We start from the raw sequence: 229,233 nt of genomic DNA on the forward strand, positions 1-229,233 counted from the left end.
CATGAGAAACGGCTATCGATGGGTATTTCTCCTTGCGGGCGTTGCATTTCTGCTTGCCGCGAGCGTCGTCGACTACGCATTCATCAGCGAATCGGCCAACGGCACGTTGACGCATGGCGAGAAGCTCGCGCACGAGTCGAAGGATATTCTGCTGGCGATCGGCGTCGCGGTGCTCACGGTTTCTCTTGTCGATTTCTTATGGAGCAAGGTGGGTGGAGATCCGCTGTCGACCGAAATCCACAAGCTCAGCCAGATCAACGATCTGATTTCGGATTCGTATAAGACCGGTATCGTCCGGGTTCACACGAATGTCCAGGCGTCTCCAAACAAAAGCTGGAAAGCGTTGATCGAGGCGTCGCAAAAGGAAATTGACCTGACGGGCTATCAACTGCTCGACATCGTCGATTCGGACGCCGCGATGGATGCACTCGCCCTCAAGGCGACCAACGGCGTTGCCGTGCGCGTGTTGCTGCTGCCGGCAACGTCCGCTGCGCTGCGTTACGCAGTGTCGTCGCAGAACCTGGGGGCAATGCAGGCGAACATGAAACACGCGCTGCAGAAATTCCAGAAGTTGCGCACGGGCCTGCCGACGGGGCATCGTCTTTCGATTGCGACAGTCGATGACGCATCCGTGCTGGACGCGTCCGTGCGCCGCTTCGACGGACGCATGCACGTCGTGCACTATCTCCAGTCGATCAACACGTCGGACACGCCCGCACTAGAACTGCTCGACACCGGCAACGCCGATAGCCTGTTCAGAACCTACAAGACCTGGTTTGATCGCTTGTTCACGAACGCAACGCCGGTATAGCGCATCGACGCGAATTGCGTTGGGATGCCGCAATCGACCCGAGGAGAATTAGCGTGAATACACCGTCTGACGCTGCTAATGAGGCCAATCCTGCGCCTCGGGCACTGCTCGATGCGTTGCATGCAGGCAAGGTCGTCGTTGTGGCAGGAGCGGGGATCTCGATGCTGCAACCATCGAACTTGCCGAGCTGGTGGGGCTTCAATCAGACGCTGCTCGAGTCGATGAAGCAACAGGTTCACAGTCTGTTGCCGGAAGACGAACGAAACCTGCTGGATAAGCTTTCGCTCGAAAAGGGCATACCCGTTGTCGCATTCTCGGATCTCGTCGTGCGAACTTTTGCGGGCGGTGCTTATTTCCCGCTGCTGAAGGTGCTGGAGAGTGCGAAGCCGAACGCAAACCATCGAGCGCTCGCGTGGCTCGCCGGCACCGGGCGCATCAAGGACATTGTCACGCTGAACTTCGACTCGCTCACCGAGCGCGCGTTTCGCGAAGCCGGAGAAGCGCTGGAAGTGCTGGTGCGCAGCGAAGACTATGGTGTGTTCAGCGCGAGAAGCCGTGCGTCCGCGCGGCTTCACAAGATCCACGGTTCGGTGACCGACACGCAGACGCTGGTCGATACGGTCAGCCAGAAGGCGAGCGGACTGTCGGCGGCCCGTCGCAGCGTATTGGAGCAGCTCTTTAGTGAATGTCATGTGCTGCTGATCGGCTTTTCCGGTGCGGACCTGGATTTCGATCTCGACTATCTGCCGCTACGGCATAGTCTGGCCAGTGGTTTGGGCTTCACCTGGCTCTACCGCAAGGGGAGTCGGCCGCCGGATGTTGGCGCGCAGATCACGTCGGACCCCAGTCATTTTCTGGAAGCGAATCTGCCTGACGTTTTCCGGATGCTCGGTGTCGATGAGACGCTGCTGGTCGTGCCGGAGCGTGATCCAGGCGCAGGCAACGCGTCATCCCTTCGTGAGGAGATCGAGGCATGGACATGCGGCATGACCGTCGGCCCGTGGGCCTGCGCGGCGCTCTGTTTGCGGCTGATGCACGAGATGATGTATCGGGATGACGCGGCGCGTTTCGAAGCATTGCTGGTGGAGGCCTTCGATCGCGAGGCTGCCACCGGGTACTTTCACGTCAGTGTGGGCGCCGCGATGCGTCAATTGTCGGTCGCGTGCCTGGAGCGTCTGGACTTTGCCGGTTGCCGCGCGTGGGGCGAAAGGGAACTCGGCTTCCATCAGGCATTGATCGAGCCTTTGGTCAAAGTCAATCGCTTGTCGCCGGAAGCCCGCACTGAATATCTGCGCAATACGGCGAGCGTTTTCATCAATCTCGCGAATGCATGGCACAGTGAATCGGACGACGAGGAGCATCGGCGCGAGGCATTGCGGATGCTCGAGCTTGCGCGTGAACGAGCTTCGGAACTCAACGATGCCGAACTGCTTGCGCTGATCGAGATGCGTCATGCGAAACTGGCCTCGAATTCGCTGGATGACAAACTCGCGCATCTGCGCGCAGCCCGTCGTCATGCGCAACCGGTGGGCGCAAGCCTTACGGTGCTGGAAACGCTGTTGTTGGAGGCGGGCGCGTTGATGCGCGTGTCCGAACTCGACCTCGCGCAGATGCGGCTCGACGAAGCCAGGCAGATTCTCGTGTACACGGTGCGCAAGTCATTGGTCTGGCGGCACGCGATGCTTAGCGCGGAATTGTCCGCGCGTCGCGGCGAGCTTGATCGCACGTTCGAAGTACTTAAGCAACTGATCGATGAACCGTGGCTCGACTTCGAAACGAGGCTTGCCACTGGCCGAGAAATGCTGAGGCTGCTTGGAAATAAAGCCTCGCTCCGAGCGTCCTTACTCCTGCAGATTGACGCGAGCTTTCCTGAATCGCTGGATGGCAACGATCTTACGAAGCGAGAAGGCGAGTCGCTCGCGTCGATCCGCTCCGGGTGCAAAGCGATTGCGGGTGTCACCGAAGACTTCGAGCCATGGTTTCTGATTCAGCCGCGCCCCGATCAGCCGGGCGAGGCACGCATGCGCTACGTGCTTGCGGGGGCCGAGTACACCGGGAATGTCGTGCTCGTTCTACAGGCATTGGACGCGTTGTGCAGACTCTTTCACCAGCGAGGCTCGATCGAGCGTCTCACCGATCTCGCGCAGGCATTGCGCGAGCGAGCGTCGCGAAGCAAGAATACGCACTACGAAATCGGGGGCGCCAACTTTCTGGGCATTGCACTCGAGTATCAAGGGCGTATCGCCGAGGCCGCGCAAGCCTATGAGCGCACCATTGCGGACCTCGAACAGCGGGGCGAGGGTGATAGCACCGGCGCTCATATGCTGCGCTCGAATTTCGCTCGCGTGCTCGGGCATGACGATGCCGAAGCAAATCGGGCGATCGCGCTGTTCGAGAGCTCGCGGCAGGCGCAACGCCGTCTCGGTGACTGGGATAACTATATGACGTCGACGGTGAATCAGGCGCGTCTGCTTTGTCAGTTGCAACGCAACGACGAAGCGATTGAACTTCTGACCGCGCATATCGAGCTGACTGATAAATCGAGCCTGCCGAACGCGCGGGAAAGGCTCATTGCGCTGATCGAGTCGATGAGACGTGGCGAGCGCACGCGCGACACGCGTTTGCGCAGCGCATCGGTCGAGCGTTCTTCGTGGAACGATTTGCTGAAACAGCACGAACAGGATGACGATACAGAGGAAACTGCGCCGCGAATGGCCACTCGCGCAATGGCCGCTTATGAGGACGGACGACGCGACGACGCATTGCGCCTCAACAAAGCCGCGCGCGAGATCTACGCCCGTGCGAACGACAAGATCGGCGAATCGCGTTGCTGGAACAATCTGGCGGAGATTCACGCGCGCGAAGCTCAGTGGGACGAAGCAGCACGCGCCGCGCAACGGGCGCACGACTTGAGGGAGGCCGGCGGCGACGTCGCGGGGCAAATCAAGACGCTGTCCAATCTGATGGAATACCTGCTGCGCGGGAATCGTCCAGAGGACGCGTATCAATCAGGCAAGCGCTTGCTGGCACTTGCGGGGCCAGGTATGCGCATGTGGGAAGTGGCAAAAGCCCGCGTTTGCCTGATCGACGCAGCATTGAAGACCGACCGGCTTGCCGAGGCGGAGCGCATGCTTCCGGACGCGGTCGAAGCGCTCACGGCCGTGGAACACTCCGCGCGCGGCGAAATGCTCGAACGGATAGGAAGGTATCGGCAACTGCTCGAAGAGATACGAGCCGCGCCAAAGCGGGATGATGCACGGGTCGGCGCGGCGGCGATGCAGGCTATCGAGCTGGCGCGGCAGCAATCTCAGGACGCCGCGACCCGTACGCTCACGGCCGCGCTGAATGAGGCCACCAATTCAATTGATCAGGCGACCTTGCACGGTGAAATGGGCAACCGGTTGGCGAAGACCGATCCGCAAGCAGCGCAAATGCACTATGAGCAATCGCGGGCGCTCTACGAGGCGGCGGGACACAGCGGCATGGCGTGGTACGCGCGTTGTATCGCCGAACGGATGCGGGTCGATCAAGGCGCCGATCCTGACGCATTGTTGAAATTCGCGGATGAGTGCCCCGTGACGACGGTCAAGCTGAATGCGCTTGCTGCATATGGCGGCGTGCTGCTGCGCGAATATGAAGAAGTGGAAGTGTATAGCGACGCAGCCGTCGATGCGGTCAGCCGACGCATCGAGGAAGCGCTCAGTCTGTTCGACACGGAGCCTGAACAGTTGGGACAGACCGCATTGCAGCTCACGTATATCTACATGATGAAAGAGGATTTGCCGGCGGCACGTCGCACACTGGAGCGCGCTCGAGTGTGGCTCGTGCGTGCCAATTCGACGTATCTGAACGACCTGGAGGTGGTCGATCGGCAACTACGGGAGGAGGGGGTGTAAGTACTTCGCAGAGCGGACGGGAGTGCATACAGATGTCGAATATTGACGCTTTCAACAACACTGAATTTCAAATCTACGCCTTTGGGTGGTTTGACTTGGTGCATATGCACAATTAAGCTGTCTTGTATCTCGCAGAGAAGCGCGACAGGTCGACTTTCTTCATACATGTGCATACGCACTTAAAGAAATCGAGCATAGATGCAACTCAAACCCAAGGAATAGCGATGAATGCACGCGAAGTGATAATTGCCCATCCCGTTCGCACGCCAATTGGCGCTTTCGGTGGATCGTTGAAGGACGTGCCCGCGACGGCGCTTGGTGCGCTCGTCGTGCGAGAAACGTTGCGCCGCGCCGCACTCGATCCGAAAGCGCTGTCTTCGGTGGTGATGGGCAACGTCGTCCAGGCCGGGAACAAGATGAACCCGGCGCGCCAGGCATCCATTGGCGGCGGCGTACCGGTGTCGGTCCCGGCATTGACCGTGAACCGCGTTTGCGGCTCGGGCGCGCAGGCAATCGTTTCGGCGGCGCAGGAAATCGCGCTCGGTTACGGTGACGTGGCGGTCGCGGGGGGCATGGAAAGCATGGAGCGGGCGCCGTATCTGCTGGACACCGCACGCTGGGGCAGCCGCATGGGTAATGCGCAAGTTCACGACAGCATGCTGCGCGACGGTCTTGTCGATGCGTTCTCGGGCGAGCATTCGGGCTGGCATACGGAAGATCTCGTGACGAACACCGACCTGACGCGCCGCGCTCAGGATGAGTGGGCCGCGCGTTCGCAGCAGCGGTTCGCCGCCGCACAGGAACGTGGTGTCTTCGATGCCGAACTGGTTGCCGTCGCGATCGAAGGACGCAAGGGCACCGTGCAGTTTGCGCGCGACGAGCAGCCTCGCCCGGAAACCACAGTGGAAACGCTGGCCAGGCTGCGCCCCGCGTTCCGTCCCGACGGCACGATTACAGCGGGCAATGCGCCCGGTCTGAACAGCGGCGCAGCGGCGATGATCGTTGCCGAGCGAGGCTACGCGGAGGCCAACGATATCGAACCCATCGCGCGCCTTGCGGCGTTCGGCATCGCGGCCGTCGAGCCAGGCATGTTCGGCCTCGGCCCCGTGCCGGCCGTGCAGATCGCGTTGGAGCGAGCCGGCTGGAAACTCACGGATGTCGAGCGTGTCGAGATCAACGAGGCATTCGCCGCCGTGCCGCTCGCGGTTGCGAAGCAGCTCGGCCTCGCACACGACATCATCAATGTGGAAGGCGGGGCGATCGCGCACGGCCATCCGATCGGCGCAACGGGCGCGGTTCTGACCACGCGTCTCGTCCACTCGATGCGCCGTGACGGCTTGAAGCGCGGCATCGTTACGCTGTGCATTGGTGGCGGGCAGGGCATCGCGCTCGCGCTGGAAGTGCTGTAGAGATAGCGGGTCAGGGTTGCTGCATCGTTTTCTTTTGAAAAGGCGCGACGAAGACGATCCGAGTGATCGTCGCGCGCTTCGTGTGCTGCCATCACTCGACTACGAGCGTCGATTTCAATCTCGAGGGATTGCAGCGTGATCCCGCGAACCGCGCATCGCGCGACGCAGCCCACCATCATGTACGCGTTCAATGCGCGGTAACGCTCAATGCAACGTGGCGAGTGCAGCCCGGATACGCATCATCTGCGGTTCAGAGATGAGCCCATTGAGTACTTCGGCGAAGTGGGGGTGATGCATGCCGGAATGAATGTACTGCCACCGATAAGCATGATGGAAATTTGCTTCGATCGACATAGCGTCAGCCTCGCCGACGGCGCGCCCGCAGTTCGCGATGAAATACCGCGAGTCCGCTGCCGCCTGCATGCGCAAGATGCCGTCCAGCGCGCTCACCAGTTCGATGAACTCGTCGACGGCGCTATCGCGCGCCGTATCCGTCAGCAAGGCGTCGTGCCGTTTCCATTCGAGTTCATCGAGGATGGCGTGTTGACTCTCTTCCCTCCAGTGGTACAGAAACACGTTCTTGAACAGTTCGGAAAGCTGATCGTCCGGATGAATGCTCTGGCGGTAGTGAATCTGCGTGAAAAGTTCGATATATAACGTCATGGCCAGCACCGCCCACGTGCTCTTGCCGAGGACCACGGCGGCAATCGCGTCGGGATCGATGTCGAATCGATAACCTGGAGGCAGCGTTTCGCCGATCATTCCTTCGATACGGCGAAACAGCGCCTGGTGTTTGAGCTCTTCGTCGCTGAAGCGTACGAGCGCTTCGAGCGCCACCTGGTCGCCGAGCCAGTAGTCGCGGCTCACTTCCAGCACCTTGGCGTTGATGAACCGCTCGACCAGTCCGAATACGTTCGCGTACGTGCGCCCCTGAATCTGGCTGACGAACCGTTTCTCGCTCTCCGAGAGCATGATGAAGTCCGGCACCAGGGAGAGGCCGTCCGGCAAATACTTCTGGGACATGTCGAAGGTACGGCCTGCAATCACATCACGCTCGATGTCCCAACTGATCATCTTCGAAGCGCGAATGCATCGGGCGTAACGATCGCGATCGGGCAGCCGCAATACTGCGTTCATAGAACTTCTCCCAATATGGACCGCCGTGCGGTCTAGCGTTGAACGTCGATTCACCGGGCAGTGCCAATCGAACGATCTGGCATTCCGGCACGCTCAATTTACGATTGGGAGTCTTGAACTTCTATGATCGAATCGCCAGGCGATATGACTGAAACGCCGTTTCGGCTCGTCGATTACACGCATCCATTCAGAGGATGTTGTCGAGCTAGCACTGCGTCACGCGGTGAAGATCACTGATCGGGATGGGCCGTAACGCTGCCCGTATGTTGCGCGTGCTCCGCTGACGCCGTCACGCCGTTCGTCTTTCCTTTGCTCTTGCGCCAGCCGGCAGGAGGCATGCCGAATTCGCGCCTGAACGCTCGACTGAATGCCGCTTCCGATTCATAGCCAATCTGCTCCGCCACAGCGATGAGCGACTTGCTGCCGATGAGAAGTTCGTGCGCCGCAATCTGCATGCGCCATCTGGCGAGGTATTGCATGGGCGGTTGCCCCAGCAGATCCGTAAAGCGTTGCGCCAGCGCGGAACGCGACAAACCCACTTTGCGAGCCAGTTCATCGACGGTCCACGGATGTGCCGCTTGCGCGTGAAGCAACGAAAGCGCGCGGCCAACATAGCGATCGCGCACGCCGGCGAGCCAGCCGGTCTGGTTCTCAGGTAACGCTTCAATACAGCTACGAATCGCTTCGACGAATAGCAGTTCCGATAGCCTGGCAAGCACGATCGTGCCTCCCGCGCGCGCGTCGGCCGCTTCGGCGGCAGCCAGTTTGAGAGACGACTCGAGCCATGCCGCACGCGGGTCCTCGCGCATATCGATCTTGAAGAGTCGCGGTAGCGATGAGAGCAGCGGATTGCTCAACGTATCGTCGGAGGCCAGAAAGCCGCACACGATGCGCGTCACGGCGCCCCCTCCGCCGTAGGAAAGCGTCATCACTTCGCCGGGTGCTGCCGTCATCTGTCCGGCCAGTAGCGACTCCGACGGCACCGGGGAAAGATCGATCGCGCTGCCAATGATGTGCGTTTCACCCTGAGGCACGACGATCAGTTCGCCGGCATGGACGTGAATAGCCGAACCGGGATCGTCAGCGAGTTGCGCCCAGCAACTCCCCTCTATGATCAGATGATAAGAAACGATGCGCTCGGACGGCGGCAAGTAAGCGGAGCAGAGCGAAGCATCGGTGCGACCGATCATGGCCCACGGCGCGGTGAGTGTCCCGTTCAGAAACACGGCGCCGCTCAGACGAACAGCGCGCAGTACATCGGAGACTGCATCCATGGATAGCTCGCGTGAAATGCGATTTCCCGGGCGATAAACCTGGCAGCCGGTCATTCGTCGTGATGGCCAAGGGCTACATGTTATACCCGCAATCCGGTTCGATGACAGTTTCCTTACGGCCTCAGCTTTCTCGCCGGCCGGCACCGGCAACGCGATGCCTCGATCAGAAGCGGACGATCGGTCAAGAAAGAACGACGCACGGGCAGGACGGCGAGGGCGTGCCCCGCGCAGAGTTCATCACAGGAGGGAACATCACGGATCAGCGTCATCCGTACGTCGCAATCAAGCCTTCCTCGGGATTCTGGAAACCTGGCGCATCACCCAGCTTGCGCGAGTCGGTTCACGCACAGTGACTTACCGATTCGCGCAAATACCATTGCGTGAGATACCGATGAAACGCCTGATAAGCCGTGCGATGTACCACCCGATCATCGCGTTATCCATTTTTTATCTGGCCGACGTGATGCATCACGTCGACTACAGCGTCTCCGGCGCGCTGCTGGTTCTGGCAGCGAAAACGCTCTCGCGGGTATCAAGTCTGTTCAACAAGGGATAGAACGGGGTGCAGAGCGCTTACGTCTGCGGGGGTTGCGCGAATCCTTCCCGATAGCGGGCGGCGAGGCGCGTGGCCGTGCGCTGCAGCAACGCACGGTCGACCGTCAGGGCCTGCAGCATGGCTTCGGAAAGCGCCTCGATGCTCACGCTGCCCGGCACGCATGCCGGCTCCCACGTCGCGGCAAACGCGGACTGTTTCGTCGTCTCGTTCACGCGCGCCGGATGAACGATATTCAGCCGCGGCAAGCCGAACGCCATCGCAACGATCCGTCCATGCAGACTACTGCCCGCATAGCCCTCGGCATAGGCGATCAGTGCGCAGATGTCCCATATGTCCAGCGAGCGGAACAGATGCGTACGCGTGGCATTCATCCGTGCCGCTATCCGCTCATAGCACGCCAGATCGTCATGCCAGGGCGCGGCACCCGCGCGGAAAAAAACGATGCCAAGCCCGCGTTCGTTCGAGACGCGATCGAGTTCGCTCGCAAGCACACCGAGCGTTCGATCGTCGCCGAAATCCGCACTGAACTGCACGGCGATATATCCGTCGGGAAACGCCCTCTGCAAATCCGCCACGCCGCTTCGCTGCTTGCACCCGCGAATGTTCGCGCCGAATAGATCGGCCACCATCACCGCCGGATCGGGAACCAGCCGCGCGTGAATGCCAGCTGCGGCGAGCGCATGCTGGGTGTGGATGTCGCGCACGCTGACGTCGTCGGCTTGCGCGAGCTTCGAAAGGACCTCGGCGCGCATGTCGGGCCTGAGCCGCTCCAGATCGACGCCGCCGACTGCTTGATAAGTGACGCTCGATGCACAGGGAAACATCGCGCGCGAGGCCATGTAGGGGGTAAGCGTGTCGAGACCCGTTAGCGAACGTGCCCACGTGCGCCGTTCGCCGCTGTGTTTGTCCAGTCGCGCGACGATCGCTTGTGCCTGCTCCTGCTCGAGCAGCATCACCGCCGCTTCCCAGTCGCTGCAAGTCAGGATCTCGCCGCCTGGATGCACGATATGCACGCGGTCGTTGCCGCGGCTCGCGGCCAGTTGCGCGAGCGCCTCTACAGCGTGGCCGCCATGGACGCGCATGTCACGCTCCGCGAGCCCGGCGAAGATTACGTCGTCGCATGCAAGCAGCTTCGCCGCGACGTGCGGGAACAGGAGGTCGCCCAGGTTGTGGCGATCGAAGGCGCCGAACACCACGACTGCATCATGTTTGCCTGTGTCTTGCATCACGCTTATGCGCCTCAGGAAAACCGAAGTACGCGGCCTTCATGCAAAGCCGGGGCGTCTGGTAACTCGTAAGATGATCTATAACGTAGTCAGCGGAAAGCTTATCCGCAAGGATCAGGCGATCGCGCTCGTCAACGGAGGAAAGCGTGAAATATTCTCCATTCTGGCCTGATGGCCTCGCGCATCATCTTGCGTCACCACTGCCTTCGCTATACGAGAACCTGGAGACGTCGGCCAGCCGATATCCGGAGAAGACGGCAATTCACTACTACGGCGGAGCATTGAGCTACGCGCAATTGCGGAAGGAGGCCGAGGCGCTGGCCGGCTTTCTGCAGGTTCAATGCGGCATCGCGCACGGCGATCGCGTGGCCCTGTATATGCAGAACAGCGTGCAATACGTGATCGGCTACTACGCAATTCTGCGCGCCAATGCGGTGATCGTGCCGGTGAACCCGATGAACACGACTGCCGAACTGCGTCACCTCATCGAAGACTGCGGTGCCCGGGTCCTGCTGTTGGGCGAGGAACTCTACGAGAATGCCCGCCCCCTTCTCGGCGAGGCGGTCAGCCATGCGATCGTCGCGCGCTATGCCGACTATCTTGGCGATCGTACCGACCTGCCGTTGCCGGCCGTATTGACAGGGGCCGTCGCCGAACTCGATGTCCTCCCCGAATTCTCGGCCGCTCGTGCGCCGCGAGCCGTGCGCTGGCGAGCCGCACTGGCGGCTGCCGAGCAGCCCTCACCGTACGTCGCATCGGGCGAGGACCTCACGGTGATTCCCTACACGTCGGGCACCACCGCGCTGCCGAAAGGATGCATGCACACCAACCGCAGCGCGACGCATGTCGTCGCGGCATCCTTGCAGTGGTGTGATTTGTCGTCTGACACCGTCATCTTGTGCGCGATGCCGATGTTTCATGTCACTGGCATGCAGCAGTGCATGAATGCGGCGATCGCGCTCGGTTCGACGATGGTCGTGATGACGCGATGGGACAGCCGGTGTGCCGCTCTGCTGATCGAGCGCTATCGCGTCGGCTTCTGGATTGCGATATCGACGATGATGGTCGATTTCATGAGCTTGCCGGATCTCGAACGTTTCGACTTGAGTTCCATCGCGCGCCTGGCGGGCGGTGGCGCCGCGATGCCGAAGGCATTGGCACAGCGCATCGAAGCCCGCTTGGGCGTCCCTTATATGGAGGGCTACGGGTTGTCCGAGACCATTTCGGCGACTCACATCAATCCGCCGCGGCGCTGCAAGCTGCAATGCCTTGGCATACCGATACAGGACACTGAATCAATCGTGGTCGATCCCATCACGCTCGAAGTACTTGGTCCGCAGGTCACCGGTGAGATCCTGATCAGCGGCCCGCAATTGTTCAAAGGTTACTGGGGACGCCCCGATGCAACGCGCGACGCTTTCGTCGAAGTCGACGGAATCCGCTATCTGCGCACCGGTGATCTCGGCTATATCGACGAAGACGGTTACTTCTTTTTCGTCGACCGGCTAAAGCGAATGATCAACGTGTCCGGTTATAAGGTATCGCCCGCAGAAGTGGAGACGTTGTTGTTCGGGCACCCTGCGATTCAGGAAGCCTGTGTCGTCGCGACACCCGACGCGCGCAGCGGTCAGGCCGTGAAGGCCTTCGTGGTCGCACGCGCGGGCGCCGACGTTTCGGCAACGCAGATCATCGAATGGGCGCACGAGCATATGGCGTCGTACAAGGTGCCCACGCTCGTTGAATTCGTCGCCGCGCTGCCCCGAACCGGCAGTGGAAAGGTCCAATGGCGACTACTGCAGGACCGTGAAAGTGCGGCTCGTTCCGGGTGAGAGGCAGGTGGACCGCTTCGACACGCGGGTACTTGTAAAAGATTGCAGTATTGCCTCGCGGACCGGGTTCACAAACAATGGTGCCATCGCTCGGCGCTGCCGCCGAGCCCCCATCGAGGAGGACTGTATGACCCGTGTTGTCCGGTTTCATGAATATGGCGATGCGAATGTGCTGCGTATCGAAGACGTCGAGGTGCGGCCGCCCGCTTCGGACGAAATCCAGATCAACGTCAAAGCCATTGGGCTGAACCGCGCCGAAGTCATGTTCCGGTCGGGCCGTTACCTGCAGGAAGCGGTGTTTCCCTCTCAACTCGGCTACGAAGCTGCCGGCTTCGTCAAGGCATTGGGCGCAGAGGTCACCGGCTTTTCTGTCAACGATGCGGTTAGCGTCATCCCGACCCTGGATATGTCGCGCTGGCCCACCTACGGCGAAGTGATCAACATTCCCGCCAGATACGTGGTCAAACATCCGGGCAATGTGAGCTTCGAACAGGCCGCTGCCGCCTGGATGCAATACGTTACCGCGTGGGGCGCGCTGATTGCCCAGGCGAAGCTCAGTGCTGACGATTTCGTCATCGTCTCCGCAGCCTCGAGCAGCGTCGGCATTGCCGCCATCCAGGTCGCGCGAAGCGTGGGTGCCACCGTGATCGCCACCACAAGGTCGAGTGCCAAGGCTCGACCGCTTCTCGATGCAGGGGCTCACCATGTGATCGCGACGTCGGAAGAGGACCTGGCCGCCCGCGTGAAGGCGATCACGGATGGCAAAGGAGCACGCGTCGTCTTCGATCCGATCGGTGGTCCTGCCATCGCGCAACTTGCGGAGTGCATGTCGTTTGGCGGCATCCTGCTGGAGTACGGCGCCCTGAGTACCGAGGAAGGAACGTTCCCGCAGTTCGCGTTGCTCGGCAAATGCCTGACCTTCAAGGGCTATCTCTACATCGAGGTCACGAGCGACGACGCTCTCCTCGCACGCGCGAAGAAGTTCATCAGTGAAGGCCTGGCATCCGGTGCGCTCGTTCCGCTTATCTCGCGGACTTTCAGATTCGACGATATTCAGGAGGCGACGCGCTTCCTTGAATCGAATGAGCAAGTCGGCAAGATCGTGGTCACAGTCGAATAAGCCACGGGCGCATACAATCGAACCGGACCCACTAAAAGTTGAACGGCGATGCGCATTCTTGTGATCGAAGACGAACCGAAGACGGGCAGCTACCTGAAGAAGGGCTTCGAGGAATCCGGCTACGCGGTCGACGTCGCGGCGGACGGCGCGGAAGGCCTGATCCTCGCGAAGGAAGCGGCGTACGACGTGATCGTGCTCGACGTGATGCTGCCTTCCATGGACGGCTGGACGGTGCTCAAGACACTGCGCGCCACCCACACCACGCCCGTGCTGTTCCTCACCGCGCGCGACGACGTGACCGATCGCGTGAAGGGCCTGGAGCTCGGCGGCGACGACTACCTCGTCAAGCCGTTCGCGTTCGTCGAACTGCTCGCGCGGGTGCGCACGCTCGCGAGGCGCGGCCCGCCGCGCGAGAGCGACGTGCTGACGCTCGGCGATCTCGAAGTGGACGTCACGCGCCGGCGCGTGAAGCGCGGCGCCACGCGCATCGAGCTCACGCCGAAGGAATTCTCGCTGCTGCAACTGCTCGTGCGCCGCCACGGCGAAGTGCTCACGCGCACGCAGATCGCCTCGTACGTGTGGGACATGAACTTCGATAGCGACACGAACGTCGTGGAAGTCGCGATTCGCCGGCTGCGCGCCAAAGTAGACGACGAATTTCCCGTCAAGCTGATCCACACGGTGCGCGGCGTGGGCTACGTGGCCGAAATCAGAGAGCCCGCCTGATGGCCGTGCGTTCGCTCACCGCCACCCTTGCGCTGAGTTTCGCCGGCACCACGCTCGCGGTGTTCGCGCTGGTCGGCAGCACGCTTTATTTCACGCTCGGCCGCGAAGTGAAGGCGCAGGACGATCTCGACATCGTCCTGATCTCGCGGCATACGCGCCGCCTCGCGCAGGAGCTGCACAGCGTGCAGGACGTGCGCACTCACGCCGAGCGACTGACGAGCCAGGTGCTCGGCAATTCCCCGCTTTCCATGGAGATACTCGACGCCGCCGGCATGCAGCTGGTCGAGCACAACACGCAGGGCATCGCCGATGCGGGGTTTCCACAGGCCGCGCTCGCGCGACGCCTCGGCTCCACGCAACGCATCACCGAAGGCGACGTGGTGGAGTGGCGCAACGCGCGCGGCGTGCCGGTGCGCGGACTCGCCACGGACGCGGCGCTCACCGACGGGACGCCCGTTACGATCGTCATCGCACGCGACATGACCGACCGCTGGCGGCTGCTCGACCACTATCGCGAGCGGCTTTACGCGTTCGGCTTCGCCGGCATGCTGCTCGCGTTCGTGATGAGCTGGCTGCTCGTGCGCGAGTCGCTGCGCCCGCTGCGCGAAATGGCGGCGCGGGCTGCCACGGTCACGGTCGACCGGCTCGATACGCCGATCGAAATCGAGCATGCGCCAAGCGAGTTGCAAGCGCTGACGAAATCGCTGAACGCGATGCTCGACCGTTTGCACGGCGGCTTCGAGCGCATGTCGCAATACACGGCCGATCTCGCGCATGATATGCGCACGCCGCTCGGCAACCTGCGCGGCGCGACCGAAGTCGCGCTGACCCGCGCGCGCAGCACGGCCGAATACGAGGCGCTGCTCGAATCGAATCTGGAAGAGTGCGACCGGCTTTCCCGCATGATCGAGAGCGTGATCTTTCTTGCGCGCGCGGAACACCCGCAGTTCATGACGACGCTCGCCGAGTTCGACGCCGAGCAGGCACTCGCACAAATCGCCGACTATTTCGAAGGTCTAGCGGACGACGCGAGCGTTCATATTCGCGTCGAAGGCCGGGGGCGTCTGCGCGCGGACAAGGAGCTATTCAGGCGTGCCGTCGGCAACCTGCTCGCCAATGCGCTGCGCTACACGCCGCGCGGCGGCGAGATCACGATGAGCGTTGGCGAGACGCCGGCAGCGGTCGAAGTCACCGTGACGAATCCAGGTGCACCGATCGACGCTGCGCTATTGGAGCGCATCTTCGACCGCTTCTATCGCGCCGACGCTTCGCGCCACAACGAACCGCGCGGGGGCGCGTCGGCCGGACTCGGGCTCGCGATCGTGCGCACCATCATGGGCCTGCATGGCGGCTCGGCACGCGCCGAAAGCGATGCGGCAGGCACGCGCTTCATCCTGACGTTCGCGCGGCCTTAGGCGTTGCACTGAGGTCGGCCAAAGACGCGCGATCCCATCCGCCACCGAGCGCCTCGAGCAGAAGCACACTCGCATCGAGGCGCCGCCCCGCGATCTGCTCTTCGTTGCGCTCGTTCGACAGCGCGATGCTTTGGGCCGTGACCACGTCGAGATAATCCACCGCGCCTGCCTGGTAGCGATTGGTCGTGAGCTTTAGCGAGAGTTGCGCGGCGGCCGTGGCGCGTTGCTGGCTTTCGGCTTCGTCGGCTAGCGTGCTCAGCGCGCTCAGGTTGTCTTCGACCTGCTGGAACGCCGTCAGCACGGTTTGCCGGTAGCCGGCCACCGCCGCGTCGTATTGCGCGTTCGCGCCCTTGAGCGTGGCGTCACGACGGCCGCCGTCGAACAGGGTGCCCGCGAGTTGTGAGCCGAGCGACCAGAACAGGCTCGGCGCCGTGAGCCACGGCGCGAAGAACGTGCTTTCGAACCCGGCCGAAGCGGACAGCGTGAGGTCCGGATAGAAGGCGGCACGCGCCTCGCCGATTCTCGCATTGGCGGCCGCCACGCGCCGCTCGGCTGCGGCAATGTCGGGTCGCCGTTCGAGCAGCGCCGAGGGCATGCCCGCCGGAATCTGCGGCGCGGCGACTGGCTCGACTTGCGCCGGCAGCGCGAACGACGAGGCGGGCACGCCGATCAGCGTCGCGATCGCGTGCTGGCGCTGCGCGCGTTGCACGTCGAGGTCGCTGTCCGCCGTGCGCGCGCTTTCGAGCTGCGTTTGCGCCTGGGCAACGGCGGAGGCGTCGATTGCGCCGTCGGCGAGCTGCTGTTGCACGATGCGTAGTGCGGCGGCGTAGGCCGTCACGGTGTCGTCGAGCAGTCTCTTCTGGCGATCCAGCGTGCGCAAATCGAAGTAGTCCGTGGCAAGCTGGGTCGCGACCGAAAGGCGCACCGACTCGAGATCGGCCGCGCTGGCCTGCGCGTTGGCGTGCGCCTCGACGGTGGCGTCCTTCACGCGGCCGAACAGGTCCGGCTCCCAGCTTGCCGTCACGCCGGTCGAATAGTCGGGCACCGTCTTGCCCGCGAGCGCATGGTCGACGAGATTCTGCGAGGTGCGGTAACGCTGCGCCGAAACGCCAGCCGTGACGGTGGGCGCGTAGCCCGCGCGCTGGTAGTCGATCATCGCACGCGCGGCTTCGAGGTTGGCGACGGCCTGGCGAACGGTCTGGTTCGACACGTCGACGCGCGCTTCGAGCTGGTCGAGTTCGCTATCGCCGAACAGCGTCCACCAGGGGCCGCGCGGGTTGGCATCGGCGGGCGCCGCGACCGCCCAGCCCGAACCGGCCGATTGCGTCGCGTAGTGCGCCGGCACCTCGACCGAGGGCGCGCTGTAGTGCGGCAACGTGGTGCACGCCGCGAGCGACGCCACCGTGCATATGGTGACGATCTTGCGCAATGACGTGAGAGGGCTGTCGAACATGATGGACCTCACCGCCTAAGCCTTGCTGCCCGCGACGGGCGTTGCCGCCACCCGCACGCTCTGGCCGTCGGCGATGGCGTCGCCGGGATTGTCGATCACACGGTCGGTGGCCGCGAGTCCCGTTGCGACCTCGACGTAGGTGCCGAAATCACGACCGATGGTGACCTTGCGAAGCTGCACCTTGTTCTGGGCATTCACCACGGCGATGGTCACGCCGTCCGGGCGGAACAGCAGCGCGCTCACCGGCAGTTCGAGCGCGGGCGTCGCCGTGGTGAGCGCGAGATGCACCTGCGCGTAGGCGCCAGGCATCAATGCGCCATCGTGATTGTCCACATCGACTTCCACGCGCAACGTGCGGCTCACGGGGTCGATCACGTTCGAGCTGCGCGCGACGCTGGCCTCGAAGCGGCGGCCCGGATACTGTTGCGTCGTCACCGACACCGCCGTGCCGGGCGCGACGCGGCTCGCGTCGTCCTGCGGGACGTCGACATAGATGCGCAGCCGGTCGGTCTGCGCGATGTGGAACAGCTCGCCCGGCATCGTGGCGAGGCCCGGTGTGCCGCCCGCCGTGACGAGCGCGCCGACCTGCACGTTGCGCGCCGTGATGACGCCGTCGAAGGGCGCCGTCAGGTTCTGGTACGAAACCAGTTCCTGCAGGCGCGCGACATTGGCCTGCGCCGCCTGGAGCGTGGCGAGCCTCGCGGCGGCGTCGCTCGTTTTCGCTTGCGCGTCCTGCTGCGAGACGGATTGCGTTTGCAGCATCGTTTGCCAGCGCTGTGCCGTGCTGCTTGCAAAGCGATAGTTCGCTTCCGCGGTCGCTGCGTCGGCGCGCGCCTGTTGAAGTTGCGCGTCGAGCTCGGGCGTGTCGATCTGGGCGAGCGTCTGACCGGCCTTCACGTGCGCGCCGATATCCGCGTACCAGTGCTGGACATAGCCGCTCGTGCGCGCATAGATCGACGCGTCGGCCCAGGACATGATCGAGCCGGGCAGCAGCAGGTCCTGCGTCGCTGGCGCGCGCGTCGGTGTGAGGGTCGAGACGATCAGCTCACGTTGCGCCGCGAGCTGTTGGGTCTGGGCCGTGCGAGCTTCGAGGCGCGGCACGATGCCGATGCTCAGCAACGCCACGGCGAAGCAGGTGAGGCCGACGGCGATGGCCGTACGACGTGCTGTGGATCCGGCGCGCACGGCTGGCTGCGCTCCGGCGTCGCGATCCTCGGGCGGGATGGGCGGGTTCATCGGGGATCCTTATTCAACGAGAGTGGTTGCGTCGACGCGCGCGCCGTCGTGGGCGTCGTGGGCGTCATGGGCGTCGCGCTCAGCGCGGCGCTTGGCGAGCCAGCCGTGCACCATGCCGAAGACCACGGGCACGAACACGAGCGTCGAAAGCGTGCCGATGGCGAGACCGCCGATCACGGCGCGCCCGAGCGGCGCATTCTGCTCGCCACCGTCGCCGAGACCGAGCGCCATCGGCAGCATGCCGATCAGCATCGCGAGTGCCGTCATCAGCACGGGGCGAAAGCGATTGAAGCCCGCGTCGAGCGCCGCGGCGAGCGGCGCCATGCCGGCGGCGAGCGACTCGCGCGCCGTGTTGATGACGAGAATGCTGTTGGCCGTCGCGATGCCCATGCAGAGGATCGTGCCCGTCAGCGCCGGCACGCTGAGCGTGGTTTGCGTGACGAACAGCATCCATGCGATGCCGGCCAGCGACCCCGGCAAGCCGCTCACGATGATCAGCGGATCGAGCCACGACTGGAAGTTCACGACCATCAGCAGGTAGACGAGCGCGATCGCGAATACGAGGCCGGCGGCAAGGCCGCTGAACGAGGCGTTCATCGACTGGACCTGGCCGCGCATGACGATCGACGAGCCCGGCGGCAACTGCGCCCGCGCGGCATCGACGAGGCGGTTCACGTCCGAGGCGACGCCGCCCAGATCGCGCCCCTGTGTCGACGCAAAAATGTCGAGCACCGGCTGCACGTTGTAGTGCGAGACGACCGCCTGCTGCGAACTGCGCGAGACGGTTCCGAGCGTGCCCAGCTGGTTCTGCGGGTTGACCGACACCGCTTGCGTGGTCACCGGAATATTGGCGAGCGTTTGCAGCGAGTGAATGTCGTATTGCGGCACCTCGGCCATCAGCGGATAGCTCACGCCGTTCTGCGGATCGAGCCAGAAATTCGGTGTGGTCTGCGAGCTGCCGGACAGTGCGATCAGCAGGTTCTGGGCGACGTCGCGCTGCGTGAGGCCGGCTTGCATGGCCTTGGTGCGATCGACGTTCACGTTGATCGTGGGTTCGTCGCCGGGCTGTTGGATGCGCGCATCGACGAGCCCGCGCACGCCGCGCATTTGATCGAGCAGTCGATTCGCCACGACGCGGTTCTGCGCGAGCTTGTTGCCGACGATCTGCACGTCGATCGGCGCCGGCAGGCCGAAGTTCAGGATCTGGCTCACGATGTCGGCGGGCAGGAACGCGAAAGTCACCCCGGGAAACGCCGCGTCGAGCACATTGCGCAGCTTCGCGACGTATTGCGCGGTCGGCTTGTGCTTCGGCGCGAGCGTGATGAGGATGTCCGAGTCTTCGGGGCCGATCGGGTCCGAGGAATCGTAAGTGAGGTTGATGCCGCTGACCGGCACGCCGATGTTATCGAGCACCGCGGCCTGTTCGGCGGGCGGAATCACGCTGCGGATTGTCGCTTCGACTTCATCGGTGATGCGGGCCGTTTCCTCGATGCGCGTGCCCGTGGGCGCGCGCAAATGCAGGCGGATCTCGCCGGTATCGACGGCCGGGAAAAAGTCGCGACCGGTGAACGGCAACAACACGAGCGAGCCGAGACAGAGCGCGAGCCAGAGCACGACGAAGCGGCGGCGCTGCGCGATGGCGGCTTGCAGCAGCGCGCGATAGCGATTGCGCAGGGCCTCGAAGCGCTTTTCGAAACCCGCCTGGAAACGCGTCAATGCGCCGCCGATGCCGCGTGCGGGCGCGATGCTTCGCGAGCGGGCACGCAGCAGATACATCGCGAGCGTAGGAATCAGCGTGCGCGAGAAGAAGTACGAGGCGCACATCGCGAACACGACGGCTTCGGCCATCGGCACGAACAGGTAGCGCGCGACGCCGGAGAGCAGGAACATCGGCACGAACACGATGCAGATCGACAAAGTCGAGACGAAGGTCGGCACGGCGATCTCGCCGGAGCCGTTGAGGATCGCGTCGTGCAGCGGGGCGCCGCGTTCGAGATGATGGGTGATGTTCTCGATCGCGACCGTGGCGTCGTCGACGAGTATGCCGACGGCCAGAGCGAGCCCGCCGAGCGTCATGATGTTGATGGTTTCGCCGAGCGCCGCAAGCGCGATCAGCGAGGTGAGCACGGCAAGCGGAATCGTCACGGCAATGATCAGCGTGGCGCGCCAGCTGCCGAGAAAGAGCAGGATCATCGCGGCGGTGAGGCACGCGGCAATCAGCGCCTCGCGCACCACGCCGGTGATCGCCGACTTCACGAACACCGACTGGTCGCCCAGCGGCGTGATCTTGAGCGCGCTCGGCAGGCCCGCGGCGATCTTCGGCAGCATCGCTTTGACCTGGTCGATGATCGTGAGAGTCGAGGCGCTACCGGACTTTTCCACCGTGAGGAGCGCGGCGCGCTTGCCGTCGGCGCGCACGATATTGGTTTGCGGTGCGTAACCGTCGATCACGTGAGCGACATCGCGCACGTACACCACGCTGCCGTTCACGGTCTTGATGGGCAGATCGTTGAGCGCGGCCACCGTTTGCGTGCTGCCGTTCATTTCGACGTTGTACTCGCGCGCCCCGATTTTGGCGGTGCCGCCGGGCAGGATCAGGTTCTGCGCATTGACGGCGTTCACGACGTCGACGGGCGCGAGTCCCTTCGCCTGGAGCGCCTTCGGATCGAGCTGCACCATGATCTGCCGGATCTTGCCGCCATAGGGCAGCGGCACGGCCGCGCCTTGCACCGTGGCGAGCTGCGTGCGGATGAAGCTGTTGCCGAGATCGTAGAGCGACTGTTCGGGCAAGGTCGTGCTCGAGAGGCCCAGTTGCAGCACCGGCACCGTCGAGGCGTTGTACGTGATGATGTTTGGGGGCAACGTGCCCGGCGGCAGGATGCGCAGAATCGATGCGGAATTCGAGGCCGCCTCGGCAATCGCCCGGTTGATGTCCGCGCCCGGATGAAAGAACACCTTCACCACCGACACGCCGTTGAGCGACTGCGATTCGATGTGCTCGATGTCGTCCACGTCCGAGGTGAGGGCGCGCTCGTAGTTCGAGGTGATGCGATGCGCCATGTCCTCGGCGGAGAAGCCGTTGTAGCTCCAGACGATGCTGACCACGGGAATATTGATGTTCGGAAAAATGTCCGTGGGCGTGCGCATGATGGCGAGCGGGCCAAGGATAAAAAGCAGCACGGCGAGCACGATGAACGTGTAAGGCCGTCTGAGAGCCAGTTTGACGATCCACATGACTTGTCCGGGTTGAGGCGGGGAGAGCCGCGCTCGACGCGGCCAGGTTGGAGCAAGTATCGGGATTGCGCGCTTACCCGGTGCTGACTTCGACATTACGGATTTGTCATCTGGGGAGCCTGCAGCCAGATAACGAACTCGTAATCAGCCGGTCAGCTTTGGGTCAGCGCCGCGCGACCAGAATGCAGTCAACCTTCGCGACATCACCGAAGGCGGCTGAAGCGGCATCACTTCACGATGCGGCGGCCCTTCATTGAGAGGTGAACATCATGAAAGCACTCGTTTCCACGTTGCTCGTTGCCTGCGCACTGGCTGCACCGGTCGCCGCTTTTGCACAGACTGCCACGGCGCCCGTGACGCATTCGCAAGTGATCGCCGATGCCGTGCGCCTGGAGCAGGCGGGCTATCGGCCGACGGCCACGGACTATAACTATCCTGCCGACATCCAGCGTGCCGAGACCATCGTCGCGCAGCAGCAGGCTCAGGGAAGGAGCGGGGTCGGCGGCGTGTCGATGCAGGGCAGCTCGGATTCGGGCGCGCCGGTCGTGGCCTCTGCTGGAGTACGGTCGATTTATGCGGGGCATTGAGGTGAGGGCGCGGTAGGTCTGGCCAGCAGGCCGGCTGCCGCGCTTTTTGTTTCGTACGGGTCAGGATCCGCCCGACGCATTGTTCAGCCACGCTTGCTAGTCTTTTCAGCGCCCGACTCTTTTTCGCGCGCGAGACCCCGCCTAAAGTGTCAGAGTTCAACCTGACATCAGGGTCACAATGCAAATCGATACACCTACAATCCCCGCTTCGTTGGAGGGAGATTCAACCTCCGCAGCTCAATGGCTATCCGTCATTGCCGTTGCGGTGAGCGCGTTCGCGTTCGTGACGGCCGAGTTTTTGCCCGTCGGGCTGTTGCCGCAAATCGCGCACGACCTCGGCGTGTCGACCGGCGTCGCCGGGCTGATGGTCACCACGCCCGGTGTCATGGCGGCAATCCTGGCGCCGACGCTGATCGTCAGCGCGGGACGCATGGACCGTCGGTACGTGTTTCTGCTTCTCACCGCGGTGCTGCTGATCGCGAACGTCGTGTGCGCAATCGCACCGAACCTCACGGTCATGCTGGTGGGACGGGCGCTGCTCGGCGGCGCGTTGGGCGGCTTCTGGACGCTGGCGACGGCGGCGGCTCCGCGGCTCGTGCAAGCAAAGGATGCGGCAAAAGCGACCGCGACCATTCTGACCGGCGTGACCTTCGCAACCGTGATCGGCGTGCCGCTCGGAACGTTTATCGCGTCGTTCGCGTCGTGGCGCATGGCATTCGCCGCCACGGCGGGCCTGGTATCGCTCGCCTTGATCGCGCAAGTGTTCCTCGTGCCTTCGTTGCCCTCGGCATCGGCATTGCGGATCGCCGACTTCAAGGCGCTGCTTCGCCGGCCTCATACGCGCCTGGGCATGGTGATGGTCGCGCTCGTCTTTGGCGCGCACTTCTCGACCTACACGTATATCGCTCCGCTGCTCGAGCACGATTTTTCGTTGAGCGCCATCACGCTGTTGCTGTTCGGATTCGGCCTCATCGGCTTCTTCTCGAATGCATTGACGTCGATGGTGATTTCGGACCATCTGAAGAAGTCCGTCGCCGCGATGGTTCTGCTGCTATTGGGCGCGATGTCGTCGATGTTGCTGCTGGAGCATTCGCCCATCGGCGAGACCGCGGGGATGCTGCTGTGGGGCATCGCGTTCGGCGCGCTGCCGCTTTGCTTCAGCGTATGGATTCAGCGCAGCACGACCGACTTGCCCGAAGCGGGATCGGCCATGTTCGTCAGCATCATCCAGGTGGCGATTGCAGTGGGTTCGGCAGTAGGGGGCACGATTGTCGATCGCGCCGGCGTCCACGCGGACTTTACGCTGGGGCTTGGACTCGCGCTGCTAGGTCTCGTGACGCTGCAGCGGCTTGCCGTGTTGGAGCGACCGGCCACGGCGTCTTCTCTCGATTGCGCGTGCGACGCGTCGGCTGACTGACGCCGCTCCACCCGCTAGCCAGCCGCGACGCCGCCACGGAAACGCTGTTGCATGAACTCGACGAAGCGGGTCGCGGCACCGTTGCTCATCGTCGATGGAAAGCTGAGCGTGAGCGGCGCGGTCAGCGCGTGCGGCTTCTTCAGGCGGCAGTACACGACCCCCACCTGGTTGTAGCGTTGCATCGATGCGGGCACGAGCGTGACGCCGAGCCCCGTCGATACCAGCTTGATACCCGAGAGCATCCGCGGCACCTCGCGCGCGATGTGCGGCGAAAAGCCCGCTTCGCGGCACGCGCTGAGTATGTCCGCATACATGCCGGGAGCGCCGGGCCGCCGCACGAGGATGAAATCCTCGTGCGCCAGTGCGCGCAACTCCACCTCCGGCTGCTTACGTTTGCGTGCGACGAGCGGATGATCGTCGCGTAGCACGACCACCATCGGCTCTTCGTCGAGCACTTCGAACGACAGATCGGGCGGCAGCTCGACCGGCTTGCGCAGAAACGCGACATGGACGAGACCGCCGGCCAGCCGCTCGCTGACCTCGGCCGCGTTGAGTTCGATCAGATCGACGCCCACGTCCGGATGCAGACGCCGGAATTCACGGATCGCCTCGGTCGTCAGCGGATGAAAACTCGCCGAGCTGGTGAGGCCGATCGACAACGTGCCGATTTCACCGCGCGCAATGCGGGCGGCGCGTTCGACCGACTGATGCAGGCCGTCGAGAATGCGCTGCGCGTCTTCGGCGAATGCCTTGCCGGCATCGGTCAGCACGACACCGCGCGGCAATCGCTCGAACAGCTCGAAGCCAATCTCCTCTTCAAGTAAGCGAATCTGTTGCGACAGCGGCGGCTGCTGCATCGCGAGCCGCGCCGCGGCGCGCGTGAACTGTCCTTCTTCGGCGACCACCAGAAAGTAGCGCAGATGCCGCAATTCCATTGTTCGACTCCATTGCGCCGGGGGCGCAAATGACATATTTAAAAAATATGGATAGTGCCTGAAACCGGTATTTTACATTTGCCACAAGCAAATCTACGATCTCGCCATCGCAACGGGTGGCGGATGTCGGGGGCTGCTCGCTGCGTGTCATCCAACAAAACAATGCACTCAGGAGACACTCCGTGAAGAAGCACTACCTCGTTGCCGCGCTCGTCGGCACGGCCAGCCTGCCGGTGTTCGCCCAGTCGTCGGTCACGCTGTATGGCGTGATCGATACGAACCTCGAATTCCTCAACCATGCGGATGCGACGGGCGGCACGCTGGTGCGCATGAACTCGGGCGGTCTCAGCAATTCGCGGATCGGCTTCAAGGGCACCGAGGACCTTGGCGGCGGCTATTCGGCGTTCTTCTGGCTCGAAGCGGGGTACAACAGCAACGACGGCACGAACGCGACCTCGGGCGTGCTGTTCAATCGCCAGGCCGCGGTCGGCGTGTCGAATGCATCGTACGGGGCGTTGTCGGCCGGTCTGCAGTACACCGCGATGTACGACATTCTCGAACAGTACGACCCGATGGGTTACGCGCCGCAGTACACGTGGTTTCCGACCACCGGCTCGGCCGACGACTTCTCGTACAAGGCGCGTCTGAACAACTCGGTCAAGTACGTCGGGCAGTTCGGCGGCCTGAAGGCGATCGCGAACTACAGCTTCGGCGGCGACGCGGGTTCGTTCCAGAGCAGCGCAGCCTACGGCGCAGGCCTTCAATACGCGATCGGCACCTTCTCCGCGGCCTTCGCGTACGACTACCGCAACGGCGCGATCAACACGGCCGGCACGTGGACGAAGACGCGCAACTGGAGCCTGTCGGCGCGTAACCAGTTCGGCGCGGCAACCGTGATGGGCGGCTACGAGCACTATCTGAACGACCCGACGAAGGGCGCCTCGGTGTCGGCGGCCTTGTGGTTCGGAGGCATGCGCTATCGCGTCACGCCCGCGGTCCAGTTGACGACCGCGGTGTACTACCAGAGCAACAAGACGAAGGACGTGTCGAACTCGATCATGGGTGTGGTGAGCGGCGACTATTCGCTGTCGAAGCGAACCGACCTGTATGCGACCGTCGCGTATGCTGCGGCCACGCGCTACGCGAACGGCACCTTCACGCCGGTCGGCGTGACCGACGAAACGGCCTTCGGTGCGAATCAGACCGGCGTCACCGTCGGTATCCGCCACCGCTTCTGATCGAGATCGGCACCGGCACCATGCGGCAACCACGTTTAGGGAGGAGAGAGTCGATGAACCTGAAGGCATGGCGCGAGACGCGTTCGAGCAAGGCACGCAAGTGGGTCGCGCTGCGCGCGCTTGCCTGGGTCGTCGCCAGTGTCGCGGCGCCCACGGTCTCGTTCGCGCAGCACGTGTATGAAGCGCATCTGCATCCGGTCGCGGTGATCGCGCCGGCGCGAATGCAGCTCGACACGCCGCAGGGAGCGGCGGAATTTCCGCTCTATCTGTCGGCGGACTGGAACGCGCCGCAGCCGCGCATCGAGCGCGCGGTGATCGTGATTCACGGCAAGCTGCGCAACGCGGACGTGTATTTCGGCACCGCGGAAAAAGCCCGCGACGCAGCCGGCGCGGACCCAGCGGCCACGTTGCTCGTCGCGCCGCAGTTTCTCGCGACGCTCGATACGCGCGTTCACAGCGTACCGGCCGACATGCTGCGCTGGAAAGACAACGCGTGGATGGGCGGCGAGTCCGCCGAGGGTGGCGTGCCGCTCAGCTCCTTCGCCGTGCTCGATGCGATCGTCGAGCGCCTCGCGGACCGGCGGCTGTTTCCGAACCTCAAGCATGTGACGTTCGCGGGTCATTCGGGCGGCGCGCAGGTCGTGCAGCGCTACGCGGTGGCCGCGCATGATCTGCGTACGCTCGCCGACGCAGGGATCGACGTCCGCTATGTCGTGTCGAGCCCGTCGTCGTACGCGTATTTCGACGCCGAGCGACCGGACGCGCAGGGGCGGCCGGCGCGCTTCGACCCCGCGCAATGTCCATCGTTCGACGACTGGAAGTATGGGATGCAGGCACGGCCCGCCTACGTGAACGATCGCTCGCCGGCGCAACTGGAGGCGGCCTACGTGCAGCGGCCGGTCACGTACCTGGTCGGTGGCAACGATGACGATCCGAAGCATCCCGTGCTCGACCGCAGCTGCGCCGCCGAGGCGCAAGGTGCCGAGCGGGTTGCGCGCGCCGAGGGCTATTTCAACTATCTGCAGGCGCGCCATCCGGAAGGCCTGAACCAGCAGTTCCACGTGGTGCCCGGCGTCGGTCACAATGGCGCGCGAATGCTCACCTCGCCATGCGCGCTCGCGACCATGTTCGGAACAGGATCATGCACGAAATGAACGACCTGCACACTCTCGACGACGGTACCCTCGACCGCTCACGCGCGTCGTCCGACGCGGCGCCGCAACTGAACCCGCGCATGGTGCGGCGCGCGATCGTCGCGTCGGTGCTCGGCAGTGGCCTCGAGTGGTTCGACTTCCTCGTCTACGGCTACTTCTCGAAGATCATCGCGCAGGTGTTTTTCCCGTCGGATCATGCGTTCGTATCGATCGCGCTGACGCTCGCGACGTTCGCGATCGGCTTCGTCGTGCGGCCGATCGGCGGCATCCTGCTCGGCATCTATTCGGACCGCGTCGGCCGGCGCCGCGCGCTGTCCGTGCTGATTCTCGCGATGGCCGCGAGCACGCTGCTGATGGGGCTGACGCCGTCGTACGCGACGATCGGCGTGGCCGCGCCGCTGCTGATCGTGCTCGCGCGGCTGTTGCAAGGCATGTCGGTCGGCGGCCAGTTCGCGACCGCATCGGCGATGCTCGTCGAATACGCGCCGCCCGGCAAGAAGATGTTCTACGGCAGTTTCAACATGTCGTCGCAGGCCTTCGCGCTATTGCTGTCGTCGGGCGTGGGCTTGCTGCTGACCACGCAGCTCACGCATGCGCAACTCGTTGCATGGGGCTGGCGCGTACCGTTCCTGATGGGCGCGCTGGCGGGACCGATCGGCTTCTATATCCGTCATCGCGTCGCCGAGTCGCCGGAGTTCGTGCAGTTGAGCGCGCATCGCGGCGCGCCGGTCAAGCAATCGGTGCGCGCGTTCTTCCGCGACAACACCGACGCGGTGATCTGCGCGATGGGCGTGATCATCGTGGGCGCGGCGACCAACTATGTGTGGCACTCGTATCTGCCGCTGTATGTCGAGCGGCAGTTGCATTTGCCGTTGTCGAACGCGCTCGTCGGCGCATTCGTTTCCGGGGTGCTGAACGTCATGCTGTTTCCGCTGGCGGGCAAGCTGTGCGACCGCTATGGCGCGTACCGGCTGTTCTATCCGGTGGTCATCGCATGGGTGCTGGTGTCGTATCCGCTGTTTAGCTTCGTGGTTGCCGCGCCGACGTTCGCTCATCTGTTCACCGCGCAGATGATCTCCACCGTGTTTCTCGCGGCGATGTCGGGCTCGCATCCCGGCATGCTCGCAACGCTGTTCCCGGTGCGCAACCGCTCGACCGGCGTCGCGCTGTCGTACAACGTCGCCGTGACGCTGTTCGGCGGCCTCGCGCCTCTGACGATCACGTCGCTCACGCAGTGGACGGGCAGCAGTCTGATGCCCGCGTTCTATCTGATCTTCGCGGGCCTCGTCTCGCTCGCGATGGTGTTCTTCACGAAGTCCGGCCGCGATCCGGCGCCTGCCGCGCGCGCGGGCTCCGCGACGACGCACTGATCTCACGCTGACTTCTTACCCACGTTCTACACAGGTTCTGCATGTCCGAGCTTTTCCAACCCGGCGACGAGCGCGCCCCCAACGAGCGCCCCGTCGCCGCGATTGCGCCGCATCGGCTTACCGTGACGACGGCGGCGGGCAGCGGCGTCGCGCCGCTCTACGTCACCTGCGACTGGAGCGTGCCGCAGCCGGCGATCCGCCGCGCCGTGATCCTGATCCACGGCCGTCTGCGCAATGCCGACACGTATTTCCAGCTCGCGCGGCAGGCTCGGGCGGCCGCGGGCGGCGACGAGAGCGACACGCTGCTGGTCGTGCCGCAGTTCCTCGCCAGCGCCGACGTGACGGCGCATGGTCTTTCCGCCGATACGCTGCATTGGGACTGGACGAGCTGGATGGGCGGCGATGCCGCGCTTGGTAGCGCGCCGCTCAGTTCGTTCGACGTGCTCGACGCGATCCTCGACGGGCTGGCCGTGCGCGAGCAGTTTCCGTCGTTGACGAGCGTCGTGATCGCCGGGCACTCGGGCGGCGGCCAGGTCGCGCAGCGTTACGCGGTGCTCGCGCGCGGCGAGGCGCGGCTGGCCGAACGCGGTGTGGCGGTGCGCTACGTGATTGCGAATCCGTCGTCGTATGTGTATTTCGATGCGCAGCGGCCCACCGGGGACGGCGGCTTTGCGCCGTTCGACGCGTCGCGCTGCCCCGGATTTGACGACTGGAAGTATGGGTTGAATCGCCTGCCGGCTTACGCGCAGTGCGCGGGGCAAGCCGATTGCGCGGGGACGCTCGAAGCGGCTTATGCTGGCCGGGACGTCACCGTGTTGCTCGGCAGCGAGGACTGCGATCCCGCGCATCCCGCACTCGACACGTCATGCGCGGCCCGGGCGCAGGGCGCTCACCGGCTCGAACGCGGGCTGGCTTACGAGCGGTATATGCGGATGCGTCATCCGGCCGGCTTGCGCCATCGCACGATCGTGATCGATGGCTTCGGTCACGACGGCACCGGCATTTTCACGTCGCCGCAAGGCGTGGCCGCCGTGTTCGACGACGCTGCCGCCCGCTAGCCGACGCAATCCGTCAGACAGCCGTCTTCACGACTCGGGGTTGAAACGGGGCGTTGCGCGGGACGTCGCCCGCGGCCTCGTCGCGTGCGGCGGCCATCGACAGATAACGCAAACAGCACACGCGCAAAAACGACGCGAAATTCAACGGCTCTTCGGCGCGCAAGGCGACCAGTTCGTCGTGGAGCTTCGCCACGAACTGGGACGTCGTCATGTTCTCGCGGCTGGCGATTTCACGAAGCACGTCCCAGAACAGGTTTTCGAGCCTCACCGTGGTCACGACGCCATGAATGCGCAGAGCGCGCGTACGCGACTCGTAGAGGATCGGATCAGCGTTGACATAGACGTTGCACATACGGTCAGCCTTCCTCGTAAGCGATCACGTCGCAGGGCGCGAAGCGCGCCGTGCCTATGGTCTGATGGATGGGTGGGTCGTCGGCGTATCCATCCTGGACATCGTGATCGAGCGTAACACGATCCACCCGCGTGCCCTGTACGGACACGCATCCATCGCTCATCAATGCTCGATGCGCGTGCCGAGCAGGGTCAGGAACTGCGCGAGCCAGTTCGCATGCGAGGTCCACGCCGGCGCGGTGACGAAGTTCTGGTCGGTGATCGCGTCAGGCCAGTCGAGCGCCACGTACTCCGCACCCGCGAGTTTGACTTCGGGCGCGCAGGCCGGGTAAGCCGAGATGCGCCGGCCTTCGATCACGCCGGCCGCCACCAGCAGTTGCGCGCCGTGGCAGACGGCGGCAATCGGTTTTTTCGCTTCGGCGAAATGGCGCACGAATGCGATCACCTTGTCGTTGAGCCGCAGATATTCGGGTGCGCGGCCGCCCGGCACGAGCAGCGCGTCGTATTGCGCGGGATTCACCGACGCGAAGTCGGCGTTCAGCGTGAAGTTATGGCCGCGCTTTTCCGTATAGGTCTGATCGCCTTCGAAGTCGTGGATCGCGGTGCGAATCGCGTCGCCCGCGCGCTTGTCGGGCGCAACGACGTCCACCTTATGTCCGACGGCCGCGAGCGCCTGGAACGGCACCATCAGTTCGTAGTCTTCGACAAAATCGCCGGCGATGATAAGAATGCGCTTGGACATGCTTCGGCTCCTCTCGAATCGGGTTGGGGGATGACGAGGTGGACGGGCTGTTGCAGCGCGCGAAAGATGACGGCCGCTGTGAAGCAATATAACGAGCGACTTATTGGGGGAGGTAATACGCGGCTAAATGCCGACCAGGGATTTCACCGAGCTTCCATTCGAATGAGCCGGTGCGCAAGGTCCATTTACCCGCGCAGATTCGACACACATCGCTGCAGCACCTTGCGCAGCGTATCGACCGGGATTTCCGTCACGCCATCGAGCATGGATGCTTCGAGCGCGTCGATCGCCGAATCGCACTCGTTCAGTACCCGACGCCCTTCGTCGGTCAGAAACAGATGAATCAGGCGGCCGTGGGTAGGATGTCCAACGCGTCCCACCCAACCGTTGGCTTCCATTGTCTTGACGACCTCGTTGGCCGACTGCGGCGTGATGAACGAGCGTTCGGCGAGTTTCGCGTTGGTCATCGCACCGCTGGCGCTGATTACGGACAAGGCGGTGAACTGAGGCAAGGTCAGCCCGAATTCGCCAAGCACATCGATAAGACTGCGTTTGAGCAATCGGTCCAATTGGCCGACCACATAGGAAACGCGGGCGGGTGGGGCGCCGGTTTTCGTTGAACCGGTCTGTTTGGCAAGGGGCGTTCGCCGCTTCTCCATTGTCTTCGTCATTATCAGGTTGCCTTAGGTGTTTCTACCTAGCATATCATATTCTACTTTAAATATCAGGCGCCCTGATACTAGACTTAGCAACTAAACATTGGCAATTCAATAAAAGGTGAAGGAGACGTCATGTCGAGCATTGCTAATCGGTCGAGTGTCGCAAGTTCCAGCACTGCCTCAACGTTGGCGCTGTGCTTTCTCGTCGCGGTGCTGGAGGGGATCGACCTGCAGTCCACCGGCGTTGCGGCGCCTCGCATGGCGCACGAGTTCGGCTTGTCGGTCAGCCAGTTAGGGCTGGCTTTCAGCGCCGGCATGTTCGGGCTTCTGCCGGGCGCCATGATCGGCGGCAGACTCGCCGACAGGATCGGCCGAAAGCGCGTTCTGCTGATCTCGATGGTGGTATTCGGCATCTTCTCGATTGCGACCGCGCAAGTCTGGAGTTTCGAAAGTCTGCTCATCGCTCGCGTGCTGACGGGCATTGGACTCGGCGGCGGGATGCCGAACCTGATCGCGTTGTCTTCGGAGGCGGTGCATCCGCGTCACCGGAACACGGCGGTCAGCGTCATGTATTGCGGCATGCCGCTCGGCGGCGCGCTTGCCGCGCTGATCGGCGTGCTGAGCACGGGGAGTGCGGCGTGGCGGCATATCTTCTACGTGGGCGGAGCGGGACCGCTGATCATCATTCCTCTGCTGCTGATGTGGCTGCCTGAGTCGCGCGAATTCTCCACCGGGTCGCGGGAAACGACGACGGCGGACAAGCCGCTGCTTTCGACGCGTGAGGTCCTGTTCGGCGAGGGACGCGCCGCGGCGACGATCGGCATCTGGATCAGTTTCTTCTGCACGCTGATCGTTCTTTACTTCCTGCTGAACTGGCTGCCTTCGTTGACCGTGGGGCGAGGCATGAGCCGCTCGCAGGCCGGTATCGCGCAGATTTTCTTCAACGTGGGCAGTGTGATCGGCGTGCTCGGCATCGGTCTATTGATGGACCGATTCAGGCAAGGCCTGTCCGCCACGGCAATCTATGCGTGCATCGTCGGTGCCTTGATCGCGCTGTCTCAAGTCGCCAGCATCGAGACGCTATCCGTTGCCGTGCTGTTTGCCGGGATGGGCGTCGTCGGTGCGCAGTCGATGCTGTATTCGTTGTCCGCCGCCAGTTACCCGGCCAGCGTGCGTGGGACGGGTGTCGGTGCCGCGGTGGCGGTGGGTCGCCTCGGTTCTATTGTGGGTCCCGTTGCCGCCGGTCAATTGCTTTCGATGGGAACAAGCTCGGCGCTCGTGATCGGCGCGAGTGTGCCGGTAACGATCATCGCGGCGATCACGGCGCTGCTCGTCATCCGCTCCAACGCCGCGAAACGATAAGCCGTCTTCGATGGATCAAAGAGGCCCGGTGTTTTCGCGCCGGGCCTTTTTTCGTCGGTCATCCGTCCCATCCGTCCCATTCGCCCCATTCGTCACGCTTGCGCCCGCAGCCCGAGCAGGCTGACGGCGTTCTCCTTCAGAACGAGCGGCTTCACCTCGGGCTTGATGTCGAGCGTATCGAAGTCTTCGAGCCAGCGGTCCGGGCGAATCAGCGGGAAGTCGGAAGCGAACAGCACCTTGTTGCGCAACAGCGTATTGGCGTACTTGACCAACTCGGGCGAAAAGTACTTCGGCGACCAGCCCGACAGGTCGATATATACGTTCGGCTTGTGCAGCGCGATTGACAGCGCCTGCTCCTGCCACGGCCAGGATGGATGCGCGATCACGATCTTCATGTCGGGGAAGTCGGCCGCGACATCGTCGAGGTAGATCGGTTCCGAATACTTCAGGCGCAAGCCGCCGCCCCCGCGCATGCCTGAACCCATGCCCGAGTGGCCGCTGTGAAAAACTGCCGGCAGGCCGTACTCGGCGATCACCTCATAGAGTGGGTAAGCCATGCGGTCGTTGGCGAAAAAGCCCTGCATCGTAGGGTGAAACTTGAAACCGCGCACGCCGTGCTCCTCGATGAGCCGCCGCGCTTCGCGCGCGCCGAACTTGCCTTTGTGCGGATCGATGCTGGCGAACGCGATCATGATGTCGGAATTCGTCTGCGCGAACTCGGCGACCTCTTCGTTCGAAATGCGACGGCGACCTATGTTCGCTTCGCAGTCCACGGTAAACATCACGAAGCCGATATTGCGTTCCCGATAGTGCTCGATCGTTTCGGGAATGGTGGGGCGCCGCCCCTGTTTGAGTACGGTGCCGAAGTATTTGTCGGCGGCGTCGTCGAACTCCTTCGCAAACAGGTCGGGCGGTTGGCAGCACGACACTTCGGCGTGGACATGGGTGTCGATAGCCTTCAGTTGATCGATGTTCACGACGTCTCCTATTTGTGATTAATGGCGCTTAGGGGTTTGTACCAAGACGCCTATATTGTACTTTACTTATCAGGGTGCCTGATATTAAATTGGATTCGAGCCGCGAGGGCGGCACTGATACGGAGATGCAGATGAGTTACGAAGGACGCTGGAAAACGGTCAAGGTCGCGGTGGAAGGCGGAATCGCCTGGGTCACGTTCAATCGTCCGGACAAGCGCAACGCAATGAGCCCGACGCTAAACAAGGAGATGATCGACGTTCTGGAGACGCTCGAACTCGACACCGAAGCCCAGGTTCTCGTGCTGACCGGCGAAGGCAGCGCATGGACGGCCGGCATGGACCTCAAGGAATATTTCCGCGAGGTGGACGCGGGTCCGGACGTGCTGCAGGAGCGCATTCGCCGCGACGCGAGCCGCTGGCAATGGCAACTGCTGCGCATGTACTCGAAGCCGACAATCGCGATGGTCAATGGCTGGTGCTTCGGCGGCGGCTTCTCTCCGCTCGTCGCATGTGACCTCGCCATCGCCGCGGACGAAGCCGTGTTCGGCCTGTCCGAAATCAACTGGGGCATTCCGCCGGGCAACCTCGTGAGCAAGGCGATGGCCGATACCGTCGGGCATCGTGAAGCGCTGTACTACATCATGACGGGCGACACCTTCACGGGTCCGCAAGCCGCGAAGATGGGCCTCGTGAACAAGAGCGTGCCGCTCGCGCAGTTGCGCGACGAAACGATCGCGCTGGCCGCGAAGCTGCTGAACAAGAACCCGGTCGTGCTGCGCAACGCGAAACACGGCTTCAAGCGCTCGCGTGAACTGACGTGGGAGCAGAACGAAGACTACCTGTACGCGAAGCTCGACCAGGCGAACTATCGCGATCGGGAAGGCGGCCGCGAACAGGGCCTGAAGCAGTTCCTCGACGACAAGAGCATCAAGCCGGGCCTGCAGTCCTACAAGCGCTAAGCGGCGCACTTCAGCGGAATGGACCGAGGAGACGAATACATGCATCACACGAACCTGTTGATCGGCGGCGCGAAACGTGCCGCGTCGAACGGCAACACCTTCGAGCGCATCAACCCGGCGACCGGCGCGGTCGCCACCCGTGCCGCGGCGGCCACCGTCGAGGACGCCGATGCGGCCGTCGCCGCGGCGCAGCGCGCGTTTCCGGCGTGGGCGGCGCTCACGCCAACCGAACGGCGCAAACGCCTACTCGCCGCCGCCGACCGCATGGATGCGCGCACGGCGGAGTTCATCGCGATCGGCGCGGCCGAAACGGGCGCGATGGCGAACTGGTACGGCTTTAACGTGATGCTCGCGGCCAACATGCTGCGCGAAGCCGCGGCGATGACGACGCAGATCGACGGCTCGGTGATTCCATCGGACGTGCCGGGTAGCCTCGCGATGGCCGTGCGCCAGCCGTGCGGCGTCGTGCTCGGCATGGCGCCGTGGAACGCGCCCGTGATTCTCGCGACGCGGGCGCTCGCGATGCCGCTCGCGTGCGGCAATACGGTCGTGCTCAAGGCGTCCGAAGGTTGTCCCGGCGTGCATGCGTTGATCGGCGAAGTGCTGAACGACGCAGGTCTTGGCGAGGGTGTCGTCAACGTGCTCACGCATGCGCCGGAAGACGCGCCCGCGATCGTCGAGCGGCTGGTCGCCAATCCAGCCGTGAAGCGCGTCAATTTCACGGGTTCGACGCGTGTCGGCCGCATCGTCGCCGAGCTGTCCGCGCGCCATCTGAAACCCGCGCTGCTCGAACTGGGCGGCAAGGCACCGGTACTCGTGCTCGACGACGCGGATCTCGACGCTGCCGTGGAAGGCATCGCGTTCGGCGCGTTTTTCAATCAAGGGCAGATCTGTATGTCGACGGAACGCGTGATCGTCGATCGCAAGATTGCCGATGCGTTCGTCGCGAGGCTCGTCGCGAAGGCGCGCACACTGAAGGCGGGCGATCCGACGCAGCCGGGCTCGATCCTCGGCACGCTGGAAAGCGAGGCGGCGGCCCGGCGCATCCGCGCGCTCGTCGAAGACGCCCGCGAAAGAGGCGCGAAGCTGCCGCTTGGCTGCGAGGTGAACGGCGCGATCATGCAGCCCGTGATCGTCGAGAACGTCACGCGTGAGATGAAGCTTTACGCCGATGAATCCTTCGGCCCCGTGGTGACGGTGCAGCGCGTGGACGGCGACGAAGAGGCGCTGGCGGTCGCGAACGATAGCGAGTATGGCTTGTCGGCCGCCGTGTTCAGCCGCGATATCGGGCGTGCGATGAACGTCGCGAAGCGTATCGAGTCCGGTATCTGTCACATCAACGGCCCGACCGTGCACGACGAAGCGCAGATGCCGTTCGGCGGCGTGAAATCGAGCGGTTATGGACGCTTCGGTAGCAAGGCGTCGATTCCCGAGTTCACTGAGTTGCGGTGGATCACGGTGCAGACGAGCCCGCGTCACTACCCGATCTAGGCATCGGCTCCCGGCCGCAACGATTGCGGCCACCCCATCCTTGCATGAAGTCAAATCGAATGGGACCGGACCAAGTGCGTTGCATGAGACCGGAGTAGGCGCTAAAGCGCCAACTCCGGATCGGCACCTGAAGCGCTGACTCTGGTCGACATAGGAGACAGGTATTGGAATCGGAGCACAGCCACGCAGGCGCCATGGCAACCGGATACCGGAGCGTTGCCATCGGAGCGCCTTCATCGCGGATCGAGAAACGCGGCGACTGCTGGTACCTCGAGACACTTGAGCCTCTGGGCACGTTTCCGGAGCGCTTTACCGACCGCTTGCTGAGCGGTGCGCGCGCGCATCCCGAGCGGCTTCTCGTCGCGCGACGCGACGGCAGCGGCGCGTGGCAGGGCATCACTTATGCGCAGATGCTCGAGCGTGTGCGTGCGATCGGCCAGGCGCTGCTCGACCGCGATCTCAGCGCGGAGCGGCCGCTGGTGATCCTGTCGGGGAACAGCGTCGAACACATGCAGCTCGCGCTCGGTGCGATGTGGGCGGGTATCGCTTATGCCCCGGTGTCGCCGGCCTATTCGTTGATGTCGGGCGATTACGGGAAGCTGCGCCATGTCCTCGACCTGCTCAAGCCCGGTCTCGTCTACGCTGACGACATCGGCGCGTACGCAAGCGCGCTCGATGCCACGCTGGGAAGCGACGTCGAACGCGTGGGCGCGGCGTTCGCGCCGGACGCATCGAGGGTAACGCACTTCGATGCATTGCTCGATACGACGCCACGCGACGTCGACGCGGCCAACGCGCGCGTGAACGGCGACACGATTGCGAAGTTCCTGTTCACCTCCGGCTCGACGAATCTGCCGAAAGCCGTGCCGACGACGCATCGCATGCTGTGCGCAAACCAGCAGATGCTGCTCGAAACTTTTCCGCAGTTCGGCATCGAGCCGCCGGTTCTCGTCGACTGGCTGCCGTGGAATCACACGTTCGGCGGCAGCCACAATGTCGGCATCGTGCTGTACAACGGCGGCACGCTTTATATCGACGACGGTAAACCGGTGGCCGGCAAGTTCGACGACACGCTGCGCAATCTGCGCGAAGTCGCGCCGACCATCTACTTCAACGTGCCGAAGGGCTGGGAAGAACTGACTATCGCGCTGGAAAAAGACGCGGCGCTCCGTGAGCGGTTTTTCTCGCGCGTGAAGATGTACTTCTTCGCGGGAGCCGGTCTTTCACAGGCGGCGTGGGAGCGACTCGAGCGCGTCACGCTCGAACATTGCGGAGAACGCATCCGCATCATGGCGGGGCTCGGCATGACCGAAACCGCGCCGTCGTCTCTGTTCACGACGGGACCGGTATCGTGCGCCGGCTATATCGGCTTGCCGCCGCCGGGGTGTCAGGCCAAGGTCGCGCCCGTCGATGGCAAATTCGAAGCGCGCTTTCGCGGCCCGCACGTGATGGGTGGTTACTGGCGCGTGTCGCCCGCGCTTCAGAGCAACGTGTTCGACGACGAAGGCTACTATCGCACCGGCGACGCCGTGCGCTTCGTCGACCCGGAACGTCCCGAGCTGGGCTTGATGTTCGATGGCCGAATCGCGGAAGACTTCAAGCTGGCCTCGGGGACCTTCGTGAGCGTCGGGCCGATGCGCGCGCGCATCATCAGCGAAGGCGCGCCCTACGTTCAGGATGCCGTCATCACAGGGATGAATCGTGACGAAGTCGGCGTGATGATTTTTCCGCGACTCGATGCGTGTCGGTCGTTGACAGGTTTACCGGCGGACGCGGGCGCCGAAGACCTGCTCAACGCAGCCGCCGTGCGCGATTTTTTCAGCGGGCTGGTGGAACGGCTGAACCGGACTGCAACGGGGAGTGCCTCGTTCATCGCCCGCGTGCACCTGTTGAGCGTTCCGCCATCGCTCGATCTCGGCGAGATTACCGACAAAGGGTCCATCAATCAGCGCGCCGTGCTCCAGCACAGGGCCGCACTCGTGGAAGCGATGCACGCGGCCGGCTCCGCCGACCCGACAGTGATCCATGCGCGCCAAAGCAGCTAGCCCGGGGATACGAAGAAATGACGTTGACTTATCAGGCGCCGCTGCGCGACATGCGCTTCGTGATGGACGAATGGCTCGACGCCGCTTCGTGGTGGCGCGACGTGCCCGAGTGGCAAGACCTCGACTCGCACACGGCGCAGCAGGTGCTGGAGCAAGCGGCACGTTTCGTCGAGGAGCGCATCGCGCCGCTCAACGCGAGCGCGGATCTCGAAGGATGTCATTTCGACGCGGGCAAGGTGACGACCCCCGCGGGTTTCAGTAAGTCGTACGCGGAGTTCGTCGAAGCGGGATGGCCGACGCTGTCGCTCGACACAGCGCACGGTGGACAGGGTCTGCCGCAGCTTCTCGACGTGGCGCTTCAGGAAATGCTCGCGGGCGCCAACCATGCATGGTTGATGTCGCCGGGGCTCACGCACGGCGCGACGGCCTGCTTGCAGAGGTATGGCAGCGAGCGAGTGAAAAGAGAATTGCTGCCGAAAGTCGCGAGCGGTGAGTGGCTATCGACGATGTGCCTGACCGAGCCCCAGGCCGGCAGCGATGTCGGCCTGATCCGTTCGCGTGCGACAGCGGCGCCCGGCACCGATGGATATTTCATCGACGGCAGCAAGATCTTCATTAGCGGCGGCGCGCACGATCTGACGGAGAACATCGTTCATCTGGTGCTGGCCCGTTTGCCGGACGCCCCGCCCGGTACGAAGGGCCTGTCGCTGTTCGTCGTGCCGGAATGGCTCGCGGGCGACGATGCTGGGCGCTCGCGCAACGGTGTCCATTGCGAAGGCATCGAGAAGAAGATGGGCCTGAAGGGCAGCCCGACCTGCACGATGCGCTTCGAACGCGCATTCGGCTGGCTCGTCGGCGAAGCGCACCGCGGTCTCGCGTGCCTGTTCGTCATGATGAACGCGGCCCGCTTGCAGGTCGCGATGCAAGGTCTCGGGCACGCGCACACCGCGTGGCAACGCTCACGTGCCTACGCGCAGGAACGCGCACAGATGCGCGCGCCCAGCGTGCCGCTCGACGCGACAGTCGCGCCGGGACAGGCTTCACCGATCGCGTTTCATCCGGCCATGCGGCGGATTCTGATGGAACTGCGGGCGGTCGTCGAAGGCGAGCGCGCGATCGGTTACTGGACCGCGCATTGGCTCGACGTCGGCGCGCGTCATGCCGATGCCGCCGAGCGGGAACAGGCGGCGCAGCTCGCCTCGCTGCTCACTCCGATTGCGAAGGCGTTCTTTACCGCTAACGGTTTCGATGCCGCATCGAACGCGCTGCAGGTGTTCGGCGGCTATGGATATATCCACGAGTACGGCATTGAACAGACGTTGCGCGATAGCCGCGTGTCGATGTTGTACGAAGGCACCAACGAAATCCAGGCGATCGATCTGCTGGTTCGCAAGGTGCTGCCGGACGGTTCGCAGGCCCTCGGCTTGCTGCTTCGTCACGTGCGCGCGGAAGCGCAGTTTTGCGAGGAGTCCGATCCGCTGGTTCGTTCCGCAGGCGTGAAGCTGCGGGAACTCGTCGAGGCAGTCGAGCGCACGACACAGGCGATCAAGACACGCCAGGCGCATGACCCGGAGACCGCATATCGGGTCGCGGACGACTATCTCGCGATGCTTGGGTGGATGCTGCTGGCGTTCGCGTGGGCGCGCACGCTGCGAATCGCGGCGCCCCTACACGATTCGGAAGCGTTTTATGTGGAGAAGCGGGAGACCGGCCGCTTCTTCTTCGACTATCCACTTGCGGCTTTTGCCTATCGACGAAGCCTCGTCGAAGCCGGTTGCGTGGCAACCCTGCCGCACGTCTGAAAGACGTCGTGTGGCACCCCACCGCGCGGCCTGATGGCCGCCTATCTCGAGACGAAGTTCTGAGCGCAGAACTGGCGCTGCGATATCCTTGTGCAGCGGCCGCTGGCCGCTCCCGGATATCTTTTCAACGGCGTCATCAAACCCTGACATGGAATCGTTCACACCTTATAGCGCGCTGGCCGGTGGTCTGCTGATCGGGCTTTCGGCTTCGCTGCTGCTCTGGTTCAATGGCCGCATCGCTGGCATCAGTGGTATCGCGCGAGGGCTGCTATCGGGCGATCGCAGCGGCTTTCTCTGGCGCGCGCTATTTCTGCTGGGCCTCGTCGGCGGAGCGTGGTTCTACTACTGGCTGGCCGCTCGCGCTGGACACAGCGAGTCCGTGCCGGTTGCGAGAGCTGGATTTCCACCTGTCCTGCTGATTGCCGGAGGCCTCGCGGTGGGCTTCGGTACCGCGCTCGGGCGTGGCTGTACCAGCGGACATGGTGTATGCGGCATGGCGCGTCTCTCACCGCGTTCGATCGTCGCGACGCTGATCTTTCTCGCCACCGGTATCGCGACGACCTATGTGGTCCGCCACGTCCTGGGGTTCCAATGAAAGCGCGCCGCTCCCTCGCCAGTCTCGTGTGCGGGCTCCTGTTCGGCGTGGGGCTCGCGCTCGCCGGAATGACGCGTCCCCAGAAGGTGCTCGGTTTTCTCGACGTGGCCGGGCACTGGGACCCCAGCCTGTTGTTCGTGCTCGGCGGCGCGGTGCTGCTTGCCACGGTAGGCTTCCGTCTGGTTCTGCGGCGCGGTTCGCCGCTGCTGGAGACGTCGTTCGATCTACCAACGACGAAAACGATCGACATCAAGCTGATCGGGGGCGCGCTGATTTTTGGCCTCGGCTGGGGACTCTCGGGCTTTTGCCCCGGCCCGGCCATCGCACTGCTCGCCGCGCCGAACTCCGAGGCGCTCTACTTCCTGCCGGCCATGCTGGCGGGCTGGTGGCTGTACGACCTCGCGGTGCGCGGGAGCAAGCGTCGCGGCGATAGTTGATATCGCTGTGCTTGACGCTTCGATTCGTCAGCCGGATCGGCAAAGTTCGCCTAAGCTGAGGCAATGAAATCTTGCATCTCGTGCCGCCACACTTGTGGTGTTGCGGCTACGACGCGAAGGGGAGTGCCATGACTGAAGCTATCGGAAGCGCGGCGAGCGCGCGTGTCGCGTGGATTGCCGGAGTGGGCGCGAGCGCCGGACTAGGCGCGGCGCTCGCGCGCCGTTTTGCTCGCGAAGGTCTGCGCGTCGCCGTGACGGCGCGCTCGCGCGAGCGGCTCGATGCGATCGTCGACGAAATCCGCCGGGCCGGCGGGCAGGCCTATGCATTGCCCGCCGACGTCACGAGCGAGAGCGAACTCGCCGAGATTGCGCGCCAACTTGCCGACCATGGCACGCTCGAAGTCGCGATTTTCAATGCTGCCGGCATGACGCGAGGCCCGACGCTCGAACTGAGCGCCGCGGAGTTCGAGGCGGCATGGCGTGTCACGACGCTCGGTGGTTTTCTGTTTGCGCGGGCCTCGCTGCCAGCCTTGCTGGCGGCCGGACGCGGCTCGCTGCTGTTCACGGGGGCCACAGCTTCGCTACGCGGGCGCCCGCCATTTGCCGCATTCGCTGCCGCCAAAGCCGGCTTGCGTTCGCTCACGCAGAGCCTCGCGCGCGAGTTCGGGCCGCGCAATATTCATGTCGCGCACGTGGTGGTGGATGGCGGCATCGACGGCGAGCGTCTGCGTGCGTCCGCGCCGCAGTACGTGGCCGAGCGCGGCGCGGACGGCCTGCTGAACCCCGATGACATCGCCGACGCATACTGGCACCTGCATCAGCAGCCACGCAGCGCGTGGTCGCAGGAAATCGATCTGCGGCCATACAACGAATCGTTCTAGCGTGGCGTGGCGAGCAACCGCGGCACGGATCAAAACCGCTCGGCCACGTATTTGAACTGACGGTCGGGTTCCTTGTAACCGTCCGGCTTTTGCCGTTTCGGCAGCGTGACCTTCTTGCGAGCCGGCTGTTTATACGGAATCTTCTGCAGCAGGTCGCTGATGATGTTCAGTCGCGCGCGCCGCTTGTCGTTCGAGTTCGCTATGTACCACGAAGCATATTCGGTGTCCGACGCCGCGAGCATCTCGTCGCGAGCCCGCGAGTAGTCATACCATCGGCTATAGGACTTCAGGTCCATGTCGGTCAGTTTCCAGAGCTTGCGACCGTCGTTGATGCGCGCCTCGAGCCGGCGGGTCTGTTCCTCGGGGCTGACTTCCAGCCAGTATTTGAGCAGGATGACCCCGGAGTGGACGATCGCCCGCTCGACGAGCGGTACCGCCTTGAAGAAGCTCTGCACGTCTTCCTCGGAACAGAAGCCCATCACGCGTTCCACGCCCGCGCGGTTGTACCAGCTGCGGTCGAATATCACGATTTCGCCCGCGGCAGGCAAGTGCGGCACGTAGCGCTGCATATACATCTGGCTCTTTTCGCGTTCACTCGGCGCAGGCAATGCAACCACGCGGAACACGCGCGGACTGACGCGCTCGGTCAGCGCCTTGATCGTGCCGCCTTTACCCGCGCCGTCGCGTCCTTCGAAGACGATGCAGATCTTGCTGCCGGTTTGCACGACCCATTCCTGGAGCTTGACGAGCTCGACATGCAGATCGAAAAGCGCCTTGCGATACTCCTTGTACGACAGCGTCCGGCGTTCCTCGGACTGCTCGTTTTCCGACTTGGCTTTGGCCATGCTTTCCTCCCATTGCGGAGCGTCCCAGCGTATTGCGCAATGATCCATTCCCAAGGTAAAGCGTGGCGCGAATCAGGGCCATACGACCTTGGTCCAATATCGTCGGCGCAGAGTGCGCTATATGCTGGCGGCGTCTGCTCGCGCGTAGCCGATCCGACTGTGCTCGCCGCACCTCATCTGCACCTCATCCGTATGCCGGCGAAGCGCGCGGGCTCGATCGACACCATCGCCACGGGAGGCCTCATGAATGCCACCGGCCTGACGGAGCAGCAAAACGTCGCCGAGAGGGAGCCCGTTCTCGATGTCGTCGATCGCGTGTGCGAGTTGTGCTTCGGCCTCTTCATGGCGCTGACGTTCGTCGGCACGGTATCGGCCGTGGGCGCCGGCGCGGATGCGGGGCACAAGATGTTCTACACCGCGCTCGGCTGCAATCTTGCATGGGGTCTCGCGGACGCGGTGATGTACCTCGTGCGTACGCTGGTCGCGCGCGGCAGGCGAGTGACGCTTGCACATGCCTTGCAAAGCGAGCCGGATGCAGCCGTTGGGATTCGGACGCTTCACGATGCGATGGCTGAGTGGCTCAAGCCATTGCTCGGCGACACGGAACTCGAGTCGATCCGCAGGCGTGTTGCCGCGCGGGCGGATCTGCCGCGGCGCGCCGCGTTCGTGCGCGGCGACTTCATCGCTGCCGCGGGTATTTTTCTACTCGTGGTCTGCTCGACATTCCCGGTTGCACTGCCGTTCCTGCTGGTTGCGAACGTCCCGGCCGCGTTGATCGTCTCCCGTGTATTGACCGTTGCGATGCTGTTCGGCAGCGGTGTGGCGCTGGGTCGCTACGCCGGGTTTAGCGGCTGGCAAGCCGGCCTGGCGATGGCGGCGGTCGGCATCCTGCTGACCGCGGCGATCATCCTGCTCGGCGGATGATCGCGATCGGCGGGGCCGGGCCGCCTCGCGGACTTCGCGTTTCGTCCATCGTCGCCGCTGGCTGTAAGACCAAGGTCCGATTTCGCAACGGTTCCGGCGTGACATCATGTACGTGCAGGCGTTGTAGTCGTCGCTCCGGAAGTCGTTGAGCCGACGCTTCCAATGCTCGCGACGTGCGGCCGGAGGATCGACGCGCGGCGAATGCATTGACGGTTCCTTGGGCGGCCATGCCGCTTCATGGCAGAGAAAAATGATCGAGGCTTCCAGACATCAGGACTGGCGAATCGCATCGTAACCAGAACGGAGGTCGATAGTGAACAGACGGAACTTTGTGCACACGCTCGCGCTTTCAACCATGGCCGCGAGTCTGGCTTTGGCGGGTTGCACCACGACGGGAAGCAGCGGTGAGAGCCCCGCCACCGACGCCGCCCATCGGCAGGAGATCGACGCGGCCGTGGACGGTACGATGTCGAAACTGTTCAGTACGGTGCAAGGCTCGCACGAACTCGTATCGAAGGCGCAGGGCGTGCTGGTGTTTCCTTCGGTGAAGAAGGCGGCGTTCATCGTGGGTGGGTCGTTCGGTGAAGGCGCGTTGCGCGTCGGTGGCAAGACGGCCGGCTATTACAGCACCGCCTCGGCATCGTTCGGATTGCAGGCCGGCGCTCAGTCGACCGCCGTGATCTTCCTGTTCATGACGGCGAGTTCGCTCCAGAAATTCCAGAGTTCGTCAGGCTGGGCGGCGGGTGCCGATGCCGCGGTCTCGCTGGCGAAAGTCGGGGCCAACGGCGCGCTCGATACCAAGTCGATAGACTCCGAGGTCGTCGCGATCGTGTTGACCAACGCGGGCCTGATGGCCGACGTGTCGGTGGCCGGCACCAAGGTCACACGGATGAATCTGTAGCAGCGAGCGGCAAGCGGCGGCATGGGCTGGTCGTCATCGTGCTGTCACGGAGCGGCACGATGCGGCCAGTCATGCTCTTTGCGGCTTGCCACGGATTTCGTATCGAGCGTGACTGTTTCATTGCGTGATATCGCGGCATCGTTACAGCGAGGTCGCGCGACACGCCTCACCTGCGCAAGTTTGACGACGCGCAGCGGATGAGTATTGGCGGATTCACCATCCCCCAGTCTCCTATCCTCCTTCCTGTGTATTCAATACCGATAGAAAAGGTAACGCGAAGCGCGCGCGCCCGCCGCGGCGCTGCGCTTAGCCATTCGCCTGGCATAAATCTATTTTCCGTAGTCGATAAATGCCCATGATTCGCACTGAAATAACGTGCTATAAATGCGTCGGCTACCTCAATAGAAAACGGTTCTCTGAAGAGTTAATGTGATCGAAGAATTCGCATTCATCGCAAAGCGAGATGATTCGTTTGCTAACGTTCTTGTCCGCACGACCAGGAGCGGCACTCACGCTGCGCGCCCATAATTAATCGGCTAAAAACAATGTCGTGAATGGCCGGACGTTGGCGGACAATGCAGAAGACGATTGAGTAGTTTCCCGAGGAAACGGCACAAATTACGACCCCCTGTCGGTAGATGATTCTGGATAGCCTATACTGAGTTCCAGCCACCAGACGTGCGAAGTAGCGATTGTGAAGTCAATTAGGTAGTTCGAAGTCCAAGATAAAGACGTCGCAGTTGTACGGAATCCGTTCGCACTGGACCCGGAGGTGCCAATGATTAATCTGTTCGTTCACGGCAGACACCTGGCGATCGGGGTAGCGGGACTTTTCACGGCGTTGTACGCGCAACCGCGCCACATGGGGCAAAGCAGTCCGTCGCCGATCGACACGACGCGCACTGGCGGACTTCCACCCTCTGGACACAGCCCTTCCAGACAATCCTCACCCAGCCATCACCCGTTCGAACGTCATCGCCACATCCCTGGGACGTCCAGCCGGCAGAGTACCCCCGATGCCTACGAGCCGCCGCATTCGCCGCCGGCCTGGCGACGCTGGGTGGACGGGTGCGCAGTGTGGCTGCGTGGCGAGCGCAATCCCGGTGCGCGGCGGATACTCGGCGCCAAAACACCGCTGCGTGAGACGCTGGAAATATTGCCGGTCCCGATCGTCACGGTCGATCAGTGGGACCAGATCATCTTCGCGAACGCGCGCGCGGCGCAACTGTTCGGCTATACGCGGGAGGAGCTGATCGGCGCGCCGGTCGCGAGGCTGTTTCCGATCGATGGCATCAACGACGATAGTCGGGGCCTCGGCGAACATGGCACGAAAATGAAAATCCCCGGTGTCTCGAGCACGCGGATTCTGATTGCGCGCCGGCGCGACGGCCGCGGCTTTCAGGCCGAGGCCGAGACCACGCGATGCCGCGTGAACAATCAGGAATTGCGGATCACCGCGATATCGGATTGCGGTGCCTTCGGCGAAGCCGATGGAAATTTCAAGGAACTCGCGCATCTCTCGCGCGTTTCCGCATTAGGCGAATTGGCCGGATCGCTCGCGCACGAGTTGAAGCAGCCGCTTACCGCGATTCTGTTCAACGCGCAGGCTGCGCGCAAATTCATCGATGCCGAGACGATGAACGTCGTGGAGCTTCGCGAAGCGCTCGAAGATATCGTCGCCGACAATTGCCGCGCGAACGACGTGCTGCAGAAGATCCGCGCCCTGGTCCGCAAAGGCGATGTCGAATTGCAGTTGCTGGACCTCGGCAAGGTGGTGCGCGACACCGCGATGCTCGTGCACAGCGATGCGTTGACGCGCGGCGTGCGAACGAGCTTCGATATTCCAGACAATCTGACGCTGATTTGCGGCGACAAGGTTCAGCTTCAGCAGGTGATCCTGAACCTGCTGCTCAACGCTTTCGACGCGGTCAAGGATTGCCCGCCCGCCGGTCGTCTCGTCGAAACGACGGTGCGAGAGGAAGCGGACGGACTGGTACGGGTGACGGTGAAGGATTGCGGCCAGGGCCTCGCCGTCGACAGCATGGAGCGGATTTTCCGGCCGTTTTTCACCACCAAGCCGCAAGGGCTCGGGCTGGGTCTTTCCATCAGCCGCACGATCATCACCGCGCACCGCGGCCGGTTGTGGGCAGAAAACAACGAGGGCAAAGGGGCATCCTTTCACGTCGCGCTTCCCGTGGCGACTGATATCCGGCGAGGACGGACGCTCTGATCATCATGAACCAGACCATCACTCGCGTCTTCATCGTCGACGACGACGACAGCGTGCGCTGCGCGCTCGCCCGCTTGCTGCGCGCCTCGGGCTACCAGGTTGAATGCTTCGACAGCCCCGACGCGTTTCTCGAGCGGGCCGATTTGACGAGCATGCCGGCCTGCCTCGTTCTCGATCTGCAGATGCCTGGCATGACGGGACTCGAAGTGCAGCGCAAGCTCGATCAGCTTCTGCCGATCGTGTTTCTGACCGGGCATGGCGACATCAGCTCGAGCGTCGACGCGATGAAGGGCGGCGCCGTGGACTTTCTGCCCAAGCCAGTGTGCGAGTCGCTGTTGCTCGCCGCGGTGGATCGCGCGCTCGCGCGCGCGTGTGTCGAGAGCAGGCGGCGCCACGAACGCGAGGAAATCGAAGAGCGGATGCGGCATCTGACGCGCCGCGAGCGTGAAGTGATGGAACTCGTCGTGACCGGCCGCCTGAACAAACAGGTGGCGAGCGATCTGGGCGCGGCCGAAAAGACCATCAAGATTCATCGGGCCCGCGTGATGGAAAAAATGAAGGCCCGCTCGATCGTCGACCTCGTTCGACTGGTGCAAAAGGCCGGCGTCTGCACGGCCGACGAACCATAATCGCGCCGAATCAGTCGCCGGATCCCGCATTGCGCCGCCACTCTGGCGGTCGCTGGCCGATCTCGCTAGTGGACCAAAGTCTTATATCTCCCTGGGCTTTCAACCATTACGCTAAGGCATCGATGTTCTACTTTCCGGAGCGACTGCGCGCCAGCGGCGTCATATGGTCAACGCTAACCAATTCGTTGCGGTGGTCGACGATGACGAGTCTGTGTGCCGGGCCATCAAGCGTTTGCTGCATTCCGAAGGTATCAGGGCGGAGACGTTTTACAGCGGCGACGAGTTCTTGAATGAGCTAGCGGCTATTCCGTCGTATCGGCCTGCCTGCGTGATTCTGGACGTCCAGATGCCGGGAAGCAACGGTCTGGAAGTCCAGCGTCAGGTCGCCCAGATGGGCGTGCCGGTCATCGTGATCACCGCCTACGACGATATCTCGGTCCGCCAGGCCGCGCTGGCGGCCGGCGCGGCCGCGTATCTGCGCAAGCCATTCAACAGCGCGATCCTGTTCAAGGCCGTGGAATTGGCCATCGGCGGTCCGCCGCCGCCGTGAAGGCGCGTCTTAGCATCGGATGATATGAGACCAAGGTCCGATTGTCGCCGTTACTGCGGACCACCAAACTGAACTCAGCCAACGCGTGGAACTGAACGCGGGCTATGCCGTACTGCACGCGTGACCGAACCGGTCGCAGGGCGTGCATGCGTTTGCGCGCGCCGTGCGCTGCGCGGAGTGCGGTAGCGTTCAAGGAAAAAAAGCGGGAGCGCACGTGATGAAATCAAGCCCGGTTTGTCTCGCGATTCTTCTCAGCACCGTAGCGTTGCAGGTCGGCGCGGCGGACTTCGACGGCAGCAAGCGGCTGATGTGCGCGACGATCGACGCGCACGCCTGCGATCCCGGCATCGCCTGCACGCGCTCGCTGCCCGCGGATCTCGGCTTGCCGAGATTCCTGACGCTCGACTTCGACAAACGCGTCGTGATCGGCCCCGCGCACACGACGCCGATGGCCGTGATCAACAAGGGCGGGGATCAGGTTCTCATCTCCGGCACCGAGATGGGTTTTGGCTGGACGCTGGTCGTCGATTCGATTGACGGTGAAATGACGCTGACGATCGCCAACAGAGACGACGCCTTCGTGCTGTTCGGCAATTGCACGCCCTTGTGATCAGGTGGAGTGCGCGATGAAAACCATCCCCGTGTCCTGTCACTCGCCGCGGCGGGATTCTCGCAGCGCTCGTGCGCTGTGTGTCGCGGTCGCGACGCTGGCGCTGCTCACGTCCTTCGCCGGCTGCAAGAAGGCATCGGGGCCGCCCGCGCTCGGCGCGCCGGAAGTCTCGGTGATGACGGTCGTTGCTCAGGACACGCCGGTCCAGCTCGAATTCACCGCACAGACGCAGAGCTCGCGCGAAGTCGAGATTCGTGCGCGTGTGGACGGCTTTCTCGACCGGCGGATGTACAGCGAAGGCGACAAGGTGAAGGCCGGCCAGACGATGTTCCTGATGGATCCGAAACCGTTTCAGGCCGCGCTGCAGACGGCGCGGGGCCAGCTTGCGGCACAGCAGGCGCGGCTCACCGTCGCGCAGCAGAATCTCGCGCGGGTCAAGCCGCTTGCGGCGCAGCAGGCCTTGAGCCAGAAGGATCTCGACGACGCCATCGGCAACGCGAAGCAGGCCGAGGCCGCGGTGATTTCCGCGCAAGGACAGGTGGAGACGGCGGAGCTCAACCTCGGCTATACGACGATCAAGTCGCCCCTGGATGGCCTCGCGAGCTATGCGAGACAGCAGGACGGCAGCTATCTGATCGCCAATGCATCCGGGCTCCTGACCTATGTCTACCAGCTCGATCCGATCTGGGTGAACTTCAGCGTTTCCGAAAACGAAATGCTCCACTTTCAGGACGATATTTCGGCAGGCAAGCTGCAATTCCCGCCACACAGCGAGTTCGTCGTGACCGTGGTACTCGCCGACGGCTCGGAATTTCCGCAGAAAGGCACCATCAGTTTTGCGAATCCGGCGTTCAGCACCGACACGGGCACGTTCCTCGTGCGGGCCTCGCTCGCGAACCCGAAGGGTACGTTGCGGCCGGGGCAGTTCGTGCGGGCGCGCGTGTCGGGTGCCATGCGGCCGAATGCAATCCTCGTGCCGCAACGGGCCGTGCTGCAGGGCGCGAAGAGTCACTTCGTATGGGTCGTGGACAGTGAGTCGAAGGCGAAGCAGCGGGTGGTCGAAGTCGGCGACTGGAGCGGCGACAACTGGTTCATCAACGATGGCCTGAAGGCCGGCGAGCGCATCGTGGTAGATGGCGCGATCCGTGTAGTGCCCGACGTGGCGCTGAAGATCGTCGGAACGCTCCCCTCCACGCAGAGCGGCGGCCAGGCGATCGTTGAAAAGGGCGGCGCGTCGGCGCCGCAGGTCAGCGAGGGCGCGCGAGCGATGGCGCCGGCCGCAACCAGCGGCGCATCGCAGTAAGGGGCGACTCGATGAACATCTCGCACTTCTGCATCGACCGGCCGATCTTCGCGTCCGTCATCTCGATCGTGATCACGCTGGGCGGCGCGTTGACGTTGTTTTCGCTGCCCATCGCACAGTATCCGGACGTCACACCGCCGCAGATCACGGTCTCCGCGACCTACCCGGGGGCCAGCGCGGACGTCGTTGCGAACAACGTGGCCGCGCCGATCGAGCAGCAGGTCAACGGCGCCGACAACATGATCTACATGTATTCGTCCGGCTCGTCGACCGGCAACTACACGCTCAACGCGTTCTTCGAGATCGGCACCAATCCGGAACTCGCCCAGGTCGACGTGCAGAACCGCGTGAACCTCGCGCTGCCGCAATTGCCGCAGCAGGTGCAGTCGCAGGGCGTGCAGGTCCAGAAGAAGTCGAACGCGTTCATGATGGTGATCGCGATCTACTCGCCGGACCAACGCTTCGATCCGACCTATATCGCGAACTATGCGAACGTCTACGTGCTGGACACGATCAAGCGGATTTCTGGTGCGAACCAGTCGGCGATTTTTGGTACTCCAGATTACGCAATGCGGATCTGGCTGAAGCCCGATCGCATGGCGCAGCTAGGCATCACCGCCGGCGACGTGCAGAACTCGGTGCGCGCGCAGAACGAGCAATTCGCGGTCGGCACCGTCGGCCAGGCGCCAACCGGCAACCCGGTCGAGCAGTCGTTCGCGGTGACGACCACCGGGCGGCTCGCGACGGCCGCCCAGTTCGACAACATCATCATCCGCGCAGCGAGCAACGGCGCGGCGATCGTGCGCCTGAAAGACATCGGCCGGGCCGAGCTGGGTCAGAAGAGCTATTCGAACCGCACCACCTACCAGGGCAAGCCTGCGACGATCATCGCGGTGTACCAGCAGCCGGGCGCGAATGCGCTCGACGTGTCGAAGCAGGTACGCGCGACGCTCGCGGAGCTCAAGACCGCGTTTCCTGAAGGGCTCGACTACCAGATTGCGATGGACACGACGGATTTCACGCGTGCGTCGATCGCCGACGTGATCCACACCTTCTTCGAGGCGCTCGTGCTGGTGGTGATCGTCGTGTTCGTGTTCCTGCAGAGCCTGCGCGCGACGATCATTCCGGTGCTGGCGGTACCGGTGTCGATCGTCGGCACGGCAATGGGGATGGCGGCACTGGGCTTTTCGATCAACATGCTGACGTTGTTCGGGATGGTGCTCGCGATCGGTATCGTCGTGGACGACGCGATCGTCGTGATCGAGAACGTCGAGCGCAACATGACCGTCTTCAAGCTCAATCCGAAAGACGCGGCCAAGCGGGCGATGGACGAGGTGTCGGGCCCGGTCATCGCGATCGTGCTCGTCATGTGCGCCGTGTTCGTGCCGGTTGCGTTCCTCGGCGGGATCACCGGGCAGTTGTACAAGCAGTTCGCCATCACGATTGCGATCTCGGTGGTGTTCTCCGGCGTCGTGGCGCTCACGCTGTCCCCGGCGCTCGCCGCCATTCTGCTCAAGCCCACGCATCATGAGAAAAAGGGCTTCTTCCGGTGGTTCGACAGAAAGTTCGAGCAGATGACGGCCGGCTACGGGCGCGCCATCGAGTTCATGATCAGGCGTTACGTGGTGGGGCTCATCGTTTTCGGTGTCATGATCGCGCTCGCGGTCATGATGGGGAGGTCGATCCCCGGCGCCTTTCTGCCGCCCGAGGACCAGGGCTATCTGCTTGGCGCGATCATCATGCCCGACGCGGCGAGTCTCGACCGTACCGCGGCGGTGGGCGACAAGGTCACCGACTATTTCATGAAGCAGGCCGCGGTCAGCAGCATCACGATCGTGAACGGCTTCAGCCTGCTCGACAGTCAGAACAAGAATAACGCGGGCACGTTCTTCGTCGGCCTGAGAGATTTCGACGAACGGTACAAGTTCTCGAACATCAGGGAGCAAAACGCGCGCGCCGTGCTGATCAAGGCTTACGAGAATTTCGCGAAGATTCAGGAGGGCCTCGTCATCCCGGTGAATCCGCCGGCCATTCCAGGCCTGGGTACGACGGGCGGCAGCGAGATGTGGATCGAGAGCCACGGCGACGGTTCTATCCAGCAGCTCGCGGGAGTCGTGCAGGACTTCATGACGAAGGCGAGGGCGCGCCCCGAACTCACCGGTGTGACCTCGACGTTCAACGCAAGCTCGCAGCAGTTGCTCGTGAACGTCGATCGCGACCAGGCGGAAACGCTCGGCGTGCCGGTCGAAGAGGTGTACAGCGCGATGCAGACGATGTTCGGCTCGCTTTACGTGTCGCAGTTCAACAAGGACGCGCGGCTCTGGCAGGTGATCGTTCAGGCCGATCCGCGCTACCGGCTCACGCCTACCGACCTCGACCAGATTTACGTGCGGAGCCGCTCGAACAACATGGTGCCGATCAAGGCGGTGATGAGTTACAAGTACGTCACGGGGGCCGACCTGATCACACGCTTCAACAATTTCCCGGCCGTGAAGATTACGGCGAACGCGGCACCGGGCTTCAGCTCGGGCCAGGTGATCGGGACCTTGAAGGAGCTCGCCGCGCAGATGCCGCCCGGCTACGCCGTCGGGTGGAGCGGTGAGGCGTTCGAAGAGATCAAGTCGGGCTCGACCGGCAACCTCGTGTTCGTGTTCGGGATCATCATGGTGTTCCTGATTCTCGCCGCGCAATACGAGAAGTGGTCGCTGCCATTCGGCGTGCTGATGGCGGTGCCGTTCGCCCTGTTCGGCGCGCTGCTCGCGATCCTGTTGCGCGGCCTGAACAACGACGTGTACTTCCAGATCGGGCTGACCATGCTGGTCGCGCTCGCGGCGAAGAACGCGATTCTGATCTTCGAGTTCGCGGTGCTCAACCGGGAGGAAGGCAAGACGCCGTACGACTCGGCGCTGACCGCCGCGAAAGAGCGCCTGCGGCCGATCGTGATGACGTCGCTTGCGTTCATCCTCGGCTGTGTGCCGCTCGCCATCGCGGTGGGCGCCTCGCAGAACAGCCGCCATTCGATCGGCACAGGCGTGATCGGCGGGATGCTGGGTGCGACCGCGATCGCCGTGTTTTTCATTCCGATGTTCTACTGGGGGATCGAGTCGCTTGGCTCGCGCAAGGGTGGCGGCAAGGAAACCCCCGCGCCGGGCAGCGGAACGCCGCCGCCCGCGTCCGGCGGCTCTGGCTCGGCCACCGCCAAGCCGTCCGCGCGGCATGAGGACGACTGACATGCGTGCCGCGGCCATCGCGCGCGTCGCCGCGCCAGTCCTGCTCACCGGCTTGCTGAGCGGCTGTCTGCTCGGCCCCAACTACGAGCGCCCGAAAGTGGACGTGCCGGCAACGTACCGGTTTGCGTACTCGGATGTGGCCGATGTCGCCAACACCACGTGGTGGGAGCAGTTCGACGACCCGGTGCTGAACGACCTGGTGAAGACCGCGCTCGAGAACAACCTCAACGTGAAGCAGGCGGCCGCGCGTGTCGACGAGTTCATGGGTCAGTTCGTGAGCACGCGTTCGGCACTGTTCCCGCAGGCGAGCGCCGGTTTCAGCGCGGCCCGCGAACGCGCATCGCAGAACGGGCCGACGCCGATACCGGCCGGCGTCTCGCCGGTCTTCAACGAGTTCCAGCCGAACCTGTCGGCGTTCTGGACCATCGACCTGTTTGGCCAGGTGCGGCGCGAAACCGAGGCGGCACGTGCCAACGCGAACGCGGCCGAACAGAGCCGCCGCGCGACGATCCTGACGCTCGTCGCATCGGTCGCATCGTCGTATATCACGCTGCGCAGCCTCGACGCGCAACTCGAAATTGCCAAGAGCACGACGGAGAGTCGCGCCGATTCCGTGCATGTGTTCACGCTGCGCCAGCAGTTCGGCCAGACCTCGGATATGGAACTTGCGCAGAGCCAGTCCGACTATGCGGCGACGAAGGCGACCATCCCGCAATTCGAGCAGCAGATCGCGCAGCAGGAAGACGCGCTTGCGGTGCTGCTCGGCAGCAATCCGGAGCCGATCCTGCGCGGCCGCGCGCTGGTGGATCTCTCGACGCCAGCCGTGCCTGCGGGCATGCCGTCGGACCTGCTCGAACGCCGGCCCGACCTGCTGCAGGCCGAGCAGAATCTGGTCGCGCAAAATGCGCTGATCGGCGCGGCGCGCGCGCTGTATTTTCCGCAAATTTCGCTCACCGGGCTGTTCGGATCTGTGAGCACGCAGTTCTCCAGTCTCTTCACCGGACCTGCGCGGGTATGGGAGTTCGCCGGCTCGGCAACGCTGCCGCTCTTTACGGGCGGCAATATCTACGGTCAGAACAAGCAGGCCGACGCGCGTCAGCAGGAGGCGCTGTTCGCCTACGGAAATGCGATCAAGGTTGCGTTCCAGCAGGTCGACGACGCGTTGATCTCGGTGCAGAAGTCGCGCGAGCAGCTCGAGATTCTGAACGATCAGGTCACCTCGCTGCGCAAGTATCTGCGGCTCGCGCGGCTGCGCTACGAGGGCGGCTACACGAGCTTCCTGGAAGTGCTGGATGCCGAGCGCAATCTGTTCAGCGCGGAACTGCAGCAAACGCAGATCCGGGCCGCGACGCTGACGAACCTCGTCAACCTCTACATGGCGATGGGCGGCGGCTGGGTGACCGAAGCGGAAAAACTGACGGTGCCTTCACCCGCGTCGCAACCGGCGCCGGCGATGGCGCCGGTCTCGCAGAACGCGCCCGCGCCGGGCGCACCTGCGGCCGCGGGGGAGGCGCGATGACGCGCAACGAGCTCATCGCCTGCGAACAATGCGACCTGCTGCAGCTCGGCGCGCCGCCCGCCGCCGGCAATGCGTTGCGCTGCCGGCGTTGCCGCGCGGAGCTCAGACGAGGTCACTCGAACGGGCCCGAGTACGCGCTCGCCTTCACATGCGCGTCCCTGGTGCTGCTGGTGATCTCGAACGTGTTTCCAATCGTCGGTCTGGCGCTGAACGGTCATGTCGTGAACACCACGCTCGCGGGTGCGGTCCGCATGCTGTACGAGTTCGGAACGTGGCCGCTCGCGTTGCTGGTCGGCCTCACCACGATCGTCATGCCGGTGCTGCAGACCCTGGCGATGCTCTGGCTGCTACTGCCGATGCACTTCGGGCGCGTGCCGTGGCGCGCGGCCGAGGGCTTTCGTATTTTTCAGCTGGCGCGGCCCTGGGGCATGACCGAGGTGCTGATCCTCGGTCTGCTGGTCGCGCTGGTCAAGCTCGCGCATATCGCGAAGGTGGTGCCGGGCACCGCGCTATGGTCGTTCGTCGCGCTGATGCTGCTGCTCGCGGCCGCGGCGGCGACGTTCGATCCGCACGAGGTGTGGACGCGTATCACGGCAAAGCGTGGCGCGCACGCATGGCAATTGCCGCCGATCCGCGTGCGCCACAACGCCGTCACGGCATCCGCCTACGGGCTCGCGCTGTGCGAGGAATGCGGACTGCTGGTCAAGCAGCCCGGCGGCGCCGGCCACCATGTCTGTCCGCGCTGCAAGACGCGGTTGCATCAGCGCAAGCCGGCGAGCCTGTCGCGGACCTGGGCGTTTCTGGTGGCGGCGATGGTCCTCTACATTCCGGCGAACCTGCTGCCCGTGATGGACACGAGTTCGCTGTTCGGCACCCAGAAGGACACGATCATGAGCGGCGTGGTCTATCTGTGGGTGTCCGGCTCGTGGCCGCTTGCGCTGCTCGTGTTCATCGCGAGCATCGCCGTGCCGATGCTGAAAATTATCGGCCTCGCGTATCTCACGCTGTCCACGCAGCTTCGTTCGCAATGGCTACTGGGGCAGCGCACGCGGATCTATCGCGCGATCGAACTGGTCGGGCGCTGGTCGATGCTCGACATCTATGTGATCACCATGCTGGTCGCGCTGGTGCAGTTTCAGGCGCTGGCGACGATCAAGGCGGGCCCGGCGTCGATCGCGTTCGGCGCGGTCGTCGTGCTGACGCTGTTCGCCGCGATGTCGTTCGATCCGCGCCTGATGTGGGACGCTTTGGAGACAAACCGTGTCCACTCCGAATGAAGATCCCGATCTGCCTGCGGCGGAGCCGGTGCCGCGCTCGCGTTGGCGGATGCAACTGGTCTGGCTGGTGCCGATCGTCGCGATACTGATCGGCGGCTGGCTGGCGGTAAAGGCAGTGATGGAGCGCGGCGAGCAGATCACCATCACTTTCATGACGGGTGACGGTCTCGAAGCCGGCAAGACCAAGCTCAAGTTCAAGGACGTCGATATCGGCGTGGTCGAGGCGGTCTCGCTGACGCCGGACCACAAGCGCGTGGTGGCCAAGGCTGAAGTCACGCGCGACGTGTCGGACCTGCTCGTCGACAACACGCGCTTCTGGGTCGTGCGTCCGCGCATTTCGGGCGGCACGGTGTCGGGACTCGGCACGCTGTTGTCGGGCTCGTATATCGACGTCGATGTCGGTAATTCGGAGAAAGCGCGCCGCAGTTTCGTCGGCCTCGAGGAGCCGCCGGTGATCGCGAGCGACATACCGGGGCACGAATACACGCTGCATGGAGTAGGCCTCGGCTCGCTCGACGCGGGTACGCCCATCTTTTTCCGCAGAATTCAGGTGGGCCAGGTAGCGTCGTACAAGTTGGACCCCGACGGCCGCGGCGTCACCGTGAAGGTCTTCGTCAACGCGCCTTACGACCGCTTCGTGAAAACCGACACGCGCTTCTGGCATGCAAGCGGTGTCGACATGTCGTTAGACAGCAGTGGCGTGCGCGTCCAATCACAGTCGATCGTGTCGATCATCATCGGGGGAGTCGCATTCGAATCGCCGCCCGATTCGCAAGTGGAGACGAGCGCCGATTCCAACACCCCATTCGAGCTGTACGGAACGCGCGACGAAGCCATGAAGATGCACGATCGCCTCATCGACAAGTACGTGATCAATTTCACGGATTCCGTGCGCGGTCTGACCGTTGGCGCACCGGTCGATTTCCGAGGTATCGAGGTCGGCGAAGTGACGGCGATCTATACGCGCTTCGATCCGGTCAAACGCCGTTTCAGCACTCCCGTCGAGATCAATCTTTATCCGGAGCGCTTCACGTCGCGTTATGAGAACGACGGCGCCGGCGGCCGGGTCACCACCGACCGGCGCGGTCTCGCGAACTACCTCGTCGCGAACGGCTTCCGCTTCCAGCTCAGAAGCGGCAATGTGCTGACCGGCCAGCAGTATGTCGCGGTGGACGTTTTCCCGGACGCAGCGAAGGCGACGATCGACTGGAGCAAGACGCCGCCCGAAATGCCGGCAGTCCCGCGCGCCCTGCAATCGCTGCAGGACTCGGTCACGCGTTTGCTGACCAGGCTCAACAGCATACCCTTCCAGGACATCGGCAACGACGCGCGCTCGACGCTGCGCACGACCAACGCGATGATCGCGCAGTTGAACACACAAGTCGTGCCGAAAGCGAGCAACACGCTACAGTCCGCGCAAACCACGCTCGATTCCGCGAATGCGGCGCTACAGCCTGACTCGTCGCTCCAGCAATCGACGGAGGACGCGATGCGTGAGCTGACTCGCACAGCGGTCTCGTTGCGCACGCTGGCCGACTATTTGTCGCAGCATCCGGAATCGCTCGTGCGCGGCAAGTCGGAGGAAAAGAAGCCATGAGAGATACGATGGCCTCCCGCTTTCTAGCCCGCTTCGCGGCCGTGCTGATGGTAGCGCTCGCCGGCGCCTTGCTCGGCGCCTGCAAGTCGCCACCGACGAACTTCTACACGCTGAGCCCCGACGAATCGCTGAGCAGCACCGGCGCGAGCCGGCCGATCGCCGCGGTGATCGGTCCGGTCACGATACCCGGGGTGGTGGACCGGCCGCAGATCGTCACGCGCATCGGCGACAACGAGGTCGCGGTCAACGAATTCGACCAATGGGCGCAGCCGCTCGGTGGCGGCATCGGCCGCGTGATTGCGGCCGACCTCGGCGTGCTGCTGAACTCGCAGCAGATTTCGGTGTTCGATGCGGTGCGCGATCCGGCCGTCGTCTGGCACGTGCGGATCGACGTGATGCGCTTCGAGTCCGTGCCGGGGCGCGACGTCACCGTCGACGTGATCTGGGCCGTGCGTGCGCCGGGCAAGGGGCGCACCGTCACCGGCCGCTCGGTCGCGCGCGAGACCGTGTCCGGTCCCGGCATCGAGCCGCTCATCGCCGCTCACGATCGCGCACTCGCTTCAGTGAGTCGCGACATCGCCGCCGCGGTGCAGGCAAATCCTGTTCGGTGACGCGTCCCATTGAGTTATGTCAACGTTCACAGCGCACGACCCCGCGCGCTGCGCCGGGCCGCGCGCATAATAAGACTTTGGTCCGATTGCGGGAGGCCGGGGCCAACTCCACGATTCAATCGATGCACGGCACGCGCCTCGGCAGCGATCGTGACGCGCACCTTTCAGGAGTCGCCCGATGGACGCTGAAACGCTGTTGTCACAAAGCCAGGATATCGCCTCGAAAATCTCCCACGTGCTGCAAAAGCGCACGCAAATCGCCCAGCGGCATCTGAACGAACGGGTTTCCGAAACGCTGGGGCTCGATCACAACGACAGCGTGCCAGTCAGCTCGGCGGCCGCGCCGTTCAATCCGCTGAATGCATGGCAATACACCGTGGACACCATGCAGCGCTCACTGCTGTTCTGGGACACGCTGTACAAGCGCGGCAACGAGTTCGTCGAACGCAGCGCCGCCGGTCCCACGCCGGTGCTGCATTTCGAATACGACATGCTGGTCGATGGCCGCACCTTCGAGCGGCCCGTCAACTACGCGCTGCTGCAACTGCGTCCGCTCGAAGGCGTGGGCGTCGACGTGCGCAAACGCCCGTATCTGATCATCGATCCGCGCGCGGGGCACGGCCCCGGCATCGGCGGCTTCAAAGACGATTCGCAGGCGGGTATCGCGCTGCGCGCGGGCTATCCCGTCTACTTCGTCGTGTTCTTTCGCGATCCGGAGCCCGGTCAGACCATGCTCGACGTGTGCAACGCCGAGCAACTCTTCGTGCGCAAGGTGCGCTCGCTCCATCCCGACAGTCCGAAGCCCGCGATCATCGGCAATTGCCAGGGCGGCTGGGCGGCGATGATGCTCGCGAGTTCCGACCCCGACGACACCGGTCCGATCGTCATCAACGGTGCGCCGATGTCGTACTGGGGCGGCGCCTGGAGCGAAGGCGGGGGCGACAACCCGATGCGCTACTCGGGCGGCATGCTGGGCGGCACGTGGCTCGCGTCGTACGCGGCGGATCTCGGCAACGGCAAGTTCGACGGCGCGTATCTGGTGGAGAACTTCGAGAACCTGAACCCCGCCAACACGTTCTGGGACAAGTATTACCACCTGTTCTCGAACATCGACACCGAGCCGCCGCGCTTTCTGGAATTCGAGCGCTGGTGGGGCAGCTATTACCTGATGAATCGGGAAGAAATCGAATGGATCACGCGCAATCTGTTCGTCGGCAACAAGCTGTGGTCGGGCGGTGTGACGAACAGCAGCGGCCAGAGTTTCGATCTGCGTGAAATCCGCTCGCCGATCGTCCTGTTCGCGTCGATGGGCGACAACATCACGCCGCCGCAGCAGGCTTTCAACTGGGTGGCCGACCTCTACGGCAGCACCGAGGAGATCAAGGCGCGCGGTCAGGTGATCGTCGGCCTGACGCACGAGAACATCGGTCACCTCGGCATTTTCGTGTCCGGCAAAGTCGCGCGAAAGGAGCACAAGCAGATCGTCTCCGTGCTCGAGACCATCGAAACGTTTCCGCCCGGGCTCTATGGCATGAGCATCAACGAGGTCAGGAACGCGGCCGGCGAGGTCGAATACGAAGTGGATTTTCACGAGCGGCGGCTCGAGGAGATCGCCGCGCATTACAACCGCTTCGGCCGCGTCGACGAAAAGCCGTTCGAAGCGGTCGCCGCGGTGTCCAACCTGAATCAGCGCATGTATGAACTGCTCGCGCAGCCGTTCGTGCAAGCGATGTCGAACGAGACGAGCGCGCGCATGCTGCGCCAGTTTCATCCGCTGCGCTGGCAGCGCTGGGCGGTCTCCGCGATGAACCCCTGGTTGGGCTGGCTGCCGGCGGCCGCGCAGTCGGTGCGCGACAATCGTCAGCGCGCCAGCGTGGACAACCCGTGGAGCAAGCTCGAACACAACGGCTCGGAAATGCTCAGCGCGTCGCTCGACTATTACCGCGCGATGCGCGACGCGGGAACCGAGGCCAGCTTCTTCAGCGTGTACGCGAATCTGTATGCGACGTTCCTCGGCAAAGCGTCCGCCGACGGCTTGCCCGCGCCAGCCGGCGCGGTCAATCCGCGCGAGTTGCCGTTCGTGCGCACGGCCTTGCAGGCGATCGGCGAGGGTGGCTACACCGAGGCGCTCGCGCGCGCGGCCTTCCTGCTGTCGCACAAGGGCGCGTCGTTGCCGCTCGCGCGCTTCGAGCTGCGTAAGGAGATCGCTGAGAGCTACGCGCAGTACCTGCCCGACATCGCCTCCGATCACTGGCGGCGCATTCGCGGCGAGCAGGAAATCATCGTCAGCTTCGAACCGGACGAGGCGATTGCCACGCTGCCGAAACTGCTCGAACACAGCGAGGACCGCGCCCGCTTCCTGGAACTGCTCGACAAGCTGATCGTCGACGAGCGCGTGTTGAATTCCGCACCCGACGCCGCGCAAAAGGAGGCCTACGAACGCATCCGCGCGGTGCTGGCGCCGCGCGAGAGCCGCAAACGCCCCGCGCGTTTGCCGGCTGGGACGCGCGCGTGAGCGAGCGGCGCGGCGCGCGGCCGGACGTCGGCGCGACGCGCCCGTTGGCACGGCGCAACCCGACACGTCGTACACACGAGGAATATATCGATGGAAAAGCACGCGAAGTACCGGCGTCTGATCGAATACTGCCAGACGCTGCCGGCGTTGCCGACCGCGGTCGCGCATCCGTGTGACCAGAGTTCGCTGAAGGGCGCGGTCGAAGCGGCCGGGATGGGATTGATCGCGCCGGTGCTGGTCGGGCCGCGCGCGCGCATCGAAGCGATTGCCGCTGAACACGGCATCGACATCTCGGCGTTCGAGATCGTCGACGCGCCGCATAGCCATGCGTCCGCCGCCGCCGCCGTGCAACTGGTGCGCGAAGGCAAGGCCGAGGCCTTGATGAAGGGCAGCCTGCACACGGACGAACTGATGGCCGAGGTGATTCGCCGCGACACCGGCCTGCGCAGCGCGCGGCGTATCAGCCATTGCTTCGTGATGGACGTACCCGCGTACGACCAGGCGCTGATCATCACCGATGCCGCGGTCAACATCGCGCCGACGCTCGAAGAGAAAGTCGACATCCTGCAGAACGCGATCGACCTTGGGCACGCGCTGGGGGTGGACGAAGTGCGCGTGGCGATTTTGTCTGCTACCGAGAGCGTCAATCCGAAGATCCCATCGACGGTGGAAGCGGCGGCGCTGTGCAAGATGGTGGACCGCGGGCAGATTACCGGCGGGCTCGTCGACGGTCCGCTCGCGCTCGACAACGCGATCGACATCGAAGCGACCCGCATCAAGCACATCGAGTCGCGGGTCGCCGGGCGCGCCAACGTGTTGCTGGTGCCGGATCTCGAAGCGGGCAACATGCTCGCGAAAAGCCTGTCGTTTCTGGCCGGCGCGGACTCGGCGGGCATCGTGCTCGGCGCGCGCGTGCCGATCATTTTGACGAGCCGCGCGGATTCGCTGACGTCGCGTCTCGCGTCGTGCGCGGTCGCCGCGCTGGTGGCGAAGGCGCGGCGCGAAGCCGGCAAGGTGCTCGGGTGACGTCATGGCGGATGTGATCCTCGTATTGAACGCGGGTTCGTCGAGCCTCAAGTTCAGCGTCTTCGACGCGCAACACGCGCAACTCGAGCTGATTCTGCACGGGCAGATCGAAGGGCTCTACACGAGCCCGCGTTTTCGCGCGACCGACCGCCACGGCGCGGCCAGCTCGCACGAGTGGGGCGACGGCCACCAGCTCGGCCATCAGGGCGCGATCGAATATCTGGGCGGCTTTCTGCGCGATCACGGCGACGGCCATCAGCTGAAGGCGGTCGGGCATCGCGTCGTGCACGGCGGCCAGCGCTTTACCGGCCCCGTGATCGCGACCCCCGAAGTGCTCGCCGAACTGGACGGCCTGAGCCCGCTCGCGCCGTTGCATCAGCCGCATAACCTGAAGCCGATCCGCATCCTCGCGCAACTGCGTCCCGACCTGCCCCAGGTCGCGTGCTTCGACACCACGTTTCATCGCACGCAAACGGAGATCGCGCAGGCCTATGCGCTGCCCGCGTCGATTACCGGGCGCGGTGTGCAGCGCTACGGTTTTCATGGGCTCTCGTACGAATACGTCGCGAGCGTGCTGCCGGACATCGCGCCGGCCGCGGCCGCGGGGCGCACCGTGGTCGCGCATCTGGGCAACGGCGCGAGCATGTGCGCGATGGTCGCGGGCAAGAGCGTGGCCAGCACGATGGGCTTCACGGCGGTGGACGGCCTGCCGATGGGCACGCGCTGCGGCAGCCTCGATCCCGGCGTGCTTCTCTATCTGCTCGACGAACTGAAGATGGATTCGCAGACGATCGCGGACCTGATCTACAAAGGCTCGGGGTTGCTCGGTATGTCGGGCATCTCGGGCGACATGCGCGTGCTGCTCGACAGCGAGGACCCGCGCGCCCGCTTTGCCATCGACGTCTACACTTACCGCATCGGGCGCGAACTCGGCAGTCCGGCCGCGGCGATGCAAGGTCTCGACGCGGTGGTGCTGACCGCTGGCATCGGCGAGCATGCCGTCGCGATCCGCGAGCGGATCGTGCGCGACGCGGCGTGGCTCGGGGCCGAACTCGACGAAGATGCCAACCGGGCGGGTGGCCCGCTGATCAGCCGCGCTTCGAGCAAGGTGCCGGTGTGGGTCGTGCCGACCAACGAGGAATTGATGATCGCCCGCCATACGCGCGCGATTGCCTAGACCCAGGGAGCTTCACCATGCCGATCGAGCAACCGCGTTTGATTCTGCAAGGAGCGAAGGCCCTCGTGACCGGCATCGCCAACGAGCATTCGATCGCCTACGGCTGCGCAAAAGCGTTTCACGAACTCGGCGCGAGCGTTGCGCTCACCTACGCGAACGACAAGGCGAAACCTTATGTGGAGCCGATCGCCAACGCACTCGATGCCGAGCTCTTCATGCCGCTCGACGTCACCGGCGAGGACGAAATGGAGGCCGTTTTCGAGCGGATCGAGAAGACGTGGGGGCGCCTCGACATTCTGGTGCACGCCATTGCCTGGGCACCGAAAGCGGATCTGCATGGCGGCTTGTTGAACTCGTCGCGCGAAGGCTTCCTGAGCGCGATGGACATCTCCTGCCATTCGTTCGTGCGGATGGCACGCCTCGCCGCGCCGCTGATGAAAGAAGGCGGCACCATGCTGACGATGAGCTACTACGGCGCCGACAAGGTGGTGCCGAACTACAACGTGATGGGCCCCGTCAAGGCGGCGCTCGAAGCTTGCGCGCGCTATTTGGCGTTCGAGCTGGGGCCGCAGGGCGTGCGCGTGCACGCGATTTCGCCGGGGCCGCTGAAAACCCGCGCCGCTTCGGGCCTGAAGGATTTCGAGTTGCTGTTGAACGAGGCGATCGAGCGCGCGCCGCTCGGCGAACTGGTCGATATCACGGACGTCGGCTATACCTGCGCGTTTCTGGCTACGCCGTACGCGCGGCGGCTTTCCGGTTCCACCTTGTATATCGACGGCGGACTGAACATCGTCGCATAGGGTCTAAAGGAGCAAGCATCATGGCTGAACTGTATCTTGGAAACGTCGAGGAAAGTGTCTCCGACGAAGAGATCGGCGAGTTCCTGGTCCGGTATGGCTTCCCGCAGTACAGCTCGATCCAGCGGCTGCACGGCACGGGTTCACGGCCCGCCGCGGTGGTCGTCTTCGACGACGTGACCACGGACGGACTGCGCATTCTGCAAAACCGCATCCATAACCTGTTCTGGAAGAACCACACGATCGTCGCGCAACTGCTGCCGGAGCGCGACGAATCGTGACGGGCGACGGGAGCCGGGCATGGGTCTGCTGTCGTGGCTGACTAAGCGCGCTGCGCCCGAGGAGAGCGAAGATCCGCAGGCGAAGGCGATCGTCGAGCGGATCGTCGGGCTCTGTCCGTCGCTGCGGCTCGCGAACAACTACGCGTCGCGTCTGCTGCCCAACGTGCGGCACACGCTGGCCTATCTGGACCGGCTCGTCGATGAAGTGCCGCCCGCGCGCGAAGCGAACGCGGCGGCCTGGGCGTCGGATCCGTACATCCACGCCTTTTTCGCCACGCCCGACGAGGTCTGCGAGCCCTTTAACCGCTCGCAAGCGCTGAACGCGTTTTTCAGCGCTCATCCCGCCGCCGATGAAGCCTTCGCGGTGCTCGGCATGGCCATCGACGAGCGGCATATTTTCGGCGTCGGACAACATGGCGAGGCGACGCATACCGACATCGCGCAGACGACCATCAGCTTCAGCGATCACCAGGTGCGCGTGTGCGGCGAATCCGAAGCCGCCTTGCGGCGGGAAATCGTGTTGCGGATCGTCGATCAGCTCGTGCTCGAAGGCCTCGGGAAGATCGAGGCCGAGACCGCGCGGCAGGGCGAGCTGGAACGCGAACGGGCGCTCCTGAAAACACGGCTGGCGATTCTCGAACGCCAGGGGGCGGGCGTGCGCTCGCTGCTCGGCAGCGACGCGTCGTCGAACTATGCCGACGTGGCGCGGCTTCAGGAGCAGATCGAGGAGAACGATCAGGCGCTGGCGCAGTTGGGCCTGAAGACCGAAGCGTTGGAGCGGCATTTCGGTGTGATTTGCGACGTACTGGCCGCGCCCGATGCGCACTTCTACGTGCTGAAAAGCTCGTTCCGGCTCGATCGGATGAACGTCGTCGTCGAAGAGGGCAATACGCGGCCCGCGCACGACATAGAGTTTCGCCTCGCGCGTTTGCCGGCGAGTCCCGACGCGCTGCGGGTCTTCTCGACGGTGCGCTTCCGGCGCGCCGATTTCGCGCCGCCCGAGACCGATCTGGCGCTAGCGCACCGTTTGATCTGAGGCGAGCCGGGGTTTCGTGGCTTCACGACAGCGCGCCGCCGCCTCGGTCGGTTGGCTGCGCAGCGAGGCCGGCGCCAGGCGCGGCTCCCGCCGGGCCGGCCGGATCGTTTTGCGCCGATGGCCGGTTCGGCAGCGCGATCCATGCGAGCAGCAGATGATAGGTGACGGCGAGAATGACCGGGCCGATGAACAGGCCAGCCGGCCCCATCGCGATCAGGCCGCCGAGCACGCCCGTGAGAATCAGCACCATCGGCAGCGCGACGGCGCGGCGAATCAGGATCGGCCGCAGAACGTTGTCGAGCGCCGATACGCAGACGGCCCAGCCGAGCAGGATGATGGCCGTCAGCTGCGAGTCGTGCATGAAGAGCCAGAACACGCAGCCGAGCATCGGCAGCAGCGGGCCCAGTTGCACCAGACACATGACGAACATCAGCGCGCTCAATACCGCCGCGAACGGAATGCGCGCGAGCCAGATGCCCGCCGCGCCCATCGAAGCCTGCACCAGCGCGGTCACGACGACGCCAAGGGCGATTGCGCGGATCGACTGTCCGGTCAGATGCACGATCCCCGCGCCGTTGGCCGGCGCGACCCGCAAGGCCAGCGCGGTCACGAGTTCGACCGCGGCCTCGCCTTTGGCGTACAGCAGGCCGCACACGATGATCATCAGCACCAGATGCAGCGCGAACGCGCCGACGAGCCCCATCTGCACCAGCAGCCATTTCGCGACCACGGCGGCATACGGCTCGATCCTCGCGAGAATGCCGCCCGGTCCCGCCTCGGACAGTCGTTGCCATTCCCGCGTGAAGTGCTCGGTCAACGGTATGCCGGTCAGCCACTGCGGCGGCGACGGAAGCGAGTAGGTGGGCAGGCCTTTGACGAAATCCATGATCTCGTCGGCATGATCGGCAAGCGTGGACACCGCGCCATAGGTCGGAATGCAGATCACGACGATTTCGGCCAGCAGCATGATCGTCACGGCCAGCCAGCGCCGGCCGCCCAGTAACTGCTGGAGCTTCAGCATCAGCGGCCATGTGGTGGTGACGATCGTCGTGCCCCATATCAATGCGGGCACGAACGGATGCACGATGTAAAGGCTGCCGCCGATCAGCAATAGCAGCGCGCCCGCGGCCAGCAGGACTTGCGCGAGATCGACCGTGGGCCGGAGCAGTTGACGCGGTGCTTCGGGCGGAGGTTGCGGGGGGCGTTGGGCCGTGTCCGCCATCGTTTTTGGGGCTCCGCTCGATGGGTTCGCCGAGCTGATCGAAGGCTCATGCGCGCGGACTATGGGTGCCCGCTATTTGCCGGCGACGGGCTCCACCGAGATGGCCACCGCCTCGGTATAGACCGCTTTCATCTGATCGCCTTTCTTGATCCGTTTGAGCTGTTCGGGATCCTGCACGATCACGTCCACCGAATTGCCTTGCGGGCCTTTCAGCGTGACCACGCCGCTCTGGTGATTGACGGCGGTCACGTTCGCCATGATCGTGACTTCGCGCGAGGCCGAGCCGGCGGGCTTCGCGCCCGCCGGCGCGCGATCGAGCGTTTGCGTTTCGTTGGCGGTCAGCGGCGCGCCGCCTTTTTGCAGCGAGACGGTCAGAGCCTGCGAATACTCGGCCTTGACCATGTCGCCGACCTTGATCTGATCGAAGTTGCGGGCTTCCTCGCCGACCACGACCTGCACGACCTTGCCTTTCGGATCCTTGAGCCAGACGGTGCGCGTTTCCGGCTCGACGCCGACGACCGTCGAGGTCGTTTTGACCGTGTCCGACACGGTGACTTTGCCGGGCTCGCTCTTGACCGTGACCGGCGCTTCCGTCTGCGCGAACCCCGTATTCGCGAGGCACACGAGCGCCGCCGCGATGATGAGTTTGCCGTTTGTCATGCTGCTCTCCTTGAACGGGGCGAATCGATGCCCGCTCGCGCGCTCGATTGAGCGCTCAATTGACCGCTCAATTGACCGCTCAATTGACCGCTCAGTTGACTGTGTAACCGCGGCCCGACATGCACGCGGCGAAGGCGCGATTGAAGGTGTCCATCGAACCCTGCGTTTGTGCCTGCGACTGCGCCTGGGCCGCGCGCCGGTTCTGCCGCGCGCGCGATCCGCCGACCATCGTGCCGGTCGCGGCGCCGATCGCCGCGCCCTTGCCGGCATCGCCCGCGATCGCGCCGATGATCGCGCCGCCGGCCGCGCCGCGCGCGGCACCTTGCACGCGCTCGCCGCCTCCTACCGCGGGACCGGAAGGCGGGGGCGGCGCGTTGGCGACCATAGTCGGATCGATGCCGGTATTGTTCTTTGCCCACGCATAGCAGGCGCCTTCGTCCTGCTGTTGTTGCTGCGGGCTTTGCCCTTTGGCCGGATAGGCAATCGGCCTCGATTGAGCCATGCCGTCCAGCGATAGCGATGCGGCCAACGCGGCGACCACGAAGTATTTCGTCGATTTATTCACGACAGCTCCTTGCGTGAGCACACGCGGGTGCGAGTCGCCGGCTGCCTGTTTGCTCAGGCTCGAGGGCGCAACCGGCACCCGTGAATGGAAATTCTGGTGGGACCGGTTGCCGCGCGATGATTGCGCAGCAATGGCAGGTTCGCTTTCATCATGGCGTCGCGGGCGTCTCGCGCGCAATCGGACCAAGGTCGTATTTGCAATACCGTGGGTGGTTTCCAAACTGTAGTCATGCAACAGGTGCATGTGGTTTCCATTGCTTCGGAGAACTGTTTGTCAACCATGGCGACCGAGGATTGCCGCTCGGCATGGCAACCCGGGAAGCGGTGACGAAGCGCAAGGGGAAGCATCGATGGACCGTGATCCGCGTGCTCGGGCACGCATCATTCCGTTTGCAACGATGGCCGACCGGCGGTGGCGCGTGGGCCAGGTGCTGGGCGCCGCGCTTCTGGCGTGCTGCGGCGCGTTCTCCACTTCGTTGTCATTGGCGCAGGCGCCCGCCGCGAACAGCGCTGCGGACGCCGCCCCGAACGCTCCCATTCCCGCGGCGACGCTCGACCAGCTGGTCGGGCCGATCGCGCTGTATCCCGACGACCTGATCGCGATCATCCTCCCTGGCTCCACCTATCCACTGGAAATCGTCCAGGCCGACCGCTTTCTCGATCAGTACAAGAAGGACAAGTCGCTGAAGCTCAACGACGCGTGGCACGATCCGGTGAAGGCGCTGCTGAATTACCCCGACGTCGTCAAGAAGATGAGCACCGATCTCGACTGGACCACCGCTCTCGGCGAAGCCGTCGTGACCGATCAGGGTGCGGTGCTCGAAGCGATTCAGCGCTTCCGGCGGCAAACGCAGTCGGCGGGGCATCTGAAATCCGACGACAAGCAGGTGGTGGTCGTCGAGAAGGAAGTGATCAAGATCCAGCCGGCCGATCCGCAGGTGATCTACGTTCCGCAGTACAACCCGCAGACCGTCGTCGTGGCCAGTGCGCCCGTGACCTATGCGTACGCGCCCACGCCGTATCCGGCCTATTACTATCCGTACGCGCCGGGCGCCGCGCTCGCGACGGGGCTGATCTGGGGCGCGGCGATGGGCGCCGCCTGGAGCGGCGGGCACTATGTCGCGCATTACGGGGGCGGCGGCAACAACAACATCAATATCAACCGCGAAACCAACATCGATCGCGGCGACCGGAACGTCGAGCGAGGCGGCAGGAACGTCGAGCGCGGCAACATCAACACGGGCGACATCAACCGTGGCGGCGGTCGCGGGCAAGGAGGGGGCACCTCGGCGTGGACCCCGGACAAGAAGCCCGGCCAGGTCAGCGGTGTCGGGGACCGCTCGGGGCGCACGCAACGGGTCGGCGATCCGCCCTCGCGCGGCGGCGGCGCGGGTGGGGGCGGCGGCTTCGCAGGTGGCAATCGCGGCGGTGCGGGTGGCGGTGCGGGTGGCGGTGCGACCGCCGGCAACCTCGGAGGCCGGGGCACCGGCGGGGGCGGCGGGGCAGCAAACTTCGCGGGTGGCGGCGCGGGCGGGCAAGGGCGCCCGCAGGCGAGCCAGCGACCGACGGCCTCGGCGGGCACCCGGGAAGCGAGTCCGCGCGCGGCGCAATCGCGTGGCGGCGAAGCGTTCAGCGGCTACGGCTCGGCGCGCGACGCGCAGGCCAACAGCGCACGCGGCGCGGCGAGCCGTCAATCGGCGTCGTCGCATGGCGGATTTTCCGGCGGTGGCGCGCGCGGCGGCGGTGGCGGCGGATTTTCCGGCGGCGGCGGCGGGCGTGGCGGCGGTGGTGGTTTCACGCCGCGGGCTGGCGGTGGCGGCCGCGGCGGCGGCGGACGGCGATAAGGAGCAGTCATGAGCGGGCAGAGCATCACCGGAAAGCGCGCACGCGACGATTCGCGGCGACGCGTCGCGTCATCGTGCCGACTTTGCGCGATGGTGCTCGCGCTGTCGGTTCCGTTGGCCGCGCTCGCCGAAGGACAGCGCACGTTCGCCACCCCGGAAGATGCGGTCGCCGCGCTGTCCACCGCACTGAAGACCGACGACGAAGCGTCGCTCGTCGCCATCTTCGGCGACCAGCACAAGAGCCTCGTGGTGTCGCCGGATCAGGCGGAGAACGAGGCGAACTGGGCCAAGGCGAGCAAGGAGCTCGAAGCCTATCGCGTGCTCGACGATCGGGGCCCGGACAAGCGGATTCTGCTGGTCGGCGACGAGGCGTGGCCGATGCCGATACCGATCGTGAAAGAGGGCGGCAGCTGGCGCTTCGCCACGGAGCAGGGCGAAGAAGAAATGATCAATCGCCGGATCGGCTCCAACGAGAACGAAGCGATCAAGGTGCTGGAGGCTTATATCGACGCGCAGCGTCAATACGCGTCGCGCGACCGGAACACCGACGGCCTGCTCGAATACGCGCAAAAACTGGCCAGCACGCCGGGCAAGCATGACGGCCTCTATTGGCACACCGACGAAGACAGCAACGAGGAGGAGAGTCCGTTCGGTCCGCTCGTCGCCGCCAGCTCCGAATATCTGAAAGGTCACGGGACGGGCGATCCGTTCCGGGGCTACGAGTTCCGCATTCTGACGCGGCAGGGCAAGAGCGCGCCGGGCGGCGCGTTCAGCTACGTGATCAACGGGCACATGATCGCGGGATTCGCGATGGTCGCTTCTCCAGCGCAGTACGGCACGAGCGGCGTGATGACCTTCGTGGTCAGCAACAACGGCGTGATCTACCAGAAGGACCGTGGCGCCCATGCGCCGCCCATCACCGAGTTCAATCCGGATCACACGTGGCAGCGCGTCAAGGAGCCGCTCTGAGCGGCCGCGGGTTGCCCTGAGGCCATTGCCGCACAGCGCGCCCGTGTTTCCGTCAAGTCTGCTTGCGCAGTCGAGGCACTACGTTGAACAACCCATCCGGCGTCCCCGGTCTCGCGACGGCCGCGCCGCCCGTGCGCGGCTGGCGTGCCGTGTTTCCTCCCGCCCAGTGGCTGCGAAGCTATCGACCGCGCTGGCTCGTGAAAGACGCGGTCGCCGGTGTGACGCTCGCGGCCTATGGCATTCCGGTCTCGCTCGCGTATGCGTCGCTGGCCGGTCTGCCGCCGCAATACGGCATTTACGGCTATCTGGTCGGCGGCCTCTGTTACGCGCTGTTCGGGTCGTCACGCCAGCTCGCGATCGGCCCGACCTCGGCGATCTCGATGCTGGTCGGCGTGACGGTTGCGACGATGGCCGGCGGCGACCCGGCGCGCTGGGCTTCGATCGCGGCGCTCACGGCCGTGTTGATCGCCTGCATGTGTGTGATCGGCTGGCTGCTGCGGTTGAGCTCGCTCGTCAGCTTCATCAGCGAGACGATCCTGCTCGGCTTCAAAGCGGGCGCCGCGCTCACGATCGCGATGACCCAGCTGCCGAAACTGTTCGGCGTGAAAGGTGGCGGCGAGTCTTTCTTCGAGCGGATCGCCGTGCTGTGGGGGCAGATTCCGCTCACCAACGTCAGCGTGCTCGTGTTCGGCCTCGTCTGCATCGCCTTGCTGCTGCTCGGCGAAAAGTTTCTGCCGGGGCGTCCGGTGGCGCTCGTCGTCGTGGCGGCTTCGATCGTGGTGTTGTCGGTCACGCCGCTCGCGAGCCGCGGCTTCACGCTCGTTGGTGCGTTGCCGCAGGGCTTGCCGGAATTTCGTCTGCCGGGGCTGCGGGTGCGCGATGTCGACGGCGTCATCCCGCTCGCATTCGCGTGCCTGTTGCTGGCCTATGTCGAGAGCGTGTCGGCCGCGCGTGCGCTCGCGCAGGCGCACGGCTACGAGATCGATGCCCGCCAGGAATTGCTGGGGCTCGGAGCCGCCAATCTGGCCGCGGGATTGTTCCAGGCCTTCCCGGTCGCGGGCGGGCTGTCGCAATCGTCGGTGAATGACAAGGCCGGCGCGAAGAGCGCGCTGGCGCTGGTCTTCGCGTCGCTCGCGATCGGCTTCTGCCTGATGTTCCTCACCGGGCTGCTCGCGAATCTGCCCAACGTCGTGCTGGCGGCGATCGTGCTCGTGGCCGTGAAGGGCCTCGTCGATGTCGGCGAATTGCGGCATCTGTGGCGCGTGAGCCGCTTCGAATTCGCGATCTCGATGGTGGCGTTCGCGGCCGTGCTGTTGTTGGGCATCCTGAACGGCGTCATCGTCGCGGTGCTGGTGTCGATGCTCCTGATCATCCGCCGCGCCGCGCATCCGCATGTCGCGATGCTGGGACGGATTCCCGGCACGCGCTATTTCTCGGATCTCGAACGTCATGCCGAAAACGAGACGATTGCGCATGTGCTCGCGGTACGCGTCGAAGCGTCGCTGCTGTACTTCAACATCGAGCATGTGCGCGAGACGATCTGGCGGCGGATCCACGCGGCGCCCGAGCCGGTGCGACTGGTGATCTGCGATCTGTCGGCCTCGCCGTTCGTCGATCTGGCGGGCGCGCGCATGCTCAAAGCGCTGCATGTCGCGCTTCAGTCCTCCAACGCCGCGCTGAAGATCGTCGGCGCGCATGCCGACGTGCGCGACTTGCTGCGTGCCGAGGGGCTCGAAGAGGGTGTCGGCCACATCGGCCGGCGCGTGACGGTGGCGGACTTCGTCGACGCGTTCCAGCGAAATGGCGATGTCGCGGACGGCGTGGACCGCGGTTGATATCGAGGATCGAGCGCCGCGCGCGAACTGTTTGCCCTGTTGATGCATAATTTGCCCAGCGTTTCGCGGCTCATGCACAAGGCAAACACATGGAACACTCCTACGCTAACGACGACACCGGCAATCTGATCCTGCTCGAACACGTCAACCTGAAGATCCCCAACCAGATTCTCGCCACCGCCTTCTACGTCACCGGCCTTGGGCTCACGCGCGATCCTTTCGTGATGACCGGTGTCGAGAATATGTGGATCAACATCGGTCGATCGCAGATTCACTTGCCGCACGGGGCAGCGCAACGTTTGCGCGGCAGCGTCGGTCTCGTGGTGGGCGAGCTCGAAGCGCTCGCGACGCGTCTGCGTTCGGTCGAACCTCTGCTCGCCGGCACGGAGTTCGGTTGGAAGGAGCGCGGCGGCAGCATCGAAGTGACCTGCCCGTGGGGCAACCGCTACGAGTGTCTCGATCCCGCCGGTCGATCCGCGTCGGCACCCTGGTCGAACATCGATCTGGGCATCGCGTTCGTGAAGATGGATGTGCCGGTCGGCAGCGCGTTGCCGATCGCGCGTTTTTACCGCGATATGTTCAACGCGCCCGTCGACATCGAAGAGCAACGGGGATTGCACCGCGCCGTGATCGAGGTCGGCACGCATCAGCAACTGCTATACGCGGAAACGACCGAGCCCATTCCTGAATACGACGGCCACCACATCGCCATTTACACCGCCGCATTTTCGGGGCCGTACGAGCGCCTTGACGCAAAAGGCCTCGTGTATGGAGAAGAGCCGCACCAATACCGGTTTGCCGACCTCGTCGATCTGTCGTCCGGAGAGCGTTGCTTCAGGCTCGAGCACGAAGTGCGGAGCCTGCATCATCCGCTGTACGCGCGACCGCTCGTGAACCGGAATCCGGAACAGACCAACCGCAACTATCTGAAGGGTGCCGATTCGCGCGGCGGCCGGTTCTGATCAGCGCCATGCGCGCGGCGCGTCGTCGAGCGCGCGGCTCGCGAGACCCCCGCGACGCCTGCCTTCTGAGTGGAAAAACCCATGAGCGTATTCGACGTAGACAAGATCGACTGCCATTGCCACGTGTTCGATCCGATCCGCTTTCCGTATCGCGACGACACCGCCTACCGGCCGGCGCAGCAGGAGGTCGGCACCGCCGCGCAGTTCGTGCGCGTGATGGATGCGTATGGCGTGCGCCACGCGCTGCTCGTCGGCCCGACGAGCGGCTATCGCACCGACAACCGCTGCCTGATCGACGCGCTCGAAACGTACCCAGCGCGTTTTCGCGGCATTGCGGTGGTCGATAACGACATCGGCCGCGGCGAGTTGGCCGCGTTGCGGCGGGCCGGGGTGGTGGGCGTCGCGTTCAATCCGGCGATGGAGGGCATCGAACTCACGCGCGAAGCGGGCGCGTTGTTCGGCATGCTGGCCGACCTCGGCATGCTCGCGCAGATCCAGGTCGCGGGCGACCAGATGACGGTGCTCGGCCCATGGCTCGCACGGCAGCCGGCCGCGATCGTCGTCGATCACTGCGGTCGCCCGAACCTCGCGGACGGCGTCGCGCAAGCCGGCTTCGATGCGTTGCTGCGGCTCGCGGATAGCGGGCGAGCCAGCGTGAAGCTGTCGGGCTGGCAGAAGTATTCGCGCGCGCCGCATCCGTACGAGGACACCTGGCCGTACGCGCAGGCGCTATTGCGCGCGTTCGGGCCCGAGCACTGCGTATGGGGTTCCGACTGGCCGTTTCTGCGCGCGCCGGAGCGGCTCGACTACGGTCCGCTGCTGACGATGTTCGAGACGATCGTGCCCGACGCGAAACTACGGCGGCAGATCCAGTGGGACACGCCGCGCCGCTTGTTCGGTTTCGACGCGACGCGCGGCGGCGAACATGGGTCGCAGTAGCCGCATGAGCGGGATGTGTCGACGGGCTTGCTGCTCGACCGGAGTGGGGCGAGAAAGACCTATTTTCTGGCGCAGATGAGCGATGCGCCGATGGGATCGAGCGTCGCCGATCGAATGACGGCCATCGCGCACGTTCATCGCTTCCCACTCCTTAACGATTTACTCTAGAAAATCCACATCACATCGGCTACCCTTAATCGAGCCGGTTTTCCGCGGACCCGTGCAGTACTTCCCCCCACTCTGCGAAGCCGACCCGTCCTGACAAAGCTGACAACGATTCGAAGCCGTACGCTGTTGCCGTCTGCGAGGGTTGCGCCATCGTGCTGTTTCACGCTGTCGTCCGCGTGGATCAATGTCGCACTCCTGCGCTGCAATTCATAGGAACAATAAAAAGCAAGGAGACGCTCATGCCATTCAACCGTATTCAGGGAATTCTCGGCCTGCCACTGCTCGCCATTGCCTGCGGCTTGCCGTTGGCGCATGCCGCCGACGAAGTGCAGAACAGCTCGACCACCACCGCCGCGCCGGTGCCCTCGACGCTACAACCCGTGAGCCAGGAGCAGCTCGATCGCGCCGGCGGCACGACGACGGGCTGGCTGCATCCGAACGGGTCGTACGCGCAGACGCGCTATTACCCCGGCTCGCAGATCAACAAGACGAACGTCGCTAAGCTCCGACCGGTGTTCATCTTTCAGACAGCCGTCAGCGAGTCGATGGAAACCGCGCCGATCGTGAAGGACGGCGTGATGTTCCTGACCACGTCGTTCAATCACGTGTACGCGATCGATGCGACGACGGGCAAGGAGTACTGGCATTACAAGCACAAGATGGGTCCCGTCACGACGTTCTGTTGCGGGCCCAACAATCGCGGCGTCGCGATTTCGGGTGACCGGCTCTATATGGGTACGCTCGACTCCAAGCTCGTCGCGCTCGACGCCAAGACCGGCAACGTGCTGTGGCAAAGCCAGATCGCCAACCCCGACGAAGGCTACTCGGAAACGATGGCGCCGACGGTCGTCGACGGCAAGGTGCTGATCGGCACGAACGGCGGCGAGTACGGTATTCGCGGCTTCGTGAAGGCATTCGACGCGAATTCCGGCCAGTTGCTGTGGACCTTCTACACGATTCCGGATTCCGGCCAGGAAGGCGTGTGGGCCACCAAGGACGCCACCGGCCGCGACGAGAAACGCGACATCGCCGCGGAGAAGAAGCAGCTGGCCGACAAGGGCGGCGACTTTTACAAGACGCTCGGCGGCGGCGTCTGGATGACCCCGGCGGTCGACCGGGAGACGCACACGGTGTTCTTCGTGGTCGGCAATCCGTCACCGGACCTGTATGGCTCGATCCGGCCGGGAGACAACCTGTATACCGATTCGCTCGTCGCGATCGATCTCGACACCGGCAAGTACAAGTGGCACTACCAGTACGTGCCGCACGACGTCTGGGACCTCGACGCGGTGAGCCCGCCGATCCTGATCAACGTGCGCGACAACGACGGCAAGATGATTCCCGGCATCGTGCATGCGGGCAAGACCGGTCACGTGTACGTGCATGATCGCGCGACCGGACGTTTGATCCGCTTCTCGCAAGCGATGATTCCGCAGGAGAACATGTGGACCTTGCCGACCGCGGCCGGCGCGCGCATGTTGCCGGGCGCGAACGGCGGCGTCGAGTGGTCGCCGATCGCGTTCGATCCGCAAACGCGGCTCGTCTACGCGGCCAACCTGCATCAGCCGATGACGTATCAGGTCGAGGACGCCGCCTATCCCGGCGGCAGCAAGCTGTGGCTCGGGGGCGCGTTCAAGACGATCCCGTCCGAGCAGCAATGGGGCAAGCTGTCGGCCGTGAACGTCGACACCGGCAAGGTCGCGTGGGACTACAAGACCGATCAGCCGCTGATCGGCGGCGTGCTCGCGACGGCGGGCGGTCTCGTGTTCAACGGCGAAGGCAACGGCCTGTTCCGCGCGTTCGATGCCGCCACCGGCAAGAAGCTGTGGGAGTTCCAGTGCGGCGCGGGCGTCAACGCACCGGCCGTGTCCTACACCGTGAACGGCAAGCAATACGTCGCGGTCGCGGCAGGCGGCAATACGCAGCTCGACTTCAAGCGTGGCAATAGCGTCGTCGTGTTCGCGGTGCCATGAGGGGGCCGGCGCTGCGGGGAGCGCCGGGGGTGGCGCGCGCTGCATGGGCGGCGCTGCTGTGCGGCGGTTTGATCGCCGCATGGCTGCCGTCGGGCGCGCGCGCCGATGCCGAGGCCGGCAAGGCGAAAGCGCAGGTGTGTGTGGCCTGTCATGGGCCGATGGGCAATTCGACCAGTCCGGACTATCCGATTCTGGCCGGGCAAACCGCGCGCTACCTCTACCTGGAACTGAAGGACTTCAAGCAGGGACGGCGCAGCGATCCGCGCATGTCGCCGATGGCGGCGAACCTTTCGACCGAGGACATGCAGGATCTCGCCGACTACTTCGCCGCGCAGAAGCTCGTGCCGGTGCCGTTCAACGCGGATGGCGCGAGCATCGAAGCAGGCCGCAAGAAGGCCGCCGAGGTGCTGTGCACGATGTGCCACCTGGGCGGCTTTTCCGGGCAGAACGAGATTCCGCGCGTGGCCGGTCAGCAGTATCAGTACATCGTCAAGCAATTGCAGGACTTCCGCTCGCACACGCGCACCAACGACGCGGGCAACATGACCAGCGTGACGCGCAATCTGACTGACGACGACATTCATCATCTGGCCGCCTATATCAACAATCTGCAGTAGCACGGGGACGACACCATGAGAGACAGGTTCATTCGGCCGCTTGCGGCCACCGTTCTGTTTGCCGCCGCATTCGGCGTCGGCGTGCCGGTGTTCGCGCAAGACCAGGGGGAGATCAACCGCCAACTGCTCGCGGCAGCGAAGGACGACGATCAGCAGTCGGTCGTCGCGGCGTTGCAGCGCGGCGCGTCGGTCGATGCGATGAACCGGATCGGCGACACCGCGCTCGTCACCGCGTGCAAGAAGGGCGATACGGCGATGGCGCGCACGCTGATCGAGCGCGGCGCGAACGTGCAGCATGCGAATGCGCTGGGCGACACGCCGTTGATGGCCGCCGCCTACGGCGGCTTCGACGAGATCGTCGCGCTGCTGCTCGCGCATGGCGCCGATCCGCTCGCGACGGACCGCCTCGGCAAGACCGCGATGGAATACGCGGCGGGGCAGGGGCAAACGAAGGTCGTCGCTCAGTTGCTCGATGCCGGCATCGACGTGAACCGCGCCTACAAGAACGATCTGACCGCGCTGATGTGGGCGGCGGGATACGATCGCGCGGAGACTGCCCAGTTGTTGCTGGCGCGTGGCGCGAACCGGTCGTTGAAGGACAACCGGGGGATGACCGCGAAAGATATTGCGGTGCAGACGAAGTCGGAGCGGGTGGCGGGGTTGCTGTCGGCGAGCTAGGCGTTCGACGCGGGTTCGAACGTCACTTCGCGCTCGCGTCGACGTTCTCGCTGGCGTCGGTGACCGGATGCGGCCGAGTCAGAAGTGACGGCAACGCCTCGAACGAATCGATCAGCTCATCGCAGCGCAGCAAGTCAGTGCCGCTCGCGCAGCCATAGCCATAGCTCACGATAAAGACCGGCAGACCGGCCGCGCGCGCCGCCGCGATATCGACGGACGAATCGCCGACTAGCGCACAACGTTCAGGCTCGGCATCGAGCAACCGGCACGCGTGCCACAGCGGCTCGGGCGACGGCTTCATGCTCGCCAGAGTGTCGCCCGCGACCAGCACGTCCAGCCAGGCGGCGAGTCCCGTTTTCTGCAGTAACGCTGCCGCCAACGTTTTCGGCTTGTTGGTCACGCATGCGCAGCGGTAGCCGTGCTGTCGCAAGGCACGCAGTCCGGCCATCACGCCAGGATAGACCCGCCCAAACGCGGCATTGGTCACCGCGTAGTGCCGCTCGAACACGGCATGCGCGTGCTCCAGCTCGACGCGCTCGTCGAGGCCCGCCGCGTTCAGCGAGCGTCGCACGAGTTCACGCACGCCGTTGCCGATGAAGCCGGTCACCAGGTCGAACGGCAGCGACGCGGCGCCGAAGTCCTTCAGCATCAGGTCGACCGCGGCGGCGATGTCGGGCGCGGTATCGACCATCGTGCCGTCCAGGTCGATCAGGACTGCGTGGTACTCGCGAATCATTGCCATGACGCGCTCGCGTCCGGTCGATCCGCGTTCGACGCGCCGCGCGCAGCCGAGTCGGGACGGCGTGTGGCGTCTTCATGCCACTGGCGCAGCATCGCCAGATCCACCCAGCGATGCCATTCGCCGCGCACCATCTGAAGATTCGGCGCGTGCGGATCACCGAGATGAGGCAGCACGGCGAGCGCGCCATCGAAGTCCTCATGCGCGGTAAACGCGCTCGGCGTAACGACGACCGGCACGCGCGCGGCGCGCGCCGCCAGCAGGCCGTTGCGGGAGTCCTCGAAGGCGAGGCAGGCCGAGGGCTGCAATCCCAGCTGTTCGAGCACGTGTCGATAGACATCGGGGGCGGGCTTTTTCGCCGGCGTGGTGCTGGCGTCGCCGATCGCCGCGAAGCGATGGCGCCAGCTCGCGCCGAAATGCGCCTGCAACAGCGCGTCGAGATTGGCGGGCGTCGTGGTCGTCGCGATTGCCACGCGCAAGCCGGCCTCGTTCGCTTCGTCGATCAGACGCGCGATGCCAGGTCGCAGCGGCACGCCGCGCTCGCGCACCCGCTCGGTGTAGTAGCGCGTCTTCAGCGCGTGCAGCGCGTCGACGGCCTCGCGTGCTCGCGGGCCCTCGGCTTCTTCGCGCTCGATCGTGCGCCAGTAATGCAGCAGACGCTCCTTGCCGCCCGCCACTTTCAACAGACGCGCATAGAGCGCCTCGTCCCAGAACCAGTCGAGGCGCGCTTCGCCGAATGCGGCATTGAAGGCGTGCAGATGAGCGGTCTCGGTGTCGGCGAGCGTGCCGTCGACGTCGAAGATAAGGGCTTGCATCGTGCGGTCCTCGCGTGGATGGTGTGCCGTTCAGACACGCACCACGATAGCCGAGCCGTCCGCCGATTCAAATTCAGAGATTCTTTTGCCACCGATAAGCCGTGCTTTGGCTTCGCCGCGTCGCGTCATTTGCCGAGCCGCGGATCAGTCACGAAACCCATCTTCGTCAGCCCGCCGCGCTGCGCCGCCGACATCACGATCGCCACCCGCTCATACGGCACCTTGCGATCGGCGCGCAAATGCAGCTCCGGCTGCGGCGTCGCGAGCGCGGCCTGCGCGATGCGCGCGCGCAAGCCGTCGTCGGTCACGGGCTGGCCGTCCCACATGACCGTGCCGTCCGCCTGCACCGCGACGTCCACGTGCGCGGGCTTGACCGCTTCGGGCTGGCTGCTCGCGTGCGGCAGATCGATCCTGACCGCGTGCTGCAGCGCCGGAATGGTGACGAGAAAAATGATCAGCAGGACCAGCATCACGTCGACGAGCGGCGTCATGTTGATCTCGTTCATCAGGCTTTCATCGTCGCCGTCGGAGAAAGGGCTCATTGCCATTCGAGGTCTCCGTCACGGGTCGCGTTCGTTGCGCTCGTTGCATTGGTGCCGCGCGGCACCACGCGCATCTGCGGCCCGGCACTCGACGGCAATTGCGCGCCGGTTACGAAGTACGCATGCAAGCCGTGCGCGAAACGCTTCAGGCGCGCGACGATCGAGCGGTTCGCGCGCGTCAGCCCGTTGTAGCCGAGCACGGCGGGAATCGCGACGAAAAGCCCGAATGCGGTCATGATCAGCGACTCGCCGACCGGCCCGGCGACGTGATCGATCGAGGTCTGCCCGGTCTCGCCGATCACGATCAGCGCATGGTAGATGCCCCACACCGTACCGAACAGCCCGACGAACGGCGCGGTGCTGCCGATCGACGCGAGGATCGCGAGGCCGCTTTGCAGTCGGGCGATCGTCTCGTCCATCGTGTCCTGCAGACGGCGGGTGATCCAGTCGGACACGTCGATCCGATCGTGCAGATGCTGCTGCGTCTGCCGATGGTGCGTCGCCGCTTCATGGCCTGCCAGCGCGAGCGCGAGCAGCGGGTTGTCGTGCGCGCTCGATTCCGGGTGGCCGAGGGCGCGCAGGCCGTCGTCGAAGCGATCGGCGCTCCAGAAGCGCGCGTCGCTCTGGCTGGTCACGCGCCTGAGGCGCAGCAGTTGCCACAGCTTCACGATGATCACCGTCCACGACAGCACCGACATGATCACGAGCACGCTCAGAATGCCGCGCGTGACGATATCACCCGAATCCCAGACGTTTGCGAGTCCGTAATGTTGCATGGCGATTTCCTCGTTGATTGTCCTGGTCCTGTTGCGGTTGCGTCACTCGGTCAGCCCGAACACGAACGACTGCGAGTACGCGGCGCGCACCGGCGTGCCGCTTTCGGTATAGGGCTGGCAGGCGCCCGCATGCACGGCGGCGAGCGCTGCCTCGTCGAGCCGCGCGGAACCGCTGCTCGTTTGCAGCTGCGCCGTTTCGATGCGCCCGGTCACCCCGACGACGAAGCGCACGACGGCGGTGCCATGCTCGCCGCGCCGCTTCGAGACGTCGGGGTAGTCGGGCTTCGGAATCGAGCAGTCGACGTGCGACACGTTGCGCGGCTCGCTCGACGCGGGCAGCACCGGCTGGGCGGCGGGGGCCGATGCGGCCGACGGTGCGGCGGCCGTTGGAGCGGCGGCTTGCGGGGTGGCCTGCGGGGTGGCCGGTGGCGTGACGGGCTGCGCGGCGCTTTCGCGTGACGGCGATGGTGTCGGCGCCACCACGCTGCGCGGCACCTGTGCATGCGGTTGCGGCGCGGGCTTGACCCTGCGCACGGCGGGGCGCGTCACGGTCGGCGCGGGCGGAACGGCGGCGGCGGGTGTGGGCGGCGCGGCGGGCGCAACGACGGGAGCGGGAGGCTCGGGACTCAACAGCAACGCGGTGATGGTCCTCGGCTCGACTGGCCGCTCGACGATCCTGTGACGCGCGTTCAACGCGATGACGAGCAGCACCAGATGCGCTGCGATCACGGCGCCCAGCACGATGGCCGCGCGACGGTAGCCGGCCGCGGCATGCGCAGGACTTGCAGGGTTCGCCATGGCAACTTGCAGCATCATCGCCACCTCCGCGGTCATTGTCCTCCGGCGACCCTGCTTTTCAAACCCGCGACGGCCGGGGCGACGCAATTCGGGAAAATCTCCCGCCCGATCCGCGTTGTCAAACAATCGCCCGGTGGGCTACCTTGAAACGATGACGCGAACTTTCGCGGCGCCGCAATGACAACACGGAGTACAACGATGCTGGAGACACGGATTTCCCCCCGACCGCCACGCCGTTCCCTCGCGCTGGCCTGCGCGCTCGTACTGGGCGCGAGCGCGGCCGCGCATGCCGCAGCCGCGCCGCTCGCCTACGTGACGAGCGAGAAGGCCGGCGTCGGCGTGATCGATCTCGATCAGATGACGCTCACGCAGACCTTTCCGGTCGGCGCGGACGGCCCGCGCGGCCTGAGCCTGAATGCCGACGGCACGCGTTTGCTGGTCGCCAACAAGAACACGGACGATCTCGCGGTGATCGACACCGCCACGGGCAAGGTCGTCAAGCGCGTGAAGATCGGCAAAAACCCGGAATACGTGCGGGTGCGCAACGGCTATGCGTACGTGACGTACGAGCCCGGCGAGGACGGCGGCCCGCCGGGAGCGAAACCGGAGGGCAAGCCCGAGGCGAAGGGAGATAACAAGCCCGAGGCGAACGCTGGCGGCAAGCCCGGCGCGGACGACGACGACGCGAACAAGCCGCCCGCCGAAATCGCGATCATCGATATGAAAAACTGGCACGTGATTCGTTCGGTGACGAGCGGCCACGAAACCGAAGGCATCGAATTCTCGCGCGACGGCCAGATGATGCTGGTCACCAACGAAGGCGACGATACGGTGTCGGTCTATCACGCGCGCACCGGTGCGCCGATCCGGACCGTGAAGCTCGCGCCGGGTGGCCGGCCGCGCGGCATCCGGCTATCGCCGGACGGCAAACACTATGTGGTCACGCTGGAGTCGCTCAGCAAGTTGGTCGTGATCGACGCGCACACGTTCGAGGTGCTCAAGACCGTCGATACCAAGCTTGGGCCCTATGGCGTCGCGTACGGCCCGAACGGTCAGCGGCTGTTCGTGGCCGCCGCGCGTGACCAGACGGTGCAGGTCTTCGACGGCCACACCTACGAACACATCGCCGATGTGCCGGTCGGCAAGCGCTGCTGGCATTTCAGCTTCACGCCGGACGGCTCGAAGCTGATGGTCGCGTGCGGGCGCTCCGATGCGGTCTATGTGCTCGATGCGAAGAGCTATCAGCCGGTCAAGCAGATTGGCGATTTGCCGCTTGCATGGGGGATCGTGACCTATCCGCATAGTGATGGGTCGATTGAATCGCATTGAGCGTCGAGTCGCTTTCGGCCTACGCGAGCACCGCAAAAAGAAAGCCCCGCCGAAGCGGGGCCCACGGGTACGTGCGAGCGAGAACGTTTTTGATCGAGACGTTACGCGAGGATCGACGTCGTTTTGTCGGCAGCGGGGGCGTTTTTATGGTGCGTCGCCGCTGAATTTGCGTTCGATCAGATAGACATCGACCCCGGACATGGAGCACTCGACGGACGACGCGCTGTTGACGGTGATAACGTGAAACTCGCGGCCGGCCCGGGAATGGAGAACGATCTCAAACACCTGTCTGTAGAGATCCTTACCGGTTTTCTCGAACGAGACCGGCGTCGCTCTCGTTCGGGACTCGTCAAAATCTCCGGCTTTCACAAGCCCCGCGTTCTGGAGCGTTACCTCTGCCATGGCGACCGGCCAGCTCTTGCACGGAAGCCCCGGTGGGCGCGCGAAGCCGAAAGCTGGCACGAGGAGAAAAACCGCACACAGGCGCCGCATCAGTAGACGACCTCCAGCGTATGGTCGCCGCTGTTCCATATCTGCGTCCGGACCGTCGAGCGTTCGATAATGCAACCGTTCGACGCCTCGCCCGGTTGTGCGATGCTGTCGCCGTGGATAAGGAACCCGTCGCGGCCGTAGGTGTGCGTCCCGTTGATCGGCGTCAGTCGCAAGACATTTCCGCCCGCGTGCCGGTGCGTGAAGGGAGCGCCGATCCGGTATGTTCCGCGCGGAATGGGTCCGATGTTCGAAACTCCCTCTTTGCTCGGATTGTTTTTTCCGGCGCCCTTGCCTGAGTATCCGAGCTCGATAAACGTCGCGTCGTGATAAAGCCGTCCCGTCGATTGCTCGTATCTCCAAACCATATACAGACCTCGATCATTTAAATTTGGAGTCCATTTTAACTCGTTGTTTTGATGGCTAATTTTTGGGATGGAACGACCCGTTCTCTCTGGCAGGCCAGCGAAGTGCATCTCGAATACGGACAAAGACATAGGTATGTCGACGATCTATTTGATGTCGCTGCCGAAATCGACAGCGAGCAAATAATGACCGTGCGACAGGCTGTCCGTACATGGGCGATGGCCCAAAATCTCAAACCCCGCTACTTCCACGCATACCTCATCCCCACCCAGAAACTCCTCGGCGCCCCCGGTCCAACGAACTGCTCGTTGACCGGGCTCGTGCCATTGAACGTGCCCCCCGGTCCGGTAAAGAAGTTCTCCCCGAGCGCACCAAAGCTCGCATAGCGCTTGTCGAGCAGATTCGTCACCGAGGCGAACACCTGAAGCTGCTTGGTCACGTTGTAAGCCGTGTCCATATCGATCAGCAGATAGCCGGAGATCTTGCCATTCACGTCCTGGTTGTTCTCGTCACCCTGCGCATAGATGCTGCCGCGCCACGTCAGGTTCGTGCCGATCCGCCATTTCGCGGTGGCCGCGTAATCGAGCCGCAGCTTGACGGTCGTCGCCGGAATGCTCGGAATGTGATCGCCGGGCCGCACGGTGATGTTGCCGTTCGCGTCGGCGTTCGAATTGCTGGGGCTGCTCTCGACCCACGTCGACTGGTAGGTCGCGTCGACGTAGCTATAGCTGCCGGTCACGGTGAGCGGACCGTACTTCGTTTGGCCAGCCAGTTCGACGCCTTGCCGGCGCGTGCGCCCGACGTTCTGGAAAAAGCCCTGCGAACTGCCCGCGCCGCTGCTGCTGATGAACTGGATGTCGTTGTCGAGCGTCGTGCTATAGGCCGCGGCGCTCCATGTCGTGTTGGCGCCGATCTTGCCGCGCGCGCCGATTTCATAGGTCTTCGAAATGACCGGCTGCAACGACGGATCGGAGATGAAGTCGTTCGGCAGCGAACACGGCGCGTTCGGATCGGCGCAGGCCAGCTCGATCGCGGTCGGCGAACGCATGCCCTCGTTGTAGGTCGCGTAGGCGGTCAGCGAAGGCGTCGGGTTCCAGTTGATGCCGATCGCCGGGTTGAAGCGCGAGAACGTATGGTGGCCGTCGAGCTGCGGCTGCGTGCCGGTCTCATCGCCGATCGTCGCGTCGGCCCAGTTGTAGCGGCCCGACAGGGTCAGCGCCCACTGCGGCGTGATGGAGAGCGTGTCGGTCAGGTAGATGCCGTAGTTCGTGTTGTGCGTGTTCGCGTCGGTCTGCAGCGTGTAATTGCCGATGCCCACCGTCGCGCGCGAATCGGTGAACGCCGCGTCCTGCGACGACTGCGTGAAGCGCGAATCGGCGGCATCGACGGCCATACCCGCGACGAACTGGTTCTTCATGCCGCCGAGCTTGCCGAGCAGCGTCAGTTGCAGGCTCGCGCCGTAGCTGTCGGTCGACACGGTCGACTGCACGTTGGTCGCCTGCAACGTGTCGACGTTGCCGTCGTCGTCGATCGTGCCGAAGTCGTCGTTGACGTTGCTGCTGGTGTTGGTGTTGCGAAAGTGCCGGTAGTACGCGTTGCCGCTCAGCTCGACGTTGTCGTTGAAGTAATGATCGCCCGAGAGTGTCAGGTAGGCGACGTCGTTCTGATTCTGATCGGGATACGTGTACGGTTGCGCGGGGTTGTTGAGGAACGAGCGCGGAATGGTTTGCGTGCCGTGCAGATCGTTGTCCGCGCCGCCGGCCGACAACGACAGTGTCGTATCGGCGTCGGTATAGCGCAGCTTGCCGAACGCCTGGCGGATGCGGCTTTCGTTCTGCTGGGCCCAGCCGTTGTCGTTCAATGCGTTGGCGGTGAAGTAGTAGTCGAGGTTCTGGCCGATCGTGCCGCCCTGTTCGACCTGAGCGGCCTTGCGACCCCACGAGCCGCCCTGTATTTCGGCTTCGCCGATCGGGTCGTCCTTGCCGTTCTTCGTCGTGATCGACAGCGCGCCGCCGAGCGTGTTGAAGCCGAAGGTCGGATTCGAGCCGGGGATCAGCTGAATCGTGTCGATCGCCTGTTGCGGTAGCAGGTCCCAGTTCACCACGTCGCCGAACGGCTCGTTCACGCGCACGCCGTCGACGAACACCGACAGACCCTGCGGCGTGCCCAGGAGCGGCGACGCGGTAAAGCCGCGATAGAACAGGTTCATCTGATACGGATTGCCTTGCGCGTCGGAGATGGTGACGCTCGGCAGATTCGCCGCGAGGTAGTCGCTGAGCGTCTGACGGTTCTGCTGTTCGAGCTTCGCCGCGTGGACCGTCTGCACGTTGGCCGGCACCAGCGGGAGCGGCGTGCCGATGCCGAGCAGTGGCGTAGTGCCGACGATGACGATCGGCGCGAGGACCGTGGTGGGTGTCGTGCCGCTGTTGGCGTTGGTATCGGCTGCGGCCGAAGAAGCCGGGGCCGGCGCCGACGCCGCGACGGGAGCCTCCGCCTGCGCCCATACCGTCGTGGACAAACCGGCCAACGCGCCGCCGACGCAGAAGGTGATGCCGGCACGCCGCTGAAGCCGGCGTTTGCGGCGTGCCTGGGTTCGCATGCTCATCGTCGTTGTCTCCTGCCGGCTCGTTTTGCTGCGCGCGTCGCGCGTCGTTTGACGTTGAGGTAAAGCTTCGCATACGCATCTGTAAGCGGCACGGGAGCTTTTCCCGATCTGCCAGGGAAGCGTTCCCAAAACCCACGCAAAAACCCGCTGCGCGTCCCGGCGCTGAGTAGAATGCAAACGTCATGTCAAGCGAACCGATCCAATCATCTGCCGCGAGCCAGGCGCCGCCATCGTCGACGATATGGCGCGATCTCGGCTGCGTCCTCGCGGTGACCGTGCTCGCGGCCGCGCTCGGCGCCACGTTCGATCTCAGCGAGAAGGCCTACCGCTTCACGCGCGGCATGGAGCGCTTCCAGCTCGACGAATTGCCGGGCACGCTGCTGGTGCTGTCGATCGCGATGGCCTGGTTTGCGTGGCGCCGCTATCTCGACGCGCGCCGCGAAGTGCGCCATCGTCGCATGCTCGAGGAACAGGCCGAACGGCTGCTCGCCGACAACCGGCGTCTCGCCAGCCAGGCGTTGCAGGCGCAGGAACTGGAGCGCCGCCATCTCGCGCGCGAGCTGCACGACGAACTCGGTCAATACCTGAACGCGATCTCGCTCGACGCCGCGCGCATTCGCGATCTGTCGAGCGAGCGCGAGCCGGAGATTCATCGCATCGCGCTTCAACTGATGCAGAGCGCGACGCACGTGTACCGCGAGATCGGCGGCATGATCCGCCGTCTGCGGCCGATCGGTCTCGACGAATTCGGCTTGCCGAGCGCGCTCGAACATTGCGTCGAGGGCTGGCGCGAGCGCCTGCCCGAGGCGTCGTTCTCGGTGACGATCGAAGGGGATTTCAGCGGTCTCAGCGATGCGTTGACGATCACGCTGTACCGGCTCGTGCAGGAAGGACTGACGAACGTGTCGAAGTTCGCGCGCCGCTCGCGCGTCGAAGTGTTCATGGTGCGCGCGCCGCGTGAAGACAACGGCGCACAGATCGACGAGATCGTCGTCACGATGGCCGACGACGGCCCCGGCACCGATCTGACGAAGCCGCGCACAGGACTGGGATTGATCGGCATGCGCGAGCGCGTCGAGGCGCTCGGCGGCGAGTTTCACGTCGCGAGCGAGCCGCAGGGCGGTTTTCTATTCTGCGCGCGCGTGCCCGCTCATGCGGGACTGGCCGAGCCCGTGAACTGAAGTCCGAGGCGGCTTGCCATCTGCGCGAGCTGCACGCCGTTGTCGGCGCCGAACTTCTGGCGAATCACCGATTGATGATTGGCCACCGTCTTCTGACTCAAGCCGAGCTTCTCGGCGATGCTCGGCAATGTATAGCCCTGCACGAGCAGCCGCAGCACCTCGAACTCGCGCGCCGACAACTGACGCCCCGGCGGCCCTTCGTTGAACGCGGTGCGCAGCGCGAGCGCCTGCGAGACGTCCGGGCTCAGATAGCCGGCGCGCCGGGCGATGCTGCGCACCGCTTCGACCAGCACGTCCGGCGCGCTCGCCTTGGTCACGTAACCGAGCGCGCCGGCGTCGAGCGCGCGGCGCACGAAGATCGATTCCTCATGCACGCTGAAGATCAACACGCGCGCGTCCGGCTCGCGCGCGAGCATGCGCCGCATCGCTTCGATGCCGCTCGCGCCCGGCAGCGAGACGTCCATCACGACCACGTCGGGCCGCAGCGCGCAAAAACGCTGGTAGGCCTGCGCGGCGTCGCCGGCTTCGCCGCACACCTCGACGTCGGCGCTCAGTTCGAGCAGACGCCGGTAGCCTTCGCGCACGACCGCATGGTCGTCGACGAGCAGAACGGAGATCGTGTCGGCACTCATGATTGGGCTCCGGGGGATGCTCAGTTATCGTCGCTCGCGTCGGGTTCGCGGACAGCCGCCGCGAACTTGCGCGAGTTGGCGTCGTTGCGGAACAGGATCGGCTGTTCGCGGGCCGCTGCCGTTGCCTCGGGTGCCGGCGCCTCTGCCGCGCGTCGCACGATCTTGACCACGGTGTCGTGCAACGGCGACTTGTCGCAGACGGGGTCGGCATTGGCTGGGTCGCCGGTAAGCAGGTAGGCCTGGCAGCGGCAGCCGCCGAGGTCGCGTTCCTTTTCGTCGCAGCTGCGGCACGGCTCCTTCATCCAGTGCAGACCGCGAAAGCGGTTGAACGCGTCGCTCTCGTACCAGATCTCGCGCAACGGCATGTCCTTCACGTTCGGCAGCGTGAGGCCGGGCAGGCCGCGCGCCGCGTGACAGGGCAGCGCGGCGCCGTCGGGCGCGACACCGAGAAACACCGCGCCCCAGCCGTTCATGCAGCGCTTCGGGCGGGTCTCGAAGTAGTCGGGTACGACGAAGAAAATCTTGCAGCGCTCGCCATGCGTGCGGCGATAGCGCGCGACCACCGCTTCGGCTTCTTCGAGCTGCTCGCGCGTCGGCATCAGTTGCGCCTGGTTCTCGCGCGCCCAGCCGTAGTACTGCGTGTTCGCAAGCTCCAGATATTCGGCGCCGAGAGCCAGCGCCATCTCGATGATCTTGTCGACGTGCGGCAGGTTGTAACGATGCAGCACGCAGTTGAGCACCATCGGAAAGCCGTGTCGTTTGAGCGCGGCGGCGACGCGCTGCTTCAGATCGAACGTGCGCGTGCTGCTCAGGAAGTCGTTCAACTGCTGCGTCGAATCCTGGAACGATAGCTGGATGTGATCGAGCCCGGCGGCCTTCAGGTCGCCAAGCCGCTGGTCGGTGAGACCGACCCCCGACGTGATCAGGTTCGTGTAAAAGCCGAGCCTGTGCGCTTCTTCGACCAGTACTTCGACGTCGTCGCGCACCAGCGGCTCGCCGCCTGAAAAGCCGAGCTGCACCGCGCCGAGCGCGCGCGCCTCGCGCAAAACGTCGAGCCATTGCGCGGTGGTCAGTTCGCGGCTGTGGTCGGTGTAGTCGAGCGGGTTGTAGCAGAACGCGCAATGCAGCGGGCAGCGATAGGTCAGCTCCGCGAGCAGCCATAGCGGCGGCGGCACCGCGGCGGCCGCGCTGCCCTCGGGCTGTGCGCCGGGTTGAGAGCCGGGGTTCGGGCCAAATTCAGAAAGATCGGTCATCGCGCTACTCCAGCCAGCCGCGCCCATGCGCGTCGGCGATGAAGGCCCGCACCTCGCTGCCGATGCCGGTCGTGTTGAAGGCCTGTTCGAGATCGGCGATCAACGTGTCGATGTCGCGCGTGCCGTCGCAGCGCTTGAGGATTTCTCCCGCGCTTTGATTGAGCTTCACCATGCCCTCGGGGTACAGCAGCACGTGCGCGTTCTGCGCCGGCTCCCATTGCAGGCGGAATGGCTTCGCGATCGCGAGCGGCGTCGTGGGTTCGGCGCGTGTCGAGTCGTTCATTGCGGAAACGCCTTCTCGATCGAGTCGAGCATGGTCCACAGAATGTCGAGCTTGAACTGCAGGATGTCGAGCGCCCGTTCCTGCTGATCGCGTCGCGTGAAATGCGCGAGCGTGACTTCGAGGCCGTGCTGCACGTCGCGCTGCGCGAGCGAGATACGCGAGCGGAAATACGCGAGACCCTCGGCCTCGATCCACGGATAGTGCTCGGGCCAGCTCGCGAGCCGGTCGCGATGCACCTGCGGCGCGAACATCTCGGTCAGCGACGAGCACACCGCTTCCTGCCACGGCGCGCGGCGCGCGAAATTCACGTAGGCATCGACGGCGAAGCGCACGCCCGGCGTCACGTGTTCGAGCGACCACAGTTCGTCGCGCGTGAGGCCGACCGCATCGGCGAGACGCGCCCAGGTTTCGATGCCGCCTTCGGCGCCGTCGTAGCCGTCGTGGTCGAGAATGCGCAGCACCCAGCGGCGGCGCGTCTCGCGGTCGGGACAGTTCGACAGCACGGCCGCATCCTTCAGCGGAATGTTGATCTGATAGTAGAAGCGGTTCGCGACCCAGCCGCGGATCTGCTCGCGCGAGCAGCCGCCGCTATTCATCTTCACGTTGAACGGGTGATGGATGTGATAGGCGGTGCCCTTCGCGCGCAATTGGGCCTCGAATTCCTCACGGCTCCAGGCGGGCCGGTCGGCGCCCTGGGTTGCCGTTGCACTCGCGTCGCGTGATGGTGCCGTGTCGTGAATGTCTTTCGCGTTCATGCCGTCTCCGTTTTATCGTCTTTCGCTTTCATGGTCGCGCCTCGTTACCGCATCGCTCTGTGCTCTTCACCGCGCAATTCAAAGCTCGAAACTCATGCCGTCGTACGCGACCTCGATGCCATGCTCGCCCAGCATGCGCCGCTCGGGGCCGTCTTCGATCAGGATCGGATTCGTGTTGTTGATGTGGATCAGCACCTTGCGTTTCGCGCCGAGCGAATCGAGCGTTTCGATCATGCCGCCCGCACCGCTCTGCGCCAGATGACCCATATCCGCGCCAGTCTTCTTCGACAGGCCGAGGCGGATCATTTCGTCGCCGGTCCATAGCGTGCCGTCGACGAGCAGCAGATCGGCCTCGCGCATCGCCGCGAGCACGTGCGGCTCGATCGCGCCGAGCCCCGGGGCGTAGAACACGCGCTGGCCCGATTGCAGGTTCGTCAGCACGAGTCCGATGTTGTCGCCGCGCTCCGGCGCATCGCGATGCGGCGAGTACGGCGGTGCCTTGCTCGACAGCGGCAGCGCGTCGATCCGGATGCCGGGCAACGCATCGACCGTGAGCGGCGCACCGTCGAGCGCGATGCGGCGATGCTCGACGCCGCAGTAGTGCGACAGGATCGGCGCGACCGGAAAGCCGCTACGCAGGTCTTGCCAGACCGCGTCGGTCGCGTAGAGCGGCAGCGGCGTATCGCGCTCGCGCAGCATCAGGAGGCCCGTCACGTGGTCGATCTGCGCGTCGATCACGAGCACCGCGGCGATGCCGCTGTCGCGCGCGCGCCGTGCCGGCTGCAACTCGGGATGCGCGGCGATCTGCGCGAGCAGATCGGGCGATGCATTGACGAGCAGCCAATCCTCGCCGTTCGCGCTGACCGCGATCGACGACTGCGTGCGGCGCGTCGCCTTCAGGGTGCCGCGGCGCACGCCGTCGCAATTGCGGCAGTTGCAGTTCCACTGCGGAAAACCGCCGCCCGCCGACGAACCGAGCACCTTGATCTTCATGCCGCGCGACGCAGGCTGCTGCGCCCCTCGTCGACGGTGGGAATGAACATCGCGGCGAGCGCATGCGCGACGCGCGCGTGCAACGCGGGGTCGCTCGACAGATGACCCGCCGCGCTCACCAGTTCGACGCGCGCGGACGGCACCGCGCGCGCGAGGCGCCGCAGATTGCCGCGCGGACAGACCGGATCGCGCCCGCCATGCACGGCCGCGATCGGCACGCCGGCCGCGCTCGCGCGGCGCGCGAGCGACAGCAAGCGCGTTTCGCCGAGCCAGCAGCGATGCGCGAGGTAGTGCGCCTGAATCCGGTATTTGCCGACCAGCTTGCGGGTGCGGCGTGCGGAGTCGTGCGTGTTTCGCGGATCCCCGCGTCGTTGCGCGGCGCCTCGCGGCGACACGCTCGCTAGCACCGCGTTTTCATAGCCGCGCCAGGCGAGTGCGAGAGCGCGTTGCCGCGCTGCGTTCGCCCCGCATTGCAAGGTGGCGCCGCAACGCGCGGCCAGCGTCGCGGGTTGCGCGCAACGCGCCGTGACACGCAGTCTCGACCACGCACGCGGCGAGCGTTTGCGTGACGCGATGAACAAACCGCGTACTTCGCGCGCGGAAGTCAGAAACAGGCCGCGCAGCACGACGCCCGCGACCGACTGCGGACACTGCCCCGCATACGCGAGCGCGAGCGCCGCGCCCCACGATCCGCCGAGCACGCCCCAGCGCGCGAAGCCGAGCCGCGCGCGAATCGCTTCGAGATCGGCGATCAGATAGTCGGTGCGGTTGTGGCGCACGCTGCCGTGCGGCGTCGACGCGCCGGTGCCGCGCTGATCGATCAGCACGACGCGAAAGCGCCGCAGATCGAACAGGCGCAGCACGCCCGGCTGACTGCCGCTGCCGGGGCCGCCGTGCAGGACCGCGACCGGCACGCCATCGCGCGCGCCGGCGAGCGCGTACCACACGCGATGACCATCGCGCGTGCGCAGCGTGTGCGCTTCGAGCGCGGCGGGTGAGTGGCGCGAGTGGCGCGTCGTCATGGCAGCATCCTCGCGAGCAGGTTGTCGCGATCGATCCACTGATGCTTGAACGCCCCCGCCACGTGCAGCACGATCAGCGCGATCAGCGCGTAGCCGATCGCCGCGTGAAGGCCGAAGAACAGCTCGCGCAGATGCGCGTCGTCCCAGCCCCACTTCGGCAGCAGCACGCCCCAGAAGCGCGTGCCGTAGCTGTTGAACGACGAGCCGAGATACCCGGCAAGCGGCATCGCCACCATGCCGACATATAAAAGACCCTGCGTAGTGCGCGCGGCGGCGCGTTGCCACGGTGGCATCGGCGGCAGCGGCGGCCGATGAAGGACCAGCCGCGCCACGATGCGCAAAAGCACCAGCAGGAAAACCGTGAGTCCGACTGACTTGTGCAGATTGATCAGCGTCGCTTTGACAGGCAAGCCCTTCGGCAATCCGACCATATAGAGCCCGAGCGCGAGCAGCCCGACGATGCCGAGCGCGATCAGCCAGTGCAGCGCGATCAGCAGGCCGGCATAGCGCTGGCCGCCGGCGCTCGCGTTGGCGTCGATAGCGGGCTTCGCGTCTGGGGAATTCGCTCTCGTCATGCCCTGTCTCCTTGCCCTCTGTCGATGGGGCGATTTTTCTTGTCGAACACCGTTTCAGTCCAGATCGACATGGCGCGCGTCCTCACCCGGCGACCAGGATTTCGCCGCGACCGTCGACCGCGAGGTCGCCCGTAAAACGGACCGGCAAACGGTCCGCGCGCCACTGCGAAAACGGCGCGATTTCGGCCGCGAGACTGCGTATGAGCAATGACCAGAATACGTCGAAACCGTGGCCGCCGCCCGCGAATGTCGGGGGCGGCAGCGGCTCGGGGCGCCGCGCGAGCAAGAGCGTGCCGCGCCTCATTCCATAGGCATAATGCGCGCCCAGTTGCCCGGCCACGCCGACGGTGCCCGCCACCAGCCGCGCCGCAGCGAAGTCGCCCGCATTGCCGCCGACCAGCACGAGGCCGCGGCGCATCCGGTCGGCCAGGCGCGCGCCCGCGTTGCCGTGGATCGTCAGCGTGCCGCCGCTCATGCCTTCCATGTCGCCCGTCAGCGCGCCGGCGACGAAATCGCCGCTGTCGCCGCTCACCGTGAGGCGCCCGCCGCGCATTTCGCAGCCGGTGAAGTGCGCCGCGTCGCCGTCGATGTACAGCACGCCGCCGCTCATCCCGAAACCGCTGTAGTCGCCGACCGAACCGCGCGCCACCAGCCGCCCGCCGTCCATCTGCGCGCCGAGCCGGTCGAGCCACGGCGTGGCGCCGTCGATCGTCAGCGTGGCCAGGTCGTCGCCGGTGACGGGCGCGTCATGGCGCGAAACCTCGAACACGTCGCCGACGACGCATTCCTCGTTCCCGCCCGGCAGCGCGATGCGCTCGATCTCAGCCACGCTCAGGCCGGCCAGCGCCGTCGGCAACAGGGCGCCCGCATCGACGCGAAAGCCGGGCGGCGTCTTCACGCGCAACGTGGTCGTGTTGGCGCTCATGCGCGCCCCCCGTCGAGCCCCGCCGCCAGCTCGTGCAGATGAAAGTGATACGGCCCGAGCTTGCCGCCGTAGTTGCCCGCCGAAATGCGCAGCACGCCGGCCGCGCGTCCGAGCCCTGCCGCCGCGCCGATGCCGGCCGTCATCGCCGCGCCGACGTCGGCGTCGGTCAGACCGTCGATGACGATCTCCAGCACGCAGCCCACCTCCGCGCTCAATTCGCTGTGTGAAGCGAGGCCGATCAGGCTCGGACAGAACGCGTCGTTGGTCGACGCGGTCGCGCCCGCGTACTTCGAGCCGACCTTCGAGCCGGACCGAACGATGCCGCCGGGAAACGGCATGATCACGTTCGGCAACCGGCGCATCGCCGCGACGGCGGCTTCGGCGGCGTCGAGCGCGGCGTCGAGATCACGCGCGAGCAGCAGCAGATTGCCGCCGCCCACGGCCTTGACGGTCGCCGCCGTGTCTTCGCAGACGAACTCGCCATCCATCACCGGCACACGCCAGTAGCGCGTGGGTCCGTTTCCCGCGTCGATCATCTTCGCGATCTGCCAGCCGTCGCCGAAAAAGCGCAGCCCGCTGCCGAGCGGCGCCGCGTCCGACAGCGGCGCGCGGCTCGTGGCCGGATCGATGCCGCCATAGACGGCCGTGCTCGGGCAGGTGAGCACGCACTGTCCGACGCGCCGCCCGATCTGCTTGGCGAGTTCCTTCGACGACACCGCGAACAGTAGCACCGCCACGCCGGGCCGGCCGTCGGGCGTGGCATCGGGCGCGAGCGTGCGTTCGATGCCCGCCTCGCAGCCGCAGCCGATCACCGAGGTCGCGAAGCCCGTCAGCGAGTTCGCCGCGTGCATCGCCCACGTCGGTGTGTGCGCGGTGATCACGAGCCGCGTCGCCTTCATCGGGAAGGCTTCCGCGAAGGTCGCGTCGATCGCGGTGCCGTTGATGACGAGCGGGGCGGGGGCGTTCATCGTGGCCGCGTCAGGTTAGGCATTCGACGGGCAACAGCCGCCCGCCGCGGCAGCAGCGGCAGGCTTCGTCGTCGCTGATCGCGGCATGCGCGAAGTTGTTCGCGAGATGCGCATCGCTATACGCGCGCAGCGTCTTCTCGATGCCGCGATCGAACTGCGGCGCGACGAAATGGATGCCGCCCGTCGGCGTCGCGACCAGCGTGCCGTCGCGCGCGACCAGCTCGCCGTCCTTGAACACATAGGCGGGCGAGGTGAACATCCGCTCGCGATCCGGCCCGTCGCGATAGACGGCGATGTCCGCCGCGGCGCCCGCGCCGAGGTGGCCGCGATCGCGCAGACCGAGCAGCCGCGCGGGACCGGCGCGGGTAATGATCGCGATCTCGTACAGCGAGAATTCGCGCTTGAGTTCGGGCAGCGTGCTGGCCACCTGCGCTTCGGGATGCAGCTTCGCAAGTTGCTCATCGCGAAACGGCTTGTCCATCAGCAGGCGAATCAGATGCGGATAGCTCGTGAACGGGCCGCCGTTCGGATGATCGGTGGTCATGGCGACGCGCCACGGGTCGTCGACGAGCAGAAAAATTTCGAGGCCGATGATCCATTGCAGCGCGTTCACGTAGCTCTGCTCTTGATAGCGGAACGGCACGACGCCGCAGCCCGCGTCGCACTCGATGTCGCCCGCCACCCACTTGTGCGGCCGCGCGAGCGGCGCGTTGCGGAACTGCATCATCGTGTCGCCCGAGGCCGTGACGGTCTGTCCGAAGATGATCTGGCCGACGTCGATCGACACGTTCGGCCGCGCATTCACGGCCTCGGCGATCTGCCGCGCGCCCGACGAAAACTTGCGCGAGCCCTCGGTGCCATAGCTATGAAACTGGATATGCGTCAGATGGATCGGCAGGCCGTCGGCCGCGTCCATCGTCGCGATCGTCGAGGCGAGGTTGCCGGGCACGCCGAGATTGCTCGAATGCACGTGCAAGGGATGCGGCACGCGCAATTCGGTCAGTGCGCGTGTGAGCGTGCGCAGTACGTCGCGCGGCGTGATGCCGTAGTGCACGTGCGGCTCGTCGACGTCGAGCGAGCGCTGGTTGAACTTGAACGCCGAGATGCCGCCGGGGTTCACCACCTTCACGCCGAGCGCCTTGCTCGCGTCGATCGTCCAGCCGACGTAATCGCGCAGACGTTCGAAGTCGTCGCGCGCGGCGAGCATGCGCAGAAACAGCTCGTCGTTGCCGAGCATCACGTAGGCACCGTGATCGATGATCGGCGTGTCGCCCATTTCGAGGTGCGTGTGGCGCGCGTTGGACGGCATCATCGCCGGCTCGAACGCGGCCGTGTAGCCCATTTCGGCGTAGCGGTAGCCGGTCGCGAGCGTGCCCGGCGCACAGACGCCGCATGACGGCAGACGCAGATAGCGGCCGTTGTCGTCCTGTACCGTTTCGTAAGCGGCGTCGCGCGGCGCATCGCCGCGATGATCCTCGGGTAGCAGCAGGCGCGACAGATTGGTCTTGCCGCCGCCGATATGCGAATGCAGATCGATGCCCCCCGCCATCACGATCATGCCGCTCGCGTCGTATTCGCGATCGGCGGGCGTCGTGCTCGGCACGTCGACGATGCGGCCATCGCGAAACGTCAAGTCGCGGCGCTCGCCGTTGACGTTGTGGGCCGGGTCGAACAGCGTGCCGCCCTTGAGTCGGACGAGGGTCATGGCTGGACCTCGCGCGGACTCGCTTGCCCGTTCATTTGGCCGCTCACTTGTTCGCTCACTTGCTCGCTCAATCGCGCGGCAAGCGACGCCACCGTGTCGAGCGCGGCACCGCGCGCGGCGCTGAGCGGCAGCACGACCGAAGCGTCGACGCGAAACAGATGCCCGCCGCTGTCGATGCCCGGTGTCGCGACGGGCACGAACACGGTGTTCGCGCCGCGCGCTCTCGCGGCATCGGCGAGCGCCGGATGGCCGAGCACGATCAGTGGAAGCGCGGGATCGAGCGACGTGGGCCACGCATCCGGTGCGAAGCTCGCGATCCACAACAGCGCATCGACTTCGCGAGCGGCGAGCAACCGCGCCGTGCGATAGCGATGCGGGTCGTGATCGAGCGCTGCGGCGCCGGCGGCGCGCGCCGGCATCGATACGCGCGTGCGCAGCGGCAGGCCGGACAGCCACGTGACGGTCTGATTGACGCTCAACGCGCCGTCGTCGCCGCCGAGTGCGAGACACGCGGCGCGCGTGCTGCGGTTCACGGCCTTCACGATGCGGTTCAACGCTTCGATCAGCAACGCCGCATGCGGGGCCGGCAGTGCGGCCGGTTCGTAGACGACCACCGTGTAGCGCGCGGCGGCCATCCGTACTTGCAATGACGCGAGCTCGGTCGCGGCGCTGGCGTTGCGTCCTTCGGCGAGCGCCGACCAGAGCGCGAGCGTGTCGAACGGATCGGCGTCGGGGAGCAGCGTGTCGATACGGGTTGGCGCGAAGCCGTCCGCGGCCGGGTCCGCCTCGCAGCCGACGCAGACCAGCTCGCGCGCGAAGTCGGTCCCCGCCAGCACGCGCGTGAAAAAGCGTGGATAGCGCCGCGACGGCTGGCAGCCGAAGAACACCAGCAGGTCGGCACGCGCACGCACTTCGGAGAGCGTCGTGAAGAACGAGCCGCGGTCCTGCAACGCGAGGGTCGCGGGCGTCAGCGCGTCGCCGTGCAGATGATCGAGAATCGCGCCGCAGGCGGCGGCGAGCGGATACAGCGCGCGGGTGCCGGCGACGTCGGTGGCGAGCCCGCCGAACAGCGGGCGGCGCGCGTTCGCGAGGCACTGCGCGGCGCGCGCCAGCGCGGCATCGAGGTCCACGTCGCGACCGTCGACGACGCAAGCGCATTGCGCGTCCGTCGCGCGGTACTGCGCGAGTGCCTGAGCGAGCCGCGAACATTCGGTGTCGGGGACAGCGAGCGTGCCGTCGTCGTACGAAGCCGCGACGAGGTCGTCGCACAGCAATGGACAGAACGGGCAGACCCAGTCGCGTGTGAGCGCCGCGGCGTCCGTTGCGCTCGGGCTCAGGGGCGATGAGTCGGTGGAGAAGATATGCATGGGGCTCGTTTAGCAAGCTCCATGCCGATTTCACGACGACGCGCCGGCGAGTGCGCGCCGGCGCGTTTGTTCAATGGCCTGTTGCCCCATACAAAATGTGTGCCGTTCTGGAGCAGAGTGTCACACGCAAACTGTCCAGCTTGTGTTCCGTTTACAGCCAGTACCGCTGGATCGCGTGGCATGGATATTGTATGGAAGGCCTACGCCGAATCGGGATGGGTGCAGTCGATCTGTCGATCGTGCAGCGCGGATGCCACCAGCCATGCGGTGGCGCCGGTGCTTGCAGCGGCGGCCAGATCGTCGCGATTGCGGATGCCGCCCGCGCCGATCAGCGTGGTGTGCGCGGCGGCTCGCGCGCGCAAACGTTCGAACGTCGCGAGATCGGGGCCGGTGTAGCTGCCGACCTGATCGAGCGTCATCGCGATCACGCGCGACGGCCACCATGCCGAAGAGTCGTCGAGCGAGGTCGCGGCGAGCAGTTCGCCCGCGCGATGGTCGAGCGACAGGATCGGCGCGAGGCCGGCGCGCTGAGCCGCGTGCAGGGCGTGGGTATCGCGCAGCGTCTCGGTGCCGAACACCGGCACGAGCGTCGCGAGGTGGGAAGCGGCAGCGTGGTTGCCGTGCTGGTTGTGGTGTTCAGCGATAGCGTCGTCGATGCGCTCGAATTGCGCGCGCATCGACGTGTAGTCCGCGAAACCCGCGTCGAGCCACAGCTCGACGCCGGGCAGCGCGGCGCGCAATGCGGCGAGCGTCGACGCATGCGCGCCGCGTTGCAGGATGGCGCCGAGGTCGGCGATATAGAGCGTGCGCGCGCCGCTCACTTCGAGCAGCGCGCGCGCGACGGCAAGCGGGTCGCTCGTCGGGGCGAGGCGGGACTGAATGGGCCGATAGGCGCTTCTCTCGCCGCGCACTGCGCGCACGACGTGGCCGTCGAGCAGATCGAGAACAGGTATCACCTGCATAGAGGGGCGCTTTTCTTTGACCAAGATCTTTGTCTACGAGTATCTCACCGGCGGGGGCATCGACCCTGAATTCGCCGCCGCGGGCAGTCTGGCCGATTTGAGCGCGCTGATCGTCGAAGGACGCGTGATGCGCGATGCGCTGGTCGCCGGTCTGCGTGAGCTCGACGGCGTGCACGTCACGTTCGCGACCTCGCGCTTCGAAACGCTGGGCCCGGGCGAGGCTCATTGTAGGGCCGCGCCCGGCGAATCGATGACGGCGTTCGTCGCGCGCGCGGCACGCCAGCACGATTACGCGTGGATCGTCGCGCCCGAGTGCGATGGCTTGCTGCTGCGCTTTCACGATGCGGTCGGCTCGGCGCGCTGGCTCGGCTGCGCGAAGGAAGCGATTCGCGTCGCGTCGAGCAAGAGCGCGACCGCCGCCTGTCTCGCCGCCCACGGGATTGCGACGACGCCGGCGCTCGAACCCGGCGAGCCACCCGCGCAGCACGACGGCCGCTGGGTCGTCAAGCCGGACGACGGCGCGGGCGGCCTCGACACGATCGTGTTCGAGCGCTTCGCCGATGCCTGCGCGGAATACGAGGCGCGCGCGGCCGCGGCGCGCAATCCGGTGCTGCAGGCGTGGGTCGACGGCGAGGCGTTGAGCCTGTCGCTGATCTGCCGCGGCGACGCGACCAAGCTGCTCAGCATCAACCGTCAGCAGATCGGGCTCAGTGACGGCGATGCGTCGGGCGATGCCGCCAGGATCGTCGAATTCGATGGCGTGCTGGTCGATCAGATCGACCGTCACAGCGACATGGGCCGCGCGCTCGACACGCTCGCACAACGCGTCGCGCGGGCCATCCCCGGTTTGCGCGGCTTCGTCGGCATCGACGTCGTGTGGCATCCGCGCCGCGGGCCGGTCGTGATCGAAGTGAATCCGCGGTTGACGGTCGCGTATGCGGGGCTGTCGGCGGCGCGCGGCGGCGGCCTGACGCGCGCGCTGCTGGCCGCGCATGGCGTGCGCATCGAGCGCTGCGGCGCGCCGTGCGCGACTGCGCCGACGCTCGAGGTGCGCCCATGAGTGCTGCCGATTCGGCCCCGACAGCGCGCTTCGGCTGGGACGTCGGCGGCGCGCATGTGAAGGTGTCGCTCGCCGATGCCAGCGGCGCCGTGCTCGACGTCGCGCAGTGGGCATGTCCGCTGTGGCAGGGACTCGACCATCTGCATCGCACGATCGACCTCGTTTTCGCGCGCTGGCCGCAGGCCCGCACGGCCGCGGCGCACCATGCGGTGACGATGACCGGCGAGATGGTCGACCTGTTCGAGGATCGCGCCGCAGGCGTGCGCGCGATCGTGGCCGCGCTCGCCGAGCGGCTCGGCGCGTCGCTGCGTTTCTACGCCGGCGACGCCGGCTGGCTCGCCGCCACCGACTGCGCGGCCGGCTGGCGTCAGGTGGCGTCGGCGAACTGGCTCGCGACCGCGAGTTGGGTCGCGACTCGCATGGTGAACGCGCTGCTGGTCGACATCGGCAGCACCACGACCGACATCATTCCGATCGTCGACGGCCGCGTCGCCGCGCTGGGCATGACCGACGCGGGCCGGCTCGCGACCGGCGAGCTCGTGTATCACGGTGTCGTGCGCACACCGCTGTGCGGCGTCGCGCACCGGATCGAATTCGGCGGCGCCATGCTGAACGTCATGAACGAATGGTTCGCGACGACCGCCGACGTCTACCGGCTGACCGGCGAACTCGACCCGCAGCACGACGTGCAGCCGAGCGCCGACCAGGGGCCCAAGACGCAGGCGGCGAGCCGCGCGCGGCTCGCGCGCATGATCGGCCACGACGCGCACGACGCATCGGATCTCGAATGGCTGCAGTTTGCGCGGCGTTGGCGCGCGCTCCAGTTGCGCGAAATCGGCGCAAATCTGCTGCGCGTGGTGGCCGCGCACCCGACGCTCGCGGCCGTGCCGCTGGTGGGCGCCGGTTGCGGCCGCTTCCTCGCCGCGGCCTTGGCGCGCGACGAAGCGCGCGGCTACGTCGACTTCGGCGCGCTGGCGGGCGTGCCGGATGCTTTGGCTGCGTGGGCGGCGACCTGCGCGCCGAGCGTGGCGGTCGCGCTGCTCGCGGTGCACGAAGGGGGATCGCAGCGGCATCGCGCGCGTGGCGTGAGCGCGCGCGCGGCATGAGTTGAAAGGCAGGGGCAACGGGGACGATACGACGAGCTGGACAGGTTCGGTGATGAACGCGGTTGCGAAGCGAAACCACGCGACGCGACCCCGCCGGGCACTCAACTGGACGCGAGGGCAACAGACATGTGGGTGGTCAAGATCGGAGGCAGCCTGAGTCACGACCCGGCGCTGCGCCACTGGCTCAGCGAGCTATCCGAAGTCGGCGGCGGACGCGTCGTGATCGTGCCCGGCGGCGGAGATTTTGCGGACAAGGTGCGCCAGTACCAGGGCGAGTGGCGCTTCGACGATCTCGCCGCGCACAACATGTGTCTGCTCGCGATGACGCAATACGCGTTGCTGATGCAGGGCGTCTCGCCCGAACTGGTGATCGCGTCGAGCGAGGCGAAGATCCGCCGCGCGCTGCGCGACGGCCGGGTCGCGGTATGGGTGCCGACCGCGCTGATGCGCGAGACGCCCGACGCGATGAGCAACTGGGACACGACCTCGGACAGCCTCGCCGCCTGGCTATCGACGATGCTCAACGCCGAGCGGCTGGTGCTGGTCAAATCCTGTCCGATCGCCGCCGACGATCCGCTCGAAACGCTGGCGGCCGCGGAGGTGGTCGACCGCAAGTTTGTCGACTACGTGAGCGACGCGAACTATGTGGTCGAGCTGATCGACAAGAGCAACGTCGCGCTGATGCGCGACCGTTTGCTGAATACGCCGGTGATGTGATCGATGCGATGATGGCCTAGAGCCGCGTGGCGCCCGTCGTGCCCGTCGTGCCCGCCAAAGGAGCGGCGCCATCGACGCGCAACTCCCCGGCCGGCCGGTGCAACGCGCTCGCCCATTGCGCGACGCGCTCGGGATCGAGCCGCGAGCGGCGCCCGTCGGCGCACAACGCGGTGCGAAAACCGGCGACGTCCGGCGCGAGCGCGCGAATCTGCGGCAGCTGCGCCCAGCCGAGCGCGCCCGCGATGCCCACCATTGCGCCGCGCTGGCGCGCAAGCCGCAACCAGCGCGCGAGCGCGTCGAGCTCGACATGATCGAACAGTGTGCCGCCGTCCTTGATCGCGGTGTCGAACATCAGGCCGGCGAAGCCGAGCGCCGCCGTGTGGCTGACCAGCTCGTCGTCCATGCCGCCGTCGCACAGCAGCACCGGCACGACGGTGGCCGGCAGATTCGCGAGCTGCTCGACGCAGCGTCGCGCGGCGGGTCCGCGCGCGATGCCGACCTTCACATAGTCGACGCCGGCGTCGCTGACGTCGATCACACGCGCGGCGATCTCGTCGAACGCTTCGGGGGGCAGGTCGCCGATCGCCGCGCTGATCGGCTTCACCGGGTAGCGCGCGCGCAGTTGTCGCGCGATGTTCGTGATCGCGTCGATCGACAGGCCGCCGAGCGCGCCGTCGTTCGGTTCTTTCAGGTCGATCAGCTCGGCGCCGGCGCGGGCGGCGTCGAATGCTTCGTCATCCGAGCGGACGCTCGCGAGCAAGGCGGTCATCGGTGTTCTCCGCGGGGGTAGGGAAACGGCTTCAGTGATGGACGGAGGCGGCGGCCTGGCTGGCCGCCCCTTCGAGACTCGCGCGATAACGCGCGATCGCGGCGACGAGCCAGTCCCATGCGGTGCGCTCGTTTTCGCCAGCGGTTTTGTCGATCGCGATCTGCAGATACGCCATTTCCCGATCGACCTTGTCGGCCGGCAGCATGAAGAGCCGGCTCACCAGAATCGCACCCTCCACGACCGCCGACTGCGCGCGATTGAAGCCCGCGAACGGCGCGTGGTTTTCGCGGTGCACGCATTTCATCACCAGCACGGGGCGTTGTTCGTCCTCCCGCAGCTCGTCGAGTTCGAGCTCCGCGTGCGCGAGCGATTCGGCGAGGCGCACGCTCGCGACGCGGCTCGCGCGCACGGTCGGCCAGTCGGTCGCGCAGTGCGTGACGCAGCCCGCGAAGATGCGCACGTCGGTCGTGAAATTGAGCACCGCCGCGCGCGTCGCGATGACGTTGTCGAGCGTGGTCGACGGGCGGAAAGGCGCCAGGATGATGCGCTCACCCTCGTAACGCGCACCCATCGGCGCGATATGAGGACGGCCATCGCACGCTGCCGTGGTGACGATCGTTTCGTGGATCATGGCTGGGAACGCGTGTCCCGACAGCGCCGGAAGGCCGGCCGTCAGCAGAGGTCAAACACAAACGGAAACCGCGAAGGGGCCGCGGCGTGCGGCCCGATCGCGGGCTTAACGCGTAGCGACATACATCACGATTTCAAAACCGAGGCGTACGTCGGTGTAGCTCGGGGTCGTCCATTGCATACGTGCTTCCTCCATGAGTTGAACCACCGGTTGAAACAGCGTTGCGCCGCCGGCCCGGCGTGATGCCCGATGTCGACGGCAACCAGCATCACGCAAGCTCCATGCCCATGCGTGTGCCGACCCGCCCTGGCGGGCGTGGATTCGCGAGCCAATACAGCGCCCGGCGAATTACGCGGCGCCGCGGCGGCCGCTCGGCAGGCCAGACGCAAGCCGCCGCGCGGTGTGGCGAAAACGAAGCAAAGTGTTCCATCGCGATTCGCTGATCCGATTGCGCTGTCACGCCGTGCCCGCCTCGGTCACCGACCCATTCTGCTCCCATTCCCGTTTCATGGCGTGAAAAAGAAACTAACGATGTGATAGCGATAACCGATCCGTTAAGTCTGCCAAATAAAATCGTGAATTCCCCTTGGGCGGGTCCGTGCCTACAGTGCAACTCAAGCGCTTCGTTCTTCCGGCAGTGCGCTTGCCACTTTCGAGGACACGTCATGAACGATTTCAGTCAACCGCCGATCCAGCCCGAGCATCATGCGCGCGATCCGCACAACCCGCGCGAGCGGTACGCGGCAGGCGTGATGAAATACCGCGAGATGGGTTACTGGCAACCGGATTACGAGCCGAAAGAGACCGACGTGATCGCGCTCTTTCGGATCACGCCGCAACCCGGTGTCGAACCCGAAGAGGCGGCGGCCGCGGTGGCCGGCGAATCGTCGACCGCGACGTGGACGGTGGTGTGGACCGACCGGCTCACCGCCTGCGACATGTATCGCGCGAAGGCGTATCGCGTCGAGCCGGTGCCGGTGTCCCGCGCCGACGAGCCGCAGTACTTCGCGTATATCGCTTATGAACTCGATCTGTTCGAGGAGGGCTCGGTCGCGAACCTGACCGCGTCGATCATCGGCAACGTGTTCGGCTTCAAGCCGCTGAAGGCGTTGCGGCTCGAAGACATGCGCATTCCCGTCGCGTATCTGAAGACGTTCCAGGGGCCGCCGACCGGGATCGTCGTCGAGCGCGAACGGCTCGACAAATATGGGCGGCCGCTGCTCGGCGCGACGGTCAAGCCGAAGCTCGGTCTGTCGGGCAAGAACTATGGACGGGTGGTCTACGAAGGCCTGCGCGGCGGCCTCGATTTCCTGAAGGACGACGAGAACATCAACTCGCAGGCGTTCATGCACTGGCGCGACCGTTTCCTGTTCGCGATGGAGGCGGTGAGCCGCGCGCAGGCGGAAACCGGCGAGGTCAAGGGCCACTACATGAACGTGACGGCCGGCACGATGGAGGACATGTACGAGCGCGCCGAATTCGCGAAGGAACTCGGCTCGTGCATCGTGATGATCGACCTCGTGGTCGGCTGGACCGCGATCCAGTCGATGTCGCGCTGGGCTCGCAGGCACGACATGATCCTGCATCTGCATCGCGCCGGACACGGCACCTACACGCGGCAACGCAGCCACGGCATCTCGTTTCGCGTGATCGCCAAGTGGCTGCGGATGGCGGGCGTCGACCATGCGCACGCGGGCACGGCGGTCGGCAAGCTCGAAGGCGATCCGCTCGCGGTGCAGGGCTACTACAACGTGTGCCGCGACGCGCACAACGCGGTCGACCTGTCGCGCGGCATCTTCTTCGATCAACCGTGGGCCGGCTTGCGCAAGGTGATGCCGGTCGCCTCGGGCGGGATTCACGCGGGACAGATGCATCAGCTGCTCGACCTGTTCGGCGACGACGCGATCCTGCAGTTCGGCGGCGGCACGATCGGCCATCCGGCCGGCATCCAGGCCGGCGCGACCGCGAACCGCGTCGCGCTCGAAGCGATGGTGAAAGCGCGCAACGAGGGCCGCGACCTGCTGCGCGAAGGGCCCGACGTGCTCGAAGCCGCCGCGCGCTGGTGCACGCCGCTCAAGCAGGCGCTCGATACGTGGCGCGACGTGACCTTCAACTACGCGTCGACCGACACCCCCGATTTCGCCGCCACGCCGACGGCGGCCTAGCTGGACCGGGCTTTGCCGCTGGCGCTTTACGAGCGCCTTGGCAACGCGGTGCAACGTCACCGCGCGGGGCACTCTTGACGCTGATCTGAACGCGACATCCATCCACGAGGTTCGTCATGCGTATTACTCAAGGAACGTTTTCTTTTCTGCCCGAGCTGACCGACGAGGAAATCGGCCTGCAGATCGACTACGCGCTGCGCCAGGGCTGGGCCTGCTCGGTCGAATTCACCGATGACCCGCATCCGCGCAACACCTACTGGGAAATGTGGGGGCTGCCGATGTTCGACCTGCATGACGCGGCCGGCGTGTTGCAGGAGGTCAGGGCTTGCCGTGAGGCGCGGCCGCAGCACTACATCAAGGTCAACGCGTTCGATTCGGTGCGCACCTTCGAGACGATGCGGCTGTCGTTCATCGTCAACCGGCCGGATGTGGAGCCGGGCTTCCGTCTGACGCGCCAGGACGCGCGAGGGCGCACGCAGCGCTACAGCATGACGGGTTATGCGAGCGACCGGCCGGCGGGTGAGCGTTATGGGGCGGTGGGCTGACCCGCCGAGCGCGCGGTAAAGCGCACGACGAAGCCCACGACACATCCCACAACCAAGCCCACCGCACCCGCCGCAAGGAGGAACGATGACAGACGCCGCCCTCGCGGACGCACGCCCCGCGTCCGCCGCGCACAGCGACGCCGCCGCGCCCCATGTCGATCTCGCGGCGCTGTACCGCGACTCGGGCATCGGCGAGGTGCTCGGCGAACTCGATCGCGATCTGGTCGGGCTCGCGCCCGTGAAGACGCGCATTCGCGAGGTCGCCGCGCATCTGCTGGTCGAACGCGCGCGCGCTTCGCTGGGTCTGGCGGGCGGCGCGCCGACCTTGCACATGTGCTTCTCCGGCAATCCCGGCACCGGCAAGACGACAGTCGCATTGCGCATGGCCGAGGTGCTGCACCGGCTCGGCTACATTCGCCGCAATCATCTGGTGTCGGTGACGCGCGACGATCTGGTCGGCCAGTACATCGGCCACACCGCGCCGAAAACGCGCGACGTGCTCAAGCGCGCGATGGGCGGCGTGCTGTTCATCGACGAAGCGTATTACCTGTACCGCCCCGAGAACGAACGCGACTACGGACAGGAAGCGATCGAGATCCTGCTGCAGACGATGGAGAACCAGCGCAGCGACCTCGTCGTGATACTGGCCGGCTACGCGTCGCGCATGGAAGTGTTCTTCGAGAGCAATCCGGGTTTCCGCTCGCGCATCGCGCATCACATCACGTTTCCCGATTACACGGAAGCCGAGCTGCTCGACATCGCCGAGCGGATGCTCGACACCATGCACTACCGCTTCGATGCCGCGTCGCGCCGCGCGTTCGCCGACTATCTGGCGCGCCGCCTCCGCCAGCCGAATTTCGCCAACGCGCGCTCGGTGCGCAATGCGCTCGACCGCGCGCGGCTGCGTCAGGCGAACCGTCTGTTCGCGAGCGCCTTGCAAGGCGGCGAGCCGATCGACGCCGCCACGCTGACGCTGATCGACGCCGCCGACGTGCGCGCGAGCCGCGTGTTCGACGCGCCCACGCCGTCCTCGCCATCGCCATCCACCGCGCGCGCCGTCGCGGCGCCGCCGGGCTGAATCACGACACCCTCCAGGGAGAACGCCATGCAGGACGGACGCACGACACTTTCGAAGTTCCTGATCGACACGCTCGATCGCCCGCCGTGTACGGACCACACGCGCGACACGGCGGGCCTCTCCGCGCTGCTGATCGACGTGGCGGCCGCGATCAAATCGATCTCGGCGATGCTGACCAAGGGCGCGCTCGGCGGCAACTATGGTTCCGCGCAAACCGTCAACACGCACGGCGAGGAGCAGAAGAAGCTCGATGTCTCGACCAACGACATCTTCGTCCAGCAATGCGAATGGGACGGCTTGCTGGCGGCGATGGTGTCCGAGGAAATGGAGCACGTCTACGCGATTCCGCCGGACTATCCGCGTGGCGAGTATCTGCTCGCGTTCGATCCGCTCGATGGCTCGTCGAATATCGACATCAACGGCGTGGTCGGCTCGATCTTCTCGGTGCTGCGCACGCGCGACCCCGCCGAAGATGCGACCAGCGAAGCCGCGTTCCTGCGGCCTGGCTGCGAACAGGTCGCGGCCGGCTATGCCGTGTATGGACCGTCGACGATGCTGGTGCTGTCGGTCGGCAACGGCACGCATGGCTTCACGCTGGAGCGCGAGATCGGCAACTTCGTGCTCACCCATTCGAACATCAGGATTCCGGAAGAGACCGCCGAGTTCGCGATCAACGCGTCGAACGAGCGCTTCTGGGAGCCGCCCGTGCGCCGTTACGTGCAGGAGTGCAAGGACGGCCGCAGCGGCTGCCGCGCGCGCGACTTCAATATGCGCTGGATCGCCTCGATGGTCGCGGAAGTGCATCGCATCCTGATGCGCGGCGGCGTGTTCATGTATCCGCGCGATTCGAAAACGCCGGCGATGGAAGGCCGCCTGCGCCTGCTCTACGAAGCGAATCCGATGAGCTTTCTGGTCGAGCAGGCGGGCGGCCTCGCGATCACCGGCCGCGAACGGATTCTCGACGTCGCGCCGCGTGCGCTGCATGGCCGCGTGCCGGTGATACTCGGCTCGAAGAACGAGGTCGAGCGCATCGCGCGCTATCACGGCGAATACGACCGCGGCGAAGACAAGCCCTTCAGCTCGCCGCTGTTCGGCACGCGCTCGCTGTTCCTGCCGGATTTCACGGCGTGACGAGCGGCTGACGGCGCGCACGACGCACAGAACACAGCCATCCGGAGACAAACGCATGTCAGTCAAACATCCGATCATCGCGGTGACCGGCTCGAGCGGCGCGGGCACCACCACCGTCATGAAGAGCTTCATGCATATCTTCAGACGCGAGCACATCAATGCGCAGATCGTCGAAGGCGATGCGTTCCATCGCTACGACCGCAACGGCATGCGCGCGGCCATGCAGGAGCGCGAACGCGACGGCGTGCCGAATTTCAGCCACTTCGGCCCGGAAGCGAATCTGCTCGAAGAACTCGAGACGCTGTTCACGCGCTACGGCGAAAACGGCAGCGGGCAGTTTCGCCACTACGTGCACGACGCGGCCGAGATGCAGCAGTACAAGCAGGACGGCGGCACCTTCACACCGTGGGAGGAGGTCGCAGCCGGCACCGACCTGATGTTCTACGAAGGGCTGCACGGCGCGGCCGTGACCGACAAGGTCGACATCGCGCGGCATGCGGATCTGCTGATCGGCGTCGTGCCGATCATCAACCTCGAATGGATCCAGAAGCTGCACCGCGATCAGACGATGCGCGGCTATACGCACGAAGCGGTGGTCGACACGATTCTGCGGCGCATGCCGGACTACGTGAACTACATCTGCCCGCAGTTCTCGCGCACGCATGTGAATTTCCAGCGCGTGCCGACCGTCGACACCTCGAATCCGTTTACCGCCCGCGAGATTCCGCAGCCCGACGAGAGCTTCGTGGTGATCCGCTTCGCGCGACCGAAGGGCATCGACTTCCAGTATCTGCTGACGATGCTGCACGACTCGTTCATGTCGCGCCCGAACGTGATCGTCGTGCCGGGCGGCAAGATGGGACTCGCGATGCAGCTGATCTTCACGCCGATGATCCTGCAGCTGATCGACCGGCGCTCGCGCGCCTGAACGTTAGGCGGCGCATGCCGAGCTTCATTTCCCAAGGAGAAATCCGATGAGTGCAGTCGCGCAACCGCTTGACGCACCCGCCACGCGCTCGATGGCCGACGCGCTGCGCATGCTGGCAATCGACGCCGTGGAAGCCGCGAAGTCGGGGCATCCCGGCATGCCGCTCGGCATGGCCGAGATCGCGGTCGCGTTGTGGGACCGGCATCTGAAGCACAACCCGGGCAATCCGGCGTGGCCCGATCGTGATCGCTTCGTGTTGTCGAACGGACATGGTTCGATGCTGCTGTATGGGCTGCTGCATCTGAGCGGCTACGACCTGCCGATCGACGAGTTGAAGCGCTTCCGGCAGTTGCACAGCAAGACGCCGGGGCATCCGGAAGTGGGCGTCACGCCCGGTGTCGAAACGACCACCGGGCCGCTCGGCCAGGGGCTCGCGAACGGCGTCGGCATGGCGCTCGCCGAGGCCTTGCTCGCGCGCGAGTTCAACCGGGCCGGACATCGGATCGTCGATCACCGCACCTATGTGTTCGTCGGCGACGGCTGTCTGATGGAAGGTATTTCGCACGAAGCGGCGTCGCTCGCGGGCACGCTGAAGCTCGACAAGCTGACGGTGCTGTACGACGACAACGGCATTTCGATCGACGGCCACGTCGCGCAATGGTTCGCCGACGACACCCCCGCGCGCTTCGCGGCGTACGGCTGGCACGTGGTGCGCGAGGTGGACGGCCACGACGTTGACGCGGTCGATCGCGCGCTGCACGCCGCGCGTGCCACCGGGCGGCCGACGCTGATCTGCTGCCGCACGGTGATCGGCCAGGGCGCGCCGTCGAAGGCCGGCACGCACGACGTGCATGGCGCGCCGCTCGGCGCCGACGAGGTCGAACGCACGCGCCGCGCGCTCGGCTGGGCGCATCCGCCGTTCGAGATTCCCGACGGGATTCGCGCGAACTTCGACGCGAGCGCACGCGGTGCCGCCGCCGAAGCCGAGTGGCGCGCGCGGTTCGACGCGTATCGCCGGCACTATCCGGTCGAGGCCGCCGAATTCGAGCGTCGCGTAGAGGGCAGGCTGCCCGCGCAGTGGCAGGACACGGTTCGCGCGCTGCTGCGCGACGCGGATCGCGCGGCCGAATCGATCGCGACGCGCAAGGCCTCGCAACAGGCGATCGCCGCGCTCGCACGCAGCCTGCCGGAACTGCTCGGCGGCTCGGCGGACCTGACCGGCTCGAATCTGACGGACTGGCGCGGCGCGGTCGACGTCCGCGCCGACCGCAGTGAGAACGGCGGCGGTCTGCGCGGCGGCAACTACGTGCACTACGGCGTGCGCGAGTTCGGCATGAGCGCGGTGATGAACGGGATTGCGCTGCATCGCGGCTACCTGCCGTTCGGCGGCACGTTCCTGACGTTCTCCGACTATGCGCGCAACGCGTTGCGGATGGCCGCGCTGATGAAAACGCGCTCGATCTTCGTCTTCACGCACGACTCGATCGGCCTCGGCGAGGACGGTCCCACGCATCAGGCGGTCGAGCACGCGGCCAGCCTCAGGCTGATTCCGGGGCTCGACGTCTGGCGCCCTTGCGACACCGTCGAGACCGCTCAGGCGTGGATCGGCGCGGTGGAACGGGATGGGCCGTCGTGTCTGCTGCTGAGCCGCCAGAACCTGCGCTTCGTGACGCGCTCGGCCGAGCAGATCGCTGCGATCGCGCGTGGCGGGTACGTGTTGCGTGACTGGCCGGACGAAACATCGTCTGCGCCTAGCGAGCAACCCGCGCGCATTGTGCTGATCGCCACGGGCTCCGAGGTGTCCCTCGCGCTCGACGCCATCGCGCCGCTCGCGGCCGCCGGCATCGTCGCGCGGGTCGTGTCGATGCCATCGACCACCGCGTTCGACCGGCAGCCGCGCGCTTGGCGCGACGCGGTGCTGCCGCCGGGCGTGCAGCGCGTCGCGATCGAGGCGGGCGTGCGCGCGTTCTGGCGGCAATACGTCGGGCTCGACGGTGGCGTCGTCGGTATCGATACGTTCGGCGAATCGGCGCCGGCCGTTGCGTTGTTCGAGCATTTCAGGCTGAACACCGAGGCGGTGGTCGACGAAGCCTGCCGCGTCGCGGACCGTACGCGCCAGGCGCGCGGCTAGAACAGAGATTTCATGTCATATCGAGGAGCACGCCATGGCCTTCATCACTCTGCGGCAACTGCTGGATCACGCGGCCGAACACGACTACGGCGTGCCCGCGTTCAACGTCAACAACATGGAGCAGATTCACGCGATCATGCGCGCGGCCGAGGCCACCGACAGCCCGGTGATCCTGCAGGCGTCGGCGGGGGCGCGCAAATACGCGGGCGAGCCGTATCTGCGTCATCTGGTGCTCGCCGCGCTCGAAGCGCACCCGGACATTCCGCTCGTGCTGCATCAGGACCACGGCGCGAGCCCCGCCGTCTGTCAGCAGGCGATCCGCTCGGGCTTCACGTCGGTGATGATGGACGGCTCGCTGTTGCCCGACCAGAAAACCCCCGCCGCCTACGACTACAACGTCGAGGTGAGCCGGCGCGTGGTGGAGGCCGCGCACGCGGTCGGCGTGTCGGTCGAGGGCGAGCTGGGCTGTCTCGGCTCGCTCGAAACCGGCAGCGCGGGCGAAGAGGACGGCGTCGGCGCGCAGGGCAAGCTCACGCGCGAGCACCTGCTGACCGATCCGGACGAAGCGCGGCGCTTCGTGGACGCGACTGGCGTCGATGCGCTCGCGATCGCGATCGGCACTTCGCACGGCGCGTACAAGTTCAGCCGCGAGCCGACCGGCGACATTCTCGCGATCGACCGCATCGCCTCGATCCATGCGCGCATTCCGAACACGCATCTGGTGATGCACGGTTCGTCGTCGGTGCCGCAGGAATGGCTCGCGGTGATCCGCGAATACGGCGGCGAGATTCCGACCACCTATGGCGTGCCCGTCGACGAAATCCGTCGCGGCATCGCGCAGGGCGTGCGCAAGGTCAATATCGACACCGACATCCGTCTCGCGATGAGCGGCGCGATGCGTCGATCGCTCGCCCATGCGCGCTCGGAGTTCGATCCGCGCGCGGCCTTGAAGGCCGCCACCGCGGCGGCGAGCGCGATCTGCGTCGAGCGCTTCGAGGCCTTCGGTTGCGCGGGGCAGGCGGCGCGTATCAAGCCGCTGCCGCTCGACACGATGGCGAGCCGTTACCACTGACGCCACCGGCACGGAGAACGCGATGCGCGAATTCCTGATTGCTCCGTCGCTGCTGTCGGCGGATTTTGCCCGGCTCGCCGACGAGATTCGCGACGTGACGGCGGCCGGCGCGGACTGGATTCATCTGGACGTGATGGACAACCACTACGTGCCGAATCTGACGGTCGGGCCGCTGGTCTGCTCGGCGATCCGGCCTTACACGTCGCTGCCGTTCGACGTGCATCTGATGACCGCGCCGGTCGATCCGCTCGTGACCGCGTTCGCCGAGGCGGGCGCGAACCTGATCAGCTTTCATCCGGAGGCGACGCTGCACGTGCATCGAACCATCGAGCTGATCCGCTCGCACGGAGCGCGGGCAGGGCTCGCGCTGAATCCGGCGACGCCGCTCGCGGTGCTCGATCACGTGCTGGAGATGCTCGACGTCGTGCTGGTGATGTCGGTGAATCCGGGCTTCGGCGGGCAGGCGTTCATCGCCGAAACGCTCGACAAGCTGCGGCTGCTGCGCGAGCGCGTCGACACGACGATGCAGCGCACCGGACGGCCTTTGCTGATCGAAGTGGACGGCGGCGTGAAGGCGTCGAACATCGCGCGTGTTGCCGAAGCGGGCGCCGATGTGTTCGTCGCGGGCTCGGCCGTGTTCGGCGCGAGCGATCGCGCGCAGGCGATTCGCGGCATGCGCGCTGAATTGGCGAGAGTCGACGAACGCGTGGGCGTGGCCGCCGTGCATTGAGCGTGCTTTTTCCGGGCTCGTTCAGCGCTTCTTCATCGTCTCGCCCGGCGCGCACCAGGCGCCGAGATCTTCTTCAGGCCGGTCGACCGCGCAGCCCCAGTCGAGCGGCTGGTCCTGATCGAAGCGCTTGCCCAGGCGCCACGCGATCTCCGCGCGCGCCAGTTGCACGCCCATATAGAACGCGTGGCCGCCGTCGGTCTCCAGATCAAGTTGCGGGTAGAGCGCGAACGGATCCTCGCCGCGCCGGTGGCCGTCGCGGTTGTACACGTGAATGCCATCGGTGCTGACCTGCACGCGGAAATTCGGATCGCGCACGGCGCGCGCGAATTCGTCGATTTCTTCGGCGCTGTATGGAAACGGGCGTTTCGCGTGGACGGTCGCGAGTTCACTGCTGATGCCCTTCGGCAGCACGTGCTCGGCGCGCGCGGCATGCATCACGCGGCGCGCGACGTCGGCCTCGCGCAGCGCGCGCCGCGCATGCAGACTCACGGACGTGGTCAGCACCGCACCGATGCGCAACTCGGCGGCCATGCCGAGCAGCACCGCGTTGATGCCGCTCGTGTCGGCCTCGGTCAGCTCGGTCACGTTGCCGATGCCCATCATGATCGCGATGTCGGGATGGCGTTCGCGCAAGCGCACATAGCGCGCAATCGACGCGGCCAGGCCGAACGGAATCGGATCGAGAATCGGATCGGCGAGAAACGCGCGGCCGCGCGCCGATAGTGCGTCGATCGCGGCATCGAGCGAGGCCGCGTCGCCGGGTTCGCGTGCGACGAGGATCGGCGTGGCGGGCACCTCGTCGGCGATCCACAGGCTATCGAGGTTCAGGCTCATCAGATAGTCGGCGCCCGCGCGGCCGCCGCGCAACAGTTCGTCGTTGCGCATCGAATCGACGCTCACGCGATAGCCTTCGGCCTTCAGCCGCCGCACCGCGTCTTCGAGATGCGGAAACGGCGTGTCCGGCAGACAGCCGATGTCGATCACGTCGGCGCCCTGACTTCGATATTCGCGCGCCCGCGCGGCGATGCCGTCGAGGTCGAGCCGAGGGGCGTCGACGATCTCCGCGAAAATCTCCGTGTCGTAGCGGCTCAGGTCGAACGGCTTGGCCTTGCGGCCGAAATACTGCGGCAAGTCCTTCACCTCCTCGGGACCGCGTTCGAACGGCACGCCATAGTGCGCGCTCAAGGCGTCGAGATCGCCGCGGCAGCGGCCCGGCACGATCACCCGCTGCGCGGCGAGCGGCGCAGGCAAGCGGCGCTGGATCAGGTCGGCCGTCATCAACGCGGCGACCTGCAGGCCGATTTCGCGCACCTCCCAGCTGAACGGCGTCGGCGCCATGCCGTCGAGCACGCGCAGCAGGCTCGGTTCGGCAAGCCGGCCGGTCAGGAAGAGGATGTGGTCCATGCGAGGTCGAGAGTCGCGAGGCGTTGGGCGAGCGCCGCTTCGAGTTCGTCGAGCGAGCGCGCGAGCGTCGTGTATTCGAAGCGTGCCAGACGCTCGACGTTATCGAGTTCGATCGCCCGTGGCCGCAACTCGACCCATTCGTCGGGGCTATGCGTGATCACGCTCGGTTCGGTGTCGCACGCAAAGACGATGCCGGGGATGCATTGCTTGCCAGCCTGCGCGTACATGTTGGTCGGCAGCGTATCGGAGATGCCGTGCGCGCATTTGGCGACCGTGTTGCTGGTGGCGGGCGCGATCACGACCGTGTGATAGACGCCGTGATACAGCATGCCGACCGGCACGCCGCTCGCGCTGTTGTCACGCAGCACGCGGAACTGTTCGCGCAGCTTGTCGAGCGGCCAGCCATAGAGCGGCAGCACTTCTTCGGCCGCCGCGGACAGAAACAGATCGACGCGCGGCAAGCGCCGCGCGAGCGCGATCGATTCTTCGAGCATGTGACCGGAGCCGGTCACGCACCACGCGAAGCGCGCATCCGGCTTGAAGTCGGCGAGGTCGCGCGCGGCCTTCGGTGCCGACTCGCTGGACGACGACTGCGTCATGCGTCGAGATCGAGCGGCAAGCCGTCGGGCGGCGCGCCTTCGTGCGACAGCCGGATGTGCAGCCGGCGCATCTTGCGGTACAGCGTGTTGCGGCTGATGCCGAGCGCCTTCGCGACATTGCTGACATTCCAGCGGTGCTCGTCGAGCAACGACAGCACCGTTTCGCGCTCGTTGAGCTGGATCGCGTTCAGCGAAGAAATGTCCACGTCGTCGGCGAGATGCGCGTCCATGTCCGCGCTGGCGAGGCGCAAGGCGGTGGGCATGTCGGCCGCCGAGGTGCGCTGCGTGACCTCGGGCGGCAGATGCTCGCAACGGATTGGCTCGCCGTCGGACAGCGCGACCGCCATCTGCAGGACGTGACGCAACTGGCGGATGTTGCCGGGCCACGCGTAGGTGAGCAGCGCGTGTTCGGCTTCCGGCGTCAGCTCGGGCGGATCGTCGGTTTCGTTGGCGAGCAGATGATGGATCAGCGGGAGCTTGTCGACGCGCTCGCGCAGCGTCGGCAGATTCAGCTCGACGCCCTTCAGCCGGTAGTACAGGTCCTCGCGGAACTGGCCGCTTTGCACGAGTTCGAGCAGATTGCGGTGGCTCGCGCTGATCAGCTGGAAGTTGACCTTGACGGTGGTCTCGGCGCCGAGCGGGGTGACCTCGTGTTCCTCGATCACGCGCAGCAGCCGCGCCTGCAACACCAGCGGCATGTCGCCGATTTCGTCTAGAAACAGCGTGCCGCCGTTGGCCTGCACGATCTTGCCGCGCCGTCCTTCGCGCTGCGCGCCGGTGAACGCGCCCGCACGATAGCCGAACAGTTCGCTCTCGATCAGGTTCTCCGGCAGCGACGCGCAATTGACCGGCACGAACGGACCGTCGGCATGCGGGCTGATGCTATGCAGCGCCTGCGCGAAGACTTCCTTGCCGGTGCCGGTCTGGCCGCGCAGCACGATCGGAATCTTGCGCTGGATCACGCGCGCGGCCAATTGGATCTGCGAGGCCATGCGCGGGTCGCCGAATTCGAGGTGGGCGATTTCGTCGAGCTTCGGCGCCGGTGCGTGTTTTTCTGGCTTGTCGGGCACGCTGCTGCTGCGCACGGTCGGATCGGTGACGATCACGCGCGTCATGCGCCCGGTGGCGTTCTGCGGCGTTTGCGCGACAAGGAAAAAGCGGTTCGTCGCGTTCGCGCTGTAGACGGTGACTGGATGGAACGAGCCGCGGATGCTGCGCGCGATCATGTCTTCGAGCGACGCGTTGAACGCTTCCTCGATGCGCCGGCCGCGCAATTCGCTGAGCGAGCGGAAGCCGAGCTGGAACAGGGCGCTGCGATTCGCGGCGAGCACGGTGCTGTCGTCACCGACCGCGAGCTTGCCGCCGTGCAGTGTGCCGACGAATTCCGGGCGGCTGTGGAAATGGATCATGTTCGCGTGCCGGTAGCGCGCATCGAGCAGACGGTTTTCGATCATCTGCCGCGACATGCCGACCAGCACCAGCGAATGCTGCTGCAGCAGCTTCGAGCGGCTCGTGACGTCGAGCACGCCGGCGATTTCGCCGCTGTCGTCGAAGATCGGCGCGGCCGAGCAGGTGAGCGAGGTATAGCGCGGATAGAAATGTTCGTGCTGACAGACGGCGATGCAGTCGCGCTCCGCGAGGCAGGTGCCCATGCCGTTGGTGCCGGCTTCGCGCTCGCTCCACAGCGCGCCGACGCGAAAGCCGTCGGCGGCGACCGCCTCGGCGAACGGCACCGACGACACCTGATGCACGATCACGCCGCCCGAATCGACCAGCACGACCGCGAGCTCGGGGTCGGCCAGTTGCTGATAGAGCGTGGTCATTTCGAGCTTCGAACAGGCGATCAAATCGCCGAGCGCCTCGCGGCGGGCGCTGAGTTCGTACTCGGTGAGCACTGGAGGCGGCACGAAGCGCGCGGGGTCCAGCTGGAATTCGTTGATGCAGCGCGCCCAGGACTGAGCGACGGATTCGCTTGTCGGCCGCGTGGTCAATTGATGGTTGACGACGTTCAGAACTTCCCGGACGTGCGAACTGCTGTCAGCGAGCAACGACATGGGATTTGTCTCCGATGCGCCATTTCGCCGGCGTGATTGCTTCGCACGCCGCGAATGCCGCTTTATCAAGCCTGCCTGCCCTCGACGCGGCGGAATCTCAGTTCCCCTGCGCCCTCGCGACCGGCCCTGCTACGAGGCGGGTATTTAAAACTGTACGCCCGATGCCAGATTGGTTCAACAGAAAGTCTCTTTGGGTTTACCTCACCGTGCCCGAAATTTGCTTTTCTCGATGCGCGACGCGTTAAACGGTTTGCACGTTGTGTGCCTGTCGCAGCTTTGGCACACAGTGTGCCGCGCGTCGTTCAGTTCTACTGTTCTACTGTTCCGCTCCTCATCACAGGCTGTTCATTCCGGGCCGCGCCGCGGCGGAGACCATCATGGATCGTATCGATACTGTTCGCCTTGCCGCATTTTCCAGCTTCGGCGCGAATCCCGGCTCGCAGGCCGACGCTTTGCCCGAGCGCCTCGACATCGTCTTCATCGAGAATTTCGTCGGCCGGACGGTCATCGGGATCGATAGCAGCGAGCAGCACGTGGCGCAACCGGTGCGCGTGAATCTCGCGATCGGCGTGCCCGCGATCCGCGCATGCACGACGGACCGGATCGAAGATACGGTCAACTACGCGGCGGTGCGCGAGGCGCTCGTCGCGCTATTCGCGTCGCATCACGTGCGGCTGCTGGAAGCGCTGGCCGAGACGATCGCGCAACTGCTGATCGCCGAGTTCGGCGCGCACTGGGTACGTGTGTCGCTAGCGAAACCGGCCAAATTCGCCGATCTCGCGGCCGTCGGCGTGCAGATCGAGCGGCGTCGCGGCGATGGCCCGGCGACGAGCGCGGGCGTCGCGCGTTATGCGTCGCTGGGTGAGGGGCTGGTGCCGAACTGACGGGGGCGGCCATCCGCGGGGCGGCCATCCGCGGGGCGCCCGCCCCGCGCATTTCAGCCAGCCGTCATTTCGCCGCCGTCGGTGTTTTCTGCGCACCGAGCCCGCACGCCTGATACGCGGTGGTTTGCAGCGCGCGGAATTTCTTCGTTTGCGCCTTCGCCTGGTCGACGCGGAACTCCGCGCCGCCCTCGCCGCCGAGCGTCGCGTACTTCGAGAAGGTCGACTGGTCGACGAATTCGTCGTACGGCAACGACGCGGCCATCTTGTCGATTACGCACGAGCACTTATACACGTTCGCGAAATCGTGGCCGTTATCGTCCATGCAGGTGAGCACGTATTCGACGCGGCCCTCGGTCGGATAGTTATAGCCTTCCGCCCACGCGAGCGGTGCGGCAAGCGCGAGCGAGGTCAAGGCAAGAAGCGCGCGACATCTGATGATCATTGAATGCCTCTGCGAGAGACGGGACAGGCGAGGAGGCGGGGCGGGTATGACACCGCTAACGACACCGCTAACGGCGCCGCGTCTCCTGCGCGTGCATGTGCCGTCAGTTTGGCGCAAACGGATGCGCGACGGTACCTTTCTTCGCCACCACTTCAGCCGCGCTCGGCTCGCCGCTGACGGCGCGCTTGATGGCCTCGCGTGTCGCCTGATAGTTGAACTGCTGGATCTTCTTGTCGTCCTCGGCCTGCCAGTGAATGAAGACGCCGACGCAGACGAACAGATCGTCGGCCTCGTCCGCGGGAATCGTGCCGTCCTCGACGCTGTCGGCCACCGCGAGCGCGACCGCGTGCTGTGCCGGGCCGAACATCTGCACGGCCTGCTTGGCGCCCTTGATCGTCACCTTGTTGAACAGGATCGTGTTGGGCTTCGCGATCAGATTGGGGGCGACGACGGCGAGTAGCGACGTGAAGCCGTCCTTGTTGTTGGTGAGCGCGTTGCAAAACGCGGTTTCCGCAGCGGAACCTCGCGGTCCGATCAGCAAGTCGATGTGCGCGACCTCATTGCCGTCGCCGACGAGCGACTCGCCGACCATGACGCGGTTGATCTTGGCCATTCTGTTCCTCCAATGAGTAGGTATGGACCTGCTGAAGAGGCGCCGCCTGCGACCGTCCAGAAAAGCATCGCGAAAGCGGTGCGGGAATGCACGGCGGTACTAACTAACAGGTTCCGTGCCAGTTGTGGCGATGCGCGTCCGGCGCGGTGTTCGGGTCTCGTTCGGCCCGCGAGGTCGAGGACTAACCGGGCCTTTCCACACAGCGCGCGACGAACAGCGTGGCCACCGCGAGGTCCGCGCTGGTGCCGGGATTGATCGCGCGCGCCTTCAGTTCGGCGTCCCAAGCATCGAGCTGCGGATCGCTGGTCGCAAGACGTCCGGCGGAGGGTGTTTGGCGCCAGCGCGCGTGCTGCTCGCGTGCCATGAGCGTGACACTCTGCGCCAGCGTCAGCCCGTGCTTGCGCACAATGTGAGAGTCGGGCCAGCCGCCGAGGAACGCCAGAAACACGTTGAGCATCGCGCTTTCGTAGGCGGCCTGGGGCGCATTGCCGCGCATCTGCGCCGTGGCTTCGCGGTACGCGGCGAGGCCGGTGTCGAACAGGTCGGCGAAACCGTTCGCGTATTGCCGCGCGATGCTGTCGCGCTCGCTGGCGAGCCGCATCGCGTCGCGCAGGCCGATGGTCGGCGGCGCGTGGACCGATTGCTCGGGCGCATCCCCAAGGCCGCCGGGATTGGCGAGCGCAATCGCGCGGTAGGCGAGCCGCGCGTCTTCGAGGTCGAGGCGGCTCAGCACCGCACCGACGGCCGCGCGCCACGCCGGCGCCGACAGCGGCCGCGCGCCGGTGTCTTCGAGCGCCGCGGCGAGCGGCGCCACCAGCAGCACGATGCCGAGATTCGTGTTGCAGCCGACGGCCGCGCGCGTGCGCGTGACCGCGTCGAGAATGCGCTGTCCGACCCGGGCGCCGCGCGCGAATAGCGCGTCGAGCGACGCGTCCGCGCTGGCCAGGAACTGCGCCGCATGCATGCCGTGGCCGGGACTGTGCGTGCTGACGTTGCCGGGTTTCGGCGTGGTGATGTCGAGCGCGCAGGCTTCGAGAAAAGCCGCGCGCGCGTGTTCGAAGAGCATTTCGGGGGTGTCGGCCATTACGCTCAGGCTCATGCGAGGCGCTGAGGCGGCTGGTCAGGCCATTCAGCCCCCGCGGCTTGCTCGGCCTGCTCGTTCACGCGCCGCTGCGCCGCGAGCTTGCGATCGAGCAGATCGTCGACGAGCGCCGCCGCGATATCGAACGGCACGACCGACTGCAAACCGCGCCACGCGGCCACGCCGTTGACTTCGAGCACGAGCGGCAGGGCGTCGTCGGCGGGGTTGGGGATCAGGTCCACGCCCGCGTAGTCGAGCCCGAGCGCGGCGGTGGCGCGCACGGCGGTCTGCGCGAGCGGCAGCGTCAGTTCCGCGGGCTCGCAGCGCGCGCCTTGCGCGACGTTATGAATCCAGCCCTTGCCGCCACTGCGCCGCATCGCCGCGACCGCCTTGCCGCCGATCACCAGCACCCGCCAGTCGAACCCGGGCCGGCCGCTGGCGACGAAGCGCTGCAGATAAGCGACCTGCCGGTAACGCGCGAGCGACGGCAACGGCGCGAGCAGCCCGCCGCGCGCGCCCAGCCGTTTGAGCCCGTGGCCTTGCGAGCCGAACAGCGGCTTGAGCACCACCTGACGGCCGGCGGCCGCCTCGCGCATCAGTACGCGTTGCGCGAACGCCGCCGATTCGCCGGCCCAGGTGGCCGGCGTCGGCACGCCCGCGCGATGCAGCAGGAAGCTCGTCATCGATTTGTCGACGCTGCGCTCGATCGCGCGCGCGTCGTTGTAGACCGGCACGCCCGACTCGCGCAGCGCGTGCAGGATGCCGAGCCGCAGCGTGACCTGCTCGAAGGTGCCGCCAGCGATGCCGCGCACGAACACCGCGTCCGGCAGCGTGTGGCCGAACCCCGGCACGACGAGGCCGTGCGGCAGCCACGTGGTGTCGATCCGGCATGCCGCGAGATCGACGCAACGCGCGTCGGCGCCGCGCGCGCGGAACGCTTTTTTCAGGCGGCCGGTGTGCCAGCCGGTTTCGTCGGTCATGATCGCGACGCGCACGCCCGCATGGGTCGCGCCGGGCGGTGTAAGTGGCGTGGACATCATCATGCGGCGGACTGGCCGCCCCACTGTTGCTGCAGCAGACCGGCGTCGAGCCGGCCGCCGTGATAGGTCGCGCCGCTTTCGAGGCTGCTGACCCACACCTCGGCGGGTGCGAACAGCGCGGGATCGATCTGATAGAAGTCGAAATTGACGGCCGTGAAGACATCGGCGAACGGCCGGCCGTAATCGCGCGAATTCGAGGCGGGCAAGCTCGCGGCGAGACGTCGCGCGATCTCGTCGTGCTGGACCGTCAGATGCACGCGGCCGCCGTACAGGATCGCGTCGTTGGTGCGACCCATCGCCTGAATGCCGTCGGGCGCGGGCGGCGGCAGCGGCGCCGAGCCCGTGCCCGCGACGATCTCGTCGAGCGGCACGCCGAGCACGTGCACTTTGTGCAGCGCAACTTCGACGACCCGGGCGACCACCTGTACCGTTCCCGCGACAGAGTGTGTCGGCGTGACGATCAGCGTCAGGTTTTCGGGCGCGAGGCCGCAGTCGCGCAACACCTTGTCGATCACGACCTGGGGCGGCAGACGGTCCACTTCGAGCACCAGCGCGCCGCGTTCGTGGCGGTCGCGATAGCCGAGCTCGTCGAAGAGCGGCTCCTTGACCGCGAGCGCGCGGGCAGGTCCCGAGCCGAGCGAAAAGAACTTCTTGCCGCCGGTCTGTTCCTTGGTGGCCGAGAGGCTCCAGCCCGCGTACTGGCTGCCGAGACAAGCCAGAACCGGCGTCGAGGTGCTGACTTCGAGCATCGTGGGCCAGAGCGGCGCGGCGTCGAGGTTCGCGCGCACCGCGACGCGGCCGAGTCCGCCCATGCAGATGCGGGCGATCAGCACACCGGCATCGAGACTGCCGCGCGCGTCGACGCCGGCGTCGGCGATCACGGTGCCGTCGGCCGTGCGCGTGAGCGCGACGCCGAGGCGCGCGGCCTGATCGACGAGCCGTGCGACGAGGCGCTCGCTCAGGGCGTTCACGCTCGGCAGGGTGCCGGGCGGCGAGGTGTCAGGGGTGGGCGTGGAGGCAGGCATGGTCGGGCTCATCGCAGGTTTCGATTCGTTGGACGACGCGTTCGTGCTGTGCATCGAGAGCGCTGCGCACCGCATCAACCGATGCCGCGCGCACATGCAGCGTGCAGACCGGCTGCCCTGCCTCGATGCGCGTACCGGGCATCGGCACGTCGCGGCATTGCGGGTCGTGCAGGCAGGCATCGGAGAAGGCAGTCGAGACGCCGAACGCCCGCTGCGCGAACAGCACCCGCTGGCCAGCACGCCAACGCGGCGCGCGAGCGAGCGCGAGGCTCGCGGCCGATGGCGCGCGGCCATGACGGCAGGCGTCGAGATGGCAGGCGAGCAGGCCGGCGGGCCATGCGTCGGGCGAGGCGGTTTCGTAGAGCGCCAGCGTCGATGAGGGACGTGCGTTGATTTCAAGCACCTCGAACGTGGTGCCGTCGGACAGGAAGTCGCAGCTGTTGATGCCGACGAGACCGGTGCGCGCGCACAGCGCGTCGAGCGCCTGCTGCACGTGCGCGACGAGCGTGGGTCGTAGCTCGATCGGCGCGATCGAGCCCGCGTGCACGAAGCGCAACTCGCCGAGCGCGCAGGTGAGCTGCTCGGCGAAACCGATCAGATGCGCGCCGCCGTGCACGCCGATGAAAAGCACCGACAGCGAGCGGCCCGCGCCGATGCGCTGGAAGTAGCCGTGCGGGGAATAATCGGTGGTGGCATCGAACGCATCGGCTGCCTTGATATGCGTGCCGCCGCAGCCGTCCGAGCGTTTGAACAGCCAGCCTTCATCCGTCTCGGGCCGCTCGAACGCCACGGCGGGATGCGCGATCCGCAACGCGTCGAGCAGCGCGAACCAACGCCGCGGCTCGCGCACGGCCGCGAACGCCTCGGCATCGTTGCCGAGATGGCGCGGCAAGCCGGGTTCGCGGCACAACTGAGGCATCAACGGTTCGAGCCCGCTGCCGCCGATCCAGCCCAGCAGACCGGGCAGACGCGCGACACGCGTCAGCGCGTCGACGAGCCGCGCCCGATCGATCGCGAGCGCGCCACCCTCCGCGCCGATGTCGAACCACAGCTCGGCGGCCTCGCGGGTGTCGCGGTCGCCGAAGATATCGAGCGCGGCGACGTGCAGGCCGGCGCGCGCCGCGGACTGCGCGAGCCAGCGCGCGGACAGGCCGGCGAGCGCGACGAACGGCGCCTGCGTGAGCGCCCGGTGCGGTTTCGTCATGGCTGCTTTCAGCCGAGACCGGCCGCGACCGCGCGGGCCTCGTCGTACGCTTCCGTGAAGCCGAGGTAGACCGGCTTGCCGCCGGTGCGCATGCGCATGAAGAGGCGATGCTCGACCTGATACTTGACGTTGCCGATCGCCAGCGCGCCGATGCCGATTGCCCCCGCGTTCGGCACGCCTTCGATCGGCTTGCCGTCGTTCATCACGTTCACGCCGGCGATGCCTTCGGGCGGCACCGCATTGACATCGGCGGCGACGAGCAGACGTTTCGCATGCGCGAGGTCGTCGCTGCCGACCACCTGAACGCCCGCGAGCGCGGTGGCGAGCACGATTTCCGCGTCGGCGAGCGCGCCGCGCAATTCGTCCGGGGTCGTGGCGCCGATGCCGTTCGTGACGATGCCGAAGTGCTGGTTCACTTCGGCCGAGACGCCGAGCGCGCGCTTGCGGTCGTGGTGGCTCGCGATCGTCACGTCGGCGCCGCGCGACGCGGCGATCGCCGCCGCGATGCGCCCGACCGCGCCGGTGCCGCCGAGAATCAGCACGCGCTTGCCGCCCAGCTCCATACCGTGCTGTTTGCCCAGATGCCGCTCGACCAGCGCGACGAGCGCGGCCGCGGTCGTGTACGAGCCGCTCGGATCGGCGAACACGGAGACCTCGAACGGCGGGACCATGGCTTTGCGTGCGGTGTCGAGCATGTCGGCGGCCTGCATCACGTCGCGTCCGCCGATGAAGATGCCGGTGCGCGAGACCCCTTTCGGACCGCGCGAGAAGATCGCGTCCTGGGTCAGATTCGCGACCATGCCGGCGTCGACGTTGCAATACGGCACGATCACCTGATAGCCGGCGTCGGCGGCCATGTTGACGTCGAACGGACTCATCTGCGGCGTGGCCGTGAACATGTGCAGGATGTAGGGCCTTTCAATGGTTTCTGACATGGCGAGGGCTCGGTTCAGTGGCAATCTGGGGGGCGGCGCAAGGCACGCTGACGCGGCGCGTGACGCGCGCGGCGGCCCGCCTGAGCGCGGCCGCGCATCATGCGGCGTCGATGTGCGGCGCGCACGCTTCGGCGCCGTGAATCGCCGCGCCGCTGTTGCGGCCCGCGACGACGCTGCATTCGATATGCGGCAGCGCGCTCGCCACGGCACGCGCGGTTTCGAGCGCGCCATCGGCCTCGCGCGCGCTCGCGAGCACCGCGAAGCCCGTCGGGCCCCACGAGGTCTGGCCGATGCCGGCGGTGCGTTCGGCGGCGACCGCGTGCAGCACGCGCTCGACGTCGGGACTCGCGAATACGCCGCCTTGCGCGCTCGCGAAGTATTCGCCGATGGTCTGCTGCATCTCGGTGAGGCCTTGGGCGAACGGCGCGAAGTTGTGCTCGGCGGCACCCGGCAGGATCTGCATCAGCACCAGATGGCACAGATGCGCGGCGAGCCGCTGCGGGAACGGTGCGAGCGAAGCGAGCGCGCTGCGTTCCTCGGCGCCGTGCAATCCTTCGCGGCTGGTGTCGCTGACGAGCAGCACGCGCCACTGTTGCGGAAACGGCTGGCGCGACAGCAGCGGCGGCATGCTCTGGCGCAGGTCGCCGGGCGGCCCGCCATCGAGCAGCAGGCCGCCGCACTCGAAGCCCAGAATACCGATGCCGGAGCGCGCGCCGCGCCCGAGCAGGCCGGCGAGTTCGGCGCTGGTGGCCGGCTGGCCGACGAGGCGCGTGAAAGCGGTGCCGACGGCCAGCGCCAGCTGCGTGCCGGAACCGAGCCCGGTGTGTGCGCGCGGCGCCTCGACGACGTCGATCGCGAGCGGGGCCGGACCGTATGCGGCCTGCAGCCGCGCGAGACACAGCGCGATCCGCTCGCGCTCGGCCTCGCTCACTGCGCCGCCGACCTGCTCGCGCTCGGCGAGCCGCGCTTCGATCCGCGTGCCGTGCGCATCGATGACGAGCCCCAGGCTGCCGAACGCGCGTCCGAGCGATGCGTTCGGATCGAGAAAGCCCAGATGCAGCCGCGCGGGCGCATCGATCGTAATGGGGGCGCGAGGCGACGGGCGGCGGAGCTGAAGCGGCATCTCGAGTGTCCTCAGGTGTCCTTGCGGGTTTGGCAGTGCGCCCGGCGACCTCAAGCGAAAGCCGTACCAGGCGCGCGGAACGGCTGCCACAGCGGGTTCGGGCCGCTGGAGCCTGTAACAGGACCCGCTGCGCGCCGCGCTGTTTCAATGCCGCGCGGACGCTGTGTGACGCCGAAGGCGCACTGTGTCACGCGCTGTCTCATGCGGGGACGGCAGCCCGCGCGTCACGCGCCTTGCGCGGGTTTCGGCGCGTCGTACTTGATGTAGCGGAAACGCTGATCGTCGGCGGGCGTGCCTTCGAGCGGGCCGTCCTCGAGGCCGGGCTGCCAGTGGACCACCGATTCGATCTTCGTCGCGAGGGCGAAGTCCTTGTCGGTGATGCCCTTGGCGCTATGCGTCTTCAGCTTCACGGTCACGAATGCGTAGGAGACCGTCAGATCCGGGTGGTGCCACGCGGCTTCGGCGAGATGGCCCACGGTGTTGACGACCATCAGCGTTCCCTTCCAACCCTCGGTGCGGTATTTGCGCCGCAGCCAGCCATCTTCCAGATACCAGTGCTGCAGCGGACCGACGAGGCGCTGCTGGATTTCGTCGTCGGTATAGACGTGCTCGGTGTTTGCCATGGCGGTTGCTCCTCGAAGACGCGAATCGTTCGCCGAACGAAGCATCGTCGCAACGGGTAGGGCCGTGCTGCGGCGCACGATTCGCAAAGGACACGATTCGTATCACGCATGTGACACAGAATGTGCCGCATTGCGTGACGCAACTCCTTCAGCTTACTGCCTCGCAAGCATCCGCGCGCGACCCCCGAGCGCCGCGAACGTCGCGCGTGCGCAGTCTCGGGCCCAGGCGGGCGCGAGCGGCCAACGTTGTCGACATTCCGGCATGGAATATGCGTTTGCCTTTCATGCGCCGCGAAGCCTGACGTCGAATCAGGATAAGGCGCAAATCGTTACCTGCACTCGAGAAGGCGCGCACGATGCGATGAGGTAGCGTGGGTCATTCGTGAGTTGAACAGCAGGACAATTCTGGAGGAGACATGAACTTACGCACTGTGGTTCTTGGGCTCGCGATCCTCGCATCCGCAGCCTTCGGTTCATTGGCTGCGCAGGCCGACTCGCAGCTCGACGGGCTGATGAAAAACCCATCCAACTGGGCGGCCCAGGCGGGCGATTATGCGAATCACCGCTACAGCCCGCTCAAGCAGATCAACGAGAACAACGTCGGCAAGCTGCAGGTCGCGTGGACCATGTCGACCGGTGTGCTGCGCGGCCATGAAGGCGCGCCGCTCGTGATCGGCGACACGATGTATATCCACTCTCCGTTTCCGAACAAGGTAATTGCGATCAACCTGAAGGATCAAACCTTCATCTGGCAATATCTGCCGAAACAGGACGACCAGGTCGTCTCCGTGATGTGCTGCGACACCGTCAATCGCGGTCTCGCCTACGGCGACGGCAAGATTTTCCTGCAGCAGGCCGACACCAAGCTCGTCGCGCTGAACGCGAAGACGGGCGAGGTCGTGTGGACCGCGCAGAACGGCAATCCGAAAGCCGGCGAAACCAACACCAACGCGCCGCACGTGTTCGGCGACAAGGTGCTGACCGGTATCTCGGGCGGCGAGTTCGGCGTGCGCGGGCGTCTGATCGCGTACGACATCAAGACCGGCAAACCGGCCTGGACCGCGTACAGCACGGGTCCCGACAACGAAATGCTGCTCGACCCGCAAAAGACGATGACCTACACCAACGGTCAGATGGTGCCGGTGGGCGCGGACTCGTCGCTGAAGTCGTGGAAGGGCGATCAGTGGAAGCTCGGCGGCGGCACCACGTGGGGCTGGTATGCGTGGGATCCGAAACTGAACCTGATTTACTACGGCACTGGCAATCCGGGCACATGGAACCCGACGCAACGTCCGGGCGACAACAAATGGTCGATGTCGATCTTCGCGCGCGACCTGAATACCGGCACGGCCAGGTGGGTCTACCAGATGACGCCGCACGACGAATGGGACTATGACGGCGTCAACGAGATGATCCTGTCCGATCTGACGATCAACGGCAAGAAGGTGCCCTCGATCGTGCACTTCGACCGTAACGGCTTCGGCTACACGCTCAATCGCGAAACCGGGCAGCTGCTGGTCGCGCAGAAGTACGACCCGGCGGTGAACTGGGCCGATCGCGTCGATCTGCAAAGCGGCCTGCCGATTCGCAACGCGTCGTATTCGACGCAGGCGGCCGGCGCCGATCACAACGTGAAGGGCATCTGCCCGGCGGCACTCGGTTCGAAGGACCAGCAACCGGCGGCGTTCGATCCGAACACCAGCATGTTCCTCGTGCCGACCAACCACGTGTGCATGGACTACGAGCCGTTCGAGGTCGACTACGTCTCGGGTCAGCCGTATGTGGGCGCCACGCTGTCGATGTATCCGGGACCGAACGAGGGCAACTCGATGGGTAACTTCATCGCGTGGGATGCGGCCAAGGGCAAGATCGTCTACTCGAAGCCGGAGCGCTTCTCGGTGTGGTCGGGTGTGCTGGCGACCGGCGGCGGCATCGCGTTCTACGGCACGCTGGAAGGCTACATCAAGGCCGTGCGCATCAGGGACGGCAAGGAACTGTGGCGCTTCAAGACGCCGTCGGGAATCATCGGCAACGTCTTCACGTATGAGTATCAGGGCAAGCAGTTCGTCGGCGTGTACTCGGGCATCGGCGGCTGGGCCGGCATCGGCATGGCGGCGGGTCTCGAAAAGCCGACCGAAGGTCTGGGCGCGGTCGGCGGCTATAAAGATCTCGCCAAGTACACCGCGCTGGGCGGCACGCTGTTCGTGTTCGCGATTCCTAACGAAAAGAGCTGAAGCAACGGCTCGAATGAACGGCTGAACGAGCGGGGCGGCCTGCACCAGGCACGGTCGCCCCATCAGCCTCGCGAAGCCAGCGAATCACTCTCAACCGCGCGGGTTTGGTGGATGCGTCGATGCAACGCATCGGGGCGCGGCTTATTTCCAGATGGAGACTTGTGCATGAATGGCCGATCTATTCTTTTGCTCACCGTGTTGCCCGCAGCGTTCATCATGCTGCCCGTCGGATACGCGCAGAACAATCCTTCGATTGCGCAGGTCGCGTACAAGGTAGTCGACGGCACCAAGGTCGACAGTAATACGCTGCAGGGGTGGAAGACGTGGCGCGCGCTCGCTTGCGAACGCTGCCACGGCGCGCAGCAGCAGGGTCTGGTCGGACCGTCGCTGATCGACGCGTTCAAGACGCTCGACAAGGACGAGTTTCATCGCACGGTGTTCGGCGGACGGGTGGCCAAGGGCATGCCCGATTTCAGCACGAGCCAGATGATGCAGAAGAACTGGGAAAACCTCTACGCGTATCTGAAAGGACGCTCCGATGGACAGATCAAGCCGGGCGATCTGCAGGCCATTGATGCAAAATAACGCCGTGCCGTCATTCTTCCGGAGGCTCACGATGCGTGATAAGAGAAGCATGTCCCTGCATGTCGGCGTGATCGCCGCCGCGCTCTGCGGCGCGGCGCTCGCAAGTGCCGCGGTCCGGGCGGACGGCCCCGCGCTGCCGAACAACGACGGCGCGGACGGCGTGCTCAGGGTGTGCGCGGACCCGAACAACATGCCGCTGTCGAACGACAAGGGCGAGGGCTACGAGAACCGGATCGCGGCCCAGATGGCGAGCGACTTCGGCTACAAGCTCGAATACACGTATTTTCCGCAGCGCATGGGCTTCGTGCGTCACACCTTGCGCGAGAAGGAGGAGGGCAGCGAGCGCTATCGCTGCGACCTGATCATCGGCGTGCCGAAGGGCTATGACATGACGTCGACGACGCAGCCCTATCTGCGCTCGACTTACGCAATGGTGCTGCCGAACCGCCCCGAGTTCGCCAGCATCAAGACCCCCGACGACCTGTTCAAGCTGCCGCCCGATCAATTGCACAAGCTGCGCTTTGGCATCTTTTCGCAAACTCCCGCGGTGGACTGGCTGCTCGGCCACAATCTGATCGACCAGGCGGTGTCGTATCAGGTGCAAAGCGGCGATCCGGGCGTGTACCCCGGTCAGATGATCGAACATGACCTGCGCGCGGGCAATGTCGACGTGGCGTTCCTGTGGGGGCCGATCGCGGGCTACTTCGTCAAGCGCGCCGGTGACTCGGTCAGGCTCGTGCCGTTCCCACCGCAACCCGGCATCCGCTTCGACTACACGATTTCGATGGGCGTGCGCTACGGTGAGAAGGATTGGAAGGACAAGGTGGATCAATGGATCGGCGCGAATCACGACAAGATCGACAGCATTCTCGCCACCTATCAGGTGCCGATGCTCAAACCGGTCGACGTGCCGAAGCCCGGCGACGCGTCGCAATGACGCGCGCGCGCGGCGCGTGGCTGGCCGCGGCTCGCGCCGCGCTGTTCTCGACGCTGTGCGTGCTGGGCGCGTTGTACGCGCTGTACGCTTCTCCGGCCGCGCGCGCGGCGAGCGCGGCGTCGACGCCGGGCGGCGACCAGATCACGGCGGCCGAGCGGCTGATTTTCCTGACCGATCATCTGCACGGCGTCGCCGCGCAGACCGAGCTCGACTACGCGCTGATCGACTCCGCGCAGCCGACGCATGGCACCGATGTCGTCAAGGTGCTGGTGGTGAGCCCGGACAATGCGAAAGGCGACGCGCAGGTGTCCGACCATAGCGGCAACGTGAACCTGCCGATCGGCGGACTGCAGTGCAATCCGGCGATCATCTATTTTCTCGAGCACGACATCGCGGAGATGCAGGGTCTCACCGGCGGGCAGCGCCGCTATTTCCAGCAGCGCCTGCGTCTCGCGCTCGCCGCGGGGCCGCAGATCGAGAGCGTGCCGAGCGCGGTCGGCGGCAAGCCGGTCAGCGCGCGGCGCATCGTCGTGCAGCCTTATCTGAACGATCCGAATGCGGAGCGCTTCGCGCAATACACGGGCAAGCGCTACACGTTCCTGCTCGCCGACGGCGTGCCGGGCCAGGTCGTGCAGATTCGCACCGACGTGCCCGGGCCCAACAACGATTTCGCGCATCCGGCGCACACGGAGTCATTGAGCTTTCAGTCCGCACTGAGCAAGTTGCCGACGCCGGGCAAGGCGGTGAAGCCGTCGAATGCGCCGCGCGCCAGTCGTTGAGGCAATCGTTCAATGCAGAACGCGAGTTCCACGGCGAACCGGGTCAAGCTGAATTTCGTTCGCACGCTGACGCTGCGGCAATTGCAGATCTTCGTCGTCGCGAGCCGCTATACGAGCTTTGCGCGCGCGGCCGAGGAGTTGCATCTGACCCAGCCGGCGGTTTCGATGCAGATTCATCAGCTCGAAGATGCGGTCGGCCTGCGTCTGTTCGAGCGGGTTGCGCGCAAGCTCTCGCTGACCGAAGCGGGCGAGGTGCTGACTCATCACGCGAGCCGCATTCTCGGCGAAATCAAGGACGCCGAAGACGCGATGATGTCGCTCAAGCAGGCCGACAGCGGCTCGATCAACGTTGGCATCGTCAGCTCGGCGACCTACTTCGCGCCGAAACTGCTGGCGATGTACTCGCATCTTTATCCGAAGGTCGATGTGCACTTCTCGGTCGGCAATCGCGACGCGTTGCTGCGTCTGTTGCAGGACAATGCGATCGATCTCGCGATCATGGGTCGTCCGCCGCCCGAACTCGACACCACGGCCGAGCCGCTCGCGAGCCATCCACAGGTGGTGATCGCGCCGTTGAATCATCCGCTGCGCGGCGCGCGGCGCTTCGATCTGCAAGAACTCCGCAACGATACCTTCCTGTTGCGCGAACCCGGCTCGGGCACGCGCATGGCCGCCGAGGTGATGTTCCGCCAGCATCTGTTCACGCCGGCGAAGACCATCACGCTCGGCAGCAACGAAACGATCAAGCAGGCGGTGATGGCGGGCATGGGCGTCAGTCTGATTTCGCTGCATACCTTGCAGCTGGAACTGCGCACCGGCGAGATCGCGATGCTCGACGTGAACGGCACGCCGATCGAACGAACATGGCAGGTCGTGCATCTGCGCTCGAAGCAGCTTTCGCCGACCAGCGTGATGTTCCGGCAGTTTCTGCTCGAACATGCGGCCGTCCATCTGGAGCAGGAATATGCGGCGTTGGCGGGCGTGTTCGCGAAACCGCCGGTCGGCGCGGAGCGGTAGCGTCATGCATGGGCTGCGTGCGTGGCTTTCGTTTCGCCTGGCTTTGCTGTGCGTAGGCTGCGCCGGTTTCCTCGTGATCGGCGTCGCTCCGGCGCATGCCGGGCCGGTATCGATCGCGGTGCTGAACTGCGGCCTGCTCGACGACAACGCCGCCTATAACGACGCCGACACCAACCGCGCACAAGCGGCGCGCATCGAGATGGTCAGCAACGCGCTGCGCGCGCAGCTCGAGGCGAGCCAGCGCTACCACGTCGCCGACAACAGCCGCGCAGCCGATCTGATCGCGCGGCTCGGCAGCACGCAAGACCTGACGACCTGCGACGACTGCGCGCGCCAGGTCGGGCGAGCGCTCGGCGTCGAGCAGGTGGGCGTGTGCTGGGTGCAGAAAGTCAGCAACCTGATCCTCAATCTGAACCTGCGCATCGAAGACGTCGCGAGCGGCAAGACCGTGTTCCAGCGCTCGGTCGACATACGCGGCAATACGGACCTGTCATGGCGGCGCGGCGCGACGGCGCTCGTCGGCCTGCTGGTGAACGACGCGTCCTAGCCGATGACACAGTGTGTCCCCGCCTGTCGTGACAGGCTGCCAACTTTTCGCATTCGATTTAACTCTTCCATCAGCCGCGCGCGATCGGCATAAACCGTGCTTGAACGGAAGGCTGGCGAGTCGTGAAGCGCATCGACGTTCGAGCGTCGTGCCAATAAACGCCGGCCACCACGAAAAGGGGATCGCAGCGATGGTTTCTGGCGAGCAGCTTCAGGACTGGCGTTCTCACGCACAGCAGATCGAAGACGAAGTCGCGAGAGTCGTGGTCGGTGAGCAGCAGATCCTGAGGCTCATCAACGTCGCGTTGTTCGCCCGCGGCCACGTGCTGCTAGAAGGCGGCGTCGGCGTCGGCAAGACGACCGTGTTGCGCGCGTTCGCACGCGTGGTTGGCGGCGACTTCGAGCGCGTCGAAGGCACGATCGATCTGATGCCGGGCGACCTCGTCTATCACACCTACGTCGATGGCCAGGGCAAGCCACGCATCGAGCCGGGCCCGCTGCTGCGGCACGGCGAGCAACTGACCACCTTCTTCTTCAACGAGATCAATCGCGCGCGTCCGCAGGTGCAATCGCTGCTGCTGCGCGCGATGGCCGAGCGTTCCGTCTGGGCATTCGACCGCGAGTATCGCTTTCCGCACATGACCGTGTTCGCCGACCGCAACAAGGTCGAGAAGGAGGAGACCTTCGAGCTCGCATCGGCGGCGCGCGACCGCTTCCTGTTCGAGCTGAACATGCCGACGCCAACCGACGCCCAGGCGCGGCGCAGCCTCGTCTTCGACACGAGGTTCCATGACGTCGACGGCCTGCTCGCGCAACTGACGCCGTCGATCGTGCCGTGGGAGCAGTTGAACCGGATCGGCGCGGCGATCCAGCAGGGCGTGCAGGCGAGTGAGACGATCGAGCGCTACGTGCTCGACATCTGGCAGGCGACGGAAACGCCGCTGCAGTTCGGCATCGCGCTCGACGGCGTCGACATGCAGCAGCTGATTCTGGCGGGCGCGAGTCCGCGTGGCATGAGCGCGCTGTTGCGGGCCGCGCGCGTGGTCGCCTGGCTCGCGGGGCGCACGCATCTGATTCCGGAGGATATTCACGAGGTGCTGCTGCCGGCGCTCGGTCATCGCGTGTTCTTCACACCGATCTACGAGCTGCGCCGCCAGGAACTGGCCGAAGCGTTGATCGCGCGAATCGTCGCGAACGTCGCCGTGCCGCGCTGAACGTCGCCGCACGCACCACGATGAACGGCACCGCCGAATTCCACTATCGTCTGCCCATGCGCGCGGGCGGCGCGCGGCCCGGCTCGCATCCCGGTTCGAGCTTCGGCTCGGGGCAGCAGTTCGCGATGCACGGCCGGCTGTTCGACCATCCGGATCCGCGCCGGCTCGATCTGCGTGCGAGCTTGCGCGCGGCGCGCGACGACGAGTGGCTCGTGCGGGTGCATTTACAGCGCGTCGCGGTGGCGGTGTTCGCGGTCGTCGACGTATCGGCGTCGATGCGATTCGGCTCCCGCCGAACCAAGCTGGAGGTGGCCGCCGATTTCGTCGAAGCGCTGGGCCATAGCGCGTTCCGTGTCGGCGACCGGCTCGGCATGCTGGCCTTCGACAGCGGCGAACGCGACGATCTGTTCATGCCGGCACGCACCGGGCGGGGTACCGGCACGCTGCTCGCGAGCATGTTGCGCGCGTGCGCGAGCGATCTGGCCGAGGGCGCGGCCGATCGTCAGACCGGATCCGCATCCGTAGAAGGATTGCGGCGCTGCGTGAGCCGTGTCGCCGGACGCCAGGCGCTCGTGTTCGTCGTGTCCGATTTCCATTGGCCGCTCGCGCAGCTGTCGCCGGTGCTCGACATGCTGGTGCATGCGTGCGTGGTGCCGATGGTCGTGTGGGACGAGGCCGAGATCACGCCGCCGCGGCACGCCTCGCTGCTGGCCGTCAACGATGCGGAGTCGGGCGAGGAGCGCCGTGTATGGCTCTCCCGCGACGTGCGCGAGCGCTGGCGCGAAGGCGTCGCGCGTCGTCGCGACGAACTCGCCGCGGTGTTCGGCCCGCGCGGCATGCGGCCGTTCTATGTCGAAGGCGGGTTCGATCCGGAAGCGATGTCGCGCTACTTTCTGGAGATGACGGCATGAGCGCGCGCGGCGGGAGCGGTGGCGGTGCGGGTCGGGCGGTGACACGCCGGGCGGCGCCACGCGCGCTGATCGCGGCACTCTGCGCCGCCGCCTGCGCGACGGCCAGCGCCGCCGCGGTGAATGCGCTCGTTCAGGAGCCGCGCGCGTTCGGCTACGTGCTCGGCGATGTGCTGACGCAGCGCGTGCTGCTGGAAGCCAACGGCCGGGATCTCGGCGCGGTGACGCCGCCTTCGGTCGGGCGCACGGGTATGTGGCTCGAACGCCGGCCCGTCACGCTCGAAACCGATGCCAACGGCCGCAAGTGGATGGTGATCGCGTATCAGGTCGTCAACGCGCCGCAGACGCTCACGCAGATCACGCTGCCCGCGTTGACGTTGACCTCGGCGGCGGGCACGCAATTGCAGGTCGCCGAATGGCCGGCCAGCATCGGACCGTTGACACCGCAGACCGCGTTCGCCACCGGCGATCTGCAGCCGCTGCGGCCCGATCGTCAGGCGCCGATGCTGGACACGGCCAGCCTGCGTCGACAGATCGCATGGTCGCTCGGGCTGCTGCTCGCGACCCTGCTTGCATGGGCCACCTGGTGGTGGTCGCGCAACTGGCGCGAGTCGGCGCGGCTGCCGTTCGCGCGCGCATGGCGGCAGATGCAACGGCTGCCGCAAGCGCCAGCCGCGTCATCGAGCGATGCGTGGGTCTGCCTGCATCGCGCGCTGAACGAAACCGCCGGCCAGGTCGTGCACGCGGGTTCGCTATCCGCGTTGCTGGCGCGCGCGCCGTATCTGCAACCGCAGCGCGCGCAGCTCGAACGTTTCTATCAGGTGTCGTCCGAGCGGTTTTTCGCGCCCGCGCCGCAAGCGGCCGCGAACGGTGGCGAACGCGCCGGCGAGCACCCCGGCGAGTTTCCGTTGCACGCGCTATGCCGTGCGTTGTATCGGGCTGAACGGCGCCATCAGCGATGACCATGAACCTCGATTTCGCCTTCCCGTGGATGCTCGCGCTGCTGCCGCTCGCCGCGCTGCCGCTGCTGCGTCGACGCAGCGATACGCTGGTGTTCTCCAGCGTCGCGTGGCTGCCCGCCGACGAGCTCGGGCGCGTCGCCGGTTGGGTCACGCGCGGCGGCGCGGCGCTCGCGATTGCGGCGATCGTCGTCGGGCTGGCGGGGCCGGGGCGCTCGCAGTTGCAGGTGATGCGCACGGGCAGCGGCGCGCAGATCCTGATCCTGATGGACCGCAGCGCGAGCATGGACGAACCGATGGGCAGCAGGGGCGTCGAGACGCCGCGCGGCGACTCCAAGAACCAGGTGGCGCGCGCCGCGTTGACGCACTTCGTCGAGCAGCGGCCGAACGACCGGCTCGCGTTCATGATGTTCGGCACCAGCCCCGTGCTGGCGATGCCGTTCACCTACAACCATCGCGTGATCGAGGCGGCGATCGCGGGCACGGCGACTGGCCGCGGCATGCCGGACACCGAGCTCGATCGCGGCATGCTCGCGGCAATCGCGCAGTTCGAGGGGCGGCTGTCGTCGGGGCGTCGCGCGATCGTGCTCGTCTCCGACGGCGGCGCACTGCTCGACGAACCGATGCAACGACGCATCCGCGAAGGACTGCAACGCAACAAGATCGCGCTGTACTTCATCTACTTGCGCAGCAGCATCTACAGTCCGGATCTGAACGCGACGCTGCCCGCCAGCGCAGACTCGGCCGAAGCGCAACTGCATCGCTACTTTCTGACGCTCGGCACGCCTTACCGGCTGTTTCAGGCCGAGGACCCGAAGGCGATGATGGCGGCGATCGCCGAGATCAACCGGCAGCAGAACGCGACGACGACCTTCATCGAGCATTTGCCTCGCCAGGACCTGAGTCCGTACTGTTTCGCGCTCGCGTTGTTCTGTGCGGCGCTGCTGGTGCTACTGCACCAGTTGCAGGTCAGGAGCTGGGCATGACGCGCACGCTGATCCACACGCTGTTCGGCACCGTCGCGATCTGTTGCGCCGCGTGGGCCGCGTATGGCTTCGTTCGTCTGCAAAATGCGCAGCGCGTCGAGCAAGCCGTTCTCGCGACGAACGCCGCATCGCGCGACGACCCCGCGGGCGACCCCGTGCGCGAGGTTCAGCTGGCCCACGCGATCGCGCTGTCGAAAGCGGGCGCCTACGACGCGGCGGCGCGGCTTTATAACGGCCTGATCCCCGCGGGCGGTCCACCCGACGAAGTGGGCCGCGCGGCCCTGTTCGATCTGGGCAATCTGTACCTGCGCGAAGGCACCGGCGACACCGCGCAGACGGTCCGGTCACTGGCAATGATCGGTGAGGCCAAGGCGCGCTACCGGCTCGCGTTGCGCGCGGCGCCTGACGATTGGGACGCGCGCTACAACCTCGAGCGCGCGCTGTGGCTTGCGCCGGAAACGCAGTCGGCGCTCGCCGGTCCCGATGTGAAAGAGCAGCACAACGTCAAACTGCGCGACGCGCAGAGCCAGGACTTGCCATGAGCGGCGTCTCGCGCGAGCGTGGCTTCACGAGCTTGCGGCACATCTTGACGCCGCTCGCGCTCGTCGCCTTGATCGCGGCGGTCGCGATGCCGGAGATCACGCTGCCGCGCAATACGTTTAACTACATCGTGACGTTCGATATCACCCAAAGCATGGACGTCGAGGACGTGGTGCTCGACGGCGCCCCGGTCAGCCGGCTCAAATTCGCCCAGGCGTCGATGCGCGATGCGCTCGGGCGCTTGCCGTGCGGCTCGAAGGTGGGCTGGAGCGTGTTCACGGGGCAGCGGGTGTTGCTGCTGATGTCGCCGGTCGAGGTGTGCGGCAACTACGACGCGCTGCTGGTGTCGCTCGACGCCATCGACGGACGGATGCGCTGGACCAACTGGAGTCGCATCGCCGAAGGTGGCGTCTATTCGGCCGTGCGCGTCGCGCAGCAGGTTGGCGGCGGCGCGGCGATCGCGTTCGTCACCGATGGACAGGAGGCGCCGCCGGTGTCGGCATCGCGTGCGTTGATGGAAGGCATCAACGCCGCGCGGATCAGGGGCTGGCTGATCGGCGTGGGCGGCGACCAGCCAGCGGCGATTCCGAAGACCGACGTCGCCGGCAACCGGATCGGTTACTGGCAGGCCGACGACGTGATCCAGGCGCCCCCTGCGCCGGGGTCCGGCGTCGAGCCGCAGACCCACGAGGAGTTGTCCGAATTGCGAGGCGAGTACCTGGCGTCGGTGGCGGGGCAGACCGGCCTCGACTACCGGCGCCTGCTGAGCGTGACTTCATTCGGCGATGCGCTGCTCGACCCGCGCTTCGCTCGCCGCGAACCTGTGCCGACCGATCTGCGCTGGGGTCCCGCGCTGCTCGCGTTGCTGCTGCTCGTCGCGCGCTTCGTACCCGATGCCGTTCTCGCCGGGCCGCGCGCCTGGCGCAAGCGCGTTCGAACGATCGTTTTACTCGTTGCGCCGGCATTCAATCGTCGGCCGGTCCGCGTTGACCGAACACCGCGAGCGTGAACGTTGACACTGCAACGGTCTAAGGCGCGGGTTGACTAACGAATGGCGTCGTTGTTTGCCGAGCCTCGCAAGAGTTGCCGGGATCGACCGACTCGAGAGGCTCGCGCCAGAAGCTTTTGCCGCTCTGCGATCTCTGAGAGCGCTTCCAGGAATCATTCTCAGCCCTTCGAACGCGACCTCGACCCAGCATCGAGCCGCGCAGGCGAACGAGCTCGACCTACTCAGACGGCATACCTCACACATTGACCTACCGGTCCGCGAATGACTGACTACAATGACTGAATGCAAGCGACGCTGTGAGGCGCTCGGTTGAGCTGGAGCGCTTTGTCATGTGACGTTTCAGTTCCTTCACCGGAGGGCATGCCGATGACGTGCCAAAACGAAAGGATTGGCGTGGCGCTCTTCATCGTGATGTGCGGCTACGCGTACGCGGGCGGCCCCACCGGTGATGCGTCCGCAGGGATGATGGTTGCCAACATCGTTACCTCGCCCGTCGAAGTCGTGCCGCCGATTCCCGAGCCTCGGCACTACTTCGAGCAACAGCGCTTTGCGATGGAGTACCAGGGGGATCACGGCAAACCGTTCTACGCGCAAATCGATAATTTTTATAGCGTGGACCTGACGCACGATGTCCATCCCGGCGGCGCCCCGAAGTCACTGGCGTCGGCCGGACCGCAGTTCGCACCGGTGTCCGAACCCGGGGCGAACGCTGGCGCGAAGGACGCTTCGAATACGCTGCTTATCGGTCCATACACCGGACCGCAAATATCGATCGTTCAGATGAACGGTTCAGCGTTGTCGATTGGCCAGTCACCGCAGCGACGTCTGTCGTTGACGGTCGACGACTGGGTGTTCTCCGGTACCGCGCGGGTCGCGATTCTGCATTCACACGATACGGGCGCGACGCTCATCGTTAAACGTCGCTTCTGAGCGATGCGCGTCACGTCGACGAAAAACGCTCGCGATACACCTGCGGCGCCACGCGCAACTGCCGCACGAAGCTGCAACGCATGGTTTCCTCGCTGCCGAATCCACAGCGCGCCGCGACCCGTTTGATCGACAACGATGTCTCGCTGAGCAGTCGCTGTGCTGCTTCGATACGCAACTGTTCGACCGTGCGGGCAGGGGTGCGGCCCGTTTGCGCCTTGTAGTGGCGCATGAAGCTGCGCTCGCTCATATGCAGCCGTTGCGCGAGCGCGGGGACCGACAGATCCGCGGTGAGATGCGAGCTCATCCATGCATGCAATTCGCCGAAGCGGTCGTCGGCATCCTGCAAGGACAACATGGCGCTGAACTGCGACTGACCACCCGGCCGCTTCAGAAACACGACGAGCTCGCGCGCGACGTCGAGTGCCAACGCGCGTCCGTGATCTTCTTCGAGCATGGCGAGCGCGAGATCGATGCCGGCGGTGACGCCCGCCGAAGTCCAGATCGTGCCGTCGCGAATGAAGATCGGATCGGCTTCGACGCGCAGTTGCGGATACGCCTGCGCGAGTTCGTCGCAACGCCCCCAATGCGTGGCGACGCGCCGGCCGTCGAGCAGTCCCGCCTCGGCGAGCACGAACGCGCCCGAGCAGACCGACGCGACGCGTCTGCACTGCGGCGCCTGGCGCCGCGTCCAGCGGATCAGACGCTGGTCGGCCGATGCCTCGCGAATCCCCCAGCCGCCCGGCACGATCAGCGTATCGACCGCCCCCTTCACCGAGCGTAGCGAACCGGCCACCACCGCGAGTCCCGACGACGACGTGACAGGTCCGGCAACGGCTGCGACGACGCGCGGCGCGTAGAGTTTGTCGAGGCCGCGCTGCGCGACGAGTTCATTGGCCGACGCGAATACCTGGAGCGGACCGCTGACGTCGAGCAGTTGCATGTTCGGGAAGGCGAGCAACACGATGGAGCGAAGCACGTGGGACATGGCGTGGCGAGCCTGGCAGAAAGCAAGGGGTGAATGGCAGTCTTGCCAAAGACTACGCGCATAGAATCGATCCGTCCACCTGGAAGAATTGGCAGATGGCGCGTTTCGATTTCTCATTCGATAAGGCATCCATATGACTCTGCAAATCGGTTTTCTGGTATTTCCGAAAGTTCAGCAACTCGATCTGACCTGCCCGCACGAGGTGCTCGCGTCGCTGCCGGGCGCCACGACGCATCTGATCTGGAAGACGCGCGAGCCCGTGGTGGCGAGCAACGGGCTCGTGCTGACGCCGGACACCACGTACGAAAGCTGCCCGCCGCTCGACGTGATCTGTGTGCCGGGCGGAAGCGGTGTGACCGATCTGTTGCAGGACGCGCAGACGATCGACTTCGTGCGTCGACAGGCGGCGAGCGCGCGCTACGTGACGTCGGTCTGCACCGGCGCGCTGCTGCTGGGCGCGGCCGGTTTGCTGCGCGGCCGACGCGCGACGACTCACTGGGGGTTCCATTCGTTACTGGAACCGCTCGGCGCGATACCGACGCGCGCGCGCGTGGTTCGCGACGGCAATCTGATTACGGGCGGCGGCGTGACGGCGGGCATCGACTTCGGGCTGACGCTCGCCGCGGAACTCGCGGGGGTCGAGGAGGCGCAGGCGATCCAGCTCGAACTCGAATACGCGCCGGCGCCGCCGTTCGATGCGGGCGATCCCGAGTTGGCGCCGCAAGCGGTGGTGGAGCTGGTCCGGCAGCGCTCGGCCGAAGGATTGGCGAGGCGGCGTCGGGTGGTGATGGAGATTGCGCGCGAGCAGGCTGCGTGATTCTCGCGCCTTGCATGGGGACGCGGGCATTCCATTAAACTGTCTGACTTCAACTGTTCTCGCCAGTCGGTTCGATGCGATGAAGTATCACGATATTGCCCTGGAGCATTCCCCATGCGCGTAGGCAAGCCCGTCAAGGCACTGCCGCAGCCGTCCTGCGACTACTGCGGCAGCCGCGCATTGCTCGCGCGTTATGGCGACGAGGCCTATCCGTATCGCGGCGACCAGGGGCCGCTGTGGATCTGCTCCGCGTGTCAGGCCTGGATCGGCGTTTATGCGCGCAGCAAACACAACCTGCCGCTCGGCCGCCTCGCCGACGCGACCTTGCGCGAGGCGAAAAGCAGGCTGCACGATGCGCTCGAACCGCTCGTCGCCGGCAAGGTGCGCCGCGATGGCGTCAACGCGTTCGAAGCGCGCGCGAAAGCGATCCGTTGGGTCGCGACCGAGCTGGGCTTCGATCCGGTTCCGGCGAGTATTCACGCGTTCACGCCCGAGCAGTGCGAACAGGCACTGCGCTACGTCGAGGCTTTCATCGAGGCTCGGCGGGCGCGATAACGCGATCCGCCCAGCCGTCCGCGTCCTGTCATTGCTGCCGGCAACCCCCGCCGGAGCGCCTTCCCGGCGCCTCTCCAGCCCCACCAAAAAGTGCCATTGAATCTACTTTTTGTGTAGGGACGCTCGTCCCGTCCTCCCCTATTCTTACGCCATCGAGACGCTACGTTGCGCGCTGCGGCCCTTACCCCGCAGCCCGCGACGATCAATCCACAGGAGAGGATGTTGACCAAGAAAGTCCCGCTCAAGATCGCGATCGCTGAGCATCCGCATACGTCGGCCATCCGTAATGGATCCATCCCTATCGAGGGCGTCGACGCCGAGTTCGTCACCGTCAAGCCGCAAATCGGCGCGTTCCGCCGCATGGTGCGCGACGTCGAATTCGACGTTTGCGAACTCGCGCCGACCACCTACATCATCGCGCGTGCCTATGGCGCGCCGTTCGTCGGCCTGCCGATCTTCGTCGTGCGGCGGTTTCATCACGGCGGTCTGCTGGTGCGTCCGGACGCGGGCATCAACACGCCGAAGGATCTCGAAGGCAAGAAGGTCGGCGTGCGCGCCTATTCCGTCACGACCGGCGTGTGGACGCGTCAGGTGCTGATCGACGAGTTCGGTCTCGATTCGTCGAAGGTGACGTGGGTCGTCGACGACGAAGAACACGTGACGCAACTGAAGCTGCCGGCGAACGTCATTCATGCGCCGGAAGGCAGCTCGCTCGCCGAGATGATGGCATCGGGCGAACTGTCGGCGGGTTTTGCCGCGGCTGCGGGCATCGGCCGCACCGGTGCGCCGACGGGCGGCTGGCAGGAAGTCGAGGCCGACTATCCGGATCTGCTGCCGAACGCGACCGAACTCGAAACCGAGTACTACGCGCGCACTGGCGTGTATCCGATGCACGGCACGATCGTCGTCAAGGACTCGGTGCTCGCCGAGCATCCGTGGATCGCGAAGTCGCTGTTCGATGCGTTCGCGCAGGCGAAGAAGGAATGGCTCGAACGGCTCGACGCCGGTGAGGCGACGAGCGCGAGCGACAAGAAGTATCTCGAACTGCGCAAGATCGTCGGTCACGATCCGCTGCCGTACGGTCTGCAGGAAAACCTCAAGACGATCGAAACGCTCGAAGCGACCGCGTTCAAGCAGGGTCTCACGCCGCGCCGCATGTCCATCGACGAGCTGTTCGTCGACCCGCTGGCCCGCTAAGCAACAGAGGCGTTTGACGCCGACCCGACGATTCGAACGGAGACACCATGATTATCGATTGCCACGGTCATTTCACGACCGTCCCGGCTTCCTTTCGCGCCTGGCGCGCCAAACAGGTCGAGTTCGCGAACGACCCGGCCAACGCGCCCGCGCGTGACGGCGCCTTCGTCAGCGACGACGAGATTCGCGAAGCGATCGGCAACGGTCAGCTCAAGCTGCAGCGCGAGCGCGGCAGCGACCTGACGCTGTTCTCGCCGATCGCGGGGCTGATGAGCCACCACCTCGGCAACGAACGCACGAGCCTCGAGTGGGCAGAAGTCTCGAACGACCTCGTGTATCGCGTGACCGAACTCTATCCGGACAACTTCGCGCCGGTCTGCCAGTTGCCGCAATCGCCGGGCGTTGCGCCCGCCAATTCGATCGCCGAATTGCGCCGCTGCGTCGAGCAGCTCGGCTTCGTCGGCTGCAACCTGAACCCGGACCCGAGCGGCGGCTACTGGACCGGCAAGCCGATGACGGACCGCGAGTGGTATCCGCTCTATGAAGCGCTCGTCGATCTCGACGTGCCCGCGATGATTCACGTCGCCGCGTCGTGCAACCCGTGTTTTCACGGCACCGGCGCGCACTATCTGAACGCGGACACGTCGGTGTTCATGCAGATCCTGCAGTCGGACCTGTTCAAGGATTTCCCGACGCTGCGTCTCGTGATTCCGCATGGCGGCGGCGCGGTGCCGTATCACTGGGGCCGTTATCGCGGCATGTCGCTCGAAATGCGCGAGCGTCCGCTGGAAGGATTGCTGGACAACATCTTCTTCGACTCGTGCGTGTATCACCAGCCGGGCGTCGAGCTGTTGACGAAGGTGATTCCCGCCGACAACGTGCTGTTCGGCTCGGAAATGATCGGCGCGGTGCGCGGCAAGGACCCGGCAACCGGTCACTACTTCGACGACACGAAGCGCTATATCGACGGCTGCGCGGCATTGAGCGACGAGGATCGCCACAAGATCTTCGAAGGCAACGCACGGCGTGTCTATCCGCGTCTCGATGCGCGCCTCAAAGCGCGTGGCAAATAAGCCCATGGCAAATAAGCCCATGGCAAACAAGCACGAGGCAAATCACGGCGCGAGCCGCATGTAACGAGCAAGATACCGAGGCCTTGATGACTTCCTCAATCGTTGATATTCACCCGCACATCATTTCCGACGACGAGAACCGCTATCCGCCCGCCCCGTTGTTCGGCAAGCGCTCGGAGTGGTCGAAGGAGCGGCCGACCACGGTCGAGACGCTGATCGCCTCGATGGACGCGGCCGGCGTCGCGAAGGCGGCGGTGGTCCATTCGTCGACCACCTACGGTTTCGACAACAGCTATGTGGTGGACGGCTGCGCGCAATACGCGGACCGTCTGGTCGCGGTCGGTTCGGTCGATGTGCTGGACCCCGATGCACCGGCGCGCATCCGCGCATGGGTCGAGCGCGGCCTCGCGGGCCTGCGTCTTTTCACCGGCGGCAGCACGAAGGAGTTCGACCCGAGCGAGCTCGACGATCCGCGTTCGTTTCCCGCGTGGGAGCTGTGCGGCGAGCTCGGCCTGCCGATGTGCATCCAGACCGGTCCGATCGGCTTGCCGCAGGTCACCGCGCTCGCGAAGCGCTTCCCGAGCGTGCGCATCATCCTCGATCACCTCGGTCGTCCCGAGGTCGCGGACGGCGTACCCTACGCGAAAGCGCAGAGCCTGTTCGATCTGGCGCCGCTCGAGAACATCTATCTGAAGCTCACGCCGCGCATCTTCGGCGACGTGAAGAAAGAGAAGGCCAGCGCCGAGACGTTCTTCCCGCGCGTGGTCGAGACGTTCGGCGCGCAACGATTGGCGTGGGGCTCGAACTATCCGACCTCGCCGGGCACGCTCGCGGAAATTCTCGCGACCGCGCAGGCCGGTCTCGCCTCGCTCGGCGATGCGGACCGGGAGTGGATCTTCGGCAAGACCGCGCAGCAGCTCTATCCGGCGCTCGCCTGAGGTTAGGCGAGGTATCCGGGCGGGCCGCCCACGAACGGCAACATGTTTCGCAGCGGCCTGCACGCAGCATTCAATCAAACTGAAGAGAACAAGCAGATGGAGACAGGCAAACCTGAACGACGAGGAATCGCGAACCGCTGGGCCGTGCTTGCGCTTCTTGCGCTCGGTGTGCTGATTTCGTTTGTCGATCGAACCAGCATTTCGTCGACGCTGGCCGATGCGGATTTCATTCGTCACTTCGCGCTGACGGACATCGATCGCGGCTGGATCAACGCGGCGTTCTTCTGGTCGTATGGCTTGTTTCAGGTGCCGATGGGCTGGGTCGCCGACCGCTACGGCGTGAAATGGCCGTACGCGATCAGCTTCGCGCTGTGGTGCGTCGCGACCGCGTTGATGGGTGCGGTGACCGCGCTCGCGAGTCTGGTCGTGATGCGGCTGATCATCGGCATGGCCGAGGCGATCGTGATTCCCGCGAGCTATCGCTGGATTCGCAATAACTTCGACGAGAAGCACAACGGCCTCGCGGTCGGCATTCTCGCGATGGGCAACAAGTTCGGTCCCGCGCTCGGCGCACCGGTCGGCGCGTGGTTCATCGTCAACTACTCGTGGCAGGTGATGTTCCTCGCGACAGGTCTCGTCGGTCTCATCTGGCTCGCGCCGTGGCTGCTGCTGGTGCGCAACGATCTGCCTTCGAAAGCGGAGCTGGTGGCCGCGAATCGCAGCGCGCGTGTCGTGAGCCTTGGCAGCATTCTCGCGAGCCCGGTCGTGTGGGGCGGCATGATCACGAACTTCTGCTACGGCTACTTCACGTTCTACTGCATGACGTGGATGCCGGCCTATCTGGTCGAGCAACGCGGTCTGTCGATCTCGCGATCGGGACTGTTCACGTTCTTCAGCTTTGCAGGAATCGCGATCGTCGCCGCGCTCGCGGGGTCGGCGGCCGACCTGATCATCGCCCGGGGCAAGGATCCGATCCTGGTCCGCAAGGTCTTCACCGTGACCGGCTTCGTCGGCGGCTGCACGGTATTGCTCGGCGCGTACGCACCGACGCTGCAGATGGCGCTGTTCTGGAATGTCCTGTCGCTCTCGCTGCTGGGTTTCGTCACGGCGAACAATCTGGTTCTGTCGCGCCTGACGTTGATTCCGAGGCAGGCCATCGGCCTCGTCACCGGGGTGCAGCAACTCGCAACCAGTCTCGCGGGCGGCGTGGCGGCGAGCCTGTCGGGCTGGCTGCTGCACGTGAGCGGCAGCTACGACCTGCCGATGATGGTGATCCTCGGATTCCTGGTCGTCGGCGCAATGGCCACGATCTTCCTGTATCGCCCCGAATGGTCGCCGAAGGTGACCGACGCGCCGAGCACATTGCGGCAGGCCTGAACACTGATAGCACGGCCGGCATGGACGGCCTCTGGACACGTTAATTTACTGAGAAACACACATGGCGAAGATCGTATTCGGGATGGCGGTGCCGCACAGCGGCATGCTGGGCCAGGCGCCGGAAGACTGGCTCAAGAACGGGGAACGCGACCGCAACAACCCGGAACTGTGGTATCGCAATCGCACGTGGACGTACCCGGAGCTCGAAGCGCATCGCGAAGCCGCGTTCGAGAAGTACCTGACGCTCGAAGAACGTACCGCGCGTGCCGCGCGCTGCCGTAGCGCGCTCGACGAGATGGCGGCCGCGTATCGCGAGGCGAAGATCGACGTCGCGATCATTCTCGGCAAGGACCAGAAGGAGATCTTCACCGACTTCTCGCCGTCGATCGCGATCTATAGCGGCGCGCAGGTACACAACGGACCGCCGCAGCGTCCGGTCTATGCGCCCGATCATCACGTGACGCACGATTGCCATCCGAAGCTCGCGACTTATCTGATCGAGTACTTCCAGAAAGAGAACTTCGATCTGACCGATCTGTTCGCGTGGCCGGACAACGTATGGATGAAACCGTTGCCCGAATATCCGGTGGTGCCGCATGCGTACAGCTTCGTGTATCACCAGATCATGGGCGACAACCCGCCGCCGCATGTGCCGGTCATCATGAACTGCTTTTATCCGCCGACGCAGCCGTCGATGTCGCGGTGCATCGAATTCGGCCGCGTGCTGCGCGACGCGCTCAACGCATGGCCGGACGATGTACGGGTGGGCATTTTCGCGTCGGGCGGCCTGTCGCATTTCGTCAATGACGAAGAGTTCGATCACCGCATCATGAAGATGCTGGCCGAGTACGACTACGACGGCCTCGCGGCGGTGGACGACCGCTCGTACCAGTCGGGCACGTCCGAAATCAAGCTGTACGTCAGCGTCATGAAGGCGGTGCAGGAAACCGGCGCGGAAATGACGCTGGTCGACTATGTGCCGTGCTGGCGCACGCCCGCCGGCACCGGCGAAGGCATGGGCTTCATGTACTGGAAAGCCGCCGACTGATCCGGCTTCACCCCCTAATTCACGAGAGAAAGACACCATGAGCGAGAATCGTCTCAACGGCATCATTCGCGCGTTCGAATCCGGCAAGCCCGCATTCACCGCATTTTCGAAGCTCGACAAGCAGACCGCGATCGAGATGAGCGATGCGCCCTATGACGGCATCGTGTTCGAAATGGAGCACAACCCGTACGACGTGTCGGCGCTCGGCGACGCATTGCAGTACATGCTCAATCGCAAGGCGATCGTCGAGTCCGGTTCGGTCGCGCCGCGCGTGACGCCGATTGCGCGCATCCCGGCCAATGGCGCCGAGATGAACCAGGCATTCGCGAAGCAGGTGCTCGATCGCGGTGTGTATGGCGTGGTGTGGCCGCACATTGCGACCGTCGAGCAGGCGTACAACGCGGTCGCGTCGTGCCGCTATGCGCGGCCGAAGAACGCGCCGCTGTATGAGCCGAAGGGCGTGCGTGGCGACGGTCCCGCTACCGCGGCGCGCTACTGGGGCTTGAGCACGGCCGACTACTACAGGAAGGCCGACGTCTGGCCGCTCGCGCCGGAAGGCGAAATTCTCGTCGGCCTGATGTGCGAAAGCACCGAGGCGATCGAGAATCTCGACGACATCCTCTCGAACGTGCCCGGCATCGGCTTCATTCTGATCGGCGAGGGCGACCTGAGCCAGCAACTCGGCTTGCCGCGTCAGTACGAGCATCCGGAAGTGCTCGACGCGATGCGCAAGATCGTCGACACCTGCCACAAGCACAACGTGGTGGTCGGCAATCCGCACGTGAGCGCGAAGAACCACGAGCGTCTGATCGAGGAAGGCTACCGCTTCCTGATGTCGGCACCGCAGCGCAGCTATGGCGTGGTCGGCGCGGCGCGCGAGATGGCGGGGTACTAATGAACGGAGCCGAAAGCCTCGTCGACACGCTGACGGATCACGGCGTCGACATCTGTTTCGCGAATCCGGGCACCTCGGAGATGCACTTTCTGAAGGCCCTCGAAAATCCCCGCATGCGCAGCGTGCTGTGTCTTTTCGAAGGCGTCTGCACCGGTGCCGCGGACGGCTACTACCGGATGAAGGACACGCCGGCGTCGACGCTGCTGCATCTCGGCCCGGGTCTCGCGAATGGACTGGCCAATATTCACAATGCCAAACGCGCGTCGTCGGGCATGGTCAATATCGTCGGCGAGCATTCGGCCGCGCATCTGAAATACGATCCGCCGTTGATGTCCGATATCGAAGGGCTCGCGCGTCCGCTCAGTCACTGGGTGCGTCGCGTCGAGTCGTCGCGCGCGGTCGCGTGGGACGTGGCCGCGGCGGTGAGCAAGGCGAGCGAGTATCCGGGGCAAATCGCCACGCTGATTCTGCCCGGCGATGCTTCATGGCAAGACGCGGGCGAACGCGTATCGCTGCCGGCATTGCCCATCGCGCAGCCGGCCACGCCGGACGCGGCACGCGTCGATCACATCGCGCAAGTGCTGCGCTCAGGCGAGCCGACGCTGATCGTGCTGGCCGGGCGTTCGACCCGCGGCCGCGCGCTCGAACTCGCGGGCAAGCTGAAGGCGGCGAGCGGCTGCCGGCTCGCGACGCAGTTCTTTAGCGCGCGGATCGAGCGCGGCGCGGGACGCGTGACGCTCGAACGGATTCCGTACGCGGTGAACGCGGCGGTCGACTACCTGAAGGGCTTTCGCCACATCATCACGGTCGAGACGACCGAGCCGGTCGCTTTCTTCAGCTATCCGGACAAGCCGAGTCTGTTGAAGTCGGCCGGCACGAGCGTGCATGCGCTCGCGGAAGTCGGCGAAGACGGCACGGCCGCGCTGGAGATGCTGGTCGAGGCGCTCGGCGCGACCCGCACGCAGGCGGTGCTGCAACAGCGTGCGGACGCAAGTGCGCCCACTGGCGCGCTGAATCCCGCGAGCATTGCGCAAGCGCTAGCCGCGGCATTGCCGGAAGACTGCATCCTCGTCGACGAGTCGCTGACCACCGGTCGCGAGACGATGGGGCTGACCGTCGGCGCCGCGCGTCATGACCTGATCAACAACATGGGCGGCTCGATCGGCTACGGTACGCCGGTCGCAACCGGTGCCGCGCTCGCTTGCCCGGAGCGCCGCGTGTTCTGCATGGTCGGCGACGGCAGCGCGATGTACACGATCCAGTCGCTGTGGACCCAGGCGCGTGAAGGCCTGAACATCACGACGATCATCTTCGCCAACAACAGCTACGCGATCCTGAAGGCCGAGTACGCGAACATGGGCGCCGGCGCGCCGGGCGAGCGCGCGCTCGCGATGATCGACATCGACCGTCCGCGCATCGACTGGCTCGCGATGGCGAAGAGCATGGGCGTGCCGGCCGTCGCCGTCGACACGGCGGAAGCTTTTCACGAGGCCATGGCCGATTCCGTGCATGCGGTCGGCCCGTGTCTCATCGAGGTGAGACTGTAATTTCATTCCAGCATAAGGATCGACATTCATGACGACAACGCAAACCGCGGTGCCGACGCTGCGCACCAATCTGGCCGTGTATCCGGTGACGAAGGCGTTGAGAGACGGGCGCGTGAGCTCGGATCTCGTCACGCTCGACTTCTGCGGCCCGACGCCCGCGCATAACGGCTTCAAGGCGATGGTGCGCGAGAACCAGTTCGATGCGGGCGAGCTCGCGATCGTTACGTTCCTGCAGGCGAAGGCCTACGGCAAGCCTTATGTGCTGCTGCCGGCGCCGATCTCGGGGCGTTTCCAGCATCACTGCGCGGGCTTCAACATCGACTTCGGGCATCTCGATCCGAAGGATATCGAAGGCAGGAAGGTCGGCGTGCGCACCTATACGCAGACCACCGCGCTGTGGATTCGCGGCATTCTGCGCCACGAATACGGCGTCGATCTCGACAAGGTCACGTGGATGACGCTCGGTGACGGCCACCTTGCCGAGTATCGCGGTCCGAACAACTGCGTGCGCCTGCCGGCCGGTTCGTCGATTCCGGACCTGATGATGAACGGCGAGCTCGCCGCGGCGCTGCTCGGCGAAGACATGCCGAAGGATCCGCGCGTGCGCACACTCGTGCCCGATGCGCAGAACGCGGCCAAAGCGTGGTTCGCGCGCGAAGGCGTGGTGCCGGTCAATCACATGTTCGTCGTGCACCAGGACCTGTCGAAAAAGCACCCGCAGGTCGTGCGCGAGTTGTACCGGATGATCGCCGAAAGCCGCGCGCAAACCGAAGGCGGTACGCCCGCCGTGTTTCCGCCACTCGGTCTAGAGCAGAACCGCAAGGGCCTGCAACTGGCGATCGATTGGGCGCTCGACCAGAAGATCCTGCCGCATCGGCTCTCTGTCGATGAGCTGTTCGACGATGTGACAGGCAGCCTCGGCGAATGATCGTATTCATCGGCCGGAATGCCGGACCGGCCGTTTCAAGCTTGCTGTGACGCTGATAAAAAATGGAGACTAGTATCGTGCGTTCTTCGCTTCTGACAAAAAAGAAAATCCTGGGGTGCCTCACCATCGCGGCCGCCGCCGCATTCGTGCCGGGGGCCGGCGCCGCGACCGCGACCAAGGGCGATCTGTTGATCTATCGCATCGGCCCGTCGACGTCGGAACTGTATGTCGCCAATGCCGACGGCAGCGACGAACACCGCCTGATCCAGTCCGATGGTTTCGACTATCACGGCTCCTTTTCGCCGGACGGTCAATGGATCGTGTTCACCTCGGAGCGCGATGGCCTCGGTCACGCGAGCCTCTACCGCGTGCGCGTCGACGGCACCGGGCTGCAGCGCCTGACCGACTCGATCGGGATCAGCGATGCCGCGGTCTTCAACCCGGCCGATCCGAATCAGATCGCGTTCGTGTCGTCGCGGCGCGGCCAGGACACCTGGGGCACCACGAATATCTGGACGCTGAACCTGAAGACGGGCGCGCTGCATAACGTGACCGGCGATATCAAATTCGACCCGAACAAGCCGCACAGTTTCTTCCGGCCTTCCTGGTCGCCGGATGGCAAGTGGATCGCGCTGTCGTCCGATATCGGCACCGACTGGCGAGGCCATAACCTGCCGGTCGGCTGGGAGCGCACCCAGGAAAGCAGCATCTACGAAATCCATCCGGATGGCACCGGCTTCAAGCAGATCACCGCGCGCGCAGGCTATGCCGAGGGCTCGCCGTCGTGGTCCGCGGACGGCAAGCGCGTGGTGTTCTATGAAACCCCAGTCGAATCGACCTGGGGCGCACACCGGCCCGAGGCGATCGGCAAGGTCAGCACGCAGATCGTGCAGGTCGACGTGAGCACGGGCGCGCGCACGGATCTGACGAATACGCCGGGATTCAAGGTGTTCCCGCAATTCGTGGGCACGACCAACGTCGCCTATCACATCAAGAACGGCGCACAGGAAGGCCTCAATACGACGGACGGTCAATCGCGTGCCACGGCGGGCAGCGGCATCCGCTCGCCGCACTACTCGGCCGACGGCAAGAAGGTCGTCTACGAGAAGGTGGTGTACGGCAGGCCGTTCCATCCGAACGGCACGGCGCTGTTCAATTTCGATCCGCAATGGAACTACCGCTTCGTCGATGTGTTCCCGCAGCTCTCGCGCGACGGCAAGTCGCTCGTGTACACGGAGAAGGCGGTCGCCTCGTCGATCGTGGTGTCGAATACCGACTTCAGCGATGCGCGTCGTATCTACGATCCGCAAACCAGCGGCCTCGATCCGAAGATGATCAAGATGGGGCTGGCCGGTGCGTTCCAGCCGACCTGGTCGCCGGACAAGCAGTGGGTCGCGTTCGGCGTGGGCGGCTGGTTCTTCACGCGAGATCACATGCCGGGCCGCATCATGCGCATCAAGGCCGACGGCAGCATGGACGGCAAGCCGGAGATTCTGACCGACGGCAAGGAGAACGCGGGTTTCCCGAGCTATTCGCCGGACGGTACGAGGATCGTCTACCGCGTGTGGAGCGATAGCGAGAAGGGCCTGCGGATTCTCGACTTGCAGACGCTCAAGACCACGGTCCTGACCGCCGAGCCCGACAACCTGCCGGGCTGGTCGCCGGACGGCAAGAAGATCGTGTTCACGCGCAAGGAGATCAACCCGACCGATCCGAACAAGTTCCACTACGACGTCTACACGATCAATCCGGACGGCACGGATGTGCAGCGCGTGACCCCGCAGGGTTCGAACCAGGCCCACGCGACCTGGACCTGGGACGGCCGCATTGCGTATAGCTCTGGCGAATATGGCTTCCGTGATGAGCTTTCGCTGTACGACGAAACGTTCCAGCCCGATGGCCAGAACTGGGTGATGAACGCGGACGGCAGCGATCGGCATGCGATCACCGATACGGTTTGGGAAGATTCGATGCCGCTTTATATCCCCAGGCAGTAAGCGGGGAGGGTGAGAGAGGCGCTGTGTTTCGGCACAGCGCTTTTTTTTGGGGTTCTTCGCGGATGGGGCGGGAAGGCGTTTGCCGATGGCGCATCACTGTCGCTCAAGGCGGAGGAGGTCGCGGATCGGTGCTGATGGTGCCGTCGGCACGGCCGAGAAAGTACCGGTAAATATCGTCGATGTGCTCGGCAATCAAGGTGTTGTCGCGGTACGCGGGCATCCCACGAGACGGGGCACCGTCAAGGACCCTCCGGACGAACATTTCGCGGCTCTGCGTGCGCGCGTAATCAACGATCGAGGGTGCGGCCAGGCCCTCGTAATCCTTGCCATGGCAACGCGCGCAGTCGACGGTGCGCAGGATACGCCAGGCGCTAACGATGGCGTCATTGGTCAATGGACGGCCAGCAGGCCCGGCGGTCACATCGGCCGGGGCCGGCTTTGCAGCCGCAATCGTGACTATGACTACGACTACAACCGCGCAGCGCCTTGACGACAGCCGTGCACTGTTATGGCCGACCATTGCATCGTCCATTACCGGCGCTACTTTATTTTGTCAGTGATGCGGCCGACGAACTTCCAGCCTTGGTCGCGTATCCACACGTAGGTATAGCCGGTCGGACCGTCGATGAATACCGTTAGCGGACGGGCTGCGATAGCGTCTTCCTTCTGTTGTGACGCGGTGGCTGGTGTAACACGCCCTTCGGTCCACTCGAGACTGGCATCGTGGTCGTCAAGCTTCCAGCCGTCATCCTGGATGTAGGTGAGCCGGAGCGTGCTGCCGCCAGGGGACTGAACAAGCAACGTGAGCGGTGAATGCCCGGTGGTCGTTTCCTGTTCATTTATTGCTGGGGCATCACGCGTCGCTGTACTTTCCACCCGAACGGTATCCGGACTGTCGCCCATGGTGGCTGCCAGCGTGACCTGGTCCAAGGTCATGAGCGTGACGGCCGTCAGCGTCGCAACGAGCAACCGCGCGACAGTATTTGAACGTTTCATTGGTCTACCTCTGCTAGTGAACCGATGGCCGCGGCGCTTCACATGCGCCGCGGCCGCCCCCGGTAATGAACAAACGAAGTCGTCGCGCCCCGATAGTCTTCACAGCTCACGCCATCGGCGGTCCGCTTCGGGATCGCATACCTCAGCGGTCAAATCTCCATCGTGTGCATGCGGCGTTCGAGCTCGCCGATGTCGACGGCGGACGCGAGATACGCGTCGCGGCGACTGTGTTCGGCACGGTCAAGGGCTTTCTCCAACAACTCGTACAGGTAAATGAACAGGCTGAGCACAGCGTCCTCCGATCGGCGTGGTTGATTGCGTTTCGGCCCGAACGGGGCGCGACGCATGGGGTCCAGGCGTGCATTCGGGGCGGGCATCCGGGTTCGATTGATGCGCGGGTCGTGCTACGGCTGGACGCTGTTTAATGCAGCGTCCATGCCACCTTACGGGAAGCTTGCCTGATGCGGGTTTCAGCGGGATCGGCGGGATGCGGACTGGCGAAGTGTTGTCTTGTGGCCGACGAATATCGAATGAAAGTCGGCGTGTGCCAGACACGTGTTCGATACGGTCTCCGTAGTACTTTGCGACCGCCCCAGGATACCGAAGTGCTGAATTGAAGGAGGGTGTCGGTCTGGCACGGATCCTGTTGGATCGTGTATCCCGTGCTATCTCCACGATCTCACCGTTCGATTTGGGCTTCGCCTATCAGGCACGGCGACTGCTGCACCGGCATCGAGTCATCGCCAACTGTCGAGTCATCGCCGAAAAGCACGCCAGAAGGCGACTTCGGCCACCCGTCCAGATCCGCCACAAAGTTGGCGAGCGTTTTCATAGCTCATGGCCTTAGGATAGAAAACCTGGTACACCGCTCCCATTGCCGTAGCGGAACCAGGGGCGAACACGCCGAACCGCAGCTCATTTCGATGAGCACACTGCAAGGGGACGGCACATGAACGTAGCGAATGGAAGGATCAGTCGACACCATCCGAAGCGTGTCGGCATGTTCAGACAGGACGAGCGCACATATTCGGGTGCAGGTAGCCCGAATGCAGACTTCAAGACCGCATCGCCTTCGTGGGGCAGACGTCGCGCGCTTTGGGTCGCGTTGGCAAGCACATTGGCTGTCGGGGCCGTGGGTCTAGTCGAGTATGGGCATCGTGTCGACGATGATCAGGCGATCGGGATCATCGGATCCACATCGTCAGCGCGAAACACGTCCTGGTCGGGACATGTCGCGCAATCATCGCCGCCTCCCGCTCCCGGAACTGCGGATGCAGCGGATGCCAGTGCGGAGCTCGCACCGCCCGTGTCTTCCGCTCCGGCCGATCAACGCGCTGGAGCCACTCCGGATTTTGCTCCGCCGCAGCGATCGGTTACACGACGTCCCGCTCAAGTAAGCCACTCCGCCACGCAGAATCGCAGCCATTCCGCGCCACCCGTGAGAGCAATCACGCGGCAAGCGCCAGAGGTCAGCGGACCCACATCGTCAACGCAACAAGCGTCTTTGCCCGATCACGGGGCGAGTTCATCGTCGCCTGCTGCGCGGGAAACTGCAATTGGCAATGCGGAGCTCGTCCCGCCTGCGCCTTCTGCGCCCGCGCCTTCCGCTTCGTTCGATCACCGCGGTACCCCTTCTCCGAATTCTGCGTCACTCCCGTTGGCTCAAAGGCAGCCTGCTGGCGCTCGCGGCGGAGACGGTTCGGGTACGGGCGGCTCGGGTGCGGGGGCGAGCGGTTCGGGCGCTGGCGCAAGCGGCTCGGGTGCAGGGGCAAGCGGTTCGGGTGCCGGTGCAAACGGCTCGGGTGCAGGCGCGAGTGGCTCGGGCGCAGGCGCAAGCGGTTCGGGTGCCGGTGCGAGTGGCTCGGGTGCCGGTGCGAGTGGCTCGGGCGCCGGTGCGAGTGGCTCGGGCGCAGGCGCAAGCGGTTCGGGTGCCGGTGCAAGCGGCTCGGGCGCAGGCGCAAGCGGCTCGGGTGCCGGCGCAAGCGGCTCGGGTGCCGGCGCAAACGGCTCGGGTGCCGGCGCGAGTGGCTCGGGCGCAGGCGCAAGCGGTTCGGGTGCCGGTGCAAGCGGCTCGGGCGCAGGCGCAAGCGGCTCGGGTGCCGGCGCAAATGGCTCGGGTGCTGGCTCAAGCGGCTCGGGCGCGGGGGCAAGCGGCTCGGGCGCAGGCGCAAACGGCTCGGGCGCGGGCGCAAACGGCTCGGGTGCCGGCGCAAGTGGTTCGGGTGCCGGCGCAAGCGGCTCGGGTGCCGGCGCAAGTGGCTCGGGCGCAGGCGCAAGCGGTTCCGGTGCAGGCAGTTCGGGTGCCGGCGCAAGCGGTTCGGGCGCAGGCGGTCACGGCGCAAGCGGTTCCGGCGCGGGCAGTTCGGGCGCGGGCAGTTCTGGCGCGGGCAGTTCCGGCGCAGGAAGTTCGGGCGCAGGCAGTTCGGGCGCAGGCAGTTCGGGCGCAGGCAGTTCTGGCGCAGGCAGCTCGGGTGCAGGCGCAAACGGTTCGGGCGCGGGCAGTTCCGGCGCAGGCAGTTCGGGCGCGGGCGGTCACGGCGCAAGCGGTTCCGGCGCGGGCAGTTCTGGCGCGGGCAGTTCGGGTGCGGGCAGTTCGGGTGCGGGCAGTTCGGGCGCGGGCAGTTCGGGTCCAGGCAGCTCAGGTGCAGGCAATTCGGGCGCAGGTCCAGGAGGTCACGGCGCGGGCGGCTCGGGCGCTGGCGGTCACGGTGGAGGTGGTTCGGGCGCGGGCGGGTCAAGGTAATCGACCGCCTTGTTTTCAGCGGCCCTTTCAACCAGAGACGAAGGTCATGGCGGCTACCGGACGGGTAATTCCGATTGGATGGGACATCAAGCGTGAGATCCTTCGCACTGTCCATCTTTCCAGCGGAAGCGCCGATGGCTCTATGCAGCCGGGCGCCCTGTTCAGGGGAACACTGCGAGGCGAATGTCAGTTACCGAAGCGCATCGGCCATTTGAGCGTCCATTTGCATAAGTCGAGCAATGACGGGAACTGGCCGTGCGCCGCCCGAGGCGCTCGACCGTGAACGACTCGTCGGAGTCACTTATACGTCACGCGCGACCGTTCGCCGCTAACCAGACACCTGACTTCACACCTTGCCCTGAGTCGCGTAAGTCCGACAGGAGATTCACGCGTTGCATCGCGGATGTTCAATGCCAGGCTGCGGCGTCGGCTAGCGTCTCAACGCGAACCGGCGCCATGTTTTTCTGCCATCACGCGTCGACAATCACTTCGAAGCCGCCATAGATTAGCCGCTGGCCATCAAAAGGCATCGGATCTTTATCGGGTTGCAGCCGCGGGTCGGCCATTACCGCTTTCATTCCTTCGTCTCGCGACTGACGCGACGGCCAGACAACCCAGGAGAACACCACCGTCTCATCATCCTTGCGCTTGATCGCCATTGGAAACGACGTCACCTTGCCCTCCGGCACGTCATCTCCCCAGCATTCGACCACCTTCAACGCGCCGTGCTCCTTGAAGACGGCCGCCGCTCTTTCTGCGAACTGTCTGTAAACTTCGCGGTTGGCTGTAGGCACGGGGATAACAAATCCATCGACGTAAGTCATTCGCAATCTCCTTTTCCCATACGGACTATAGGTGCCGATCGGCAGCGCATCGCAACACGACCGCCCATACACACGACGAGCGGGGAGTCAGGAAATCGACAATAGTCGATCCCCTTGCACCGATAGCCTGCTTTGACCCTAAGCGGCGCTTCGAGCGCATAGCGTCAGCCTGCTCACTTAAGCGGCTGCCCAATGCCGAGGAGGTTGCCCTCACTATCTGGAAACCAGTCAGCCCGTTCTTCCACCGGCTCAAGGCCGAGCTTGCTCGAGCAGAAAGATCTTGCTGGGAAGGATCGTTCCTGGCCGGGCCGGCGAGCGTCCGATTGCCGACAGATATGAGACACTGACTCGCAACATCTCAGGTGGTGGGTGCCTGCTGGATGTCTTGGCGCACGGGGAGGAGCGAAGGACCTGCGGTCGCGCCTGCATCCTCCGACGCTGCGCCTCGGTGCCTCACGCCATGAACGACTTTCCGAGTGGCATGGCAACCGGCATCTCAGCGTGAAGCAAATCGCTGGTAACGGTCCTCGCAGCTGTGTCATGGCCTGGCGTGAACAATGTACTCACACGGATTACGGGGGTACGGAGGACGCTGAAGATGAAACCCTCAACGAAGGACGCGCGGCACCAGTGGATCGATCCGGGCAAGCAGCTGAGAGCGCCCCGCGCTGCCGCCGTCGCCGGCATCTTGTTTTCTCTGTTACTGATTACCGGCCTTCTGATGCTGCGGCGTGCTGTTCCGGTTGGTCCTATAGAAGCGGGCCAGTGGCTTCGAGAAAGTTCGGGTACGGTAACTGTGGCGCTCAATCTGGTGCCCTTTGCTGGCATTGCCTTTCTCTGGTTCATGGGTGTGCTGCGGGATCGTCTCGGAGACTTCGAGGATCGCTTCTTTGCTACGGTGTTCCTGGGGAGTGGCCTGCTGTTCCTGGCGATGTTGTTTATCGCTGCCGCATTCTTCGGAGGGATCGTGGCCGCGTATCGCCTTGGGTTCGAACGACTTCCCGGTTCGGTCACGTTCACCGTCGCTCGAGAGTTTGCCTACGAAGCCATGAATATTTACGCGGTGCGCATGGCGGCAGTATTCACGGCGGCCACCAGTACACTTGCTCTTCATACTGGCTTCGTTTCGCGGTGGATTGCGTATGTTGGATACGCCACGGCGCTCGCGCTGTTGCTGGCTGGCCGCAACATAGATTGGATCGTGTTTGTTTTTCCGATCTGGGTTCTCGTTCTCAGCCTGCACATCCTGATCGACAATTTCGGCGTGTTGCAGACGGTCGACGCGAGTGATTCCGACAGGAAAGGGGACGCTTGAATCGTTGATCCGGGGGCAAACGCCGGCGGCAGACTGATTCCCCTGACTGGGGCGCTCATCGTCGCGACTCGATACTCGTCCACGCATCAGCCTCGCCCTCTCGTCGACGCCTGCGCTTCATGCAAATAGGTCGTGAAGCCATCTCTCGCCGGTGAAACGGCGTTGAGCAACATCAGGGCGCTGACCTGGCCGCGGTGGCCCGTGCCGTGGTTGATGACGTGCATGAGCATTTCCTCCCGGGACATGCGACCCGGGGCACCATCGGTGAACACGAAATCGATCTGTTCCGCGAGGGCGTCGCGATCGAGCCCGGACACGTACTCGATGTATTCCTGGTCGGACCTCCTGATGTCGGCGGCCAGATCGTCCAGCGTCGGCAACTCGCTCAGGTTGGCCGACGTATAGGAATGAGCCTTTCGCTGCAGATGCGCGGCGAAGATCCGGTCGACGACATAGCTGTGGCTCAGGGCCTTGATGGCCAGTCGGGTGAGGGTCAGTCGACGCCAAGCCCCAAGCCTCGCCAGCGCGGTCAGCAGCTCGTCATTCGCCCAGGCCTTGTATCGAAACAGATGTTGCAAGGTGTCGTGCATGTCGTGACTTCCTGAGAGTTTCGCGCGTCGCGCATGTTGCGCAAGGTACTGCCTTGCGTTGCCATGTTGGGTAATGTACGAGCTATCATTCGCTTTTTATACTCGCATTGGCGGCGGGGAAAAATGGCACGCAGACCGCTCATAAAACCCAGGAAAATCGCCACTCAGCACCGATCTCGCGCGACGGTCGACGCACTGGTTGAAGCGGCTGCTCGCATTCTCGTCAAGGAAGGCTTCGACAAGGCCAGCACCAACCGCATCGCGGCGGTGGCAGGAGTGAGCGTTGGTTCGCTCTACCAATATTTCCCCAGCAAGGAGGCACTCGTTGCCGCCGTCATCGAGCGCCACCAGCAGGAGATCATGCAGATGGTCCGGCGCGAGTTGGCAGGGGTTTTGACGGAATCGGTCGACAAGGCGGTGCACAAACTCGTCACGGTCGCGGTCAAGGCTCACCGCGTCGATCCCAAGCTGCATCGCGTACTCGCGGAGCAGATTCCGCGCGTGGGCAAGCTCGAGAAGCTGGAAACGTTCAACCGTGAGAGCTTTACCCTGTTCAGCGCTTATCTGGAGATGCACCGCGACGAACTGTGTATCGACGACCTGGGGCTCGCATCATTCGTATGCGTGACGGCCATAGAGGCGTTGACGCACAACGCCGTGCTGCACTATTCCGACATGCTTTCGGATGAAGCGATGGAGGCACTCGTCGAGGAGGCGACGCGTCTCGTGACCGGATATCTGAAGAGATGAGGACCTGCCGCACTGCGCAGTAAAGTCCCCACCACAGCTAGCCGACTACCCGTTTGGGTGGTGTGCATCGTCAGTCCTTCTGTCATTGTGAGCCCGTCGTCACAAGTAAGTCGTATCGCAATGACTGGAGGCTTGAAATGGAAACCACATCCCAGAGCGGCAATCCCTTAATGGACCTCTCGGACAATCTGGCAGACATTGTCGGCAAGGTGGGGCGCAGCGTCGTGGCAGTACACGGACGGCATCGCATGCCGTCGAGTGGGGTAATCTGGCGAGAGGGCGTCGTCGTGACAGCTGCGCATACGCTGAGACGTGAGGAGGGGGTCGACATCACATTGAGCGACGGCCGTACGGTCGCTACCGTCCTCGCCGGGCTGGATACGGGCACCGACCTCGCCGTGCTGAAACTGGACGGCGTTGACCTGGACGCAGTCGAATCTGGCGATGCCGGCTCATTGAAACCGGGTCATCTGGCGCTCGCCGTCGCGCGTGCGGACCTGCTCGGCATCAGTGCTGATTTTGGCGTAATCGGCAGCGTAGGGGGGCCATGGCGCACGTGGAGAGGTGGGCAGCTCGATGCGTTCGTGCGACTGGACGGCGGCCTGCGCCCGGGTTTCTCCGGGGCGGCCCTTGCGGACATGCGCGGTCAGGTCGTGGGCATCTGCACGTCGGCACTGATGCGCGGCGCCGGCGTGGTGATTCCTGGGACGACCGTGGAGCGCATCACCGATGAACTGTTGGCCAAAGGGCGCGTCTCACGGGGCTACCTTGGCGTCGGCACGCAGCAGGTCACCCTGCTGGACGCGTGGATCCACAAAATGAACCTGCCGTTCAATAGCGGATTGCTGATCAATTCGCTTGCGCCGGGCGGTCCTGCGGAACAGGCGGGCGTGCTCATCGGCGACGTGCTGATCGAACTGGACGGCAAGCCTTGCCGTGACACGGACGACGTGCACGCGGCGCTGGGCTCCGCGAGCACTGGACAGCAGTTGCAACTCGCGTTGATCCGCGGTGGCGAACGCCACGCGTGCTCGGTAACTGTGGGCGAACGTCCTCAACGGAATTCGTGCAGGTGAGGTCCGGGGAGTGGCGAAATGTCGGATGGACAGAGGGTACACATGGGGCCGGTGAGGGTCGCGGTGATTGCGGCATCGTCGCAGGTGCGCTCGAGCCTGCAAACGCTTGTCGAATCGAACCCGGCACTCGTGTTTCTGGGTAGCGCAGCCGACGCCAAAACCCTCGCCGATTGGCTCGCCGGATCGGTGCCGGATGTGGTCTTGACCGACATCGAGCCGGAGGCGAGCGATGCGCTCGGGACGCTATCCGAACTCGGGCACGCGCCACCGGCTTTCGTCCTTTTGATCGATGACCCGGACAGTGACCGGATCCTTGATGCTTTGCCGGCCGATGCGGCGGCGATCCTGCCTCGCAACGCGATGCCGGCCGAAATCGTCGTGTCCATCGAAGCCGTCGCCGCAGGCCTTTGCGTGCTGCCGCCCGATATTCTCGCAAGGCTCGTTGCCGGACGCATACCGTCGCGCCAGACGGCATCCGGCGAACCGTTCGAAGCCTTAACCTCACGCGAGATCGAAGTGCTGGCGATGCTTGCCGATGGACTCGGCAACAAGGAGATCGCGCGGCAACTCGACATCACGGAGAACACGGTGAAATTCCACCTCTCGTCCATCTTCGGCAAACTCGGTGCGACCAACCGTACTGAAGCGGTGATGCTTGGTATGCGGTTCGGATTCGTGATGGTGTAGACGGATCGACGAGTTCGCTGGGCGCATCAACATAGTCCGTAGCGAATTTTCGTCATCGACCCGACGCTAAACGTCAGTTCGATGCAAGGGTTAGGCGTCTCGTGGAAAAAGTTCGACCTCACCCTCGATCTCCACGGGAATGTCGAAGGGAAGCTCGGCCATTCCCACCGCGCTGCGAGCGTGCATTCCGCGCTCCTGGCCAAAGGCAGCAAGAATGAGTTCTGTGAAGCCGTTGATGACCGCGGGCTGTCGGTTGAACCCGGGCGCCGAGTTGACCATGCCGAACACCCTCGTCCAACAGGCGATGCGCTCCAGGCTTCCGAGTTCGCGCTTGAGGCTGCCCAGGATGGCCAGCCCGGCGAGGCGAGCCGCCAAAAACGCTTGATCCTGTGTGACCTCGCCACCAACCTTGCCAAGAGGATCGGCAAGCGAGCCGTCCGCGTTGGTCGGTCCGTGGCCCGAGATGTAAGCCCTATTTCCCACCACCCGTACCCATGGGAACGGAAGCACTAAGCCAGGAGGAAGTCGCAATGGTTCCGGTATGACGTAGCCGAGTGCATGCAGGCGATCTTCAACGGTCGACATGTTCAGACTCCAAGTGGAGGCCTAAGCGTATCTATTCGGGCGCAAGTGGTTGGATAACGGGGTTGACAGTGATGACAGTATTATCGTGCCCCAAGTCTAGGCTTTTCAAGTGCTTTGCCATCCCCCCGGCGGACCAGCGCCCCCCACGCCCTACTTCGGCAGGAGGACCTTCGGTACGTTATCCGCTTGCTTGTCCTCGGGCTCCTTATTGCGTCCATCCAAAAACCGAGTGGCGATGAGCAGTAGAAGGCTGGGTACGCCGATGACCGTGCCGACCCTCGACGGACCTCCAAGTTAGCCAATAGCGGCCGTTAGTGTGGCTAGTCGTTCGGTCGAATGGGACGTTAGTCGTCCTGGCGGAGATCAATGTAGATGTTCCATATGGTTCTCAGGACCCGTTCCAAAGTAACGTTTTGGACCGTAATTCTCTCTTGCGGAATGCGTTCTGAACCATAGTTTCTGACCTTGCCTTTGAGCATCAGTTGAATGCTTGCCCACTCCGCTTGGAGTTGCTTGGTTTTGAAATCATCGGGGACGATGATGAAAAGCATATGGTAGTGCTCTAGCAGTTTTTCTCTGGCAGGCCGGACGTCGCAGAACAGACTTTCGACCAGTTCACTGAGCTTTCCAAATGCATAACCGTCGATTTGTGCGTTGATGCCCACACGAAGCCTCTCGAAGTCGAGTTGATTTTGGCTTGTTAGCCCCGCCGTGCCATTCCACCGACGGTCGCAACGCCTGCAGAGTTTGTCAACAAATTAAATGCTCGCATCGGCCGTCTCTTCTTGGCCGACCACTGTCTCACGCGGTCGGCCGTGCTCCCCAATATCGGCCCTTCTATATATTCAGGGCAGCCTGTGTGACGCAGGAGCAACTCACGACACGCCTACGCATCGTACTAACAGCTGTTGCAGACGAAGAATCGCCTACTGTGGAAACTTGATCATGCTGGAGCGAGTCAGCGTAACGTTTTTGCTCACGCTGGCCGGCGCATTGGCGAGAATCCACGCGGTCGAGAGTTCGCCGAACGGGTCTTTGCTCGACATGCCGTCAGTCGGGACCACTACCTTGAAGCCGCGCCCCGCCGCTGCGCTGGCGGTGTACAACACTGCGCCGTGTGCCATCGTGCCGGTAACGATCACGGTCTGAATGCCCTTGTTCTTCAGAGCCGTTTCGAGATCGGTGTTGAAGAACTTGTCCACGCCGGATTGCACGACCGTCTCGCCACCTTTGGCGGCGATAACCGGCGGCACCGCCGCCAGTGTGCCCGTGCTGGTCAGGCTGTAGACGATCATCAGGTTCGCCTCGCGCGACTTGCTCAACAGATTGGCGACATACGGCAGCGAGGCCGCGCAGGTGGGTCGCTCGTTGCTGTTGCAGGTACTGGTGTCGAAATCGAGCAGCAATAGCGCGGTATGAGCTGGATCGGCAACGGTAAATGTTTTCAACTCCGGCGGCGGAGGCATCGGGACTGACTTCCAGGACGCGACGATGTCGGCTTGCGCCATACCGCAAAAGGGTAAGGCAACCAGCAGTGCGCACAGGGCTCTTCGAACGTTACGCATAGACTCTCCGATATAACCTGCATGATATGGGGCATCCACGGCGCGTCGGCTTTAGGGCGCTCGACCGTCATGCCGTCGTGGTCAAACAATTCTATCGGGCAAACCATTCAAAAACCTGATGGTCGAGTGGCCGCCTACTGACCGGACTCTTCCACCAGCCAGTCAATCAACGCTCGCACTTTCGGCGGCAGGAGCCGGTTCGGCGGATACAGCAGCCACACCGGCCCACTGTAGGCGCGCGGCTCGAATTGCCACTCGGGCAGTACTTGCACCAGCCTGCCGGCCCGCAGGTCGTCGCCTACGGCAAACTCCGGCAGGCTTGCGACCCCCCAATCCTCCAGCGCGGCCTCATGCCGCGCGCTCACATCGTTCGCTATATAGCGGCCTCTGACTTCAACGGTCTGTGCGTGGTTGCCTTGCCGGAAAGTCCAACGGTTGTCGTCTGGCGTATCTCCGAGATATAGACAATCATGCTGCGCGAGATCGTTTGGAGCGACGGGCGTGCCGCGTGCGCGCAGATAGCCTGGCGAGGCGCACGGCAGCCATCGTACGGTGCCGAGCTGTCTTGCTACGAGGCCTTGCGGCGGGGTCGGGGTGGGCCGCACGACGAGATCGACGTGATCGCGGATCGGATCGATTTCCCGGTCGTCGAATACGACCTGCACCGCAACCTCCTGGTAGGTACGCAAGAAGCCTGGAATCTTCGGGTGAATCAGGCTTTTCGCAAGCGAAATCGGAGCGCTGATGCTGACCCGGCCGCGCGGTTGCGCCGTCAGCTGGCTGGCCGCATCGACGGCTCCGGAGGCCGCGTCCAGCATCTCCCGGCAGTGGCGATAGATCTGCATGCCGGACTCCGTCAGCCGGATGCGTCGGGTCGAGCGTTCGAACAGTCGCGTGCCCAATGCCCGTTCGAGCCGCTGCACTTGCCGGCTGATCGTCGAAGGTGTGGTGCCAAGCGGGCGGGCCGCCGACGAGAAGTTACCGGCCTCGACCACCTGCGCGAAGGTCGCGAGATCGGGCAGCAACGGGAGAAGTTCGGTCGGCGTCATGGGCGTATCCGGGCTAGCGTGCGTTTCTGGTCTATTTGTGCGCTGGGTGCACAAAACATATTCTTACAGACCGGATTATCGCTTTCAATGCATTATCGGACAATGAAGGCCTTCGTTACGGGAGGTGCATCATGCGTTTCCGATCCAGCACATCTGCCGACCTGTTACTCCTTGTCGTGGCTTTCATCTGGGGAACGAGCTATGCCGTCGTGAAAAGCGCATTGCTCGTCTATCCGGTGTTGGGACTTCTCGCATTGCGCTTCGGCCTCACGTTCGTGCTGCTGTCGCCATCCCTGTGGTCGATGCGGGGATTGTCGCGTTCCCAGTGGGCCAGGATCGTCGGCGCCGGGTGCGTATTGCTTGGGATTTTTCTGGCCGAAACGTTCGGCGTGCGGATCACGAGCGCGTCGAATGCGGCGTTTCTGATCAGCCTGTGCGTGGTGATGACGCCGCTGGTCGAATGGGCATGGCTCAGACGCGCGCCGCGCGGCGTCGAATGGGTGGCAGCGGGACTTTCCCTGCTGGGCGCTTTCCTGCTCGGGGGCGGCCGCTTCGACTTCACGCCTGGTGATGGGCTGGTGGTGCTCGCCGCACTGTTACGCGCGATCAACGTGTGCGCAACGAAGCGCGTCATGCAGGTCAACGCCGTGTCTCCGCTTGCCATGACGGCCGTGCAATCCGGCGTCGTGTCGTTCGGTTGCGCCGTGCTCGCCCTGACCGTCGCGAGATCGGAATGGCAGCCCTTGCCAGCATTCGCCGGTTACGAGCGTTTCTGGATGATCGTCGTTTATCTGGTCGTGGGCTGCACGCTGTTCGCGTTCTTCGTGCAGAACTACGCGGTCAGCCGTAGCACGCCAACACGCGTCGCGCTGCTGATGGGCAGCGAGCCTGTCTTTGGCGCCTTGTTTGCGAGCGTCTGGCTTGGTGAACGGGTCACTGTGCTTGCGGCGATCGGTGGTGGGTTGATCGTCCTTGCATCCGTGCTCGCATCGATTAAAGGAAAGGATCGGCGCGATCGCGATATCGTCCCGGGTTTTGAAGAGCCGAAACGGGTAGCCATCTGAGGTACGAGCGCCGGGAAGCCGCGCTCATTCGCCTGCGCCACTGCCCATGCCCGCACAGTTTCGAGACTCGATCTGTGCGGGCGAATCATTCGTCGCGTTGACTTTCGGTACCCATTTACGTTGCAACAGAACCAGCGTACTCGTCGCGCCGATCAGCAGAAACGCAAAGATCGCCATCATGGGCCACTTATAGCTGCCGCCAATATGCAGCAGCCACCCCGAAAGACTGGCCGACACGCCACCCGCGAGACTCGCTGCAACCTGCTGCAAGCCGGTATTCAAGCCGACCGCCTGCTTCGGAATCAAGGTCAGCTTGCACAGCGCGAGCGTATTGGCGGTGACGAGCCCGAGCAGCGACAGCGACAACACATTCCAGAACAAGGCCATCTGCAAAGATGGCGCATAGGCGCCGAGCAGAACCGTGGTCCCGCCAATGAAGCCGGCGACGATAAAGCATTTGCGCACGATCACCGCATCGCGACCGCGCGCGATGATACGATCCGCGCCCCATCCTGCCAGTGCCGCGACGATCGCGATGCCGACGAAGCTGAAGAACGTATAGAGCCCGGATTTCTCGAGTGACAAGCCGCGCTGCTCGACCAGATACGCGGGCATCCAGGTCATGCAATAGAACGCGAAATAGCTGTAGCAGAAGTTATTGACGAGTCCGCCCCATACGACCGGGCTCACCAGAAGATTCTTCAGCGGCACCGATGCAGCGCGTCGCTTCGCCACCGCCAACTCCGCGCGCGACGGAAAATCGTTTCTCACCATCGTCAGCCACGGCAGCAGCCAGATCAAACCGATCAGGCCGGTCGCGATGAACATCAACTGCCACGAATGGTTGACGATGATCCACGCGGCGATCGGCGCGCCGAGTGCCGGACCCATCTTGCCGCCGATCGAAAAGATGCCGAGCGCGGTGCCTTTCTGCGTTTCCGCGAAGTGATCGGCGAGATAGCGATAGGTGGCCGGCACGACGACGGACTCGGCGACGCCGATCAGAAGCCGCATGACGATCAGCGCGGCCAGCGTCGTCACCATGCCGGTCGCGGCCGCGGCGATGCACCACAGCACGAAGCAGATCGCATAAGGCCATTTGACGCCGTAGCGATCGACCAACCAGCCCATCGGCATCTGCACGAGACCGTAAGACCAGAACACCGCCGAGTTGAGCCAGCCGCGCTCGACGCTCGTCAGCGCGAACTCGCGCACGAAATGCTGGTCGGCGAGCGCGGCGGACAGACTCGTTCGATCGACAAAGGAGATCAGAAGGCCGAGTGCGAGCAGCACGAGAATGGCCCACGGGTTCTCGGCGGTGGACGCTTGCCGTTGTACGTCTTCCATTGCTTGTTCTCTTCTCGATTGAAAAACGGACCCCTGAAACGAACATCGGCGGCCCGCTATGCCGGGCCGCCGATGCGTTGTTCAAGCCAACCGGAACCGCTGGTCAGAAGTGGATTTCAGCCACGAACATGGGGACGGAAGTCTGGGTCGTCCCGGGTTGCGCGGACGCTGGCGTGCCGTACATGTTGTGCCAGTATTCGTAGCCGAGACCCGTATAGACGGTGCGCGGATGACCGGCGAACGATCCGACGTCCACCAGCAGGTTGAGGCGGGTCAGAAACTCGGTGGTGGTCTGGACGCCGAAACCGTCCTTACCCTTAGGTCCGGTGACGCTTGCAAAGCCTTTGAAGACCAGCGGAACCGGGCCGATCCGGAACGGATAGAGCCACGAACTCTCGAAGTGCACGGCCGGGTTGAAATTCACGTCCACGTTCGCGATGCCATTGTGGTTACTCTCGGTGCGAACGCCGAGCGTCATGTTCCAGAAGCCGTGCGGGATCGAAAACTCGATGGTGGGCCCGGCCACGAACATGCGAGCGCGTTCGCCGAAGGAATCGTTTTTCGCGCCGAATTCATAGCCGACGGTCAGGCCGAAGTCCCGGATGAATCCATACGAAAACGACCTGCCGAACACCTTGCTGGCACTGAGCGAGACCCGACCGACGCTGTAGACCTCCTGCGCGCCACCGGAGCCCGGTGTCGGATAACCGTACTGGTTGGTCGGACCCGCCTCCGGATTCGCCATGCTGGAGACCAGGTAGTCGACGTTGAACGCATAGCTACCGTATTTGAAGCCGCCCGTGGTCGTCAGAAAGCCGATGTTCTGCGTGATTTTGGCGGGTGCCCCGGACTCGGTTCGCACGCCGGGATAGTAGAAATTGGACCCCACGCGATAGCCGATATACGTGTCATTCCATGAGGTCGGTTCGGTGAACGGTGCGGGCGGCGTCAAGAGTGGCGCGGTCAAGGTGCTGACCTGGGACAGCGTGACCGGTGCTGCGGTCGAATTCTGCGGGGCGGTGGCGTTGCTGCTCTGGGCAAGCTGAACTGCCTGAGTGTCTCCCTGTGCCGTCGGCGATGCATCCGCTGCGTGCGCCATGCCAGTGACGCAACCGAAGAAGGCGATACCTAACAGCGGCACACCGATAGCTGTGGTCTTTTTCATGTCTCTTCCATATTTGTTGATACGCAAGATGTGGTCGATGCTCGACTCTCGCTTTTTCGTACCGTCGACGATTGATTCCGGTAGTCAACCCAGTGATACCTGCCGCGGTGGGATGGAATGTATGCGATGCGCGCGCGAATGCCTTTACACAAAAATGAGATTCGCTGGCACTTTTTAATCACGGAGGACCGGATTCGGGTAAGTCTCAGGTCGCGGTTGATTCGAACCTGTGTGGCGACGGCGGATTCAACCGTTGCCCGTTTGCATCGCCAGAAAAAATGCCAGCGAATCTGATTTTTGTGTAAGGACTCGCTGCGACGCATCTCCTATTCTTGGCTTCGGCAGTGGGCTCACCGCTGCTTGGATGTGCCTATAAGCATCGACATTCCGATGCGTATAAAAATGGAGATGTCGCATGAAAAGAATGATCACTCTCGCATCCGGCGCGGCCCTGTCTTGCGCTTCCCCCGTCTTCGCGCAGTCGTCGGTCACACTCTATGGCGTGCTCGATAATGGCCTCGCCTATCAAAGTTCGAGCGGCAACAATTCAGCGCTCAAAGCGGTACCCGGCGGACTCTTCGCGACACGCTTCGGCTTCAAGGGCAGCGAGGATATCGGCGGCGGACTGCACGTCAATTTCCAGTTGGAGCAAGCCTTTTCTGGTCAAACGGGGGCAGCGACAGACCCGACCAAGGCCTTCAATCGTCTCGCGTTCGTCGGCCTGTCCGGTGGATTCGGAGAAGTGCGCTTCGGCTTGCAGAACTCGCCGCAATACGACGTGCTTCAGGCGGCAATGGATCCGTCGTGGGTCAAGAGCATTGCTTCGCCGATGAACAACTTCAACGCGCTGATCATCCGCGCGAACAATGGCATCTCGTACTACACCCCGACGTTTGGTGGGCTGAATGCCAAGTTCATGGTGGCATTGCGCGATCCCGCGAACGGAGGGGCCAACGGCATCGGGTTCTACAACATCGTCGTCCAGTACATCAACGGACCGTTGAACGTCGCGGCCGGCTACGAACGAGGAGACGAGCCCAGTGTCGGAGCGGGTGGCAGTTATTCGCTCGCAGGGGGTGCCGCCGCGGGTCCGGGTGCGGTATTGAACGTGTTCAACGCGGGTGCTTCGTATGAGATCGGGGCCAACCGCATCTGGCTCGCCTATCACACGGAGAATCTGACCAATACGCCGAAATACATGCAGCACGACGTCTATCAGATATCGGACTCCTATCAGTTCGACCCATTTTCTCTTCTCTCGTTGATGTACGGTTACCTGCACGATCGCACCGGCAAGGGCAACAATGCGCAGCAACTGGGCCTGCTGTTCGAGTACTCGCTGTCGAAATCGACCGAACTCTATACGGCGGCCGGCTTCATCCAGAACCGGAATCAGGCCGCCTACACGCTGTCCGGCACCGCGTATTCGGGACTCGCGCTGACGCCCGGCACCAACACGCGCGGCATCGGGGTCGGCCTCGTGCACAAGTTCTGAGGCCACGACGCGAACTGATGCGCGCGGAAACGCTTGGAAAAATTCGTCAGTTTCCGCGAGCCGTTCGACAGTGCTAGGATGATGCCCCGAGGCTGGGGCGCTTCCTTTTTGATCAGGGTAAATACCTCCTCGCGTTTGCCGACGTCGCACGCTATTCGCGAGGGACGTGCGCCATGTTCGAATCGGGTTCGGCGTGGGCAAACCATCGAGGGGACCATCGGTCGAGCCCCGGCGCCATCACAAGCACTGCAAGCCGAGCGCCGCAGCGGTTCTGCCGCGCATCGGCGGCCGCCGATTTCACGCAGCAGCCCGCGCTTGCCATGCAGGCCGCGAGCGCCAAGCGAATCGGCCGTCAAGGAGACTGTATGACACTCAGCGCCGCGGCGAAACATCAGCCCAGAGCGGTCGCGAAGGCGAAGCGGACCACCGTGCCGAAGGTCCGCCTGTACGTCGAGCGCCCCGAAACGAAAAACTGGTTCGTGCACGTCGGACACGTGACCGACCGCGGCCGCTGGCGCACCGAGCCGCACGCGCATCCCGCTTACGGTCAGGTCATTTTTGTGCACAGCGGGCGCGGCGTGATGAATCTGGAGGGCGAGAGCGTTCCGTTCGAAGGCCCTTGCGCGTTGCTGCTGCCCACTGAATGCGTGCATGGCCTCGACTACGAAGTCGACGTCGACCGCTGGGTCGTCACGATCGAGGTCGCGTATTTGACGCAGGTCAACGCGAAGCTGCGCGAATTCATCGCGCTGTGGGAGGCGCCGCGAGTGATTCCGCTCGGCGATGCCGCCGATGCGGGCATGGCGTTCTACAGCCTCATCAACAGCCTGAAGCAGGAAGCCGAATCCGACGCGGTCGGTCACGTGGTCGGCACCGAAGCGCTGCTGACCACGCTGCTGCTGAAGCTCGCGCGCGCCACACCGCTCGAGCAGGCCGCGAGTGAAAGCACGTCGCGCAACGACATGCGCCTCGTGGATCGCTTCCGCAAGCTGATCGAGGAGCACTACCGCGAGAATCTGACGCTGCAGGATTACGCGTCGAAGATGGCCGTGTCGCTCGTGCAGTTGCGTGCGGCCTGTGCGTCCGCGGCCGAGCAGAGTCCGACCAAGATGATTCACGCGCGCCTCATCACCGAAGCCAAGCGCAACCTGATTTTCGGCGACATGTCGGTCGAGCAGATCGCGTTCGGGCTCGGTTTCGCCGATGCCGCGTACTTCACGCGCTTCTTCCGCAGGGAAGTGGGCCAGGCGCCGAGCCAGTTCCGCGTCGCGGCGCGGCAGCAGCCGAACCGGTAGCGCCTGCCGAGCGAAGGCAGTCTTCAATAAGTCCAGGCGAATCGGTGTTTTGTGCAGGGACGGCCAGCGGCGATTCGACTACGCTTGGCCAGATCGTTCCCATCGCTTGCGTCTCTACGTTCATCGAATATGACCCGGTTGTTCCAGCAGAATCGCGCCGCGCGCCATGCGCTGACGGCGACATGCGCCGCGCTGACGTGGTCGGCGGGCATCGTCGGCGTACCGTTGCATGCCGCTGAGTCGCCCGCGGCCGCGCACACCGAATTCGTTTATGTCGGCACGCTGAACAAGCAGATCAGCGCGCTGCGTTTCGATCCCGCGAGCGGCGCGCTGAGCGCGCTCGGACCGGTCGCCGAAGGGGCGAAATCGACGTGGGTCGCGGCCTCGCCGCAAGCGCCGGTGCTCTATGCGGTCGACGACGACAGCGCGAAAGAAGGCAGCATCACGGCCTACGCGGTCGATCACGACAACGGTTCGCTGAGCACGCTCGGCATGGTGCAGACAGGCGGACGCGGCACCACGTTTCTGCGCTTCGACGCACCGTCGATGACCTTGCTCGGCGCGAATTACAACAGCGGCTCGGTGTCGAGCGTCGCGGTCAATGCGGACGGCAGCGTCGGGCCACTCGTCTCGACGCTCGCGGAGACCGGTTCCGGCCCGAACCGCCGTCAGGCGAGCGCGCACGCGCACGGTATCGCGGTCGATCCATCCGGCCGCTACGCGCTCGTTGCGGATCTCGGCGCTGACCGCGTGTTCGTCTATCGCTTCGATCGCGCGACGCATGCGCTCTCGCAGGACGACGCCACGCGCGCGGCCACCTTCGTCGCGCCAGCGGGCAGCGGCCCGCGTCACCTCGAGTTCTCCGCGAACGGGCAGTTCGTCTATCTGCTGACCGAGTTGAGCGCGCAAGTGCTGGTGTTTCGCTGGGACGCCGCGCAAGGCACGCTGACGCACGTGCAATCGCTGCCGATCAGCACGGATGGTTTCGATGGCATGAAAAGCGGCGCCGAAATCGCGCTCGGCCGCGATGGGCGTTTCGTCTATGTCGAGAATCGCGGGGAAAACGCGCTGGTGGTCTATCGCGTGAATGCGCAGACGGGCGAGCTCTCGCTCGTGCAGCGCATCGCATCGGGTGGCGACAAGCCGTGGGGTTTCGGCATCGATGCGTCCGGCCGTTGGTTGCTCGTCGCGAATCAGCGCAGTGGTAAGGTCAACGTGTTCAGCATCGATGCGGCGTCAGGCAGGTTGGCCGATACGGGGCAATCGGCCGATGTCACCGACCCGTCGAGCGTCGCGTTCGTGAAGTAGCCGCCCGCTACATCTCCAGCAGCACATCGCGCAGCGCATTCAACGACGCATCGCGCGGATTCCTCGGCCGCTGCAACGTCACCGGCAGTTCGCGCGCGATGCGGCTCGGGCCACCCGCGCTCGCCGGGGACAACAACAGCACCCGGTCGGACAGACTCAGCGCTTCGTCGAGATCGTGCGTGACGAGCAGCACCGTCGTGCCGCGCGCGTGCTTCAACGCGAGCAGGAGTTGCTGCAGGCGCGCGCGCGTGATCGCATCGACGGCGCTGAACGGTTCGTCGAGCAGCAACAGGTCGGGTTCGCTGAACAGACCGCGTGCGAGCGCCACCCGCTGCGCCATGCCGCCGGACAGTTGCTTGGGCAGTGCGTCGCGCACGCCCGCGAGACCCATTTCGGCGAGCAGCGCATCGACGCGCGGATTATCCCCCGCGTGCGGACCGGCGGCAAACGCAACGTTGTCCGCGACGCTGAGCCAGGGCAGCAGGCGCGGTTCCTGAAAGATCATGCCGACGCGCGACGACGGCGCGAGCAAGGGTATGCCGTCTATCAGCACGGAGCCCGTGGCCGCGCGGTCGAGTCCCGCCACCGCGCGCAGCAGCGTGCTCTTGCCGCAGCCGCTGGGGCCGACCAGACTGACGATTTCACCGCGCGCGAGCGCGAACGAGACCTGTCCAAACACGTTGCGCTCGCCAAAGCGCCGCGTGAGTCCACGTACTTCGAGCAATGGAGCGAGTGGCCGATTCATCGCGCGGCCTCCGAGCCCTCGTGCGCATCGCGCCACGACAGCGCGCGTAGCTCGAGCGCTTTCAGCAGGCCGTCGCTCAGTTTGCCGAGCAGTGCGAGCAGCAGGATCGCGCCGAACACCAGATCCGGGCGGCCGGTTTCGCGACCATCGCTGAGCAGATAGCCGAGCCCGCGCGTCGCCGCGATCAACTCGGCGGCCACCATGAACATCCACGCGAGGCTCAGGCCGGTGCGCAGTCCCGTGAAAATCTGCGGCATCGACGCCGGCAGCAGGATACGCGTGAATAGCGCGCGCCGGCCCAGCCGGTTCAACTGGCCGAATTCGATCAGCTTGCGGTCGACGCCGCGAATGCCCGCCACCACGCTCAGCTGCACCGGAAAAAATGCGCCGATCGCGATCAGCGTGATCTTCGGCGCTTCGTCGATGCCCATCCACAGCAGCAGGATCGGCACCCACGCGAGCGATGGAATCGCGCGCAAGGCCTGGAACGCGGGGTCGAGCACCGCATCGATGCGTCGGCTCACGCCCATTGCCGCGCCGATCAGCAGCGCGAGCGCGGCGCCGATCGCAAAGCCGCCGTACACGCGCATCACGCTCGCGCCGATATGCCGCGCGAGCCGCGCGGCGCCGAGATCCCAGAGCGTTTGCGCGATCGCGCTCGGCGCGGGGACGAGATGCACCGGCAGTATCGACGCGCGTACCAGCACCTCGACGACGCCCAGAAACACGACAGGCAGCGCAAGACCGGCATAGCGCCACCACCGCAACGGGTCGTGCGCAAGCGGCGGCTGTGCGAGTTCGCCGCACGTCGGGCAGGGCGCATCGCGTCGTGCGAGCGTGAAAAGGTCTTTTGCGGCACTCATCGGCGGACTCGCGTCGATCGTGCGGGTTTCATTTGTTGCCATTGCTCGCGGTCGCAATCACCGGTTGAGCGACGCTGGCGTCCACCAGCGCATTGATCACCGCGTTCAGATCGGTGCCGTTCCTGACGAGCTGCTCGTCGATCAGAATCGGCGCGGCGGCTTTGAGCGCGGCAATCTGCCGGGCGCCCGGCTGTGGCTGGCTGAAATCGTTGCGGCTCAGCTGCAGCTTCGCGACCGGTAGAGAGACCCTGGATTCTTCCGCGACGATTTTCGCGGTGTCGTCCGGATGGGCGGCAATCCAGACACGCGCTTTTTCATAGACCTTCAGCACGCGCGCGAGCGCGTCTGGGTGTTCGCGGATGAAGTCTTCGCGTGCGTTCAGGAAGCCCCAGGTATTGAAGTCGACGTTGCGATACAGCAGCCGCGCACCGTCGTCGATCTGCGCGGCCGCCATGTGCGGGTCGAGCCCAGCCCACGCGTCCACCTGGCCGTTGGCGAGCGCGGTACGCCCATCGGGATGCTGCAGATTGACGATCTCGACGTCGTCGCGCGAGAGGCCCGCCGTATGCAGTGCGCGCAACGTGAACAGGAACGGATCGGTGCCCTTGGTGGCCGCGATCTTCTTGCCCTTCAGGTCGGCGAGCGTTTTGATCGGCGAGTCCTTGCGCACCACGAGCGCGGTCCACTCGGGGCGCGAGAAGATGTACACCGCGCGAATCGGATTGCCGTTGGCCTTGCCGAGCACGGCGGCGAGACCCGCGGTCGAGCCGATATCGATGGCGCCGCTGTTCAGGTACTCCAGCGCGCGGTTGCTGCCGAGACTCAGCACCCACTTCACCTGGGTGTGGTCGCTGGCAAATTCCTGTTCGAGCCAGCCATTGCGCTTGATCACGAGGCTTTCCGGCGAATAGTACGCATAGTCGAGCTTCAGCTCGTCGAGCGGTGCGGCGGTGGCGGCGGTGGCGCCGTGGGTCGTGCCGAATAGACCGAGCGCGAGCGCGGCCGCGGCCGTCTTCAGCCAATGACGCCTGCCGCGCTTGCGTTCGCCGCCGGTCGTGTTGGCATGGCGCGCTGTCGCGATCAATGAAAAGCCCCGAGCCGGTTCCATCGTTTTGTCCTTGTCGTCGCATTGGGTGGTCGTCCAATGTAACCAGCGCGGTGGCGCAAGCGAACCAACAAATGCTCAGAATCAAAGCAGTTTTGGCGCTATCGCGGATGGCGGCGACGCGAAAGCAATGCTGAGCGCCAGTGATTAGCTATGCACGATTCATTCGAACCGGCCCGGTCGAAACTGCCTATAGTCGGAAGCCTCTTCGCATCTCAAACCAACGAGCAGGCTTCCGATGAATCACTCTCTCCGTCAAGTGCGGCGTGCGTTGCGCGCCGTCGCCTTCGTCGCGGCATCAGCCGGCATTGCCGCGCTGACGCCGTTCGTGTCGTCCGCGCAGGCGCAAAGCCGCGAAGTCGTGATCGGCTATCAGGACATGGTCGTGCCGTGGCGCTACGCGCAGGCGACCGGCGCCGTCGAAAAGGCGACCGGCTACAAGGTCACCTATCGCAAACTGGGCAGCGGCGCGGACGTGGTGCGCGCGCTGGCGTCCGGCTCGATCCAGTTGGGCGAGGCGGGTTCGAGCCCGATCGCGGCGGGTCTGTCGCAAGGCGTCGATCTGTCGCTGTTCTGGATTCTCGACAACATCAACGATGCCGAAGCGCTGGTCGCGCGCGATGGTTCCGGCGTCGCGAAGATCACCGATCTGAAGGGCAAGACGATCGGCGTGCCGTATGTCTCGACCTCGCACTTCCATGCGCTCGTCGCGTTGCAGCAGGCGGGCGTCGATCCGTCGTCGGTGAAGATACTGAACCTGCGTCCGCCTGAAGTCGCCGCCGCCTGGCAGCGCGGCAACATCGACGCGACCTATATCTGGGACCCGGTGCTCGCGAAGGTCAAGCAGAACGGCAAGGTGCTGATCACGTCGGGCGAAGTCGCGAGGGAAAGCGGCAAGGCGACCTTCGACGGCTTCGTCGCGTCGCGCCAGTTCGAGCGCGACAACGCGGCCTTCATGGCGGGTCTCGTCAAGGTGCTCGCCGATACGGACGCGCTGTATCGCGATCACAAGGCCGACTGGACCGCGAATTCGCAGCAGGTGCAGGCGGTCGCGCAGGAGTCGGGCGCGGCGCCCGCGGACGTGCCCGCGAGTCTCGCGCTGTACGCGTTCCCGAGCGCGGCGGAACAGGCGTCGCCGAGCTGGCTCGGCGGTGGCAAGCAATCCGGCGCGGCGCAATCGCTCGCGGCCACGGCGGCGTTTCTGAAGACGCAGGGCACGATCCAGAACGTGTTGCCCGATTACTCGGCGGCCGTGAATCCGCGCTTCGCGCAGCAGGCCGCGCGATGAGCATGCTCGACATCCGCGGACTGCGCGTGACCTACGACGGCGCGAGCGAGCCCGCGCTCGCGGGTGTCGATCTGCGCATCGAGCGCGGCGAGTTCGTCGTCGCGCTAGGTGCGTCGGGTTGTGGCAAGACCACGTTGCTCAACTGCATCGCCGGCTTCGTCGATCCGGGCGAAGGCGAGGTGCGCCTCAACGGCACGCCGATCGACGGGCCTGGCGTCGAGCGCGGTGTCGTATTCCAGAAGCACGCGCTGATGCCGTGGCTCGACGTGCTCGACAACGTAGCGCTCGGCCTGCGGTTTCGCGGCATCGCGCGTGCCGAGCGGCATGAGATCGCGCGGCGCACGCTCGCACTCGTCGGGCTCGAACGTCATGCGAACGCGAAGATTCATGCGCTCTCTGGCGGCATGCAGCAGCGCGTGGGCATTGCGCGTGCGCTCGCGAGCGATCCGGAAATCCTGCTGATGGACGAGCCGATGGGCGCGCTCGATGCGCTGACGCGCGAGGCCGTGCAGGAGCTCGTGCTCGACGTATGGGCGCGCACGCACAAGACGGTGTTCTTCATCACGCACAGCGTCGAGGAAGCGCTGTTTCTCGCGACGCGTCTCGTGCTGATGACGCCCGGCCCTGGGCGGATCGCCGAAGTTCACGAGCTGCCGTTCGCCCGCGAATATCTGGCGACGCGCGATGCCCGTGCGGTGAAGTCGTCGCCGGCGTTCATCGAGTGGCGCGAGCGCTTGACGCGGCGCTTGCATCAGACCTTGCGGGAGGCCGCCTGATGAGCGTGATCGAATCGTCGCAACAGCGCACGCCGACAGGTGCGGACGTTGCGAAGAACACGACGCGGCCGCGCAACCCGACACAAGGCCGCAAGTCATACCGTGGCATGCCGGGCGAAGGACCGACTGCGTGGCTCAGCGTGCTATGCGTCGCCGCGTTCGCGCTGCTGTGGTGGACCGCGACCCATCTGCACTGGATACCACCGCTGTTTCTACCCACACCTGACGCGGTCTGGCATGCATTCGTCGATGCATGGAACGGCCGCATCCAGGGCGGCTTGCCGTTGTCCGAGCATCTGCTGTGGAGCGCCATACGGGTGTTCGGCGCCTTCGCGCTCGCGAGCGTCACCGCGATACCGGTCGGCATTCTGATGGGGGTGAGCCGCATCGCGCGCGGATTGCTCGATCCGCCGCTCGAGTTCTATCGACCGCTGCCGCCGCTTGCGTATCTGCCGCTCGTCGTGATCTGGTTCGGCATCGACGAGACCGCGAAGATCGTCGTGATCTGGCTCGCGTGTTTCGCGCCGATTGCGATGGCGGCGCGCGCCGGCGTGCGCAGCGCGAGCGTCGAGCAGGTCAACGCGGCGTGGTCGCTCGGCGCGAATTTTCGCCAGGTGGTGCTGCATGTCGTACTGCCCGCCGCGTTGCCCGAAATCCTGACGGGCTTGCGCATTGCGATCGGCTTCGGCTGGACCACGCTGGTCGCGGCCGAAATGGTTGCCGCCACCGCGGGGCTCGGTCAGATGGTGCTCAACGCGTCGAGCTTTCTGCGCACCGATGTGGTCGTGATGGGGATCGTGCTGATCGGCCTGATCGCGTGGCTGTTCGATCTGGTCATGCGCGCGCTCGAACGCAGACTCGTGCCGTGGAAGGGCAAGCAGTAACGGCGCATAGCAGAATCGCCGCTTAGCTCGTGACGATTTGTTGGTTCGCCATTGCGGTGCGCATTGCTACAGTCTGCGCCACGCGGTCGTGATGCAGTCGTGGATCACGTCGCAAGTCAGAACATCCAATACCAAGGCCCAAGCATGAAAATCAAATTCGTTGGCGCAGCAGTCATGGGGTTGCTGCTCGCGTTCTCCGGCGTCGCGCACGCCGATCGTCTCGATGACATCAAGAAAGCGGGTGTGCTGCGCGTCGCCACGTTCGACAGCAATGCGCCGTTCGGTTTCGTCGATGCGAAGACCAACCAGATCGTCGGGCTCGACGTCGACTATGCGCGCGCGCTAGCGAACAAGCTCGGCGTGAAGCTCGAAATCCAGCCGACCAATCCGGCCAACCGCATCGCGTTTCTGAAGTCCGGCAAGGTGGATCTCGTGTTCGCCAACTTCACGATTACCGACGAGCGCAAGAAGGAAGTCGATTTCAGCACGCCGTACTTCGCGTCGGGCACGCAGTTCATCGCGAAGAAGGGCGTGCTGAAGTCGCCGCAACAGCTGAACAGTTTGCGCGTGGGCGCCGACAAGGGCACGACGAACGAGCAGCAGGTACGCGCGCAATTCCCCAACGCGACGATCGTCGCCTACGACGACACGCCGTTCGCGTTCGCCGCGCTGCGCGCCGGCAACGTGCAGGCGATCACGCAAGACGGCCCGAAGCTCGTCGCGCTGCTCGCGAACGTGCCCGACAAGGCGAACTACGAGATCCCGCCGTTCACGATCTCGAACGACTATGAAGGCGTCGGCGTGCCGAAGGGCGAGACGCGTCTGCTGAGCGTGGTCGACGATACGCTGAAGGGCCTCGAAGCGGACGGCACCGCCGCGAAGATCTACGACCACTGGTTCGGACCGGAGAGCCGCGCGCCGCTGCCGCGTCTGTTCAAGATCGGTGATCCGCAGAAGAGCTGATCCTTAAATCGCTTTAGAGAGCCGGCCTGCTGTGTAAAAACGGCGGGCCGCTTGTCATTGCATAACGAAAGCGCTTGTGTAGAAGGGCAGAATGAACGGCTGGCTGGAACCGAAGTACCTGGGATGGATCGCGCATGGCTTTCTGATGACGCTGGTGTTGTCGGTCTGCGCGGGCGCGGCGGCGACGCTTGCCGGTTTCGGCCTCGCGCTCGCGCGTAATGGCCGCAACGGCATGCTCGCACGCGCGGCCGCGCTGTATGTGATGGTGTTTCGCAATTCGCCGTTGCTCGTGCAACTGCTGTTCTGGTATTTCGGTGCGGCGACGCTATTGCCGCAGTCGTGGATGGAATGGCTCAATGCGTCGCACGCCGTTTCACTGTGGGGCTGGACGATTGCGTGGCCGTCGTTCGAATTCGTCGCGGGCTGGATCGGGCTCACGTGCTATACGACCGCTTTTGTCGGCGAGGAATTTCGCGCCGGGATGCGCGGCGTCAAGGACGCGCAGCATCAGGCCGCCGCGGCACTGGGCCTCACGCCGCTCGCCGCTTTCCGTTACGTGATCCTGCCGCAGGCGATCCGTATCGCGACGCCGCCGCTTGGCGGGCAGTACATGAACCTCGTGAAGAATTCATCGCTGGCGATGACGATCGGGCTCGCGGAGTTGTCGTACGTATCGCGTCAGGTCGATACCGAAACGTTCAAGACGTTTCAGGCGTTCGGCGCGGCGACCGTGCTGTATATCGCGATCATCGCGTTTATCGAAGCCGCATTGCTGGTGTTGAAACGTAGCGACGCCCGACGCGTCGGCGCCCGCATCTGGCAAGGAGAGCACTGATGAGCGCGCTCGACTGGCTGCCGTCGCTGCGCTACCTGCTGCTCGGCACGTTCCCCGATGGGCCGCTCGGCGGCGCCGCGTTGACGGTGGCGATGTCCATCGTATCGGCGTTGCTGTCGGCATTGTTCGGCCTCGCCGGCGGGATCGCACTATCGATGACTCGCGGCGCCGTGCATCTCGCCCTGACCGCCGTGGTCGGCTTCTTTCGCGCGATCCCGGTGCTGATGCTGATCTTCTGGACTTTCTTCCTGATGCCGATGTTGCTGCACATCGACGTGCCGGGCCTCGCGACGGTGATCTGTGCGCTCGCGCTGATCGGCGGCGCGTATCTGTCGCATTCGGTGCAGGCGGGCATTGCGGCAGTCGGCGCGGGGCAGGCGCAGGCGGCGGCGTCGCTTGGCATGACGCGCTGGCAAGCGCTGCGCTACGTGCAATTGCCGCAGGCGATACGGATCATGATGCCGTCGTTCGTCAATCAATGGGTCACGTTGATCAAGGACACGTCGCTGGCTTATATCGTCGGCGTGCCCGAGTTTACGTTTCTCGCGAATCAGGTCAATAATCGGCTGATGGTGTACCCGGTGCAGATTTTCCTGTTCGTTGGCGTCGTCTATCTGCTGCTGTGTTCGGCGTTGCAGTATGGTGCGACGCGATTGCTGAAACGCCGCTGGCGCGACGGCCATGGCACGGCGAGTGGCGATGCGAAGATCAAATGGCAGTTTCCGTTTGGCGCCTAGGTGGAGCGGCTAGAACGCCGTTATTTCCGCGAGCGAGGCAATGAGTTCAACCATCACGTCGGCCAATCCGATTCGCAGCGAAATCGACCTGGATGCAGCGGGCAAGCAGACGGGCTATCTGCGGCTGCCGCATTCGGTGCATCGGTCCGCGTATGGCTGGCTGCCGATTCCGATCGCTTCGATACGCAATGGCGCAGGCCCGGTCGTGCTGATCATGGCCGGCAATCACGGCGACGAATACGAAGGGCAGATCCTCGTCTCCACGCTGATCCGCGAACTCGAACCGGCGCACGTTTGCGGCCAACTGATTCTGTTACCGCAAGCCAATGCGCCAGCGGCCGAAGCCGGTCTGCGCACGTCGCCGCTCGACGGCGGCAATCTGAATCGTTCGTTTCCGGGCGATCCGCAAGGGTCTCCGACGCAGGTGATCGCGCATTACATCGAACACGTGTTGCTCGCGCGCGCGGACTATCTGATCGATCTTCACTCCGGCGGCAGCTCGCTGCTCTATCGTGGCAATAACATGCTGGCGATCGATCCGCGCGACGACGGCGAGAACGAGCGGCTGCAACATGCGCTGCGTGCGTTCGGCTTACCGAACGCGTTCCTGCACGCGGAAAACCCGGTGCACGCAGCGACGGCCGCGCGCCGGCAAGGGGCCTTGTCGATCACGGCGGAGTTGGGCGGTGGCGCAACCGTCGACGCGGCGCTGCTGCGCGAAGCCCGCCAGGGGCTGTTGCACTTCCTCGGCGCGATCGGCGTATTGAGCGGTTCGCAGGTGCCCGAGGCGCCGCCTGCCGACACGCGCTTTCTGCGTGTCGCGGGCGCGCGTCATTACGTGTACGCCTACGACAACGGCCTGTTCGAACCGCTGGTCGAACTCGGCGAGCGGGTGGTCGCCGGGCAACCGGCTGCGCGCATCCATTTCCCGGACACGCCGCTGAAAGAGCCGGTGATCTGTCGTTTCTCGAGCGAAGGCGAAGTCGTCTGCAAGCGGGTACCCGCGCTCGTCAGGCGAGGCGATTGCCTGTTCCATCTCGCGGAAGAAGTGGCCAACTGAAGCGACGCTACAGCGCATGTCGCGCGTACGTTTCCACGAGCATCACAACGTGATATTGGCGTTGCTCCACGCAATCGCAGCGCGTTTGTACGCGGTCGCAGCCAATCTCCATACCAGATAAAGATAGCGAAATTGCTTGGTTAGCGGCAACGCGGCTGCACGCTATCGTATGAGCTCCTGAATATCCGCTGACTTATCGTCGATCGTTCATGAGCACTCTCGTCGTTGACACCACGCCACTCGATCCTCGCGCGCAGCCGCTGCTCGACGCGCTGCTGCACGAATATGCGACACGTTACGAAGACTATCGCAAGGACGGCGGCGCGGCCGCCGCGCAGGAAATGGCGCGCTATCCGGCCGAGCTGTTCGCGCCGCCGCAAGGCGCGTTCGTTCTGCTGATTCGCGATGGCGAGACGATCGGCGGTGGCGCGTTCAAGCGCTACGACGCGCGCACGGCCGAACTCAAACGTATCTGGACGCGCGACGATCTGCGCCACCAGGGACTCGCGCGACGGGTCGTGCACGAACTGGAAGCGCGCGCGCTCGCACAGGGTTATGCGCGTGTCTACCTGACGACCGGCTTCATGCAGCCGGAAGCATGGGCGCTTTACGAACGCACCGGCTATACGAAGCTGTTCGATACCGCGTTGCCGCCGGAAGTGCACGTGCATCTTCGCTTCGGCAAGAACCTGCTCGCACCGCAAAACATCGACACGCTCGACGACCTGCGTGCAAAAGACGCCGATCTGGCCGCTCGCTAAACGCCGATTCTTCTTCCCACACTACAACGGACACGTGATGAAAACAGGTCTGCAATTGTCGTCGCTCGTACTGGCGGCCATGGTGTACGTCAGCGGCACCGCGCTCGCCGCAACGGGCTTCGATCTGAGTCCCGATCAACACGGGCGCGTGCGCGCCGAACCGGATACGGCCGCGACGAAGGCGGTGCCCGCGAACTTTCCGTTCGTCGCCAAAGACGCGCTGACCGTCGGCATCGTGGTCGCGCATCCGCCGATCAGCACCTATGCAACCGATGCGAAAACCGTGATCGGCTTCGACCCTGATCTCGCGCAACTCGTCGCGGACAGCCTCGGCCGCAAGCTCAATGTCGTGATCCTCGCGTGGCCGGACTGGCCGCTCGCGCTCGCGTCCGGCAAGGTCGACGCGGTGATTTCGAACGTGACCGTGACGGAAGAGCGCAAGGCCAAGTTCGACTTTTCGACCTATCGGCGCGACGAGGTCGGTTTCTTCGTCAAAACCGACAGCCCGATCAAATCGATCAAGGAACCTAAGGACGTCGCGGGCCTGCGCGTGATTACCGACGCGGGCACCAATCAGGAAAAGATCCTGCTCGAATGGGACAAGGAAAACGTCGCGCACGGACTGAAGCCGATCGAGGTGCAGTACTACGACGACGATGCGGTCAAGTCGGTCGCGCTGCAATCGGGGCGCGCCGACGCGATCTTCAGCGTCAACGCGGCGCTGCTTTACGACGCGGCCACGCATGGCAAGACACGCCAGGTGGGCACGGTCAGCGGCGGCTGGCCGCGCACCGCCGAAGTCGCGGTGACGACGCGCCGGGGCAGCGGCCTCGCCGCGCCGGTGACGATCGCGCTGAACGATCTGATCGGCAAAGGCCAGTATCACGCGGTGCTCGAGCGCTGGAATCTCGGCTCCGAAGCGATCGACAAGGCCGCGACCAATCCGCCGGGGTTGCCGAAAACCTGATCGAGTCAACGCGCTGTCTATCTTTCATCGTCGAACCGCCATCCCATGACCTTTTCGCTTTCGTTGCTGGATAAAAGCCCGATCGCCGCGGGCGCGAGCGCGGCCGAGGCACTGCGCTTCACGGTGTCGCTTGCGAAGCGCGCCGAAGCGCTCGGCTTCAAACGCTTCTGGATCGCCGAGTATCACGGCGCCCCCGGCCTCGCGAGTTCGGCGCCGGAGATCGTGGTCGCGCATGTGCTTGCGCATACGTCGCGGATTCGCGTCGGCTCGGGCGGGGTGATGTTGCAGCACTACAGCCCGTTCAAGGTCGCCGAGTCGTTCAGGCTGCTCGCGGCGCTCGCGCCTGGGCGCGTCGATCTCGGCATCGGCAAGGCGCCTGGCGGTTTGCCGCAGACCACGCGCGCGCTGCAATGGCTGCATGACAAGGCCAACCAACCCGGCTTCGACACACAGCTCGCGCAGCTCGACGCGTTTCTCGGCGCGGGCGTCGAAGACGACCATCCTCTCGCGGGCGCGCTCGCGTTTCCGGTTCCACCCGCGTTGCCTGAGCGCATTCTGCTGGGCGGCAGTCCGGATAGCGCGACACTCGCCGCGCGGCAGGGCTGGCAGTTCTGTTACGCCGGCCACTTCAATGGCGACGAGGCGAACATCGAACGCACGGTGCGCACGTATCGCGAGTTGAGCGGGCGGGCGCCGCTGCTCGCGCTATATGCGGTCGCCGCGGCGACGCGCGATGAAGCGGAGCAGCTCACCGGGCCCCTGCGCATCTTCAGGCTGCAACTGTCCACCGGCCAAAGCCTGAATCTCGCGACGGCCGAAGCCGCCGAAGAATACGCGCGCCAGGCGGGCGCGAGCGGCTACACGATCGAAGAGCGCCATCCGCACGTCGTCAAGGGCACGGCCGAAGACGTGCGCGACCAGCTCGACGCGTTGAGCCGACGCTACGGCATCGGCGAATTCGTCATCGATTCGCCGCTGCAACACTATCCGGCGCGCCTGCGCTCGGTCGAGCTGCTCGGCAGCACGATCGAGCCGGCCTACGCCTGATCTCCGTCACGAACACTCACCGATTAGCGGACTATCCGATGAGCCATCGCAAACTCAATTTCGGCATCATGCTGCAAGGTGCCGGCAGTCATATGAATTCGTGGAAGCACCCGGCCGGTCCCGCCGATGCGAGCGTGAACCTCAGCTTCTTCGTCGATACGGTGCGCAAGGCCGAGGCACACGGCATCGCGTTCGCGTTCGTCGCCGATGGGCTGTACATCAACGAGAAATCGATTCCGCACTTCCTGAACCGCTTCGAACCGATCTCGATCCTCTCGGCACTCGCGACGGCCACGTCGAAGATCGGGCTCGCGGGCACCGTGTCGACGTCGTATAGCGATCCGTTTACCGTCGCGCGCCAGTTCGCCTCGCTCGATCTGATCAGCGGCGGTCGCGCCGGCTGGAATGTCGTCACGACGCCGCTCGAGGGGACCGCGAAGAACTACGGCGGCTCGCATCCCGAGCATGCGCTGCGCTACGAAATCGCCGACGAGTATCTCAGCGTCGCGCAAGGCCTGTGGGATAGCTGGGACGACGACGCGTTCGTGCGCGATCGCGAACGCGGGGTGTTCTTCGAGCGCGACAGGCTGCATACGCTGAATCACGACGGCAAGTTCTTCCAGGTGGCCGGGCCGCTCAATATCCAGCGCTCCGCGCAGGGGCAGCCGGTGATTTTCCAGGCGGGTTCATCCGATGCCGGCATCGCGCTCGCGGGAAAATACGCGGACGCGGTGTTCACGCATTCGGTATCGATCGAAGAGACGCGCAGCTTCGCGCAGCGCGTGAAAGACAGTGCAGAAGAGCATGGCCGAAGCCGCGACGACGTGAAGATCTTCCCGGGCATCAGCCCGATCGTCGGCGCGACGCCCGAAGAAGCGGAAGCGAAATACCGCGCGATTCGCGAGCTTTTGACCATCGACGAAGCGCTCGCCTATCTCGGCCGCTATTTCGATCACCACGACTTTACGCAGTATCCGCTCGACGAACCGTTCCCCGAGCTAGGGGAGATTGGCCGCAACAGTTTCCGCTCCACCACCGACCGCATCAAGGCGGAAGCGCGCAGGAAGGGCTCGACGCTGCGTGAGGTCGCACTCGAAGTTGCGACGCCGCGCACGCATTTTCTCGGCACGCCCGCGCAGATCGCGGACGAGCTGATCCGCTGGCTCGACGCCGGCGCGGCCGACGGTTTCATCCTCGGCTTCGCGGTGCAGGCGCAGGGGCTCGACGATTTCGTGCGCTACGTCGTGCCCGAACTCGAGCGGCGTGGGCGCTACGAGCGCACGCTGACCGGCGCGACACTGCGCGATCATCTCGGCTTGCCGCGCAAGGCGAGCCGCCATGCAGCGGCGGAATCGACCGAGACGGCCGCAGTGGCCGACGCGGCCTGAGCGCGCGGAGCAGACATCCATGAACGACACCGCTGAACTCGCCAATCCGCCACTCGCCGTCGCGCATGCCGACGCGTTGCGCGAGCGCGCCGACTATCGCATCGTGCCCGCGAAGAATCGCGCGCGCATGGCCGGCACCCTCGCGGCCGTGGTGCTGATCGGCATCGTGCTCGAATCGGTCTTGGGCAATCCGCGCTGGGGCTGGAATGTCTTCGCCGAATGGTTCCTGTCCGAGCCGGTGCTGTCCGGGCTCGGCCGCACGCTGCTGTTGACCGCGCTCGGCGCGGTGTTCGGCTTCGCGCTCGGCATCCCGATCGCGCTCGCACGGGTGTCGCGCTCGCCGTTGCTCGCGGGCTGCGCGTGGGCATTCGTGTGGCTGTTCCGCTCGATTCCGCTGATTGTTCTGCTGCTGATCCTGAACAATCTCGGCTATCTGTACGAGACGGTGCACCTCGGCGTGCCGTTCACGAGCATCGTCGTGCTCGACGTGCCGACCACCGAGCTGATCAGCCCGTTCCTCGCCGCGGTGCTCGGGCTGACGCTCAATCACGCGGCGTTTTCGGCCGAAGTGATTCGCGGCGGGATTCAGTCGGTCGATCACGGTCAGCTCGAAGCAGCCGCCGCGCTCGGCTTGCCGCGCGAGCGCCAGGCCTGGCGCATCGTGCTGCCGCAGGCGATGCGCGCGATTCTGCCCACCGCGTTCAACGATCTGATCGCGCTCGCGAAGGGCTCGTCGATGGTCTATGTGCTCGCGATGCCGGAGCTGTTCTACACGGTGCAGATCATCTATCGGCGCAATCTCGAGGTGATTCCACTGCTGATGGTCGCGACGGTCTGGTATCTGATCATTCTGACCGTGCTGTCGGCGATCCAGGTCTATGTGGAGCGGCATTTCTCGCGCGGCGTCAAACGCGCGGCGGCGCCGTCCGCTCTGGGTGCGCTGCTGGAAAGTGTGGGCATTCTGCGCAGCGGCGCCGATCGGCGCGTCGATGCGCGAACCGACGCTACCGGGAGTCCGCGAGCAGGCGCCTCCGCCGCTCAGCGCTGGGCCGATCAACGCGACGGGGCGCGCATCGTGATTCAGCAGGTATCGAAGAGCTTCGGCACGCTGAAGGTGCTCGACAACGTCTCGCTGACGATGCGCCCGGGCAGCGTCACCGTGATTCTCGGCCAGTCGGGCTCCGGCAAATCGACGTTGCTGCGCACGATCAACCATCTGGAGCGCGTCGACGCGGGTCTGATCGATATCGACGGTGAGCTGATCGGTTATCGACGCGACGGCGAGACGCTCTACGAGCTCAAGGAGAAAGAGATCCTGCGCCGCCGCGTCGAGGTCGGCATGGTGTTTCAGAGCTTCAATCTGTTCCCGCATCTGACCGTGCTGGAAAATATCGTCGAGGCACCGGTCGCGTTGGGACGTCTGTCGCGCGCGGAAGCGGAGAGTCTCGCGCTGAGCCTGCTTGCGCGTGTCGGTCTCGAAGCGAAGGCGCATGCGTGGCCGCGTCAGTTGTCGGGCGGCCAGCAGCAGCGCGTGGCGATTGCGCGCGCACTGGCGCTGAAGCCGAAGGTGCTGCTGTTCGACGAGCCGACCTCGGCGCTCGATCCCGAACTCGTCAACGAAGTGCTCGACGTGATCAAGGCGCTCGCGCGTTCCGGCACGACGATGGTGATCGTCACGCACGAAATCGGCTTTGCGCGCGAAGTGGCGGACACGATCGTGTTCATGGATCGCGGACGCGTGATCGAGTCGGGGCCGCCCGCGCAAGTATTGAACGAACCGCGCCACGCGCGCACGCGCGAGTTTCTGTCGCGCGTCCTGTGATTGCAGCCTGAACCAGACAGATGACCAACCGACGTCAATTCATTCTCACCAGCGCGGCGCTTGGGGCGCTGCTTTTACGCGACGCGCTCGCTGCGGCACAAGCAGCGCAAGCGCCCCACGGCGCGGTGGACCTGAGCCCGGAACAACCCGGCCGCCTTCGCGTGCCAAAGAATCCAGCCGCGATTGCGGCGATCGGCAACCACTACCGCTTCGCCAAAGACGGCAACTTCACGGTCGCGATTTCGCCGCACTTGCCGCCGACCGCGACCTATGCGACCGATGCGCGTACCGTCGTCGGTTCCGATGCCGACTACGCGCAACTGATCGCCGACTCGCTCGGGCTGAAGCTGAACCTCGTGCCGATCGCTTGGGCCGACTGGCCGCTCGGGCTCACCTCGGGCAAGTACGACGCGGTGATCTCGAACGTTGGCGTGACTGAGCAGCGCAAGGAGAAGTTCGACTTCACGACGTATCGTCAGGGGCTGCACGGTTTCTACGTGAAAGCCGCAAGCCCGATCAGGAAGATCGCGCAACCACGGGATATCGCGGGGCTGCGGCTCATTACCTCCTCGGGCACGAATCAGGAAAAGATCATCCTCGAATGGGACCGGCAGAACATCGCGAGCGGTTTGAAGGCCGTCGAGTTCCAGTACTTCGACGATGACGCCGCGAGCCGCATCGCCTTGCTATCGGGCCGCGCCGATGTCGTCTTCAATCCGAACGCGCCGCTTGCCTACGATGCGGCCACCACCGGCGCGATCCGCGAAGTGGGCACGCTCAATGCCGGCTGGCCGGCGCGCGCGGATGTGGCGATCGCCACGCGTAGGGGCGGCGGCCTGATGGATGCGTTGACCGTCGCGACGAACGGGCTGATCGCGGACGGCGTCTACCGGCGCTCGCTCGCGCACTGGGGCATCGAATCGGAAGCGTTGGCGCGCTCCGAAAGCAATCCGCCGGGTCTGCCGAAGTTCTGACCTGCCGATGGGCATCGGTAAGGCCAGGTCCCACGCCGCGCGACGTGTTCCAGCGTCGGGTTTATCACTCCAGCAGATAACCGTATCGGATTTGCTTCGTTGGCATCGCGCGCGCGGGCCGGTACATTCGTCGCACTGACCGCGCCGTTAGGCGCCCGCTGAATAGTTTCGACGAAGAGACGCCTGTGACGACTACCGCCGCTGCTTTTGCCCCCGCCGTTCAAGCTTTCGAGATCCGCGCGTTCGACGCGCCGCTCGGCGCCGAAGTGCTCGGCCTCGATCTCGGCCAGCCGCTCGGCGGCGACGATTTCGCGCGCATCCACCGCGCGCATCTGGACCACCACGTGCTCGTGTTTCGCGACCAGCGCATCACGCCGGACCAGCAGATCGCGTTCAGCCGCCGCTTCGGCCCGCTGCAGATTCACGTGCTGCATCAGTTTGGCTTGTCCGGGTATCCCGAGGTGCTGGTCGTCTCGAACATCGTCGAAAACGGCAAGCCGATCGGTCTCGGCGACGCCGGCCACTACTGGCACTCCGACCTGTCGTACAAGGAAAAGCCGAGCCTCGGCTCGTTGCTGCACGCCCAGGAACTGCCCGCCGAGGGCGGCGATACGTTGTTCGCAAACATGCATCTGGCGTGGGATACGTTGCCGGCACATCTGCGCAGCGCCGTGGAGGGACGCAGTGCGGAGCACACGTACCTGGCCAAATACGCGGAGCTGCAAAAGCGCAGCCCGTGGCGGCCGAATCTGTCGGCCGAGCAGATCGCGCAGGTGAAGCCGGTCGCGCATCCGATCGTGCGCACGCATCCGGAGACGGGGCGCAAGGCGCTGTTCGTCAGCGAGCACTTCACGACGCGCGTGATCGGTTTGCCGGAAGACGAGAGCCAAGCGTTGCTCGGCGAGCTGTTCGCGCACAGCGTGCGGCCCGAGCATCTGTACCGGCATCGATGGGCCGCGCACGACATGGTGTTCTGGGACAACCGCTCGTTGATGCATCTCGCCGCCGGCACGCCCGATCATCTGCGCCGCAAGCTGTATCGCACGACGATCGAGGGCGACGTGCCAGTCTGAGCGCGCCGTTTCCATCACAACCCGAACTACCCCACACCGCACGCTGACCGGAGTTGCAATGCTGAGCCGATTTTCCCCGACCGCCGCCGCACGGCCGTCGTTCGTCCGCCGTTTGACGGCGTTACTGCTGAGTCTGTCGATGGGCGCCGTGGGCGTCGGGCTCGCCACGACCGCGCATGCCGAGGGCGAGATCCGCGTGGCCGAGCAGTTCGGCATCGTGTATCTGCTGCTGAACGTGGCGCGCGATCAGCATTTCATCGAAAACGAAGGGCGCAAGCAGGGGCTCGACATCAAGGTCGATTGGGTCAAGCTCTCGGGCGGCGCCGCGGTCAACGATGCGTTGCTGTCGGGCGCGGTCGATATCGCCGGCGCGGGCGTCGGTCCGCTGCTGACGATCTGGGATCGCACGCACGGCAAGCAGAACGTGAAGGGCGTCGCCTCGCTCGGCAATCTGCCGTACTACCTCGTCAGCAACGATCCCGGCGTGAAGACGATCGCGGACTTCACGCAGAAGGACCGCATCGCGGTGCCGGCGGTCAACGTGTCGGTGCAATCGCGCGTGCTGCAATACGCGGCGGCGAAGCGCTGGGGCGACAAGGAATACGACCGGCTCGATAAGTACACGCAGGCATTGCCGCATCCGGACGCGGCCGCGGCGATCATCGCGGGCCACACTGAAATCACCGGGCATTTTGGCAATCCGCCGTTCCAGGAACAGGAACTGGCCGCCAATCCGAAGGCACATATCGTGCTCAATTCGTACGACGTGCTCGGCGGCCCGAGTTCGGCAACGGTTCTTTACGCGACCGAAAAATTCCGCCACGACAATCCGAAAACGTATCGCGCGTTCGTCGATGCGCTCGCCGACTCAGCGAAGTACATCAACGCGAATCCGCAGGGCGCGGCCGATATCTACATCCGCACCAATCAGTCGAAGATCGATCGCAACCTGCTCGTGAAGATCATCACGAACCCGCAGGTGCAGTTCAAGATCGTGCCGCAGAACACGTTCGGCCTCGCGCAGTTCATGTATCGCGTCGGTGCGATCAGGAACGAGCCGACCTCGTGGAAGGACTATTTCTTCGACGATCCGGCGACGGCGGCGGGGAGCTGAACATGACGCAAGCTGACTCACAGGGAGCGCTTTGATGGTGGCCAATCCCACGCTTCTGTTTCCCGATGACACCGCACAGCGCGCCGCCGCAACCAGCGGCAAGCTTCTCGCGGTCGAGAACGTGAACCTCGAATACCGCACGCGCGAGCGCATCGTGCGCGCGACTCACGACGTCAGCTTCGACGTCTACGGGGGCGACCGCTTCGTGCTGCTCGGCCCGTCCGGTTGCGGCAAGTCGACGCTGCTGAAAGCGGTGGCCGGCTTTATCGAGCCGAGCGCGGGCAGCATTTCGCTCGACGGCGAGCGCGTGCGCGGACCAGGCGCCGATCGCATCGTCGTGTTTCAGGAGTTCGATCAGTTGCCGCCGTGGAAGACGGTCGTGCAGAACGTCGCGTTTCCGTTGCGCGTCGCGAAGAAGCTCTCGAAAGCGCACGCTCATGAGCGCGCACTGCATTACCTCGACAAGGTGGGGCTCGCCGCGTTCGCGAATGCGTATCCGCACACGCTGTCGGGCGGCATGAAGCAGCGCGTCGCAATTGCGCGTGCGCTGGCGATGCAGCCGCGCGTGCTGCTGATGGATGAACCGTTCGCCGCGCTCGACGCGCTCACGCGCCGCAAGATGCAGGAAGAGTTGCTGCGACTGTGGGAAGAGGTGAATTTCACGCTGCTGTTCGTCACGCATTCGATCGAGGAAGCACTCGTGGTCGGCAACCGGATTCTGTTGTTGTCGCCGCATCCGGGCCGCGTGCGCGCGGAGCTCAACAGCCATCAGTATTCGCAGGATAGCTTCGGCCGCGCGGATTTTCAGCGTAGCGTCGCGCGGATTCATCACCTGCTGTTCGAACAGACGGAGGCCGTGCAATGAGTACTCCCGTCACCTTGCTGCCGCCGGTTCGCGAAGAATACGAACGCCCGCTCGAAGCGCCCGGCGAGCTCGCGAGCGAAGCGCCGTTACCAGCGGCCAAACGGATTTTCGCGTACGGCTGGCTGCGCAAGACGCTGATCGCATTCGTGCTGATCGTCGTGTGGGAAATCGCCGCGCGCCTGATCGACAACGATCTGCTGCTGCCGACGTTCGGCGCGACCTTCAGCGCATTCGTGCAAGGCGTGTGGTCGGGCGAGCTGCTCGCGAAGACGGCGGTATCGATGTCGGTGCTGCTGCGCGGCTATCTGCTCGGCGCCGCGTTTGCGTTCGTGCTGACTTCGCTCGCGGTTTCGACACGCGTGGGCCGCGACCTGCTGTCGATGCTGACCGCGATGTTCAACCCGCTGCCGTCCATCGCGTTGCTGCCGCTTGCGTTGCTGTGGTTCGGGCTCGGCACCGGCAGCCTGCTGTTCGTGCTCGTGCATGCGGTGCTGTGGCCGCTCGCGCTCAATACCTATTCGGGCTTTCAGTCGGTGCCCGCGACGCTGAAGATGACCGGACGCAATTACGGTCTGACGGGCCTGCGTCATGTGCTGTTGATCCTCGTGCCGGCAGCGTTGCCGTCGATCCTGGCCGGCTTGCGCGTGGGTTGGGCGTTTGCATGGCGCACGCTGATCGCCGCGGAACTCGTGTTCGGCGCGAGCTCGGGCAGCGGCGGGCTCGGCTGGTACATCTTCCAGAATCGCAACGAGCTGTATACGGACCGCGTGTTCGCGGGGCTCGCCGCCGTGATCGTGATCGGCCTGCTGGTCGAGCATCTCGTGTTCGACACGCTCGAACGCGTCACCGTGCGGCGCTGGGGCGTGCAGCAGTAAGCGGCAAATCTCCGGTTGCTTCCGTCGCTGTCGTGAGCTACAAATTTAAGGTTAGGCTTGGCTCAATTTTGGCGGGCCGGGCTTCAGTTCAGAACGGTTCAGAACTGTTCTAAACGACAAGGAGACTGCCGTCATGGGAATGCGCCCCGATCCTACCTTTCATGCATCGCCGAAACTCGCGATGGATGCTCCGGCGGAAGAATACGCGTACACGGTGCTGCTCAGTCCGGATTCCTCGCAGCCCGACGCGCTCGCCGTGATCGACGTGAAGCCCGGTTCGCCGACCTATAGCCAGGTGGTCCACACGGTGCCGGTGCCGAACAAGGGCGACGAATTCCATCACTTCGGCTGGAACGCGTGTTCGTCCGCGCTATCGCCGTTGACGGGCCATGCGTTTCTGGAGCGGCGCTATCTGATCATTCCGGGCATGCGGTCCTCGCGCATCTATATCGTCGATACGAAACCGCATCCGACCCAGGCGAAGATTCACAAGATCATCGAGCCGGAGGAAATCTTCCGCAAGACCGGCTATTCGCGTCCGCACACCGTGCATTGCGGACCGGAAGGCATTTACGTGAGCACGCTCGGCGGCGGGGGCAAGGACGGCACCGACGGGCCTCCCGGCATTTTCATCATGGACTGCCAGACCTTCGATGTGCTGGGCCGCTGGGAGATCGAACGCGGCGCGCAGGAAAAGCATTACGACTTCTGGTGGAATCTGCCGCGCGATTACATGGTGTCGACCGAATGGGCGCTGCCACCGCAATTCGAAAACGGCATCGTGCCGGAAGACCTGCTCGCGAATAAATACGGCCACCGTGTGCACTTCTGGGATCTACGCGCGCGACGCAACGTGCAGACGCTCGACCTCGGCGCGAATCATCAGATGGCGCTCGAAGTGCGGCCCGCGCACGATCCGAGCCGTGAGTACGGCTTTATCGGCGTCGTGGTCGATACGACCAATCTGGAAGGGTCGATCTGGACATGGTGGCGCGAAGGTGGTCACTTCCACATCGAAAAGACCGCGACGATTCCGCCGGAGCCGGCGCACGCCGATGAATTGCCGCCACTGCTGCAAGGTTTCGGCGCGGTGCCGCCGCTCGTCACCGACATCGATCTGTCGATCGACGATAAATTCCTCTACGTGTCCTGCTGGGGTACCGGCGAGATGCGCCAGTACGACGTGAGCGAACCGCGCAAGCCCAAGTTGACGGGCTCGGTGCGCATTGGCGGGATCGAACGGTGCACGCCGCATCCGAACGGCAAAGCTTTCGCCGGCGGTCCGCAGATGGTCGAGATCAGCCGCGACGGCAAACGCGTCTACTGGACCAACTCGCTCTATTCGACGTGGGACGATCAGTTCTACCCGGATGGCATGCCAGGCGTGCAAGTGATGGCGCACGCCGATCCGAACGGCGGCCTGAAGCTCGCCGAGGACTACTTCGTCGAGTTTCCCGCCGGCTATCGCGCGCACCAGATCCGCCTCGAAGGCGGCGACTGCTCGACCGACTCGTTCTGCTATCCGTCGGTGGGCGTTTGAGCAGCGCGGTGTCGCCGCAAGCGGCACTGTGGCTGGCCGTCGTCGTGAGCGGTGTATATCACGGGCTCAATCCCGCGATGGGGTGGCCGCTCGCGGTATCGAACGCGCTGATGCAGCGGCGCGCGCAAGCGCTGCTCGTCGCGCTGCTTTATCTCGCGGCGGGGCACGCGCTCGCCATACTGCTGATGATGCTGCCGTTCGCGACGCTCGCGAGCTTGCTGGCATGGCAGCGGCAGATGCAGATCGGCGCGAGCGTGCTTGTGATCGGCTTCGGTCTGGTGTTGCTGATACGCAGGCGTCATCCGCGCGTGCTGGCGCGGATTCCGCCGTCGCGGCTCGCGCTGTGGTCGTTTGCGGTGGCGCTCGCGCACGGGGCCGCGTTGATGCTGGTGCCGATCTATCTCGGCCTGTGCCGTGCCGACGACATGGACAGTGCCCATCGAGCCGCCCAATCCCTGATCGAAACCAGTCTGCGCATGGCGCTGTCGGTCTCGGTGGTGCATGCCGCCGCGATGACGATGGCCGGCGGCATGCTCGCGTGGCTCGTGTATCGCTACCTCGGGCTCAGGTTCGTATCGCGCAGCTGGTTCAATCTCGATGCGGTGTGGGCGTCGAGTCTGATCCTGGTGGGGGGCGTTGCGCTAGCGTTGAATGCGACGGCGGCGGGCGTTTCCGGGTGACGCCGAGGAGACCGGGCAAGCGCTCGGGATCACGCCGGGCTAATTCGAATTTGCCTCGTCGCTCGCACTGCGCAGCGGCGCGCGGCTTTGATCGTTATTCAGATGAACGAATTTTCTCAGCAGCCTGAGTAGATCGCGCGCATCTTCTTCTCCCATCCCGTCGAGCAGGCCGTGATTGAGCGCGTTGACGCCGGGGATCAATTCATCGAGCAACTGTTCTCCGGCCGGCGTCAGCAAGAGGCGACGCTGACGGCGCGGCAGAACTTCGCGCACGATCCAGCCTTTCGCTTCGAGTCGCACCGCGATGTCGGCGGTGGTCGAGGTGTCGAGGCCGACCCGCTGCGCAAGCGTAACCTGATCGAGTCCCGGCAATTCCTGCAGCATTCTGAGCACCGCATATTGCACGGGCGTCACCTCGCGTCCGACCAGATCATGAAACATGGACACGGAAATCTGATGCGCGCGTCGGATCAGATGGCCAGGGTGGTCGTAGAGATTGATGCTGATCGCAGGAGTGCTGGTATCGGTTGAAGTGGCCATATAAGTTCTGAAAGCCGCGCGCCTTTTCGCTGCGAGTGGAAATGGCGAAACGGCCTGCTTGTTACCTGATTGAAAGTTCGACTAGGGGAAAACCTTCATTTAATCATCAAATAGACATTGAGTACACTGAATGACATTCAGTGTACGGAATGAAGCACGCGAACCAACAAGGAGAGAGACTGGCATGTTTCCCAAGAATGCGTGGTACGTCGCATGTATGCCCGATGAAGTTGCGGATAAGCCACTCGGCCGGCAGATCTGCGGCGAGTCAATGGTTTTCTATCGCAACGCCGAGGGTGCCGTGGTGGCGCTCGAAGACTTCTGTCCGCATCGCGGCGCGCCGCTGTCGCTCGGTTTCGTGCGCGACGGTACGCTCGTGTGCGGCTATCACGGGCTCGAAATGGGTTGTCAGGGCAAGGCGACCGGCATGCCGGGGCAGCGCGTCGGCGGCTTTCCGTCGATTCGCAGCTATCCGGTGATCGAGCGCTATGGCTTCGTGTGGGTGTGGCCCGGCGATGCGGCGCAGGCCGATGCCGGCAAGCTCCACCATCTCGAGTGGGCCGAAAGTGCCGAATGGGCGTATGGCGGCGGCCTCTATCACATTCGCTGCGATTACCGGCTGATGATCGACAACCTGATGGACCTGACGCACGAAACCTATGTGCACGCGAACAGCATCGGGCAAAAGGAAATCGACGAAGCCGCACCGAAAACCGTAGCCGAAGGCGATACCGTGCGCACGAGCCGTTTCATGGAAAACGTCGCGGCGCCGCCGTTCTGGAAGATGGCCTTGCGCGGCAACGGTCTTGCCGACGACGTGCCCGTCGACCGCTGGCAGATCTGCCACTTCACGCCGCCGAGTCATGTGCTGATCGAGGTGGGCGTCGCCCATGCCGGGCATGGCGGCTATCACGCGCCGGCCGAGAAGAAGGCTTCGTCGATCGTGGTGGATTTCATCACGCCGGAAACCGAAACGTCGATCTGGTATTTCTGGGGCATGGCGCGCAATTTCCGTCCCGACGACGCCGAGCTGACGGCCAGCATCCGCGAAGGCCAGGGCAAGATCTTCAGCGAAGATCTGGAGATGCTCGAACGTCAGCAGCAGAACCTGTTGCGCTGGCCCGAGCGTAATCTGCTGAAGCTCAACATCGATGCGGGCGGCGTGATGTCGCGTCGGGTGATCGATCGGCTGGTCGCGCAGGAACGTGCGCAGACTGGCGCGCCCGAAGCTGAAGTGACGCGTGTCATCCCGGTGCGGACGGTCTCATGAATCGTCCCATGTTGAATGTGGTGGTCGCGCGCCGATGCGACGAAGCGCTCGATATCGCAAGCTTCGAGCTCGCGAGCGAAAACGCTGAACCGTTGCCCGCTTTCGATGCGGGTTCGCATGTCGACGTGCATTTGCCCAATGGGCTCGTGCGTCAGTACTCGTTGTGCAACGATCCGCGCGAAACGCATCGCTATCTGATTGCGGTGCTGCGCGACGAAACGGGACGGGGCGGATCGAAGGCGGTGCATGAACTGATCCGCGAAGGCGACCGCCTGCAGATCAGCGCGCCGCGCAATCATTTCGCGCTCGCTGACGATGCGGCACATCATCTGCTGCTCGCGGGCGGTATCGGCGTCACGCCGATCCTTTGCATGGCCGAGCGGCTTGCCGCGACGGGCGCGTCGTTCGAGATGCACTATTGCACGCGTTCGAAGGAACGCACGGCGTTTGTCGAACGTCTTGCGCAGGCGAGCTTTGCGCAGTCGGTCCAGCTTCATCACGATGACCATCCGGGCGGCTCGACGTTCGATATCGAGCAGGTGCTGAGCCGTGCGCCGGCCGGCACGCATCTCTATGTGTGCGGTCCGCGCGGCTTCATGGACTTCGTCCTCGAGACCGCGCGCGCAAAGGGCTGGCCGGATAGCAGGCTGCACTATGAGTTCTTCGGTGCGCCGGCGAATCAGAGCGCTGCGGGCGGCAGCTTCCAGGTGCGCGTCGCGAGCAGCGGCGCGACGATCGATGTGCCTGCGCAATGCACGGTCGTGCAGGCGCTGGCCGCACATGGCGTCGAGGTCATCACGTCGTGCGAGCAGGGCGTGTGCGGCACCTGTCTGACGCGGGTGCTGTCGGGCGAGCCGGATCATCTGGATTCGTATCTGACCGATGAGGAACGCGCGGCAAACGATCAGTTCCTGCCGTGCTGCTCGCGCGCCAAATCACCGCTGCTGGTGCTCGATCTGTGATCTTTTGCGGGCGACGGGCGTGCCGCCCGTCGCGCCGCTCATGGCGCTTTGCCATCGGAATCCGGCGAACTCACCGTTCGCACGCTCAACGCTGGATCGCGCGCAATCGATTCTTCGGAAAACGGCATGAGCATCCAGTGCCGGGCTGCGTAGTCGCGCGTGCCGTCGGCATAATGCGGCGACGCGGGATCGTCCGATTCGGATGGCGCCAGCAGCGTACGTGCGACCACGTGATCGCCAGAGAACGTCACGATCTGCAGGTACGTATCGCCCATTGGCTTGACGTTCATCGAATAGCCGCTCGCATCGAATGGATGCGCGGCACATGCCGCGGTGAAGTAGCCGCCCGCGTCACAGCCGCCGAAAAGCGGAATGCGCTCGTCGTTACGTTGGGCGTAGAGCGCCGCGCTGCGCGGCGCATCGATCGCGATACCGGCGCGTCGCATGGCCGCGAGCGCGTCGTGCAGCGCCGCGGCGAGCTTCGCCGGATCGGCGGCGATGCCCGAGGGCGTGGTCAAGGGCTGCGCGGGATCGAACGGCACCGCGTAGAGCTGCGCGGGCGGAATCGTCAGCAGACGTCGCCACAGTTCGTCCCATAAGGTCGCTCCCACTGCGTCAGCCGTGCCCGTGTCGTCCCATGCGGCGAGTACCCTGCACGCCGCGCGCTGTTCGTCGGCGTTCGGATCGGCGGGCAGCGCCGCGAGCGTTGCGCTGCTGCACAGACGGTCGAGCACCGGCTGCTTGAACAGCAGCGCCGACATCGAGCGGCTGTCGAGCGCCGCGCGGCCGAGCGCATCGGCGGAGACGCCATGCGGATCGCTCTGCAATTGCGCGGCAATCGCATGGCCGAGCCGTGTGCGCAACGACTGCGGCGTGTTGGTCGCACCGATGATCTTCGCGTACCCGGTCAGCGGCGCGGCGGGGTTGCTGAGCCAATAGCTGTCGTTGAAATTGCCGACATAGTCGCGCCGCAGCAGCGACGGCATCTGCGCGACCGGCAACGCTTGATGCTGCACCGCGCCGGGCTCGTCGCGCCAGTCGCAGTCGCTGCGCGAACCGTCGAGGATCGGCACGCCGGGCATCATCTGCGCGAGCGCCTTGCCGACCGGCGGCGTGCAACGCTGCGCGAGATCGTCGGGCACGGCCGGGGTCGCGCCGATATCGGCGTACCAGACGCGCGGATCGTCCCGGCCGATCGCGATCGTGTTGACCCACGGCATCGCCGCGTTGTTCTTCTGGATGCGGATGAAATCATCGAGCGAAGCCGCCTGACCCGCTTCGAGGAAGTTTTCGATCACCCGGAAGTTGTCGGTATTGATATCGCGCAGCGCGAACGCTTGCTGCGTATTCCACGCGAGCGCGGGCGACATCGCGCTGAGATTGACGAGCGCGCCGAAGCGCGAGCGGTACAGCGTGCGTGACACGTCGTGCAGCGAGCCGTCGGCGGCGCGCACGGCGATCTTCACGCGCGTCGGCGTCATGGTTTCGGTCTTGCCGTCGACCTGATACCGGGTCGGCTCGCCAGGCACGAGCGTCAGCTTGAAGAGGCCGAAGCGCTTCGAGGTGGACACGGTATGCGTCCACGCGATGTTGTCGTTGAAGCCGAGCATGATCACCGGCACGCCCAGAAGCGACATGCCGCTGACGTTCAGCTTGCCCGGAATCGTGAGTTGGGCCTGGTAGAAGCGATCGGGGCCGGTCCAGAACCAGTGCGGATTGCCCAGCAGCAACGCGCTGCCGGTGTGCGTCGCATCCGCGCCGAACGCGAGCGCGTTGCTGCCGATGCCCGCGTGGCCGCCGAACTCGGCGAGCGGCAACTCGGCGTAGGCGTCATCGGGCAGCGCGCTTTGCGGCGGCGTGGGTATAGCTTGCGGCGGTTGCGCGGTCGCGATCGCATGGATGAAGCGCGCCGCGCCACCGGCCAGACTCGCCGCGTACTGTCGGCGGTAGACGTCCGCGCTGCTGATCTTGCCGAGCCACGGCGCCGCGCGGCAGGCCGCGTGCGCGCCCGGAAAATCGCCATGCGCGAGATCGGCGACGTAGCGGTTATAGCCGGCGACGAAGCCGTCGATCAGCGCGCGCATGTCGTCGGTCTGGCTTTTCCGGTAACGCGCGATGGCCGCGTCGTCGACGATGAAGCGGAAGGAGAAATCCGAGTCGAGGTTGTTGGGCTGGCCGGACATCGTGGCCGACGTGTGTTGCGCGTCGGCGCCGAAGTAGCGCGAGCGTTCGCCGCGATAGGTGACGAAGCTTTCGGCCATCGTGCACAGATTGTCTTGTGCCTGCGCGTAGCCGTAGCCGTAGCCGAGGCTGCCCCAGTCGTCGGCTTTGACGTGTGGGATGCCGAGCGCGGTGCGGCGGATGTCGGCGCGATAGGGGCCGGGATGCGTGACGCTGTCGGTATCCGGGCTCGCGCAGCCCGGCAGCGCGGCGGCGATGGGCAGTGCGACCAGCAGGGCGGCGAGGCGACGGAGCAGGGAGACGTTCGAACGCATGGCTGTTATGGTTGGGCGGACGTTGAGCGGTGACTGGCGTGGCGCAATCGCGAGCTTAACGGGGAATTGATCGCGGGTCACGGTGGGGACGTGTCCGTGGATGCGGCCCGTCTGCCGGTCTATGCACTGGACATGGTCGACTCGGTGGCGTCGCCCGCGCCGGTCCCGAAACTGACCCTCATCGTGACCGCTTGCGCCTCGTCAGGCCGCGTTCCCGTTCCCGTTGCAGCCGCCGTTGGCGGTGCTGAAAAGCGTCTTCAGCTTGGCATTGACCGCGATCAACTCCTGCACCGGCGCTGCCGCGAGTTGCTGATCGAAGAGCGTGAGAACCTGGCCGAGCAACGCGTACGAGTCGTGATCGACGGCGCAGATGCCGGTTTCGAGTCCCGCCTGCCGGCAGCGCAAAATCACGTCCTCCGCGTCGCGAAACAGCTCGGGCACGGCCGCGCCGTAGCCGCGCTGATGCAGCAGCATCGCCATGTAAATGGCCTGCGCCATGCTGCCGACGTGATATTGATTGGCGACGCCGCTGCGTAATGCCTCGAGCGTCATGTGATAGTCGAGTGAGATTTCGCCTGCCTTGGCAGGCACGATTGGACGCGACATCGCCTTCGGGCGCGTACGTGGTGACTTCGCGTATGTATCGCTGGAAGGGCTCGCTTTTCTGGCCATAAGCTCACTGACTCGACCGGCTCGCGCCGGGTGGCGACACCATCACGGAACCTGAAAACGTCATAACGGAAAACGGCGGCGCCGCGTAGAACGCGGCGCCGTTCCCGTTAGCTCATATGCAGACCGCCGTTCAGCGAGAAATCCGCTCCGGTCGCAAAACCCGCCTCATCCGACGCGATCCATGCGACGATCGACGCGATCTCTTCCGGCGTACCGAGACGCCGTACCGGAATCGTCGCGACGATTTTCTCCAGCACTTCCGGACGGATCGCCTTGACCATGTCGGTGCCGATGTAGCCCGGCGACACGGTGTTGACCGTCACGTTCTTGGTGGCCACTTCCTGTGCGAGCGACATCGTAAAGCCGTGAATGCCGGCTTTGGCGGTGGAGTAGTTGGTTTGCCCGAACTGGCCCTTCTGGCCGTTGACCGACGAGATGTTGATGATGCGCCCGAAGCCCCGGTCGACCATGCCCTCGATGACCTGTTTGGTCACGTTGAACAGGCTCGTGAGATTGGTGTCGATCACCGTTTGCCAGTCTTCGTACGACATCTTGCGGAACATGCCGTCGCGCGTGATGCCCGCGTTGTTGACCAGCACGTCGACTTCGCCGACGTCTTTCCTGACCTTCTCGAATGCTTTTGCCGTGGATTCCCAATCCGCGACATTGCCTTCCGATGCGATGAAGTTATAGCCGAGCGCTTTCTGCTCATCCAGCCATCGGGCCTTGCGCGTCGAGTTCGGACCGCAACCCGCGATGACGGTGTAGTTTTCTTTATGCAGGCGCTGGCAGATGGCGGTTCCGATACCACCCATGCCGCCGGTTACGTAAGCAACGCGATTTGCCATAAGTCCTCCTTCTTGTTTACGGTGAGTTGGAGCCAGTTTGATTGGAGGATGGAGCTATTATTGGCAGCCGCCAACGGGCGGGACGATGGGCATTTTCACCTAGGGGTTAACTGCCGAATGGGTGGTGGAAGCGTTGCTTGACCGGGCAATGATTCATATTGCTTACGGGGTGAACGATTTGCGAACTCCGGGGCCGATCGGCACGACCCGCAGCGGCCCCAACCCTTGCCTGCACGCGCTCTTCCCCTTACTCTTAGCGTTGGCCTTAAGTACCTGCCCCGGACAGACACCGCGCCACAGACTGCCTGCACAGTCATCGATCCGGGGCGCGAAGCCGTTCATCGTTCCTGCGTCTATTCGTGATCAAAGGCACACAGGATGACTGATTATCTGGCAGACATCGACCCCGTCGGGTTGAACCTCCTCGGGATCTTCGGGCTGTTGATCGGCGGCCTCGCGCTGTTTCTGCTCGGCCTGGAGTTCTTGACCGGCGGCCTGAAGGCGATCGCGGGATCGCGACTGCAATCGCTGATCGGCGTGCTGACCGCGAACCGGTTTCGCGGCGTGCTGGCGGGCGCCGCCGTGACCGCGCTGCTCAACTCGTCGACCATCACGACGGTGCTGATGGTCGGCTTCGTGTCCGCCGGCCTCATGACGCTGACCCAGGCGGTGCCGATGATCATGGGCGCGAACATCGGCTCGACCGTCACCGCGCAGATCATCGCGTTCGACGTTTCGCGCCTGACGCCCTACATGCTGGCGATCGGTTTCGTGCTGCACGCGTTCGCCCCGCGCGCGTTGCTGCAGCAGATCGGCCGCGTGGTGCTGGGGCTCGGGCTGCTGTTCATGGGCATCCAGCTGATGGGCGAGTCCACGCATCCGCTGCGCACCTACCAGCCGTTCATCGACGCGATGCAGGACATGCGCAATCCGCTCTTCGGCGTCATCGTGGGGGCGGTCTTCACCGCAATCGTGCAAAGCTCGGCGGCGACACTCGCGGTCGTGATCGCGCTGAGCGGCCAGGGCTTGATGCCGCTCGAAGCCGCCATCACGCTGATTCTCGGCGCGAATGTCGGCACTTGCGGCACGGCCTTGCTCGCCTCGATCGGCAAGACCCCGGAAGCGGTGCAGGTCGGCGTCGTGCATCTGGTGTTCAATGCGCTCGGCGTCGTGATTGCGCTCTTCCTGATTCCGCAGATGGCGGAGTTCGTGCGCTGGGTCTCGCCGTCGCATCCGGAACTGGAAGGCCTCGCGCGCCTAGCGGCCGAGGCGCCGCGCCAGGTCGCCAATGTGCATACGCTGTTCAGCGTGGCGAACACGCTGCTGCTGATCTGGTTTACCGGCCCGATCGCGCGGTTCGCGCAACTGGTCGTGCCGAAGCGCGCGAAGGCCGCCAAAGCCGCGGGCGATCCGCAGTATCTCGACGAGTCGTCGCTGACTGTGCCGTCGCTTGGGCTGCAACGCGTGCGCATCGAGCTGACCCGGCTCGGCGCGCAGGTGCTCGATGTCGTGCAACGCGGCTCGCAGATGGTGTCGACCGGGACGATGGAAGAGATCAATCAGATGCTCGATCAGGACAAGGAAGCCGACCGGCTCGCTCTCGAGATTCTTCAATATCTCGGCCGGCTCTCGGAGGTCGAGCACTCGGCGGACGAAGGTCAGCAGATCGTCGGCTACACGCAGGTCACCAGTCATCTGGAGAGCATCAGCGGCATCGTCGGCACCACGTTGATGACGGTCGGGCAGCAGCGCATGACGCAGCAGATCGATTTGCTGCGGTTGCGCGATGCGGCGACCACGCAGTTTTCGGAAGCGGTGATCCGCAATCTCGAGCAGGCGATTCGCACGATCGAAGCGCCCGATCCGGAAGAAGTCGCGAAGGTCGTCGACGCGAAGGCCAGCATCGACAAGCTCGCCGCGACCGCGCGTCAAGTGGTGCTCGCGAAGCTTCAGCTGGCGGAAAAGACGGATGTGGTCACGTTCCGGCTCGCCATGGATCTGATCGAGCAGGGCCGGCAGATCGCGCAGTTTTCGCGAGCGATTGCGAAAAATGTGGCAGCGCTGCAAGGGATTTAATAGCGCGCCGGTCGAAGTCGACGGTCGATCGAGTCGCGCTGAATTGATCGCCAGCGCACGAACGTTCACGTTGCACGCGCGCTAGACTTTTCGCGTGTCATCCTCGTGACACGCTTTCACGGAGAGTGGGATTCGCCCGCCTTGGCTGCGCGGGCTTTTTTCCGCTTCGCGTGGGTTGTGGTATCAGTAGTGAAACGTGGCGGCCAGTCGATTGTGCGTTGACCCACGTTGGATTGAGCAATAAGCAACGCCTGGCACGAGTTAACACACGCCGCGCCCAGAATTTGATAGCCTGTGTTGCAGCAGAGCATAGAACTCAAGGAGGGCTTCACCATGATGAGGTGGCTTGCTAACTGGGCTTCACAACATGCTCCTACTCCCGAGAAACAGGCCGAGCGTGCGCTGAACAACTTGCGCATGGAACTGTTTCAGGCCGAGCAGCTCGTGCTCGACGCACAGCTGCGTGCCGACTACTATCGGGCTCGCCTGACCTTTCTCGAAGAAGTCACGAGAAAGGGAATCGAACAGGTATCGGACGAACGCAAAGGTCCGCAAGAGCCTTCCCAGCCACTGCGGCCGGGACTCAAGCTCACCGCGGCGCAATAGCCGCGCGTCTTCCATCGCAATGGGTTCGGTCACCCGCGTTCGATACGCGGGGTGACGGCGATCGTGCGGGTGAGTTCGCGTGTCATGCGCGTTCTTGCGAGTCGATTGCGCGAGCATTGATTGCCGCGTGGAAAGGCGGGGGCTGCCCGGGTTGGTGCTTCGACCGGGCAACCGGTCCGAGTGATGGGCTTCTACTGCGGGCTTCTACTGCGGGATTTTTACTGCGGGACCGCTAATGCGCGTCGCTGATTGCGAAACGCATGATTCGTGCTGCTTAGCTCGCCAGATCGGGCGGCAGCTTGCCGCCGTTCGCGGCGAGCGCCTGCATCACTTGCTTGTGCAGCCAGATGTTCATGCTCGCGGAATCGTTCGTGTCCCCGCTGTATTTCAATTCCTGCGCAAGCTGCTTGCGGTGTTCGAGACTGCTGTCGACGCCGAGCGCTTTCATCGTGTCGACGATCGACGTGCGCCAGTTCAGCGTCTGTCCGCTTTCGCTGACGAGTTGATCCATCACGGCGGCCACGTCGACGTCGGTCAGCGGTGCGGGCGCGGCGGGAGCGTCGGGTGCCGCGGCTTGTGCGGCGGCCGGGTCGGGGGTGGGCTCCGTCGCGGGGGGAGGTTGGTCCGGCTTCGCTTTGCCGAACAGCTTGTGCACGATGTCACCGAAAATACTCATTTCCGAAATCTCCGCGGTTGAATGACAAATGCGAGAGGGGGCGCTCGCAGGACACGCCCCCGTTATGCTACGCGACTACCGCGGCGAAAAACGTAATATTTTGTCAGGTCGTAGTCATTCGGCGTGCTCACGGTCGAACTGCCACACCGCGGGAAAGCCCATCAATTTGCACATCTCGCCGAAGGGGTACAGCGTGTTTTCCGTGTGCGTCGTGCCGCGCTGCGCCTTGATTTGACCATAGACGTCTTGCAGCGCTTTCGCGACCGCGAGAAAGCCCGAGGCCGGGTAAATCGCAATCGAAAATCCGAGCTTCTGCAAATCGGCGGGTGCGAGTTGCGGTGTGCGGCCACCCTCTACGATGTTCACGAGCAGCGGCGTATCGAACGTGCGTGCGATGGTCTCGAGTTCTTCGACGGTTTCCGGCGATTCGATGAACAACACATCGGCGCCCGCTTTCGCGAATGCTTCGCCGCGTCGCAACGCTTCGTCGAGTCCGAGCGACGTGCGCGCGTCGGTACGCGCAACGATCTGGAAGTTCGGATCTTCGCGCGTCTCGGCTGCGACCTTGATCTTCTTCACCATGTCGTCGAGCGCGATCACCTTGCGGCCCGGAGTGTGGCCGCATTTCTTCGGAAACTCCTGGTCCTCGAGCTGAATGCCCGCGGCGCCGGCGCGCTCGTAGCCGCGTACCGTGTGCGCGACGTTCAGCAGACCGCCGTAGCCGGTATCGCCGTCGCAGATCAACGGCGTGGTCGTCGCGCCGCAAAACGCGGTGACGCGATTCACCATGTCGGTATAGGTGGCAAGACCCGCATCGGGCAGGCCGAGGTAGGACGCGACGGTGCCGAAGCCCGTCATGTACAGGCAATCGAATTGCATCGAGTCGGCCATCTTCGCGGAGATCAGATCGAAGATGCCGGGCGCCGTGACGATTTCCGGTTGCGCGAGACGTGCCTTCAGTTGCTGACGTTTGTGCTGTGCGTTCATGGGTGTTTCCGTTTGATGACGATGAAGGTGTGTGTCGATTCGATGTCGGGTCAATGACGCGGTTCACGCGCGACCGATGCGCCGGCGAGCGCAGCGTCGATATCGACGGTCGGCGGCGGCGCGATGTCTTCGAGCGAGCGCTGATTCGTTTCGATGCCGAAGACCGCCAGAATCGCGGCCATCGCGACGAGCACGCCGACGATCACCGACAGCACGTCGCGCACCCCGCCCGTCGCATACATGACGACGACCAGTTGCGGCGCGAGAATGCCGGCGATGCGGCCCGCGCAGCCGGCAATGCCGTTCGCGCGCATGCGGTTCTCGGTGGCGAACAGCTCGGGGATATACGTGGCGATGCCGAGCGCGACCATCAGATACGTCAGCGTGAAAAGCAGGAAGCCGAGCACGGTGGCCATCTCGACACTGGTCGAGTGTCCGTATAGCCAGCCGACCCCGGCGGCGATCGCCGCAACCGCAATCAGGCCATTCTTGCGGCCGATCCGGTCCGCGACCAGCACGCCAACGAACGCGCCGGCGGGACCGCCGAGCGACATCAGCGTCGTATAACCGAGCGACGACGCCATGCCGAGGCCCTGCTTGATCAGGAAGGTCGGCACCCAGACGATGAAGCCGTAGATCACGACGTTCACGCCGATCTGCACGCAGATCGCCAGCAAGGTGCGGCGAATCTGCGGACCTTTGAACAATTCGAATAGCGTCGTGGAGCGCGGCACGGCGGAGGCGGAATCGAACGAAGGCGTGAACGGCGGCAGCGGCTGACCGTTGGCCGACTCGGCTTCGGCGGCGCGCAGAATCGCATCGGCTTCGGCGTAGCGTCCCTTCGATTCGAGCCAGCGCGGCGACTCCGGCATCTTCTTGCGGATCACCCACACGATCAGCGCGCCGACGCCGACGATCGCAAACATCGCGCGCCAACCGATCGACGGAATGATCAGATAGCCGATGAACGTCGAGAAGAACAGCGCGGAGTTCGTGATCAACGACAGATACGCCGACCACTTGCCGCGCACGGCCGGCGGAATGAACTCGCCGACCGACCCATAGCCGACGACGATCTCCGCGCCGAGTCCGAGGCCCATGAAGAAACGACAGACGATCAGCCACGTCATGTTCGGCGCGAGCGCGCCGGCGATCGACGCGAGACCGAAGATCGCGAGATTGAACTGATAGGTGAACTTGCGACCTTTCGCGTCGCCGAGCAAACCGGCCGTGAATGCGCCGAATAACATGCCGACGAAGGTCGACGACAGAAACGCCGCATTCAATTGCATCGTCGACCAGCCGCTCTTCGCGAGCGCACCGAGCACGCCGCCGGCGAGGTAGATATCGAACGAATCGAGAAACATGCCTCCGCCGATCAACCAGAGGATGCGCCGGTGAAAACCGGAGAGAGGAAGTCTGTCCAGTCTTGGACCAGCGTTCACGGTGCTCGGCATATCACGTCTCCTGCGTCGTTACGGGACGACTACTCGTGGGTTGCTTCGATGCGTTGTGCTGCGGTGTTCTGCGCGAATGGCCAATAGCGAATGACTACGCCGGAGGGTGCTCTCTTTGATAGCGGTCGAGTACCGCTTTCTCGGCGGCGAGGATATGACAACGGGTAATCGCCTCGGCCCAGGCGACGTTGCGATTCTCGAGCGCCTGGACGATTTCGAAGTGCTGGCGTGCGCTGCTCGCGCGGTGTTCGTCGTTGTAGGAATCGAACGTCCACTTGATCAGCGGCGTTTCCTTCATCGAGGTCAGCGAGCGATCGAGCCGCGCATTGCCCGCCGCGGCGGTGATGATCGAATGAAATTCACCGTTGGCGGCGAACCATGCTTCCGTCGTTTCGGGTGTGGACGCCTGACGCGTGATGGCCGACATCTGCTCGGCGAGTGCGCGCAGCCGTTCGATTTCGGTGGCACCGATATTCAACGCGGCACGCCCGGCGAGAAACGGTTCGATCAGAAGCCGTGCTTCGAAGATTTCGCGTGCGTCCTGCAGCGACCATGCTTTGACCCGCACGCCGTAGTTTGGCCGGATCTCGACCCAGCCCTCAGCGCCGAGACGGCGCAGCGCCTCGCGCACCGGCGTGCGACTGACACCGAGGCTTTTGGCGAGCTGTTCCTCGCGCAGATACTGGCCGGCGCCGAAGCGGTTCTCGGCCAGCGATTGCTTGATGGCGAGATAGACGTCGTCCGGCGATCGGGCCGATGAAGCCTGCATTGTATGCAAAACGTTCTCCTCAACCGCCAGACGAATGAAATTTAGCCAATTGACGTCTACATTGTATGCAAAGTAGAGAATGCCAGGCTCGGTGATTTCCCTGGGCGGTGGGGGAGATAGGGCGCGACAAAAAGAAAATGGCCTGAAGGGCAGGTGTGCCCTTCAGGCCATTCATGAAACCTTCCCGACTCAGAAGTGCGTATGCAAGCCGACGCGTGCGATGGCCTGCGTCTGGCCGCTCGATGCGCCGTCGGCACTGTTCATGCCGTTGATCTGCGCGAAGCCGCCCGAACTCGCGCGCTGATACACACCCATCACATAGACGCTGGTGCGCTTGGACAGCGAGTAATCGACGATCGCCGCGGCCTGGTTCGCGTGATTGTTGTCGACGACCGAATTGCCCTTCATGTACATATACGAGGCGCCCGTCGCGAGTGCCGGCGTGAACCGGTATTGCACGCCGACCGAGCCTTCATAGACCGAGCCGCCGTTTAGCGAATTGTGCACGGTCGTGAAGAGCGCATTGGTGAACCACGCGCCGAATCTGTAGTGCGCGCCGAGACCCCAGTTGCGCACGCTGACCTGCGGCGCACCCGCGGTGTAGTACTTCACGTTCGTATAGGCGGCATTGGCGCCGAACGAGTTCGCCGCATAGTTGAGCCCGAAGCTGGTGGCATTGCCCGCGCCGACGGAGCCCGCGACGTTGCCGAAGCCATACATCGCACCCGCGCTGAAGCCACCGAACACCGGCGAGAGGTATTTGACGGAGTTATTGAGGCTGGCCCCGGCCATGCGGTCCCAGTCGAACGCGCCGGTCGGATTCTGCGGCAGAGCGAGTTTCTGGAACGGACCCGCGCGGAATGCGTAGAAGTGGCCGGATACATCGGCGGGATCGTTGCCGCCGGTGAACAGCGAGTCAGTCATGAAGTCGTACTGGTTACCCAGCGTGAACTTGCCGAGGCGATCGTTGACGAGCCCGACGTACGAAAGACGGCTGAACAGGCTCGAATTGGGCATGAATTGCCCATTGTTCAACTGGTACTGGTTCACGAGCTCGAAGATGGCCTTGGTGCCGCCGCCGAGATCTTCCGCGCCTCTCATGCCCCACAGGTTCGGGCCGTTGACGCCATCGTCCATCTTGACGTTGTGCTTGCCGCCCTGGTTACTCACGTACGTTACGCCTGTATCCATGAGGCCGAATAGCGTGACGCTGCTTTGCGCATGCGCCGCCGTCGACATCAAGGTACCCGCGAGAATGGCGAGCGCGATCTGCGTCTTCTTCATCGAAATGATCTCCTTTGTTATTTAGTCCTGCAAAGCTAAGCCGTCGGGATGTGCCGCGTTGATGAATCGCGGTGACCCCGGGTGGTCCCCGTGATGCGAAACAGGTCGGGTACTGGTGAACGGGGCTCAATATAGTCGGCGCGATGTTCCTGAGGAAGTGGCTCGGACCGCCCGAAAAATGCAATTGATTGAACAGCAGGCTGTCAGACATCGCGGGGTTTACGCGAACTTCTGACGGGGTAATCTGAATGTGCGATTTCCGAGTGTGCGCCGCAGTCCGTTGAAAGATATAACTTTTATGCTCGCGTTGCGGCAGAGGGATGTTTGCTCTTCGTAAACATCAAGACGATCAGATGTAAGAATGCCGGGCATCTCGACAACAGCCTGATAAATAAAACAGAAAGCTCTTCGCGTTAGTTCGCAACGCGGCGATTGGACATAGCGTTGGGTTCACGCCACAACATTGCAATAGCCACGATCGACGTCTCGTTCTTCCGCATACCAGTCAATTAGTGAATAGCGTGGTCGTCGTTGCAATAGAAATAGAAGCGGTACTTTGTGGCTTTCTCGATCTCCTCATTTCGTGGCGGGATTCAAGACTCCTGATTACCGCGACACCCATTTCAATTTCTTTCTTTTCGCATCTAAAAAAATTATTGGGTGCGCTCGCGCAGGACGCCTGCGCGCGAACGAATCGATTCTCGCGGACACCCGCAAGCCCGTTTGCCATAAGGCCCGAGCGTGATGGCGAGGTGAGCGTTGGCGCGTCATCGAGGGCAGTCGATATCGCTGATCCTTGTGGTTAACCCGTGATTTCTTGTCATTCACCGTCTGGTTAACGTCGCGTCAAAACCCGACGAGCCTGTGCGACCGCGCGGCCACGGCCAATAGAACGAAGACTTTCCAAGAGCCGAAGTACCACAAGAGGAGATGTGAACCCATGAAGGTGAAGAAGACATGCGTCGCTCAACGCGAAGGCGCGATGCGCCCCGCGAGCACACGCACGGGTCCCATCGTCGAGCGCGAAATCCACGCAGGAGAACAAGTATGAGAAAAACTCTGCAAGCTCTGAAGTTGCTGGCGCGCATCAAGGCGCGCAGCGTTTCGCTGTTGACGTTCGTCGGCGTTTGCACAACGGCCGCAATCGTCGCCGCGTGCGGCGGCGGTAGCGGCGGTGGCACGCTCACGTACACGCCGCTGGCGGTCGTGCAGTCGACCGTGGATTGTTCGAAGCTCGCTTCGATCGACATCACCGACATCGGCGGCGCGGGTAGCACGATCACGTCGGCAACCGTGCAGAACGCAACGGTCAACGGCAAGACGGTCGCGTTCTGTACCGTGAAGGGCACGCTCGCTCCGTCGAACACGTTCGAAGTCGCGCTGCCGGTCAGTTCGTGGACGCAGCGTTTCGCCGAACTCGGTTGCGGCGGTCTGTGCGGCAACCTGAGCGACCCGACCCAGCAAAGCTCGTTCAGCTTCTCGTATCAATGCCCGCTCGTTCAGGAAGGCGGCTTCGTGACGGCGGCGACCGATATGGGCCACTCGGGACAGGATCAGACGTGGGCCTCCGATCCGCAAAAGCAGGCTGACTTCGCGTATCGCGGCCAGCACATCACGACGCTCGCGGCGAAGAAGCTGATCAAGGCGTACTACGGGCAGACGCAAAAGTACTCGTACTTCATCGGCTGCTCGGACGGTGGCCGCGAAGCGCTGATGGCCGCGCAACGTTACCCGACGGACTACAACGGTATCGTCGCTGGCGCTCCGGCCGCGCACTTCCAGATCCAGAACTCGCTGTATCACGGCTGGAGCGTGAAGTCGCAGAGCACGACCGGCACGAGCGCGGGCAATGCGATTCTGTATGCCGACAAGGCTACGCTGCTGCACAAAGCTGTCGCCGCGGCCTGTGGTGGCGGCAGCGGCGCGGCCGACGGCCTGCTCGCCGATCCGCGTACCTGCCATTTCGATCCGGCGACGATCCAGTGCGCGAGCGGTGCGACGAGCACGAGCACCTGCCTGACCGCTGCGGAAGTCGCGACCGCGAAGGCCATCTACAGCGGTCCGACCGATGCGACGAGCGGCGAGTACATGCTGGCGGGTTCGCCGCAATTCGGTTCGGAAGCGAACTGGATCGGCGTCGAAGTGCCGAGCTCGAACTCGACGGATGCACCGGTTTCGGTGACCAAACTGTTCAGCTACTCGATCGTAACGGGCGCGTACAACCTGATCTTCACGGGTTCGCCGACGATGCCGACCATCGACACCTTCGGCTACACGGACGCGAGCTTCTACCCGACCTATCTGCAGGCGAACCATCCGTTCATCGATGCGACGAGTCCGGACCTGTCGAAATTCAACGCTGCCGGCGGCAAGCTGATCCTGTGGCACGGTTGGGCTGACCAGCACATCTCGCCGCTGTTCACGATCCAGTACTACGAAGCGATGCAGAACACGTTGGGTGCTTCGACCGTCGATCAGTTCGCGCGTCTGTACCTGGTGCCGGGCGTCGGTCACTGCGGCGGCGGCGAAGGCAACCCGAATATCGACCTCGTGACGTCGATCACCAACTGGGTCGAAGAGGCCAAGGTGCCGAGTTCGGTGATGACGTATCAGACCGATACGTCGAACAACGTGACGGCGTCGCGTCCGGTCTATCCGTACCCGGCAGTCGCGAAGTACACCGGATCGGGCGACTGGCACGACGGCGCGAACTACACGCAAGGCGCGCCGCTGTACACCGCGTCTTCGCGCAAGTGGGCCGGCTCGAGTTTCTACACGACTTATACGGCGACGACGCGCGGTGTCGCGGCGCCGTAAGACGGGTAGCGTCCAACGGTAATCGAAGTACCAGCCGGCTCCGCAAGGGCCGGCTCATCCCGATGCGGAATGGCCGTTGCACGGTCATTCCGCTTTTTATTGCGCGCTTTGTTCGCGGGGCAATGGCCATGTCAGCGCGGGGCATTCGCGCCGATCGGCGAAAGCGGAGCGTGTCACGGCCGTTCTATGCGACTTCGTTCCCGCGTCATCTGTTCTGTTTATGACGGTGTGCGCGAAGCGGCCTGTGAGAAGCCCGCTTACAGGGGCCTTGGCCCTGGCTTTAAGGCTTGTCCGGCGAGGCTTTGAGCGAATCAACCGGGTTTCGACGGTGCTATGCGGAACGGTGAAAATCCGGATACTCGCATCGACCATATGGTTAACCCGCGCTTTGGCCCGCGAATGACGAAACGTACCTTCACGCCAGTTGCTTGAGTCAGGCGTGTGAGGCCCCATCGCGCGCGATGAGACCAGTGAAGGAGACAGGAGAGCTTTTATGAGTACTACCAGCGGTAACAGGATTGATATCAAGAAGTTCATCGACGAAAGGCCTATTTCGCTCTACCAGTGGTTACTGGTCGTGCTGTGCTTTCTGATCGTGACCGCCGACGGCATGGACGTCGCGATCATGGGTTTCGTCGCGCCGTCCATCATTCACGCTTGGGCGATTTCGCGTCCCGCATTCGGCCTCGTGATGAGCGCGGCGCCGATCGGTCTCGTGATCGGCGCATTGGCCGCGGGTCCGGCGTCGGACCGCATCGGCCGCAAGTGGGTGCTGATTACTTCGGTGTTTCTGTTTGGCGTGTTCACGATCGCGACCGCGTTCACGCAATCGCCGATGCAGATGGCAGTGCTGCGTCTGTTGACCGGTATCGGCCTCGGCGCCGCGATGCCGAATTCGACGACGCTGCTGTCAGAGTACGCACCGCAACGCAAGCGCGCGTTGCTGATCACCGTGATGTTCACGGGTTTCAATCTCGGCTCGGCATTGATCGGCTTTGCGGCCGGCTGGCTGATTCCGGTTCACGGCTGGCGCGCGGTGCTGATTTTCGGCGGCACGTTGCCGCTCGTGCTGATCCCGTTCCAGATCTGGCTGCTGCCTGAATCGGCTCGTCTGCTCGCGGTGCGCGGCGCGCCTGCGCAGCGGATCGGCAAGGTGCTTGGCCGGGTGTGCGGCGCGCACTTCGCGGGCAATGAAGTATTCGTGTCGAACGAACCGCCGCTGCCGACGCGCAAGCCGATCGGCGTGCTGTTCTCGCAAGGTTATGGCTCGATGACGCTCGCGCTGTGGGTCACGTATTTCATGGGCCTGCTCGTGATCTATCTGCTGACCGGCTGGCTGCCGACGCTGATGAAGGATGCGGGTCTGTCGGTCACGACCGCGGCCAACGTCACGGCGATGTTCCAGATCGGCGGCACGATCGGCGCAATCCTGGTCGGCTGGATCATGGACAAGGCGCGTCCGGCGCCGGTCATCAGCGCCGCGTATATCGGCGGCGCGCTGTGCGTGCTCGGGCTGGGCTATATCGGCGCGTTGTCGTCGTCGCTCGCCTTGCTCGTGTTTGCGGCGGGCTTCTGCATGAGCGGTGCGCAAACCGGACTGAACGCATTTGCGCCCGGCCGCTATCCGACCGTCGCACGTGCCACCGGTGTGAGCTGGATGCTCGGCATGGGCCGCTTCGGCAGCATCTTCGGCTCGGCGATCGGCGGCGCGCTGCTCGGCCTCGGCTGGCAGTTCGGCGCGATCCTGGCGATGCTCGCGATCCCCGCTACACTGGCTGCCATCGCGATCCTGGTGAGCCAGCGCGTGGGCAGCGGCGAACCGGCAGCGCAGCCGAATACCGCGCATTGACGCTCGCAGGAACGCGGCGCGCGAACGTTGAGCGCGCGCCGCTGGTTAAATTCATCTACTGAGGAATCCAGGTGATCATCGACATTCACGGCCACTACACCACCGCGCCCAAAGCGTTGGAGACGTGGCGTAACCGGCAGATCGCAGGCATCAAGAGTTCGTCCGAGATGCCAAAGGTGGCGGAATTGCAGATCAGCGACGACGAGCTGCGCGAGTCGATCGAAAGCAACCAGTTGAAACTGATGCGCGAGCGCGGCCTCGATCTGACGATCTTCAGTCCGCGCGCGAGTTTCATGGCGCACCACATCGGCGACTTCGACATCTCGAGCACGTGGGCCGCGATCTGCAACGAACTGTGCTTTCGCGTGAGCCAGCTGTTTCCCGAGAACTTCGTGCCGGCTGCGATGCTGCCGCAAAGTCCGGGTGTCGATACGGCCACCTGTATTCCTGAACTCGTCAAATGCGTCGAGCAGTACGGCAATGTCGCGATCAACCTGAATCCCGATCCGTCGGGCGGTCACTGGACCAGCCCGCCACTGTCCGATCGTTACTGGTACCCGATCTACGAGAAGATGGTCGAGTACGACATTCCCGCGATGATTCACGTGAGCACGAGCTGCAATGCGTGCTTCCACACCACCGGTTCGCACTACCTGAATGCGGATACCACCGCATTCATGCAATGCCTGACCTCGGACCTGTTCCGCGATTTCCCGACGCTGCGCTTCGTGATTCCGCACGGCGGCGGCGCGGTGCCGTATCACTGGGGGCGTTTCCGCGGTCTCGCGCAGGAGCTGAAAAAGCCCTTGCTGAAGGACCATCTGCTGAACAACGTGTTCTTCGACACCTGCGTCTATCACCAGCCGGGTATCGATCTGCTCACGCGCGTGATTCCCGTCGACAACATTCTGTTCGCGAGCGAGATGATCGGCGCGGTGCGTGGCATCGACCCGGAAACCGGTCACTACTTCGACGACACGAAGCGCTATATCGAAGCGGCGCACGTCGATGTGGAAGAGCGTCAGAAGATCTACGAAGGCAACGCGCGTCGTGTTTATCCGCGTCTCGATACCTTGCTGAAAACGAAGGGGCTGTAATCATGTATGAAATCGGAGTGGTCTATCGCAACATCGAGCGCGCCGGTGCGGACGTGGCCGCGAAACTCGGCGCGCTCGGTTCGGCCACCGTGCACGAAGCCATGGGCCGCACGGGCCTGCTCAAGCCCTATATGCGCCCGATCTATACCGGCGCGCGCGCGAGCGGCACGGCCGTCACGGTGCTGCTGCAACCGGGCGACAACTGGATGCTGCACGTCGCGGCCGAACAGATCCGGCCGGGCGATGTCGTCGTCGCGGGCGTCACCGCCGATAGCACCGACGGTTACTTCGGCGATCTGCTCGCCACGAGCTTCAAGGCGCGCGGCGCGCATGCGCTGATCATCGACGCCGGCGTGCGCGACGTCAGCGTGCTGACCGAGATGAACTTCCCGGTCTGGAGCAAGGCGATCTCGGCGAAAGGCACGGTCAAGGCGACGCTCGGCTCGGTGAACATTCCGGTCGTGTGCGCGGGCGCATGGGTCACGCCGGGCGACGTCGTCGTCGCCGATGACGATGGCGTGGTCGTGGTGCCGGCCGCCGCCGCCCAGGCGGTGCTCGAAAAAGCCGCGGCGCGCGAGGCCAACGAAGCCGCCAAGCGCGCGAAGCTCGCCTCCGGCGTGCTCGGTCTCGACATGTACGACATGCGCGGGCCGCTCGAGCAGGCCGGACTGCGCTACAAGGACTGACCGGCGTGGTCGCAGTGATCAACGCTCAGGCCGCGCCCGTGCCAATTACCGGCATCTCGTCGATGGCCACGCGTCAGGTGCTGGCCGAACTCGTCGCGGCATACGAGCGGCGCACGGGCCAGGCGGTTGCGATCGAATCGGTTGGCGGCCTCGATGCGGCGCGCCGCATAGAGGACGACGAAGTATTCGACATCGTCGTGCTCGCCGCGGATGCGATCGAGCGGCTCGTGGTAACGGGTTGCGTCGATGCCGCGAGTCGAGTCGCGGTGGCACGTTCGGGCATCGCGGTCGCGGTTGCGTCCGGTGCAACCCGCCCCGACATCGCGACCGAAGCGGCGCTGCGCGACGCGATTCTCGGTGCTCGCAGCATCGGTTACTCGACCGGGCCGAGCGGCACGTATCTGCTGAAGCTGTTCGAACGCTGGGGCATTGCCGAACGGGTTGCGCCGCGTCTCGTGAAGGCGCCGTCGGGTGTGCCGGTCGGCACGCTCGTCGCGCGGGGGGAGGTTGCGCTGGGTTTTCAGCAGTTGAGCGAGCTGATTCACGTGCCGGGCATCGACGTGCTCGGTGAACTTCCGGCCGCCATCCAGTCCACGACGACCTTCACCGCCGCGATCTGCACGTTGGCGCGCCAGCATGAAGCGGCGCAGGCGTTGCTGGCGTTTCTGGCATCGCCCGAGGCGGACAGCGCGAAGCTGCAAAACGGCATGTCGCCCGCTTGACGGCCGGCGGCGGCTGCCGCGGGAGGTTCGTTTCTTCGTATCTATCGAGACGCCGCGAATGAAAGCGTATTTCAGGCCAGCAGCTTGCCCCACTCGTAATCGATCGTGTCGGGCGTGAAAGGCAGCACGCCCGCGCCGGGCGTAAACGTCAGTTCGCCGAAATAAACACGGTCGTCCGGCGCATACAGGTCGACGCGCACGTAGTCGAAGTCTTCGCACAGCCGGGCCGCGACATCGAGCACGTCCTGTAGATGGGGCGGACGCGGAGCGGGCGCCGGGCTGCGCTTGTAGTCGCCGATCGCGATATCGAGGTGATTCCAGTCGATGTCGTAGACGTCGCCGTGCGTCGCGCTACCGAAGCGATCCGAGATCACGAGGATATAGATGATCGGCCGACCGGGCCGGCCGCCGAAGCAGTGCAGCTTGAAATCCGCGGGAATCCGCCCGCGCTGGTCGAGCAGCAGATGCTCGAAGAACACGCGTGGTTCGATGGTCCGATAGTGCCGCTCGCGTGCAACGTAGTAGAACTCAGTGCGCAGCCATTGATCGGCGAGCGTCTTCAGCTTCTCGAACGAGGTCTCAGACTTGCTTCTGACCACTTCGACGAAGGTGCTGCCATGATTGGCTTTCATCACGAAAGCATTGGGCAGCGCATCGAACACTTCCGGTGTGAACGCATCGGGCACTGCAATCAGCGGGATTAAATGCTCGTCGCCGATCTTGCGGGCAACATATTCCCGCACCAGCAGCTTATCGGTCAGTTCGATATAGCGCGGGTCAGGGTGAAGATTGCGTTGCAGGATCTTCTCGTTGAACGTGACCGGCTTGATCAGGTTCGGATAGCGGCCGATGCATTTGTGATGTAAGAGGCTTAGGAAAAGGACATCCGGCAATAGCGTCTTCGCCGCGTCCTTGATCTTTCTCGCGGTGGTTGGCGGTTGCGGGTGCTGTGAATGCGCACCGGCGTGAAACCCCGGCGCTTCGCCAGGCGCGGCGACGGCAGTGTCGCCCGACTGTACGGAGGCCATGCTTTGCGGCGCGACAGCCGCCTCCTCCGCATCCAGCTCGGCGGATTTTCTTATCGTCATGTTCTAATCCTTTGCTTCTAATCCCGTGACGGTCGAGTCGAGAAATCGTCCTCGGAGTGACAGGGGAGTTGAAATCAAAGCGTCAGCGGTGCCTGCCGCAACATCTCGGTCGCGGCGCTCCAGCTTTCCTCCGGTGTCAGCCAGCGTTCTTCCGCGTCCACATGCTGTTGCGCGCGAAATTGCGTCGGCGACATGCCATAGCGCTCCTTGAATAGCCGCCCGAGCCGATTGCCATCGCCCATGCCGCAGCGGCGCGCGATCTTGTCGACCGGCAAATCGGTGTTCTTCAGCATCGAGCGAACGATCTCGAAGCGGGTACGCAGCAGATATTCAAGTGGCGTCATGTTGAATTCGCACTTGAAGCGGCGCTGGAAATTGCGCTTGCTCATTGCCACCGATTCGGCGGCCTGCGCGACCGAAATGGCCTTGCTGTAGTTCTCCTTGATCCAGCGCGCCGATTCGCGAATCTTCTCGGTCGTCGTCGTGATGTTGACATCATCGAGCTCCGGGCGGTTTTTCTCGGCGTAGCCGGTTTGCAGAATGCGGCCGATCTTGCGGGCCGTGTCGGTATTGATGTCGCGTTCGATCTGCGCAAGCGCGAGATCGGTCGGGGTCACATTGCTTTGCGTGCGCGCGGCGTCACCGCTGTCATCGAATAGAAAGATCGGCACGATCGATTGCAGCGGGTCGTTGCAGACGACTGCGAGATTCGCACCCTGCTGCATGCCGAACGATGCGATCGAACCCTGCAACGAGATCCACGACAGAAAGCGGTCGTTGGATTCCGCGACTTCGGTGACGTCGCGACACGCGACGAAGAACGCGTGGAAATCGGCGAGGCAGTAGCGTTCGAGGCCTTGCGTCCAGATCGATATGCCGGAGGAGCTGGTCACGAGGCCACCGCCGTCGGACACCACCGTAAATCGGTATGGCGCCTCTTCGCCAGCCGCTCTCTTGAACTCATTGGCAAGCCGGAACGCGTCGCCGATCGCGCCGGTACTTGCCATCGAACAATCCTGAAAGACGAATAGACCAATATGCTTCATCACGCGAGCTTCTCCAGTCAGGAAAATCTACGCATTGAGATTAGCGCATCGGTTTGGGCGAGACGAGCTTGGCCGGCATGCGCGGGTGTTTTGGCGTAATCGTCCGGATCGCAGAAATTCTTACCTCGCTATTCGCTACAACGCGTGCTAATAATTAACGTTCCACGGAAGTTTTTTCCCATTCAATTAGCGCGATTCTTGCGGACGAGCGCATGGCCACCGTGCGGAATGCGCCGAGTGGCATGGGTTTCGGCGCGATATGAGGGATATGAACGGCATTCTCGGCCCCCGACCCGTTCAATACGGGTTCTGTCGCGATCTGCGGCGCTCGCCGTATAAATCTGTTACAGCAATTTCAGAAAGCAACAAGCTTACCCGCCGTTTGTTTCATTTGTAAAAGGCTCCGCATTATCGGCCAATAACACCCTACTTTGGGCCGGGCGCAGATGCCCCGATCCTTTGCGGACTATGCTTCAGCGCAACATCGAGAGAGAAATTGTCAATCGCGGAGACGTGAATGGCGGGTTTCGCATTCCCGTTTTCGTGAGAAGAGCAATCGGCAATGCCGCGGTGGATAAGCCATAGACGTGTAGCTTTCCGTGCTTCGAGAGGTCCCGAACACGGCTCCCCGACCTAACCCGACACAGCACGTCGCCTCGCCGTGCTGCCAGCCAATAGAGGGCCTATCCGGCCGGCGGCACACATGACGATTTAGCGACGCAAAGCGATCGCCGATTGCTTTGTTGATCAACCTGCAAGGATCAGACCGGTGGATTACTTTCCGCAAAACTCGCTCTATCCCGCTGTTGATACCGAGCGAAGACAACTCAGTGCCAGCGCGATGCTCACGCTAATGCGCGACCACATCTGGGAGATCGTGGTGACGACGGTCGTCGTTCTCACGCTCGCGGTCGCGTACCTGCTCATTGCCACGCCTATCTATTCCGCCGACGTAATCGTCCGGGTGGATCCACCCGAACCGAATGCGCTCGGGCTTGCGCTGCAGAACCAGGATCTGATGCCCCCGCCGGCGCCGTCACCGGTGACCGAAATGGCGGTCATGGAGAGCCGTGCGGTCTTGCAGCCGGTCATCGACCAGTTCCGTTTCGACATTTCGGTGAAGCCGCACAAACTGCCGGTACTCGGCGACATCGCCGAAAAATTCGCGACGCCGGGTCAGCCCGCCGCGCCATGGCTGGGGTTGAAATCGTTCGCATGGGGCGGCGAGCGGGTACAGATCGCTTCGCTCGACGTGCCGCGCGAACTCGAGGAAGAGAAGCTGACGTTGACCGCGCTCGAGAACGGCGCCTACGAATTGCACGGCCCTTCCGGCGAATTGCTGGCGAGCGGCGTGGTGGGCGTGCCGCTCAAGCAGAACGGCGTGTCGATGCTCGTGAAGGAACTCGCGGCGCGGCCGGGCACGAAATTCGAGGTGATCCGCTGGAATGAACTGGATGCGATCAAGCGCTTCGAGAGTCTCGTCAAAATCGGCGATAAGGTGAAGGACTCGGGGCTGCTGCAAATCCAGTATCGGGACAAGAGCCCGGACAAGGCAGCGGCCGTCGCCAATGCATTGGGGCAGCAATACCTCGCATCCGCGGTGGCGAGCCGGCAATCGAACGACACGCAGACGCTCGCATTCATCAACGGCGAACTTCCGCGCCTGCTCGGCGATCTGCGAAAAGCCGAGGAAGCGCTGAAGAATTTCCGCTCGACTTCGCAGTCGATGCAGCCGACCAGCGAGGCGCAAGCCTATTTGCAGGGCGGCCTCGATCTCGACAAACAGATCGCGGCGCTGCAATTGCAACGCACGCAATTGCTCGAGCGCTATACGGAGCAGAGCCGCTGGGTGCAAAACGTCGATGAGCAGCTGACGCAATTGAAACAGGCGAAGGCGCAATTCTCCGGCCATTTCAACGGCATGCCGGCGTCGGAGCGTGAGAGCGTCGATCTGATCCGCGCGCAGAAGGTCGCGGAAACGATCTATCTCGGCATGGTGCAGAAAGCCGAGCAATTGCAGGTGCGCCGCGCCAGCACGACGGGCGGCGCGCACATTCTCGATCAGGCGATCAGGCCGCATATGCCGGTCATGCCGCAGCCGATTCTCGTGCTCGGAGGTGGCCTGGTACTCGGCATCGTGTCCGGCGTCGTACTGGTCTTCATGCGCCGCCACGTGATGATCGGCGTGACGGATCCGCGCTACGTCGAGCGTCAGATGAGCGTGCCGGTGTTCGGCGAGATCCTGTTCAGCCATCAGCAGGTGCAACTCGATCGCGATTCATTGAGCGCGGGGCGCAAATCGCTGCCAGGCGTGGCGGGACGCGCACATCCCCCGATGCAGAAGAGCCTGCACGACTTTCAGTTCGAGCACGGCGACCAGAACCGGATCCTCGCCGCGCGCTTTCCGCACGACACCTCGGTCGAAGCGCTGCGCAGTGTACGGACGGCGGTCACACGCGATCTGGCGCATGCGCGCAACAACATCGTGATGATCATCGGGCCCACGCCGTCCGCCGGCAAGAGTTTCGTCGCCGCGAATCTGGCGAGCCTGCATGCGGAAATCGGTGCGCGCGTGGTTCTGATCGATGCCGATATGCGGCGCGGTCATCTCGCCTCCCTGTTCAGCGAGAGCAATCGCGGCGGTCTTTCGGAAGTACTGGCGGAACGGCTGCCGCTGCGCAATGCACTGCGCGCGACCGGGATCGACGGTTTGACGTTCCTGTCCTGTGGCGTGCGCCCGGAGAATCCCGCCGCGCTATTGATGAAGCCGCGCCTGAAGGATGTGCTCGAACGGCTGTCGAGCCAGTTCGATCTGGTGATCATCGATACGCCGCCGTTCCTCGCGGTTACGGACGCGTCGATCATCGCCAACGAGGCCGGCGCCTCCCTGCTCGTGTTGCGCTCGGGCATGCAAAGCGAGGAGGAAATCGCCGACACGCTGAGAAAGGTGGAGCGCGCGGAAGGGCGCATTGCGGGCGCGGTATTCAACGGCATTCCGCTGCGTCGAAGCACCAAGAATTACGGCTACGAAACCAACTATGCCAGCGATTTCGGCGAGCCCGACGGCGCGGGGCAAGCGCCGCGCGGCGCCTGAGCGCGGAGAGACTTCGACGCGGGAACGAACCGTCGCGATGGCGCAAAACGGAGAATCGGATGGCCTTTGCAATCAACGGAAAGTTTACTTCGCAACCGGTCACGGGGGTTCAGCGCGTTGCCTATGAACTGACGAGGGCCATGCAGATGCGCGTCGCGCCGGGCGACGAACCCGAAGTGTTCGTGCCGGACGACGCGGTCGAGCCAGGGGCGCTGCTCAAGCGGCAGAGGCGCTGTCCGTGGTTGCGCGGCACGTTGTGGGAGCAGATCACGCTGCCGATCGCCGCGCGTGGCATCACGCTGCTGAATCTGTGCAATATGAGTCCGTTGTTCAAGCACGACCAGATCGTGATGGTTCACGACATGGCGGTCTATGACGTGCCGCAAGGCTTCTCGAGAAAATTCCGGCTTTGGTATCGACTCTGTTTCGCACTATTGCCGCGCACGCATCCGATCGTGCTGACGGTGTCCGCGTATTCGAAGGCGCGTATCTGTCACTACCTGAAGATCGACGAATCGCGAGTGCAAGTCGTACCGCCTGGCGCGGATCATCTCGACCGGATCGTTGCCGATCCCTCGGTGCTTCAACGGCTCGAATTGAAAAAGGACGCGTATTGCGTAATCGTCGGCAGTATCGATCCGCGCAAGAATCTGCGAGGCGCACTCGATGCGATTGCGCGGCTCGGACATCTGAGCGACGTCAAGTTCGTCATTGTCGGCAAAAAGAATCCGCGCATTTTCAGCAACGCGGGCCTCGAGCATCCGGTGCATTCGCGCCAGGTCGTGTGGGCGGGTTTCGTGTCGGACGAGGAATTGAAGGGGTTGTATCAGAACGCCGGCTGCCTCGTGTTTCCGTCGTTATACGAAGGATTCGGCTTGCCGCCTCTCGAAGCCATGTACTGCGGCTGCCCGGTGATCGCATCGACGTGCACGTCGATACCGGAGGCGTGCGGGACCGCCGCGATGTATTGCGAAGCGACTTCCGCCGAAGACATCGCCGCGAAGATCACATTGATGATGAGCGACGCGGAGCTTCGTCAACGGTATCGCAGCGCGGGGTTGCTGCATGCGCGCGAGTTTTGCTGGGAGCGCGCGGCGCAAAAAGTGCTCGAAATCCTCTATGTCCAGACCGGCGAGCGGCTGGCCGAACTGACGCCGCGCGCGTCGACGAGCTAGAGATGGATGGGCACGAACATGAATCGCGCGAAGACCCGTACTGGCAGAAGACGTGCCTTACGCACACTCGCCGCGTTGGCGACGGGTGCGGTCGCGCCGTTGTCAACGATCAGGCCCGCTTTGGCGCTGATACCGGACTCGGCGCGCGCGAACGCGCGGCCGCGCATGATGACCGATCTGATCGGCACCAACGGCTGGGCCGGCTCGGCCGCCGACATCGAGGCGTGGCAAGCGATGGGCATCAGCTGGGGGCGCGGCACGGTCGGCCCCGGTCAACCTGATCGGCCCGGCGAGCCGATGCGCATCGACAGAACCAGTTCGGCATTTGATCACGATCTGCCGTCCGCGCTATTGCGAAACGAACGCAATGGAATCGGTTCGCTGCTGCTGCTCGGCTATACGCCCAGGTGGAATGCGAGTGTGCCGGGCGACAGCAATTCGGCACCCGTCGATGTGGACGTGTGGAAGAAGTATGTCGACGCGGTGGTTCGCAAGTATTCGGCGCCGCCTTATAACCTTCGCTATTTCCAGATCTGGAACGAGGCTGCCGGCAAATTGTCCGGCGGCTTGCCGCAGGCAACGTTCTGGCACGGCCCGAATTTCAGCCAGGACGAAAAGCGCTCGAAACCGTATGAGCGCGCGATGCAGGATTACGTCGAGCGAATTCATATCCCGGCCGCACGCATCATTCGCAGTTACCGCGCGTATGTAGTCTATGGCGGCTGGCCGGACCAAGGCGGCCTCGATAACTACCACCGCTGGCTCGAATATCGCAGCCCCGAATTGAAAGAGCGCATGCTCGATTGGGTCGACTACATCGACACGCACTATCTGCCGGTCTCGGATATGGAGACGCTCTACCAGCAGTACGTGAAGAACGGTCCCGCGCGCGGCATCTGGCAAACGGAGATCGGCAACGAGTACATGAAGGATCCGCACTATTTGCCGCGCTATTTCTTCGATTTCGCGGTGTGGGCGCTCGGCAGGGAGTGGGACGATCCCAACAAGTATCTGTCGATGATCTATCACTGGGACGGCTATGAACCGTTTCGTCTCACGCATCCTGGTCCGCCCGAACGAACCTACAACGTTTCGGGTCGAAGCTTGGTCGTATTGCGTCAAACCGTGGGCGGGCATCTGGCGAGCTTTTCGAAACCGGTGCAAGGTGGTCCGGGTGTTGCTGCGAACGCCTTGCTGTCCGGCACCGACCTCGTGATGCAGGTGAGTAGCAATGCGGGCTGGCAGAACATTGCCATCGGCGGGCTGCAGGCGCTGCGCTCACGCGCGGTACAGGTCGATTTCATCGACGCCGTGAGCGGCGAGAAGAGCGCGGCGGGCAGTGTTGCATCGAGTTGGGACAACGATTTGTTGAACGTGCGATTCAAGGTACCCGATCAGGTCAATGGCGCAGGCAATAACCCGCCCAAACATCTGGCGTATCTCGTGGTGCGTCGTGTGACGCAGGGAGTGGCATAGCGATATTTCGCGAGCTTGACGGCCGCCGGGCGCCGGCGGAACGAACCTGACGAATAGCGTTGGCACATGATGAAACAGGTCACCATTGCGATTTGCAATTACAACTACGAGCGCTATCTGGCCGCGGCGATCGACTCGGCGCTCGCGCAGGACTATCCGGCCACCACGGTGATGGTCGTCGACGATGGCTCGACCGACGGTTCGCGCGCGATCCTCGATAGCTATGGCGATCGCGTGCTGGCGCTCTACAAGAGAAACGGCGGACAAGTATCCGCGTACAACCATGCAATCGCCTCGCTCAACAGCGAATATGTGATCTTTCTCGACTCCGACGACGTGCTGTACCCATCCGCGGTCTCCGAAATAATGCGCCTGTTCGACGGCGGCCCATGGGCCAAGGTGCAATTCCGGCTCGACGTGATGGACAGCGAAGGGGCGTTGACGGGCGCCTACGTGCCGAATAGCGAGCCGCCGCACGACTGCGGCAGACTGCTGCGCAGCGGTTGGCTCTATCCGTCGCCGCCCGCGTCGGGCAATGCTTACCGGGTGAGCGCGCTCAAGCAGATTTTCCCGGTCCCTGAAGAGGGCGTGAACCGCTACGGCGCGGACTTTTATGCAATCTATGGTGTCGCGCTGGCTGGGCCGATCGCGACCATCTCCAAGTCGCTGGGCGGTTACCGGGTACACAACGCGGGCAGCGAAACGGTCGCGTTCGCGAACTCGGAGCAACTGACGAAAGCGCCGCGCGCGTTCAACATGCGCTGGGCCATTTTGCGCAATATTGCCAAAGACCGGCTCGAGGTCGAATTGCCGGCGACTTTTCTCGACTTCTCGCACGAGAAGGCGACATTCTGCTCTTCCGTTTATCGCGCAACGTTTTTCAGGCGCTGGCACTGGATGCTGCTCGATTCGGGTAGCTATCTGCATACGATCATCGCGAACCCGTTCTGGAGCCTGAAGAAAAAGCTTGGCACGCTCGTACTGTCGAGCCTGTGTCTCGTGCCTTACTCGCCGCTGTCGGATTTCGCGGTGCGATATATCGCGAACCCGCTGGCGCGCCGTCGCGTTCCCGGTCGCTGAACCATAGGAGGACGCATGGATAGACGAGCGAGCGCCAATGTAATCGCCTTTATGTACGGCGGCTATTTGATGAGGTACGTGTACCTCATCATCGTCGTGCCGTTCTATGGAAGAGTGCTCGGTGTCGCCGAGTACGGGCGGGTGCTCGCGTCGATGTCGTTGATGAACGTGATCTGGATGCTCGTCAGTTTCGGCTTCACGTTCGTCGGCATGCGCGAGGTGTCGAAGGCGCACTCGGCGCAAGAATGCAATGCGATCTACTCGCTCCATGTCAGCGCACGACTGATCCTCGCCGTGCTTGGCGCGGCCATCGGCATCATTGCGACATATAGCTCGCCGGTATTGTCGGAGCGGCCACTGATCGGCCTGCTCGCGACCTTGCTCGGCATCGTGTCGGCACTCAATCTCGGCTGGCTATTTCAGGGGCGGCACCACTTTCGCACGCCGATCATGATCGAGGTGTTCGGCTTCGCGGTGAGCCTCGTGCTGGTGTTGTCGCTCGTCAGAGGGCCCGAAGACTCCGTATGGGTGCTGGCGAGCCTGCTGATTGCGGGTATCGCGTCGACGATCATTTCCTACGGTCTGGCGACGCGCCAACTCGGCTGGCCGCGTTTTACGTTCTCCGGTGTCGTGCCGCTCGTGCGCAACTCGACGATGCTGTTCTGCTATTCGTCGGGCTCGGTCGTGCTCACGGCCTCGTCGACGTATCTGTTGACCTTGCTGTCGACGCCCGCGCAGGTCGGCTATTTCGGTGCGGCCGAGCGTTTCGCGACCATTGGACTCAGCCTGATGAGCCCCGCGGGCCAGGTCTTTATTCCGACGATTACCCGGCAACTCGCGCAAGGCGACAAGGAAGGCGCGCGCACCACCACGCGACGCGGCGCAATGCTGCTGCTCGGCTACGGCTTACTCGTGCTGTGCGGTGCATTGGCGCTTTCGCCTTTTGTCCTGCCGCTGATTCTCGGCGCTGAGTTCGAGCCGAGTGCGCATGTGTTGCAGACGTTTGCATGGATGTTTCCGTTTGCCGCTTTCAATGAGTTGATCGCGTTCTATGTCTTCGTGCCGCGCAAGAAGGACAAGGTACTGGCGATTGCCGGACTCGCGTCGGGGCTGGTCAATCTCGTCGCCGCGCTCGTGCTCGCGCCGCGTTTCGGCGCGATGGGCATGGCGTCTGCTCGGGTGATCGGCGAAGCGGCGCTGTCGGCGGCACTGCTCGGGGTGATGATTCGCCTCGAGCTGGTTGGGTTGTTGCCCGGTGCCGAGCGGGCGCTCGCGCGGGTGCGGGTGGTGTGCGGGCTTCGTACGCAGGCGGGCGGCGCAAAGGATGATTGAAGTAGCGCGTAAGTGTGCGGGGATGGGTTGGATTGTGACAGGGAGGTCGAAGTGAGAGTCGCTATTGTTCACGATTGGCTGGTGGTTTCCGGTGGCGCCGAGAAAGTATTGAAGAACATCATCGAGTGCTTCCCGGATGCGGACGTCTTTTCGATTGTCGATTTTCTCGAAGACCGCGATTGCGTGAAGGGGAAGTCCGTCAACACGTCGTTCATCCAGAAGATGCCATTCGCGCGAAGACGATACCGCGCCTATCTGCCGTTGATGCCGATCGCGATCGAGCAGGTCGATCTGTCCGGCTACGATCTCGTCATTTCGAGCTCGCACGCGGTCGCGAAAGGCGTGCTGACCGGCCCGAACCAGGTGCATATCAGCTACATTCATTCGCCGATCCGCTATGCGTGGGATCTGCAACATCAGTACCTGCGCGAATCCCATCTCGACAGGGGCCTGCGCTCGGCGTTGGCGCGCGTGCTGCTTCATTACATTCGCGGCTGGGATTCGCGCTCCGCCAACGGCGTCGATCATCTCGTGGCGAATTCGCAGTTCATCGCACGGCGCATCAAAAAGGCCTATCAGCGCGACTCGACGGTGATCTATCCGCCCGTCGATCTGGCCAATACATCCATTGGTCCGGAGAAAGAGGATTTCTATGTGACGGCGTCGCGGATGGTGCCTTACAAGCGCATCGACCTGATCGTTCAGGCCTTTTCGCAAACACCCGAGCGCAGGCTGGTTGTGATCGGCGACGGTCCCGAGATGAAGAAGATCAGGTCGGTGGCCGGCGAGAACGTCGAGATTCTCGGGCATCAGCCGTCGGACGTGCTGATCGATTATTTGCGGCGCGCGCGCGCCTTCGTGTTCGCGGCGGAGGAAGACTTCGGCATTTCCGTGGTCGAAGCGCAGGCGTGTGGCACGCCGGTGATCGCATTCGGGCGCGGCGGCGCGCTGGAATCGGTGGTGGGTCTGCCGCTCGAGCGGGCCACCGGGGTGTTCTACGGCGCGCAAACCACTGAGTCGTTGCTCGAAGCCGTCGGCCGGTTCGAGAGCAACGCGGGCTTATTCGACCCGCGCGCGTGCCGCAAGAATGCCGAGCGCTTTTCGTCGGAGAACTTCAAGAAGGCCCTGATGAACTTCGTCGACACGCGGCTGCCGTATGCGTGCGTCGAACAGTTTCTTCCCTATGCACCAAGTCAACCACAGCCGGTCGAAGAACGTCATCTTGCCGACGTGACGCCCTGAGTCGGGCGCTGGGACACGGGCCGCGAAGAGGGCCCGGAAGCGGGCTGCGAAGCTCGCGTGCCCACGATGCCCGCCTTGCGCGCTCCGCGCGGGCCGGGTCTGAATGCGCTAACCGCCAGCGGACGCGCGGCGAGCAGCAACGAGATCACCAGAGTCAGAATCAGCACGTTCGACGGCGAGACCAGCCGATGCTCGGTTGCCGACATCACCAGCAGACAAACCGACGAAATCTCCACGAAGCGGAACGCCGCGAATTGACGGCCCCCATCGACCAGCGCGGAATACGCCGCCCCCTGCTTGCTCCAATCGACCAGTTTCCAGTAAAACGCGATGATCAGCGTCAAGCCGACCACGCCGAGCTCGGCCAGGATATTCAGGTAGGAGTTGTGGGCGTGCGAGTCGCTGTGCTCGATCACGATGTTGGACGGCACGGCGAACAGATTGAAATACGACGCGAGGCTGCCGATATGATCGTCGAAGGAGCCGAAGCCGAGACCGACGATCGGGCTCTGTTCGAAGTACCTGAGCGCTCGAGGCCATAGCCACTCGTAGCGAATGTTGAGGTTGGCGACCTTGGCGTTATTCGCGGTAATCGTGAACGTATAGCCCATATAGTCGACGCTCGGCTCGGTATGGTAGAGCGCGATTGCGACCGAGGCGAGCAGCAGCATGGCGATCAGCGTCCCGAGCATCCAGCGCTTGCGGCCAAAGTATAGATAGGGCAGCACGGCGGCCGCGCCGAGCAGCGAGCCGCGGCTATAGGTCGAGAACAGCATTAGCGCATTGCACACGAGCAGCGCGATCAGCAGCTTGCTGCGTTTTTGCAGGTAGCAGGCTATGCCGAGACAGAAGAGCATCGCGAGGAAGCCGCCGGCTGCGTTCCGTGCAATGAAGAAGCTGCCGAAACTGTCGGCGGGGTGAGCGAAGATGCTGAACAGTCCGTTTTCGGCGATGTAGTAAGCGTACATCGGCAGATTGATCAGGACCGCGAATATGAACAGGGCCCGCAGTATCTTGTTCAGATCCCAGCGGTGCGCATACACGAAACCGGCAAAAATGGGCGTATAGGAGATGAAAAAATTGCCGTCGCGCCGATAGAAATCGAAATCGAGGAACGATTGCGGGTCATAGAGCAGCGTCGAGACGATCGCAAGCACCGTGAAAGCGAGGAGCGGTGTGACGAACGCGGGGTAGCTGCGGCCGTAAAAGCGCCATGCGCACAACAGCATCGGAACAAAGCCAATCGCACTGATGGGGACGAAATTCGTGACCGTCAGGAACAGTGCGAGTAGCGAAATATAGGCCATTGCAACTCCAGAAAAGCGGATCGCGCGCCGGTTGGGGCCGTGCCCATGCGCTGGATGATGGCGAAATTGGAAGAAGCGGAGAACTCACGGCGCTTGCGCGAGGCGACACACCACACCGTTCTTAATCTTTGATATGAATGCCACAGGACATGCCTGAACGGTAGCACCTGTCACAGTTTATTTCCAATGTTGCACTTCCCCTGCAATAGAAGTGCAAGCTCGTTCGCAAGCTTGCTAAATGTAGTCCCCGAGGGTCGCCAAAACTTCCGCGCTTCGCGCCAGATGCGCTGTCTCGCGGTGTTGCCTCCTATGATTGAACTCAACGGGGCAAGACGGCGAACAGATTCGATGCACGTCATTGCCGCATTCGTTCTTTCGTTTCAATCGTTTTCCGGTCGTCGTTGGCGAGCAGACCATTGCGATCCGGCCAGTCAGTTTCCGTACTTCCCGATCGAGCCGGATTTGCCGTCGGCGCATGCATTATTAGTGCGAGCTGAACTACTGGTCTGGTCCGTTTGTCACGGACGCCTGTCGATAAATCACATCAGACGGTATTTGCGTGGATCGCGGCGCACCGCGTTATGCGCTGTCGTCCAGCGAAAGCGTTTCCGTGCCGGAACCACTGCGAAGGAGTTAGCGATGGGCAAGGTTACCGCGGCAGCAGCCGCGACGGATGTCGAAACGATATTGCAGGATTCTGTCGAGACGGATTTTCCGCCCCTCGTGCAGGTGATCCTCGCCGGTGGTTCCGGCACCCGCTTGTGGCCGGTGTCGCGCGAACAGTTTCCCAAGCAGCTGATCGACGTGATCGGCAATCAGACCTTGCTGCAGGCGACCATGGGGCGCATGGCAGGGTTCGATGGCGCATGGGATGTCGCGGCCGATCCCGTGATCGTCTGCGGGACCGAGCATTATTTTGCTACCTACGAACAGGCGCGCGAAATCGGCGTGAATGCGCGAATCGTGGTTGAGCCCGCGCGTCGCGACACCGCGCCGGCCTTGACGCTTGCCGCGCTGAGCGCATGCGCGCAAGACGAAGACGCGATCCTGGTGGCGATGCCCGCCGACCATTCGATCGCGAATCTCGCAGCGCTTCATCACGCGCTCGACATCGCGGCGACGCACGCGCACGACGGCGCGATCGTCACGCTAGGCGTGCCGCCCGAACGCCCTGACACGGGCTTCGGTTATATCCGTCTCGGCGATGCGTTGCGCGATGGCGCACACCGCATCGAACGCTTCGTCGAGAAGCCTGCGGCCGAACTCGCGGCTCAGTACGTCGCGTCGGGCAATTACTGGTGGAACAGCGGCATCTTCGTCGT

The 229,233-nt window shown here is 64.5% G+C and carries 208 protein-coding genes and 1 pseudogene (1 of these 209 running past the window's edge); 130 read left to right on the forward strand and 79 right to left on the reverse strand.

Annotation, left to right across the window (positions count from 1 at the left end):
- Position 1: 1 nt before the first annotated feature.
- From CI15_RS28010 to CI15_RS28020, 3 genes are all read left to right on the forward strand, one after another.
- A complete protein-coding gene (locus tag CI15_RS28010; protein WP_062134514.1) occupies positions 2-811 on the forward strand; it encodes a phospholipase D-like domain-containing protein in 810 nt (269 codons plus the stop codon).
- 53 nt (positions 812-864) lie between these two features.
- Positions 865-4,707 carry an SIR2 family protein gene (locus CI15_RS28015; RefSeq protein ID WP_153041215.1) on the forward strand — a complete coding sequence of 1,281 codons (3,843 nt, stop codon included), beginning with the start codon at positions 865-867 and terminating at the stop codon, positions 4,705-4,707.
- A gap of 224 nt (positions 4,708-4,931) precedes the next feature.
- Complete coding sequence (locus CI15_RS28020) at positions 4,932-6,116, forward strand: thiolase family protein (protein WP_062134520.1); 1,185 nt, start codon at positions 4,932-4,934, stop codon at positions 6,114-6,116.
- A gap of 204 nt (positions 6,117-6,320) precedes the next feature.
- Here CI15_RS28020 and CI15_RS28025 read toward each other — a convergent pair whose 3' ends face one another.
- Positions 6,321-7,253: a hypothetical protein gene (locus tag CI15_RS28025; protein WP_062134523.1), complete on the reverse strand. Its 933-nt coding sequence runs from the start codon at positions 7,251-7,253 to the stop codon at positions 6,321-6,323.
- A 230-nt stretch (positions 7,254-7,483) separates the two neighbouring features.
- The gene (locus CI15_RS28030; RefSeq protein WP_062134527.1) at positions 7,484-8,527 is read right to left on the reverse strand and encodes an AraC family transcriptional regulator; all 1,044 of its coding nucleotides are present in this window, start codon (positions 8,525-8,527) and stop codon (positions 7,484-7,486) included.
- A 391-nt stretch (positions 8,528-8,918) separates the two neighbouring features.
- Between CI15_RS28030 and CI15_RS37410 the strand changes: the two genes are divergently transcribed.
- Complete coding sequence (locus tag CI15_RS37410) at positions 8,919-9,083, forward strand: hypothetical protein (protein ID WP_162842065.1); 165 nt, start codon at positions 8,919-8,921, stop codon at positions 9,081-9,083.
- A gap of 17 nt (positions 9,084-9,100) precedes the next feature.
- On the opposite strand, the gene CI15_RS28035 is transcribed toward CI15_RS37410, so the two are convergent.
- Positions 9,101-10,309 carry a polysaccharide pyruvyl transferase family protein gene (locus CI15_RS28035; protein ID WP_062134529.1) on the reverse strand — a complete coding sequence of 403 codons (1,209 nt, stop codon included), beginning with the start codon at positions 10,307-10,309 and terminating at the stop codon, positions 9,101-9,103.
- A gap of 146 nt (positions 10,310-10,455) precedes the next feature.
- Here CI15_RS28035 and CI15_RS28040 point away from each other — a divergent pair, with 146 nt between their 5' ends.
- The 4 genes from CI15_RS28040 to CI15_RS28055 all read left to right on the forward strand — a co-directional run bounded on the left by CI15_RS28040 (position 10,456) and on the right by CI15_RS28055 (position 15,399).
- Entirely contained in the window at positions 10,456-12,138 is a 1,683-nt protein-coding gene (locus CI15_RS28040; RefSeq protein ID WP_153041216.1) for a long-chain-fatty-acid--CoA ligase, read from the forward strand.
- Between the two features lie 127 nt (positions 12,139-12,265).
- Entirely contained in the window at positions 12,266-13,258 is a 993-nt protein-coding gene (locus CI15_RS28045) for a zinc-dependent alcohol dehydrogenase family protein (protein ID WP_062134537.1), read from the forward strand.
- Between the two features lie 48 nt (positions 13,259-13,306).
- Positions 13,307-13,984, forward strand: coding sequence for a heavy metal response regulator transcription factor (locus tag CI15_RS28050; protein ID WP_062134539.1), 678 nt, complete (start codon positions 13,307-13,309; stop codon positions 13,982-13,984).
- Positions 13,984-15,399 carry a heavy metal sensor histidine kinase gene (locus CI15_RS28055; RefSeq protein WP_062134542.1) on the forward strand — a complete coding sequence of 472 codons (1,416 nt, stop codon included), beginning with the start codon at positions 13,984-13,986 and terminating at the stop codon, positions 15,397-15,399. The genes CI15_RS28050 and CI15_RS28055 overlap by 1 nt, the downstream gene beginning before the upstream one ends.
- Here the strand turns inward: CI15_RS28055 and CI15_RS28060 are convergent.
- The 3 genes from CI15_RS28060 to CI15_RS28070 are packed head-to-tail and all read right to left on the reverse strand — an operon-like array spanning position 15,374 to position 21,322.
- Positions 15,374-16,852, reverse strand: a complete 1,479-nt coding sequence (locus tag CI15_RS28060; protein ID WP_062134545.1) for an efflux transporter outer membrane subunit — start codon at positions 16,850-16,852, stop codon at positions 15,374-15,376. The two genes, CI15_RS28055 and CI15_RS28060, sit on opposite strands and share 26 nt — an antisense overlap.
- Before the next feature lie 15 nt (positions 16,853-16,867).
- Positions 16,868-18,088: an efflux RND transporter periplasmic adaptor subunit gene (locus tag CI15_RS28065; protein ID WP_082814323.1), complete on the reverse strand. Its 1,221-nt coding sequence runs from the start codon at positions 18,086-18,088 to the stop codon at positions 16,868-16,870.
- Between the two features lie 9 nt (positions 18,089-18,097).
- Positions 18,098-21,322 carry an efflux RND transporter permease subunit gene (locus tag CI15_RS28070; protein WP_062134547.1) on the reverse strand — a complete coding sequence of 1,075 codons (3,225 nt, stop codon included), beginning with the start codon at positions 21,320-21,322 and terminating at the stop codon, positions 18,098-18,100.
- A gap of 269 nt (positions 21,323-21,591) precedes the next feature.
- Between CI15_RS28070 and CI15_RS28075 the strand changes: the two genes are divergently transcribed.
- A complete protein-coding gene (locus tag CI15_RS28075; protein ID WP_062134551.1) occupies positions 21,592-21,909 on the forward strand; it encodes a DUF4148 domain-containing protein in 318 nt (105 codons plus the stop codon).
- Between the two features lie 178 nt (positions 21,910-22,087).
- Positions 22,088-23,326, forward strand: coding sequence for an MFS transporter (locus CI15_RS28080; RefSeq protein WP_062134554.1), 1,239 nt, complete (start codon positions 22,088-22,090; stop codon positions 23,324-23,326).
- Positions 23,327-23,340: 14 nt separating this feature from the next.
- Here CI15_RS28080 and CI15_RS28085 read toward each other — a convergent pair whose 3' ends face one another.
- Complete coding sequence (locus tag CI15_RS28085; RefSeq protein ID WP_062134557.1) at positions 23,341-24,261, reverse strand: LysR family transcriptional regulator; 921 nt, start codon at positions 24,259-24,261, stop codon at positions 23,341-23,343.
- Positions 24,262-24,443: 182 nt separating this feature from the next.
- On the opposite strand from CI15_RS28085, the gene CI15_RS28090 reads away from it, so the two are divergent.
- The 4 genes from CI15_RS28090 to CI15_RS28105 all read left to right on the forward strand — a co-directional run bounded on the left by CI15_RS28090 (position 24,444) and on the right by CI15_RS28105 (position 29,081).
- On the forward strand, positions 24,444-25,499 hold the full coding sequence (locus CI15_RS28090; protein ID WP_062134560.1) for a porin: 1,056 nt from the start codon (positions 24,444-24,446) through the stop codon (positions 25,497-25,499).
- A gap of 53 nt (positions 25,500-25,552) precedes the next feature.
- Positions 25,553-26,653, forward strand: a complete 1,101-nt coding sequence (locus CI15_RS28095) for a hypothetical protein (protein WP_062134563.1) — start codon at positions 25,553-25,555, stop codon at positions 26,651-26,653.
- An 80-nt stretch (positions 26,654-26,733) separates the two neighbouring features.
- Positions 26,734-28,023, forward strand: a complete 1,290-nt coding sequence (locus CI15_RS28100) for an MFS transporter (RefSeq protein WP_082814339.1) — start codon at positions 26,734-26,736, stop codon at positions 28,021-28,023.
- A 41-nt stretch (positions 28,024-28,064) separates the two neighbouring features.
- The gene (locus tag CI15_RS28105; protein ID WP_062134566.1) at positions 28,065-29,081 is read left to right on the forward strand and encodes a hypothetical protein; all 1,017 of its coding nucleotides are present in this window, start codon (positions 28,065-28,067) and stop codon (positions 29,079-29,081) included.
- 13 nt (positions 29,082-29,094) lie between these two features.
- Here CI15_RS28105 and CI15_RS28110 read toward each other — a convergent pair whose 3' ends face one another.
- The 4 genes from CI15_RS28110 to CI15_RS28120 form a co-directional block, all read right to left on the reverse strand.
- On the reverse strand, positions 29,095-29,433 hold the full coding sequence (locus CI15_RS28110) for a ribbon-helix-helix domain-containing protein (RefSeq protein ID WP_062134569.1): 339 nt from the start codon (positions 29,431-29,433) through the stop codon (positions 29,095-29,097).
- Between the two features lie 4 nt (positions 29,434-29,437).
- Positions 29,438-29,596: a hypothetical protein gene (locus CI15_RS37065; RefSeq protein WP_161950072.1), complete on the reverse strand. Its 159-nt coding sequence runs from the start codon at positions 29,594-29,596 to the stop codon at positions 29,438-29,440.
- Positions 29,596-30,174, reverse strand: coding sequence for a DJ-1/PfpI family protein (locus CI15_RS28115; protein WP_062134572.1), 579 nt, complete (start codon positions 30,172-30,174; stop codon positions 29,596-29,598). The genes CI15_RS37065 and CI15_RS28115 overlap by 1 nt, the downstream gene beginning before the upstream one ends.
- Positions 30,175-30,359: 185 nt before the next feature.
- Positions 30,360-30,833, reverse strand: a complete 474-nt coding sequence (locus tag CI15_RS28120; protein WP_241495962.1) for a MarR family winged helix-turn-helix transcriptional regulator — start codon at positions 30,831-30,833, stop codon at positions 30,360-30,362.
- Between the two features lie 132 nt (positions 30,834-30,965).
- Between CI15_RS28120 and mhpT the strand changes: the two genes are divergently transcribed.
- Positions 30,966-32,195, forward strand: a complete 1,230-nt coding sequence (mhpT, locus tag CI15_RS28125) for a 3-(3-hydroxy-phenyl)propionate transporter MhpT (protein WP_062134578.1) — start codon at positions 30,966-30,968, stop codon at positions 32,193-32,195.
- A gap of 92 nt (positions 32,196-32,287) precedes the next feature.
- Here mhpT and CI15_RS28130 read toward each other — a convergent pair whose 3' ends face one another.
- Entirely contained in the window at positions 32,288-33,172 is an 885-nt protein-coding gene (locus tag CI15_RS28130) for an amidohydrolase family protein (RefSeq protein ID WP_062134579.1), read from the reverse strand.
- Between the two features lie 131 nt (positions 33,173-33,303).
- On the opposite strand from CI15_RS28130, the gene CI15_RS28135 reads away from it, so the two are divergent.
- From CI15_RS28135 to CI15_RS28165, 7 genes are all read left to right on the forward strand, one after another.
- Complete coding sequence (locus tag CI15_RS28135) at positions 33,304-34,131, forward strand: p-hydroxycinnamoyl CoA hydratase/lyase (RefSeq protein ID WP_062134580.1); 828 nt, start codon at positions 33,304-33,306, stop codon at positions 34,129-34,131.
- A 39-nt stretch (positions 34,132-34,170) separates the two neighbouring features.
- Positions 34,171-35,622, forward strand: coding sequence for an aldehyde dehydrogenase (locus CI15_RS28140; RefSeq protein ID WP_062134581.1), 1,452 nt, complete (start codon positions 34,171-34,173; stop codon positions 35,620-35,622).
- A 194-nt stretch (positions 35,623-35,816) separates the two neighbouring features.
- Positions 35,817-37,667, forward strand: a complete 1,851-nt coding sequence (locus tag CI15_RS28145) for a feruloyl-CoA synthase (RefSeq protein WP_174543273.1) — start codon at positions 35,817-35,819, stop codon at positions 37,665-37,667.
- A gap of 17 nt (positions 37,668-37,684) precedes the next feature.
- Entirely contained in the window at positions 37,685-39,469 is a 1,785-nt protein-coding gene (locus tag CI15_RS28150) for an acyl-CoA dehydrogenase family protein (protein WP_062134587.1), read from the forward strand.
- Between the two features lie 148 nt (positions 39,470-39,617).
- Positions 39,618-40,064 (forward strand): YeeE/YedE family protein, encoded by a 447-nt coding sequence (locus CI15_RS28155; RefSeq protein ID WP_062134590.1) that lies wholly within the window; start codon positions 39,618-39,620, stop codon positions 40,062-40,064.
- Entirely contained in the window at positions 40,061-40,501 is a 441-nt protein-coding gene (locus CI15_RS28160; RefSeq protein ID WP_062134593.1) for a DUF6691 family protein, read from the forward strand. Before CI15_RS28155 ends, CI15_RS28160 begins: the two co-directional genes overlap by 4 nt.
- Positions 40,502-40,629: 128 nt before the next feature.
- Positions 40,630-41,382 (forward strand): SDR family NAD(P)-dependent oxidoreductase, encoded by a 753-nt coding sequence (locus tag CI15_RS28165; RefSeq protein ID WP_062134596.1) that lies wholly within the window; start codon positions 40,630-40,632, stop codon positions 41,380-41,382.
- Positions 41,383-41,411: 29 nt separating this feature from the next.
- Here CI15_RS28165 and ppk2 read toward each other — a convergent pair whose 3' ends face one another.
- Positions 41,412-42,227, reverse strand: coding sequence for a polyphosphate kinase 2 (gene ppk2 / locus CI15_RS28170; protein WP_062134598.1), 816 nt, complete (start codon positions 42,225-42,227; stop codon positions 41,412-41,414).
- A gap of 243 nt (positions 42,228-42,470) precedes the next feature.
- On the opposite strand from ppk2, the gene CI15_RS28175 reads away from it, so the two are divergent.
- The 18 genes and pseudogenes from CI15_RS28175 to CI15_RS28260 all read left to right on the forward strand — a co-directional run bounded on the left by CI15_RS28175 (position 42,471) and on the right by CI15_RS28260 (position 64,440).
- Positions 42,471-43,151, forward strand: a complete 681-nt coding sequence (locus CI15_RS28175; protein ID WP_062136196.1) for a VIT1/CCC1 transporter family protein — start codon at positions 42,471-42,473, stop codon at positions 43,149-43,151.
- A 313-nt stretch (positions 43,152-43,464) separates the two neighbouring features.
- A complete protein-coding gene (locus tag CI15_RS28180; protein WP_277621178.1) occupies positions 43,465-44,052 on the forward strand; it encodes a BPSL1445 family SYLF domain-containing lipoprotein in 588 nt (195 codons plus the stop codon).
- A gap of 1,060 nt (positions 44,053-45,112) precedes the next feature.
- The gene (locus tag CI15_RS28185) at positions 45,113-46,282 is read left to right on the forward strand and encodes a PAS domain-containing sensor histidine kinase (RefSeq protein WP_241495963.1); all 1,170 of its coding nucleotides are present in this window, start codon (positions 45,113-45,115) and stop codon (positions 46,280-46,282) included.
- A 5-nt stretch (positions 46,283-46,287) separates the two neighbouring features.
- Complete coding sequence (locus CI15_RS28190; RefSeq protein ID WP_062134608.1) at positions 46,288-46,911, forward strand: response regulator transcription factor; 624 nt, start codon at positions 46,288-46,290, stop codon at positions 46,909-46,911.
- Between the two features lie 163 nt (positions 46,912-47,074).
- Positions 47,075-47,461, forward strand: coding sequence for a response regulator transcription factor (locus tag CI15_RS28195; RefSeq protein ID WP_062134611.1), 387 nt, complete (start codon positions 47,075-47,077; stop codon positions 47,459-47,461).
- A gap of 217 nt (positions 47,462-47,678) precedes the next feature.
- Entirely contained in the window at positions 47,679-48,071 is a 393-nt protein-coding gene (locus tag CI15_RS28200) for a hypothetical protein (protein WP_062134614.1), read from the forward strand.
- A 16-nt stretch (positions 48,072-48,087) separates the two neighbouring features.
- Positions 48,088-49,374 (forward strand): efflux RND transporter periplasmic adaptor subunit, encoded by a 1,287-nt coding sequence (locus tag CI15_RS28205; protein WP_082814324.1) that lies wholly within the window; start codon positions 48,088-48,090, stop codon positions 49,372-49,374.
- An 11-nt stretch (positions 49,375-49,385) separates the two neighbouring features.
- Positions 49,386-52,604, forward strand: coding sequence for an efflux RND transporter permease subunit (locus CI15_RS28210; RefSeq protein ID WP_062134617.1), 3,219 nt, complete (start codon positions 49,386-49,388; stop codon positions 52,602-52,604).
- 1 nt (position 52,605) lies between these two features.
- Entirely contained in the window at positions 52,606-54,123 is a 1,518-nt protein-coding gene (locus tag CI15_RS28215; RefSeq protein ID WP_062134621.1) for an efflux transporter outer membrane subunit, read from the forward strand.
- Complete coding sequence (locus CI15_RS28220; RefSeq protein WP_062134624.1) at positions 54,120-55,400, forward strand: paraquat-inducible protein A; 1,281 nt, start codon at positions 54,120-54,122, stop codon at positions 55,398-55,400. Before CI15_RS28215 ends, CI15_RS28220 begins: the two co-directional genes overlap by 4 nt.
- Positions 55,384-56,997: a PqiB family protein gene (locus CI15_RS28225; RefSeq protein WP_062134627.1), complete on the forward strand. Its 1,614-nt coding sequence runs from the start codon at positions 55,384-55,386 to the stop codon at positions 56,995-56,997. The genes CI15_RS28220 and CI15_RS28225 overlap by 17 nt, the downstream gene beginning before the upstream one ends.
- Entirely contained in the window at positions 56,994-57,608 is a 615-nt protein-coding gene (locus CI15_RS28230) for a PqiC family protein (RefSeq protein WP_062134629.1), read from the forward strand. The genes CI15_RS28225 and CI15_RS28230 overlap by 4 nt, the downstream gene beginning before the upstream one ends.
- Before the next feature lie 178 nt (positions 57,609-57,786).
- A complete protein-coding gene (locus CI15_RS28235; RefSeq protein WP_062134631.1) occupies positions 57,787-60,123 on the forward strand; it encodes a DUF3141 domain-containing protein in 2,337 nt (778 codons plus the stop codon).
- Positions 60,124-60,192: 69 nt separating this feature from the next.
- Positions 60,193-61,149 (forward strand): annotated as a pseudogene (locus tag CI15_RS28240) (phosphate acetyltransferase); the annotation flags it as partial.
- A gap of 4 nt (positions 61,150-61,153) precedes the next feature.
- Positions 61,154-62,326, forward strand: a complete 1,173-nt coding sequence (locus CI15_RS28245; protein WP_062134635.1) for an acetate/propionate family kinase — start codon at positions 61,154-61,156, stop codon at positions 62,324-62,326.
- Between the two features lie 17 nt (positions 62,327-62,343).
- The gene (gene fabI / locus CI15_RS28250) at positions 62,344-63,126 is read left to right on the forward strand and encodes an enoyl-ACP reductase FabI (protein WP_062134637.1); all 783 of its coding nucleotides are present in this window, start codon (positions 62,344-62,346) and stop codon (positions 63,124-63,126) included.
- Between the two features lie 20 nt (positions 63,127-63,146).
- Positions 63,147-63,404, forward strand: a complete 258-nt coding sequence (locus CI15_RS28255; protein ID WP_062134639.1) for an RNA recognition motif domain-containing protein — start codon at positions 63,147-63,149, stop codon at positions 63,402-63,404.
- A gap of 19 nt (positions 63,405-63,423) precedes the next feature.
- Positions 63,424-64,440: a hypothetical protein gene (locus tag CI15_RS28260; RefSeq protein WP_062134641.1), complete on the forward strand. Its 1,017-nt coding sequence runs from the start codon at positions 63,424-63,426 to the stop codon at positions 64,438-64,440.
- A gap of 22 nt (positions 64,441-64,462) precedes the next feature.
- On the opposite strand, the gene ydiK is transcribed toward CI15_RS28260, so the two are convergent.
- The 3 genes from ydiK to CI15_RS28275 all read right to left on the reverse strand — a co-directional run bounded on the left by ydiK (position 64,463) and on the right by CI15_RS28275 (position 66,887).
- Positions 64,463-65,662 (reverse strand): AI-2E family transporter YdiK, encoded by a 1,200-nt coding sequence (gene ydiK / locus CI15_RS28265; RefSeq protein ID WP_063910588.1) that lies wholly within the window; start codon positions 65,660-65,662, stop codon positions 64,463-64,465.
- Between the two features lie 72 nt (positions 65,663-65,734).
- A complete protein-coding gene (locus CI15_RS28270) occupies positions 65,735-66,322 on the reverse strand; it encodes a hypothetical protein (RefSeq protein WP_062134644.1) in 588 nt (195 codons plus the stop codon).
- Between the two features lie 91 nt (positions 66,323-66,413).
- Positions 66,414-66,887: a glycine zipper family protein gene (locus CI15_RS28275; protein WP_082814325.1), complete on the reverse strand. Its 474-nt coding sequence runs from the start codon at positions 66,885-66,887 to the stop codon at positions 66,414-66,416.
- A gap of 349 nt (positions 66,888-67,236) precedes the next feature.
- Between CI15_RS28275 and CI15_RS38125 the strand changes: the two genes are divergently transcribed.
- From CI15_RS38125 to CI15_RS28315, 8 genes are all read left to right on the forward strand, one after another.
- Entirely contained in the window at positions 67,237-68,730 is a 1,494-nt protein-coding gene (locus CI15_RS38125; RefSeq protein WP_063910589.1) for a DUF3300 domain-containing protein, read from the forward strand.
- A 9-nt stretch (positions 68,731-68,739) separates the two neighbouring features.
- Positions 68,740-69,699, forward strand: coding sequence for a DUF2950 domain-containing protein (locus CI15_RS28285; RefSeq protein WP_062134646.1), 960 nt, complete (start codon positions 68,740-68,742; stop codon positions 69,697-69,699).
- Positions 69,700-69,782: 83 nt separating this feature from the next.
- Positions 69,783-71,534, forward strand: a complete 1,752-nt coding sequence (locus CI15_RS28290) for a SulP family inorganic anion transporter (RefSeq protein WP_062134649.1) — start codon at positions 69,783-69,785, stop codon at positions 71,532-71,534.
- A gap of 89 nt (positions 71,535-71,623) precedes the next feature.
- Positions 71,624-72,496 carry a VOC family protein gene (locus tag CI15_RS28295; protein WP_062134652.1) on the forward strand — a complete coding sequence of 291 codons (873 nt, stop codon included), beginning with the start codon at positions 71,624-71,626 and terminating at the stop codon, positions 72,494-72,496.
- A gap of 81 nt (positions 72,497-72,577) precedes the next feature.
- Positions 72,578-73,435: an amidohydrolase family protein gene (locus CI15_RS28300; protein WP_062134656.1), complete on the forward strand. Its 858-nt coding sequence runs from the start codon at positions 72,578-72,580 to the stop codon at positions 73,433-73,435.
- A 407-nt stretch (positions 73,436-73,842) separates the two neighbouring features.
- On the forward strand, positions 73,843-75,576 hold the full coding sequence (locus CI15_RS28305) for a pyrroloquinoline quinone-dependent dehydrogenase (protein WP_062134659.1): 1,734 nt from the start codon (positions 73,843-73,845) through the stop codon (positions 75,574-75,576).
- Positions 75,573-76,193 (forward strand): c-type cytochrome, encoded by a 621-nt coding sequence (locus tag CI15_RS28310; protein WP_062134661.1) that lies wholly within the window; start codon positions 75,573-75,575, stop codon positions 76,191-76,193. Before CI15_RS28305 ends, CI15_RS28310 begins: the two co-directional genes overlap by 4 nt.
- A 15-nt stretch (positions 76,194-76,208) precedes the next feature.
- Entirely contained in the window at positions 76,209-76,871 is a 663-nt protein-coding gene (locus tag CI15_RS28315; protein WP_062134664.1) for an ankyrin repeat domain-containing protein, read from the forward strand.
- A 22-nt stretch (positions 76,872-76,893) separates the two neighbouring features.
- Here the strand turns inward: CI15_RS28315 and gph are convergent, their stop codons facing one another.
- The 5 genes from gph to CI15_RS28340 form a co-directional block, all read right to left on the reverse strand.
- Positions 76,894-77,613, reverse strand: a complete 720-nt coding sequence (gph, locus tag CI15_RS28320) for a phosphoglycolate phosphatase (protein ID WP_062134667.1) — start codon at positions 77,611-77,613, stop codon at positions 76,894-76,896.
- Positions 77,604-78,425, reverse strand: a complete 822-nt coding sequence (locus tag CI15_RS28325; RefSeq protein ID WP_062134670.1) for an HAD family hydrolase — start codon at positions 78,423-78,425, stop codon at positions 77,604-77,606. The genes gph and CI15_RS28325 overlap by 10 nt, the downstream gene beginning before the upstream one ends.
- Positions 78,426-78,550: 125 nt before the next feature.
- The gene (locus CI15_RS28330) at positions 78,551-78,973 is read right to left on the reverse strand and encodes an ExbD/TolR family protein (protein WP_062134673.1); all 423 of its coding nucleotides are present in this window, start codon (positions 78,971-78,973) and stop codon (positions 78,551-78,553) included.
- On the reverse strand, positions 78,964-79,743 hold the full coding sequence (locus CI15_RS28335; RefSeq protein WP_062134676.1) for a MotA/TolQ/ExbB proton channel family protein: 780 nt from the start codon (positions 79,741-79,743) through the stop codon (positions 78,964-78,966). Before CI15_RS28335 ends, CI15_RS28330 begins: the two co-directional genes overlap by 10 nt.
- A gap of 42 nt (positions 79,744-79,785) precedes the next feature.
- Complete coding sequence (locus CI15_RS28340; RefSeq protein ID WP_241495964.1) at positions 79,786-80,559, reverse strand: energy transducer TonB; 774 nt, start codon at positions 80,557-80,559, stop codon at positions 79,786-79,788.
- A 180-nt stretch (positions 80,560-80,739) separates the two neighbouring features.
- Between CI15_RS28340 and CI15_RS28345 the strand changes: the two genes are divergently transcribed.
- A complete protein-coding gene (locus CI15_RS28345; protein ID WP_062134682.1) occupies positions 80,740-81,870 on the forward strand; it encodes a YVTN family beta-propeller repeat protein in 1,131 nt (376 codons plus the stop codon).
- 144 nt (positions 81,871-82,014) lie between these two features.
- On the opposite strand, the gene CI15_RS28350 is transcribed toward CI15_RS28345, so the two are convergent.
- From CI15_RS28350 to CI15_RS28360, 3 genes are all read right to left on the reverse strand, one after another.
- Positions 82,015-82,272, reverse strand: coding sequence for a hypothetical protein (locus tag CI15_RS28350; protein WP_161950073.1), 258 nt, complete (start codon positions 82,270-82,272; stop codon positions 82,015-82,017).
- Between the two features lie 89 nt (positions 82,273-82,361).
- Positions 82,362-82,856, reverse strand: a complete 495-nt coding sequence (locus tag CI15_RS28355) for a tlde1 domain-containing protein (protein WP_241495965.1) — start codon at positions 82,854-82,856, stop codon at positions 82,362-82,364.
- Positions 82,857-82,966: 110 nt separating this feature from the next.
- On the reverse strand, positions 82,967-85,330 hold the full coding sequence (locus CI15_RS28360) for a TonB-dependent receptor (protein WP_062134691.1): 2,364 nt from the start codon (positions 85,328-85,330) through the stop codon (positions 82,967-82,969).
- A 182-nt stretch (positions 85,331-85,512) separates the two neighbouring features.
- Between CI15_RS28360 and CI15_RS28365 the strand changes: the two genes are divergently transcribed.
- Positions 85,513-86,511: a histidine kinase gene (locus CI15_RS28365; RefSeq protein WP_062134694.1), complete on the forward strand. Its 999-nt coding sequence runs from the start codon at positions 85,513-85,515 to the stop codon at positions 86,509-86,511.
- On the opposite strand, the gene CI15_RS28370 is transcribed toward CI15_RS28365, so the two are convergent.
- From CI15_RS28370 to CI15_RS28425, 12 genes are all read right to left on the reverse strand, one after another.
- Complete coding sequence (locus CI15_RS28370) at positions 86,481-87,143, reverse strand: response regulator (RefSeq protein WP_062134697.1); 663 nt, start codon at positions 87,141-87,143, stop codon at positions 86,481-86,483. The two genes, CI15_RS28365 and CI15_RS28370, sit on opposite strands and share 31 nt — an antisense overlap.
- A 20-nt stretch (positions 87,144-87,163) precedes the next feature.
- Entirely contained in the window at positions 87,164-88,396 is a 1,233-nt protein-coding gene (gene pqqE / locus CI15_RS28375; RefSeq protein WP_062134700.1) for a pyrroloquinoline quinone biosynthesis protein PqqE, read from the reverse strand.
- 4 nt (positions 88,397-88,400) lie between these two features.
- Positions 88,401-88,679, reverse strand: a complete 279-nt coding sequence (gene pqqD / locus CI15_RS28380; RefSeq protein ID WP_062134703.1) for a pyrroloquinoline quinone biosynthesis peptide chaperone PqqD — start codon at positions 88,677-88,679, stop codon at positions 88,401-88,403.
- Positions 88,676-89,434, reverse strand: a complete 759-nt coding sequence (gene pqqC / locus CI15_RS28385) for a pyrroloquinoline-quinone synthase PqqC (RefSeq protein WP_062134706.1) — start codon at positions 89,432-89,434, stop codon at positions 88,676-88,678. The genes pqqD and pqqC overlap by 4 nt, the downstream gene beginning before the upstream one ends.
- A gap of 78 nt (positions 89,435-89,512) precedes the next feature.
- Positions 89,513-90,427 carry a pyrroloquinoline quinone biosynthesis protein PqqB gene (gene pqqB / locus CI15_RS28390; RefSeq protein ID WP_062134709.1) on the reverse strand — a complete coding sequence of 305 codons (915 nt, stop codon included), beginning with the start codon at positions 90,425-90,427 and terminating at the stop codon, positions 89,513-89,515.
- Positions 90,424-91,449 carry an alpha/beta fold hydrolase gene (locus CI15_RS28395; protein WP_062134711.1) on the reverse strand — a complete coding sequence of 342 codons (1,026 nt, stop codon included), beginning with the start codon at positions 91,447-91,449 and terminating at the stop codon, positions 90,424-90,426. The genes pqqB and CI15_RS28395 overlap by 4 nt, the downstream gene beginning before the upstream one ends.
- Positions 91,446-92,024, reverse strand: coding sequence for a cytochrome b (locus CI15_RS28400; RefSeq protein ID WP_062134714.1), 579 nt, complete (start codon positions 92,022-92,024; stop codon positions 91,446-91,448). Before CI15_RS28400 ends, CI15_RS28395 begins: the two co-directional genes overlap by 4 nt.
- Before the next feature lie 82 nt (positions 92,025-92,106).
- Positions 92,107-92,949: a formylmethanofuran dehydrogenase subunit C gene (locus tag CI15_RS28405; protein WP_062134718.1), complete on the reverse strand. Its 843-nt coding sequence runs from the start codon at positions 92,947-92,949 to the stop codon at positions 92,107-92,109.
- On the reverse strand, positions 92,946-93,917 hold the full coding sequence (gene fhcD, locus CI15_RS28410) for a formylmethanofuran--tetrahydromethanopterin N-formyltransferase (RefSeq protein WP_062134721.1): 972 nt from the start codon (positions 93,915-93,917) through the stop codon (positions 92,946-92,948). Before fhcD ends, CI15_RS28405 begins: the two co-directional genes overlap by 4 nt.
- 10 nt (positions 93,918-93,927) lie before the next feature.
- Complete coding sequence (locus CI15_RS28415) at positions 93,928-95,622, reverse strand: formylmethanofuran dehydrogenase subunit A (RefSeq protein ID WP_062134723.1); 1,695 nt, start codon at positions 95,620-95,622, stop codon at positions 93,928-93,930.
- Positions 95,619-96,989 carry a molybdopterin-binding domain-containing protein gene (locus CI15_RS28420; protein ID WP_062134726.1) on the reverse strand — a complete coding sequence of 457 codons (1,371 nt, stop codon included), beginning with the start codon at positions 96,987-96,989 and terminating at the stop codon, positions 95,619-95,621. The genes CI15_RS28415 and CI15_RS28420 overlap by 4 nt, the downstream gene beginning before the upstream one ends.
- 200 nt (positions 96,990-97,189) lie before the next feature.
- Entirely contained in the window at positions 97,190-97,951 is a 762-nt protein-coding gene (locus CI15_RS28425) for a HisA/HisF-related TIM barrel protein (protein ID WP_062134729.1), read from the reverse strand.
- Positions 97,952-97,967: 16 nt separating this feature from the next.
- Between CI15_RS28425 and CI15_RS28430 the strand changes: the two genes are divergently transcribed.
- The 3 genes from CI15_RS28430 to CI15_RS28440 all read left to right on the forward strand — a co-directional run bounded on the left by CI15_RS28430 (position 97,968) and on the right by CI15_RS28440 (position 100,834).
- Positions 97,968-99,011 (forward strand): ATP-grasp domain-containing protein, encoded by a 1,044-nt coding sequence (locus tag CI15_RS28430; RefSeq protein WP_062134732.1) that lies wholly within the window; start codon positions 97,968-97,970, stop codon positions 99,009-99,011.
- Positions 99,008-100,117, forward strand: coding sequence for a hydantoinase/oxoprolinase family protein (locus tag CI15_RS28435; RefSeq protein ID WP_062134735.1), 1,110 nt, complete (start codon positions 99,008-99,010; stop codon positions 100,115-100,117). Before CI15_RS28430 ends, CI15_RS28435 begins: the two co-directional genes overlap by 4 nt.
- 126 nt (positions 100,118-100,243) lie before the next feature.
- Entirely contained in the window at positions 100,244-100,834 is a 591-nt protein-coding gene (locus CI15_RS28440) for an amino acid kinase family protein (RefSeq protein ID WP_062134738.1), read from the forward strand.
- A 16-nt stretch (positions 100,835-100,850) separates the two neighbouring features.
- On the opposite strand, the gene CI15_RS28445 is transcribed toward CI15_RS28440, so the two are convergent.
- The 3 genes from CI15_RS28445 to pqqA form a co-directional block, all read right to left on the reverse strand.
- Entirely contained in the window at positions 100,851-101,603 is a 753-nt protein-coding gene (locus CI15_RS28445; RefSeq protein ID WP_062134741.1) for a (5-formylfuran-3-yl)methyl phosphate synthase, read from the reverse strand.
- 31 nt (positions 101,604-101,634) lie between these two features.
- Positions 101,635-102,234 carry a DUF447 domain-containing protein gene (locus tag CI15_RS28450; protein ID WP_062134743.1) on the reverse strand — a complete coding sequence of 200 codons (600 nt, stop codon included), beginning with the start codon at positions 102,232-102,234 and terminating at the stop codon, positions 101,635-101,637.
- A 105-nt stretch (positions 102,235-102,339) separates the two neighbouring features.
- Entirely contained in the window at positions 102,340-102,429 is a 90-nt protein-coding gene (pqqA, locus tag CI15_RS35825) for a pyrroloquinoline quinone precursor peptide PqqA (protein WP_035496610.1), read from the reverse strand.
- A gap of 470 nt (positions 102,430-102,899) precedes the next feature.
- Between pqqA and CI15_RS28455 the strand changes: the two genes are divergently transcribed.
- The 8 genes from CI15_RS28455 to rpe all read left to right on the forward strand — a co-directional run bounded on the left by CI15_RS28455 (position 102,900) and on the right by rpe (position 112,014).
- Positions 102,900-104,399 (forward strand): form I ribulose bisphosphate carboxylase large subunit, encoded by a 1,500-nt coding sequence (locus CI15_RS28455; protein WP_062134746.1) that lies wholly within the window; start codon positions 102,900-102,902, stop codon positions 104,397-104,399.
- 116 nt (positions 104,400-104,515) lie between these two features.
- Complete coding sequence (locus CI15_RS28460; protein WP_062134749.1) at positions 104,516-104,944, forward strand: ribulose bisphosphate carboxylase small subunit; 429 nt, start codon at positions 104,516-104,518, stop codon at positions 104,942-104,944.
- An 85-nt stretch (positions 104,945-105,029) separates the two neighbouring features.
- The gene (gene cbbX / locus CI15_RS28465; RefSeq protein WP_062134752.1) at positions 105,030-106,022 is read left to right on the forward strand and encodes a CbbX protein; all 993 of its coding nucleotides are present in this window, start codon (positions 105,030-105,032) and stop codon (positions 106,020-106,022) included.
- Positions 106,023-106,049: 27 nt separating this feature from the next.
- Positions 106,050-107,153, forward strand: coding sequence for a class 1 fructose-bisphosphatase (locus CI15_RS28470; protein WP_062134756.1), 1,104 nt, complete (start codon positions 106,050-106,052; stop codon positions 107,151-107,153).
- Between the two features lie 55 nt (positions 107,154-107,208).
- On the forward strand, positions 107,209-108,081 hold the full coding sequence (locus tag CI15_RS28475; RefSeq protein WP_062134759.1) for a phosphoribulokinase: 873 nt from the start codon (positions 107,209-107,211) through the stop codon (positions 108,079-108,081).
- A 46-nt stretch (positions 108,082-108,127) separates the two neighbouring features.
- Positions 108,128-110,212, forward strand: a complete 2,085-nt coding sequence (gene tkt, locus CI15_RS28480) for a transketolase (RefSeq protein ID WP_062134762.1) — start codon at positions 108,128-108,130, stop codon at positions 110,210-110,212.
- Between the two features lie 34 nt (positions 110,213-110,246).
- Positions 110,247-111,284 carry a class II fructose-bisphosphate aldolase gene (gene fba / locus CI15_RS28485; protein ID WP_062134765.1) on the forward strand — a complete coding sequence of 346 codons (1,038 nt, stop codon included), beginning with the start codon at positions 110,247-110,249 and terminating at the stop codon, positions 111,282-111,284.
- Between the two features lie 22 nt (positions 111,285-111,306).
- Positions 111,307-112,014 carry a ribulose-phosphate 3-epimerase gene (rpe, locus tag CI15_RS28490; protein ID WP_062134768.1) on the forward strand — a complete coding sequence of 236 codons (708 nt, stop codon included), beginning with the start codon at positions 111,307-111,309 and terminating at the stop codon, positions 112,012-112,014.
- A 21-nt stretch (positions 112,015-112,035) separates the two neighbouring features.
- Here the strand turns inward: rpe and CI15_RS28495 are convergent, their stop codons facing one another.
- The 3 genes from CI15_RS28495 to CI15_RS28505 are packed head-to-tail and all read right to left on the reverse strand — an operon-like array spanning position 112,036 to position 116,071.
- Positions 112,036-113,418 (reverse strand): DUF6513 domain-containing protein, encoded by a 1,383-nt coding sequence (locus CI15_RS28495; protein WP_062134771.1) that lies wholly within the window; start codon positions 113,416-113,418, stop codon positions 112,036-112,038.
- Positions 113,397-114,017, reverse strand: coding sequence for a flavoprotein (locus CI15_RS28500; protein WP_062134774.1), 621 nt, complete (start codon positions 114,015-114,017; stop codon positions 113,397-113,399). The genes CI15_RS28495 and CI15_RS28500 overlap by 22 nt, the downstream gene beginning before the upstream one ends.
- Complete coding sequence (locus CI15_RS28505; protein WP_062134777.1) at positions 114,014-116,071, reverse strand: sigma-54-dependent Fis family transcriptional regulator; 2,058 nt, start codon at positions 116,069-116,071, stop codon at positions 114,014-114,016. The genes CI15_RS28500 and CI15_RS28505 overlap by 4 nt, the downstream gene beginning before the upstream one ends.
- A 377-nt stretch (positions 116,072-116,448) precedes the next feature.
- Between CI15_RS28505 and CI15_RS28510 the strand changes: the two genes are divergently transcribed.
- The gene (locus CI15_RS28510) at positions 116,449-116,955 is read left to right on the forward strand and encodes a dihydroneopterin aldolase (protein ID WP_062134780.1); all 507 of its coding nucleotides are present in this window, start codon (positions 116,449-116,451) and stop codon (positions 116,953-116,955) included.
- A 64-nt stretch (positions 116,956-117,019) separates the two neighbouring features.
- Here CI15_RS28510 and CI15_RS28515 read toward each other — a convergent pair whose 3' ends face one another.
- The 9 genes from CI15_RS28515 to CI15_RS28555 form a co-directional block, all read right to left on the reverse strand.
- On the reverse strand, positions 117,020-117,397 hold the full coding sequence (locus CI15_RS28515; RefSeq protein ID WP_062134784.1) for a hypothetical protein: 378 nt from the start codon (positions 117,395-117,397) through the stop codon (positions 117,020-117,022).
- A 103-nt stretch (positions 117,398-117,500) separates the two neighbouring features.
- The gene (gene fae / locus CI15_RS28520; protein WP_062134787.1) at positions 117,501-118,010 is read right to left on the reverse strand and encodes a formaldehyde-activating enzyme; all 510 of its coding nucleotides are present in this window, start codon (positions 118,008-118,010) and stop codon (positions 117,501-117,503) included.
- A 181-nt stretch (positions 118,011-118,191) separates the two neighbouring features.
- Positions 118,192-119,094, reverse strand: a complete 903-nt coding sequence (locus CI15_RS28525; RefSeq protein ID WP_062134789.1) for a triphosphoribosyl-dephospho-CoA synthase — start codon at positions 119,092-119,094, stop codon at positions 118,192-118,194.
- Between the two features lie 11 nt (positions 119,095-119,105).
- Positions 119,106-120,131 (reverse strand): ATP-grasp domain-containing protein, encoded by a 1,026-nt coding sequence (locus tag CI15_RS28530; protein ID WP_062136207.1) that lies wholly within the window; start codon positions 120,129-120,131, stop codon positions 119,106-119,108.
- A complete protein-coding gene (gene mch, locus CI15_RS28535; RefSeq protein ID WP_062136210.1) occupies positions 120,131-121,156 on the reverse strand; it encodes a methenyltetrahydromethanopterin cyclohydrolase in 1,026 nt (341 codons plus the stop codon). The genes CI15_RS28530 and mch overlap by 1 nt, the downstream gene beginning before the upstream one ends.
- Positions 121,131-122,360 (reverse strand): ATP-grasp domain-containing protein, encoded by a 1,230-nt coding sequence (locus CI15_RS28540; protein WP_062134792.1) that lies wholly within the window; start codon positions 122,358-122,360, stop codon positions 121,131-121,133. The genes mch and CI15_RS28540 overlap by 26 nt, the downstream gene beginning before the upstream one ends.
- An 8-nt stretch (positions 122,361-122,368) precedes the next feature.
- Positions 122,369-123,295, reverse strand: coding sequence for an NAD(P)-dependent methylenetetrahydromethanopterin dehydrogenase (locus tag CI15_RS28545; RefSeq protein ID WP_062134796.1), 927 nt, complete (start codon positions 123,293-123,295; stop codon positions 122,369-122,371).
- Positions 123,296-123,392: 97 nt separating this feature from the next.
- A complete protein-coding gene (locus tag CI15_RS28550; RefSeq protein ID WP_062134798.1) occupies positions 123,393-124,418 on the reverse strand; it encodes a beta-ribofuranosylaminobenzene 5'-phosphate synthase family protein in 1,026 nt (341 codons plus the stop codon).
- 224 nt (positions 124,419-124,642) lie between these two features.
- Positions 124,643-125,041 (reverse strand): 4a-hydroxytetrahydrobiopterin dehydratase, encoded by a 399-nt coding sequence (locus CI15_RS28555; RefSeq protein WP_062134802.1) that lies wholly within the window; start codon positions 125,039-125,041, stop codon positions 124,643-124,645.
- A gap of 416 nt (positions 125,042-125,457) precedes the next feature.
- Between CI15_RS28555 and CI15_RS28560 the strand changes: the two genes are divergently transcribed.
- The 13 genes from CI15_RS28560 to CI15_RS28620 all read left to right on the forward strand — a co-directional run bounded on the left by CI15_RS28560 (position 125,458) and on the right by CI15_RS28620 (position 137,685).
- Complete coding sequence (locus CI15_RS28560; RefSeq protein WP_062134804.1) at positions 125,458-127,275, forward strand: methanol/ethanol family PQQ-dependent dehydrogenase; 1,818 nt, start codon at positions 125,458-125,460, stop codon at positions 127,273-127,275.
- Positions 127,276-127,440: 165 nt separating this feature from the next.
- Positions 127,441-127,860, forward strand: a complete 420-nt coding sequence (locus CI15_RS28565) for a c-type cytochrome (protein ID WP_062134807.1) — start codon at positions 127,441-127,443, stop codon at positions 127,858-127,860.
- A gap of 31 nt (positions 127,861-127,891) precedes the next feature.
- The gene (locus tag CI15_RS28570) at positions 127,892-128,797 is read left to right on the forward strand and encodes a substrate-binding domain-containing protein (RefSeq protein ID WP_062134809.1); all 906 of its coding nucleotides are present in this window, start codon (positions 127,892-127,894) and stop codon (positions 128,795-128,797) included.
- Positions 128,794-129,576, forward strand: a complete 783-nt coding sequence (locus CI15_RS28575) for a hypothetical protein (RefSeq protein ID WP_062134812.1) — start codon at positions 128,794-128,796, stop codon at positions 129,574-129,576. The genes CI15_RS28570 and CI15_RS28575 overlap by 4 nt, the downstream gene beginning before the upstream one ends.
- Positions 129,577-129,588: 12 nt before the next feature.
- A complete protein-coding gene (locus tag CI15_RS28580; RefSeq protein ID WP_062134814.1) occupies positions 129,589-130,593 on the forward strand; it encodes a LysR family transcriptional regulator in 1,005 nt (334 codons plus the stop codon).
- A gap of 4 nt (positions 130,594-130,597) precedes the next feature.
- Positions 130,598-131,140 (forward strand): DUF3280 domain-containing protein, encoded by a 543-nt coding sequence (locus CI15_RS28585; RefSeq protein ID WP_063910590.1) that lies wholly within the window; start codon positions 130,598-130,600, stop codon positions 131,138-131,140.
- A gap of 190 nt (positions 131,141-131,330) precedes the next feature.
- The gene (locus CI15_RS28590) at positions 131,331-132,353 is read left to right on the forward strand and encodes an AAA family ATPase (RefSeq protein WP_062134820.1); all 1,023 of its coding nucleotides are present in this window, start codon (positions 131,331-131,333) and stop codon (positions 132,351-132,353) included.
- A 20-nt stretch (positions 132,354-132,373) separates the two neighbouring features.
- Positions 132,374-133,264, forward strand: coding sequence for a DUF58 domain-containing protein (locus CI15_RS28595; RefSeq protein WP_062134829.1), 891 nt, complete (start codon positions 132,374-132,376; stop codon positions 133,262-133,264).
- Complete coding sequence (locus tag CI15_RS28600; protein ID WP_062134832.1) at positions 133,261-134,223, forward strand: hypothetical protein; 963 nt, start codon at positions 133,261-133,263, stop codon at positions 134,221-134,223. The genes CI15_RS28595 and CI15_RS28600 overlap by 4 nt, the downstream gene beginning before the upstream one ends.
- Positions 134,220-135,206, forward strand: coding sequence for a vWA domain-containing protein (locus CI15_RS28605; RefSeq protein WP_062134836.1), 987 nt, complete (start codon positions 134,220-134,222; stop codon positions 135,204-135,206). The genes CI15_RS28600 and CI15_RS28605 overlap by 4 nt, the downstream gene beginning before the upstream one ends.
- Entirely contained in the window at positions 135,203-135,748 is a 546-nt protein-coding gene (locus CI15_RS28610; RefSeq protein ID WP_062134839.1) for a hypothetical protein, read from the forward strand. The genes CI15_RS28605 and CI15_RS28610 overlap by 4 nt, the downstream gene beginning before the upstream one ends.
- Entirely contained in the window at positions 135,745-136,755 is a 1,011-nt protein-coding gene (locus CI15_RS28615) for a vWA domain-containing protein (RefSeq protein ID WP_062134842.1), read from the forward strand. The genes CI15_RS28610 and CI15_RS28615 overlap by 4 nt, the downstream gene beginning before the upstream one ends.
- A 309-nt stretch (positions 136,756-137,064) precedes the next feature.
- Positions 137,065-137,685: a hypothetical protein gene (locus tag CI15_RS28620; protein ID WP_241495967.1), complete on the forward strand. Its 621-nt coding sequence runs from the start codon at positions 137,065-137,067 to the stop codon at positions 137,683-137,685.
- A gap of 10 nt (positions 137,686-137,695) precedes the next feature.
- Here the strand turns inward: CI15_RS28620 and CI15_RS28625 are convergent, their stop codons facing one another.
- Positions 137,696-138,670, reverse strand: coding sequence for a GlxA family transcriptional regulator (locus CI15_RS28625; protein WP_062134844.1), 975 nt, complete (start codon positions 138,668-138,670; stop codon positions 137,696-137,698).
- Positions 138,671-138,803: 133 nt separating this feature from the next.
- Between CI15_RS28625 and CI15_RS28630 the strand changes: the two genes are divergently transcribed.
- The 11 genes from CI15_RS28630 (at position 138,804) to CI15_RS28680 (ending at position 151,042) form a co-directional block, all read left to right on the forward strand.
- A complete protein-coding gene (locus CI15_RS28630; protein ID WP_062134846.1) occupies positions 138,804-139,487 on the forward strand; it encodes a DJ-1/PfpI family protein in 684 nt (227 codons plus the stop codon).
- A 114-nt stretch (positions 139,488-139,601) separates the two neighbouring features.
- Complete coding sequence (locus CI15_RS28635) at positions 139,602-140,042, forward strand: zinc-finger-containing protein (RefSeq protein WP_062134849.1); 441 nt, start codon at positions 139,602-139,604, stop codon at positions 140,040-140,042.
- A 219-nt stretch (positions 140,043-140,261) separates the two neighbouring features.
- Positions 140,262-141,239: an ABC transporter substrate-binding protein gene (locus tag CI15_RS28640; protein ID WP_062134852.1), complete on the forward strand. Its 978-nt coding sequence runs from the start codon at positions 140,262-140,264 to the stop codon at positions 141,237-141,239.
- A gap of 47 nt (positions 141,240-141,286) precedes the next feature.
- Positions 141,287-142,312, forward strand: coding sequence for an amidohydrolase family protein (locus CI15_RS28645; RefSeq protein WP_062134855.1), 1,026 nt, complete (start codon positions 141,287-141,289; stop codon positions 142,310-142,312).
- 86 nt (positions 142,313-142,398) lie between these two features.
- The gene (locus tag CI15_RS28650; protein WP_062134858.1) at positions 142,399-143,250 is read left to right on the forward strand and encodes an amidohydrolase family protein; all 852 of its coding nucleotides are present in this window, start codon (positions 142,399-142,401) and stop codon (positions 143,248-143,250) included.
- A 96-nt stretch (positions 143,251-143,346) separates the two neighbouring features.
- Positions 143,347-144,627 carry an MFS transporter gene (locus CI15_RS28655; protein ID WP_062136215.1) on the forward strand — a complete coding sequence of 427 codons (1,281 nt, stop codon included), beginning with the start codon at positions 143,347-143,349 and terminating at the stop codon, positions 144,625-144,627.
- Positions 144,628-144,688: 61 nt separating this feature from the next.
- A complete protein-coding gene (locus CI15_RS28660; protein WP_062134861.1) occupies positions 144,689-145,675 on the forward strand; it encodes a DODA-type extradiol aromatic ring-opening family dioxygenase in 987 nt (328 codons plus the stop codon).
- A gap of 37 nt (positions 145,676-145,712) precedes the next feature.
- Positions 145,713-146,570: an HpcH/HpaI aldolase family protein gene (locus tag CI15_RS28665; RefSeq protein WP_062134864.1), complete on the forward strand. Its 858-nt coding sequence runs from the start codon at positions 145,713-145,715 to the stop codon at positions 146,568-146,570.
- Positions 146,570-148,117, forward strand: a complete 1,548-nt coding sequence (locus CI15_RS28670; protein WP_062134867.1) for an acetolactate synthase large subunit — start codon at positions 146,570-146,572, stop codon at positions 148,115-148,117. The genes CI15_RS28665 and CI15_RS28670 overlap by 1 nt, the downstream gene beginning before the upstream one ends.
- Positions 148,118-148,145: 28 nt before the next feature.
- Positions 148,146-149,045 carry a substrate-binding domain-containing protein gene (locus CI15_RS28675; RefSeq protein ID WP_062134869.1) on the forward strand — a complete coding sequence of 300 codons (900 nt, stop codon included), beginning with the start codon at positions 148,146-148,148 and terminating at the stop codon, positions 149,043-149,045.
- Between the two features lie 77 nt (positions 149,046-149,122).
- Positions 149,123-151,042: a PD40 domain-containing protein gene (locus CI15_RS28680; protein ID WP_082814327.1), complete on the forward strand. Its 1,920-nt coding sequence runs from the start codon at positions 149,123-149,125 to the stop codon at positions 151,040-151,042.
- 103 nt (positions 151,043-151,145) lie between these two features.
- Here the strand turns inward: CI15_RS28680 and CI15_RS28685 are convergent, their stop codons facing one another.
- From CI15_RS28685 to CI15_RS37070, 4 genes are all read right to left on the reverse strand, one after another.
- The gene (locus CI15_RS28685) at positions 151,146-151,574 is read right to left on the reverse strand and encodes a c-type cytochrome (RefSeq protein ID WP_241495969.1); all 429 of its coding nucleotides are present in this window, start codon (positions 151,572-151,574) and stop codon (positions 151,146-151,148) included.
- Between the two features lie 8 nt (positions 151,575-151,582).
- Positions 151,583-152,038 carry a hypothetical protein gene (locus tag CI15_RS28690; protein WP_062134876.1) on the reverse strand — a complete coding sequence of 152 codons (456 nt, stop codon included), beginning with the start codon at positions 152,036-152,038 and terminating at the stop codon, positions 151,583-151,585.
- A 149-nt stretch (positions 152,039-152,187) separates the two neighbouring features.
- Complete coding sequence (locus CI15_RS28695) at positions 152,188-152,415, reverse strand: DUF3563 family protein (protein WP_241495970.1); 228 nt, start codon at positions 152,413-152,415, stop codon at positions 152,188-152,190.
- Between the two features lie 302 nt (positions 152,416-152,717).
- Positions 152,718-152,870, reverse strand: coding sequence for a hypothetical protein (locus CI15_RS37070; protein WP_161950074.1), 153 nt, complete (start codon positions 152,868-152,870; stop codon positions 152,718-152,720).
- Positions 152,871-153,695: 825 nt separating this feature from the next.
- On the opposite strand from CI15_RS37070, the gene CI15_RS28700 reads away from it, so the two are divergent.
- Positions 153,696-154,781 carry a cell wall anchor protein gene (locus CI15_RS28700; RefSeq protein WP_153041220.1) on the forward strand — a complete coding sequence of 362 codons (1,086 nt, stop codon included), beginning with the start codon at positions 153,696-153,698 and terminating at the stop codon, positions 154,779-154,781.
- 470 nt (positions 154,782-155,251) lie between these two features.
- Here the strand turns inward: CI15_RS28700 and CI15_RS28705 are convergent, their stop codons facing one another.
- Complete coding sequence (locus CI15_RS28705; RefSeq protein WP_062134885.1) at positions 155,252-155,605, reverse strand: DUF1428 domain-containing protein; 354 nt, start codon at positions 155,603-155,605, stop codon at positions 155,252-155,254.
- Between the two features lie 598 nt (positions 155,606-156,203).
- On the opposite strand from CI15_RS28705, the gene CI15_RS28710 reads away from it, so the two are divergent.
- The gene (locus tag CI15_RS28710; protein WP_062134888.1) at positions 156,204-156,920 is read left to right on the forward strand and encodes a hypothetical protein; all 717 of its coding nucleotides are present in this window, start codon (positions 156,204-156,206) and stop codon (positions 156,918-156,920) included.
- Positions 156,921-157,006: 86 nt separating this feature from the next.
- Here the strand turns inward: CI15_RS28710 and CI15_RS28715 are convergent, their stop codons facing one another.
- A complete protein-coding gene (locus CI15_RS28715) occupies positions 157,007-157,510 on the reverse strand; it encodes a DinB family protein (protein ID WP_062134891.1) in 504 nt (167 codons plus the stop codon).
- Positions 157,511-157,633: 123 nt separating this feature from the next.
- On the opposite strand from CI15_RS28715, the gene CI15_RS28720 reads away from it, so the two are divergent.
- The 3 genes from CI15_RS28720 (at position 157,634) to CI15_RS28730 (ending at position 160,023) form a co-directional block, all read left to right on the forward strand.
- On the forward strand, positions 157,634-158,260 hold the full coding sequence (locus CI15_RS28720) for a TetR/AcrR family transcriptional regulator (RefSeq protein WP_062134902.1): 627 nt from the start codon (positions 157,634-157,636) through the stop codon (positions 158,258-158,260).
- Between the two features lie 170 nt (positions 158,261-158,430).
- A complete protein-coding gene (locus tag CI15_RS28725) occupies positions 158,431-159,336 on the forward strand; it encodes a S1C family serine protease (protein WP_062134904.1) in 906 nt (301 codons plus the stop codon).
- 18 nt (positions 159,337-159,354) lie between these two features.
- The gene (locus tag CI15_RS28730; protein ID WP_062134908.1) at positions 159,355-160,023 is read left to right on the forward strand and encodes a response regulator transcription factor; all 669 of its coding nucleotides are present in this window, start codon (positions 159,355-159,357) and stop codon (positions 160,021-160,023) included.
- 90 nt (positions 160,024-160,113) lie between these two features.
- Here the strand turns inward: CI15_RS28730 and CI15_RS28735 are convergent, their stop codons facing one another.
- From CI15_RS28735 to CI15_RS28750, 4 genes are all read right to left on the reverse strand, one after another.
- A complete protein-coding gene (locus tag CI15_RS28735; protein ID WP_062134911.1) occupies positions 160,114-160,608 on the reverse strand; it encodes a RidA family protein in 495 nt (164 codons plus the stop codon).
- Positions 160,609-160,952: 344 nt separating this feature from the next.
- Entirely contained in the window at positions 160,953-161,273 is a 321-nt protein-coding gene (locus tag CI15_RS28740; RefSeq protein WP_062134915.1) for a hypothetical protein, read from the reverse strand.
- Between the two features lie 261 nt (positions 161,274-161,534).
- Positions 161,535-162,074 (reverse strand): cysteine hydrolase family protein, encoded by a 540-nt coding sequence (locus CI15_RS28745; RefSeq protein ID WP_062134918.1) that lies wholly within the window; start codon positions 162,072-162,074, stop codon positions 161,535-161,537.
- Positions 162,075-162,307: 233 nt separating this feature from the next.
- On the reverse strand, positions 162,308-163,222 hold the full coding sequence (locus tag CI15_RS28750; RefSeq protein WP_062134922.1) for a LysR family transcriptional regulator: 915 nt from the start codon (positions 163,220-163,222) through the stop codon (positions 162,308-162,310).
- Between the two features lie 131 nt (positions 163,223-163,353).
- On the opposite strand from CI15_RS28750, the gene CI15_RS28755 reads away from it, so the two are divergent.
- Positions 163,354-164,286, forward strand: a complete 933-nt coding sequence (locus CI15_RS28755) for a DMT family transporter (protein ID WP_062134925.1) — start codon at positions 163,354-163,356, stop codon at positions 164,284-164,286.
- 24 nt (positions 164,287-164,310) lie between these two features.
- On the opposite strand, the gene CI15_RS28760 is transcribed toward CI15_RS28755, so the two are convergent.
- On the reverse strand, positions 164,311-165,633 hold the full coding sequence (locus CI15_RS28760) for an MFS transporter (protein WP_062134927.1): 1,323 nt from the start codon (positions 165,631-165,633) through the stop codon (positions 164,311-164,313).
- Positions 165,634-165,736: 103 nt separating this feature from the next.
- Positions 165,737-166,798, reverse strand: coding sequence for a hypothetical protein (locus CI15_RS28765; RefSeq protein ID WP_241495972.1), 1,062 nt, complete (start codon positions 166,796-166,798; stop codon positions 165,737-165,739).
- A 415-nt stretch (positions 166,799-167,213) separates the two neighbouring features.
- Here CI15_RS28765 and CI15_RS28770 point away from each other — a divergent pair, with 415 nt between their 5' ends.
- From CI15_RS28770 to CI15_RS28780, 3 genes are all read left to right on the forward strand, one after another.
- Positions 167,214-168,293 (forward strand): porin, encoded by a 1,080-nt coding sequence (locus CI15_RS28770; protein WP_062134929.1) that lies wholly within the window; start codon positions 167,214-167,216, stop codon positions 168,291-168,293.
- A 365-nt stretch (positions 168,294-168,658) separates the two neighbouring features.
- Complete coding sequence (locus tag CI15_RS28775; protein ID WP_062134932.1) at positions 168,659-169,588, forward strand: helix-turn-helix domain-containing protein; 930 nt, start codon at positions 168,659-168,661, stop codon at positions 169,586-169,588.
- Positions 169,589-169,717: 129 nt separating this feature from the next.
- Complete coding sequence (locus CI15_RS28780) at positions 169,718-170,896, forward strand: lactonase family protein (protein WP_062134935.1); 1,179 nt, start codon at positions 169,718-169,720, stop codon at positions 170,894-170,896.
- Positions 170,897-170,903: 7 nt separating this feature from the next.
- On the opposite strand, the gene CI15_RS28785 is transcribed toward CI15_RS28780, so the two are convergent.
- Genes CI15_RS28785 through CI15_RS28795 form a run of 3 tightly spaced genes read right to left on the reverse strand, consistent with a single transcriptional unit; the run spans position 170,904 to position 173,612 of the window.
- Positions 170,904-171,641: an ABC transporter ATP-binding protein gene (locus CI15_RS28785; RefSeq protein ID WP_062134940.1), complete on the reverse strand. Its 738-nt coding sequence runs from the start codon at positions 171,639-171,641 to the stop codon at positions 170,904-170,906.
- Complete coding sequence (locus CI15_RS28790; protein ID WP_062136223.1) at positions 171,638-172,504, reverse strand: ABC transporter permease; 867 nt, start codon at positions 172,502-172,504, stop codon at positions 171,638-171,640. Before CI15_RS28790 ends, CI15_RS28785 begins: the two co-directional genes overlap by 4 nt.
- A gap of 28 nt (positions 172,505-172,532) precedes the next feature.
- A complete protein-coding gene (locus CI15_RS28795) occupies positions 172,533-173,612 on the reverse strand; it encodes an aliphatic sulfonate ABC transporter substrate-binding protein (protein WP_062134943.1) in 1,080 nt (359 codons plus the stop codon).
- 235 nt (positions 173,613-173,847) lie between these two features.
- Here CI15_RS28795 and tauA point away from each other — a divergent pair, with 235 nt between their 5' ends.
- The 19 genes from tauA (at position 173,848) to CI15_RS28895 (ending at position 193,258) form a co-directional block, all read left to right on the forward strand.
- Positions 173,848-174,897: a taurine ABC transporter substrate-binding protein gene (tauA, locus tag CI15_RS28800; RefSeq protein WP_062134945.1), complete on the forward strand. Its 1,050-nt coding sequence runs from the start codon at positions 173,848-173,850 to the stop codon at positions 174,895-174,897.
- The gene (locus CI15_RS28805; RefSeq protein ID WP_062134948.1) at positions 174,894-175,673 is read left to right on the forward strand and encodes a taurine ABC transporter ATP-binding protein; all 780 of its coding nucleotides are present in this window, start codon (positions 174,894-174,896) and stop codon (positions 175,671-175,673) included. Before tauA ends, CI15_RS28805 begins: the two co-directional genes overlap by 4 nt.
- Positions 175,673-176,557 (forward strand): ABC transporter permease subunit, encoded by an 885-nt coding sequence (locus tag CI15_RS28810; RefSeq protein ID WP_062134951.1) that lies wholly within the window; start codon positions 175,673-175,675, stop codon positions 176,555-176,557. Before CI15_RS28805 ends, CI15_RS28810 begins: the two co-directional genes overlap by 1 nt.
- A 144-nt stretch (positions 176,558-176,701) precedes the next feature.
- Positions 176,702-177,520 (forward strand): ABC transporter substrate-binding protein, encoded by an 819-nt coding sequence (locus CI15_RS28815; RefSeq protein ID WP_062134954.1) that lies wholly within the window; start codon positions 176,702-176,704, stop codon positions 177,518-177,520.
- Between the two features lie 91 nt (positions 177,521-177,611).
- Positions 177,612-178,355: an amino acid ABC transporter permease gene (locus CI15_RS28820; protein ID WP_062134956.1), complete on the forward strand. Its 744-nt coding sequence runs from the start codon at positions 177,612-177,614 to the stop codon at positions 178,353-178,355.
- Complete coding sequence (locus CI15_RS28825; protein ID WP_062134959.1) at positions 178,355-179,092, forward strand: amino acid ABC transporter permease; 738 nt, start codon at positions 178,355-178,357, stop codon at positions 179,090-179,092. Before CI15_RS28820 ends, CI15_RS28825 begins: the two co-directional genes overlap by 1 nt.
- 40 nt (positions 179,093-179,132) lie before the next feature.
- Positions 179,133-180,152: a succinylglutamate desuccinylase/aspartoacylase family protein gene (locus CI15_RS28830; RefSeq protein ID WP_062134962.1), complete on the forward strand. Its 1,020-nt coding sequence runs from the start codon at positions 179,133-179,135 to the stop codon at positions 180,150-180,152.
- 209 nt (positions 180,153-180,361) lie between these two features.
- On the forward strand, positions 180,362-180,913 hold the full coding sequence (locus tag CI15_RS28835; protein WP_062134965.1) for a GNAT family N-acetyltransferase: 552 nt from the start codon (positions 180,362-180,364) through the stop codon (positions 180,911-180,913).
- 79 nt (positions 180,914-180,992) lie between these two features.
- Positions 180,993-181,880, forward strand: coding sequence for an ABC transporter substrate-binding protein (locus tag CI15_RS28840; protein ID WP_241495996.1), 888 nt, complete (start codon positions 180,993-180,995; stop codon positions 181,878-181,880).
- 45 nt (positions 181,881-181,925) lie between these two features.
- Entirely contained in the window at positions 181,926-182,927 is a 1,002-nt protein-coding gene (locus tag CI15_RS28845) for an MsnO8 family LLM class oxidoreductase (protein ID WP_062134970.1), read from the forward strand.
- Between the two features lie 38 nt (positions 182,928-182,965).
- Complete coding sequence (locus tag CI15_RS28850; protein WP_062134972.1) at positions 182,966-184,315, forward strand: LLM class flavin-dependent oxidoreductase; 1,350 nt, start codon at positions 182,966-182,968, stop codon at positions 184,313-184,315.
- 19 nt (positions 184,316-184,334) lie between these two features.
- On the forward strand, positions 184,335-186,137 hold the full coding sequence (locus CI15_RS38130; RefSeq protein ID WP_075643797.1) for an amino acid ABC transporter permease/ATP-binding protein: 1,803 nt from the start codon (positions 184,335-184,337) through the stop codon (positions 186,135-186,137).
- 20 nt (positions 186,138-186,157) lie between these two features.
- The gene (locus tag CI15_RS28865; protein ID WP_062134975.1) at positions 186,158-187,111 is read left to right on the forward strand and encodes an ABC transporter substrate-binding protein; all 954 of its coding nucleotides are present in this window, start codon (positions 186,158-186,160) and stop codon (positions 187,109-187,111) included.
- A 185-nt stretch (positions 187,112-187,296) separates the two neighbouring features.
- A complete protein-coding gene (locus CI15_RS28870) occupies positions 187,297-188,184 on the forward strand; it encodes a TauD/TfdA dioxygenase family protein (protein WP_062134978.1) in 888 nt (295 codons plus the stop codon).
- 58 nt (positions 188,185-188,242) lie between these two features.
- Positions 188,243-189,298 (forward strand): ABC transporter substrate-binding protein, encoded by a 1,056-nt coding sequence (locus CI15_RS28875; protein WP_062134981.1) that lies wholly within the window; start codon positions 188,243-188,245, stop codon positions 189,296-189,298.
- 34 nt (positions 189,299-189,332) lie between these two features.
- Positions 189,333-190,163: an ABC transporter ATP-binding protein gene (locus tag CI15_RS28880; RefSeq protein WP_062134985.1), complete on the forward strand. Its 831-nt coding sequence runs from the start codon at positions 189,333-189,335 to the stop codon at positions 190,161-190,163.
- Positions 190,160-191,038 (forward strand): ABC transporter permease, encoded by an 879-nt coding sequence (locus CI15_RS28885; protein ID WP_062134988.1) that lies wholly within the window; start codon positions 190,160-190,162, stop codon positions 191,036-191,038. Before CI15_RS28880 ends, CI15_RS28885 begins: the two co-directional genes overlap by 4 nt.
- A 133-nt stretch (positions 191,039-191,171) precedes the next feature.
- A complete protein-coding gene (locus CI15_RS28890; RefSeq protein ID WP_062134991.1) occupies positions 191,172-192,578 on the forward strand; it encodes a selenium-binding protein SBP56-related protein in 1,407 nt (468 codons plus the stop codon).
- Entirely contained in the window at positions 192,575-193,258 is a 684-nt protein-coding gene (locus tag CI15_RS28895; RefSeq protein ID WP_062134994.1) for a hypothetical protein, read from the forward strand. The genes CI15_RS28890 and CI15_RS28895 overlap by 4 nt, the downstream gene beginning before the upstream one ends.
- Before the next feature lie 39 nt (positions 193,259-193,297).
- Here the strand turns inward: CI15_RS28895 and CI15_RS28900 are convergent, their stop codons facing one another.
- Positions 193,298-193,798, reverse strand: a complete 501-nt coding sequence (locus CI15_RS28900; RefSeq protein ID WP_062134997.1) for a MarR family winged helix-turn-helix transcriptional regulator — start codon at positions 193,796-193,798, stop codon at positions 193,298-193,300.
- A gap of 184 nt (positions 193,799-193,982) precedes the next feature.
- Here CI15_RS28900 and CI15_RS28905 point away from each other — a divergent pair, with 184 nt between their 5' ends.
- Positions 193,983-195,068 (forward strand): aromatic ring-hydroxylating oxygenase subunit alpha, encoded by a 1,086-nt coding sequence (locus CI15_RS28905; RefSeq protein WP_062134999.1) that lies wholly within the window; start codon positions 193,983-193,985, stop codon positions 195,066-195,068.
- Positions 195,065-196,030: a PDR/VanB family oxidoreductase gene (locus CI15_RS28910; protein WP_062135002.1), complete on the forward strand. Its 966-nt coding sequence runs from the start codon at positions 195,065-195,067 to the stop codon at positions 196,028-196,030. Before CI15_RS28905 ends, CI15_RS28910 begins: the two co-directional genes overlap by 4 nt.
- A 38-nt stretch (positions 196,031-196,068) precedes the next feature.
- Here the strand turns inward: CI15_RS28910 and CI15_RS28915 are convergent, their stop codons facing one another.
- From CI15_RS28915 to CI15_RS28925, 3 genes are all read right to left on the reverse strand, one after another.
- A complete protein-coding gene (locus CI15_RS28915; protein WP_062135005.1) occupies positions 196,069-198,525 on the reverse strand; it encodes a penicillin acylase family protein in 2,457 nt (818 codons plus the stop codon).
- 201 nt (positions 198,526-198,726) lie between these two features.
- Complete coding sequence (locus CI15_RS28920) at positions 198,727-199,131, reverse strand: hypothetical protein (RefSeq protein WP_062135008.1); 405 nt, start codon at positions 199,129-199,131, stop codon at positions 198,727-198,729.
- Positions 199,132-199,304: 173 nt separating this feature from the next.
- Positions 199,305-200,045: a 3-ketoacyl-ACP reductase gene (locus CI15_RS28925; protein WP_062135011.1), complete on the reverse strand. Its 741-nt coding sequence runs from the start codon at positions 200,043-200,045 to the stop codon at positions 199,305-199,307.
- A gap of 378 nt (positions 200,046-200,423) precedes the next feature.
- Between CI15_RS28925 and CI15_RS28930 the strand changes: the two genes are divergently transcribed.
- Together CI15_RS28930 and CI15_RS35835 are read left to right on the forward strand one after the other, a co-directional pair.
- Positions 200,424-202,121, forward strand: coding sequence for a Na/Pi cotransporter family protein (locus tag CI15_RS28930; RefSeq protein ID WP_062135015.1), 1,698 nt, complete (start codon positions 200,424-200,426; stop codon positions 202,119-202,121).
- A gap of 333 nt (positions 202,122-202,454) precedes the next feature.
- The gene (locus CI15_RS35835; protein WP_075643809.1) at positions 202,455-202,727 is read left to right on the forward strand and encodes a hypothetical protein; all 273 of its coding nucleotides are present in this window, start codon (positions 202,455-202,457) and stop codon (positions 202,725-202,727) included.
- A gap of 274 nt (positions 202,728-203,001) precedes the next feature.
- On the opposite strand, the gene CI15_RS28940 is transcribed toward CI15_RS35835, so the two are convergent.
- From CI15_RS28940 to CI15_RS28960, 5 genes are all read right to left on the reverse strand, one after another.
- A complete protein-coding gene (locus tag CI15_RS28940; RefSeq protein ID WP_062135021.1) occupies positions 203,002-203,403 on the reverse strand; it encodes a DUF3597 domain-containing protein in 402 nt (133 codons plus the stop codon).
- 114 nt (positions 203,404-203,517) lie between these two features.
- Entirely contained in the window at positions 203,518-204,390 is an 873-nt protein-coding gene (locus CI15_RS28945) for an isocitrate lyase/PEP mutase family protein (RefSeq protein ID WP_062135023.1), read from the reverse strand.
- A gap of 50 nt (positions 204,391-204,440) precedes the next feature.
- Complete coding sequence (locus CI15_RS28950) at positions 204,441-205,847, reverse strand: MFS transporter (RefSeq protein ID WP_062135026.1); 1,407 nt, start codon at positions 205,845-205,847, stop codon at positions 204,441-204,443.
- A 94-nt stretch (positions 205,848-205,941) separates the two neighbouring features.
- A complete protein-coding gene (locus tag CI15_RS28955) occupies positions 205,942-206,616 on the reverse strand; it encodes a GntR family transcriptional regulator (protein ID WP_062135029.1) in 675 nt (224 codons plus the stop codon).
- Positions 206,617-206,805: 189 nt separating this feature from the next.
- The gene (locus tag CI15_RS28960) at positions 206,806-207,900 is read right to left on the reverse strand and encodes a porin (protein WP_062135032.1); all 1,095 of its coding nucleotides are present in this window, start codon (positions 207,898-207,900) and stop codon (positions 206,806-206,808) included.
- Between the two features lie 1,047 nt (positions 207,901-208,947).
- Here CI15_RS28960 and CI15_RS28965 point away from each other — a divergent pair.
- The 5 genes from CI15_RS28965 to CI15_RS28985 all read left to right on the forward strand — a co-directional run bounded on the left by CI15_RS28965 (position 208,948) and on the right by CI15_RS28985 (position 215,071).
- The gene (locus tag CI15_RS28965) at positions 208,948-210,717 is read left to right on the forward strand and encodes a tannase/feruloyl esterase family alpha/beta hydrolase (protein WP_082814328.1); all 1,770 of its coding nucleotides are present in this window, start codon (positions 208,948-208,950) and stop codon (positions 210,715-210,717) included.
- Positions 210,718-211,210: 493 nt separating this feature from the next.
- Positions 211,211-212,566, forward strand: coding sequence for an MFS transporter (locus CI15_RS28970; protein WP_062135035.1), 1,356 nt, complete (start codon positions 211,211-211,213; stop codon positions 212,564-212,566).
- 71 nt (positions 212,567-212,637) lie between these two features.
- Entirely contained in the window at positions 212,638-213,663 is a 1,026-nt protein-coding gene (locus CI15_RS28975; RefSeq protein ID WP_062135037.1) for an amidohydrolase family protein, read from the forward strand.
- A 2-nt stretch (positions 213,664-213,665) separates the two neighbouring features.
- Complete coding sequence (gene ligK / locus CI15_RS28980) at positions 213,666-214,349, forward strand: 4-carboxy-4-hydroxy-2-oxoadipate aldolase/oxaloacetate decarboxylase (RefSeq protein ID WP_062135040.1); 684 nt, start codon at positions 213,666-213,668, stop codon at positions 214,347-214,349.
- A gap of 5 nt (positions 214,350-214,354) precedes the next feature.
- On the forward strand, positions 214,355-215,071 hold the full coding sequence (locus CI15_RS28985) for a substrate-binding domain-containing protein (RefSeq protein ID WP_241495973.1): 717 nt from the start codon (positions 214,355-214,357) through the stop codon (positions 215,069-215,071).
- 71 nt (positions 215,072-215,142) lie between these two features.
- Here the strand turns inward: CI15_RS28985 and CI15_RS28990 are convergent, their stop codons facing one another.
- Together CI15_RS28990 and CI15_RS28995 are read right to left on the reverse strand one after the other, a co-directional pair.
- On the reverse strand, positions 215,143-216,159 hold the full coding sequence (locus CI15_RS28990) for an ATP-grasp fold amidoligase family protein (protein WP_062135043.1): 1,017 nt from the start codon (positions 216,157-216,159) through the stop codon (positions 215,143-215,145).
- A 74-nt stretch (positions 216,160-216,233) separates the two neighbouring features.
- The gene (locus CI15_RS28995) at positions 216,234-217,166 is read right to left on the reverse strand and encodes a helix-turn-helix domain-containing protein (RefSeq protein ID WP_174543274.1); all 933 of its coding nucleotides are present in this window, start codon (positions 217,164-217,166) and stop codon (positions 216,234-216,236) included.
- Positions 217,167-217,974: 808 nt separating this feature from the next.
- On the opposite strand from CI15_RS28995, the gene CI15_RS29000 reads away from it, so the two are divergent.
- The 6 genes from CI15_RS29000 (at position 217,975) to CI15_RS29025 (ending at position 226,604) form a co-directional block, all read left to right on the forward strand.
- Positions 217,975-220,299 carry a polysaccharide biosynthesis tyrosine autokinase gene (locus CI15_RS29000; RefSeq protein ID WP_174543275.1) on the forward strand — a complete coding sequence of 775 codons (2,325 nt, stop codon included), beginning with the start codon at positions 217,975-217,977 and terminating at the stop codon, positions 220,297-220,299.
- A 59-nt stretch (positions 220,300-220,358) separates the two neighbouring features.
- Positions 220,359-221,474 (forward strand): glycosyltransferase family 4 protein, encoded by a 1,116-nt coding sequence (locus tag CI15_RS29005; RefSeq protein WP_062135051.1) that lies wholly within the window; start codon positions 220,359-220,361, stop codon positions 221,472-221,474.
- Between the two features lie 6 nt (positions 221,475-221,480).
- Positions 221,481-222,950, forward strand: a complete 1,470-nt coding sequence (locus CI15_RS29010; RefSeq protein WP_062135054.1) for a hypothetical protein — start codon at positions 221,481-221,483, stop codon at positions 222,948-222,950.
- A gap of 69 nt (positions 222,951-223,019) precedes the next feature.
- Entirely contained in the window at positions 223,020-224,030 is a 1,011-nt protein-coding gene (locus CI15_RS29015; protein WP_062136235.1) for a glycosyltransferase family 2 protein, read from the forward strand.
- Between the two features lie 15 nt (positions 224,031-224,045).
- The gene (locus tag CI15_RS29020; protein ID WP_062135057.1) at positions 224,046-225,362 is read left to right on the forward strand and encodes a lipopolysaccharide biosynthesis protein; all 1,317 of its coding nucleotides are present in this window, start codon (positions 224,046-224,048) and stop codon (positions 225,360-225,362) included.
- Positions 225,363-225,413: 51 nt separating this feature from the next.
- Positions 225,414-226,604, forward strand: a complete 1,191-nt coding sequence (locus tag CI15_RS29025) for a glycosyltransferase family 4 protein (protein WP_062135060.1) — start codon at positions 225,414-225,416, stop codon at positions 226,602-226,604.
- Here the strand turns inward: CI15_RS29025 and CI15_RS29030 are convergent.
- Positions 226,580-227,911 carry an O-antigen ligase family protein gene (locus CI15_RS29030; RefSeq protein WP_062135063.1) on the reverse strand — a complete coding sequence of 444 codons (1,332 nt, stop codon included), beginning with the start codon at positions 227,909-227,911 and terminating at the stop codon, positions 226,580-226,582. The two genes, CI15_RS29025 and CI15_RS29030, sit on opposite strands and share 25 nt — an antisense overlap.
- Before the next feature lie 639 nt (positions 227,912-228,550).
- Here CI15_RS29030 and CI15_RS29035 point away from each other — a divergent pair.
- Positions 228,551-229,233, forward strand: the 5' end (the start) of a protein-coding gene (locus tag CI15_RS29035) for a mannose-1-phosphate guanylyltransferase/mannose-6-phosphate isomerase (protein ID WP_062135066.1). The gene runs 838 nt beyond the window's last position; the window shows 683 of its 1,521 coding nt (coding positions 1-683); its start codon is at positions 228,551-228,553; the stop codon falls past the right edge of the window.

Origin of the sequence: Paraburkholderia monticola (assembly GCF_001580545.1) — a bacterium.
Lineage (GTDB): Bacteria > Pseudomonadota > Gammaproteobacteria > Burkholderiales > Burkholderiaceae > Paraburkholderia > Paraburkholderia monticola.

What these genes read in the sequence shown, in the direction of transcription:
- CI15_RS28440 (WP_062134738.1), top strand. Translation starts at nt 100,244, where the DNA reads ATGTGGGTGGTCAAGATCGGAGGCAGCCTGAGTCACGACCCGGCGCTG.
- CI15_RS28305 (WP_062134659.1), top strand. Translation starts at nt 73,843, where the DNA reads ATGCCATTCAACCGTATTCAGGGAATTCTCGGCCTGCCACTGCTCGCC.
- CI15_RS28555 (WP_062134802.1), bottom strand. Translation starts at nt 125,041, where the DNA reads ATGGCAAACACCGAGCACGTCTATACCGACGACGAAATCCAGCAGCGC.
- CI15_RS28820 (WP_062134956.1), top strand. Translation starts at nt 177,612, where the DNA reads ATGAACGGCTGGCTGGAACCGAAGTACCTGGGATGGATCGCGCATGGC.
- CI15_RS28310 (WP_062134661.1), top strand. Translation starts at nt 75,573, where the DNA reads ATGAGGGGGCCGGCGCTGCGGGGAGCGCCGGGGGTGGCGCGCGCTGCA.
- CI15_RS28100 (WP_082814339.1), top strand. Translation starts at nt 26,734, where the DNA reads ATGGTGCGGCGCGCGATCGTCGCGTCGGTGCTCGGCAGTGGCCTCGAG.
- CI15_RS28755 (WP_062134925.1), top strand. Translation starts at nt 163,354, where the DNA reads ATGCGTTTCCGATCCAGCACATCTGCCGACCTGTTACTCCTTGTCGTG.
- CI15_RS28155 (WP_062134590.1), top strand. Translation starts at nt 39,618, where the DNA reads ATGGAATCGTTCACACCTTATAGCGCGCTGGCCGGTGGTCTGCTGATC.
- CI15_RS28330 (WP_062134673.1), bottom strand. Translation starts at nt 78,973, where the DNA reads ATGGCAATGAGCCCTTTCTCCGACGGCGACGATGAAAGCCTGATGAAC.
- CI15_RS37065 (WP_161950072.1), bottom strand. Translation starts at nt 29,596, where the DNA reads ATGAGCGATGGATGCGTGTCCGTACAGGGCACGCGGGTGGATCGTGTT.
- CI15_RS28450 (WP_062134743.1), bottom strand. Translation starts at nt 102,234, where the DNA reads ATGATCCACGAAACGATCGTCACCACGGCAGCGTGCGATGGCCGTCCT.
- mch (WP_062136210.1), bottom strand. Translation starts at nt 121,156, where the DNA reads ATGCCTGCCTCCACGCCCACCCCTGACACCTCGCCGCCCGGCACCCTG.
- CI15_RS28175 (WP_062136196.1), top strand. Translation starts at nt 42,471, where the DNA reads ATGAATGCCACCGGCCTGACGGAGCAGCAAAACGTCGCCGAGAGGGAG.
- CI15_RS28675 (WP_062134869.1), top strand. Translation starts at nt 148,146, where the DNA reads ATGACGACAACGCAAACCGCGGTGCCGACGCTGCGCACCAATCTGGCC.
- CI15_RS28970 (WP_062135035.1), top strand. Translation starts at nt 211,211, where the DNA reads ATGAGTACTACCAGCGGTAACAGGATTGATATCAAGAAGTTCATCGAC.
- CI15_RS28665 (WP_062134864.1), top strand. Translation starts at nt 145,713, where the DNA reads ATGAGCGAGAATCGTCTCAACGGCATCATTCGCGCGTTCGAATCCGGC.
- CI15_RS28795 (WP_062134943.1), bottom strand. Translation starts at nt 173,612, where the DNA reads ATGGAACCGGCTCGGGGCTTTTCATTGATCGCGACAGCGCGCCATGCC.
- CI15_RS28910 (WP_062135002.1), top strand. Translation starts at nt 195,065, where the DNA reads ATGAATCGTCCCATGTTGAATGTGGTGGTCGCGCGCCGATGCGACGAA.
- CI15_RS28525 (WP_062134789.1), bottom strand. Translation starts at nt 119,094, where the DNA reads ATGGCCGACACCCCCGAAATGCTCTTCGAACACGCGCGCGCGGCTTTT.
- fba (WP_062134765.1), top strand. Translation starts at nt 110,247, where the DNA reads ATGGCCTTCATCACTCTGCGGCAACTGCTGGATCACGCGGCCGAACAC.
- CI15_RS28505 (WP_062134777.1), bottom strand. Translation starts at nt 116,071, where the DNA reads ATGTCGTTGCTCGCTGACAGCAGTTCGCACGTCCGGGAAGTTCTGAAC.
- CI15_RS28890 (WP_062134991.1), top strand. Translation starts at nt 191,172, where the DNA reads ATGGGAATGCGCCCCGATCCTACCTTTCATGCATCGCCGAAACTCGCG.
- CI15_RS28705 (WP_062134885.1), bottom strand. Translation starts at nt 155,605, where the DNA reads ATGACTTACGTCGATGGATTTGTTATCCCCGTGCCTACAGCCAACCGC.
- CI15_RS28210 (WP_062134617.1), top strand. Translation starts at nt 49,386, where the DNA reads ATGAACATCTCGCACTTCTGCATCGACCGGCCGATCTTCGCGTCCGTC.
- CI15_RS28850 (WP_062134972.1), top strand. Translation starts at nt 182,966, where the DNA reads ATGAGCCATCGCAAACTCAATTTCGGCATCATGCTGCAAGGTGCCGGC.
- CI15_RS28960 (WP_062135032.1), bottom strand. Translation starts at nt 207,900, where the DNA reads ATGAAGAAGACGCAGATCGCGCTCGCCATTCTCGCGGGTACCTTGATG.
- CI15_RS37070 (WP_161950074.1), bottom strand. Translation starts at nt 152,870, where the DNA reads ATGAAAACGCTCGCCAACTTTGTGGCGGATCTGGACGGGTGGCCGAAG.
- tkt (WP_062134762.1), top strand. Translation starts at nt 108,128, where the DNA reads ATGAGTGCAGTCGCGCAACCGCTTGACGCACCCGCCACGCGCTCGATG.
- CI15_RS28760 (WP_062134927.1), bottom strand. Translation starts at nt 165,633, where the DNA reads ATGGAAGACGTACAACGGCAAGCGTCCACCGCCGAGAACCCGTGGGCC.
- CI15_RS28595 (WP_062134829.1), top strand. Translation starts at nt 132,374, where the DNA reads ATGAACGGCACCGCCGAATTCCACTATCGTCTGCCCATGCGCGCGGGC.
- CI15_RS28650 (WP_062134858.1), top strand. Translation starts at nt 142,399, where the DNA reads ATGACTTCCTCAATCGTTGATATTCACCCGCACATCATTTCCGACGAC.
- CI15_RS28335 (WP_062134676.1), bottom strand. Translation starts at nt 79,743, where the DNA reads ATGCAACATTACGGACTCGCAAACGTCTGGGATTCGGGTGATATCGTC.
- tauA (WP_062134945.1), top strand. Translation starts at nt 173,848, where the DNA reads ATGAATCACTCTCTCCGTCAAGTGCGGCGTGCGTTGCGCGCCGTCGCC.
- CI15_RS28165 (WP_062134596.1), top strand. Translation starts at nt 40,630, where the DNA reads ATGACTGAAGCTATCGGAAGCGCGGCGAGCGCGCGTGTCGCGTGGATT.
- CI15_RS28545 (WP_062134796.1), bottom strand. Translation starts at nt 123,295, where the DNA reads ATGTCAGAAACCATTGAAAGGCCCTACATCCTGCACATGTTCACGGCC.
- pqqA (WP_035496610.1), bottom strand. Translation starts at nt 102,429, where the DNA reads ATGGAGGAAGCACGTATGCAATGGACGACCCCGAGCTACACCGACGTA.
- CI15_RS28460 (WP_062134749.1), top strand. Translation starts at nt 104,516, where the DNA reads ATGCGTATTACTCAAGGAACGTTTTCTTTTCTGCCCGAGCTGACCGAC.
- CI15_RS28830 (WP_062134962.1), top strand. Translation starts at nt 179,133, where the DNA reads ATGAGTTCAACCATCACGTCGGCCAATCCGATTCGCAGCGAAATCGAC.
- CI15_RS28785 (WP_062134940.1), bottom strand. Translation starts at nt 171,641, where the DNA reads ATGAATCGGCCACTCGCTCCATTGCTCGAAGTACGTGGACTCACGCGG.
- CI15_RS28815 (WP_062134954.1), top strand. Translation starts at nt 176,702, where the DNA reads ATGAAAATCAAATTCGTTGGCGCAGCAGTCATGGGGTTGCTGCTCGCG.
- cbbX (WP_062134752.1), top strand. Translation starts at nt 105,030, where the DNA reads ATGACAGACGCCGCCCTCGCGGACGCACGCCCCGCGTCCGCCGCGCAC.
- CI15_RS28530 (WP_062136207.1), bottom strand. Translation starts at nt 120,131, where the DNA reads ATGATGTCCACGCCACTTACACCGCCCGGCGCGACCCATGCGGGCGTG.
- mhpT (WP_062134578.1), top strand. Translation starts at nt 30,966, where the DNA reads ATGTCGAGCATTGCTAATCGGTCGAGTGTCGCAAGTTCCAGCACTGCC.
- CI15_RS28190 (WP_062134608.1), top strand. Translation starts at nt 46,288, where the DNA reads ATGAACCAGACCATCACTCGCGTCTTCATCGTCGACGACGACGACAGC.
- CI15_RS28070 (WP_062134547.1), bottom strand. Translation starts at nt 21,322, where the DNA reads ATGTGGATCGTCAAACTGGCTCTCAGACGGCCTTACACGTTCATCGTG.
- CI15_RS28925 (WP_062135011.1), bottom strand. Translation starts at nt 200,045, where the DNA reads ATGGCAAATCGCGTTGCTTACGTAACCGGCGGCATGGGTGGTATCGGA.
- CI15_RS28990 (WP_062135043.1), bottom strand. Translation starts at nt 216,159, where the DNA reads ATGACGATAAGAAAATCCGCCGAGCTGGATGCGGAGGAGGCGGCTGTC.
- CI15_RS28715 (WP_062134891.1), bottom strand. Translation starts at nt 157,510, where the DNA reads ATGCACGACACCTTGCAACATCTGTTTCGATACAAGGCCTGGGCGAAT.
- CI15_RS28270 (WP_062134644.1), bottom strand. Translation starts at nt 66,322, where the DNA reads ATGACAAACGGCAAACTCATCATCGCGGCGGCGCTCGTGTGCCTCGCG.
- CI15_RS28150 (WP_062134587.1), top strand. Translation starts at nt 37,685, where the DNA reads ATGACGTTGACTTATCAGGCGCCGCTGCGCGACATGCGCTTCGTGATG.
- CI15_RS28220 (WP_062134624.1), top strand. Translation starts at nt 54,120, where the DNA reads ATGACGCGCAACGAGCTCATCGCCTGCGAACAATGCGACCTGCTGCAG.
- CI15_RS28420 (WP_062134726.1), bottom strand. Translation starts at nt 96,989, where the DNA reads ATGCATATCTTCTCCACCGACTCATCGCCCCTGAGCCCGAGCGCAACG.
- CI15_RS28475 (WP_062134759.1), top strand. Translation starts at nt 107,209, where the DNA reads ATGTCAGTCAAACATCCGATCATCGCGGTGACCGGCTCGAGCGGCGCG.
- CI15_RS28780 (WP_062134935.1), top strand. Translation starts at nt 169,718, where the DNA reads ATGACCCGGTTGTTCCAGCAGAATCGCGCCGCGCGCCATGCGCTGACG.
- fae (WP_062134787.1), bottom strand. Translation starts at nt 118,010, where the DNA reads ATGGCCAAGATCAACCGCGTCATGGTCGGCGAGTCGCTCGTCGGCGAC.
- CI15_RS28245 (WP_062134635.1), top strand. Translation starts at nt 61,154, where the DNA reads ATGGCGGATGTGATCCTCGTATTGAACGCGGGTTCGTCGAGCCTCAAG.
- CI15_RS28920 (WP_062135008.1), bottom strand. Translation starts at nt 199,131, where the DNA reads ATGTCGCGTCCAATCGTGCCTGCCAAGGCAGGCGAAATCTCACTCGAC.
- CI15_RS28950 (WP_062135026.1), bottom strand. Translation starts at nt 205,847, where the DNA reads ATGCCGAGCACCGTGAACGCTGGTCCAAGACTGGACAGACTTCCTCTC.
- CI15_RS28395 (WP_062134711.1), bottom strand. Translation starts at nt 91,449, where the DNA reads ATGACGACGCGCCACTCGCGCCACTCACCCGCCGCGCTCGAAGCGCAC.
- CI15_RS28565 (WP_062134807.1), top strand. Translation starts at nt 127,441, where the DNA reads ATGAATGGCCGATCTATTCTTTTGCTCACCGTGTTGCCCGCAGCGTTC.
- CI15_RS28615 (WP_062134842.1), top strand. Translation starts at nt 135,745, where the DNA reads ATGAGCGGCGTCTCGCGCGAGCGTGGCTTCACGAGCTTGCGGCACATC.
- CI15_RS28035 (WP_062134529.1), bottom strand. Translation starts at nt 10,309, where the DNA reads ATGCAAGACACAGGCAAACATGATGCAGTCGTGGTGTTCGGCGCCTTC.
- CI15_RS28955 (WP_062135029.1), bottom strand. Translation starts at nt 206,616, where the DNA reads ATGCAGGCTTCATCGGCCCGATCGCCGGACGACGTCTATCTCGCCATC.
- CI15_RS28235 (WP_062134631.1), top strand. Translation starts at nt 57,787, where the DNA reads ATGGACGCTGAAACGCTGTTGTCACAAAGCCAGGATATCGCCTCGAAA.
- CI15_RS28050 (WP_062134539.1), top strand. Translation starts at nt 13,307, where the DNA reads ATGCGCATTCTTGTGATCGAAGACGAACCGAAGACGGGCAGCTACCTG.
- CI15_RS28055 (WP_062134542.1), top strand. Translation starts at nt 13,984, where the DNA reads ATGGCCGTGCGTTCGCTCACCGCCACCCTTGCGCTGAGTTTCGCCGGC.
- CI15_RS28885 (WP_062134988.1), top strand. Translation starts at nt 190,160, where the DNA reads ATGAGTACTCCCGTCACCTTGCTGCCGCCGGTTCGCGAAGAATACGAA.
- CI15_RS28500 (WP_062134774.1), bottom strand. Translation starts at nt 114,017, where the DNA reads ATGACGCAGTCGTCGTCCAGCGAGTCGGCACCGAAGGCCGCGCGCGAC.
- gph (WP_062134667.1), bottom strand. Translation starts at nt 77,613, where the DNA reads ATGGCAATGATTCGCGAGTACCACGCAGTCCTGATCGACCTGGACGGC.
- CI15_RS28405 (WP_062134718.1), bottom strand. Translation starts at nt 92,949, where the DNA reads ATGAGCGCCAACACGACCACGTTGCGCGTGAAGACGCCGCCCGGCTTT.
- CI15_RS28230 (WP_062134629.1), top strand. Translation starts at nt 56,994, where the DNA reads ATGAGAGATACGATGGCCTCCCGCTTTCTAGCCCGCTTCGCGGCCGTG.
- CI15_RS28260 (WP_062134641.1), top strand. Translation starts at nt 63,424, where the DNA reads ATGGGTCTGCTGTCGTGGCTGACTAAGCGCGCTGCGCCCGAGGAGAGC.
- CI15_RS28540 (WP_062134792.1), bottom strand. Translation starts at nt 122,360, where the DNA reads ATGACGAAACCGCACCGGGCGCTCACGCAGGCGCCGTTCGTCGCGCTC.
- CI15_RS28085 (WP_062134557.1), bottom strand. Translation starts at nt 24,261, where the DNA reads ATGGAATTGCGGCATCTGCGCTACTTTCTGGTGGTCGCCGAAGAAGGA.
- CI15_RS28735 (WP_062134911.1), bottom strand. Translation starts at nt 160,608, where the DNA reads ATGTCGACCGTTGAAGATCGCCTGCATGCACTCGGCTACGTCATACCG.
- pqqE (WP_062134700.1), bottom strand. Translation starts at nt 88,396, where the DNA reads ATGACCGATCTTTCTGAATTTGGCCCGAACCCCGGCTCTCAACCCGGC.
- CI15_RS28445 (WP_062134741.1), bottom strand. Translation starts at nt 101,603, where the DNA reads ATGACCGCCTTGCTCGCGAGCGTCCGCTCGGATGACGAAGCATTCGAC.
- CI15_RS28400 (WP_062134714.1), bottom strand. Translation starts at nt 92,024, where the DNA reads ATGACGAGAGCGAATTCCCCAGACGCGAAGCCCGCTATCGACGCCAAC.
- CI15_RS28045 (WP_062134537.1), top strand. Translation starts at nt 12,266, where the DNA reads ATGACCCGTGTTGTCCGGTTTCATGAATATGGCGATGCGAATGTGCTG.
- CI15_RS28630 (WP_062134846.1), top strand. Translation starts at nt 138,804, where the DNA reads ATGACTCTGCAAATCGGTTTTCTGGTATTTCCGAAAGTTCAGCAACTC.
- CI15_RS28365 (WP_062134694.1), top strand. Translation starts at nt 85,513, where the DNA reads ATGTCAAGCGAACCGATCCAATCATCTGCCGCGAGCCAGGCGCCGCCA.
- CI15_RS28570 (WP_062134809.1), top strand. Translation starts at nt 127,892, where the DNA reads ATGCGTGATAAGAGAAGCATGTCCCTGCATGTCGGCGTGATCGCCGCC.
- pqqD (WP_062134703.1), bottom strand. Translation starts at nt 88,679, where the DNA reads ATGAACGACTCGACACGCGCCGAACCCACGACGCCGCTCGCGATCGCG.
- CI15_RS28255 (WP_062134639.1), top strand. Translation starts at nt 63,147, where the DNA reads ATGGCTGAACTGTATCTTGGAAACGTCGAGGAAAGTGTCTCCGACGAA.
- CI15_RS28205 (WP_082814324.1), top strand. Translation starts at nt 48,088, where the DNA reads ATGAAAACCATCCCCGTGTCCTGTCACTCGCCGCGGCGGGATTCTCGC.
- CI15_RS28455 (WP_062134746.1), top strand. Translation starts at nt 102,900, where the DNA reads ATGAACGATTTCAGTCAACCGCCGATCCAGCCCGAGCATCATGCGCGC.
- CI15_RS28940 (WP_062135021.1), bottom strand. Translation starts at nt 203,403, where the DNA reads ATGAGTATTTTCGGTGACATCGTGCACAAGCTGTTCGGCAAAGCGAAG.
- CI15_RS28765 (WP_241495972.1), bottom strand. Translation starts at nt 166,798, where the DNA reads ATGAAAAAGACCACAGCTATCGGTGTGCCGCTGTTAGGTATCGCCTTC.
- CI15_RS28590 (WP_062134820.1), top strand. Translation starts at nt 131,331, where the DNA reads ATGGTTTCTGGCGAGCAGCTTCAGGACTGGCGTTCTCACGCACAGCAG.
- CI15_RS28655 (WP_062136215.1), top strand. Translation starts at nt 143,347, where the DNA reads ATGGAGACAGGCAAACCTGAACGACGAGGAATCGCGAACCGCTGGGCC.
- CI15_RS28110 (WP_062134569.1), bottom strand. Translation starts at nt 29,433, where the DNA reads ATGTGCAACGTCTATGTCAACGCTGATCCGATCCTCTACGAGTCGCGT.
- CI15_RS28215 (WP_062134621.1), top strand. Translation starts at nt 52,606, where the DNA reads ATGCGTGCCGCGGCCATCGCGCGCGTCGCCGCGCCAGTCCTGCTCACC.
- CI15_RS28930 (WP_062135015.1), top strand. Translation starts at nt 200,424, where the DNA reads ATGACTGATTATCTGGCAGACATCGACCCCGTCGGGTTGAACCTCCTC.
- CI15_RS28020 (WP_062134520.1), top strand. Translation starts at nt 4,932, where the DNA reads ATGAATGCACGCGAAGTGATAATTGCCCATCCCGTTCGCACGCCAATT.
- CI15_RS28065 (WP_082814323.1), bottom strand. Translation starts at nt 18,088, where the DNA reads ATGAACCCGCCCATCCCGCCCGAGGATCGCGACGCCGGAGCGCAGCCA.
- CI15_RS28025 (WP_062134523.1), bottom strand. Translation starts at nt 7,253, where the DNA reads ATGAACGCAGTATTGCGGCTGCCCGATCGCGATCGTTACGCCCGATGC.
- CI15_RS28865 (WP_062134975.1), top strand. Translation starts at nt 186,158, where the DNA reads ATGACCAACCGACGTCAATTCATTCTCACCAGCGCGGCGCTTGGGGCG.
- CI15_RS28080 (WP_062134554.1), top strand. Translation starts at nt 22,088, where the DNA reads ATGCAAATCGATACACCTACAATCCCCGCTTCGTTGGAGGGAGATTCA.
- fabI (WP_062134637.1), top strand. Translation starts at nt 62,344, where the DNA reads ATGCCGATCGAGCAACCGCGTTTGATTCTGCAAGGAGCGAAGGCCCTC.
- CI15_RS28140 (WP_062134581.1), top strand. Translation starts at nt 34,171, where the DNA reads ATGCATCACACGAACCTGTTGATCGGCGGCGCGAAACGTGCCGCGTCG.
- ligK (WP_062135040.1), top strand. Translation starts at nt 213,666, where the DNA reads ATGTATGAAATCGGAGTGGTCTATCGCAACATCGAGCGCGCCGGTGCG.
- CI15_RS28355 (WP_241495965.1), bottom strand. Translation starts at nt 82,856, where the DNA reads ATGTCTTTGTCCGTATTCGAGATGCACTTCGCTGGCCTGCCAGAGAGA.
- CI15_RS28825 (WP_062134959.1), top strand. Translation starts at nt 178,355, where the DNA reads ATGAGCGCGCTCGACTGGCTGCCGTCGCTGCGCTACCTGCTGCTCGGC.
- CI15_RS29015 (WP_062136235.1), top strand. Translation starts at nt 223,020, where the DNA reads ATGAAACAGGTCACCATTGCGATTTGCAATTACAACTACGAGCGCTAT.
- CI15_RS28470 (WP_062134756.1), top strand. Translation starts at nt 106,050, where the DNA reads ATGCAGGACGGACGCACGACACTTTCGAAGTTCCTGATCGACACGCTC.
- CI15_RS28625 (WP_062134844.1), bottom strand. Translation starts at nt 138,670, where the DNA reads ATGTCCCACGTGCTTCGCTCCATCGTGTTGCTCGCCTTCCCGAACATG.
- CI15_RS28995 (WP_174543274.1), bottom strand. Translation starts at nt 217,166, where the DNA reads ATGGCAAGTACCGGCGCGATCGGCGACGCGTTCCGGCTTGCCAATGAG.
- CI15_RS28495 (WP_062134771.1), bottom strand. Translation starts at nt 113,418, where the DNA reads ATGGACCACATCCTCTTCCTGACCGGCCGGCTTGCCGAACCGAGCCTG.
- CI15_RS28315 (WP_062134664.1), top strand. Translation starts at nt 76,209, where the DNA reads ATGAGAGACAGGTTCATTCGGCCGCTTGCGGCCACCGTTCTGTTTGCC.
- CI15_RS28295 (WP_062134652.1), top strand. Translation starts at nt 71,624, where the DNA reads ATGGAACACTCCTACGCTAACGACGACACCGGCAATCTGATCCTGCTC.
- CI15_RS28685 (WP_241495969.1), bottom strand. Translation starts at nt 151,574, where the DNA reads ATGGACGATGCAATGGTCGGCCATAACAGTGCACGGCTGTCGTCAAGG.
- CI15_RS28605 (WP_062134836.1), top strand. Translation starts at nt 134,220, where the DNA reads ATGACCATGAACCTCGATTTCGCCTTCCCGTGGATGCTCGCGCTGCTG.
- CI15_RS28730 (WP_062134908.1), top strand. Translation starts at nt 159,355, where the DNA reads ATGTCGGATGGACAGAGGGTACACATGGGGCCGGTGAGGGTCGCGGTG.
- CI15_RS28670 (WP_062134867.1), top strand. Translation starts at nt 146,570, where the DNA reads ATGAACGGAGCCGAAAGCCTCGTCGACACGCTGACGGATCACGGCGTC.
- CI15_RS28810 (WP_062134951.1), top strand. Translation starts at nt 175,673, where the DNA reads ATGAGCGTGATCGAATCGTCGCAACAGCGCACGCCGACAGGTGCGGAC.
- CI15_RS28510 (WP_062134780.1), top strand. Translation starts at nt 116,449, where the DNA reads ATGGATCGTATCGATACTGTTCGCCTTGCCGCATTTTCCAGCTTCGGC.
- CI15_RS28600 (WP_062134832.1), top strand. Translation starts at nt 133,261, where the DNA reads ATGAGCGCGCGCGGCGGGAGCGGTGGCGGTGCGGGTCGGGCGGTGACA.
- CI15_RS28030 (WP_062134527.1), bottom strand. Translation starts at nt 8,527, where the DNA reads ATGGATGCAGTCTCCGATGTACTGCGCGCTGTTCGTCTGAGCGGCGCC.
- CI15_RS28145 (WP_174543273.1), top strand. Translation starts at nt 35,817, where the DNA reads ATGGCAACCGGATACCGGAGCGTTGCCATCGGAGCGCCTTCATCGCGG.
- CI15_RS28745 (WP_062134918.1), bottom strand. Translation starts at nt 162,074, where the DNA reads ATGCCTCCGCCGCCGGAGTTGAAAACATTTACCGTTGCCGATCCAGCT.
- CI15_RS28325 (WP_062134670.1), bottom strand. Translation starts at nt 78,425, where the DNA reads ATGCAAGCCCTTATCTTCGACGTCGACGGCACGCTCGCCGACACCGAG.
- CI15_RS28115 (WP_062134572.1), bottom strand. Translation starts at nt 30,174, where the DNA reads ATGTCCAAGCGCATTCTTATCATCGCCGGCGATTTTGTCGAAGACTAC.
- CI15_RS29010 (WP_062135054.1), top strand. Translation starts at nt 221,481, where the DNA reads ATGGGCACGAACATGAATCGCGCGAAGACCCGTACTGGCAGAAGACGT.
- CI15_RS38125 (WP_063910589.1), top strand. Translation starts at nt 67,237, where the DNA reads ATGGACCGTGATCCGCGTGCTCGGGCACGCATCATTCCGTTTGCAACG.
- CI15_RS28695 (WP_241495970.1), bottom strand. Translation starts at nt 152,415, where the DNA reads ATGCCCGCCCCGAATGCACGCCTGGACCCCATGCGTCGCGCCCCGTTC.
- CI15_RS28875 (WP_062134981.1), top strand. Translation starts at nt 188,243, where the DNA reads ATGCTGAGCCGATTTTCCCCGACCGCCGCCGCACGGCCGTCGTTCGTC.
- CI15_RS28965 (WP_082814328.1), top strand. Translation starts at nt 208,948, where the DNA reads ATGAGAAAAACTCTGCAAGCTCTGAAGTTGCTGGCGCGCATCAAGGCG.
- CI15_RS28425 (WP_062134729.1), bottom strand. Translation starts at nt 97,951, where the DNA reads ATGCAGGTGATACCTGTTCTCGATCTGCTCGACGGCCACGTCGTGCGC.
- CI15_RS28135 (WP_062134580.1), top strand. Translation starts at nt 33,304, where the DNA reads ATGAGTTACGAAGGACGCTGGAAAACGGTCAAGGTCGCGGTGGAAGGC.
- CI15_RS28360 (WP_062134691.1), bottom strand. Translation starts at nt 85,330, where the DNA reads ATGAGCATGCGAACCCAGGCACGCCGCAAACGCCGGCTTCAGCGGCGT.
- rpe (WP_062134768.1), top strand. Translation starts at nt 111,307, where the DNA reads ATGCGCGAATTCCTGATTGCTCCGTCGCTGCTGTCGGCGGATTTTGCC.
- CI15_RS28710 (WP_062134888.1), top strand. Translation starts at nt 156,204, where the DNA reads ATGAAACCCTCAACGAAGGACGCGCGGCACCAGTGGATCGATCCGGGC.
- CI15_RS28840 (WP_241495996.1), top strand. Translation starts at nt 180,993, where the DNA reads ATGGTGTACGTCAGCGGCACCGCGCTCGCCGCAACGGGCTTCGATCTG.
- CI15_RS28575 (WP_062134812.1), top strand. Translation starts at nt 128,794, where the DNA reads ATGACGCGCGCGCGCGGCGCGTGGCTGGCCGCGGCTCGCGCCGCGCTG.
- CI15_RS28060 (WP_062134545.1), bottom strand. Translation starts at nt 16,852, where the DNA reads ATGTTCGACAGCCCTCTCACGTCATTGCGCAAGATCGTCACCATATGC.
- CI15_RS28300 (WP_062134656.1), top strand. Translation starts at nt 72,578, where the DNA reads ATGAGCGTATTCGACGTAGACAAGATCGACTGCCATTGCCACGTGTTC.
- CI15_RS28550 (WP_062134798.1), bottom strand. Translation starts at nt 124,418, where the DNA reads ATGCCGCTTCAGCTCCGCCGCCCGTCGCCTCGCGCCCCCATTACGATC.
- CI15_RS28915 (WP_062135005.1), bottom strand. Translation starts at nt 198,525, where the DNA reads ATGCGTTCGAACGTCTCCCTGCTCCGTCGCCTCGCCGCCCTGCTGGTC.
- CI15_RS28725 (WP_062134904.1), top strand. Translation starts at nt 158,431, where the DNA reads ATGGACCTCTCGGACAATCTGGCAGACATTGTCGGCAAGGTGGGGCGC.
- CI15_RS28160 (WP_062134593.1), top strand. Translation starts at nt 40,061, where the DNA reads ATGAAAGCGCGCCGCTCCCTCGCCAGTCTCGTGTGCGGGCTCCTGTTC.
- CI15_RS28880 (WP_062134985.1), top strand. Translation starts at nt 189,333, where the DNA reads ATGGTGGCCAATCCCACGCTTCTGTTTCCCGATGACACCGCACAGCGC.
- CI15_RS28285 (WP_062134646.1), top strand. Translation starts at nt 68,740, where the DNA reads ATGAGCGGGCAGAGCATCACCGGAAAGCGCGCACGCGACGATTCGCGG.
- CI15_RS28635 (WP_062134849.1), top strand. Translation starts at nt 139,602, where the DNA reads ATGCGCGTAGGCAAGCCCGTCAAGGCACTGCCGCAGCCGTCCTGCGAC.
- CI15_RS28790 (WP_062136223.1), bottom strand. Translation starts at nt 172,504, where the DNA reads ATGAGTGCCGCAAAAGACCTTTTCACGCTCGCACGACGCGATGCGCCC.
- CI15_RS28585 (WP_063910590.1), top strand. Translation starts at nt 130,598, where the DNA reads ATGCATGGGCTGCGTGCGTGGCTTTCGTTTCGCCTGGCTTTGCTGTGC.
- ppk2 (WP_062134598.1), bottom strand. Translation starts at nt 42,227, where the DNA reads ATGGCCAAAGCCAAGTCGGAAAACGAGCAGTCCGAGGAACGCCGGACG.
- CI15_RS28120 (WP_241495962.1), bottom strand. Translation starts at nt 30,833, where the DNA reads ATGGAGAAGCGGCGAACGCCCCTTGCCAAACAGACCGGTTCAACGAAA.
- CI15_RS35835 (WP_075643809.1), top strand. Translation starts at nt 202,455, where the DNA reads ATGATGAGGTGGCTTGCTAACTGGGCTTCACAACATGCTCCTACTCCC.
- CI15_RS28845 (WP_062134970.1), top strand. Translation starts at nt 181,926, where the DNA reads ATGACCTTTTCGCTTTCGTTGCTGGATAAAAGCCCGATCGCCGCGGGC.
- CI15_RS28370 (WP_062134697.1), bottom strand. Translation starts at nt 87,143, where the DNA reads ATGAGTGCCGACACGATCTCCGTTCTGCTCGTCGACGACCATGCGGTC.
- CI15_RS28195 (WP_062134611.1), top strand. Translation starts at nt 47,075, where the DNA reads ATGGTCAACGCTAACCAATTCGTTGCGGTGGTCGACGATGACGAGTCT.
- CI15_RS28805 (WP_062134948.1), top strand. Translation starts at nt 174,894, where the DNA reads ATGAGCATGCTCGACATCCGCGGACTGCGCGTGACCTACGACGGCGCG.
- CI15_RS29005 (WP_062135051.1), top strand. Translation starts at nt 220,359, where the DNA reads ATGGCCTTTGCAATCAACGGAAAGTTTACTTCGCAACCGGTCACGGGG.
- CI15_RS28905 (WP_062134999.1), top strand. Translation starts at nt 193,983, where the DNA reads ATGTTTCCCAAGAATGCGTGGTACGTCGCATGTATGCCCGATGAAGTT.
- CI15_RS28645 (WP_062134855.1), top strand. Translation starts at nt 141,287, where the DNA reads ATGATTATCGATTGCCACGGTCATTTCACGACCGTCCCGGCTTCCTTT.
- CI15_RS37410 (WP_162842065.1), top strand. Translation starts at nt 8,919, where the DNA reads ATGAAACGCCTGATAAGCCGTGCGATGTACCACCCGATCATCGCGTTA.
- CI15_RS28835 (WP_062134965.1), top strand. Translation starts at nt 180,362, where the DNA reads ATGAGCACTCTCGTCGTTGACACCACGCCACTCGATCCTCGCGCGCAG.
- CI15_RS28095 (WP_062134563.1), top strand. Translation starts at nt 25,553, where the DNA reads ATGAACCTGAAGGCATGGCGCGAGACGCGTTCGAGCAAGGCACGCAAG.
- CI15_RS28775 (WP_062134932.1), top strand. Translation starts at nt 168,659, where the DNA reads ATGACACTCAGCGCCGCGGCGAAACATCAGCCCAGAGCGGTCGCGAAG.
- CI15_RS28770 (WP_062134929.1), top strand. Translation starts at nt 167,214, where the DNA reads ATGAAAAGAATGATCACTCTCGCATCCGGCGCGGCCCTGTCTTGCGCT.
- CI15_RS28415 (WP_062134723.1), bottom strand. Translation starts at nt 95,622, where the DNA reads ATGACCCTCGTCCGACTCAAGGGCGGCACGCTGTTCGACCCGGCCCAC.
- CI15_RS28945 (WP_062135023.1), bottom strand. Translation starts at nt 204,390, where the DNA reads ATGAACGCACAGCACAAACGTCAGCAACTGAAGGCACGTCTCGCGCAA.
- CI15_RS28435 (WP_062134735.1), top strand. Translation starts at nt 99,008, where the DNA reads ATGAGTGCTGCCGATTCGGCCCCGACAGCGCGCTTCGGCTGGGACGTC.
- CI15_RS29030 (WP_062135063.1), bottom strand. Translation starts at nt 227,911, where the DNA reads ATGGCCTATATTTCGCTACTCGCACTGTTCCTGACGGTCACGAATTTC.
- CI15_RS28075 (WP_062134551.1), top strand. Translation starts at nt 21,592, where the DNA reads ATGAAAGCACTCGTTTCCACGTTGCTCGTTGCCTGCGCACTGGCTGCA.
- CI15_RS28900 (WP_062134997.1), bottom strand. Translation starts at nt 193,798, where the DNA reads ATGGCCACTTCAACCGATACCAGCACTCCTGCGATCAGCATCAATCTC.
- CI15_RS28515 (WP_062134784.1), bottom strand. Translation starts at nt 117,397, where the DNA reads ATGATCATCAGATGTCGCGCGCTTCTTGCCTTGACCTCGCTCGCGCTT.
- CI15_RS28105 (WP_062134566.1), top strand. Translation starts at nt 28,065, where the DNA reads ATGTCCGAGCTTTTCCAACCCGGCGACGAGCGCGCCCCCAACGAGCGC.
- CI15_RS28560 (WP_062134804.1), top strand. Translation starts at nt 125,458, where the DNA reads ATGAACTTACGCACTGTGGTTCTTGGGCTCGCGATCCTCGCATCCGCA.
- fhcD (WP_062134721.1), bottom strand. Translation starts at nt 93,917, where the DNA reads ATGAACGCCCCCGCCCCGCTCGTCATCAACGGCACCGCGATCGACGCG.
- CI15_RS28340 (WP_241495964.1), bottom strand. Translation starts at nt 80,559, where the DNA reads ATGATGCTGCAAGTTGCCATGGCGAACCCTGCAAGTCCTGCGCATGCC.
- CI15_RS28690 (WP_062134876.1), bottom strand. Translation starts at nt 152,038, where the DNA reads ATGAAACGTTCAAATACTGTCGCGCGGTTGCTCGTTGCGACGCTGACG.
- CI15_RS29020 (WP_062135057.1), top strand. Translation starts at nt 224,046, where the DNA reads ATGGATAGACGAGCGAGCGCCAATGTAATCGCCTTTATGTACGGCGGC.
- CI15_RS28200 (WP_062134614.1), top strand. Translation starts at nt 47,679, where the DNA reads ATGAAATCAAGCCCGGTTTGTCTCGCGATTCTTCTCAGCACCGTAGCG.
- pqqC (WP_062134706.1), bottom strand. Translation starts at nt 89,434, where the DNA reads ATGAACGCGAAAGACATTCACGACACGGCACCATCACGCGACGCGAGT.
- CI15_RS28010 (WP_062134514.1), top strand. Translation starts at nt 2, where the DNA reads ATGAGAAACGGCTATCGATGGGTATTTCTCCTTGCGGGCGTTGCATTT.
- CI15_RS28720 (WP_062134902.1), top strand. Translation starts at nt 157,634, where the DNA reads ATGGCACGCAGACCGCTCATAAAACCCAGGAAAATCGCCACTCAGCAC.
- CI15_RS28610 (WP_062134839.1), top strand. Translation starts at nt 135,203, where the DNA reads ATGACGCGCACGCTGATCCACACGCTGTTCGGCACCGTCGCGATCTGT.
- CI15_RS28350 (WP_161950073.1), bottom strand. Translation starts at nt 82,272, where the DNA reads ATGGCAGAGGTAACGCTCCAGAACGCGGGGCTTGTGAAAGCCGGAGAT.
- pqqB (WP_062134709.1), bottom strand. Translation starts at nt 90,427, where the DNA reads ATGAAGATCAAGGTGCTCGGTTCGTCGGCGGGCGGCGGTTTTCCGCAG.
- CI15_RS28660 (WP_062134861.1), top strand. Translation starts at nt 144,689, where the DNA reads ATGGCGAAGATCGTATTCGGGATGGCGGTGCCGCACAGCGGCATGCTG.
- CI15_RS28640 (WP_062134852.1), top strand. Translation starts at nt 140,262, where the DNA reads ATGTTGACCAAGAAAGTCCCGCTCAAGATCGCGATCGCTGAGCATCCG.
- CI15_RS28750 (WP_062134922.1), bottom strand. Translation starts at nt 163,222, where the DNA reads ATGACGCCGACCGAACTTCTCCCGTTGCTGCCCGATCTCGCGACCTTC.
- CI15_RS28580 (WP_062134814.1), top strand. Translation starts at nt 129,589, where the DNA reads ATGCAGAACGCGAGTTCCACGGCGAACCGGGTCAAGCTGAATTTCGTT.
- CI15_RS28345 (WP_062134682.1), top strand. Translation starts at nt 80,740, where the DNA reads ATGCTGGAGACACGGATTTCCCCCCGACCGCCACGCCGTTCCCTCGCG.
- CI15_RS38130 (WP_075643797.1), top strand. Translation starts at nt 184,335, where the DNA reads ATGAACGACACCGCTGAACTCGCCAATCCGCCACTCGCCGTCGCGCAT.
- ydiK (WP_063910588.1), bottom strand. Translation starts at nt 65,662, where the DNA reads ATGGCGGACACGGCCCAACGCCCCCCGCAACCTCCGCCCGAAGCACCG.